The organism is Rhodanobacter sp. TND4EL1 (genome assembly GCF_054061035.1).
Genome location: NZ_JBSSDT010000002.1, coordinates 852,962 through 1,079,200 on the forward strand (window position 1 = coordinate 852,962; position 226,239 = coordinate 1,079,200).

Here is a 226,239-nt window from a genome sequence, read left to right on the forward strand (position 1 = left end):
CGTCGAACAGCCAGATCGACAGCAGCATCACCGAGACCACTTCCAGATGCGAGGCGGCGAAGGCGGGTCCGATCGGCGCGTGTTTCAGCAACGCCATCCAGGTGAAGAACGCACCGACGTAGCCGATCACCGCACCGTAGATCCAAGGCTGGCCGAACACGCGCAGCAGCCATGCCACGCTGGCCTGCACCGGCAGCGCCTGGGTGCCGGCATATTTGAAACTGATCTGCGCCAGCGTGTCGAAGGCCATCAGCAGCAGGAAGCCGAACAGGTAGAAACGCTTCATCCGGCCAACCCCACGATAGCCACGCCCAGCGTCACCAGCGCGATGCCGATGACGCGCAACCGGGTCAGTTTCTCACCGAACAGGAAGCGTCCGGCCACCATGATCGCCACGATGTTGATCGAACCCAGCAACACGCCCTCGGACAATGGAATCAGCGACAGGAACGCGATCCACACCAGAAACTCGATCACGTAGCAGGCGACGCCGAGCCACAGCCACGGACGAGCTGCCATGTGTTTCCAGCGTGCCAGCCCGTCGCCCGCCGCGGGGTCGCCGGCGGCGGCCTTGAAGGCGAGCTGGCCACCGGTGTCGAGCACGATATTGAGCAGCCACAGGCTGACCACCAGGGCGGAGAGGGAGCCGGTCACGGACATGCTCAGGCAGCGATGCGCTGGGTGGTGCCGGCCGCGACCACGCGATCGAAGAACGCGGCCGAATGATCGATCAGGGTGCGCCGTTGCTTGTCGATGGTGATCATGTGGTAGCTGTCGTCGAGCAGCAGCAGTTCGGTGCGGGCGTTGACCCCGCGGACCACCAGTTCGGCATTCTTCACGCTGGCCACGTCGTCCTCGCTGGCGTGTGCCACCAGGCAGGGCGCGGTCACTTGCGGCAACTGGTGGCGCACTTCGGCGGCGAGACCATACATCTCGGCGAGCGAATACCACGGGTTGCCGGGCAGGCCGGCGGCGGCGCTGTCGCCGCTGAGCATCGCCGTGCTGACCTGCGCGCGCAGGCGCTCGTCGCGGATGCCATACGGTGGTTGTTCCATGAAGCTGCGGTGGCGACCGATGCCGAGTTTCTTCAACAGCGGCAGCAGGAACGACAGGCGAGCCATGCGCGGAATGCTCCAGCCGTCGTAACGGAAGGTCGCGCCATACACGCCCACGCCGGCGATCTGTTGCGGTCGATCCGCGGCCAGCTTCAGCGCCAGCAGGGCGCCCATCGACAGGCCGCCGACGAACAAATGGTCAACCTTGGCGAGCATCTCGTCGGCCGCCGCTTCCACGCTGGCGTACCAGTCGCGCCACCCGGTGGCGAGCAGGTCCTCGGCGTTGCCGCAGTGTCCGGCCAGCTGCATGCCGTGCACCGTGAAGCCGGCCTTGTTCAAGCCTTTGCCGAGCAGCCGCATTTCCATCGGCGTGCCGGTGAGGCCGTGGATCAGCAACACGCCGCTGCGGCCACCCTCGAAAAAGAAGTCGGTTTGCTGGATCACTCGGTCGTCCTGAGTTCTGCGCGGCGAGCTGGAAGTGCTCGTCATTGTCTGCTGGAGAGAGTGCCAGAACGCGGTTTCCTCAGTCTTTCGGGCGTGTGGTGGCAGTGACTGGCTTGGCGCCGAAGCGCACGATCACCCGCTGGCCGATACGCAGGTCTTGCGGCTGGTCGAAGGCGAGCACGCATTCCACGGTGCGGGCGTTGGCGCGAACCTGCGGATCATTCTCGAGCTGGGCCGGGCCGTAGACTTGGCCGATGCGCAGCACGTGCGCTTGCCAGGGGGCGTGCTTGTCGGCACTGTCGGCCACGATTTCAGCGGGCATGCCCGGCTGGATCGCGCCGACGAAGCTTTCGTTGAGTTCGGCGCGAACGATCCGCGGCTTGTTCGGCAGCAGCACGAACAGCGGCCCCGCGGCAGGGGACACACTGGCGCCGGGCTGGGCGGCTACCCGGATCACCTCGGCATCGAACGGCGCAAACAGGCTGCGCTGCTTCAGTTCGTAGCGGGCTTCGTCCAGCTTCTGGCTGGCGATGTCGGTGGTGGCACGGTTGGCCTGCCGATCGGCGTCGAGCACGGCGGCGGCCTCGCGTGCGTCATCCGCGCTCTGGCCATCGCCCGCGCCGGCGGCGACCGCGGCAGCGAGGCGTTGCGCACGCTGTTTGGCCGCGGCCTGCTTGATGTCGAGCAGCTTCGATTGCGCCTGCGCCTGTTCCAGATCCGCCTGGGCTCCCGCCACGGCAAGCCTGGCCGGCTCGGTATCCAGCGTGGCCAGCAGCTGTCCTTGCTTGACCTGTTCGCCCTCGTGCACCGCAACCGTGGCCAAGATGCCCTCGCGCGGCATGGTGAGATTGAGCAACCCGCCTTCAATGTCGATCCGGCCACGGGCCACCGCGGCATAGGTGGATGCGCTCTGGGTGGTGCCCGCTGGCGGCGCATCGGCGGCGGAGCAGCCGGCGAGCAGCGTGGCGCCGGCCAGGGCGAAACAACCAAAGCGGATCCGCCGTGACAGGCGCCGGGATGGAGCGGAGGCGTGCGGCTTCATGATGGGGTTTCCTCGGAATCGGAAGGTGGCGCCCGGTTGCGCCGGTCGCTGAGGATGCGGCCGTCTTCCATCGCCAGCACGCGGTCGGCGTGCACGACCAGGCGTGGATCGTGGCTGACACACAGCACCGTGGTGCCGTGCGAGTGTGCGATGCGGTGCAGGAGGTCGATGATGATCTGGCCGTTGGCGGCATCGAGCGCGCTGGTCGGCTCGTCGGCGAACAGCAGTTCCGGTTGCTTGGCCAGCGCGCGGGCGATCGCCACGCGTTGCTTCTCTCCACCGGACAGCTCCGAAGGACGCAGCCGCATGCGTTGCGCCAGCCCGACTTCTTCCAGCGATTGCTGCGCGCGCCGACGCGCCTCGCTGCGGGTGAGTCCCATGTGGTTCAGCGGCAGCTCGACCTGCTCGAACGCGCTGAGCGCGGGGAACAGATTGAAGCCCTGGAACACGAAGCCGGTATGCTGCAGGCGGAAGCGCTCCAGGGCGCGCAGGTCCAGCTGACCCAGGTCGCTGCCGAGCGCATGCACCTGGCCGCCATCGACCCGCTGCAGGCCGCTGAGGATCGCCAGCAACGTACTCTTGCCGCAGCCGGAGGGGCCCGAGATCAGGGTCAGTTCGGCCGCTTCAATGCCCAGCGAGAGCCGGTCGAGCACCTGCGTGCGCTGGTGGCCGGAGACGAATGCCTTGCTGACATCGCTGGCCTGCAGGGCCGACGGACGTGCCGGGTTGATGGCGTCGCTGGAAGGCATCGTGCTCATCTCAGCAAGGTGGCCGGATCGGCGCGGCGCAGGCTGCGCATGGCGGCCAGTCCGGAGACGGCGGCCAGGCCCATGACCAGTGCGATGCAGATCAGCGCGGCCGGGACGCTCAACACCACCGGCACATCCTGGCCGCGCGCAAGCAGCAGCAGCACGATACCCAGCACGCTGGCTCCGAGCAGGCCCAGCGCACCGACCCAGAAGGCCTGTTCCAGCACCACCTTGCGCAACGCACCCACACCCACGCCGAGCGCATTGAGGGTGGCGTATTCACGGATCGAACCGTTGACGGCGGCGATCAGGGTCTGGCTGGTGATCGCGGCGCCGACCAGGAAGACGATGCCGGCAAGGAACATCACGCCGGCGCCGGCGCCGGTGTCGAACAGCCAGTAGTGCACCGATTGCCGTGCAAAGTCGCCGGCGCTCCAGGCCGTGTACGGGCCGAACGACGTCGCACCGCGCAGGCGTTGCGCCACCGCGTCGGCCTGGTTGGGGTCGCGCAGGCTCGCCACCAGGTAGGTCGGGCCGTTGTCGGTCACGTCATTGTCGAGTTGTCGGGCGGTATTCAGCGAGCACAGCACGTTGACGCCGCCCAGTGCGCGCAGCCCGCTGCTGATGCCGACCACGTGCACAGGATGGCCATTGATGGTGGCGCTCTGGCCAATGTCGACGCCCAACTGGTCCAGCGCGGAACGGTCGATGATGATGGCGTCCGGTTCGGCCAGGCGGGCGCGCAGTGCGGGCGGCAGAGCTTTCGAGAACATCAGGCCGTCAGCCGCCGGGTCGATGCCCGAGACGAACACCGACACACCGCCGGTTTCGCGTGGCCCGCGCCAGTCGCCGTCGACCCACAGATACGGTTCGACCCGCTGTACCTGCGGGTCCATCAGGATGTGCGACTGGATATCGGCGTCGATCGAACGACCCAGCCCGACGCTCTGGGTGCCGGGATAGCCGACCCAGACATCGGCGGACGAACCGGTGACGTACAGGCTGGTGCTGCCGAAGATGCCCAATACCAGGGCGATCTGCAGCAATTGCAGCAGGCCGGCAAAGCCGACCGCCAGCATCGCCGGCAGGAAACGTCGCCATTCGTAGATCAGCGTCTTGCGAGCGAGAGCGACCATCAGTGCGTCGCCTCGGCAGCCGCGTCGGCATGCACGGCTCCCTCCGTCTCGTCCGGATCGCCAGCGGCGGGCAGCGGTGCGCCGCCAAGTGCCTTGAACAACGCGACGTAGGCAAGGTCATGCCCGGCACGTGCCTCGGCCAGGTCGATGGCGGCCTGGTCCACGGCGAGCTGGCTTTCGTTGCGATCGAGCGGGCTGGCCAGTTGCAGCGCAGCCCGCTTTTGCATCGTTTGATCGGCCCGTTGCAATGCCTGCCAGGCCTGCAGGCTGTGCTGTTCGCGCAAACGTTGCTGCTGCACGCTGCCGAGCGCGGTTTGCACTTCGCCCACGCCCTGCAACACGGCCTGCCGGTAAGCCAGCACGCTGGCTTTCAACTGGTGATCCCTGGCGTGTTCCTCAGCCAGCCGGATGCCCCAGTCGAACAGCGGAATGCTTATTTCGGGTCCGAACGATTCAATGGCGTTGGGTGTGGTGGTGTGGCGGCGATTGTTGTTGATGTCGGTGGACCAGTCGATCGAGCCGCCGAGACCGATGCGTGGGAAGCGATCGGCATGGGCGGTGGCCAACTCGCCCGCCGCGGTCAGCACGTCGGCTTCGGCACGGGCGATCTCCGGTCGGCTGCGCAACAGGTCGGCCGGGGCGCTGTCGATTTTCCAACTGCCCAGCTCGGGCAGTGAGCCTGGCTGCAGCGTCGCCGGGTCGGGATGGTTCTGGCCGAGCAGGACGGCCAGTCGCCATGCGCTGGCATGGATCGCCTCGCGGGGCGCGATGAGCGCCGACTCGGCCTGCGCAAGCGCGGCCTGTGCCCGGTCGGTCGCGTCGGGCGCGGTCAGCTGGAGCCGCTGCCGGGTCTGCATCAGCTGCAGCGCATGCCGGCGCGACTCACTGATCCGCTGCAACAGCTGCTCTTGCTGCTGCGCGGTGCGCAAGTTGATCCATTCGCGTACCACCTCGGCCACCAGGGTTACGCGGGCAGCCCGCAGGTCGGCGATGCCGGCGTCGAGCTGGCCCTGTGCCTGGCGCCGGGTTCCCTCGGCGCGGCCGAACAAGCCAAGCTCCCAGCTGGCATCGAAGCCGATCAGGAAATACGAGGCACTGGCGTCGGGATCGATCACGTCGTTGGTGCTGACACGCAGCGCCGGCAGGTAGCGTGCGCCGGAGCGCGAGTGGATGGCGCGCACGGCACGCAGCCGTTCGACGGCCTGTGCGAGGTCGAGGTTGTCAGCCAGCGCGCGCTCGACGAGGGCGTCAAGCGCGGGATCGTTGAAGTTGCGCCACCAGCTGTGCAGGTCGACGGGGTGGGCCGAGCTGCTCGCGATCTCACCTTGCCATTGTGCGGGGATCGGCGGGTCCAGCCGCGGCAGCGGTGCGGCGCAACCGCCCAGCATGGTGAGCGCGGCGGCAGATAGCCAGAGCCGCCAGCGATCTCTCCATGCGGTCTTGGTCAGTCGGTGTGGCACGGTGCGCGAATTCCCTGGGATGTGTCCGTGGGTTGGCATGATTGTGGCAGGGAAATCTTTCTTTCCACTTTGCAATGATACCGAGCAAAGGGTTCATGCCGGTTAACTGCCTTGAAGGTTGTCGTCCATGTGTGGGGCGTAATGCGAGGCAGTCGGGGGAAAACACACCTCCACACGCAGGCCGTGCGGCTCGACCCGTTCGCAAGTCAGGCTGGCATGGTGCCGCCTGGCGATGCGCTTGACGATGGCCAGGCCCAGTCCGCTGCCTTCCTCATTGTTGCCGGCAGCGCGGAAAAAACGTTCGCTCAAGCGCGGCAACAGCTCGGCCGGCACACCGGGGCCGTTGTCCTCGACACTGAGACTGGTACTGCCATCGGCGTGCCCGCGCAGCTTGACGGTGACCACGCTGCCGCGGCCTGCATAGCGCACCGCGTTGTCGATCAGGTTGTCCAGCAGATCGCTGAGGCTGGCGGCGTCGCCGATGATGGGCCGCGCCTGGGGGGCACCTTCGTAGCCGAGATCCACGCCGGCCCGGATCGCTTCATGAACGCGCTGCGCCACCGCTTCGGGAATCAGTCGGGCCAGATCGAGCAGCCGATTCTCTCCGGTGTCCAGTGTCGGTGCCTGCGCGCGGGTCAGTGCCAGCAATTGCGTCGAGGTTCGCGTGGCCCGCCGGGTCAAGCGCTGGATGTGCTGGAGTGCGTCGTTCACCGTTTCGGGTCGCGGGTCCGCCAGGGCGTGCTCGACGTGCAGACTCAGGCCGGTCAGCGGCGTGCGCAACTGGTGGGCGGCGTCGGCGATGAACCGGTCGTGCAGCGCCAGCATGTTGCGCAGGCGACCGAACAACGCATCGATGGTCTGCGTCAGCGGCTGGATTTCCGCAGGTACATCGTCAGCGTCGATGGGGGTCAGTTCGTGGCCGCGCGCGGCCAGCCTCGCGGTCAGCGGATCCAGCACGCGCAGGCCGCGACCCACGCCGAACCAGACCAGCGAAAGCACGCAGACGATCAGCAAGGTCTGCATCACCGTCGCCAGCAGCAGGATGTCACGGGCCTGCTGGTGACGGTCATGCAGGGTTTCGGCAAAGGTGATGATCAAGTTGTTGCCGGGGTCCTGGATGGCCGCGACCTGCACGGTGGCGGCTCGCAACGGACGCTTTGCCAGATGCGTGTCATACAGCGTCGGACGCGCCCCGATTGGCGGTATCTCTGCGGGTTGAGGCAAGGCGCCATTGCCCGCCAGCAGACCGCGCCGCTTGCTGCGCACGCTGAAATAGCTGCGGCCCGACGGATCGTATTCCAGCAGGAAGCGCGCCTGCGGCGACAGTTCGTCGCCCGGTTGTTGATCGCTCACCATGGTGGCCAGTGTCTGCGCGTCTTCGCGCAGATCCTGGTCGTGCACCCGGTTGGAATAGGTGAGTGCCACGCCGTAACTCAACATCGCATCCAGCAGCAGCAGAATGCCCATGGGCACCAGCAACAGCAGCAGCAAACGCCGACGCAGGCTGGGTCGGAAGGAATGAGCACGAGGCGATTTCATGGAGAAGGGTTTCCTGCTTCGTCCACTTCCTCCAGCAGATAGCCAAGCCCGCGGATGGTGCGCACGCCCGTGCCACTGGCGCGCAACTTGCGGCGCAGACGATGGATGGCGATGTCGAGCCCGTTGTCGGTCAGCTCCTGGTCCCATTCGCACAGGGCGGCCACCAATTGCGCCCGGCTGGTCACCCGATCGGCACGCAGCGCAAGCGCCTCCAGCAGACCGAACTCGCGCGCGGTCAGCTCCAGCGGGGTCTGTTCGATCCAGGCGCGATGACCGGGCAGATCCACCCGCAGTCGGCCCAGCTGCAGTTCCGGCTTGCCCTGGCTGCTGGCGCGTCGGAGCAGGGCGCGCACGCGCGCCTCGAATTCGGCCAATGCAAACGGCTTCACCAGATAGTCGTCGGCGCCCAGGTCGAGTACGCGGATGCGTTCGGCCAGACCATCGCGTGCGGTGATCACCAACACCGGCATGCTGGTGCCGCGGCTGCGCAGCCGCTTGAGCACCTCGCTGCCATCAAGCCCGGGCAGGCCAAGGTCCAGCACCAGCAGGTCGTAATCGTGGTCGCGCAGGGCCGCGTCGGCCAGATTGCCGCGCGCGGCATGGTCCACGGCGTGACCGCCATGGCGCAACGACGCACAGATGCCCTCGGCGATGGAGGAGTCGTCCTCGGCCAGCAGAATACGCATCGGATACTCCCGAGGTGGATGAATGCAGCGTGCGGCCGTGCGTCACGGCCGCGAGTAGTTGCGATTGATTCTTGTTTACGGTTTAATGCCGGATATTCAGGGCGATCGGAATGCAAGATTCTGCGCTCATCCAGACCCTGCCTGTGCGCCACAGTTCCCGGCGCAACCGGCGGCGCGCGAAACACGGACAACCATGGGTCAGCTGCAAAATCCTGCCGAACCGCTTCAATTGCAACGCCGCGCGTTCTGGATGCGGCAATTGCACCAGTGGCACTGGATCAGTTCGGCATTGTGCCTGATCGCTCTTTTGTTGTTCGCGCTTACCGGCATCACGCTGAATCATGCGGCGCAGGTCGAGGCTACACCCCAGGTGAGCCATCGCCAGCTGACCTTGTCGACGTCGCTGCGTGCGGCGATCGCCGGCGATGACGAGCGCAAGGCGGCGCTGCCTTCTTCCGTGGCTGCCTGGCTGGACGAGAAGCTGCACGACCATGTCGCTGGTCGCACGGCGGAGTGGTCGGCGGACGAGATCTACCTGTCATTGCCGCGCCCTGGTGGCGATGGCTGGCTCAGCATTGATCGCGCCAGTGGCGCCGTCGAGTACGAGCTGACCCGGCGTGGTGCGATCGCCTATCTCAACGACCTGCACAAGGGACGTCATGCGGGCGCGGCCTGGAGCTGGTTCCTCGATGTCTTCGCGCTGGCCTGCCTGGTCTTCGCGATCACCGGCTTGTTCCTGCTGAAATTCCACGCCACGCGGCGCACCTCCACCTGGCCGCTGGTGGCGCTGGGTCTGGTGTTGCCGGTACTGCTGGCACTGATCTTCATCCATTGAACGGAATGTCCCCATGCGCCGTGTGTTGCTTGCCTGTCTCGTCCTGATCATCACCAGCCCGCTGGCGGCGGCCGAGCTGAACCTCACGGTGCAGATTCGCGAACAGAAAGTGGCCGAATACCACCGGCCGTACGCCGCGATATGGATCGAGCGCGCCGACCACAGCGTGGCCGCCCAGTTGGCCGTCTGGTACGCGCAGAAGGACAGCAAGGAAGGCGCCGGCAGCAAATGGTTGCCCGACTTGCGCCAGTGGTGGCGGCGCGGTGGCCGCGAGATCTCGCTGCCAGTGGACGGCGTGTCCGGCGCCACCCGCCCGGCTGGGCAACACCAGCTGAAATTCGCCAGCGGCCAGGCGCCGCTGGGCACCTTGGCTGCAGGTGATTACACCCTGGTGGTCGAGGCTGCGCGCGAAGTCGGTGGACGCGAGGTGGTGCGCGTGCCGTTCAGCTGGCCGGGCGCCGCCCCGCAACACCTGGCGGCGCAGGGCAGCAGCGAACTCGGCGCGGTCAGCCTGGACATCAACCCATGAACCCGACCCACACCTTGCCTGGAGCGAACATGCACAAGCGCACGCTGAAATGGATCATCCTTGCCGCCGCGATCGCCACGCCACTGGCCGCGTCGGCGCACAAGATGTGGCTGCTGCCATCGGCGACCAACGTCGCCGGCGCCGATCCGTGGGTGACGGTGGATGCGGCCATCTCCAACGACCTGTTCCATCCCGATCACCACGCCGCATCGCTCGACCAGTTGGTGATCACCGCGCCGGATGGCCAGACGGCCAAACCGGCCAGCGAAGCCACCGGCAAATTTCGCAGCGTGTTCGACCTTCAGTTGACCCAGCAGGGAACCTACAAGCTGGCGCTGGTCAATCAGGGCCTGTTTGCCAACTATGAAATGGACGGCCAGAAGAAGCGCTGGCGCGGCACCGCAGACGAACTGGCGACGGCGATTCCCAAGGCCGCGAGGAACGTCCAGGTGACGGCGTCCAGCACCCGGGTGGAAACGTTTGTCAGCAACGGCAAACCGAACGACGCGGCGTTGAAGCCCAGCGGGCAGGGACTGGAACTGGTCCCGCTTACCCACGTCACCGATCTGGTCGCGGGCGAGCCGGCCCGGTTCCAGCTGCTGCTGGACGGCAAGCCTGCTGGCGACCTCAAGGTCACCGCGATCGCCGGTGCCACGCGCTACCGCAATGCGCAGGATGAGCTGAGCGTCCAGACCGGCAAGGACGGCAAGTTCCAGTTCACCTGGCCGCACGCGGGAATGTACTGGATCAACGCCTCCGTCCAGGACAACCACAGTGGCACCAAGCTGGCCAGCAAGCGGCGCGCGTCGTACACGGCCACGCTTGAGGTGTTGCCCGAGTAAGCGTGATGTCGCTTCCACGTCTGGCCGTCTGCCTGTCGTTGCTGTGGGTGATCGCTGCGTCGGCCGTGGCGGCGCCACTGCCGCAGCTGGCCGGCCGCACCATGGGCACCACCTGGTCGGTGCGACTGCTGCTGCCGCCGTCCCGCTCGGTGCAGACCCTGCAGCACGGCATCCAGGCCGAACTGGATCGCGTCGACGGGCAGATGAGCACGTACCTGCCGCAGTCGGATCTGTCGCGCTTCAACCGCGCGCCGGCAGGCAGCTGGCAGGCCCTGCCCGTGGAGTTCTTCAGCGTGTTGCAGCATGCGTTGCAGGTGGCGAAGGACAGCGACGGCGCTTACGACCCCACGGTCGGACCACTGGTGAACCTGTGGGGCTTCGGTCCCGACCGGCGAACGCGCCAGCCGCCCACGGATGCGGCGATCGCTGCAGCGAAGGAACGCGTCGGCTGGTGGAAGCTGAAACTGGATCCGGTGACCCGTCGCGCATGGCAGCCGGGCGGACTTGAGGTGGATCTGTCCGCCGCAGCCAAGGGTTATGGCGTCGACCAGGTCGGTCGCTACCTTCAGCGGATGGGCGTGACATCCTGGCTGGTCGAGGTCGGCGGCGAGCTGAAGGCACGCGGCCGCAAGCCCGACGGGTTGCCCTGGCGCGTCGGGATTGAACGACCGGACGCCGCGGCAGGTGCCGTGATCAACGCGGACGAACTGGTGGAAACGATCCAGCTGGTCGATCGGGCAATCGCCACTTCCGGCGATTACCGACACGTGTTCGAGGATCACGGGCAGTTCTATTCGCATCACATCGATCCGCGCAGCGGCTATCCGGTGGAGCACGAGCTCGCCTCGGTCAGCGTGCTGGCCGACGACTGCCTGCAGGCCGATCCGCTGGGTACCACGCTCAGTGTGCTCGGCGCGGAGCGGGGCATGGCCTACGCTCGCCAGCATGGTCTGGCCGTGCTGACGATCGTGCGCACGGCGCAGGGTTTCGAACAGCGCATGTCACCGGCCTTTGCCGAGGAGCTGCGACCATGAATCCGCTCGAAGCGATGACGGCGAAACGTGCAGCGGTCAGCAGTGCGCTGCTGCTGGGTGCGTTCGGCCTGCTCTGCGCGCTGCTCCTGCTGCTGCAGGTGGATGACCTGACCTGGCGCGATCCGGGCAGCAAGCGCTGGCTGGCCTGTGCGTTGGTGACCCTCGCGTGGTTCGCCCTGTCTGGCTGGCTGCGCTATCGGCGGGTGCCGGTCCGCGGCAAGCCGACCGGGCTGCTTGATGTGGCGGTGACTCCGGCGGGCGCGGGCGCCGCCCATGCTGCCGGTGTCGCGCGTGCCGTGCCGGTGGACGTCGCGGTACGGGTGATCTACGCCAGCCAGACCGGTTTCGCCGAACAGCTGGCGCGACAGACCCTGCAGAGCCTGCAGGCTGCCGGCATCTCGGCGCGCGTCGATGGCATCGACAGCATCACGGTCGACCAACTGCGCGAATCCGGGCGCGTGCTCATCGTCGCCAGCACCACCGGCGACGGTGAGCCGCCGGACATGGCGCAGGCCTTCAGCCGACTGTCGATGCAGAAGCCGGCAGCGCTCGCCGGTTTGCGCTACGGCCTGCTTGCGCTGGGCGACAGCGATTACGAAGATTTCTGCGGCTTCGGCCGGCAACTCCAACGCTGGCTGCAGGCCAGTGGGGCACGGGCGCTGTTCGATCCGGTGGAAGTGGACAGTGAGGACGAAGCGAGCCTGCGCCACTGGCAACATCACCTGGCGATGCTGACCGGTGTCAGTGATCTGCCCGACTGGCAGGCACCGAAGTATCAGCGCTGGCGCCTGACGGAACGTCGCCTGCTCAATGCAGGCAGCATCGGCGAGCCGTGCTTTCACCTGGCGCTGCAACCGTGGCATGGCAGCGCGAACTGGCAGGCCGGCGATCTGGTCGAGATCGGCCCCCGTCATCCGGCGCAGCGGGTGGCGGCCTGGTTGGCGACGCAGGAACTGGATGGCCGCGTACCGGTGTCGTACGAAAAGGAGCGATTGCCGTTGGCTGACCTGCTGGCACGCAGCCGGCTGCCCGACGCCGATGAGGTCGACGGGCTGGATGCGCAGGCGGTTGCCGCACTGCTGCAGCGCCTGCCACATCGGGAGTACTCGATTGCCTCGCTGCCGGAAGACGGCGCGCTCCACTTGCTGGTGCGCCAGATGCGTGGTCGGGGTGGCTACCTCGGCCTGGGGTCGGGCTGGCTCACCCAGCACGCGCCCGTCGGCACCGAGATTGCCTTGCGCGTGCGCAGCAACCCGAACTTCCGTGCCCCACGCGATGGACGGCCGATGATCCTGATCGGCAACGGTACCGGCCTGGCCGCACTGCGCGCCTTGCTGAAGGCACGCATTGCAGCTGGTCACCGGCGCAACTGGCTGTTGTTCGGCGAACGACACGCGGCACACGACTACCTCTATCGCGAGGAGATCGAAGACTGGATCGCGCAGGGCCGGATCGAGCGCGCCGATTTTGCGTGGTCGCGCGACCAGGCCGAACGCATCCATGTGCAGCAGCGTTTGCGCGAGGCGGGCGGCGAACTGATCCGTTGGGTCGACGCCGGCGCGGCCATCTATGTCTGCGGCAGTCTCGACGGACTCGCCCCCGGCGTCGACGAGGTATTGCACGACGTGCTGGGGGCCGCGAAGGTCGACCAACTGCGCGAACAGGGGCGCTATCGGCGCGACGTGTACTGACCAGGCAAGCCCTGGTGCGGCAGGAACTTTCGCACGCGGCGCATGACGAATGGCCTATGTCCCGTTTCCCCGACGGGCGCAATCTGTACGAATTGTCCAGGGGAGTGACAACATGCGGCCAGTTGCACGCAAGTGGGGATATCTGTGTGCCGTGACCTTGTCGGTTGCGGCGTTGCCGGTGATGACGTTGGCGCAAACACTGGCGCCGGCATCGGCCAGCACGACGGCAAGCGCGCCGGCCAGTGCCAGTTCGGTCGTTGCCGACATTCCGTTCGTTTCGGCCGACGCGGCCAATTTTCAGGTGCCCAGCGCACCCGATGCATGGGGCGGACCGCGCGGCGATCATCCGGCGACCCTGTCCGACCAGGTGGTGAGTTACACCATCGAGGCCACGCTGGATCCGACCACGCACACGGTCGACGCCAAGCAGACGATGACCTGGCGCAACCGCAGCAACCAGCCGGTCAGCAAGATCTACCTGCACCTGTATCTCAATGCCTTCGAAGGCCCGGGCAGCACCTTCTTCACCGAGCGGCGCATGTTTTCCGGCAGCGGCCACTCGCGCGGCAACGCCAGCCTGAAGAAAGGCGAGTGGGGTTACATCGAGCTGCACAAGGTGCAGCAGGGTGGCCAGGACGTGAGCTGGCGCTTCGTGCATCCCGATGGCGGTCCGAAAACCGACCACACCGTCGTCGAACTGGACCTGCCGCAGGCGGTGCCGGCGCAGGGTACGCTGAGCCTGGATATCGATTTTCATGATCAGCTGCCGCGGGTGGTCGAGCGCACGGGCTGGTTCGGTGACTTCCATCTGGTCGGCCAGTGGTTTCCGAAAATCGCCGTGCTGGAACTGGCTGGTGAACGCGGTGCCACCGCGCCGCGCTGGAACGCGCACGAATTCCATTTCCAGAGCGAGTTCTACGCCGATTACGGCAACTACGACGTCAAGCTGACCGTGCCAAAGGGCTACACCGTGGGTGCGGTGGGTGAAGAGCAGGGCACACCGGTGCCCGACGGCGACAAGGTCACCCACCATTTCGTGCAGACCGATGTCGAGGACTTCGCCTGGGTCGCCGCGCCGGGCTACAAGGTACAGCACACCACCTGGAACGGGCCGGGCAGTCCCAAGGTCGATGTGCAGGTGATTTATCCGCCCGAATACGAAGCGAGTGCGCAGCCGGTACTCAAGGCCAGCACGGATTCGCTGACTTATTTCTCCGACACGCTGGGCCCGTACCCGTACAGGACGGTCACCGCCGTGGTGCCGCCGTACAACGCCGATGAGGCCGGTGGCATGGAGTACCCGACGTTTTTCACCGCCGAGGGTTACAACAAGATCACGCCGGACACGCTGAGCCAGTACGGGATCGATTTCGTCACCATCCACGAGTTTGGCCACGGCTACTTCATGGGCATCCTCGGCTCGAACGAGTTCGAGGAGCCGATGCTCGACGAAGGCATGAACGAATACTGGGACGACCGCATGCTGGTGGATCGCAAGCAGGATATCTGGAGCACTACGCCCCTGCTGAGCTGGCTTGGCATTGCGCCGCGTCTGAATCCGTTCGAGGCCGAGCGGAACTTCGGTGTTGCTTTCATCGACACACCATCTGATTCGCTCGATTCCAATTCGTGGGACCGGATGTCCAGCAACAGCTACGGTTCGGTCTATTCACGCACTGCAGCGGCCATGCGCACGCTGGAAAACCTGCTCGGCCGCGAGGCGATGGGCAGGGCGATGAAGCTGTACTACGAGCGCTGGAAGTTCCGCCACCCGGATGCGGCCGACCTGCGCGATGCGCTGGCCGAAGGCTCGGGCAAGCCGGAACTGGTGAATGCGATCTTTGCCTCGCAGGTTTATGGCACCGACAAGGTTGACGCCAGCGTCGTCTCGATCGAGAACGAGGAGCAGGTACCGCGTACGGGCACTGACCTGCGCGACGGCAAGCGCATCACGCTGATCGCGAAGGACGTCGACAAGCAGATCGACGATGCCCGGGCGGCATGGAAGAAATCCAACAAGGACGCCAAATACGGTGGGCCGTATCCGTGGCTGTCGACGATCACCGTTCGCCGCACCGGAGCCGCTTTGCCACGCACCGTGCTGATCAAGTTTGCAGACGACAGCAGCGAGACGGTGCAGTGGGCTGACGCCAGCCGCTGGAAGCGGATCACTTTCACCAAACCGGTCAAGGCGGTATCGGCGACCGTGGATCCCGGGCAGAAGATCCTGCTGGACACGAACACCTTCAATGACAGTCGGACTATCAAGGCCGATGGAACAGCCTCGCGTCGCTGGAGTGCGGACGTCGCCTCCTTCTTTCAGACCGTGTACGCCTTGATGGGGACGTTGTGATGAAGACTGGACGGAATTCTCGCCGGGTGGACTCGGCTGCGCTGATGCGTGCGCCCTTCGCCGCCCTGCAATGGCGATTGTTGTTGCTGTGGGTGTTGCTGTTGTTGTTGCCGACGGCCGTGGTGAGTTTGCCGTTGTGGCGGGCATTGAGTGGTGCGCTTGACCATTCGATCCACGTGCAGGAGTGGGCCACCCGACTCAGTTCGACGATGGTTGGTGACGCCATGACGGTGCTGAATATCCCTGTGTGGTTTGGCAGTGTGGCTTTGCTTGGCACGTTGCTGACCGCGCTGCTGTCGCCCTTCCTCAACGGCATGGTGGTCGGCACGGGTCGCGCCGGTCGCACGCTGGGTTTCAGCCATCTGCTTCAGTGCGGCATCGTCGAATATGGCCGCATGTTCCGGCTGATGCTGTGGTCGATCCTGCCCTACCTAGTGATGGGCGCCCTGATCGGCGTGGCGATGCACATGGCCGATGCCGCCGGCGACAAGGCCGTGCTGCAATCGCAGGCCGAGCGGGCTGCGCACCTGGCGTTGTTCGTTGCCGGCGTGCTGTTCGTGCTGGCGCAGTGCATCGTCGAATCCAGTCGTGCCGCGTTCATGGCGGACAGCGGGCTGCGTTCGGCCACGCGTGCCCTGGGCCGCGGCTTCATGCAGTTGCTGCGGCGCCCGCTCAGCACCTTGCTCAGCTACCTGCTGATCAGCGTGATCGGTTACGCGATTGCCATGGCGATCGGGATCGGACGTGTGCATACGCCAGCCGTGGGCGTCGCCGGACTGATCATTGCCGTGTTGCTCGCTCAACTGGTGGTGCTGGTGATCGGTTGGGTGCGCGTGGCACGACTGTTCGCGCTGGCCGAGGTGGCGCGTTCGCTGATTTCATCGCGCACAGGCAGTTCGCGCATGGGCGGCGGGTTGCCACCAGCGCTTTGATGCCGTCGCGGAGGGCGGTCATGCCCTCCGCGACCCATCTGCAATCAATCGGGGTTTCCGTTGGCTTGCCGCGGCGCTCGCGGCGGCAAGCCGTGGCTCTCAGCCGTAGGCGCGGCGATGCTCGCGATGCGGCGGGTAGTAGGCAAACACGTGGCTGTGGCTGCCGTAGAAGTCCATGTCTTCGATGTGCTCGCCGCCCAGTCGTTCGGCTACCCGGTCGGACGTTTCGTTGCCGATTCGCACCAGGCTGATGACCCTTGGCGCGTGCAGATGATTCCAGGCAAATTCCAGCACGGCATTGCCCGCTTCAGTGGCATAGCCGTGGTGGCGATGCTCGGGCTTCAGCATCCAGCCCATCTCCAGGCCGGGCCAGCCTTCGGGATACATCAGGCCGGCGCGACCGACGAACTCGCCCGTATCCTTCAGTTCCAGCGCCCACATGCCGTAGCCGCGGAGTTGCCAGTGGCCCAGCAGCATGGCCAGCGAACGCCATGCATTGGTGCGGTCCAGCGGCTGGCCGTCGCCGATCCAGCGCGTGCTCGCCGAATCGGCAAGCATCGAGGCGTAGTCGTCGAAATGGCGTTCGGTAAGCGCAGTCAGGCGCAACCGCGCCGTTTCAATAGTTGGGATATCAAACATCACGATCAGCGGTGGGCGGCAACCAGCAGTTCGGCCAGTGCATGAGTGCTGCTGGCGAGACTCTCTTGCCAGGACAATCCGGTGATTGTCTCACCTGTGACCGAATCGACAAAATCCTCGGCCTCGCCGGGCGGCAGCAGGTGCCGGTAGTCCACGGTGATTTCGGTGCCTGCAGGCAGGTCGGCCAGCGCGAACACGAACCCGAGGTGCCACAGGCCGTTCGGTACGAAACTGTGGTTGATGTAGCACTCGTCCGGCCAGTCGGGCGACAAGGTGTAGCGATCCTCGAACCAGCGGGCGCTGGCGTGGAACTGCGCGCGCAATGCCGGGTCAGCCATTATGTCGGCGTGGCGGAAGGTCTGCGTGATGCCGTCCGGCGCGGTGAGAATGCTGCCGCGTGCCACCGCTTCGTCCAGAAACAGCCCGTTGCCGGCTCCGTGGATGGCGGAAGCGGCGATGTGATAGCGCGGCAGGATCATGATCGGGGCAGCTGGGGGGATGGCGCGCGAGTGTAACGCAAGCGGCGCGACCCGCCGGGGTCGCGCCGCCTGGTCTGGCGCGTTGCGCCGGCCTATTCCTCCGTGGCGGCCGACTTGTCCCCTTCAGCGGCTTTGGCCGGCGCTTCCGTCTGGGCAACCGCCTTGGCTTTGTCGCCTGCGTCCAGCTGGATCGCGGCACGGTTGCGCTCGATCGTGGCCTTGCCGATGCCCTTGACGTGTTTCAGGTCATCCGCCTTTTTGAACGGACCGTGGGCCTCGCGCCAGGCCACGATGGCCTCCGCCTTCGACTTGCCGATGCCGTCCAGCGACTTGGCGATGGTGCTGGCATCGGCCTGATTGATATTGACCGGGGTAGCCGCCAGCAGCAGGCCGGGCAGCGCCACAGCCAGTGCAAGTACGACGGCGACGAGTTTGTTGAGCATGTCCTTTCTCCTTGGGCGGTGGTGACGGCATCCGGGTGCCGCCGACGCACTATTGCGCCGCGACGGGGCGCGCGCAGTGGGAATTCGCGTGTAGTCGGCGTGCGCGATCCTCGCCGGTGGCTGTGGGCGGCTTCCGAACCGCTGTCGGAGCGCGTGAGGCGCGCTGTTACAATGGCGCCCTTGTTCGCCTGCTGGAGTGAGACTCATGGATACTGCCCGCCTTTCGAATTTTGTCAGTGGCTTGTGGGACGACGAAATCGTGCCGCAGCTGGTTGAATACATTCGTATTCCCAACAAGTCGCCGATGTTCGACAAGGACTGGGTGGCGCATGGCTACATGGATGCGGCGGTCAAGCTGATGGAAACCTGGGCGCGCTCCAAGCTGAGCCAGCTGCCCGGTGCCACGCTGGAAGTGGTCCGGCTGGAAGGGCGCACACCACTCATCTATATAGAGGTTCCCGGCCAGGGCGACGACACCGTCATGCTGTACGGCCATCTGGACAAGCAGCCGGAAATGACCGGCTGGGCCGATGACCTCGGCCCGTGGAAGCCGGTGATCAAGGGCGACAAGCTGTACGGCCGTGGCGGCGCCGATGACGGCTACGCGATCTTCGGTTCGCTGGCCGCGCTGCTGGCGTTGCACGAGCAGGGCATTCCGCACGCGCGCTGCGTGGTGATGATCGAAGCCTGCGAGGAGTCGGGCAGCTACGACCTGCCGTTCTACGTCGATCACCTGGCCGAGCGCATTGGCAACCCCTCGCTGGTGGTCTGCCTGGATTCCGGCTGCGGGAACTACGACCAGCTGTGGCTGACCACCTCGCTGCGAGGCATGACCGGCGGCAACCTCAGCGTGCAGGTGCTGGAAGAGGGCGTGCATTCGGGCGACGCGTCTGGCGTGGTGCCGTCCAGTTTCCGCATCCTGCGCGAGCTGTTGTCGCGACTGGAAGATCCGGAAACCGGCACGATCAAGCCGAAAGAACTGTACGTCGACATTCCACAGCAGCGCATCGACCAGGCCAAGCTGTCGGCCGAGGTGCTCGGTGACGACATCTACGACAAGTTCCCGTGGGTCGACGGCATGCAGCCGGTGACCAGGGATCTGGCCGAGCTGGTGCTCAACCGTACCTGGCGTCCGCAGCTGGCGGTCACCGGCATCGGCGGCATTCCCGACCTGGAAAGCGCCGGCAACGTGCTGCGTCCGTTCACCGCGGTGAAGCTGAGCCTGCGCGTACCGCCCACGTTGAGCGGCGCCAAGGCCGGCGAGTTCGTCAAGCAACTGCTGGAAAAGGACCCGCCGTACGGCGCCAAGGTCAGTTTCACGCTGGAGAAGGACGGTTCGGGCTGGAACGCCCCGGCGTTGTCGCCGTGGCTGGAGAAAGCGGTCAGCGACGCCTCGCAGAACTACTTCGGCGCGCCGGCCACCTACATGGGCGAAGGCGGCAGCATTCCTTTCATGGGCATGCTGGGCGAAAAATTCCCGCAGGCGCAGTTCCTGATCACCGGCGTGCTCGGTCCGCATTCCAACGCGCACGGTCCCAACGAATTCCTGCATATCCCGACTGGCAAGAAGGTCAGCATGGTGGTGGCCGAAGTGGTGGCGCGCCATCACCAGCAGGGCAGCAAGGGCTGATCAAGGCGACCCGGGAGTGACCTCCGACAACAGCTGGCTGGCCGACAACTGGGCGCAGATCCGGCGCCGGGTCGATGCGGCCTGCCACGAGGCGGGGCGCGACCCGGCCGAGGTCGCCATCCTGCCGGTGAGCAAGACCTTCGGTCCGGACCTGATCCGTGCCGGCGTGGCGCTGGGCATGCGCCGCTTCGGCGAGAACAAGGTGCAGGAGATCCGCGACAAGGCGCCGTCGCTGGCGGATTGCGGCGTCGACTGGGTGATGATCGGCCACCTGCAGACCAACAAGGCGAAAGACGTGGCCCGGCTGGCCAGCGAAGTGCAGTCGCTGGACCGGCTGGAGCTGGCCGAAGCACTGGATCGGCGGCTGCAGCACGAGGGCCGCGCGATCGACGTGCTGGTCCAGGTGAAGACCTCGGTCGAGCCCAGCAAGTACGGACTGCCCGCTGAACAGCTGCCCGCTTTCCTGAACGCGCTGGGTGCCTTCGACAGTCTGCGTGTCCGCGGCTTGATGACCCTGGCGATTCATTCCACCGAAGCGGACGAGGTCCGCGCCTGCTTCCGCTTGCTGCGCCGGCTGCGCGACCAGTCCATGGCGCAAGGTCATGATATTCCAAGACTATCGATGGGAATGAGCGGTGATTTTTCGCTGGCGATCGCCGAGGGTGCCAGCGAAGTCCGGATCGGTACGGCCATCTTTGGTCAGCGTTCCTATCCGGACTCCCATTACTGGCCCGAATCGACGGTTTGACAATAATCATCCGCAAAATCAGGTGCTTGAGGAAAGTGTGCGCGCGATCCCGATTTTTCGGAACGGCGGAGTTCAGTTAACCTCAATCCAACATCTACACGCCATCTTCTTGTTAAGTTCACTCCTTCGTCACGTCGTCGGCTTCTGCTGAGCGGCCAATACTGTGAACAACAAGGGATTTTTCCCAGCATGTCTTTCAAGCACCTGACTGCCGCCACCGCGCTCCTTTCCGTGCTGCTGGTTTCCGCTCCCCTTCAAGCCAAGTCACTCGCTCCTCTCGCCTCGGTTGCAGGCAAGACGGTCACCACGGCTTCCGCCCTGGTCAATGACTCGGTGGTTGCCCGCTTCAGCGCTCCGATGCTGGACCAACTCCCCACCTTCAATCCCACGGCCGGTCTGGCCCAGGCCGTGGTCCCGGACGCCGGTACCCTGTTCGTCGGCAAGGTTGCCTTGGCGACTGACTCGGCCCGCCCGGATCCTGCGGATGAGGAGAGCGCCGCCGCAGCCGCGGTGAGCGCCAACATCACCGACCTGCGCAAGTCGCTGCTGGCAGTGGCGATGGGCCTGCGTGACACCCGCTATGTCCGCGGCGGTCGCGATCCCTCTACCGGTTTTGATTGCAGCGGTTTTGTCCGTTACGTGTTCGCCCATGCGGTCGGCATGCAGCTGCCGCGCAACTCCGCTTCGCAGTTCCTCGCCGGCCTCAAGGTCAAGCGGGCCGACATGCAGCCGGGCGACCTGGTGTTCTTCCGTACCCACGGCAAGCGCGCCATCTCGCATGTGGGCATCTACATCTCGAATGGTCGATTCATTCACTCGCCGACCACCGGCAAGTCCGTGGAAATTTCCAGCCTGACCCAAGGCTACTGGGCCAAGCGGTTTGCCGGCGCCAAGCGCCCGGAAGCCATGGCACAAGTTGCCAACAAGGGCTGATTCCGACTGCAACGTTTTCCGTGAAGCCGCCGAAAGGCGGCTTTTTTCTGGCAGCGACGTATGAACGAAAACCTTGCCGGGCGGTCAGCATCCGCAGTCGCCACCGCCTTGCCGAGGCGCTTACTGGAATTTGACGATGTCTTTTGATTTGCCGCCCGTCACACGCAACCTGCTGATCGCCAATGTCGCGGTGTTCCTGCTGCAGCAGGTCATGGCGCAGATGATGCTGATGAATTTTGCGCTGTGGCCACTCGGATCGGGCCTGTTCGGTGTGTGGCAGATCGTCACCAGTGCCTTCATGCATGGCAGTGTCACCCACATCCTGTTCAACATGATCGCGCTGTACATGTTCGGCGGCACGATCGAGCGTACCTTCGGCACGCGCAATTTCACCATTTACTACTTTGTCTGCGCGATCGTCGCCTCTCTGCTGCAACTCGCCGTGCTGTGGTTCTTTCCACCTGCGCAGTACGGCCCCACGCTGGGTGCCTCGGGCGCGATTTTCGGCTTGCTGCTCGCCTTCGGCATGCTGTATCCGCACGAGAAGGTGTTCCTGATCTTTCTGCCGATACCGATGCCAGCGTGGCTGTTCGTGATTCTTTATGCCGCCGCCGAGCTGACCATGGGGGTGACCGGCATCGAGCCCGGGGTGGCGCACTTCGCCCACCTGGGCGGAATGTTGGGAGGCATCGTGTTGATCCAGTACTGGCGCGGGCGCCTGCCGTGGAAGCCGAAGCGACGTCTGCTGCGCTGAAGAGACCACGCGTTGCGGATATCACGACGGCGCAGGGCGGGCACTGCCCGCCGGCTTGCGGCCGTCGTGGTGAATCGGGAAGATCCGCGGCGGGCCGTCTCCGCCCTGCGTCGATGCCGACGTGTGGATGGGGAATATCAGCGCAGTGAGAGGAAGTCCGCGCTGACCACGAAGCGTACCGCGTCCAGGCGCAGGCGCGACTGCGGCAACGCGGCCAGTAACGCGGTCCGCTCGGCGACAACCGCCGAGATTTCAGCTTCGCTGACCGAAGGATTCACCGCGCGCAGCGCCATCAGGCGCGACAGCTCGGCATCCAGCGTGGTCGTGGCCAGTTCGGTGGCTTCGTCGACGCGTGTCTTCGCCTGCGTCCCGGCCAGCGCCTCCGCCCGCTCCAGCATCGGGGGAACCAGCTTGCCGAGAAACTTGCGGTAGCGCATGACTTCGATGTTGCGGTCCGGTGCCTTGCGCAGTGCGATCTCGCTGGGCTCGAAATCGGCACGTTCACCCAATCGGGTGTCCACCGTGACCACGATCGGCAGGATCGGCAGAAAGCGCTCGGCGTCCAGCTTCCGATCGGCCACGCATTCCAGCAGAAACACCGTCTGCAGCAGGGCGCTGCGCGGCGGCAGGGCGTCATCAACCATGAAGGCCGCATTGCCCTGTTCCCCGGACAGCGCCAGATCCAGCGCGCCGGCGACCAGCGGATGGTCCAGGCGCAACAGCGGCAGCTCTTCGCGAGCCAGCGCCACGTCGCGGGAGAATGTGACCGATTGTGGGCCGTCGGCGAAACCGGGCAGGGCATCGGTGGACAGGTATTGCGGGTCCAGCAGCAGCACCTGGCCGCCCAGTTCTTCGGGGTGGATGCCGAATGCTTCCAGCAGATGCTGCACGAACGCATCGCGACCCGGGTCGTGATCCTCACGGGCGAAGGCCTGCTGCAATTCGTCGGCGTGCAGATCGCGACTGGATGCCAGTTCCAGCAGGTGATCGCGACCGCCCCGAATCAGTTCGGCCATCTGTTCATGGCTGGCCCGGGTTTCAGTCAACAGGGCGTCCAGCTCCTGGTCGCGGTTGTCGTCGCCACGGGCATGTTCGTCGGCCAGCTTGGTCAACGGCTCACCATAACGCCGCAACAGCTCACGACCGTCGGCCGGACTCATGCGGAAAGCGTCAACGCCCTCGTCGTACCAACGCGCCAGCACGTGCTGGGCGCTGTCGGCCACGGCGAGGATATGGATATTGATGTCGTGCTTCTGACCGATTCGGTCGAGGCGGCCGATGCGCTGTTCGAGCAGGTCCGGATCAAGCGGCAGATCCCACAGGATCAACCGGTGGGCGAACTGGAAGTTGCGTCCTTCCGAGCCGATCTCCGAGCACAGCAGCAGGCGCGCACCGTCGGGCTGGGCGAAATACGCCGCGTTGCGGTCGCGCTGGATGATGCCGAGGCCCTCGTGGAAGCGTGCCACGCCGACGCCGCTGCGCGTGCGCAGCACTTCTTCCAGTGCCAGTACCTTGGCCTGGCTGCGGCAGATCAGCAGGAACTTGTCCTGCGGATGGCGCTCGAGCAGGTCGATCAGGGCGTCGACGCGCGGGTCGGCCGCGTAGTCGATTTCGATCAGTGCCGGCGGCTGCTGGATGTCGGCATGGAATTCGGCCAGCAGTTCCTGGCGCATATTTTCATCGACGGTGTCGGCATCCAGCAGATGCCACTCGGGCAGGCGCCTGGGAAAGCCGCCCACGCCCGCGCGGTTGTTGCGGAACATGGCACGACCGGTACCGTGGCGGTCGATCAGCGCGGCCAGCAGCTCGCGGGCGTTCTCCGGCTTGGTCGAGTCAGCCAGTTGGGCGGTGAGCGCCTGGTCGCCGTGGAAGGCCTTGGCCAGAGCCGTGCGCTGGGCGTCATCCAGCGGCTGGCCATCAAGCAGCCGGTCGGCGACTTTCGACAACGACTGGAAGGTATCGGCCTCGGCCAGGTAGCCGTCCAGATCGTGATAACGCTGCGGGTCGAGCAGGCGCAGGCGGGCAAAATGCCCGCTGCGGCCCAGTTGTTCGGGCGTGGCGGTGAGCAAGATCACGCCGGGGATCGTCGCGGCGAGTTGTTCGACCATGCGGTAGCGCGGACTGACCGTCTCCGGGGTCCACGCCAGGTGATGGGCCTCGTCGACCACCAGCAAATCCCAGGGCGCTTCCAGCAGCTGTTGCGCGTACTTCGGCGAGCTTTCCAGAAAGCCGAAGTCCGCGATCACCAGTTGCTCGTCCTCAAACGGATTGCCCGCGTCGCCGGTCGGATCCTCGCCGGAAGGCGACAGTGCCTCGCAACGCTCTTCGTCGTAGATCGCGAAGCTCAGGTTGAACCGGCGCAGCATCTCGACGAACCACTGATAGACCAGTGTGTCGGGCAACAGCAGCAGCACGCGCGAAGCGCGGCCGGTGGCCAGCTGGCGAGCGATGATCATGCCCGCTTCGATCGTCTTGCCCAGACCCACTTCATCGGCCAGCAGGACGCGGGGCGGGCGGCGCGCGGAGGCGATGCCGGCTACGCGCAGCTGATGCGGAACCAGGCCGATGCGGGCTGCACCCAAACCCCACATAGGCGAACGGCGTGCTTCGGCACGCCGTTTCAGACCTTCCAGACGCAATTCGAAATGGGCCACCGCGTCGGTGCGACCACCGATCAGACGGTCGTCCGCCTGGCTGACGCTCTGTTCGTCGTCGAGCTGACCTTCGTGCAGTTCACGACCTTCGCCACGGTAGATCAGCAGTTCGTCACGAATTTCCACTCGCTCGACCAGGAACGCGATGCCCTTGCCGGCCACGCGCTGTCCGGCGCGAAATTCGGCGCGAAGCAGTGGCGCCGAGTCGATGGCGTAGGGACGCAACACCCCGGCCTTGGCGAACAGCACCTGCACGCCGCGACCTTCGACGCGCAACACGGTGCCGAGGCCGAGCTCGGGTTCAGCAGAGGAGATCCAGCGTTGACCAGGAACAAACATGTTTCAGCCGCGTTGATGCAGGGGGCCGACAATTATCCGCTCCGCAGCCCGCGGTGGGAACCATTGCGTGCGCCTTGCCGCTCGGACGGGTCGCTCAAGTCTCTGACCACTGGCGCAACAGGTTGTGATAAACGCCAGTCAATTGCAGTACTGCGGCGGCATCGGCGTCGGATCGGGTCAGGCTCTGGATCGAGGTGTCGAGTTCGAACAGCAGGCGTCGCCGGCTGTCGTCGCGGATCAGGCTTTGCACCCAGAAGAATGACGCCAGACGGGCGCCACGCGTTACTGCCGTGACGCGATGCAGGCTGCTGGAGGGGTAGATGATCAGGTCACCGGCAGGCAGCTTCACCTCGTGGTCGCCGTAGGTGTCGCTGACGATCAGCTCGCCGCCGTCGTATTCGTCCGGCTCACTGAGGAACAGGGTGCACGAGACATCACTGCGCAGTTGTGCGTCGGCAGACAGCGCCATCACCGCGCCGTCGACGTGGAAGCCGTATTCGCCGCCACCTGTGTAACGGTTGAAGCGCGGCGGCAGGGTACGCAGCGGCAATGCCGCCGCGTGGAACAGCGGATTGCCCGCCAACGCGCGCAGGATCAACTGACCCAGTTGCAAGCGCAGCGGCGAGGCATCCGGCAACTGCTGGTTGCGCTTTACCTTCGCGCCTTGCGCCCCGACGGTTTCGCGACCATCGGTCCAGTCCGCCGCCTCCAGCTCGGCGCGGATTGGGGCGACCTGTTCGCGAGTGAGTACGTTGGGAATGTGCAGCAGCATGAGTCACCTGCGAATAGTGGTCGTGCGATCAATGTGCAGGAGCGAGCTCTTCGCGACGTGCGGTCGAGGCATCGCGCACAGGGCCCGCTCCTGCATCGTTGTGCCGGTCAGAAGCGGATGTTCGCCGTGAGCATTGCTGCTCGGGGCGTGCCCGGGGTGTAACGGTAGCCGCTCTTGTTGATCGCCGCGACATAGTCCTTGTCGAACACGTTGTACAAGTTCAACTGCAGGTCGAAGTGCTTGTTGACCGGGTAGCTGGCCATGGCATCGAACACCCAATAGGCCTCGGTGAACGCCGGCGTGCCGACCGCGCCGTCGGTGCCGCGCTTCATGTCACCGGAGTACCGCGCGCCACCGCCGACGGTGAGATTGAACGGCAGGTGGTAGGTGGTCCATGCGGTGAAGGCACTCTTCGGTGTATAGGCCAGGTCGCTGGAGCCATCGTTGGCGACGGCCTTGCCGCTGACCACCTTGGCATCCATGGTGGTGTAGCCGGCGCTGACCGCCCAGCTGTCGGTGAGCTTGCCGACCATGCTCAACTCGATGCCCTGCACGCGCTTCCTGCCGACCTGGTAGTACTGCAAGTCGACCGGGTCCTGCACCAGGTCATTGGTGACGGTGGTGCGGTACAACGCGCCGGTCAGCAGCAGCTTCTCGCCGAGCAGGTCCCACTTGGTACCCAGTTCGACGGTGCGCGCCTTCTGCGGATCGAAGTTGGGGTTGTCGGCACTGTTGGCCGACGCACTCAGGGTGAGCGTGTTGCCACCGGGCGGTTCCTGCGACACGGCGAAATTCGCGTAGATGCTGCCGTTCTCCGTCGGCTTGTACAGCACGCCCACTTTGTAGTTCGGCAGGTTGCCGGATTTGCTGCTGTTCACGCCGGGCACCACGCTGCCAGCCGGCAGGGTGCCGCAGACGGGCGCGCCGCGGCTGCCGCATAGCACCGTGCTGGTGAAATCGGTCTGGTAGTGGTCCATGCGCAGACCCGCGTTGACCTGCCACTGGTCGTTGAACTTCAACGTGTCGAACAGATAGACGGCCTGGGTATGGGTCTTGCCGGCGCTGTTCGCACCGGTGCGCCCCTGGATCAGGCCGCTGACGTCGGCGTTCGGCTGGTACAGGCTTGCGGCCGGCCAGGCGCTGCCATCGAGCGCGGCCAGGCCGATGGTGCTGGCCTTTTCCTGGCTCAGTTCGATACCGGCGCTGAGATTGTGGGTGACTGCCCCGGTTTCAAAATTGGCGGTGAAGTTGGTCTGGTTCGTGATGATGCTGTTGGTCTGATCCTTGAACGTCGGATTGCTGCGCGCGAGGGTCCAGGTCGAGGGGTCGTTGACATCGGGTGTCACCAGGTTCGCGGTGTTGCCCATGAACGACGTCAGCAGATAGTCCTGGTGGGTGCGGCCCCAGCGCGTGATGTTGTGAAGTGCCATGTCCAGCGAGAAGTCGTGTTCGACGATCACCGTGAACATGTCCGCCTTGACGTCGTCATGGTCGGACGTGGTGCCGTAGAAGTTTCGCGGGTCGACCGTCGGCGCGTGGGTGAGGAACGGGCGGGTCGGGTCGGGGCTGCTGTAGCCGGGCAGGCCGATGGTTGGCACGCCGCCGTCGGGCAGGTTGTTCTGCTGCACATGCAGGAAGTCGATGTAGACGCGGGTCGGCGTTTTCAGGCCGAACGCCAGCGACGGCGCAATGCCCCAGCGGTTGGCCTCGATCTTGTCGCGGCCGGGCGAGCCGCTGTTCTGGCCCATCACGTTCAGGCGAAACGCCGATGTGGCGCCCAGGGTCTGGTTCCAGTCGGCGGTGGCACGCTTGTGCTGGCCGCTGCCGTAGCCGATCGAACCGGAAATGCCGTTGCCCAGTTGCGGTTGCTTGCTGGCCAGGTTGACCGAGCCGGTGGGCGCGGTGCGGCCGTAGTCGGTGCCGGCCGGACCCTTGGCCACTTCCACCTGTTCGATGTTGAACACGTCGCGCGAAATGGAGCCGAGATCGCGCACGCCGTCAACGAAGATGCTGCCGGAGGTGTCGAAGCCACGCATGTAGATGCTGTCGCCGGTGCTGGTGCTGCCGTTTTCTCCGACGTAGAACGTGCCGACACCCGGGCTGTTGCGTAGTGCCTCGGTCAGCGTGGTGGCACCTTGCTGCTGGATCAGCTCCTTGGTGATCACGCTGATGGTCTGCGTGGTATCCAGCAGCGGCTGGGTGTATTTCGGTGAGGACAGTTTGTCGACGCGATAGTCATTGCCGGTGATCGCTTCCACCTTGACGCCGGGCAGGTTCTTGGCATGGGCCACCTGCATCCCGGAAAAGTCGGCCGGGGTGGTATCGGTCGCCGCTGCGGGAAAAGCGAGTGCCAGGCCGGTGAACAAGGTTGCCGCTTTCAGCGCGCCGGTCGTCGAAGTCTGCGTGTGCGAACTGACGGGGTGCTTGCGCGATTTAATCGGTGTCATGGGAACTCCGTGGTAAGCAGGATTTGCATGCGGGCAGGGCCTGGCGGGTCTGGCGTATGCAATGTCTTGCAGTGCTGGATGCAGGTTTTTCGAGTCAGCCGGAAGCGCGCAAGTGAGTGCTGCGTCCGCCGGCAATCAAGCGTTGGAAAATTCGTTTGCGATCCGGCTGGTCGACTCTGTGGGAGGGAGGCCGGAAGATGCGCATGGTATTTTTAATGAGAATGATTTGCAATACACGGTCGACGGTGCGCTCGGTCGAAACCGAGGGGCGCGACAGAAATGCAGCAACAAAAAGGCCCCGCATTCGCATGCGGGGCCTTCGGTTTGAGGTCGCGGTGAACGGCGACCGATGCGGCTACCGACTTACCAGATCTTCACCTGCTTGTCGGCCGGACGCACCATCGCGTCGCCGGGCTTGCACTGGAACGCGGTGGCGAACTGCGGCATGTTCGACGGGGCACCCATCGCGCGGAACTTCATCGGCGAATGCGGATCGGCGTTCAGATAGACCATCTGCGCCTTTTCGCGGATGTCACCGCGCCACACGCGACCCCAGTTGAGGAAGAAGCGCTGGTCTTCGGTGTAGCCGTCGATCTTCTTGTCGGCTTCGGCCGGGTTCTTTTTCAGCGCGGTCTGCAGCGCGTCGTAGGCGATGTTCAGGCCGCCCAGGTCGGCGATGTTCTCGCCCAGGGTCAGCGTGCCGTTGACGTGCAGGTCCGGCTTGTCGGCCAGCGGTGCGTAGGCGTTGAACTGGTCGACCAGTTTGCCGGTGCGGGCTTCGAACTGCTTCTTGTCCGCGTCGGTCCACCAGTTGACGTTGTTGCCGTCGCCATCGAACTGGCTGCCCTGGTCGTCGAAGCCGTGGCTGGCCTCATGGCCGATCACCGCGCCGATGCCGCCGTAGTTGATCGCGTCATCCGCCTTGGCATCGAAGAACGGGGCCTGCAGGATCGCGGCCGGGAAGTTGATCGTGTTGTCGGTCGGGTTGTAATACGCGTTGACCGTCTGCGGGGTCATGCCCCAATCCTTGCGGTCGGTCGGCTTGCCGATCTTGGCGATGTCGTAGTCGTAATTGAACTTCGACGCCGCTTCCATGTTGGCGTAATAGTTGTCCTTGGTGATGTTCAGGCCATCCCAGTTGCGCCAGGTTTCCGGGTAACCGATCTTCGGCAGGAACTTGGACCACTTGTCCAGCGCCTTGGTCTTGGTTTCCGCGCTCATCCAGTCGAGGTTCTCGATGCGCGTCTTCAGCGCGTCACGCACGTTGGTGACGAGCTCTTCCGCACGGGCCTTCGCCTCGGGGGTGAAGTACTTGGCCACATACAGCTGACCCAGTGCCTGGCCCATGGCGCTGTTGACCGAGCCCAGCGAGCGCTTCCACTGGGGCTGCTGCTGCGGCTGGCCGCGCAGGGTCTTGCCGTAGAAATCGAACTGGGCGTCAACGAACGGCTCGGACAGGGCGGTGGCGGCACCGGAAATGGTGCGTGCCTTCAGGTACGCCTTCCATTCGTCGAGCGGTGCACTGGCCACCAGTTTGTCGAACTCGCTGAAGAACTTGGGCTGCGACAGCGAGAAGCCCTTCTGGATGGTCACGCCCTGCGCGGTGAAGAACGCGTTCCAGTCGAAATGCGGGGTGATCTTGTTCGCTTCGGCGACGGTCACGAAGTGGTACTGGTTTTCCGGCTTGCGCATTTCCACGCGCGGGATGGAGTGCTGGGCCAGGTCGGTTTCGAACTTCATCGCCAGTGCGGCCTGCTTGCTCGCGTCGGCGGCACTGCTGCCCGTCATCTCGAACAGCTTGGCGAGATATTTGACGTAGGCGTCGCGCACGTCCTTGTTCTTCGCGTCGGTGTAGTAGTCCGGGGTCGGCAGGCCCAAGCCACTCTGTTCGGCGTAGGCGATCTGGACTTTCGCGTCCTTGAAGTCGGCACCGGAGCCGAAGGCGAACACGGCACCATCGCCCTTGGCGAAGGACTGGTTCAGCCATGCCGGGATGTCCTTGTCGGACTTCAGCGCGTCGATGCCGGCAAGGTCAGGCTTGATCGGGTCGAAGCCGGCCTTGTTGCGTGCGTCCATGTCCATGCTGGAGTGGTACAGCCAGCCGATCTTCTGGTCGATCGAACCGGCCTTGGCGCTGTCGGCATTCTTTTCCGCGTTGTCCACCAGGTCGTGCTGGTCGGCCAGGCTCTTTTCGTGCAGCACGCTGAAGGCGCCCCATACGGTCTGGTCGGCCGGAATCGGATTGGCCGCCACCCACTTGGCGTTGACGAAGCTGTTGAAGTCCTGGCAAGCCTGCGCGCTGTCGCCGAGTTCGCCGACGTCGAAGATGCTCTTGCCGAGATCGGCCGCGGCGGTGGTGCTGGCAGCTGCCGGGGCGGTGCTGGCCGGAGCCGGCGCCGGGGCATTGGTCGCCGCTTCGTGCTTGCCGCAGGCGGTCAGCGCCAGGCTGACGGCGAGTGCCAGTGCCACGGGCTTCAGATACTGCTTGGTCATGGATGTCCTTGATATCGGGTGAAAAACGGAGGTGCTTGTCTGGTGTGCTTGTGTGGCCGCGCCTGCAGCTTTCGCCGGGCACGCGGACATACACCCGCTCACGCTAGGCCAAACGTCATGGGTCAGACAGTGTCAAAGGTCAGGGGCTGGCGGTGCCCGGCGACGCGATGAAAAAGGCCCCGCATATGCCTGCGGGGCCTTGGGTATTTCAGGTCGCGGTGAACGGCGACCCTGGCGCGTGGTGGATTACCAGATCTTCACCTGCTTGTCGTCGCCGCGAACCATCGCATCGCCGGGTTTGCACTGGAACGCGGTGGCAAACGCGGGCATGTTGGACGGGGCACCCATCGCGCGCAGCGAAGCCGGAGCATGGGGGTCGGTGTTCAGGCGCAGCAGCGCCTGCTTCTCGCGGATGTTGCCGCGCCATACGCGGGCCCAGTTGAGGAAGAAGCGCTGGTCCTCGGTGTAGCCGTCGATCTTTTTGCCGGCTTCTTCCGGGTGGTTCTTCAGGGCCATCTGCAACGCGTCATAGGCCACGTTCAAGCCGCCCAGATCGGCGATGTTCTCACCCAGGGTCAGCTTGCCGTTGACGTGGGCGTCCGGCTTGTCCTTGATCGGCGTGTAGTCGTTGAACTGCTGCACCAGCTTGGCGGTACGCGCGTCGAACTTCTCGCGGTCGGCCTTGGTCCACCAGTTGACGTTGTTGCCGGCGCCGTCGAACTGGCTGCCTTCGTCATCGAAGCCGTGGCTGGCTTCATGGCCGATCACCGCGCCGATGCCGCCGTAGTTGATCGCGTCATCCGCCTTGGCATCGAAGAACGGCGGCTGCAGGATCGCGGCCGGGAAGTTGATCGTGTTGTCGGTCGGGTTGTAGTACGCGTTGACCGTCTGCGGAGTCATGCCCCATTCCTTGCGGTCGGTCGGCTTGCCGATCTTGGCGATGTCGTACTCGTAGTTGAACTTCGACGCGGCTTCGAGGTTGGCGTAGAAGTTGTCCGGCACGATCTGCAGGCCGGTCCAGTCACGCCACTTGTCGGGGTAGCCGATCTTGGGCAGGAAGGTATCCCACTTGGCGATCGCCTTGGCCTTGGTCTCGTCGCTCATCCAGTCGAGGTTCTGGATGCGTGCCTTGAGCGCATTGCGCACATTGGTCACCAGCTCTTCGGCGCGGCTCTTGGCTTCGGGAGTGAACTCCTGCTTCACGTACAGCTCGCCCAGCGCCATGCCCATCGAACCGTTGACCGCGCCGAGCACCTGCTTCCAGCGCGCCTTCTGTTCCGGCTGTCCACCCAGGGTCTTGCCGTAGAAGGCGAACTTGTTGTCGCGGAAATTCTTGCTCAGCGCGTCGGAGGCGTCGTCGATGGTATGGAAGCGCAGATAGGCCTGCCACTGGCTGACCGGGGCGCTGGCCAGCAGCTTGTCGAACTCGGCGAAGAACTTGGGCTGGGACAGCGAGAAGCCCTTGTCGATGGTCACGCCCTGGGCCTTGAAGAAGTTCTCCCAGCTGAAGTGCGGGGTGATCTTGTCCGCTTCCTTGACGCTGACGAAGTGATACTGGTTTTCCGGAGTGCGTAGCTCGACCGGTGCCAGCGAGGCGGCGGCCAGCTTGGTCTCGAACGCCATCACCTGGTCGGCCTGTTTCTTCGCGTCGTCGGCGGACACGCCGGTCAACTCCAGCGTCTTGGCGATGTAGTCGAGGTAGGCCTTGCGCAGGTCCGCCTGCTTGGGATCGGTGTAGTAGTCCTTGGTCGGCAGGCCCAACCCGGCCTGGAAGGTGTAACCGATCTGCGTTTCGGCGTGCTTGAAGTCGGCACCGGCACCAAACTGGAACACTTGCATGTCGCCTTGCGCGAAGCTCTTGTCCAGATAATCGACCACGTCCTTGCTGTTCTTCAGCTGGTCGATCTCGGCCAGCTTCGGCTTGATCGGCTCGAAGCCGGCCTTGTCGATGGCGGCGTCGTCCATGCCGGACTTGTACAGGTTGCCGATCTTCTGCTCGATCGAGCCGGCGGCAGCCTGATCGGCACCCTTGGCGGCGTTCTCGACGATCGTGTGCTGGGTGTTGAGGCTGTCTTCGGCCAGCTTGTCGAAGGCGCCCCAGCGGGTACGGTCGGCCGGGATCGGATTGGCCGCAACCCACTGGCTGTTGACGAAGCCGTTGAAGTCGGCGCAGGCGTTGATCTTCGGATCAAGCTCGCTGACGTCGAAGATGCTCTTGCTGCTGTCCACGGCGGCGGTGGTGGCGGCTGCGGCGGGCACGGTGGTGCTGGCGGCCGGAGCCGGCGCCGGCGCGGATTCCTGCTTGCCGCAGGCGGTCAGGGCAAACGCCACGCTGATCGCCAGCGCGATGGGCTTCAGATACTGCTTGGTCATGGATGTCCCTCTGTGTGGTGGATGCCGGCAGCTCGCCGGAAAGCTTTCATGATCGCGCCCCGCGTTTCCCCGGCGGCCGTCAAGGCCGTCGACGCTAGGTCAAACGTCATGGTGCGCACAGTGTCATAGGTCAGGGGTGAACGGGGTAAGGCATGGCCGGCAAAGCCTTCAGCTGGGCGGCATCCAGCCGCAACACCGGGTATTGGCCCACCCCCTGCGCGGCATACCAGGGCGAGCGCTGGTAGAACCAGTTGAGCCTTGCGTAGCTGTCGGCGGCAAAGGCGGGGTCGTCGTGCAGCTTCTGCTCGAAGGCGGTCTTCAGTGAAGGATTCTTTGCCATCATCTCGCGCGCCAGTTTTTCCAGGACGCGCGGTTCGCCGTATTCCTTGGCTTCGAACGTCGCGTCGAGATAGCCCCAGTGCAGCAGCGAATCCGGTGCCTGCGGTTCAAGCAGGTTGATGGCCACGTTGGCGGCACGCTCGTCCATCGGCACGATGACGGAGCCGGGTGGCAGGGTCACCTGGCGTGACACGGCATGCAGGGTGAAGTCGCGCAGCATCAAGTGGCCTTCGAACGGCCTGGTTGCCCAGCGCGGGTCATCCAGCTGATAGCCGGTCGCCTGCACCGATACCGGCGCCTGCGCGCGTCGGTAGACGATGCCATGCGCGTCAAGCTTGTCGATCACCGTGGTCCACTGCGCCGGCACCACATACGCGGCTGGCGGCGTGATGGAGATATCCGGCAGCAGGCCGTTCCAGTTGGGGATGGTGTATGTCCTGGGCTGGCTCGGGTCGTACTGGATCCACTCGCTGTTGGAGATGTCGCTGTGGGTCAGGCTGAAAGCAAAGCCCTTGAGCCGATACGGCGTGGATGCCGGGTCGCCCTTGAAGGTCAGTGCCACCTGCGCGTCAGGCCGGGCGGCGCGGGCGATGGTGTCGGCATCGGCCTTGGCGGTGGCGGCGAGCAGGGCGGCAGGATCGCGGTTGATCTGTTCGAGCATCAATTCGACCAGGTCGTACACTGCGTGCACGCGGTTCGCATACGGCTTCAGCATGTGCGTTTCGATCAGCAACGCGGGGCGGTTCTGCAGCGCGGCGTAGCCGGTGGAGAAGCGCGGTCCCGAACCGAAATTCTCGATGCCTTTGCGCGGATCCCGCCCATCCTTGAACTCCAGGTAGATCGAGGCGAGATGGCCACGTTTCTCGTATGCCGGCATCGCGTGGTTGACGATCGCATCGTGCTGCCAGGCGCTCACGGCCGGATCGAGTTTGTGCGGATCCTCGGTGTACCAGGTCAGGTCGTATGGGTAGTCGGCGCCGTCGGTGGTATGCACGTCGACCAGGAAGTCCGGCAGCCATTTCTGCCACAGCTTCAGCCACGCGCGCATTTCCGGCGCGTCGGCCTTGACGTAGTCGCGATTCAAATTGAGGTATTGCGACTGGCCGCGGTAACCCATGTTCGCCGGGCCGTTCTGGTTGATGCGGTGATACGGGTTCGAATTCTCGTGGCCGTCCACGCTGAACACCGGGATGTAGACCAGCACCACATGGTCGAGCAGATGCGGGTATTTGCCGGTGATGGCGATATCGCGCAGCAGCATCAGCCCGGCGTCCTTGCCCTCGATCTCGCCGGGATGGATGCCGGCCTGCACCAGCACCACCGGCTTGTGCGCGGCGCGCGCACTGGTCGGGTCAAACGTACCGTCGGCGCTGGCGACCACCACCGTCATCGGCCGGCCCTCGGGCGTGGTGCCGAAGGTTTCCAGATGGATCATGCCCGGCGCCGCTTGCTGCAGCCGCTGCAGGTACGCCAGCGTGTCGGCGTAACTCGGCGTGGTGCGGAAGTGCGCCGCTTCGGCCGGCGTGGTCCAGTCGGTCGCTGCGTGGGCCGTCATGGCCACGAGGCCCAGCAGGGAAAGAAGCAGCCATCGATACATGAGAGATCCCCGCAGGAGCGCACCCTGTGCGCGATGCTCTTGGTTCAGGCAGCTGGAAAAAATATCCCGCACTGGGTGCGCTCCTACGGATTTTCGGTCGGCAGGCGGCGCGGTGCCGGCAGGGTATCCGGCGCCACCGCGCCGCCGGAAATGATGAAGGCCATTGCCTGGTCCATGGTCCAGTCGGTGGGCGTCAGTTCGTCGACCGGCACCAGTTCCAGATAGCCGCCGGTGGGATTGGGCGTGGTCGGGATGTACACCGCCGCCATCTCGCGGCCGGTGCCTTCCTCAACCATGATCCGCGTGACGAATCCCACCACCTTCATGCCGCGACGCGGGAAGTCGATCAGCACCACCCGCTGCATGCCGCTGGGCTTGTTCTGCAGCACCGCCATCAGCTTCTTGGTGCCGCCGTAGATCGTCTGCACGATCGGAATGCGCGCCAGCAGGCCGTCGAACGCGCCGAGGAAGCGCTGGCCGATCACCCGGTTCGCCACGAAGCCGAGCAGGTACAACGCCAGCAACGTGATCAGCAGCGCCACGATGAAGGTCAGCCACTCCATGTTCAGGGATTCGGCGGTGTGCGGAGCCACCAGCGCCAGCGTGCCCAGCAAACCCGCCACCAGCGGCGCACCAATGCCGGCCAGCAAACCGAGCACGAACTTGAACACCAGCCAGGTCACCCACAACGGAATGAAGGTCAGCAGGCCGGTGAGCAGGTAGCGTTTGACGCGCAGGGGAGGCATGGCAAGTTTCGGCTCGAGGTGGAAGCGTCATTGTAGGGGACGGCGAGGGTCACCCACGGTGATGCGGCGATACCAGCGCCACGATGCGCTTCCAGCCACCAGCAACCACACCAGCGCGCTAATGTAGACGCCGACGGCGGGCACGACCAGCAGGAAGTCGAGGCCGAGCGCATGCGCCAGTTCCCAGGTGCCGACCGTGTACATGCCCAGCGGAAACACGATGTCCCAGTCGTCGACCTCGTAACGCAGCGGCACATGGCGCCACAGATATCGCCACAGTTCCAGCATCATCAGCAAGGGAATCCACCACGTGGCGGTGGCCCAGAAAAACAGGGTGAAACCCTTCACGAATGGAACGATGTCATGCAACGCGCCCGCGGCGGGCATCTGCCGGACCAGCAGGCTGCCGGCGAGCGTGGTGATCGCCAGTGCGCCCATGTTGATCCAGTACGGCGGGGTGAACTCACGCGCACGCATCGGAAAGAAAACCATGCGATACACCACCAGGGTGATGATCAACAGGTAGAGTGCCGCGCCGAGCAGATACAGGCACAGCGCACTGAACAGTCCCCCGGTATCGGAGGTCGGCTCGTCCAGCAGGGTCAGCAGTACGGCCAGTGACTGCGTCGCCACCACCGCGACCAGCCAGCCGCCGTTGATGCTGCGGGTGAAGCCGGGCTTGATCCGCGCGGTGATGGTGGCGGCGAAGAACAGGTAGATCAGCAGCGCCCACGACAACGCGCCGATCACCGCCAGCACCCGTGCCAGATCCGGCCACTGGACCAGCGTCACGCACTGGGCGCCGAGCACGCAGGTACCGGCGGTCAGGGTGAGGAAGCTGGCGCCCCGGCCGGGATCGATGAAGTCGGCGACCAGTTCGCGCCGAAAACGCAGCAGCCGCCAGCCGCTCAGCAGCAACAACAGCGGCCATGCCAGCAGGTTCATCACGAACAACGCGCGAGCAAGCATCGGCATGCCGTGCTGGTCGAGATCGATCGACACGATCCCGGTGGCCATTACCAACGCGAAATGCCCGGGATTGAGCGTCCGCGCGCGGGATGACAGCAAGTGGATGACTTTCATCGCAGCCTCCATGGCGAAGGGGCGGATGCAGGCATTATGGCGCCGCCGTGATTTTTTTCGCCGGCATGCGAATCATGGGTTGAACAGCAGGGAATATCGACGTCCATGACCTCCACCAAACACCAGCATCGCTTCGAGTCGCTGCTGCAGGAACATCGCCGGGTCGTCTTCAAGATAGCCGGCATGTACAGCCGCAGCGCCGCCGACCGCGACGACCTGGTGCAGGAGATCAGCACCCAATTGTGGCGCTCGTTCGGCAACTATGACGAGGCGAAGGCGAAATTCTCCACCTGGCTGTACCGGGTCGCGTTGAACGTGGCTATCTCGCAGGCCCGGCGCGGCCGCTGGTCGGAGGCCGATCGCTTCGAGCCGCTGGAGGCGCATCACCTGGAAACCGTCGGCGGCGGCGAGCCGATTGCCGAACAGGACGAACGACTGGCAGCGCTGCATGCCTTCATCGGCCAGCTTGATCCGCTCAATCGCGCGTTGATCCTGCTGTACCTGGAAGACCGCCATTACAGCGAGATGGCCGAGATTCTCGGCCTCAGCGAAACCAACGTGGCAACCAAGATCAGTCGCATCAAACAGAAACTGCGCGGCCAGATGACCGCTGCGGAAACCACTGGAGCATGACCATGGAACTCGATGAACTGAAACAGGCGTGGGCGCGCATGGAGATTCGCCAAGAGGGCATGGAGGAATTGCTGCGCCAGGACTTCCGCGATCGGCGCATGGAGAAGTCGCAGGTCTCGATCCGTCGCACGTTGTGGTGGCTTGGTCTGGAACTGGTCGGATGGATCGCCTTCGTGGTCTGGGTCGCTTCGTTCTGGGTGGCTCAGCGACATACCCCGCACCTGCTGCTGATCGGGCTGCTGCTGCACGTTTACGGCATCGCCGGGATCTGGTCGTGTGCCACGCAATGGTTCCTGCTGGCGCGGATCCATTTGTTCGATGCACCCGTGCTGGTGTTGCAGCGACGGCTGGCGCAGCTGAGACGGTTCCGGGTCTACAGCACGCTGGCGCTCGGCTTGCCATGGTGGTGCCTGTGGCTGCTGGTGCCGCTGGTGGCGGTGATGGATTTCACCGGCGTGGATCTTTTCGCGGCGGGCGCCGGCTGGATCTGGGCCAACATGGCGGTGGGGCTGGTCGGCATCGGCATCAGCGTGTGGCTGGCGCGCCGGGTGGCCGGACGGCCGATCCGCTCGCCGTTCCTGCAGCGCATCGTCGATGACATGAGCGGTCGCAACTTGCTTGCTGCCTCGCGACAGCTGGACGAGATTGCGCGCTTCGAACGGGCGTGAGGTAGGACCCGCCTCGCAGCATCGATCCGCAGGGTGACATTGTCGGACGGTTGTTTCGGATGAGGTGCGGGAAGTGCCGCGGCCAGTATTCGCCCTGCGGGGCAGCGGCGCTTCTCAGCGGGCCTTGGGCTTCAGTCGGACGTAGATCTGCTTGCGCACGACAGCGATGACCTTGCCCGAGGCGGTGGTCACTTCCGTCTCGAACCAGCGCAACACCTTCTCGCCGCTGGCGGCCGCTGCGCGCAGTTCGTCGACCACGACCGGTTCCAGCTTGAAGTGGGCGTGGACGTCTTCGTAACCCGGTGCGACGAAGTCGATCGAGCCGGCCTTGTCCCACACGTAGTAATCGCGGCCGAGCTGGTGCATGGCCAACAACATCCAGAACGGGTCGACCATGGCAAACAGGTTGCCACCGAACTGGCTCTTCACGTAGTTGCGGTTCCACGGCCGCAGCCGGAGTACCACCTTCGCCTCGGTGTAGTCGTCGCTCAGTGACTGCAGGCGGATCGCGTTGAACAGGAACGGTGGCCACAGATTGAGCAGGCGGCGGAAGGTCGAGGCGCGCATGGAGGGGATTCGCAGGAGCGGGGGGTCGACCGATCTTACCCGAACGTACGCTGCAGTACGGAATGCGTATCGTCGTAGGCGGACATTGTTCGCCGTGCTGGTGTCGCCGCAGAGCGAAAGCTGGCGGACGGTGTCCGCCCTGCGCTTCGCGCGAGTCCGGCTCCTAGAACAGCATCGACGCCATGCGTCGGCGATAGCGGCCGACCAGCTCGGCATCGTCGAGAGTGGCAAAGGCGGCGAGCAGGCGCTTCTTGCCCTGACCATCGTTCCAGTCGCGTGCTTTCTGCAGGATCAGCAGGAACTGGTCCAGTCCACCGGCGGCATCGCCTTCCAGCAGCAGCCGCACGCCAAGCTGATCGTGCGCTTCCCAGTCTTCGGCATTGGCCTGCACCCGTTCCTGCAGCTGGGCCAGAGCAGGCGCGTCTTTCAGGGAACGGGCGAGGTCGAGTTCGCTGCGCAAACGCACGGCGCGCGCATCGGTGGCAAGATTGGCGGGCAGCGCACCCAGCTCTGCCTCCGCCGCTTCAATCTGGCCGTTTTGCATCAGCGCCAAAGCAAGGTCCAGCTTCAGGCCGGGCTTTTCCGGTTCGGCTGCGATGGCTTGCTGCAGCCGGTTCACCGCTTCCGCAGGAGCTTCCGGGGCTACTGGCGCATCGTCCGCAGCGGCCGGCGCTTCCAGCGGCTGCACATGGCGCAGCAGGAATTCGCGCAACTGGCCTTCGGGCAGGGCGCCGGAAAAGCCGTCCAACACCTGACCGTCCTTGACCAGCATCACGGTGGGGATGCTCTTGATGCCGAACATGCCGGCCAGCTCCTGCTGGCTGTCCACGTCGACCTTGCCCAGACGGAATGCGCCATTGAATTCGGCCGCGAGCTTTTCCAGCATCGGCCCGAGTGTCTTGCACGGCTCGCACCAGGTGGCCCAGAAGTCGACCAGGATCGGGGTGGTCAGCGAGGCCTGCAGCACTTCGGCTTCGAAAGTCTGCTGGTTCACGTCGAAAACATGGGAAACGGTAGCGGCATCAGACACGGGAAACTCCAGCTCGGCGGATGTCGTTTCAGATCAGGGTTCCGACCCAGCATATCAAGCAGCGCGTTCACGCCAGATTTGCGAGAATCCCCGGATTGTCACGCCGAAGCAAGGCACCCAGTGCATGAGCAAGCGCTCACCCGAAACGCTGTTGATCTGCGAGCACTGCGACACGGTTTACCGTCGGCGCGTGCTGGAGCGTGGAGAGGTGGCCCGCTGCGAGCTGTGCGCGGCGGAGCTCGAGCGTCACCACGTGCTGAGCGTGAATGCGATGCTGGCCTTGATCCTGACGGCCGGGATCGTGTTCGTGCAGGCCAACATGTGGCCGATCGTCACGCTGGGCCTGGGTGGCCAGCACAGCAGTACCACCTTGTGGGGCGTGATCATCGCGATGTGGCGCGAGCACTCCCAGGTGGTGTCGGTGCTGGTGGCCACCACGCTGTTCTTCTTTCCGTTGCTGAAGATGACCATGCTTGGCTGGCTGCTGTGGTTCGCGCGCTCCGGCCGTCGGGCACCGGGCTTCGTCCCGCTGATGGTGGCATTGCATCGCCTGGGTCCGTGGACGATGAGCGAGGTGTTCGTGATGGGCGCGCTGGTGGCGATCGTCAAGGCACACGCCTATTTCGAGGTCGCCGCCGATCCGGGCATCTACGCCTACGCCGTGCTGACTCTGCTGATCACCATTTTCGCCGGCGTGGACTTGCGCCAACTGTGGGATGAGGATCTGGAGGTGGCGGCATGAGCACCCTGCCACGCGCCAGCGAGCTCGGCCTGATCGCGTGCACGGTATGCGGGCTGGTCTGCCGCAACGTGCCCGGCGACGCGCAGCTGGACGGCGATGGCGTTGACGATGCCATGGCGTGCCCGCGCTGCGGTTCGGTGCTGCACCGACGCAAGCCGAACAGCTACGCCCGGACCTGGGCATTGCTGATCGCCGCGTTCCTCATGTACGTCCCGGCCAACGTGCTGCCGATCATGCGCACGGCCAGCCTCAACGACGTGGACGACAACACCATCATCAGCGGCGTGGTGGAGTTGTGGCGCGCCGGTTCGCCGAATCTGGCGATTATCGTGTTCACCGCCAGCATCGTGGTGCCGGTACTCAAATTCCTGGCGCTGGGCACCTTGCTGGTCAGCAGCCAGCAGGGCAGCGCCTGGGCACGGCCGCAGCGTGCGAAGCTGTATCGGCTGGTCGAGTTGATCGGTTACTGGTCGATGCTGGACGTTTTCGTGGTGGCATTGTTGACTGCGCTGGTGCGCTTCAGCGTGTTGAGCCGGGTGGAGCCATTGCCCGGCGTGATTTTCTTCGGCCTGACCGTGGTACTGACCATGTTCGCCTCGATGAGTTTTGACCCCCGCCTGATCTGGGACGGCAAGGATTCAGATGACTGACGAAACGCAAACCGGGGCGAACCCGCCAAACGATCCGGCTGACGATGCCGCCTTGCCGCGCCCCGTGGTGAAGCGGCGGCGTTTCAACGCGTCGCTGATCTGGCTGATTCCCGTGCTGGCGGCGGTGGTCGGGCTGTCGCTGGTGATCAGCAACTGGCTGCAAGCCGGCCCGCAGGTCGTGATCAGCTTCCAGAGCGCCGAAGGCCTGGATGCCGGCAAGACCCCGGTGAAATACAAGAACGTGGTGATCGGCCGGGTCAACAAGATCCATCTCAGTGGCGATCGCAGCCACGTGCTGGTCAACGTGGCGCTGGAGAAGAGTGCCGAAGGTTTTGCCACCAAGGACACCCGGTTCTGGGTGGTGCGTCCGCGTATCGGGCTGGGTGGCGTGTCCGGCATCGACACCTTGCTGTCCGGCGCGTTCATCGGTGCCGATGTCGGCAATTCGAAGGAATACCAGGACGAGTTCAAGGGGCTGGAAATTCCTCCGCCGGTGACCCACGGCGCGCCGGGACGAAGCTTCACCCTGCGCAGTGACGATCTTGGTTCGCTGGATATCGGCTCGCCGGTCTATTACCGGCGCATCCAGGTCGGCCGGGTGGTGTCGTATCAACTGGACAAGGACGGCAAGGGCGTGTCGCTGCAGATTTTCGTTGATGGCCCGAACGACAAGTTCGTCACCCGTTCCTCGCGTTTCTGGAATGCCAGCGGCGTGGATGTGTCGCTGGGCGCGAACGGGCTCACCCTCAACACGCAGTCGCTGGCCACCGTGCTTGCCGGCGGCGTCGCGTTCCAGGATCCGCCGGGCCCGCATGACGGTACGCCGGCGCAGGAAGACGACGCCTTCAAATTGTTCGGCGATCAGTCCACCGCCATGGCGCCGCCGGACGGTACGCCGCACTACATCCGCATGCGCTTCGAGCAGTCCGTGCGCGGGCTGGCTGTGGATGCGCCCGTGGAATTCCTCGGTATCAACATCGGCAAGGTGGTGTCGGTGCGGCTGGACTATGACGAGCAGAAGCAGCGCTTCCCGGTGCTGGTCGGGGCGTTGGTCTATCCGCAGCGACTGGGTGCCGCTTATGACAAGCTCGAGGCGCTGGCCAAGGCGAATGGCGAGAATCCGGACCTGTCACAGATGATCGGGCGCCTGGTCGGGCATGGCCTGCGTGCGCAGGCGCGCACCGGCAACCTGCTCACCGGACAGTTGTACGTGGCGCTGGATTTCGTGCCCAAGACCCCGAAGGTGGCGTTTGATCCCAGCGAGAAACCTCTGACCATCCCGACCGTGCCGGGCAGTTTCGACAAGCTGCAGGAACAAATGGCCGAGATCGTCGACAAGATCGACAAGATTCCGTTCGACAGCATCGGGCACAATCTCGACCAGACCCTGGCCGGCCTCAACGCCACGATCAGGCAGGTAAACGGCCAGACGCTGCCCGCCGTCAAGGACACCTTGCATGGCGTGCAGCAGACGATGGGTTCGGCGAATGACGCGCTGGCCAGCGACTCGCCGCTGCAGCAGAACCTGGGGGCGACGCTGGAACAAGTGCAGCGCATGGCCCGTTCGTTGCGCGTGCTGACCGATTATCTGGGCGGGCACCCGGAATCCCTGATCCGCGGCCGACGCCCGGATGCCGCGCCGGAACCATCGAACATCACCACGCCGGCCCCGCTGCCGGCGCAAGGGAGCAAGCCATGATTCGTCGCGCAGCAAGGGTTTCCGCCATGGTGGTGATGGGGGCGCTGTTGACGGCCTGTGCCTCCGCACCGCTGCATTACTACACGCTGGTCGCTCCGGCGGATGTTTCGGCCAGCGGCATGGCCGCAACCGATGCGCGAGCGCTGCCGTTCGAAGTGCTGCCCGTCGGCATTCCGGCCCAGGTTGACCAGCCGCAACTGGTGGTGCGGGAGGGCGCCCAGGGCATGGCCGTACTCGGCAGTGAACGCTGGATCGCGCCGCTGGGTGACGAAGTGCGCAGTGCCTTGTCGGCCGATCTGGCGCGCGAACTGCACAGTCAGGACGTCAGCGGCTTGCCGGCCAATGACAAGCCGGTGCTGCGGATCAAGCTGGATGTGCGCCGGTTCGAATCGCAACCCGGCGGACAGGCGCTGATCGAGGGTGCCTGGAGCGTGCGTTTGCTGCACGGCGCCGCTGCAGCCACGTTGGCGTGCACCAGCCAGGTCAGCGAGCCGGTGGGGCCGGGCTATCCGGCGCTGGTGCAGGGGCACCAGCGTGCCATCGCGCGTCTTGCCGCCCGGATCGCGGTGGCCGGGCGTGCATTGGGCGCGGGACAGGCCGCGACTTGCCCACGCGACTAGCGTTCACTGCTTGGCGACCGGCCCGTGCTGGGCTAGTCTGATCAGTTCCCTCAAGCCGGCTTTCGTCGGCTCGCAACCACCGCATACGGCAGCATGATCATGCAGGACACCCAAGCCCCGACCACTCCCGATCAGGACGAAAACGGCTATCGCCCGCAGGCCGTCGAGGCCGCCGCCCAGCATTACTGGACCGCGCAGCGCGCGTATGAAGTGGTTGAAGACGACACGCGGCCGAAGTTCTACTGCCTGTCGATGCTGCCGTATCCGTCCGGCGCGCTGCACATGGGCCACGTGCGCAACTACACCATCGGCGACGTGATCAGCCGCTACCAGCGCATGCAGGGCAAGAACGTGTTGCAGCCGATGGGCTGGGACGCGTTCGGCCTGCCCGCCGAAAACGCGGCGATCAAGAACAATACCGCGCCGGCGAAGTGGACCTACGCCAATATCGAGCACATGCGCAGCCAGCTGAAATCGCTTGGCTACGCGATCGACTGGACCCGCGAGTTCGCCACCTGCCGCCCGGAGTACTACCGCTGGGAACAGCTGATGTTCACCCGCCTGCTGAAGAAGGGCATGGCGTACCGCAAGAACGCGGTGGTGAATTGGGACCCGATCGACCAGACCGTGCTGGCCAACGAGCAGGTCGTCGACGGCCGCGGCTGGCGCTCGGGCGCGGTGGTCGAGAAGCGCGAGATTCCGCAGTGGTTCCTCAAGATCACCGATTACGCGCAGGAATTGCTGGATGGCCTGGACACGCTGCCGGGCTGGCCCGATGCGGTCAAGACCATGCAGCGCAACTGGCTCGGTCGCAGCGAAGGTCTGGAGATCCGTTTCGACGTCAATGACGACGAAACGCCGGTCGAGCCGATCAAGGTGTTCACCACCCGTCCGGACACGCTGATGGGCGTGACGTTCCTGTCGATCGCGGCCGAGCATCCGCTGGCCCAGTACGCGGCACGGTCGCGTCCGTTGCTGGCCGACTTCATCGCCGACCTGCGCCAGGGCGGGGTGTCCGAAGCGGAACTGGAAACGCAGGAAAAGCGCGGCATGGATACCGGCCTGCGCGCGGTCCATCCGATCACTGGCGAGGCATTGCCGGTGTACGTGGCGAACTTCGTGCTGATGAACTACGGCACGGGCGCGGTGATGGCAGTGCCCGGGCACGACCAGCGCGACTGGGAATTCGCCAAGCGCTACAGCCTGCCGATCAAGATGGTGGTGGTCGACCGCAGCGTGCTTGATGCGGTGCGCGAAATCGGCCATGACCTGTCCAGCGGCCTTGGCGCGGATTCGATGGGTGCGGCCCTCGGTGGCGGCCATGCCGATGCCTACGAAACCCGCTCCGCGGTGCAGTTGATCGAGGATTTCGAGCAACGCGTCATGGAGCAGTGCGCATTCACCGAACGCGGCATTCTGGTCAATTCGGGCGAGTTCGACGGGCTCGATTTCCAGCAGGCGCTGGATGCGCTGTCCACGCGTTTCGAAGCCGAAGAGCGTGGCCAGCGGCGGGTGAATTTCCGGCTGCGCGACTGGGGCGTCAGCCGCCAGCGTTACTGGGGTTGTCCGATCCCGGTGATTTACTGTCCGAAGTGCGAGGCGGTGCCGGTGCCGGAAGACCAGCTGCCGGTGGTGCTGCCCGAGGACGTGGCCTTCAGCGGCGTGCAATCGCCGATCAAGGCCGATCCGGAGTGGCGCAAGACCACCTGTCCGCAGTGCGGCGGCCCGGCAGAGCGCGAGACCGACACGTTCGACACCTTCATGGAATCGAGCTGGTACTACGCGCGTTACACCAGCCCGGGTGCCGATGCGCAGATCGACGCGCGCGCCAACTACTGGCTGCCGGTCGACCAGTACATCGGTGGCATCGAGCACGCGATCATGCACCTGCTGTATTTCCGCTTCTATCACAAGCTGTTGCGTGATGCAGGCATGGTGAACTCGGACGAGCCGGCACAAAACCTGCTGTGCCAGGGCATGGTCATCGCCGACACGTTCTACCGCGACAACGCCGACGGCTCGAAGGACTGGATCAACCCCGCCGCGGTCGAGATCCGTCGCGACGACAAGGGCCGCGTGAGTGGTGCGGTGCTGAAGGCCGATGGTCAGCCGGTGAAGATCGGCGGCACCGAGAAGATGTCCAAGTCCAAGAACAACGGCATCGATCCGCAGATCATGGTGGACAAATACGGCGCCGACACGGTGCGCCTGTTTTCGATGTTCGCCGCGCCGCCGGAGCAGTCGCTGGAATGGAGCGAGGCCGGCGTCGAAGGCATGGCCCGCTTCCTCAAGCGGTTGTGGCGCGAAGTCACCACGCATGCCGCGAATCCTGACCATCCGGTGACCGACCCGTCGGCTCTGGATGCCGGACAGAAGTCGCTGCGCCGCCAGCTGCACCAGACCATCCAGAAGGTCAGCGATGACTTCGGTCGCCGCCACGCGTTCAACACCGCCATCGCCTCGCTGATGGAGCTGCTGAATGCGCTGGGCAAGTTCAACGACCAGAGCGAGCAGGGCCGCGCGGTACGGCATGAGGCACTGGAGGCGATGGTGCTGCTGTTGAACCCGGTGGTGCCGCATGTCAGCCACGCGTTGTGGCAGGTGCTCGGTCACCCCGAAAGCGTGCTGGAAGACCAGTCGTGGCCGCAGGTGGACCAAGCCGCGCTCGTGCGCGACACGCTGACCCTCGCGGTACAGGTCAACGGCAAGTTGCGCGCTACCATCGAGGTTGCAGCCGGCGCGTCGAAGGAAGAATCCGAGGCGCTGGCGCTGGCGCAACCGCCGGTGGCCCATTTTCTGGAAGGCCTGACCGTGCGCAAGGTCATCGTGGTACCCGGCAAGATCGTCAACATCGTCGCAGGATGAAATCCATGATCTCAATGAAAGCGCCACGCCTGTTCCGTGCTTCACTGCTGCTGGTGCTCGCGGTGGCGCTGTCTGCCTGCGGATTTCATCTGCGCCAGAACGCGAACCTGCCACCACAGATGCAGCGGGTCCACCTTGCCGTCAGTGGCGGCGGCGAACTCGAGCGCCGGCTGACCCGCGCCTTGCAAACCTCCGATGTCACGGTCGAGGACAATGGCGGGCCGGGCATCGCCGAGCTTCGCGTGCCAGTGGCGGTCTTCCGCACCGAAACATTGAGTGCCGGTGGCTACGTGCAAATCAGCGAGTTTGCAGTGCGTTATCACGTCGAGTTCGAAGTGGACGACGCTGCCGGCCACGCGCTCTTGCCGCACCAACGCATCGACATGTCGCGCGAGTACAGCTACGACGCCAGCAACACCGTCGGCAATGAATCACAGGTGCAGGAACTTCAGCGCAGCCTCAACGACGACATGGTGCAGGCCATCCTGTTCCGTCTGCAGGCCGCCAGCAAACACCAGCTGGCCGAGCCGGCCAGCGCTGCCAGCACGCACTGATGCCGCTCAATCCCGGCCAATGGCAGAAGGCGCTGGCCGCTGATCACCTGCAGCCGGTGTATTTGCTGGCCGGCGAGCAACTGCTGGTGCTCGAGGCTGCCGATGCCTTGCGCGCGCAGGCGCGCCAGCTTGGCTACAGCGAGCGCGAGGTGCTTGAGGTGGGTCAGCATTTCGACTGGAACGACCTGGCCCGTTCCGGTGCCGCGATGTCGTTGTTTGCCAGTCGTCGATTGATCGATCTGCGCTTGCCCACCGGGCGCCCCGGTACCGAGGGTGCCAAGGCGATCACCGCGTTCTGTGCCGATCCACCGCCGGACGTTACCTTGCTGATCACCGCGATGGAGTGGAGCAACAAGCACGACGGTGCGTGGAGCAAGAAGCTCGACGCCAGCGCCACCATGGTCGTGTTCAACGCGCCACGACCGAACGAGTGGATCAGCTGGATCACCGCACGACTGGCCTCGCGCCGCCTGTCCGCCTCGCCGGACGCGGTGGCCCTGCTGGCCGAGCGGGTCGAGGGCAATCTGCTGGCCGCCGCGCAGGAAATCGACAAGCTCGCCGTGCTGCATGGCGAAGGGCGCATCGGCGCGGCCGACATGGAAAACCTGGTTGCGGACAGCGCCCGCTACGACGTGTTCAAGCTTACCGACGCGGCGTTCGTGGGCGACGGCGCACGCGCGCTGCGCATCCTTGCCGGGTTGCGTTCGGAGGGTGACGAGCTGCTTGCGTTGATGGGCTGGCTGGTCAATCAATTGCAGTTGGCCTTGCGCCTCGCGAATGCGCCGGATCTTGCCGCCCAGTTTCGCGCCGAACATCTGTGGCAGGCGCGCGAGAATCTTTTCCGTCAGGCCTTGCGCCGCGCCCCGCGTGAGCACTGGCTGCAGTGCCTGGCCCGTGCCTCGCGCATCGACCGCATGGTCAAGGGCCGCGAGCAGGGCAATCCATGGCAGGAGGCCGAACGGCTGATCGCCGCGCTGGCCGAACCGCGTGCTGCCCGCGCGCTCGCATGACCGCGTCTTCCCCTGCGTGCAGGGGAGGGTGAAGGGATGAACCTCTTGTCACAAACCACCAGCAAGCCCCTGGCGCTATTTGGCGGCACCTTTGATCCGGTGCACCTGGGTCATCTCAGCGTGGCGTGGGAAGCGGCCGAGTTGCTGGACGCCGACGTACGCCTGCTGCCGGCCAGCGTGCCGCCGCATCGTGCTGCGCCGGTCGCCTCGGCGGCGCAGCGCGTGGCCATCCTGCGTGCTGCGCTGCAAGACCAGTCGCGGCTCACGCTGGACACGCGCGAACTGGAGCGTGCCGGTCCGTCCTGGACCATCGACACCTTGCAAGAATTGCGCGCGGAGCAGGGCGATCGCGCGCTGGTATGGCTGGTCGGTGCCGATGCGTTTGCGAACCTCGCCACATGGCACCGCTGGCGCGAACTGTTCGACGTGGCGCATATCGGCGTGCTGAGCCGGCCCGGCGTCAGCGCCCGTCTGCCTGACGAACTGGAAGGCGAAGTGGCGGGGCGGCGCGTGGCCGATGCCGCGGACTTGCGCAAGCTGCCCGCTGGCAAGGTCATCGATTTGGCGGTCACCCCGCTGGAAATTTCCGCCACGCGCATTCGCGAACTGCTCGCCGCCGGACGTGACCCGCGCTACCTGCTGCCGGCCGGATTGTTCGATGACGATCGCTTGTTGCGTCCCTACCGCAAGCCGGTTTTGTAGACGGCGTACTCATTGCGCGGTGGTTCTTGCTTCACGGTGCCCGCTTTACGGCGTTGAAAGGCTTTGAGGTCGGGTGATTGCCCACACGCTGTTGGTTTCGCCGATGCGGCTGCGTCGCGCCGTGGCGCGTGCCAATGCAGCAAAACCGATCGCCAGCGCCAGTGCGCCGATGTCGATCGCAAACAAGGCCCCATCGCCCGCGACGGCGCTGCACCAGAACCATCCGCCGGTGGCGGATCCGTGCGCGAGTGGCACCAGTGCGGTGACGATCGCGGCCAGCCACAACAGTTCCTGCGCGGCGCGTATCGGCGCACGCCACGACGCCCACAACACGCACAGCGCCCAACTGCCAAAGCAGATCCAGCGTTCGCCCGCAGCCGCGTTCCAGCCCAGCCACGGCAGCAACTGCGCGGCGACGAAGGCCGCGGAAATCGCCACGCACACGCCGATGCAGATACCCACGGTGGCGCGCGCCATGATCAGCGAAGAGCGCCCTTGTTCGGTCTTCCGGCGTTTGCGTCGCGATTCGATCCACAGCAGGTTGCCGGAATAGAACAGGAACGCGCCGCCCAGCCCGAGCAGGAAATAGAGCCACGGCACCGCGACGTTGCCGTAGTCGCCGAAGTGCAGTGCGTACACCGCGGCCAGCGTCGCGTGATTGGCGTCGCGCGAGCCGGGCAACTGCGTGGCAAGCAAGGCGCCACTGGTGGCATCCAGCGCCACGGCACCGGCACCGAGTCCGCGTGGGCCGGCGCCGGTGATCTCGACCACGGCGTGGGCGTCGCCGGCGTGCGCGAGTTTCAGATAGCCGGGGACGAAACCGCTGACGCCCTGATCCTGCGCCACCTCGATGGATCGTGCACGCCAGCGCGCCAGCGGCAACAACGGCCGGGCGAGGTCGGCCTTCTGCACGATGGGCGCGGTGTCCATGACCGCCGCCGAGGCGGCCATCAACTTGTCGTCATAGAGCAGCGGATTCAGCGCCAGCATCAGCACGAACAGCAGCGACAGCAGCGCGCCGGTGACCGCGAACACGATATGGAACGGCAGGCTCAGCACGCCGATCACATTGTGCGCGTCCTGCCAGAAGCGCTTCAGGTTGCGCCCGGGACGCAAGGCGAACAGGTCCTTCATCAGCCGCGGCAGGTGGATCACGAAGCCGGATACCAGTGCGATGCCGTAGAGCAGGCTGACGATACCCATCAGCCAGGTGCCGGCGATCGGGATGCCCAGCGTGTAGTGCAGTTCGTTGACCAGTTCGGGCAGGCTGGCGCCGGGACGCTCGACGCTACCCGCCGGGTGGCCCGGCGTGGCAAACAACCATTGGCCCTGGCGATCCTGCCAGTAAGCGGTGGGCTCGGCCAGTTCATAACCGGGGAAGGTCATGCCCAGGTGCTCGCGGGCTTCGGGGTGTTGTGCCAGCACCTGGTCGAGCAGATGCTGGGCGTCGGCCAATGAACTAGTGGCCATCGGCTGCGCGGCCGCCCATTGCTGCAGTGGCTGATGGAACACGGTGATCGCGCCGGCATAGAACGCCACGAACAGCGCGAACCCGGCAACCAGCCCCACCCACGAGTGCAAGGTGGTGAACGTGCGCAGGGTGGCGGGCTTCAGTTTCATGCGGGCGATCTCAATGAACCCAGCCGGAGGTCTGCAGCAGCCACAGCAGAACCAGCCCCATCAGCGCCAACGCGCTCAGCCAGCTCCACGCGCACTTGCCGCTGGGGAAGCGGAACGCCGCACAGATCACGCCGACCCACAGCGGAAAGAACGCGAGCAAACCCGTCACCGTGGTCGATTGCCACGGGCCGGGCAGCAGCCAGCCGACCAGTCCGACGACGGCGGCGGCAAAGAAAAAGCCCGGCACTGCGCCGGCGCTGGCACGCGCCCACATCAATCCTTCTCCACCGTGCTGACGCCGATGAACAAGACCAGCCAGGGCTGCACGATCAGCGCCAGCATCAGGCTGACCAACATCGCGGGCAGTCCGGCCGCAAGGCCGAGCGCGCTGATCCAGAGCGCCAATGAAAGCATGGCCAGCACCAGCCCGCCGATGCGAGCCACTCGCGGGCGGCCACGCAGCGCCGACCACATGCAATGCGGCGAGGCGGCGTACCACGCGGTGGCGGAGCACGCGGCGAACACGAAAGCCAGCAGGCTGATCATGCAGGCAACTTACCAGCGGTAACGCGCGCTGGCGGTGACGGTGCGTTCGTAGCCGTAGTAGCACCAGACCGCACTGTTGCAGGCCGAAACGTAGTTCTTGTCGGTGAGGTTGCTCACATTCAATTGCAACCGCCAGCTGCCGGTCTCGTAGTGCACGGCCGCGTCGAGCAAGGTGTACGCGGGGGTCTTCCAGTCGTTGTGGATGTCGCCGTAATGCTCGCCCACGTAACGCACGCCACCGCCGAAACCGAGCCCGGACAGCGGGCCGCCGACGACGGTGTAATCGGCGCCCAGCGCAGCCTGCTGCTTCGGCAGCAAGGCGATCTGCCTGCCCAGCGAAGGCAGGTCGTTGGTCCGGGTGACTTTCGAGTTGCTGTATGTGTAGTCGCCATACACGCTGAAGTTGGCACCGAGATTCCAGCGGCCTTCCAGTTCGATGCCGCGCAGGCGGGTCTCGCCCTGTTGCACCTGGTACAGCGCGTGATTGGGGTCGATCGTCAGCGAGTTCTGCTGGGTGATCTGGTAAACGGATGCGGTGAGCAAGCCGTTGCTGCCGATCGGCTGGTATTTCAGGCCGGCTTCGTACTGGTCGCCGGTGGTGGGCTTGAACGCCTTGCCGGCAAAGTCGGTGCCCACGGTGGGCTGGAACGAATGCGACCAGGACACGTACGGCGCCAGGCCGTTGTCGAACAGATAGTTGATGCCGATGCGGCCGGAGAATGCGTCGTCGGTCTGTCCCGCAGTGCTACCGCCGATCAGGTTGTCGGTGTCGGTCTTCACGTGATCCTGGCGGCCACCCACCGTGATGCCCCATCGGCCCAGCTTGATCTGGTCTTGCAAATAGACGCCCAGTTGCGACTGCGTCTGCACGGTGTGGCTGGTGTAAGCGGGAACGGTGACCGGGCTGCCATAGACCGGATTGAACACGTCCAGCCCGGCGACGTTGAAGTCGAACGCCGAGGCATAGTCATCCCTGGCACGACGATAGTCCACGCCGGCCAGCACGACGTGTTGCACGCTGCCGCTGTCGAAGATGTACTGCAGATTGTTGTCGACGCCGACGGTTCGGGTGTGGTTCTCGTTCGGGAACAGGTAGCGCAGCAGGGTGCGGCCGTCGCCGAGCAGGCCGAACGCGCCCACGTTGCCGCCGTTGTTGTCCACGTCCGCCTTGCCGTAGCGCAGGTTCTGGTTGAATGCCAGACCATTGGCGAAGTCGTGGTGGAACTCGTAGCCGATCGAGGCGATCGACTTGTCGTAGTCGTTCTGGCCCGGTTCGCCGGTGAATCGGTTGCGCGGAATCTCGCCGTTGGGGTTCGGCAGCAAGGTGCCCGAGGCGGGCAGGAAGCCGCCGCCCGAAGCGGTGTTGGCTTTCTGGAAGTGCGACAGCACGGTCAGCGAAGTTTGGTTGCTCGGCTTCCAGGTCAGTGCCGGGGCGAGGTAATAACGATCGTCCTTAATGTGATCAACCATGGTGTCGCTGTTGCGCGCCAGGCCGGTGAGGCGATACAGCACGGTGCCCGCATCGTTCAATGGGCCGCCGAAATCGAAGGTGGCCTGGCGCAGGTCGAAGCTGCCGACCTCGACGCCCACTTCATGCAGCGGCTGCTCGGTCGGACGCTTGCTGACCATGTTGATCATGCCGCCCGGCGGCATCGCGCCGTAGACCACCGAGGAGGGACCCTTCAGCACTTCCAGCCGCTCCAGTCCGTACGGTTCGATGCGGGTGATGCCGGTGCCCGAGCCGTCCGCCAGCGCCAGCCCGTCCATGTAGCGGGCGGGGGTGAAGCCGCGCACCAGCAGCCAGTCGCTGCGCGAGTCGGGGCCGTAGCCGCCGCCCTGGGCGCCGGCGGTGTACCACACCGCTTCCTCGATGCCCTGGATGCCGCGCCGGCTCATCTGTTCATCCGTGATCACCGAGACGGACTGCGGGATCTCGATGATCGGCGTATCGGTCTTGGTCACCGAGTCGGTGTCCCTGGCGATCGGTGCGGTGACCTGCACGCCTTCGAGCGGGGTCGCCGCCTTCTGTTGCGGGTCGCTGTCGTTCGCGTGGGCAGCGACACTCGTGGCGATCAATGCGGCCAGCAACGGCAAGCCGGACAGCGCCAGGCGAATCGCGCGCGGCAGCATGGGATGGCGGCGCACGTTCGCGCTCGCATGAGGCAGGGAGGGGAGCGATGACATCGGAAGCCTTGTGGGCAGGTTGGCGGGAATCGGCTGCACGCGCCGATGCGGATCAGGAGTCGACCTGGCCGCCCTCGCGCGATGGCTGTGGTTCTGCACCGGATGACGACCGACGCGTGCCGACTGCAACGCGTACCCGGCCCGTCACCAAGTGAGAATGATTCTTATTGTAGTGATGGCCGGCTTGTCCGGCAACCGGATGGCCGCCGCTGCCCCGCGGCGCAGTGACGCGGGGCAGCGTTGCTCAGGATCCGGCCAGCTGCGCCGTGACGTCGTTGATCGAGTCGCGAATGCGCTTGCTGAATACCGAATCGTCGTGGTGGATCAGCAACAGGTGTTCGGTGGCGCGGGTCATGGCGACGTAGAGCAGGCGTGCCTCGTCGGCTTCGGTCTGGCCTTCCTTGGGCAGGCCGCCGATGCCGGGGATGATCACGAACGGAAATTCCAGTCCCTTGCTGGAGTGCATGGTGACCAGCTTGATGCTGTCCTCGACCACGAACAGGGTCTGCTTGCCGGCGTTGTCGGCGAGCCGGCTGGGGATGTCCAGCCGCTTGAGTACTTCGTGCAGCTTGTCGCCTTCCCATTGGTTGCGGTAGATCACCGCCATGTCGGAATACGGCCGGCCATGCGCGTGCTCGTCACGCAGGCGCGCGATCAGCACATCCATCTGCCCGCGGGCGGTGTCGGTACGCACCAGTTCGGGTACGGCACCGCGGCGGCCGGCGCTTTCCGGCGCGATCAGCGGCACGCCGTCGCCATCGGCCTCGTCACTGCGCGAGGCGAGCAGGTCCTGCGCGAAGACACGCGCCACCGAAAGGATTTCCAGCGTGTTGCGGTAATTGAGCTTGAGGATGGTGGTGCGGCCCTGGGCCTGCACGCCGAGGCTTTTCCAGCTGATCTTGCGGCGATTCGGGTGGCCGTAGATGTTCTGCGCGTCGTCGTACAGCACCAGCAGCGAATTGGTCTCCGGGTCGATCATCTGCACGATCAGCTTGTACCAGTCCGGCTCGAAGTCGTGGCCTTCGTCGATCAGCACCGCGCCGTACTGGGCGCGTGGAATCCGGCCGCGATCCACGCCGGCGATCACCGCCGGCGGAAGCGCTTCGACGAAAGCCTTGCCGCTGCCGGCTGGCAGCGGTTCGTTGTAGGCGACCAGCATCTTGCGGCACCACTTGTGGAAGTTGTAGACCTGCACCTTCTCGCTCAGACCGCGCTCGCCGATCAGCTGTTCCAGTCGCGCGGCAAGGACCTTGTTGTAGCAAAGCACCAGGATCGGTTTGACCAGCTCACGCGCCAGTTGCATCGCGCGGAAACCCAGGATCATCGTCTTGCCGGAGCCGGCCACGCCGTGAATGATCCGGTGCTCGCCACCGAGCGAACGCGCCAGCTGCTCCTGCTGGGCATCCATCACCTTGATCAGGTCAGGGATCTCCAGCGGCCGCACCGCGGCATCGGTGGGTCCGAACAGGCCGAACTGGCCGCTGCCGGCTTCCACCCGCAATTCGGGAAACAGGTGCCAGCGCACGCGGTCGATCTGCGGCAGGGTCAGCGCCACCGGGTACACCTGCGAAAACATCGCCCACAACCGCTCCTGGAACGCTTCGGCCTCGACCGTCTCGTACAACTCGTCGCGGCAGATCACCAGATGTTCGGGCAGCACCTCGCCCAGCGAGCCTTCGTCGAACTGCTTGCGGGTGATATTGGCCAGCACCACGCCCCAGGCCCACGGCATGATCAGCTTGCCGGCATGGCGCGAGCCTTCCGGGTGGCGCAACGCCGGATCGCGTTCCAGCACCACGCCGATTTCCAGCGCGTACGCGCGCGCCTGCAGCAGCGGACTGCTTTCCTTGATCAGGCCGCGCTCGGTGACCAGGGTGAACTGGGTGCTGTCGGCGTGGCGGATGGTGTCGGCTTTCCAGTCCTTCACCTCCAGCACCAGCAAGCCGCGGCGCGGGTGGAAAATCACGAAATCCGGATGGCGCTGCTTCAGCCCGACCGGCACGTCGTACCACAGCAGGTAGTCGTCCTCGAGCTTCTGTTCGAGCCGTTCGGAGACGCGTTTCTCGCCGCCGGTCATCCGTGGCAGGCAGCTGTTGCGGCTGGGAATGAGTGTTGCCACGAGAACCCCTGGTTGAGCTTCCCCGACGACGTTAGCCGATGGGGCGGGGCTGTCAATCCCGTGCGGGCGGTGAATTCCATTGATGCAATTGCACGGAAGCCACCTCCACGCGGCGACAGGCCCGACTGGCGATGCCATCGTGCAGGGCCGCGCGGAACACCGGCGCCACCGCCCACAATGCGCGAGCCGCCAATCGGGCGCGGCGTTGCTGGTGCGATGAACGGCCCAGCATCGTGATCGCCCAGCCCGGCAGCAGGGCGCTGCCGGCAAGCAGAAACAGGTCACGCGACAGGCCGGCCGCCGGCACGGGCAGTCGCACTTCGCCCAGCAGGCCGAGCACCACGCGCGAACGCTCGGTGTACGCCAGTTCCGGCTGGATACGTGTGAAATACGCGGTGACCTCGCGTTCGCTGGCCGGCACATCGCGCGCGCCCAGCGCCTCGGCGATGCAGCGCACCTCGTCGTAATAACGATCGGCGGCACCGGCCGGCATCGCGATATGGCTGTAGCGACGATAGCCCTGCAGGAAACAGTACGCCTCGCTGACGTGCACCCAGGTCAGCAAGTCGGGGTCGTTGGCACTGTATGGACGTCCATCTTCGCCGTGGCCGGTGATGTGGTCGTGGATCTGCCGCACATGCGCGATCAGCGCCTCGGCCTGCACTCGCGGTGCGTAGGTGGTACCGCCGACGAAGGCGGTGGTACGGCGCAGCCGGCCGACCAGGTCACCGCGGAAGTTGGAGTGGTCCCAGACGCCGGCCAGTGCCAGTGGATGCAAGGTCTGCAAGGTCAGTGCGGCGAGGCCGCCAGCCAGCATGCCGGGGAAGTCCGAGTGCACGCGCCAGGTGGCGCTGTCCGGCCCGAACAGGCCCGGATCGCCGTGCGGATGGTCGTAGTCGAGGCTGCCGGTGTCGGCGCGCGGAAAGGCGCGCAGTACCCACTGGCGGATCGGTTGGCGAAGCACGTGGAGGGGCGAAGGCATGGCGACAGTCTAGCGTCCGCAAAGAGATGCGGTTTGCGGCGAGCGCCGGTTGTGCTATCAATGACCGCATGCATTCCGCCACCGCCCGCCTGTATTTCTGGTTTTACGGCTATCCGAAGCCAACGGCGGCGGCGCGGGCGCGATCGTTTTGAACTGATCGACAGAACCACACCGAACCGCCATTCCAGGGCGGTTTTTTCATGGCCGCCTGAAATCTTCCAGGAGAGCTGCCATGCACACCACCGACGACCTGCGCATTCGCGCGATCACCCGCCTCAGCACCCCGGCCGAAGTCATGCGTGATTGCAGCGCCACCGATGCGGCGATGGCCACGGTGGATGCTTCGCGGCAAGCACTGCACGGCATCCTTGCCGGCGATGACGACCGCCTCGCGGTGGTGATCGGACCGTGTTCGATCCACGACACCCGTGCCGCGCTGGAATACGCCGGCCGACTGGCGCCGTTGCGGCGCGAGCTCGGTGATGCGCTGGAGATCGTGATGCGGGTGTACTTCGAAAAGCCGCGCACCACAGTCGGCTGGAAGGGGTTGATCAACGATCCCGACCTCGATGGCAGCTTCCGGATCGACAAGGGCCTGCGCATGGCGCGCAACCTGTTGTGCGACGTGAATGCACTGGGCGTGCCGGCGGGCTGCGAATTCCTCGACATGATCACGCCGCAATACATTGCCGATCTGGTGGCGTGGGGCGCGATCGGTGCGCGGACCACCGAGAGCCAGGTGCATCGCGAGCTCGCCTCGGGGCTGTCCTGCCCGGTGGGCTTCAAGAACGGCACCGACGGCAACGTGAGGATCGCGGTGGATGCGGTGCAGGCGGCCGGGCAGGAGCATCATTTCATGGCGGTGACCAAGGACGGCCAGGCGGCCGTGGCGACCACTCGCGGCAACGGCGACTGCCACGTGATCCTGCGCGGTGGCAAGTTGCCGAATTACGATGTGGCCAGCGTCGATGCCGCTTGCGCCGTCATCGGCAACGCCGGGCTGCGGCTCCAGCTAATGATTGATGCCAGCCACGCCAACAGCGGGAAAAATCCCGACAATCAGCCGCAGGTGGTCGAGGACATCGCCGCGCGGATCGCTGCGGGCGAGCGACGCATTCTCGGCGTGATGGTGGAAAGCCATCTGCTCGGCGGCCGTCAGGAGCTGCAGCCGGGCCAGCCGCTACGCCATGGCCAGAGCATCACCGATGGCTGCCTCGACTGGGACAGTTCGGTGCAGGTGCTGCAGCGGCTGGCGCAGTCAGTGCGCCAGCGTCGCCAGCTTGAAGCGGCGACACTGGCGACCGAGGTGGCGGCTGCCTGAGGCCGTGCTCAGTGCTTCAGTCGCGCGTCCAGCGTGATGGTGGCCTTGAGTACCTTGGACACCGGGCAGCCCTGTTTGGTCGCCTGCGCGATGCGGTCAAACGTGGCTGCGTCGGTCCCCGCCACCTTGGCCTCGCAGTCGAGGTGGACGGCGGTGATCGAGAAGCCGTCGCCGTCCTTGTCGAGGGTCACCATGGCCTTGGTGTCGATACTGTCGGCGGTCAGGCCCTCATTGCCCAAGCCCAGCGACAGCGCCATCGAATAGCAGGCGGCGTGGGCGGCGGCGATCAGTTCCTCCGGGTTGGTCCCCGGGCCGTCCTCGAAGCGCGACTTGAACCCGTACGGCGCGTCGCGCAGCGCAGCGGTCTCGGTTGAAATGCTGCCCTGACCGTCCTTGATGCCTCCGGACCAGTGGGCGGATGCGGACTTCTTCATGGAAACCTCCTGCGCGGATGACGGGACGAACGCGCACCATGCCCGATCATCCATGCAGCTGGCGCGAATGAATCGGTGTACGGACTTCACGCCTTGTTGCTGCTCTGGCCGTACGATTGGCGTTTGTCCCTTCGTCCGCGGGAGTCGCCATGTCATTCGCCATCCAGCACGATCGCGCCGCCCATCGTTTCCATGTCGAGGTGGATGGTGCGTCTTGCGAGCTTGATTACACCCTCGCCGCGGGCGTGATGACGATCACCCACACCGGCGTGCCAAAGGAAGTGGGCGGCCGCGGGATCGCCTCGGCGCTGGTGCAGGCGGCGTTCGATGCTGCGCGCGCCGAAAGGTGGAAAGTCGTGCCTGCCTGCTCCTATGCTGCGAGCTGGACGCAACGGCATCCGGCCTACGCCGACGTGCTGGCCTGAACTTCTACCCGCGGAGTGATCCATGAGCCAGCGCTCGACGCAGGACGACGGCGATTTGCCAAAGGCACGCCGCTGGCGTCCCTGGGGATTCGCCAAGGGACGCCCATGGACGGTGGTCTCCCTGCTGATTTTCCTGGCAGCGGTCGGCGGCTTGCTGGTGTCCGGACTGGCGCTGCCGAAAGCGCTGCTGCTCGGCTTCGACCTCGCTGCGGTGATCTTCCTGGGATTGCTGGCGCACCTGTTCAACCAGGCGGTGCCGGCGACGATGCGGCAACAGGCCAAGGCGATCGATACCGGACGCTGGAGCGTGCTGTTTGGTGGCGTGCTGTTGTCCGCCGTGGTGCTGGGGGCGCTGACGCTGGAGCTGCATGCGGCCAAGGGCGGTGGTCTGCTGGATCTGCTAGTCAGCGTGCCGAGCGTGATCCTGAGTTGGTTGTTCCTCAACGTGATGTTCGCGGTCCACTACGCGCACGGCTATTACGGCGACCTGGGCGAGGAGCATGAAGGGCTCGAGTTCCCCGAGACCCCCGACCCGGATTACTGGGATTTTGCCTATTTCTCCATCGTGATCGGCATGACCTTCCAGGTCTCCGACGTGCAGATCACCAGCAACTACCTGCGTCGCGTGGCCCTGCTGCACAGCGTGATCGCGTTCTTCTTCAACGTGTTCATCATCGCGATCACGGTGAACATCGTGGCCGGGCAGTGAGGCTGACCTGATCAGGTAACGCGGTGGCGCGGCAGATGGCACCGCCGGGCACTTTTCCGGCGTGCGCTTCAGTTGGCCGGCGCGAGGTTGGATACTGGTCTCACCATTCCTGCAGGCCACCGGCATGACCGACGCGTTCGCCAGCCAACTCGGCATCGAGCACCCGCTGATCCAGGCCCCGATGGCAGCGTCAACCACACCCGCGCTGGTGGCGGCGGTGTCGAACGCGGGCGCGCTGGGCTCACTCGGTGCGGGTTATCTGGAGCCGCAGGCGATACTCGACCAGGCCGCGCAGATCCGCGCACTGGGTGATCGTCCCCATGCGATCGGCCTGTTCGTCTTGCCCGATGAGTTCGACGCCGACATGACGGCGGTGGCGAAAGCCCGTGACCAGCTCGATGCGCTGATGGCGCGCGAAGGCCTCGATGTGCGCACCCGTCTGCCGACGCGCTGGGCGCCGCGCTTCTCCGACCAGTTCGCTGCATTGTGTGAAGCGCGTCCGGCGGTGGCGAGTTTCGCGTTCGGCGTGATCAGTCCGGCGCACATGCACCAGCTGCATCAGCGCGGCATCTACGTGATCGGCACCGCCACCTCGGTGGCCGAGGCGCGGGCTTGGGCCGATGCCGGCGCTGACGCGGTGTCCATGCAGGGCGCCGAAGCCGGCGGCCATCGTGGCACCTTCCTGCACGAGGCCGAAGACGCGATGATCGGCCTGTTCGCCCTGTTGCCGTTGACCGTGCGTGCGGTCGACATTCCGGTGATCGCTGCCGGCGGCATCATGGACGGACGGGGCATGCTGGCCGCCGAAGTGCTCGGCGCGGCGGCGAGTCAGCTCGGCACTGCGTTCCTCACCTGCCCGGAAAGTGCGGCCGCCAACGCCTGGAAGCAGGACCTGCCTCAAGTGGAGGCGCACCAGGTCACCACCATCCTGGGTTTCTCGGGCCGCGCGGCCCGCGGCCGGCGCAATCGCTTCGTCGAGGCCATGCCCCAGGCCACCCAGGGTCTGCCGTACCCGATCCTGAATGCGCTCACCGCGCCGCTGCGCCGCGCCGCTGCTGAAGCGGGGCGCGGCGACCTGTTGTCCGAGTGGTGCGGCCAGGCTGCGGGCTTGGTGCGTCCGCAACCCGCGGCCGAGCTTGTGGCGCGACTGATGCATGAGTACCGCCTGGCCAGGCGGTCGCTGGCGCATTGACCGCGGCACGGCGCTCTGCCGGCCCTTGAGGTGTCATCGTGGCAGGCCGGTTATACTGCGCCCGCGCCATTTCGCGCTGCTCTCACCCACTGAGGCCCTCCCTCTTGAGTACTGCCCGCACGAACAAGTCCGTCACCACGGCCACCCTGCGCAAGTCGGTCATCGACGCGCTGGAAGAATTGAAAGCCAAGGACGTGCGTGAGATCGACGTCCGCGGCAAGACCTCCATCGCTGATCTGCTGGTCATCGCTTCGGGCACTTCCGCCCGCCACGTCAAGTCCATTGCCGACGAAGTCGCCAAATTCGCCAAGAAGGCGGGCGTGATGCCGCTGGGCGTGGAAGGCGAGACCGAAGGCGAGTGGGTGCTGGTGGATCTGGGCGACGTGATCGTCCATGTGATGCTGCCGCGCATTCGCGAGTTCTATGGCCTGGAGCGGCTGTGGACGGTCGGTGATCAAGGCCACGAAGTCGACGCCGAAGCTGCCCAGGCTGGCTGACGTTTTTCCTTCGCCCCGACGGGGAGAAGGTGCCCGAAGGGCGGATGAGGGGCGAGTGCTCGCGAAATGGCTGATCGAAGAGTGTCTTTGATGGGGGCTCTGCGCCAGCGTGGCCCCTCACCTCAATCCTCTCCCCTCAGCGGAGAGGAGGCGAACGAGGGCGCTGCGCGCCAACTTTTGTTTACGCGACGGCGATCATGCGCGCGCGTCTGATCGCCGTTGGTGAACGCATGCCCGGCTGGGTGGCCGAGGGCTTTGCCGAATATCGCAAGCGGCTGTCGCATGAGCTGCCGCTCGAGCTGATCGAACTGAAGCCGGGCATCCGCGGCAAGGGCCGTGATGATGCGCGGGCGATCCAGGACGAGGGCGCGGCGATATTGGCGGCGTTGCCGCACGACATCCACGTGGTTGCACTGGATGGTCGAGGCCGGACCTGGTCAAGCGAGGAACTTGCTGCCCAGCTGGAGAAATGGCGCATGGCGGGTCGTGACCTGGCCTTCCTCATCGGCGGTCCCGACGGACACGCCCCGGAAGTGCTGCAGCGCGCGGATCAACGCTGGTCGCTCGGCCCGCTTACCTTGCCGCACATGCTGGTCCGGCTGGTGCTGGCCGAGCAGTTGTATCGCGCCACCACCATCATGAGTGGCCACCCCTATCACCGTGCCTGACCTTCCACGGAGCGCGTGCCACATGATCTTCTCGATTCGTCAGGCAAACATGCTCGATCTCGATGTGCTGTCATCGTTGTTCGATGACTATCGGCAGTTTTACGGCCAGCCGCCGGAACGGTTGCGGGCACGCGAGTTTCTGGCGGCGCGCTTTGCCCGTGACGAATCCCTGATCCTGCTGGCGCTGGACGAGCAGGGCGACGGCGTGGGATTCACCCAGTTGTATCCGCTGTTTTCGTCGGTGCGCATGGTGCGCACGTATCTCCTCAATGACCTGTTCGTGAGCGTGCCGGCTCGTCGTCACGGTGTGGCGAAGGCCTTGCTGGGCGCGGCAGCCGAGCATGCGCGCGGGCTGGGAGCTGCCAGCCTGTCCCTGTCGACCGCGCTGGACAATGTCCCGGCCCAGGCCTTGTACGAATCCCTGGGTTGGCGTCGTGACTCGCAATTCTGCGAGTACGGCCTGACGCTCTGAAACCTCCGCGTCCTCTGGAGTTTGCATGCTGTATCTCGCCTCGCAATCGCCGCGTCGCCGCCAATTGCTTGAACAGTTGGGCGTGGAGTTCGTCGTGGTCCAGGTCGATGTGCCTGAGCAGCGCGAGATCGGCGAGTCACCACGGGACTATGTGTGCCGGGTAGCCCGTGACAAGGCCTGCGCAGGCCTGGCGGCGCTTTCCGATGCGCCGACGGCGTGGGTACTGGGAGCGGATACCGAAGTGGTGCTGGATGACGAGGTGTTTGGCAAACCACGGGATGCGCAGGATGCGGCGGCGATGCTGCGTCGGCTGGCCGGCCGCGCGCATACGGTGATTTCGGCGCTTTGGCTGGTCGGCCAGGAGTGGGAGTGCAGCGAAACGTGCCTGTCCACGGTCCGCTTTGCGACGCTGGACGACGCGGCGATCCACGCTTACGTTGCCACCGGCGAACCGTTCGGCAAGGCCGGCGCATACGCCATCCAGGGGCGTGCCGCGGCGATGATCGAGCATCTGGCGGGGAGCTACTCCGGCGTGATGGGACTGCCGCTGTTCGAGACGGCGCGCTTGCTGCGCCGCGGCGGGATCATCACGCCTTGACCGCCACGAACCAGCCGACCACGGCCATCAGGTTGTTGAGGCCGTGTGCCACCGCCCCGGGCCATATCGACGCGGACCGAAGGCGCAGCATGGCGAGCAGCAAGGCGAGCAGCAACAGATTGGGCAACGCATACCATTGGTAATCCAGGCCGGGGAGGTGGACCAGCGCGAACACCAGCGAGCTGATGCCCACCGCCCAACCGGCGCCCCAGCGTCGGGTCAGCGCCGAAAACAGGACGCCGCGAAACAGCAGTTCCTCGACCACCGGCCCCAGGCTGACCACCACCAGTGCGAGCACGATGCGCGGTGCCAGTGGCGTCTGGCCGCCGATCTGCTGGATGTTCTGGGTCACCGGAAGGCCGTGCGCCAGCCACCCTGTCAGCAGCGAGCCCAGCCATGGCACCAGCAGTCCAATGCCCGCCGCCAGCGCGAAAAACCATCCGCTGCATGATTGTGTGAAACCCAGTCCCGGTGGTTGGCCGGTTGACCACCAGGGCTGCCATTGCCGATAGGCCAGCCAGCAGGTGACCGGTGCCGCGACGCCAAGCGAGGCGATGGCCAGCCATGCCTGCATGGTGGGTTGATCAAGAATCCTGTCGAGCCCGAGCTGCAGATCGTGTGTTGGCTGATGGAGCATGCCGACCGCCATGATCGCCAGGGCAGCCACGAGTCCAGTGAGCAACTGCAGCGCAAAATAGCCGGCGATGAGCCCTGCCGCAGCGACCAGACCCGGCGGCGCTGCGCGTTGTACGAATGGAGCCGAAAGCGGAGGCGGGAACATCTGGGTGGAGCGGTCTTCCATGCGTTTTCATCGTGCCTTGCGAAAAGAGGGGTGTCGGCGCCAAGTCCGACGCGCTGCCCGGTTAGTGTGCTCGACGAGGCGCGTGCAATCCATCCATTGTCGGAAGCGTCGTGGCGATGGGTTGCGGGGTGGGGGTATCCCGCTACCATGCCAAGGCAAGTTTGCGTCGCCAGCGTTGACAGGGGGTTTGATGACGATCGACTTCGGCAGGACGGCTGGCGACTACGCGCGCCATCGGGCGGGCTTTCCCGGGATCTTTTTCGAACGTTTGCTGGGAGATGGCAGCGTCCATCCCGGCAATGCGGTACTTGATCTGGGTACCGGCACGGGCACGGTCGCCCGCGGCCTGGCACTGAGCGGCTGCGACGTTACCGGGCTGGATCATTCCGCCCCGTTGCTGGTGCAGGCTGCGGAGATGGACCGTGTCGCGGGCGTGCAGGTGAAGCAGGTGCGTGCACGGGTCGAGAACGCCGACTTCGAACCGGCCTCGTTCGACGTGGTCACGGCAGGCCAATGCTGGCACTGGTTCGAACGGGCACGCACGGCTTCGCTGGTGCGCACATGGCTGAGACCGGGTGGCCGCTTCATCATCGCGCATTTCGACTGGCTGCCCTTGAACGGCAACATGGTGCAGGACACCGAGCGGCTGATTCTTGCCTACAACACCGGCTGGACCATGCACAGCGGCAGCGGCCTGTATCCGGCCTGGCTCAAGGATGTGGCCGAAGCCGGCTTCAGCGATCTGCGTACCCGGTCAGTCGACGTGGACGTTCCCTACAGTCACGCCGACTGGCGCGGGCGCATTCGCGCCAGCGCCGGCGTGGGCGCCAGCCTGGACGAAGCGAAGGTGCAGCGTTTCGATGCGGAACTGACGAAAATGCTGGCCACCCGTCATGCCAGTGAGCCGATGGCCGTACCGCATCGGCTATGGGTGTTGAGCGCGGTGGCCCCCGGCGCTCCCGGCTGAGGTCAGCCGATCATCATGGCGCGGGCCACGCCGATGCAGGCCATCACCAGGATGGCGGCCCAGCCGAGCATGCTCAGCAGGTAGCCGGGCCCGCGCTTGCTGGCGTCCCGCAGATAGGCCAGTGCGTACCACACCCGCCCGGCCAGCCACACCAGGCCCGCGATCCCGGCCCAGCCCGTGAAGCCGTAATGAGCTGCCAGCCAAAGCGTCGGCAGGAACATCACCGTGGCCTCCAGCGTGTTCATCTGCACACGGTAGGCGCGTTCGAACGCTGGGTCACCGGTGACGGCTGGCGCCTTCACGCCGTACTTTCCGCGGGCGTGGCCCACCGCCCACATGGTCGCAAACAGCAGCAGCACGGTGAGCAGGGTTACCAGGGCGGGCAGGTGGATCATGCTGAAATCCTCACGAAGGGTGATCTACTTTAGCCGCGTTGCGCGACATGGCGCGATGCAGGGCGGCGCGCTATCGTTCCAGCGCGACGCGAGGGGCGCACCTACAGGCACAGCGAGGGACTTATGGATTGGAGAAAGGGCGGCAGCAGCAGCAACGTCGAAATCGACAGCGGTGGCGGCGGTGGTGGCCGACGTTTCGGTGGTGGTCGTGGCATGGGACTGGGCACCATCGTGGTACTTGGCCTGATCGGCTGGATTTTCTTCAAGAATCCGATGGCTCTGCTGGACCAGGGCGGTGCCCAGTCCGGCGCGTCGAGCCAGGCTGTGCCGGCGCAAGTGGACCCCGAGCAGAAGGACTTCGTCAGCGCGGTGCTGCACTCGACCGAACAGACCTGGGGCGAGATCTTTCGCGAGCATGGCGCCACCTACGTCGAGCCCAAACTGCACCTGTTCAGCGGTGGCGTGAGCACCGCCTGCGGCAGTGCCAGCACGGCCGTGGGTCCGTTCTATTGCCCCGGTGACCAGAAGGTCTACCTCGACGTGGCGTTCTTCCAGCAATTGCAGGACGAGCTGCATTCGTCCGGTGATTTCGCCCGTGCCTACGTGATCGCGCACGAAGTTGGCCATCACGTGCAGAAGCTGACCGGCGTGTTCGACAAGGTCGACCAGGCGCGTCGCAACGGTGCGCCGATGGATGGTGCGGACGGTCTGTCGGTGCGGCAGGAATTGCAGGCGGATTGCTACGCCGGGGTGTGGGCCAACCACAGCCAGAAGGACCTCAACTGGCTGCAGCCGGGCGACATCGATTCGGCGCTCAATGCCGCCAGCCACATCGGCGATGACACCTTGCAGCAGCAGGCACAAGGCCGCGTGCGTCCCGACACGTTCACTCATGGCACCTCGGCGCAACGCGTGAAGTGGTTCAAGACCGGCTTCGCCAGCGGCGACATGGCCCAGTGCAATACCTTTGCCGGCACACCCTAGGCGGGTTTGCCACTGGCATCCAGACGAAGGCCCGCTGCACAGCGGGCCTTCGTCGTTCTAAAATCCGCAGGCTGCGCGCCTTGGGGTGCGCTCTGGTCCGCTCGATGGAACATCCCTGCTTGCGCTGTGGTGCTTGTTGCGCCCATTTTCGCGTGGCGTTTCACTGGTCCGAAACGGACCCCTTCCTGGGCGGCAGCGTGCCGCAGGACCTTGTCGAGAAGCTCGACCCGCACCGGGTGGTGATGCGCGGCACGTATTCCGAGCCGTCACGCTGCGTTGCCCTGCACGGCGTCGTCGGTGAGGCAGCGCATTGCGGCATATACGCGCAACGACCCTCCGTGTGCCGTGAAGTGCAGCCGTCGTGGGAGTTCGGAGTGATCAGCCCGCAGTGCGACAAGGCGCGGATCGCGCATGGGATGGCCGTGCTGACGCCGGAAGACTGGCTGGATCCGTTCAATGCCGGTGATCCGCCGATGCCGCAGAGCGCCTGATGCCTGCGCGGCGAATGATCCCTTCCGAGGACGCCATGAACCGCAGAAAGCGACTCAACTTCTGGGGCGCCGACGAGAACGACGACAGCCTCCCATGCAGTGTCATGGAGGGTCGAAAAACCGTCACGGCCGATACGGTGGAAGACTATTACCAGCCGTATGGTGAGTACGGCGATGGCAGCTATGCCGCGGGCGACCTCATTGAAGTCTATGACTTGAAGCAGCGGCTTCGCTGCATCATCAAGGCGACCAAGGTGCATGTCTTCAAGTTCGGGGACATTCCGGAAGAGGTCTGGCGCGGTGAAACATTTGCCAGCGCCCGCGAGTTTCAGGACTGCCATGTGCGCTGCCTGCCGCATCTGGCGCTGCATGACGACTTCGAATTCGTGGCGCTGCATTTCGAATTGGTCGAAGTGGTTGCGCGCACGTTCGCAGCCTGAATCCCCGCCCGGACTCATGGCTCAACCATTCGGCGCCGGGCCTTCGCGTGCGTCAGCCGAACCGATAAATGTCCATCGCCAGCAGGCCCATGTCGATGCCGGCGTCGATGCGCTGCGCATGGGCTTGTGCGCCGGCGGCACCCAGCGCCACGAACAGCGGCAGCAGGTGTTCGTCCGTGGGGTGGGCGCGTTCGGCGAATGGCGCCTGACGGCGGTAGTCGAGCAGGGCTTCGACGTCGCTGCTGGCGAGCTTTTGCTGGATCCACTCGATGAACGGCTTCACGTACGGCGCCTGCCGCTCGGCGCTGTAGCCGGCGCCGAGGTCATGCAGGTTGTGGGTGATGCTGCCCGAACCGATCACCAGCACGCCTTCGTCGCGCAGCGGCGCCAGCGCCCGCCCCAAGGCGTAGTGATGGGCGGGGCCGAGTTCGGGCTGGATCGAGATCGGCACGACGGGAATGTCCGCGTCCGGGTACAGCAGCCGCAGCGGCACCCATGCGCCGTGATCCAGGCCACGCTCGGGGTTGGCAACCGGGGCCAGCTCCGCCAGGAGCTGCATGACCCGTGCGGCCAGTACGGGTGCGCCGGGGGCCGGGTAGCGCAACTCGTACAAAGCGGCCGGGAAGCCGCGAAAGTCTTGGATGGTTTCCGGTGCCATCGCCGTTCCGACCTGTGGCCGGTGCGACAGCCAGTGCGCGCTGGCCATCACGATCGCCTTCGGCTTGGGCAGCGTGCCAGCCAGCTCGGTCAGCCGGGTGCCGGTCAGGCCGGGCCGCAAGGCCGTCATCGGCGAACCGTGCGAAATGTAGAGGCTGGGCAGGGTGGTCATGCGGCATGCTCGGTTGGGATCGACACCACCATCATGGTGACGCGGCAACGGTTTGCCGATGCTTCGATCCCGAACGCAGCGTTGCCCGTGCCGAACGCTGGCGCGGATGTTTGAAGGGACGTCGCCGGCGAGCAGGCCTCTACGTCGGGAATTTCGGCAGTCCGAGGCCGAAGCGCAGCGGGTCGAGCAGGGCGCCGTAGTGGTCGGCGCGGGCGGTGTTGCGTTGCAGGGGTTGGCGGACCTGGGCGGCGCTGGCGGTGCGTACGCTGCGCGTCGCGTGCCGGTAGTCGAGGCAGGTTGGATCGTAAGGCAGTCCGCAGAATGCCAGCAGCGCGCGGATCTGCGGCTCCGGTTCGGCCAGCAGTGCTTCATATCGCTGGATGCGTATGCGCTGCGGCGCGGCTGCCTGCCATGCGTCCATCACCCGTTCGTAGTCGCGGATGTAGGCGGCAATGTCGGTCAGGGTGCAGGCGAAGTGGGGCACCAGATAGAACTGTTGCTTGTAGCAGGACCAGCCGGCCTCCAGTGGATCGCGACGGGCGTCGACGATGCGTGCGCCGGGCAGCATCGCGCCCAGCACCCCCGCCAGCAGCCAGTTCGACGGCAGTTTGTCGGTGTGCCGCGGCTTGTGCCGGCGCCAGCGTGTGGTGAGTTCCAGGTAGCGCTGACCGAGTCGGTGCCAGTCCTGCGCACGCGCGCTGCCGATCCAGTGCAGCAGTGGCTGCCGGCGGCGCGCGGATTCCTCGCTGAGCACCTGCTCCAGTTCGGTCAGTTCGCTGGCGCCTTCCACGTCGGGATGGGCGGCGAGGATCTGCTCGAACAGGGTGGAGCCTGAGCGTGGCAATCCGACGATGAAGATCACCTCGTGTCCAAGGGTTGGATCGATGGGGGCCGGCAGCTGGCGGGAAGCGGCGAACGTCGCTTCGGCATGGGCGTGGAAGGCCGATGCCTGCCACGGCCGGAGTTCACGCAGCTCGGCATTGGCCCGGTTCAGCGCGGCGAACGCCTGCTCGTGACGCCCGTGGTCCTCGCAGACCTTGCCCAGCGCAAAACCCATCGCGATGCGGTCGGCAGGGGTGCTGGCCGGCAGCTTCAGCGCGCTGGCCAGGTGCTCGCGGTCGGCGTCGGACAACGGTCGGGTCTTGATGTTGGCCAGCCCGCGCCACGCGTCACCGCAAGCAGGATGCAGAGCCAGCGCGGTCCGGTAGTGAGCGTCGGCCGCATCAAAACGGCCGGCATGCACCAGCGCGTCGGCGAGCAGGACCACGGCGGGCAGGAAATCCGGTGCCAGGGTGTGGGCCTGCTGCAGGGCTTCGATCGCCGCTGCCGTGTCGCCGTGCAGTTGCAGGTTGCGACCCAGGTTGAACCATGGCATCGGCGCGTTCGGCGCCAGCACGCACGCTTGTCGCCAACTGGCAAAAGCTGCATCGATATCGCCGCGTGCCTGCTGCACGCCGGCCAGGTCGGAGTGTGCCAGGGCGTAGTCGGGCCATTGCGCCAGCGCGCGCTGCAGGCAGCCCAACGCCTCGTCATGGCGTTGTGCGCGGGTGTACAGGATGCCGTAAAGGCGCAAGACCTCGGGATGTTCGGGCGCGAGTTCGAGCGCCATGTCGAGCGCTTGCCGTGCCTTCGATTCGGCCCCATCGCGAATCGCATGTGCCGCAGCCTGCAGTTGCTGGATGGCTGCGGGCAACAGCCCGTCGAGTCGCGGTTCAGCTGAAGCGGACCCTGGCTGTTCGATGCTGGTGAGGGACATGGGGCGGTTTCGTGAGAGCGGTTCCACCCATGTTACGCCGCTCGGTCATGGCTGACCGAGCGGCGCGTTTGCCAGGCTTACTTGCGCCGTGGCGGCTTGCCGCCCGCGGGCCGCGGCTTGAAACCGCCGGGCTTCTTGAAGCCGCCCGGTTTGTGAGGAGGTGGCGTGCTGGTGCCGGTATCGGTGCCGTCCCACTCGTGGATACGCAGCTGTTGCTGCACCACCCACACTTTCTTCAGGTGCTCGAACACTTCGCCGGGCATGCCATCGGGCAGGTCGATCAGGCTGTAGTGATCGCGGATGCTGAGCCGGCCGATGAACTGGCTCTCCAGTCCGGCTTCGTTGGCGATCGCGCCGATGATGTTGCCCGGCTTGACGCCATGCTCGTGACCGACTTCGACCCGGTAGGTTCGCTTGCCTTCTTCCGTGGCATGCGCGCGCACCGGGCGGTGACCGAACTCACGCGGCGGGGCGCTGTCGTGGGCGCCGTGCGCGCGCGCGGGCCTTGGCTCGCGTGCCGGCGGGTGGCCGGAAGCAGCGGCATCGCGCGGGTGCGGCGGACGGCGCTCACTGCTCGTGCGCTCGCGCGGAGCCGCACGTTCGACCCGCTCGCGCGAGGCCGGCTCGTACTTTTCACGCTTCGGCGGCGGGGCCAGCAACAGCGGCTGGTCACCCTGGGCGATGCGCGCCAGTGCGGCGGCGATCTCGATCGCCGGCACGTTGTGTTCCTGCTCGTACTGTTCGATCAGCTGCTGGAACTGGCCCAGGTCGCCCTGCGCCAGCATGTCGCTGATGCGCTGCTTGAACTTGCCGATGCGCACGTCGTTGACCACGTCCACCGACGGCAGCTGCATCTGTTCGATCGGCTGGCGGGTGGCGCGCTCGATCGCGCCCAGCATGCCGCGCTCGCGCGGGCTGACGAACAGGATCGCCTCGCCGCTGCGACCGGCGCGGCCGGTGCGGCCGATGCGGTGCACGTAGCTTTCGGTGTCGTACGGGATGTCGTAATTGAACACGTGGCTGATCCGTTCCACGTCGAGACCGCGTGCGGCGACGTCGGTGGCGACCAGGATGTCGAGCTTGCCGTCCTTCAACTGCTGGATGACCCGCTCGCGCTGCGCCTGGGCGATGTCGCCGTTGATCGCGGCGGCAGCCAGGCCGCGCGCCTGCAGCTTGCCGGCCAGCTCTTCGGTGGCCTGCTTGGTGCGCGCGAAGATGATCATCGCGTCGAACGGTTCCGCTTCGAGGATGCGGGTCAGTGCATCGAGCTTGTGCATGCCGCTGACGAACCAGTAGCGCTGGTGGATGTTCGCCGCGGTGGTGGTGGAGGACTTGATGGTGACTTCCACCGGATCCTTCAGGTGGCGCTGGGCGATCTTGCGGATCACGCTCGGCATGGTCGCCGAGAACAGCGCGACCTGGCGTTCGGGCGGGGTCGCCTGCAACACTTTTTCGACGTCGTCGATGAAGCCCATGCGCAGCATTTCGTCGGCTTCGTCGAGCACCAGATACTTCAGCTCCGACAGATCCAGCGTGCCCTTGTTCATGTGATCGATCACGCGACCGGGCGTGCCAACGACCACGTGCACGCCGCGCTTGAGCGAGTGCAACTGCGGACCGTAGCTCTGGCCGCCATAGATCGGCAGTACCTGCAGGCCGCGCATGTGGGTGGCGTATTTCTGGAACGCTTCGGCGACCTGGATGGCCAGTTCGCGTGTGGGTGCGAGCACCAGCGCCTGCGGCTTGCCAACGTGCTTGAGGTCGATGCGCGAAAGGATCGGCAGCGCAAAGGCGGCGGTCTTGCCGGTGCCGGTTTGCGCCTGGCCGAGCACATCGCGACCTTCCATCAGCGGCGGAATGGTCGCGGCCTGGATCGGCGAGGGCGATTCGTAGCCGACATCGGTCAGCGCGCGCAGAACGTCGGGATGCAGCGCAAGTGCGCCAAAACCGGACGGTACCGGGGCGTTGTCGGAATCAGGGGATGACATGGGGGTACCTCGGAACAGAAGGCAGCGTCGGGAATGCGACGCGCGGATCGGCCATTCTACCAGTCTCCATGCCTGTGCGTGGCAATTCTGGCTGAACGCGAAAGGACTCGCGGCGCGGGTATCCTTCCCGTTCGACCGAACGAGGAGCCGCAAACACGATGGCCATGCCCGAAACCCTCTCCCGACAGCGCCTGCACGGAGGCGTGCAAGGCATCTATCGCTTTCATTCGGATGCCTGCGCCGGACCGATGCGGTTTGCGCTCTACCTGCCGCCGCAAGCGGAGCAGGGGCCTTGTCCGGTGCTGTATTTCCTGGCCGGCCTCACCTGCAGCGAGGAAACCGCCACCATCAAGGCGGGCGCGCAGCGACTGGCCGCCGAGCTGGGCATCGCGTTGGTGATGCCCGACACCAGTCCGCGCGACACCGGCATCGCCGGCGCCACCGGTGACTGGGAGTTTGGCGAGGGCGCCGGTTTCTACGTCGATGCCACGCAGGCGCCGTATGCCGAGCGCTTCCAGATGCATCGCCATGTGGTGGATGAGTTGCCTGCGTTGCTGGCGGCGAACTTCCCTGTCGATACATCGCGCAGCGGCATCTTCGGGCATTCGATGGGCGGGCACGGCGCGCTGACCATCGCCCTGAAGCATCCCGCCCGCTACCGCTCGGTGTCCGCGTTCGCGCCGATCGTGGCGCCCAGCCAGGTGCCGTGGGGACACAAGGCGCTGCCGCGCTACCTGGGTGATGACCGCGCAGCATGGGCCGACTACGACGCGTGCGAACTGGTCCGCCGGCAAACCTTCGACGGCACGATTCTGATCGATCAGGGCGAAGCTGATCCGTTCCTGGAAGCCCAGTTGAAGCCGGAACTGTTCGACCAGGCCTGCGCCGAGGCCGGCCAGCCACTGCTGCTGCGCCGGCACCCCGGCTATGACCACAGCTACTGGTTCATCACCAGCTTCATCGACGACCATCTCCGGCACCACGCCAAGGCCTTGGGGGTGCTGTAAGCGTGTCCCCGATGCTGCAGACCGAACGCACCCGCATCCGCTTGCCGGAACCCTCCGATGCGGCAAGGTTGCTGCGCTTTCGGGTGGACAATCGCGCCCACTTGGCGCCATGGGAGCCGTTGCGGGAGGACAGCTATTACACGCTGGAAAACTGCGTGCAGGCGATCGCGGACGTGGGTCAGGCCGCACGGCTCGATCGCGGCTATTCGTTGCTGGTGTTCAGCCCGGACGAAGCGAACATCCTCGCCAGTTTCACCCTGGCCAACCTTGTGCGCGGTCCGTTCCAGGCCTGCCTGCTCGGCTATGGCGTGGGTGCGGATCAGCAGGGGCGGGGCCTGATGCACGAGGCGCTGGAAGCGGGTCTCGCCTGGGCGTTCGGCGAGCTCGACCTGCACCGGGTGATGGCCAACTATCTGCCACGCAACGAGCGCAGCGGGCGATTGCTGGAGCGACTGGGTTTCGAGCGCGAAGGCTATGCGCGTGACTATCTGCGGATCGCCGGGCGCTGGGAAGACCACGTGCTCATGGCAAAAATCCGCGCCGATTGAGGTCGTACCAAACGAACGAGGCGGCCATTGGCCGCCTCGTCGGGTATCACTCACTCAAGCTTTCGCTCAGGCCTTGGCGGCCGGGCGCGAACTGGAGCGGCGACGCTGATTGCCGGCAGCGTGATCGCCACGGCCTTGCGGCGCGTAACCGTTCGGTCGTGCCGCGCCGGCGGGCTTGCCCTGGCGCGGTGCACGCGACTGCTGGCGCTGACCGCCGCCACCCTGTTTCGGACGCGGTGCGCCGGCATCCAGGCGCAGCGGGGCCGACGGCTCGTAACCGGTCACCGGGGTGATCGCGATGTCCTGCTTCAGCAGCTTGCGGATGTCGAACAGCAAGCCGGACTCGTCGTGGCTGACCAGCGACAGCGCCAGACCTTCCATGCCGGCGCGGCCGGTGCGGCCGATCCGGTGCACGTAGTCCTCGGCCACCGAGGGCAGGTCGAAATTGATCACCACCGGCAACTGCTCGATGTCGATGCCGCGGGCGGCGATATCGGTGGCAACCATCACGGTGACACGGCCGCTCTTGAAGTCACTCAGAGCGCGGGTGCGGGCGTTCTGGCTCTTGTTGCCGTGGATCGCGGCGCTGCGCAGGCCCGACGCGTTCAGGAACGTCACCAGCTTGTCGGCGCCGTGCTTGGTGCGGCTGAACACCAGCGACTGGCGGCGGCTGTCCTGCGACAGCACGTGCAGCAGCAGATCACGCTTGCGCGCAGCATCGACCGGATGCACCTGATGGCTGACCAGGGTGGTGACGGTGTTCGGCGCAGACACCGAGATTTCCTTCGGGTTGTGCATGAACTCCATCGCCAGCGTCTTGATCGCCGGGGCGAAGGTGGCCGAGAACAACAGCGTCTGGCGCTTCTTCGGCACCGACTGCAGGATGCGCTTCAGGGCTGGCAGGAAGCCCATGTCGAGCATGCGGTCGGCTTCATCGAGGATCAGCGTTTCCACCGCGGACAAGTCCAGCGTGCGCTGCTGCATGTGATCCATCAGGCGGCCGGGAGTGGCGATGACGACGTCGACGCCACGGCGCAGCGCGTTGATCTGCGGGCCCATGCTGACGCCGCCGAAGATGGTGGTGGCACTGACCTGGATGAACTTGCTGTAGTCACGGATGTTCTCGTGGATCTGCGCGGCCAGTTCACGGGTCGGGGTAAGGATCAGCGCACGCGGGCGCCGGGTCATGGTCTGGCCACTGGTGGACAGCTTCTGCAGCAGCGGCAGCGCGAAGGCGGCCGTCTTGCCGGTGCCGGTCTGGGCGGCAGCGAGCAGGTCGTGACCTGCCAGCGCCGGCGGAATCGCCGCGGACTGGATCGGGGTGGGGGTGGTGTAGCCGTAATCGGCAAGCGCACGCAACAACGCGGGCGCAAGGCCCAGCGAATCGAAGGACATGTAACACTCCTGAGCAACCCGGAGTGTTCATACCGTGTTGCAGACTAAGGGAAAGGGGCGACGTGTGTCGCAACGCTCGTGGGGACGAACGCGTGGCGCAGTATAGCCGATCCGACGCCACTGCGTGTGGCCGCGCGCGGCGAATCTGAATGAGATGGCGGAATGCAGGCTTTGACGCCTGTTTGTCTGCTGGCCACGATCAGGTAGCTGTTGAACGGCGTGCGCCCCCGCAGCGGTTCGATGCGTACCTCCAGGCCGGCATTCTCCATCGGCCTGCAAAGCTCGGCGGCAGTCGGATAATGCTCTGCGCCGCCGGCCATCCAGCCTGACGCGTGCAGGAAGAACTCTTCGATTCTCGTGGCATGAAATCGCCAGTTGTTCTCGCGCAGCACGTTGCGAATAATCAATCGGCCGTCCGGAGCCAGGTGCCGGACGGCCGCGCGCAACAAGTCGGCTTGGCGGGCGGCGGGCAGATAATGCAGCACATCCAGGACGGCGACATCACCGTGCACGGATGGCAGATCGGCTGCATCGGCGTGCTGCAGATCCATGATGTCGTCCAGCCCGCCGCGCTGCGCGGCGAGTCGACCCGCCGCGATTTTCCGGCCGTCGTGGTCCATTCCGAAGTACCGCCGCGTTCGGCCTTGCGTGTTCAGATACTGTCCGAGCAGGCCGATGCCGCATCCGATATCCAGCAGTGGCAGTGCGCTGTCCTGCAGCAAAGCGGCCGTGGCCGCATAGACGGGGTCGGTCGCCAGCTTGCTGCGGACATAACCCTGTTGCAGGACATTGTCATAGCGTTTGGCAATGCGTTGGCGACAGCGATGATCCATCCGGTTTCCGCGTCTGGAGAGCAGTCATCAGCCTAAGGCATTCGGTGCATGCAAGTCATGCACGGGGGGCTATCCCGTTCTGGCGGTGCCGGGCATACGATAGCGGCCGGTCCCCGAATGGCTGAAAGGCGGCGTCGCGATGTCCTTGCTTGCACCCCTGCGTGAACTCGACTCCAACCAGCGACACACCGTGTTGGCCAGCTTCCTTGGCTGGACACTGGATGCCTTCGACTATTTCCTCCTTACCTTCGTGATCGTCACCGTGGCGAAGGAATTCGAGGTGGGAGCGGCGCAAATCACCTATGCGCTGTTCCTGACCCTGGCGGCGCGGCCGCTCGGCGCACTGCTGTTCGGCCGGCTGGCCGACCGCTTCGGCCGGCGACCGATCCTGATGCTCGACGTGATCCTGTTTTCGATCTTCGAACTGGCGACCGCGTTCTCCACCTCGCTCACCATGCTGCTGGTCTTGCGCTTCCTGTTTGGCATCGCCATGGGCGGCGAGTGGGGCATCGGTGCGTCGCTGGCGATGGAGTCGATCCCGGCCAAGGCGCGCGGCGCGGTATCGGGGTTGTTGCAGAGCGGCTATCCGGTCGGCTTCTTCCTTGCGGCACTGGCCAACTGGTTGCTGGTGGATTACATCGGCTGGCGCGGGCTGTTCGTGGTCGGCGCGATCCCGGCGCTGCTGGTGTTGTATATCCGGCGCAAGGTGCCGGAATCGGCGGTATGGCAGGCTGGCCAGGCGTCTCATCGTCCGGGCCTGATCGCATCCATGCGCGGGCACTGGAAGCTGGCGTTGTACCTGATGCTGTTGATGATGGCGTTCAACATGTTCAGCCATGGCTCGCAGGACATGTATCACACGTTCGAGGAGTCCAGCCTGCATCTTCCGACCGGCTCGACCGCAGCCTTCGTGCTGGTGGCGATGCTCAACCTGGGCGCCCTGGTGGGTGGTCTGTATTTCGGGGCGCTGTCGGAACGGATCGGACGGCGCAAGGCCATGATCATCGCGGCGCTGCTGGCGATTCCGGTGATTCCGCTGTGGATGTATGGCGGTTCGCTGATCCTGCTGGGCCTTGGCGCGTTTCTCATCCAGGTGATGGTGCAGGGCGCGTGGGGCGTGGTGCCGACCCATCTCAACGAGTTGTCGCCCGCGGCGGTGCGCGGCACGCTGCCCGGCTTCGCCTACCAGATGGGCAACCTGTTGGCGGCGGTTACCGCGACCGCGCAAACCTGGCTGGCGCAGCGGCACGGCGGCGATTTCGCGTTTGCCATGTCGTGGTGGATGGTCTTCGTGGCCGTGTTGCTGGCTTTGCTGCTGTGGTTCGGGCCTGAAGCGAAGGGCGTCGGTTTCGCCCATGAGCCGCGCTGACGCCGATTCCCTAAAGGCCGGTCACGGGCTGCTAGAATCTGCGGTTTGATCCCATCGACGAGACAGGCAATGAAGGCTGGCAAGGACAAGGTCATCGCAATCCATTACACGCTGACCGTGGATGGCGAGAAAGTGGAAAGTTCGCACGACCGCGACGAACAGCTGTGGATCCTGCTGGGTCACGGCCAGCTGATTCCTGGTCTGGAAGCCGCGCTGGAAGGGCATGAAGCGGGTGACGAGCTGTCGGTGGACGTGGCTGCCGTTGATGCTTACGGCGAGCGCCAGGAAGGCCAGATCCAGCGCATGTCGAAGAAGTACTTTCCGCAGGCGAACCGCCTCAAGCCCGGCATGACCACGGTGCTCAGCCTCAAGGAAGGCGGCCAGCGCGCGGTCACCGTGCACAAGGTCGGCATGAGCGCGATCGACGTGGACCTGAACCATCCGATGGCCGGCAAGACGCTGCATTTCGACGTCACGGTCGGCGAGGTGCGCGATGCCACCGAGGAAGAGATTCAGCACGGCCATGCGCACACGCCGGGTGCCGAAGCACACTGAGCCGGTTTTGCGGCAAAGTACGAATGACGGCGCCCTCGGGCGCCGTCATTGTTTGCTCAGATGGTGCGGCGCGCGGGCCTGCTGGCAGTGCCTCAGTTGAGCACTCGACGCCCGTAGGCGAAGTGATTTCCCCAGTACGGCCCATCGATGTCGTCCAGGCGCACCGTGCCACCGCTGTTCGGCGCATGCACGAAGCGCCCCTTGCCCACGTACACGCCGACATGGCTGATCGCGCCGCCGATGTCGAAGAACACCAGGTCACCGCTGGCCAACTGGGTCATCTTGCGTACCTTCTGTCCATCCCCCTTGGCCATTTCGTGGGAGGTGCGTGGCAGCTTGATGCCGGCGGCGGTGCGATAGATGTAATCCACCAGGCCACTGCAGTCGAATCCCCCCGTTGGCGTGTTGCCACCCCAGCGGTACGGCGTACCGACCAGTCCGATGGCGCGGAACAGGATGTCGTTCGCTTCGCCGGCGCTGGCGGCCGAAGGCGCGCGGGGAGGAAGGTCGGCGAGGGCGGAGCGGGATGTCTTGTACGTCGGCTCGGGCCGACGTGGATTGCCGGAGCAGGCTGCCAGCATGACCATCGCCAGCGACAACAGCATCAGCCGGACGCACCACGAGAAGGTGGCAGGGGTGGCGGATGAAGCGCTGTGCTGCGGGCTCACAGGATAACCTCGACGTCGGGTGCGTCGAGGTTATCAAGTCAATAAATCATATGCAAATCAATCGATTCTTCAGTGTTTTGAACTCAATTTCTCAGCTTGGCCCTTCTCGATCTGGTCGGGCAGGGGCGTCAGGCTGAACTTGACCGGTACCCGGGCATAACCTTCGATCGGTTTGCCGTCTTTCATCTGCGGATTGAAGCGCCATTGCCTGGCCGCGGTGCTGGCTGCGGCGATCAGGTCGGCGGATGTCGTCGTGCTGTGTCGGGGTTCGTAGGCGATGCTGCCCAGCGTGCCGTCGGCGTGAACCTGGACCAGCAAGATGACCGTACCCTCTTGCCGGTTCTTGACGGCCGCAGCGGGATAGGAAGGTTGCAATTGCGAGTTATAGGTAATGTCTGATTCCGCGCTGTGGTCGGAAGCGGGATTTGTGCCGGCTTGGGCGACCAGCGCGCTGCCTGCCATCAACATGGCCAAGCCGAGATAGCCGATGCGGCGGCGCAGGGCGCCGGGACGAAGACGCTGGATCATGGTGAGTCGCTCCTTGAGTTGTGGCTCGGCGAGCCAGGGAATCAGCGCGGGTACGGGCGGTGTGCCCACACTGTGCATAAGGATGTGTGCGTAGCCGGCTTCGTCCTGTGGTGAATCGCGCAGGACGCGTTCATCGCAGGCCAGCTCCTGATCCAGCCGGAAGCGGGGCAGTGCCACCCAGGTCAGCGGGTGGAACCACAACAGGACGGCAATCGCCTCGGCCAGCAAACTCCAGAGCACATCGCCCCGACGCAGATGGGCCCGTTCATGGCGAAGAATCAGCTGGCGTTCGGCTGCAGCAAAGCGCTGCAGAAAGTCGGGCGGCAGCAACACCAGCCCGCGCAGCGCGCACAGCACGGCGGGGCCCGCCGGATGCAACCGCACGCGGCGAGGCTCCAGTTCCCCCATTTCATGCTGCAGGATCGATTGCCATTCAGCGGGTAACGGGCGGGCATGCCGATGCAGGTTCAGGTAATGCAGCAGCAAGCGTGCCGTGCCGAGCATCACGCCGACCCACCATGCCAGCCGAAGCCACGCGCCGAGTGCGGCGTGGCTCGTGTGAAACGCAACCACGCCCACGGTGCCGGGCAATACATGCATGGTGGGCAATGTCGGAAGCTGCGCCGGCAGCGCAGGCAACCAGGGCAGTGCGGTGAGCAGCAGCGGCAGCACCCACAACGTGAATGCCGGGCCGGCGCCGAGACAACGTCGCACGGGGCGTCGCACCAGCAACACGACACAAAAGGCAAGCGTCGACAGCAACAAGGACTGCAGCACGGTCGAATCCATGTCAGTGCTCCTTCTTCTCGATGGCGTCGAGCAGCTTGCGCAGCTCGGCGACGTCCTTCGCCCCCAGCTTTTCGTGAGCACTGAAATGCACCAGCAGCGGTGAAAGCCGGCCATCGAACACGCGGTTCAGCAGGCTGCGACTTTCCTGCGATTGCCATTGTTCGCGGGTCAACGTGGGCGAGTACAGGTAACGCCTTCCGTCTTTCAGCGCCGTCGCGGCGCCCTTGCCGAGCAGGCGATTGAGCAGGGTCCGGATGGTCTTTTCGTGCCAGTCGCTCTCATGCTGAAGTGCCGCCACGATGTCCTCGGAACTTTGCGGCGCCTTCCGCCACAACACGTCCATGACCCGGCTTTCGGCTTCACTGATCGGTGGCGGTGGCTTGGTCATCGGGGCGCCCTTTGGATTACGCTTGTAGTTCAAAATAAGACTACATGCGTAATTCAATTGGTGCAAGTGGTCGCCGGCGCGTTTCGCCGCGCCGGCAGGGCCTTGCCGTGACGCAGGGTCAGCGCGGATTTACCGTGATGAGCTGTTCGGCCAGAGTCTGCGCGTTGACGCCCCAGGCGCGCAGCCGGTACTGGCCCGGCCGCAGATAGAGTTTCGATACGACATTGCCCTGCATGAAGGCGTAGCGGTCAGAGGCCGTGGCATTGTCCGGCTCGTCCACCGGATGGGCATCGATGACGCAGGGGTAGGACGTCCTGCACATGGACGAGTTGATGGGGTAAGGCATGCGCTGGCCCTGCAAGGTCAGCCAGTCCGGACGCAACTTGATGAGAGGATCCGGCAGCATGAGATGGTCCAGATCGGAGGCGCGCGCATTCGAGACAGGTCGGACGAAGCCGCTGTCGACGATCCCCGTGCTTCCCGGAGGCAGCAACACATTCACGTCGTAAAGCTCCGGGCTGGCACTCCATGCCTTTCCGGTGATGCGATTGACGAGAATGATCGGGCCACTGGAGGGGAATTCGGCGACAAGTTGCCGATAGGCGTCGCGTTCGGCCGGGATCTGCTCGCGAAACTGGGTCTGGTCGATCGACAGCGGAACGATGCCGCTTATCCGCTGCAGGTACGCGGCCATGGGTTGCGCGCTGCCCAGGCGCCCCTTGGCCTTGTCGATATGGGCATAGCCCGCATGCACGAAAACCCGGGCGTGGGGATCCTTCGCAAACGTCTTCTCGTAGAGATTGCTCGCCTGAGCTGACTCGCGATCGCCTTGCGAACCGGGGCCCAGATCGTAGGGCACGAGAATGAAGCCCAGCCGGACTGCCGTGCGAACGATCTCTCCATACATCGGCTCACGCAGATACTCCGTTCCGCTGTCCTCCACCACATAACCGCGTTGCATCAACTGCCCATCCTTGTCCGAGAGCGCTTCGATGGCCAGGTAGTTGAAGCCCATGGCGCGCAGGCGGGGCAACAGCGCCAGCGTCAGTTCGCGGGTATGGGCGTCGTGGTGCGCTTCGTTGACCATGACCAGGCGGCGGTCTTTGGCCATGGAGGTGATGGCGTCGATCGCATCCGTGGACACCCAGTCCTCCGGGGTCGGCAAACGGGTCTCGGGCAGCGCATGGCTTTTCAACGGAAAGTCGCGCAGGGCCTGGTTGTAGAGCCCCAACTCGTTCTCGACCGAGGCAAACATCTGCAACGCCAGTTGCTGGTCCGCGACGGGCAGCGTGGGTGTGGTCTTCAGCAGGTACAGGTAGCGCGCAAGATCATTGGTTTGTGCGCGCAAGCCCATGAACATGGCCGTGGCGGAAGGGCTGAAATCCCTGGCCGACGAAGGAGCAATCAGCAAGGCTGACACGCAGATCGCCATGGACAAAGTGCGACAGGACGTCCGGCTCGGCATCGGGAACCCTCCAGGAGGATGCTGTGGTCAGCGTGCCTCCGAACCGTTTTCCAGGCAAGTACCGATGGCGGCGTCGCTCTGGCCACGTCCCGGGACCGCAGGCATCCGTGACCGGACGGCCCCCATTCGTGAGGCCTGGTTACAATCCACGAATGACAACATTCACCTTGCAGCGCGGCCGCGTGCCGCTCCTGATCAGCCTGCCACACGATGGCAGCTTCATTCCTGCCGATATCGCGCAGCGCATGAGCCCGGCGGCGAGACGATCACCGGATACGGATTGGCATGTGGCGCGGTTGTACGAGCCGTTGGCGCAGGCACTCGGAGCCAGTGTGCTGAAGCCGCTGGCGTCACGTTATGTGATTGATCTGAACCGTCCTGCCGATGGTCATGCGTTGTACCCCGGCCAGCGCGAAACCGGTCTGGTGTCGACCATCGGCTTTGACGGTGAAGCCCTGTACCAGGATGGGCTGGAGCCGGACCAGGCGGAAGTTCAACGCCGGATAAACACGTACTGGCGCCCGTACCATGAAGCCTTGGCACAGGAACTTGCGAGGTTGCATGCCGAGCATGGCCGAGTCGTGCTGTGGGAAGGACACTCCATTCGCAGTCATGTGCCGATGTTGTTCGACGGACAATTGCCCGACTTCAATCTTGGTACGGCGACCGGAGCAAGTTGTGATTCCACCTTGCAGGCGCGTTTGCAGTCCTGTCTGCAGGCACAGTCCCGCTTCAGTTTTGCGGTGAACGGGCGCTTCAAGGGTGGCTACATCACCCGCCATTACGGCACGCCGGCAAACGAGGTGCAGGCGGTGCAACTCGAATTGGCGCAGCTGAATTACATGGACGAAGAGAGCTTTGCGTACGATGCCTCCAGGGCGCCGGCGGTGCAGGCGTTGATCGAGCAGTTGCTGCGAATCACCTTGGCCTGAACCCGGCTGCGCGAGGCTTTGCTGCGCATGCGGCGGGTGGAGGCTTCGCACCCCGGGATGAACATCGTCGCAAGAACGTGTGAGGACCGGGAGCGCCTTGATGAAGTCAAGCTCATTCGCACTCATGGCTCGTTGAAAGCGCGACTTTCGTTCAGCCGCGGTATCTCGTGGCGGTCGCATCGTCCGCTTGTCGCGCCACCCGAGTTGCCGGGTTCCGGCCGGGTTCGCGACACCTTCATTGCGCGAGGCTCGACATCATGATGCGTAACGTTTTGATCGCTTCCCTGCTTGTGGCGGGAGTGGCCCTTTCAGGTTCCGTGTTCGCCCAAGCCGTTGCACCGCAGACACCGGCCGCAGCTGCGGCGCCCGCGGCGACGACTTCGCCGAAAACGGCCATGAACCACAAGGCGCATCACAAATCCCATCACAAGCACCGGAAGGCCGCTGCCGCCACGGCAGCCAAGTCGGCGGGTTGATCGCGTTGTCATGATCCGTCGCCCCGCCAGCGTCCACTGGCGGGGCTTTTCACGGCGCTGATTTGCCGGTGGCGAACTGCGGCGACAGCGTGCGGCGTCGAGTCAGTCTTGTGCGGGAGGGACGGCGGCCACGCATTTCAGTTCGATCGCGATCGGCGTGGGCAGCGCGTCGATCCCGACCGTGGTGCGGCAGGCGTCCACGCCAGCGAAGCACTCCGCGTACAGGCGGTTGTAGGTGGCGAAATCACGCTGCATGTCGGTGAGGAACACGGTGACGTCGACCAGGTCGCTCCAGCGCGCTCCGCTGGCTTCCAGTACCGCGCGGACATTGGCGAACACCTGCCGGCATTGCGCTTCGATGTCATAGTCGATCACTTGGCCATCGGCGCCGTGCACGTTGCCGGGGATGGCCTGGCTGCCCGGCTGGCGTGGACCCACGCCGGACAGGAACAGCAGGTTGCCGACGCGCCGCGCATGCGGATACGCGCCCACCGGCGCCGGCGCGGCATCGGTGCGGATGGTGTCGCTCATGCGGCCACTTCCCAGCGTCTGGCCAGTTCGGTCACCGCGCGGTTGTAGGCTTCGGGCAATTGATCACGGCCGCGCACGTCCAGGCCGAGGTCGTGGATGTGGCCGTTGTCCAGTCCGTAGATCCACGCATGCACGGCCAGATCCTGTCCGCGCTCCCAAGCTTCCTGGACCACGGTGGTGTGGCAGACGTTCAGCGCCTGCTCCAGTGCATTGAGTTCGCACAGGCGGGCATGGCGCAGCGCGAACGCCTGTGCCGGATCGAGCTTGTCCGCGTGTTTCAAGGCGATATCGGTGATGTGGCGCAGCCAGTTGTCGATTAGTCCAAGGCGGCTTTCCTTCAGTACCGCGCCGACGCCACCACAACCGTAGTGGCCGACCACCAGAATGTGCTTGACCTTCAGCACGTCAACGGCGAACTGGATGGTGCTGAGGGCATTGAGATCGGTATGCACGACCACGTTGGCGACATTGCGGTGCACGAAGATCTCACCCGGTGGCAGGTCGACGATCTGGGTGGCGGGTACACGCGAGTCCGAACAGCCGATCCACAGATAACGCGGAGCCTGTTGCCGGGACAGTTGCTCGAAAAAGGTCGGGTCCTGTGCGGTGACCTGATCGGCCCAGCGGCGATTGTTGGCGAGCAGATCTTTCAATGAATTCATCAGGAGTCCTCGGGTTCGGGCCTGCACGGTCTCAGGAACGTCCTGAAGCGCTGTCGTAGGCGATGCAGATGTTCTTTGGTTCGGTGAAGAAGTTCAGCGCCTCGCTGCCGCCCTCCCGACCGACGCCGGATTGCTTGACGCCGCCGAACGGCGTACGCAGATCGCGCAGCAGCCAGCAGTTGATCCAGACGATGCCGAACTCGAGTTGCCCCGCCATGCGGTGCGCGCGCGACAGGTCCCGTGTCCACAGCGATGCGGCCAGGCCGTAACGACTGTCGTTGGCAATGGCCAGCGCCTCGGCTTCGTCCTCGAACGGAATCAGGCAGACCACGGGTCCGAAGATCTCCTGCTGGTTGGTCGCCGCCGCCGAAGGCAGCCCCTCGATCACGGTCGGCGCAATGAACCAGCCTTCGGCGCAGCGCCCGCCCGGCTGGATGGCGCCGCCTCCGCACAGCACGTGGCCCCCTTCGTTGCGGGCTTGTTCGATGCAGCCGAGTACCTTGTGGTAATGCGCCTTCGAGACCATCGCGCCCAGATCGCTGTCGGCGTGTTCCGGGTCGCCCACGCGCAGTGCCTGCACTCTGGCCAGGTAGCGCTGGCGGAAGCTGTCGTAAATCGACTTCTGCACCAGCAGGCGCGAGCCGCACAGGCAGATCTCGCCCTGGTTGGCGAAGCCCGAACGAACGATGGTGTCGAGGTTGGCGTCGGAAAGGTCGGCATCGGCAAACACGATGGCCGGATTCTTGCCGCCCATCTCCAGCGACAGCTTCTTGAACTGCGTCGCGGCAATGCCGGCGATCCGCGCGCCCGTGGCCGTGCTGCCGGTGAAGGACACCGCTTTGACCCTGGCATGTTCGACGATGGCCTGGCCCACCTCGGGCCCGCTGCCGTGCACGATGTTGAGCACGCCGGGAGGAAAGCCGGCCGCGATGCTCAGTTCGCCGAGCAGGGCGGCCGTGCACGGAGTGACTTCCGACGGCTTGGCCACGACCGTGTTGCCTGCGGCCAGTGCCGGCGCGATCTTCCAGGTAAACAGGTAGAGCGGCAGGTTCCACGGGCTGATGCAGCCGATCACGCCGAGTGGCTGGCGCAAGGTGTAATTGATGGCACCCGCACCGGGAGCGCCGGTCTCCATCGCGTGCGATTCGCTGCCCCAGCCGATGATCGCTGCGGCGAAATACCGAAGGTTGCTTACCGCGCGGGGAATGTCGAGGCGGCGCGCCAGGCTCAGCGGCTTGCCGCTGTCGCGGGACTCCAGCGCGGCAAACGTATCCAGCTGCGCCTCGATCAGGTCGGCAAGACGATGCAGCAGGGCGGCGCGTTGTTCGATCGGCGTGCTGGCCCATTGCGCGGCGGCGCGGTCTGCCGCAGCCACCGCCGCATCGACGTCGCCAGCGGTGGAATCGGGGCAGTGCATGAAGACCGCGCCGGTGGCCGGCTCATGGACGTCCAGCCATGTATCGCGATGAGGCGGCTGCAGGCGACCGTCGATCAGATTGGCAAGGCGGGGAATGGACATCCGCTCAAGTTTAGAACCAGCAAGCGTCAATTGCACCGGACGCCGGCGTATGCGCGGTATCCCCTGCGGCAGCGCGTCAGCTCAGTGCGCGGGTGCGGCCGCCATCGACCGCGATGCTGACGCCATTGACGTAAGCGGCGGCCGGCGTGCACAGAAAGGCAATGACCGCAGCCACCTCGCTGGCCTCGCCGAAGCGTCGGGCCGGGATGGTGGCGATCAGACTTTGGGCGATTTCATCTTCACTCTGGCCGCTGGCGGCCGCCTTTGCGTTCAGCAGACTGTCGAGGCGATCGGTACGGGTGTAGCCGGGCAGCACGTTGTTGACGGTGATGCCATCGGCCGCCAGTTCACCGGACAGGGTCTTGGCCCAGCCCGCTACCGCCGCACGCACGGTGTTGGATACGCCCAGCCCGGCGATGGGCTCCTTCACCGACGTGGAAATCACGTTGACGATGCGGCCGTACGTGCTATCGCGCATGCCCGGCAGCAGTGCCTGCAGCAGAGTCTGGCCGGCCAGCAGATGTTGGCGGAAAGCGGTTTCGAACGCGGCGGGTTCCGCGCTGTTGGCCGGACCACCCGGCGGTCCGCCGCTGTTGTTGATCAGCACGTGCACGGCTCGCGCGGCGGCAACCTCGATGGCCGTGGCATGAAGCGCGGCGGTGTCCAGCATGTCCACGCTGCGCCACTGGTGATGCTGTCCGGCATGGATTTTCGGCAGTTGTTCGGTGACGCGGGCCAGTTTGTCGGCAGAGCGTGCCAGCAAGGTCACGCTGGCCCCCAGTTCGGCCAACTCGATGGCGCTGGCTCGGCCGATGCCCTGCGAGGCACCGCAGACCAGGGCGTGCCGTCCACTCAGATCCAGTTGCATGGTGTTTCCTCAGTAGATCAGTGCAGCCACAACCGCATCGCCAGGGCACCAAGCCAGCACGCCCATCCCAGCCACTGGCTGTAGCGCCAGATCGCCTGCCAGCGGCTGATCGCCGCATCACCCAGTGCAGGCAATGCAGGTGAGCGCAACACCTGCTGCATGGCAGCCCACGTGCGAAAGCCGGAAAGCCGGCCCCGGGCGGCATCGGCGATCACCTGCCAGTGTTGCGGGTAACGCTGACGCAGGAGCCTGGCCACCCGGAACGGCGCGACATACGACAACACGAACAGGCCGACGCCGCAGGCCAGCAGGGCCAGATAGAGGATGATCATGGCGTGCTGTGGCGGCTGTTGTTGGTGCTGCCGGGGGTGCTGCCGTTACTCCACGGCAGTGGCAGCACCGTGCGCAGGGTGTTCAGCACGCCATCGCCCTTGGCCGCCTTCTTGCACACGGCATTGTCCAGCGCCTTCTCGTAGGTGTTGTTCATCAGGCCCACCCACAAGGTGCCATCCGGTCCGTGCGGAATGCTGAAACTGCCGGTGGAATTCATTTGCAGCGAGGCCGCGGTCGAGGTGGAAATCGAGGCCGGCGACTGTTCCCAGTAGGTCTTGCCCGACTGCTGTTCGGCCGAGCTGTAGACCAGCAGGTATCGCGCCTTGGCGTTCTCGATTTTCAGGCTGCCGAAGGCGCCGGTGGTTTCGTCGCTCCAGCCCATGTGCTCGCACAGGCCGATGTCTTCCGAGCGGAGTGGCTGGAAGGCTTCGTCGAGCAGTACCACGGTGGGTGCAAACAGGTAGCTGGCGTGCAGCCAGCGACCGTTCAATTCGGATTTCAGCGCCACCCGGTAGGGCAGCTTCACTCCGATCGGCAGTCGGAACGCGAGGAAATAGCTCTGCGTGCCGTTGAGGTTGGCGACCATGCTGCCGCTGCCCAGGACGAATTTCTGAGGTTCCCAGGGCAGCGTGCTGCGGTAGGAGAAGTCAGCAAAGCTGCTGCAGCAGGGGCTGGCCTGAAGCAAACGTTCCTGCGCCAGCTTCAGTGCATCACCGGTATTCTCCGACGGCGGCCGCAGGTTCGGTGGAAGCAGGGACTTCGCCGCATGACAGCCACCCAGCAGGACGCTGAAAACGAGGGCTGGGATGGCGGCTGAAAGTCGGAATTGCATGGCGTTGGGTCTGCTCAAAATTCCGCCGTGCCGGCGGCGCGCGGATAGGGGATGGCATCGCGGATGTTGGCCAAGCCGCAGATGTAGACCAGCAGTCGCTCGAAGCCGAGTCCGAAACCGGCATGCGGCACGGTGCCGTAACGACGCAGGTCACGGTACCAGCCATAGCTGGCCGGATCGAGCCCGAACTGGATCATGCGTCGATCCAGGTAGTCCAGGCGCTCTTCGCGCTGGCTGCCGCCGATGATCTCCCCGATGCCCGGCGCCAACACGTCCATCGCCGCGACCGTCTTCTCGTCATCGTTCAGCCGCATGTAGAACGCCTTGATCGCCTCGGGGTAGTTCATGACGACCACCGGGCGGCCGATATGTTTCTCCGCCAGATAGCGTTCGTGCTCGGTCTGCAGGTCGATGCCCCAGGCGACCGGGTATTCGAACTTCTCGCCGGATTTCTTCAGGATGTCGATCGCATCGGTGTAATCGATACGCTCGAACGGCTTGGCGATGAAGGCTTCCATGCGGGTGATCGCATCCGGCTGCACGCGTTCGGCGAAGAACGCCATGTCGTCGGGGCGCTCGTCCAGCACAGCCTTGAAGATCGCCTTGAGGAAGGTCTCGGCGCAGTCGGCGTCGGCGGCGAGGTCGGCGAAGGCGATCTCGGGCTCAACCATCCAGAATTCGGCGAGGTGACGCGGTGTATTGGAGTTTTCGGCGCGGAAGGTGGGCCCGAAGGTGTAGACCTTGCTCATGGCCAGGGCATAGGCCTCGACATTGAGCTGGCCGGACACGGTGAGGAAGGCTTCGCGGCCGAAGAAGTCCTTGCGGAAATCGATCTTGCCGTGCTCGTCGCGCGGCAGGTTGGCCAGGTCCAGGGTGGACAGCCGGAACATGTCGCCGGCACCCTCGGCATCCGACGTCGTGATGATCGGCGTATTGATCCAGAAGAAGCCCTGTTCGGTGAGGTGGCGGTGGATCGCCGTCATCATGGTGTGGCGCACGCGGGTCACGGCACCAAACAGGTTCGTGCGGGGCCGCAGGTGGGCGACCTCGCGCAGGAATTCCATCGAATGCTGCTTCGGCTGGATCGGGTAGGTTTCCGGATCGTCGACCAGGCCGGTGACGATCACTTCAGCGGCCTGCAATTCAAAGCTCTGACCCTTGCCTTGGGAAGGCACCAGGGTGCCGCTGATGATCACACCGGCGCCGGCCGTGAGATGTTTCACTTCGCTGTCGTAATTGCCCAGGGTCGCCGGCACGACGGCCTGGATCGGGTCGAAGCAGGAGCCATCGGTCACGTTCACGAAGGACAGGCCGGCTTTGGAATCGCGTCGGGTACGCACCCAGCCGCGCACGGTGACCGTGCTGCCGGCTTCGAGCTTGCCGGAAAGAGCCTGTTTCACACTGACCACGGCCATCGGTTGAAACTCCTGCTGCCACGCCGCATCTCGACGTGTAATGGATGAATGACTCCCGCGCGATGAGGCGCATGGGAGCAAACCAGCATGATAATGTAGCTGCCCCCGTGCTGCGACTTTCCGGGTCACATTCCGAGGTTCGATCTGCCCTCATGAGTATCACCATCACTTCCGCCGCCAACGAGCGCATGCGCCACTTTCTGGCGGCAACCCCGACCGCGGCCGGGGTGCGTTTCGGCGTCAAGCGCACCGGCTGTTCCGGCTTTGCCTATGTGGTGGACCTGGCCGAAGCCATGGGCGAGAACGATCGCGTGGTCGAGGTGGACGGCCTGTCGCTGATCGTCGACGACAAAAGCATGGCCCTGGTGGATGGCACGGTGATCGACTTCCAGAAGCAGGGGCTGAACGCCAGCTTCGTGTTCCACAACCCCAACGCCACCGGCGCCTGCGGGTGTGGCGAGAGCTTTACGGTCAGCTGAGCCGCGCCCGGGGCTGCCGGCTGGTGATGGCCGTGGCGGCCCGCGTTTCGCCCATCCGTTTCGCTCTGGCGGCGCCCTTTTTCATCAATGACTTGCGTGCGCCTTCGCGGGCGCCGTACAATTCCGCTTCTGTCCGCACCTCCACCGGTGCCGGCAGGACACTTGCCTCACCGCATCGGCGGGAGGCTGCAAGGCCGCATGGCCGCACCCACAAGGAGTCAACCCACAATGACGCTGCGTCATTACGAAGTTGTGTTCATGGTCCATCCGGATCAGAGCGAGCAGGTTCCGGCCATGCTCGAGCGTTACAAGTCGCTGATCGAAACCGATGGCGGCAAGATTCACCGTCTGGAAGATTGGGGCCGTCGTCAGCTGGCCTATCCGATCGTGAATCTGGCCAAGGCACATTACGTGCTGCTCAACATCGAAGTCAGCCAGAACGCACTGAACGAGCTGGAGTCGGGTTTCCGCTTCAACGACGCCGTGCTGCGCCATCTGGTGATCCGTCGTGACGAAGCCGATACCGAGCCGTCCTTCATCCTGAAGTCGAAAGAAAAGGATGATGCCAAGACCACCCGTCGCCGCGACGACGAGGGTGATGGCGAAGGCGAGTCCCGGCCGCGCGGTCGTGACCGCGACGACAACGATCGCGACAGCGACGACTGATAGGAATCGAAGACCATGTCCAAGTTTTTCCGCCGCCGCAAGTTCTGCCGCTTCACTGCCGAAGACGTGAAAGAGATCGACTACAAGGATCTCAACACCCTGCGTCAGTACGTCACCGAGAACGGCAAGATCGTACCGAGCCGCATCACCGGCACCAAGGCGCGTTACCAGCGCCAGCTGGCTACCGCGATCAAGCGCGCCCGCTTCTTGTCACTGCTGCCGTACACCGACAACCACGACGTCTGATCGTGTGAGCCGCAGCGTCACGTTGCGGTTCGCGGTTCTGCCCGGCTTCGGCCGGGCATGACTTCAGACATCCTTCGGACAACCGTCCTCTGGCTGCGCCGGGCCACACCGGTGCTAACGAATCAGGAAAGCATCATGGAACTCATTCTTCTGCAGAAAGTGCGCAACCTCGGCACGCTCGGCGACAAGGTCGTCGTGAAGCCGGGTTACGGTCGCAACTTCCTCCTGCCGCAGGGCAAGGCCGTTCGCGTCAATGCCGCCAACCTGGCTGCGTTCGAACAGCGTCGCGCCGAATACGAAGCCAAGGCCAATACCGCTCTGGCGGATGCCGAGGCACGCAAGGCCAAGCTCGCTGACGCGTCGGTGACCATCACCGCGCACGCCAGTGCCGAAGGCAAGCTGTTCGGCTCGGTCGGTCCGCGTGACATTGCCGAGGTTCTCACCGCCGCGGGTCACGAAGTTCACAAGAACGAGGTGATCCTGGGCGAAGGTCCGCTGCGCAACACCGGCGAATTCGACGTGGTGATCAACCTGCACGCCGACGTCCAGACCACCGCCAAGGTGATCGTGGTCGGCGACAAGTAAGCTTCATTCCATCCACGTGATGGAAGCATCCGGGCGCCGCAAGGCGCCCGTTTGTTTTGCGGGAAGGGGGATCCGTCCACGCGGCTTATCCCCAACAACTCACAACTTATCCACAGACTTATTGTCTCGACGGGTGAGACGCCGCCGCGCATGATGGTGTCGGTATGACCAGCCACGAAGTGTCGATGCAGTACGCGTCCATTCGTGGGGTAATTCTCCTGAGGTAAGTCGATGTCTTTCGCCCCTGATCGCAAACCTTCGTCGCCGGCCATCGAGGCGTTGCGGGTGCCGCCGCATTCCATTGATGCGGAGCAAGCCGTGCTGGGCGGACTGATGCTGGCGCCCGATGCGCTGGACAAGGTGGCCGACCGGCTGGCCGAGGGCGACTTCTACCGCAAGGATCATCGGCTGATCTGGCGCGCCATCAACGAATTGGCGAACAAGGGCATGCCGTGTGACGCGGTGACCCTGGGCGACTGGTTCGAGAGCAACGGCCTGGCCGAGATGGTCGGTGGCGCCAGCTACCTGATCGAACTGGCCAACAGCACCCCCAGCGCGGCGAACATCGCCGCCTATGCCGAGATCGTGCGCGAGAAATCGGTGCTGCGCCAGCTGATCGATGCCGGTACCTCGATCACCGAGGATGGCTACCGACCCGAAGGCAAGAGCGTGCACGAGGTGCTGGAAAGCGCCGAGCAGCGCGTGTTCCACATTGCCGAATCCGGCGCCCGCGGCAAGAAGGATTCGGTGTCGATGCGCGAGGCGGTGAAAGACGCCTTTCGCCTGCTCACCGAGCGCTACGAGAACCGCGGCCAGCTCACCGGTGTCAGTACCGGTTTCACCGACCTCGACAAGCTCACGTCGGGCCTGCAGCCGTCGGACCTGATCATCGTGGCGGCGCGTCCGTCGATGGGCAAGACCGCGTTCGCACTGAACATCGCCGAGGCTGCCGCACTGGGCAGCAAGAAGGCGGTGGTCGTGTTCTCGATGGAAATGTCCTCGTCACAGCTGGCCTTCCGTCTGATCTCCTCGGTCGGCCGCATCCACCAGCAACACCTGCGCAATGGCGATCTGGAAGAGGAGGACTGGCCGCGCGTGTCCAATGCGATCGCGCTGCTTTCGGACGCCAAGATCTTCATCGACGACACACCTGGCCTGTCGCCGGTGGAGCTGCGTTCGCGTGCGCGACGCCTGCACCGCGAGCACGGTGGGCTGGGCCTGATCGTGATCGACTACCTGCAGCTGATGCAGGTGCCGGGGAACAAGGAGAATCGCGCCACCGAAATTTCAGAAATTTCGCGTTCACTGAAGGGACTCGCCAAGGAGTTGAACGTGCCGGTGATGGCCCTTTCGCAGTTGAATCGATCGCTGGAACAGCGTGCGGACAAGCGTCCGATGATGTCCGATCTGCGCGAGTCCGGCGCTATCGAGCAGGATGCCGACGTGATCATGTTCATCTACCGCGACGAGTACTACAACAAGGAATCGCCGGACAAGGGCATCGCCGAAATCATCATCGGCAAGCAGCGCAACGGTCCCACCGATACCTGCAAGCTCACCTTCCTCGGTCACTACACGCAGTTCGTCAATTACGCCTCCGATTCGTTCGTGGGGAGTTTTGATTGAAGGCGGGAACGTCGGCCCCGGAACTCGGGAATCGCCCGGGCCGAATCGCGCGTGGCGTTCCTGTTTTTGACGAATTCCGAATCCCGAATCCCGAATCCCGATCCAGGCAATGAGCCGCACCACCGTCGCCACCATCCATCTGGGCGCCTTGCGCCACAACCTGGCTCGCCTGAAGGTGCTGGCCGCGCCGGCGCAGGTGATGGCAGTGGTCAAGGCCGATGCCTACGGCCATGGGCTGGAGCGCGTGGCACGTGCTTTGGGTGCCGACGCTGATGCATTCGCGGTCGCCGCGCTGGGGGATGGTTTGCGCCTGCGTGCGGCCGGACACCGCCAGCGCATCGTCGTGTTGTCCGGTCCGGACCAGGCCGGCGACATTGCCGAAATGCAGCGACTGGGCCTGGATGCGGCGATCCATCACGAAGCCCAGTTGAGCTGGCTGGCAGAGGCCGTGCCGACGCGGGGCCATCTGCGCGTGTGGCTGAAGATCGATACCGGCATGCATCGCCTCGGTTTCGCGCCGGAGCGCGTGGCCGAGGTGCATGCCCGGCTGGCGGCCATGCCCGGGGTGGATCCGGCGATCGGCCTGCTGACCCATTTCTCCGAGTCCGAGGTGTTCGCCGGTCCCTCCACATCGGCTCAGATCGAACGCTTCCACGCGCTCACCGAAGGGTTGGCCGGTCCGCGCTCATTGTCCAATTCCGCCGCCGTACTCGGCTGGCCCGAGGCTCGCGCCGACTGGGTGCGCAGCGGCGGTCTGTTGTACGGACTGTCGGTGGTGGACGGCAAGACCGGTGCCGACTTCGGTTTCCATCCGGCCATGACGCTCTCGACGCGGCTGGTGGCGATCAACCGGATCGGCAAAGGTGAGCGGATCGGCTACAACGGCACCTGGACCTGTCCCGAAGACATGCCCGTCGGCGTGGCTGCGATCGGTTACGGCGATGGCTATCCGCGCAGCGCGGCGGCCGGCACTCCGGTACGGGTCGGCGATCACAGCGTACCGTTGATCGGCCGCGTGTCGATGGACCTGATCACACTCGACCTGCGTCAGGCACCTACCGCCAAGGTGGGCGACCGCGTCGTGCTGTGGGGGCCGGAGCTGCCCGCCGAAACGGTCGCGACACGATCGGCCACCATTTCCTACGACCTCACCTGCGGCATGACCCGGCGTGTGCTCTTCGTGGAAGACGAAAGCTGACGACGAGCGACGGAAGCGTCGTCTCGCGGTTTGCGATGCTCGCGGTCTAAGCTGCGCACCACTGATCGCTTTTCTGGAAATTCGCATGGCCAAAGCCAAGACCGCCTACGTCTGCACCGAGTGCGGCGCTGAGCACAACAAGTGGCAAGGCCAATGCATCGAGTGCGGGGTGTGGAATACGCTCAGCGCGATCGTGCTGGAACCGGCCACGGCGGGCAAGGCGTCGGTCGGGGCGCAGCGTTCCAGCTATGCCGGCGCCGCTGCGGGTTCGGCGAAGATCACTCCGCTGACGGAAGTGATGCTGACCACCGAGGCGCGCACGCTGACGGGCATCGGCGAACTCGATCGTGTGCTTGGTGGTGGCCTCGTGCAGGGTTCGGTGGTGCTGATCGGTGGCGACCCGGGCATCGGCAAATCGACCCTGCTGTTGCAGGTGCTGGGCACGTTGGGCCTGCAATTGCCAAGCGTCTACGTCACCGGCGAGGAATCGCTGTCCCAGGTGGCCTCACGCGCGCAGCGCCTCGGCTTGCCGCTGGAGCCGCTGCAGGCTCTGGCGGAAACCTGCATTGAGCGCATCCTTGAACAGGCCGTGGCGACACGGCCCAAGGTGTTGGTGATCGACTCGATCCAGACCATCTGGACCGAACTGCTCACCGCCGCGCCCGGCTCGGTCAGCCAGGTGCGCGAAGCGGCTGCCAAGCTCACCCGCTTCGCCAAGGAAACCGGAACCTCCGTGTTTCTGGTCGGTCACGTCACCAAGGAGGGCGGCATTGCCGGCCCCCGCGTGCTCGAGCACATGGTCGATGCCGTGCTCTATTTCGAGGGGGAAGTCGGCAGCCGCTTCCGTGTGCTGCGCGCGTTCAAGAACCGCTTCGGCGCGGTCAACGAGCTGGGCGTGTTCGCGATGTCGGACAAGGGGCTGCGCGAGGTGCCCAACCCGTCGGCGATCTTCCTGTCGTCGCACGCGGGGCCGACATCCGGCAGCGCGGTGATGGTCACGCGGGAAGGCACCCGGCCGCTGCTGGTCGAGGTGCAGGCACTGGTCGATCAATCGTCGCTGGGCAATCCACGGCGGGTGACGTTGGGACTGGAGCAGAACCGGCTGGCGATGTTGCTGGCGGTGCTGCACCGGCATGGCGGCGTGGCGGCTTATGACCAGGACGTCTTCGTCAACGTGGTTGGTGGCATCCGCGTGCAGGAAACGGCCGCGGACCTGCCGGTGCTGCTGGCGGTGCTGTCGAGTCTGCGCGACCGGCCGTTGCCGGAACACATGGTCACGTTCGGGGAAGTGGGTCTGTCGGGCGAGATCCGTCCAGTGCCAAACGGCGAGGAACGCCTGAAGGAAGCGGCGCATCACGGCTTCAGGCGCGCCATCGTGCCGAAGGCGAATGCGCCGAAGAAAGGCAAGGTCGGCGAGATGGAGGTGGTCGGGGTGGAACGGTTGAGCGAGGCGATCGACGCCTGCCGCTGAGGTTTTCAGCCGATCGCGCGGTGCAGAATCAGTTCCAGTACGAACTTCGAGCCGAAGAACGCCAGCAGCAGAACGGCCATGCCGATCAGGGTCAGGTTGACCGCGCGCTGGCCACGCCAGCCTTGTCGCCAGCGGCCGAATAGCAGGATCCCGAACACCAGCCACGCCACGATCGACAACACGGTCTTGTGCACCAGGTGCTGGCCAAACAGGTTGTCGACAAAAAGAGCGCCGGTGAGAAGAGTCAGGGTCAGCAGCACGAAGCCGGCCCCAATCAGTCGGAACAGCAGGGTTTCAGTGAGCGTGAGCGGGGGCAGGGCGCGCAACCAGGGCCCAAATTGGCGCAGGCGCAAGGCGCGTTCCTGTACGGCAAGCAGGATCGCGAGCACGGCCGCAATCGACAGAACGCCGAACGCCACCAGGGCAACCGTCACGTGCAGCTTGATTTGCCAATCCATGGCATCGGGCAGCGTGGGCGGCGCCAAGAAGCTGTCAATCCCCACCAGCAGTGCCGCCAGCGGAAAAACGATCACGCCCAGCGCGGCGACGGGGCGCGAGGCATTCACCAGCAGGGTGAGTACCGAGACGACGAAGGCCACCAGCGACAGCGCTGCAAAGAAATGCAGGTCCAGCGCGCCACGGTGCATGCTCAGCAAAAGGCCGGCATGAATCACCACGGCCGCGCTGGCCAGTCCCAGTGCCAGTCGATTCAAGGGTTTCTCACCGCTCAGCAAAGGCCGGGCCAGCCCGCCGGCAGCGGCGAGATAGAGCACGATGGTGAGCGCGGCAAGCACATGAATGACCATAGCCGCAAAGTGTCGCACAGGCTCATGCCGCCCTGCATGCAAAGGCGGTCACGGCGTCCGCTATAATCAATGCCTTTCCCGTTTGCCGGTCACGTCATGTTCGAGTCCCTCAGTCAACGCCTGTCCACTACCGTCAATCGCCTGCGCGGCCGCGGTCGACTGACCGAGGAGAACATTCGCGAGGCGCTTAGAGAGGTTCGCATCGCCTTGCTCGAGGCGGACGTGGCCCTGCCGGTCGTGCAGGCGCTGATCCAGCGGATCAAGGTACGCGCGGTCGGGCAGGATGTGGTCAAGAGCCTGTCGCCCGGTCAGGCACTGGTGAAAGTCGTCAGTGACGAGCTGACCGTGGTGATGGGCAGTGCCAATAGCGAATTGAACCTGGCGCAGCAACCGCCCGCGGTGGTGCTGATGGCGGGCCTGCAGGGTGCCGGCAAAACCACCACGGTGGCGAAGCTGGCCCGGCTGCTGACCGAGCGCAAGAAGAAAAAAGTGATGGTGGTCAGCTGCGACGTCTATCGTCCCGCGGCGATCGAGCAGTTGCGCACGCTGGCCGAGCAGGTGGGGGTGAAGTTCTTCCCGTCCGCGGCAGGCCAGGATCCGGTGCAGATCGCGAAGGACGCGGTTGCCGCCGCCCGGCGCGAGGTGGTCGACGTGCTGATCGTCGACACCGCCGGCCGCCTGCACGTCGACGAGGCGATGATGGCGGAGATCAAGGCACTGCATGCCGCGATCACGCCGATCGAAACGTTGTTCGTGGTCGACTCGATGACCGGTCAGGACGCCGCCAACACGGCCAAGGCGTTCAACGAGGCGTTGCCGCTGACCGGTGTGGTGCTGACCAAGACTGACGGTGACGCCCGTGGTGGCGCGGCGCTGTCGGTGCGCTACGTCACCGGCAAGCCGATCAAGTTCCTTGGCGCGGGTGAAAAGAGCGACGCGCTGGAGCCGTTCCATCCCGATCGTCTGGCGCAGCGCATCCTGGGCATGGGCGACGTGCTGTCGCTGGTCGAGGAAGTCGAGCGGAAAGTCGATCAGGACAAGGCGCAGAAACTTGCCCAGAAGGTGATGAAGGGCAAGCGCTTCGACCTGAACGACATGAAGGACCAGCTTGAACAAATGGGCAACATGGGTGGTCTGGCCGGCCTGATGGACAAGCTGCCCGGCGTGTCCAGCCTGCCGGACAGCGTGAAGTCCAAGGTCAATGACGGCGAGATGAATCGCATGGTCGCGATCATCAACTCGATGACCAAGAAGGAGCGCCGGCACCCCGATCTGCTGAACGGCTCGCGGCGCGCCCGCGTGGCTCGGGGCTCGGGTACCCAGCCGGCCGACGTCAATCGCCTGCTGAAGCAGTTCATGCAGATGGAAAAGATGATGTCCAAGCTGTCCAAGGGCGGCACCAAAGGTCTGATGCGACAGATGCGTGGTGCGATGAAGGGCATGGGTGGCGGCATGGGTGGCCTGCCGCCGATGCGCTGAGGAGCGAGAAACGAGTGGAGCGATGCGGGAAAGAAGAGCGGTCGGTTCCGGCTTTACGCTCTTTTTCTCACTCCGCTCCACTCGCTCATGCTCTCAAAGTCTTCCCTTTTCCCGAAAAACCGCTAAAATGCCCCGTTTACCGCGCACGTCTCTCGTGCGCCTGCCGCCGGTTCGGCAATTCTGGAGTTTTACCATGGTCAAGATTCGTCTTTCGCGCGGTGGCGCCAAGGGCCGTCCGTTCTACCACGTTGTCGTGACCGATCAGCGCAACAAGCGCGACGGCCGCAACATCGAGAGCGTCGGCTACTACAACCCTGTGGCATCGGGCAAGGACAAGCGCCTTGAGCTGAACGTCGAGCGCGTCAAGGAGTGGGTGGGCAAGGGCGCCCAGCTGACCGACAAGGTCGCTGCCCTGGTCAAGGAAGCCGGCAAGCTGCAGCAGCCGGCCGCCTGAACATGGTCGCAGCCGGTCGACGCGTCCTGATCGGACGCATCGTCGGGCTGTACGGCGTGCAAGGCTGGCTCAAGATCGAATCCTGGGCCGAGCCGCGCATGCGGATCTTCGACTACCAGCCGTGGCTGCTCAGTGCAGCGCCCGGTACGGAGCAGGAGGTCAGTGGTGCCAAAGGTCGTACTCAGGGCAAGGGCATGGTGGCCCAACTGCCAGGAGTCGACGATCGGGAAAAGGCGGCAGCGTTGATCGGTACCGACATTTACGTCGCCCGTGAACAATTGCCTCCCACCGCGAAGGATGAGTATTACTGGGTCGATCTCGAGGGCCTTGAGGTCGTCACCACGGAAGACGTGAAGCTGGGGCGGGTCAGTCACCTGTTCGCCACCGGTGCCAACGACGTCGTGGTGGTCAGGGATGGTGCGCGTGAGCGGCTGATTCCTTTCATCCAGGGTTCGTATGTGCGTTCGGTGGATTTGTCCGCAGGGCGCATGGTGGTGGACTGGGATCCTGAATTCTGACGTCGCCGGGTTGTGGGCAGAGGGTTTTCGGATCATGCGCATCGATGTCGTCAGCCTGTTTCCCGACTTCGTGCACCAAAGTGCCGCCGTCGGTGTAGTGGGACGCGCGCAGCAACGCAAGCTGCTGCAGGTGGAAGCCTGGAACCCGCGCGACCATGCCACCGACAAGCACCGCAGCGTGGACAGCAGCTCATATGGCGGCGGTCCGGGCATGGTGATGATGATCGAACCCTTGCGCACGACCTTGGCGGCCATGCGTGAGGCGGCACCGGAACCGGTGCATCTGATTTATCTCAGTCCGCAAGGAGCGCGGCTGACGCAAGGACGGGTTGAGGCGCTGGCAAAGTTGCCGCGGATCGCCCTGCTTTGCGGACGCTACGAAGGTGTGGACGAGCGTCTGCTGGCGCACGAGGTCGACGAGGAGCTTTCCATCGGCGATTATGTGTTGTCCGGCGGTGAGCTTGCTGCCGCGGTGATCATCGACGCGGTGGGACGCTTGCAGGATGGTGCATTGAACGATGCGCTGTCGGCCGAGCAGGATTCATTCTCGGATGGCCTGCTGGATTGTCCGCATTATGGAAAACCGGTGCACGATGCACTGGGTGATGTACCGGAAGTGTTGCTTTCCGGTGACCATGCGGCGATTGCCCGCTGGCGCCTCAAGCAATCGCTGGGACGAACCTGGTTGCGACGCCCGGACTTGTTGTCACAGCGTGCGCTGGATGCTGCATCCCGGGCATTGCTGGATGAATTCCGCCGTGAACATGCTCAAGCTGAGCGGTTGCGGCAAGACGGTGCGGCCGACTGACGACCGCAGCATTGATATCGCTAAAGTGAACCGACAGGTGCGCCATGAACAAGATCATTGAACAGTTCGAATCCGAGCAGATCACCCGCCAGCTGCCGGACTTCGGCCCCGGCGACACCATCGTGGTCAACGTCAAGGTGAAGGAAGGCAACCGTGAGCGCGTGCAGGCGTTCGAGGGTGTCGTCATCGCCAAGCGCAGCCGCGGTCTGCATTCGGCCTTCACCGTGCGCAAGATTTCGCATGGCACCGGCGTGGAGCGCGTGTTCCAGGCGCACAGCCCGGCCATCGACTCGGTGTCCGTCAAGCGCAAGGGCAAGGTTCGCGGCGCCAAGCTGTATTACCTGCGTGGCCTGGAAGGCAAGGCAGCCCGCATCAAGGAAGATATTGCTGCCGCCGCTGCCGCCAAGGCGAGCGCCAAGGCTGCTGCCGCTGCCGCGTCTGCCGCCGAGTAATCCACTCGTCAGCAACGGCTGTACGAAAAACCCCGCGGAGCGATCCGCGGGGTTTTTTGCTGTTCCGCGAGGGAAGTGCGCTGCCTGGAATCCGCCGGTGGGCCTCTGCCACACGGCAGCGGGAGCTGGCCGGCCTGATGCCCGCCAGCTTCCAGTGACCTGCAGTCAGTCCAGCCGCTGCGGGATCTGCAGAAAGTTGCCCTGCACGAAGTCGACGCCGCAGGCGAACAGCAGTGACGTACTGGTGGCGTCCTCGACCCATTCGGCGATCGTCTGGCGCTTCAGTTCGTGGGCCTGCTGGCAGATTTCGGTGATCTTCTTCTGGCTTTCCGGGTGCTGCGGCAGGTCGGCCATGTAGCTGCGGTCGATCTTGAGGTAGTCCGCGTCGATGTGGTTGAGCAACTGGAACGAATTGAGCCCGGAGCCGAATTGTTCCAGCGCAAAGCGACCGCCGATCTTCTTCCAGCCATTGACGAATTCCTGCGCCGGGCGAAGCAGGGTCATGATCTTGCTTTCGGTCATTTCCAGTACGAGCTGGCCGCGTTTCAGGCCTGCCTGTCCCAGCCGTTCGCCGAGCCACGGGAGCAGACTTTCATCTTGCAGCGAGGCGGCGGTGAGCTTGACGAAGAAGGTGGCCTGCTGGCCCTGCTTTTCCCGCTCCTGCAGGATCTTGATGGTTTGTTCGAGCACCCAGCGATCAATGGCTGCGGTCAGGTTGTGCTTCTCGGCGATGGGCATGAAGAAGCCCGGCAGCACTTCGCCCTGGGGGCCGTTCATGCGCAGCAGGATTTCCGAATAGTCGCCCTCGACGTCCTGCAGGCTGATGGTCTGCTGGTGATAGAGCACCAGGCCTTCTCCGGTCAGCGCCTTCTGCAGCAGCTCCAGCCAGTAGCGATCGCGCTCCTCGTCAGCCTTTTCCCGCGCTGCCGGATCGTGCAGTTCCACCTGGCTGCCGCCCACGCTTTGTGCCGTGCGCAGGGCATGACTGGACTGGTTCAGCAGCAATTCGCTGTTCGCATTTTTCTCGCCCAGCAGACTGCCGCCGACGCTGGCTGTGACGGTGATCGAGCGGGAGCCCGCGTCAAATATCTCGTTGCTGACACTGTGCTGCAGCTTGGTGATCCATTCACGGATGTCTTCATCGGTGCGTGAATCGAGCAACACGCCGAGGGTGTGCTCCGCCAGCATGCCTGCGACATCATCCGCGGCCAGCAGCATGCGAATGCGATCGGCGAATCCGGCCAGCAACTCATCGGCCTTGCCCAGGCCGATGCCGCCGACCAGCGACGCCCAGTTGTCCGGCTCGATCAGCAACAATGACTGGCCCTTTTTGCCCTTGGCAGCCGCGGTTACCGCGTCGTCGATCTGGGCCAGCATGTGCGAACGGTTGTAGAGTCCGGTGACGGGGTCACGCTGCAGTTGTTCCATGACGGCGGGATCGACCATCTGCCTGCGGAACACGATTTGCAGGCAGCGCTCTCCCTCAAACGTGGCAGGAGTGAATTCGACGGTGGCGTCAAAGCGCGTATCGTCCGCCCGCCGCGCACGCAAGGTGAGTTGCGCGGGGAATTTGCCTTGATGCGCCTGGCCCTTGAGCAGGGCTTTCATGTCGTCGGCGTTTGCGGCATCGATCATGTCGAGCACCGGCAGACCCAGCAAATCGTCGAAGTTGTCGTAGCCGAAGGTATCCAGGTACGACTGGTTGGCGCGAACGTGCATGCCTTCATGCACATAGGCGATGGCATCGGTGGAGGAGTCGAGCAGCGCATCGCAGCGTCTTTCGGTTTCGCGCAATGCCGTACTCAGCCAGCGCACCTGGCGACGCGTCTGCAGCGAGTCGAATTCGCGCTTGAGCACCGCGATAAGCTGTTGGGGATGAGTACGCGAGGCGACTCCGCGGGCGCCGTGCACGAACAGGTCGGCAACCAGGTCACTTTCCATCGCGTTGACCAGGCCCAGTAGCGAGAAGTCGCGACCATAGGCATCCAGAACGCCCATCGCCTCGTCCAGGCTGATCGTGGTGACCGACGGATCGAACATCACCACGTCCGGTTCCAGCTCATTCACCGCTGCCTGCATCTGCTCGACGTTGGTGGCGCGTGCCGGGCGCACCGCAATTCCACTGTTGCGCAACAGGCTGATGATCTGTTCGGCCTCTTCGAGCGAACTTTCGACGAAGAGGATCTTGATGACGTAATCGTTTTTCATGGGGCGTGATGCAGTCCGGTGATCATCGCGGGCATTTCGGAAGGGCGGCACGAGGTGCGGCCACCCGTGTTTGTAACGGATTCCGCCCATGGCCGCCAGCGGGAAACCGCGCAAAAGTGACGTTGATCGGCTTCAAAGGGGGCGTTTGGAAGCATCACCGCCCACTTCGCGGACCAGCTTGGGAACCAGATACCCCGGAAGCTGGCTGCGCAGCGCATCCACCAACGCGATGGCCGTGGAATCGTTGACCTCGAAGTGGGCCGCGCCCTGCACCCGGTCAAGCTGGTGCAGGTAATACGGCAGCACGCCGGCGGCAAACATGCGCTCGGACAGGCTGGCCAGCGCGGCAACGTTGTCGTTGACGCCGCGCAGCAGGACGGACTGGTTGAGCACGGTGGCGCCGGCCGCCTTCAGGCGTGCGCACGCCGCATCCACGCTGGCATCGAATTCATTGGCGTGGTTGGCGTGCAGTACCACCACTTTCTGCAGCGGCAGGGCGCCTAGCCAGCCCACGAACGCCGTGTCGACCCGCTCCGGCAATACCATCGGCAGACGCGTGTGGATGCGCAGGCGGATCACCTGCGGCAGCTCGGCCAGCCCGCGAGTCAGTTCCTCCAGCTTGTGGGTGGCCAGTGCCAGTGGGTCGCCGCCTGAAAGGATCAGTTCGCGAATGGACGGGTCGGCCTTGAGTTGGGCCAACGCGTCGCGCCACTGCGCGGCGGCGGCAATTTCCTCGCCATAAGGGAAATGGCGACGGAAGCAGTAACGGCAGTTCACCGCGCAACTGCCGCTGGCGATCAGCAGCGCGCGTCCGTCGTACTTGTGCAGGAAGCCTTGCCCGGCCTTGGCCGCCATGTCGCCTACGGCATCGACGGTGAATCCTTCGACGTGATCGTGCTCGACCCGTTGCGGCAGCACCTGCAACAGCAATGGATCGTTCGGGTCATTGCGACCCATTCGTGCCACGAAGCCCCGGGGCACGCGCAGGGCGAAGCCGGCGTCATCCGAGGGCAACAGGTCGGTGCGATGACCCAACCCCACGGCCCGCAGCAGTTCCTCGGGATCGGTGATGGCGTCCCGCCAAAGCTCGCGCCAGTCGGGTGCGGCGGACGATAGGCGGGAATGGGGGCTTGCGGTTATCATGTCTGGCCTTGAAGCGGGCAGTGGTGCCCGTGACAGACCCCCATTTTAGCCGCCCCTCGGGCGAAAACGACTCCGGAGCAGATAGCGCATGGCGACCCTTGGCCTCAACGACGTCAAAACGGGCAAGAAGATCCTCCACAACGGTGATCCGTGGATCATCACCGAAGCGGAGTTCGTCAAGCCCGGCAAGGGCCAGGCCTTCACCCGCATCCGCATCCGCAACCTGAAAGATGGTCGCACCACCGAGCAGACGCTGAAATCCAGCGACTCGTTCGAGGAAGCCGATGCCACCGATACCGACATGCAGCTTTCCTTCATCGACGGCATCGGCAAGGACCGTGTCTGGAACTTCATGAACATGGAGACCTTCGAAATGGCGACGGCCTCGTTGTCCGCCATGGGCGACGCCTGGAAGTGGCTCAAGGGTGAGGAAGAGTGCGTGGTCACCCTGTTCAACGGTGGCATCGTTGCGGTGCAGGCACCGAAGTTCGTCGAGCTGAAGATCGTCGAGACCGATCCGGGCGTGCGCGGTGATACCTCGGGCGGCGGCGGCAAGCCGGCCACGCTGGAAACCGGTGCCGTGGTCCGCGTGCCGCTGTTCGTCAATCAGGACGAAATCATCAAGGTCGATACCCGCACCGGCGAGTACGACAGTCGCGTCAAGTGATCGCGGGGAGCCTCGCGCTCCCGTCGCCGATCACGCTGCACCGGTCAAGCGGCATGCCAGCCGGCATGCCCGATAAAGCGAATGGGGCGGGCGCCGCGAGGTGTGCCGCCCCATGTCGTATTCAACAGCCCCCGCTGCATGGAGCCAATCGATGAGCCAGAGCAATCCGCAACCTGTCGACCTGATGATCGAAGCACGTTGGGTCGTGCCGGTGGAGCCGCACGCGGTGGTGCTCGAGGATCACGCCGTGGTGGTCGACCGTGATCGCATCGTCGCGCTGCTGCCGATAGCCGAGGCACGCGCGGCCTATGCCCCGCGCGAGCGGGTGGAGTTGTCCGAGCACGCGTTGATTCCCGGCCTGGTCAACAGCCACACGCACAATCCAATGACCCTGCTGCGCGGTCTCGCCGACGACCTGCCGTTGATGGTCTGGTTGCAGCAGCACATCTGGCCGGCCGAGGCGAAGGTGATCGGACCCGAATTCGTGCGCGACGGCGTCGAGCTCGCCGTGGCCGAGATGCTGCGTGGCGGCACCACCTGCGCCAACGAAAATTACTTCTTTCCTGACGTGATCGGCGCGACCTATCGCAAGCTGGGCTTTCGCGCCGTGGTCGGCCTGCCGGTGATCGAATTTCCAACCGCCTGGGCGAAAACCCAGGACGAATATTTCGAGCGCGCCAGCGAAGTGCACGACAGCTTCCTCGGCGAAAGCCTGCTGACCACCGCGTTCGTGCCGCACGCACCCTACACGGTGTCGGACGAGAGTTTCGAGCGCATCCGCGTGTTGTCCGACCAGCTCGACATTCCTGTGCACCTGCACACCCACGAGACGGCACAAGAGGTGGAGGACGAGAAGGCCAAGAGCGGCCTGCGGCCGTTCCAGCGCCTGCAGAAACTCGGGCTGGTCAACGACCGGCTGGTCGCCGTGCACATGACCCAGTTGACCGATGGCGAGATCGCCGCGTGCGCCGCGGCCGGCGTGTCGGTGGTGCACTGTCCCGAATCCAACCTCAAGCTCGCTTCCGGCTTCTGTCCGGCCGAGAAGCTGCGCCAGGCGGGCGTCAACGTGGCGATCGGCACCGATGGCTGCGCCTCCAATAACGACCTGGACATGTTCGGCGAGATGCGCACCGCCGCTCTGCTGGCCAAGGCCGTCGCCGGGGATGCTTCCGCGTTTGACGCGGCGTTCGCCTTGCGCGCAGCCACGTTGAATGGCGCGAAGGCGATCGGCCTGGAAGCGAAGATCGGCTCGATCGAAGTCGGCAAGCAGGCTGACCTTGCCGCCGTGCGGCTGAGCGACCTGGAAGCCCAGCCGATGTTCAGCGTGGTTTCGCAGCTGGTGTATGCCACCGGCCGGCATCAAGTGACCGACGTGTGGATTGCCGGCGTGCGCAAGCTCGCCGGTCGCGAGCTGGTGGAGATGGACACCGGCGCGATCCTTGCCCGCACGCGCGCCTGGCGCGAGCGCATTGCCTCGGTTTGAGGGAGCGACATGAATCGATATCTGGTTTTGTTGATGCGGCGCCCCGATCTGGATCCGGCGGTGGTGCCACAGCATCTGGCATATCTGGACCGGCTGCGGGAAACCGGCCGGATTGAGCTGTCCGGCGGATTCAGCGACAAGTCCGGCGGCGCCTATCTGCTGCACGCCGGCGATCTGGCCGAGGCGACGTCCGTGGCGCACGACGACCCTGCGCGTCGCAGTGGCGGCTGGGATGTCACGGTGCACGAATGGCTGGCGCACTAAACTTCATGGCTGCCACAGAGGATTCGACCATGCCTACCCAGAACGCCGACGCCGCGATCGTCCCAACGAACGTGAGTGCGGACGAGATCGCCCGTTTCGACAGCCTGGCCGCGCGCTGGTGGGATCCCGATGGCGAGTCGCGCCCGTTGCATGATCTCAACCCCGTCCGCGCGGCCTATATCGCCGAGCGCACCGACCTGCGCGGTGCCAAGGCCGCCGATGTGGGTTGCGGCGGCGGCCTGCTGAGTGAGTCGCTGGCGCGTGCCGGTGCCCGGGTCACCGGCATCGACCTGGGCAGCAAGGTCATCGACGTGGCGAAGCTGCATCTGCACGAGTCGAACCTGAGCGTCGACTACCGCGTGCAGTCGTCGGCCGAGCTGGCCGCCACCGAAGCGGAAACGTTCGATGCGGTGTGTTGCATGGAACTGATCGAGCACGTACCCGATCCCGAGGCGCTGGTGAACGACCTCGCCGCGATGCTGAAGCCGGGCGCGCGCCTGTTCATGTCCACCATCAATCGCACGCCGGCGGCCTTCGGTGCCGCCATCGTGGGCGCCGAATACCTCATGAGCATGCTGCCGCGCGGCACTCATCACTACGCTCAATTCCTCAAGCCGTCCGAGTTGGCACGGCTGCTGCGCCACGCCGGACTGGAACTGGAGGATGTTTCCGGGCTGGGCTACAACCCGCTCACGCGCAAGGCGTGGCTGAGCCGGATCACCGCCGTCAATTACGTGCTCTGCGCACGCAAGCCGGCGTGAGCCGTCCGCTGCCGGCGAATATCCAGGGAGTGCTGTTCGATCTGGACGGCACGCTGCTCGACAGCGCTCCTGATTTGTATGCCGCGCTGATCGCGCAATGCGCGGAGGAGGGCGTGGAGTCGCCACCCTATGCACCAGTGCGCGAGGTCGTCTCGCGTGGTGCGCGTGCGGTGCTTCGCTGTGCCTTCGCCGAGCGTGGCGAGGAAGGGCTGCTGGCGCTGGTGCCGCGTTATCTCGAGCTCTACCAGCAGGTCATGGCGCGGCAGACGCAGGCGTTTGATGGCGTGGATACGTTGTTGGCGCAGATCGAGACGCAGGGGCTGCGCTGGGGCATCGTCACCAACAAGGCGGCCTTTCTGACCGATGAACTGGTGCAGCGCATCGGCTGGGCCGGGCGGGCCAGTGCGGTGGTATCCGGCGATACCTTGCCGGTGAAAAAGCCCGATCCGGCGCCGGTGCTGCTCGCCTGCGAACGTGCTGGGCTGACACCGGCGCGCTGCCTGTTCGTCGGCGACGATCGCCGCGACATCCAGGCCGGTGCCGCAGCCGGTCTCTTCACGGTGGCGGTGAGTTGGGGCTACCTGGACGGCGGTGATCCGGCGAGCTGGGGTGCCGATGCGGTGGTGGATCACCCTTCCGCGTTGGCCGGGCTGCTGCAACTTCAAATGGTCAACGCATGATTGAGCTGGTCGAACAGAACGCGGTACTGCAGGGCTTCATCGACAAATGGCTGGCGGTGCAGCCGCAGCAGCGCATCGCGCTGGCCTTCGTCGATGGCCGCCGCTACCCCGGTCATGTGGCGCTGGCCGCGTTGGAGCAGGAACTGCTCGGCGCCGCCTATGGCATCCGCGAGCCGCAGGTGGCTGCGGCCAAGCTCAACTGGTGGGCCGAAGAGCTTGCCGGTGCCGCCGCCAGCGGCGGCCGCCATCCCCTCAGCCAGGTGCTGTTCGATGATGAGCGGGCCCACGCCATGCCCGCCGAGTTGTGGCTGGCGCCGGTGCTGGCGGCGATGGCCCAACTGGAGCAGGGCACCGCAGCCGACTTCACCGCGCAGGTCGAGGCGGCGATACCCTTGCACGGTGCGCTGGCAGCACTGGAAACCGCGTGGTGGTATGGCGCGGAAGCGTCGTCCGCGCGTGCGGCGCGGGTGGCCGTGCTGAATCATCTGTTGTATGCGCTGCTGCGACTGGATACCGATGCCGAGCGCGACCGCCTGCCATTGCCGATGGCACGGCTGGCGCGACATGGGCTGGATCGCACGCAACTGCGCAGTGCCTCGGTGCCGCGGCAGCAGGCGGTCAAGGCGCAGCTCGAGGATTTGTTGGCCAGCTGGCATGCGTCTGCCGCGTTGAGCGGGCCGCTCAGCGTGTTTCGGGCGCTCGAATCGAGGCACGCCCGGCGGCTGGCGCAGCGTGCTGCCAGGTCAGGCGATGCGCTGGCCATGCTGCAGGCCGGCCAGCCCCGTACCGGGCTGTCGACGGCGCTGCAGGCGTGGCGGGCCGCGCGCGCGTGGCAACGGCAACGCCCGTAAATTCGTTCAAGACGCAGCGTTTCCCCCGCGCCACTATTGCTCCGCGGGCTGCGTGCCCCAAAATAGCGTGCTTCACGGCGAGTCGCTTCGCCGCCGTCAGGACTTCATCATGCCGAATCAGGAAAATACCGCCCGCTTGCTGCCCGACGTTGCCGTCCATGCGCAGCCCCATCTCGCCGGCGCGCTGGACTGGGTCGGCATGGCCGACATCCAGGTGCCGGTGCTGTTCGACGCCGGCGACGGCCAGCCGCAGCGCGCCAGCGCCAAGGTTGGCGCCTTCGTCAACCTGAAGCGTCCCGACAAGCGCGGCATCCACATGTCGCGGCTGTATCTGCAGGTGGAGCAGGCGCTGAGCTCGCAGACCCTGAGCGCCGACACGCTGCACACGTTGCTGCGTGGTTTTCTCGATTCGCACAAGGATTTGTCCGATCGCGCCTGTCTCAGCATCCGCTTCGAACACCTGGTGCGCCGGCCCGCGCTGAAAAGCGCCAACAGCGGCTGGCGTGCCTATCCGGTGTGTATCGAGGCCAGCCTGACCGGCGACGAGTTCCTGCTCGAGTTCGGCACCGAGGTGGTCTACTCCTCGACCTGTCCGGCGTCGGCGGCCCTTTCCCGTCAACTGATCCAGGACCAGTTTGCCAGCGACTTCGTGGCTGACCAGCCGCTGGACCATGCCGCGGTGCTGGCCTGGCTGGGCAGCGAAAAGGGCATCGTGGCCACCCCGCACGCCCAGCGCAGCGTGGCGCGCCTGCGGGTGCGTCCGGTCATCGGCATGGGCTTCCATCTCATTGGTTTGGTTGATCGCGTTGAACACGCGCTCGGCACGCCGGTGCAGACCGCAGTCAAGCGTGAGGACGAGCAGGCCTTCGCACTGGCCAATGGTGGCAACCTGATGTTCTGCGAAGACGCCGCCCGGCGTATCCAGAAGGCGCTCGACGCCGATGCTCACCTGGGCGATTTCCATATTCGCGTCGAACATCAGGAAAGCCTGCACCCGCATGACGCGGTGGCCTACGCCAGCAAGGGCGTGGAAGGTGGCTACGGATCTTCCGTATAGTCTGCTGTTCTGGCAGCGGATGTTCGGGGCTCCATGAGGCAGCAGGGCAGGGTCGTCGAGTGGAATGATTCGCGCGGCTATGGCTTCGTGGTGACACACGCCACCGAACAGCGCATCTTCCTGCATGTGGGGCAATTCGCCGCCGGTCGTGCACGCCGGCCCCGGCAGGGAGACATTCTCGTCTATGAGGTGCGGCCGGGTGAGCGGGGAAAGCTCACCGCTGCGGCCGTGCATTTCGCCTCGGAGGCCGGACAACGAAGCCCGCGATCCCAGTCGCACGCCCTCCATTGGGGCCCGGCCGAAGTCATGGTGGCCTTGTTCGGCCTGGCCCTGCTGGCGATGGCATGGACCGGCAGGTTGCCGTGGCAGATCGCCGCGGTCTATCCCGTGCTTGGTGGCGTGACCTGGCTGGTCTACGCACATGACAAGCAGGCTGCCGCCCGAGGGCGCTGGCGAACTCCTGAATCGACGTTGCAGCTGCTTGCCCTGCTGGGCGGCTGGCCCGGGGCGTGGCTGGCGCAGATGCACTTGCGCCACAAGTCGCGCAAGGTCGGTTTTCGACTGACCTTCTGGATAATGGTGTTGGTGAACCTGGTGGTTTTGTTCGGGCTGAGTCGCGTATTTCAGGCTGGCTAAAAGGGCTCGTGCGCGTATCGCGTCATCGGCGCCTCGCCCGCAGTTCGTCAATGAAGATCGTGCGAATTCGACTTGCAGCGGCACCGCGGGTAACGGAAGTGTTCGGGCACGGGATCCTCGCCGCCCTCGCACAACGGCTGGCAGCGTAGCAAGCGCCAGCCAGTCAGCAGGCTGCCGCGCCAGGGACCGAAGCGCGTGACCGCAATCCGTGCATAATCAGAGCAGCTGGGGTGGAATCGGCAGCGTGGACCGAGCAGCGGGCTGAGCCAGCGCTTGTACAAACGCAGCAACCACAGTATGAATCGGGTTGGAATGTTCACGGGGCTGCAGCGGCTTGCATCGGGTAATGGTACAAGTATTTCAGAAGCAAGCTTGCTGGTGCAGGAAACATGGGCTATAACACCCGGCCGCCAAGGCCACAAACGGTGAAGGGATATGGCGAAAACGACGCGTAGTTCGACCGCCGCCAAGGCGCAGAAAGGCAAGGCTTCGTCCGGAAGCAAGGCAGGCAAGGGGGCGGCCGTGAAGAGTGCTGGCAAGACATCGGTCAAGGCAGCACCGAAAACCATGGCAAAACCCAAGGCTGCAGCCAAGCCGACGGCGAAGAAAGCTGCGCCCAAGTCGCTGCCCAAGAAGCCCGTTGTCAAGTCACCGGCGAAGAAATCCAGCGCTGCCAAGGCACCGGCAGCAAAGAAAGTCGTTGCCAAAAAGGCTGCCGTGAAGAAGGTCCCCGTGAAGAAGGCGCCAGCCAGCAAGGTCGTCGCGAAAAAAGTGGCACCGAAGAAATCCGTCGCCACCAAGCCTGCCGCCAAAAGTGGCAAGCCGATCGCCGTCAAGACGCGCAGCGCAGCCGCAAAGTCGGTAGCGAAGCCGGCCAAGGTGATCGCCAGGAAGACCGCAGTGGCAAAGCCGGCGGCCAAGCCCGTTGCCAAGCCGGCCCCCAAGGTGGCTGCCAAACCTGCAGCCAAGGCGGTCAAGCCGGTTGCCAAGGCACCGGCCAAGGCGGCACCGGTGGCTGCTGCAAAACACGTATCCCCTGCACCCGCCAGCACCCTTTTCAAGGGCAAGGTGGCGAGTGCAACCGCCATGGTGACTCCGCGCGCAGAGTCTGCCGCGCACCATGCCTCTTCCTCCAAGAAACAGAAAACGTCGTCGTCAATGAATAAACTTGCTGCAAAAAAACTCGATAACGGAATCACCCAAGAAGACGGGCGATACGCACTTTCCTCCACCAGCAACATCAGTTTGCCCAAGGGCTATCGTCCTTCGTCGGACGAGGAGTACATGAGCCCGAAGCATCTGGCGTACTTCCGCAACAAGCTGCGCGACTGGCGCGACCAGCTTGTCGAGGAGTCCCGACAGACCATGGATAACCTGCGCGAGGAAGTGCGTGACGTCGGCGATGAAGCCGAGCGCGCTACCCGCGAGACGGAAAACTCACTGGAACTGCGCACGCGCGACCGCTACCGCAAGCTGATTTCCAAGATCGACAAGGCGTTGCGCCGGATTGAGGAAGGCAGCTACGGTTTCTGCGAAGAAACCGACGAGGAGATTGGCGTCGATCGTCTCGATGCGCGACCGATCGCCACGTTGTCACTGGATGCGCAGGAACGTCGTGAGCACCTGCAGAAGCAGATGGGCGACTGAGGCGGTTCTTTTGCGCTCCTCCGTGAGCGCAAAGATCAAGCCGGCATCCATGCCGGACTTTTCAAACAAAGCCCCGCCTCGTGCGGGGCTTTGTCTTTCAGCGTATCGGTGCGGAAGCGCTCAGGCCAACGCCTGCGCCGCGTAACTCTTCAGTCGCAGGGACGATCGGCGCCCGCCGTTCGAGCCGTGACCAGGCCAGCGCGAGGCAAGCAAGGGCAACGCCAGGGCGCATGGCGCTCAGACAATGGCCTGTGCGGCGTAACCCTTCAGCTTCGCCAGCATCGCGGCCAGGCCATTCGAGCGCGTGGGCGACAAGTGCTTGGCCAGTCCGATGGTGCCGATGAAGGTCGGCTCCGTGGCCAGAATCTCGGCCGCCGAGCGATCGGAATATACACGCAGTACCAGCGCGATCAGGCCGGACACGATCGCCGAATCACTGGCCGCTTCGAAGTGCATGTTCGACGCATCGCCGCCAGGCACCAGCCAGACCATCGACTGGCAGCCGTGCACACGGTATTCCTCACTCTTGCGCGCTTCGGGAAAGTCCGGCAACTGCTTGCCGAGATCGATCAGGTATTGATAGCGATCGGTCCAGTCGCCGAAAAAGGCGAATTCCTCGGCGATCTGCTGTTGCACCTGTTCGGCGCTGGTGCTGGCTGTGGCATTCATGACCACATTATCGCGCGGACGGGGACCAGAAATGAAACAAATCACGCCGTCTTGTCGTGGGTCAGGGCTTGACGATGCTCCAGCGAGTCCCTTGGGCACCGTCCTCGATCACGATGCCCTGCGCAGCCAGTTCGTCGCGAATCGCATCGGCCCGCGCGAAATCACGTGCGGCCCGCGCGGCTCGGCGCTGCTCCAGCAAACTTTCGATGTGGGTCTCGTCGATCGCACTGTCGCCGCGCCTGAACCAGGCTTCCGGTGGCTGTTGCAGCAGACCCAGCAAGGCGCCGCCGCCAAGCAGCGCAGCCTTGGCTTCGGCGCTGCCGGACTGGCGTGCGGCATCGGCCAATACCGACAGCTCCGCCAGTGCCTGCGGCGTATTCAGGTCGTCGCACAAGGCGGCTTCGATGCGCGGCGGCACCGGCAAGTCACCGGGCGGTAGTTCGATCGAAGCCAGATCACGCAACACGCGATACCAGCCGTCCAGCGTACTGGATGCCTGCGTGATGGCCGCTTCGGACCAGTCCAGTGGTTGTCGGTAGTGGCCGCTGAGCAGGCGCAGGCGCAGCGCTTCGGCCGGATGCAGCTTGAGCAGTTCATGCACCAGCAAGACATTGCCCAGTGATTTGGACATCTTGCGCCCATCGAAGGTCAGCATGCCGTTGTGCATCCACCAGCGCGCGAACACCTTGCCGCCATGGGCGCAGGTGGACTGGGCGACTTCGTTCTCATGGTGCGGAAACAGCAGGTCAACGCCGCCGGCATGGATGTCGATGGTTTCGCCCAGGTGCGCGGCGCTCATCGCGGAGCACTCGATGTGCCAGCCCGGGCGGCCGCGGCCCCACGGGCTGTCCCAACCCGGCAGTTCGGGCGTGGAGGGTTTCCACAGCACGAAGTCGCCGGCGTTGCGCTTGTACGGCGCCACTTCCACCCGCGCGCCGGCGATCAGTTCGTCAGGGTCGCGACCGGACAGTTTGCCGTATTCAGCGAATGAGCCGACGTCGAACAGGACATGGCCCTCGGCAGGATAAGCGTGGCCGCCGTCGATCAGGCGCTCGATCATCGTGATGATCTGCGCGATGTGAGTGGTCGCATGTGGCTCGATGTCGGGCGGCGCCACGCCGAGGCCGGCCATGTCGTCGCGATAGGCCTGCGCGAAACGGTTGGTGATCGCGTCGATCTGCACGCCTTGCTGCTGGGCGGCGGCGTTGATCTTGTCGTCCACGTCGGTGATGTTGCGTGCGTAAAGGACCTGCGGGTAATGCCGCCGCAGCAGGCGCACCAGCACGTCGAAGACCACCGGACCGCGCGCGTTGCCGATGTGCACGTAGTTGTAGACGGTCGGACCGCACAGATACATCGTCACCCGTTCGGGATCGAGCGGGGCGAACGGCTCGTTGCGGCGAGTCAGGCTGTTGTAGAGCGATATCGGCATGGTGGAATCCGCGGCAGGGGCCGTCCGGCAGTGGCGCGACCAGCCCGGCATCTTAACAAGGTGTAAGCGGACGAGTCGCGCCGAGCGATCCGCGCCTGATTCTAAGGGTGTATTCAGCGTGAATTTGTTGCAATGGGCCCTAGTACGCTCGCCTGCGCGAGTAATGTTTCAGCAATCGGGAGGTCGTGATGACCAAGCTGTGGATTTCCGCGCTGGTACTTGCCTTGATGGCAGGCAGCGCCTGTGCACAGGATGTGCGTTACGCCAATTCCAACAACGACGACAATGCCCACTATGGCTGGGCAGACGTGCTGCGCGCTGATCCGGTGCAGGGCGTCACCCGTACCGAAGTGCCGCGACAGGAATGCTATGACCAGCCCGTGGTGCGCCATGAGGGCGGCAACAGCACGGCTGGCACGGTGTTGGGCGCGGTGATTGGTGGCGTGCTCGGCAACACCGTCGGCAAGGGTGACGGTCGCAAGGCCGCCACGGTTGCCGGCGCCGTCGCCGGTGGCGCGATCGGCAATCGAGCCAATCGTGGGCAGGATTACCAGAGCACGCAGACCCAGTGCCGTGAAGTGAGCTCGATCAGCGAGCAGCGGCGGATCATCGGCTACGACGTGGAATACCGCTACCGTGGTGAGGTTTACACCTCCCGTCTGAGCTACGATCCGGGTGAGCGCCTGCGCGTTCGCGTTCGGGTCGACCCGGCTGACTGATCCGGGCCCGGTTCCACCAGCGCCGCCTACGGGCGGCGCTGGTATTTCAGAGCCCCGCTTTTTTTGTTGCATGGCAGCGAAATTGCCGTCATCATGATCGGCATTCACCCGGAACCCCGCATGTCCACAGCCGTCTATACCGCCACCGTACTCACCAGCGCCCGCGCGGCTGCTGGCATGACGTCGCGTGCGCGCCGACCGTTGTATGGATACTCGGCCGGGTAGGCAGTCGCACGCGTTTCAGGTGCATCGACGACGAAACCCGGCCTCTGCGCCGGGTTTTTTGTGTTTTGGATGGGAGTAAATCATGGCTTTACGGCATTTCATCACCACCCAGGATTGCAGCCGCGCCGAGCTCGACGCGCTGCTGGAGCAGGCTGCGGCGTTCAAGCGCTCGCCGCGCGGCCAGCAACTGGCTGGCAAGTCGATCGCGCTGCTGTTCTTCAATCCCTCGATGCGTACCCGTACCAGTTTCGAACTGGGCGCGTTTCATCTGGGCGCGCACGCGATCGTGCTGTCGCCGGGCAAGGACGCCTGGCCGATCGAGTTCGAGGTCGGCAGTGTGATGGATGGCGATACAGAGGAACACATCGCCGAGGTGGCGCGGGTGTTGAGCCGTTACGTCGACCTGATCGCCGTGCGGGCATTCCCCAAATTCCAGGACTGGGCGGTGGATCGCCAGGACAAGGTGATCAAGGCGTTCGCGCAGTACGCCACGGTGCCGGTGATCAACATGGAAACGATCACCCATCCTTGTCAGGAACTGGCCCACGCGCTGGCACTGAAGGAGCATCTGGGCGATCTGCAGAACAAGAAATATGTTCTGACTTGGACCTACCATCCGAAGCCGCTGAACACCGCCGTGGCGAACTCCGCGCTGCTGATCGCGACCAGGATGGGCATGGATGTGACTCTGTTGTGCCCCACGCCCGATTACGTGCTGGACGAGCGTTACATGGCGTTTGGCCGCCTGAATGCCGAGAAGAATGGCGGTTCGCTGAAGGTCAGTCACGACATCGAGGAGGCGTACAGCGGTGCCAACGTGATCTATGCCAAGAGCTGGGGAGCGTTGCCGTTCTTCGGTCAGTGGGACAAGGAGAAACCGATCCGTGAGGCCAGCAAGCACTTCATCGTGGATGAAGCAAAGATGGCGCTGACCGACCACGGCTTGTTCAGCCACTGCCTGCCGCTGCGCCGGAACATCAAGGCGACCGACGCCGTGATGGATTCGCCGGCGTGCATCGCCATCGACGAGGCCGAGAACCGCCTGCACGTGCAGAAAGCGGTGATGGCTTCGCTGATCGGGCAAGTCTGAGGCGGCCATGTATACGCCGAAGCACTTCGAGGAAACGCGTGCGGAGGTCCTCCATGGGCTGATCGGCACGTATCCGTTTGCGACCGTCGTCGCGCATGCCGGGAACGGTCTCGTCGCCAATCATCTGCCGTTCGAACTGGTGGATGGCGTCCTGCATGGCCATGTCGCCCGTGGCAACGAGCTGGTGCGGATGGATGGGGCCGAAGTGCTGCTGGTGTTCCGGGGGCCGGACGGCTATATCAGCCCCAACTGGTACCCGACCAAGCATGAAACCGGACGCGAGGTGCCGACATGGAACTACGCGGTGGTGCACGTGCATGGCCGCTTGCGCGTGATGGACGATGCGGTGTGGTTGCGCGGCCTGCTGGAACGGCTCACCGACCATCATGAGGCGGGCCAGGCGCAGCCGTGGAAGATCACTGATGCACCGGAAGATCACATCGAGAAATCGCTGCGCGCCATCGTCGGCCTCGAAGTCACCATCGATCGCCTCGAAGGCAAGTTCAAGCTCAGCCAGAACCATCCTGCGCGCAACCGCGCCGGCGTGGTCGCCGGCCTGGGTGAGCGTGCCGGCGATGGGGATGTGGCGTTGACCGCAATGATGGTCGCTCAGGAGCCCAAGGCATGAACCGTCAGCATCACTATCGCGTCAGCGTGGAATGGACCGGAAATCACGGCAGCGGCACGGAGGGCTATCGCCACTATGGTCGCGAGCACGTCATCCGCATCGACGGCAAGCCCGAACTGGCTGGCTCGGCTGATCCCACGTTCCACGGCGATGCTGCCCGGCACAATCCCGAAGACATGCTGGTCGCTGCGCTGTCCAGCTGCCACATGCTTTCCTACCTCCACATGGCCACGGTGGCCGGCGTGGTGGTGACGGCGTACACCGATGCTGCCGAGGGCACGATGACGACCGCGGGTGACGGTGGCCGCTTCGCCGAGGTCGTCCTGCACCCCATCGTCACCATCAGTGCGTCCAGCGACCCGACCAGGGCCGCAGCGGCGCACGAAACGGCACACCATGCCTGTTTCATCGCCAATTCCGTGAATTTCCCGGTGCGCTGCGAACCGCGCATCGTCATCGCATCCGTCTGACTTAATCTCCAGGATCTGCAAGCCATGAGCAAAGACATCGTCCTCGCGTTTTCCGGTGGCCTCGACACCAGCTTTTGCGTGCCTTACCTGCAGGCGCAGGGTTGGGCCGTGCACACCGTGTTTGCCGATACCGGCGGTGTGGACGCCGACGAGCGCGCCTTCATCGAAGCCCGTGCCAGGGAGCTGGGTGTCGCCAGCCACGTGACGGTCGATGGGGGTCCGGCGATCTGGGCCGGCTTCGTCAAGCCATTCGTGTGGGCGGGCGAGGGCTATCAAGGCCAGTATCCGCTGCTGGTCTCCGACCGCTACCTGATCGTCGAGGCTGCGCTGAAGCGCGCCGCCGAGCTGGGCACCCGCGCCATCGCGCATGGCTGCACCGGCATGGGCAACGACCAGGTGCGCTTCGATCTGGCGGTGAAGGCATTGGGCGATTATCAGATCGTGGCGCCGATCCGCGAGATCCAGAAGGAACACACGCAGACTCGCGCCTACGAGCAGAAGTACCTGGAAGACCGCGGTTTCGGCGTGCGCGCCAAGCAGCAGGCCTACACCATCAACGAGAACTTGCTTGGTCTGACCATGTCCGGCGGCGAGATCGACAAGTGGCAGGCGCCGGGCGAAGGTGCGGCAGGCTGGTGCAAGCCGCGTGCCGAATGGCCGTCCAAACCGTTGCAGGTGAAGATCGGCTTCGTCAACGGCGAGGCGGTGACGCTGGATGGCGAGAAGATTGCCGGGCATCAGATGCTGGCAAAATTGAACGGCCTGTTTGCGCAATACGGGGTAGGTCGCGGCCTCTACACCGGTGACACCACGATCGGCCTGAAGGGCCGCATCATCTTCGAGGCGCCGGGCCTGACCGCGCTGCTCACCGCGCATCGTGCGCTGGAAGAGGCCGTGCTCAGCAAGCTGCAGAACCGCTTCAAGCCCGAGGTGGCGCGCAAGTGGGTGGAGCTGGTCTACGAGGGCTTCTTCCACGATCCGCTGAAGTCCGATCTGGAAGCGTACCTGGCGTCCAGCCAGTCCACCGTCAACGGCACCGTGACGCTGGAAACCCACGGCGGCAGCGTCGGCGCGGTGGCGGTGGAGTCGAAGCACATCCTCAATGCGAAGGGCGCCACGTACGCCCAGTCGGCCGACTGGGGCGTCGAAGAGGCCGAAGGCTTCATCAAGCTGTTCGGCATGAGCTCGACGCTGTGGGCCGAGGTCAATCGGTGATGAGCGCGCTGCTCGATGCCACGCTGAAACACCTGACGGCGCTGGTCGGTTTCGACACGCGCAATCCGCCGCGGATCATCAATACCGGCGGCATTTTCGATTACCTGCGTGCGCAGCTGCCCGGCTTTACCGTGACGGTGACCGATTTCGGGGCTGGCGCGGTGGCCCTGCATGCGGTGCGCGGCCAGCCGAAGTACCTGTTCAACGTGCACCTGGACACCGTGCCGGATTCACCGGCGTGGACGGCCGATCCGCATGCGCTGCGGGTGGCCGCCGATCGTGCGATCGGTCTCGGTGCCTGCGACATCAAGGGTGCAGCAGCGGCCTTGCTGGCGGCAGCGAATGCCAGCGACGGTCCGCTGGCATTGCTGTTTTCCACGGATGAGGAAGCCAATGACCCGCGCTGCATTGCCGGCTTCCTGCGCGAAACGCACGCTTACGAGGCGGTGATCGTGGCCGAGCCGACGCGGGGTGAAGCCGTGCTTGCGCATCGCGGTATCCAGTCGGTGCTGATGCGTTTCGCCGGGCACGCCGGTCACGCCTCGGGCGAGCAGCGGCCCAGCGACAGTGCGCTGCATCAGGCGATGCGCTGGGGCAGCGCCGCGCTGGACTTCGTGTCCGCGCAATCGCATGAGCGTTTTGGTGGACTGACCGGCCTGCGCTTCAATATCGGCCGGGTCGAGGGCGGCATCAAGGCGAACATGATCGCGCCCAGCGCCGAGGTTCGCTTCGGCATGCGGCCGTTGCCGACGATGAACCCCGACACCTTGCTGACCCGGTTCCGCACCCTGGTCGAACCACAGCCGGTGGAGTTTGCCGAAACCTTTCGTGGCGCCTCGCTGCCCGCCGGCGACACCGCCAACGCCGAAGCGAACCGGCTGGTTGCACGCGATCTGGCCGACGAGCTCGGCGTCCCGGTCGGCAACGCAGTGGATTTCTGGACCGAGGCGGCGCTGTTCTCTGCCGCCGGCTATACCGCCTTCGTTTATGGCCCCGGCGACATCGCGCAGGCACACAGCGCCGACGAGTGGGTCGCGCTGGATCAGCTCGAGCGGTATGCGCAAACGGTTTATCGAATCATTGAAGCGCCCGGCCAGTGACGGCCGGCTTTCGACTCTCGCGTTCGCTGATGAGCGCAAGGAACAGACGTGGAAACGCATAAGCACACCCGCAAGACCATCGTGCGCCTGCTTTCGAGCATGGGTAGCGCGAAAGAAATCCAGCAATATCTCAAGCGCTTTTCCGAAATCGACGCCAAGCGTTTCGCGGTGGTCAAGGTCGGCGGCGCGGTGCTGCGCGACGAACTGGTTGATCTGGCTTCGTCGCTGACCTTCCTGCAGCAGGTCGGACTGACTCCGATCGTGCTGCACGGCGCCGGTCCGCAGCTGGACGAGGAGCTTGCCGCGGCTGGCATCGAGAAGCAGACCATTGACGGGCTGCGCGTCACCTCGGCCAAGGCATTGGGTATCGTGCGGCGGGTGTTTCAGCAGCAAAACCTGAAACTGGTCGAGGCGCTGCAGTCGATGGATACGCGTGCCACCTCGGTCGGCACCGGCGTGTTTACCGCCGATTACCTGGACCTCGACACGTTCGGCCTGGTCGGCAAGGTGCGCAGCATCAATCTGGCGCCGATCGAAGCCAGCCTGCGGGCCAACTCGATTCCGGTGATCGCCAGCCTGGGTGAAACCGACGAGGGGCAGATCCTCAACATCAACGCCGACTTCGCCGCCAACGAACTGGTGCGCGTGCTGCAGCCGTACAAGATCATCTTCCTCACCGGCACCGGCGGCCTGCTCGACGAAAACGGCAAGCTGATCGACTCGATCAATCTGAGCACCGAGTTCGACCACCTGATGGCGCAGCCCTGGATCAACGGCGGCATGCGCCTGAAAATCGAGCAGATCGCCGACCTGCTGGCCGATTTGCCGCTGACCTCTTCGGTGTCGATTACGCGCCCGTCCGAGCTGGCCAAGGAGCTGTTCACGCACAAGGGCTCGGGTACGCTGGTGCGACGGGGCGAGAAGGTGCTGCGCTTCGATGCCTGGGATGAAGTGGATCGGGAACGCATGCGCGAGCTGATCGAATCCAGCTTCGGTCGCACCCTGGTGACGGATTATTTCGAGCGTACCAAGCCGTTCCGCATCTACGTCAGCGAGAACTACCGCGCCGCGATGATCCTGACCATGGAACAGGTCGACAAGGGGCCGGGCCTGCCCTATCTGGACAAATTCGCCGTACTCGACGACGCCCAGGGCGAAGGTCTCGGCCGTGCGGTGTGGCAGGTGATGCGCGAGGAGAACCCGCAGTTGTTCTGGCGTTCGCGCCATGGCAATGCGGTCAATCCGTTCTATTACGCCGAGTCGGACGGCTGCCTGAAGCAGCCGCGCTGGAAGGTGTTCTGGTACGGCATCGACGGATTCGACACCATCGCCGGATGCGTGGCGCACTGTGCGCAGCGTCAGCCGACGCTGGTCGATTGAAGTCGTGGCGCGCGGAGGCAACGCGGCCCGGTGCAAGAACATCGCAGGAGTAAATCGGTGACAAATCCAAAGAAAACCATCGGCATCGTGGGCGCACGCGGGCATACCGGCACGGAACTGATCCGCATGATCGCGGCGCATCCGGCGCTGGAACTGGTCTTCGTCTCTTCGCGCGAACTGGACGGCCAGCGCGTCGATGCGCAGGTGCCGGAGTATCACGGCGAGCTCTGCTACACCGCGCCGGCGCATGAAGACTTGCCGGCGCTTGGAGCGGACGTGGTGATTCTCGCCTTGCCCAACGGCAAGGCCGCCGCCTGCGTGGAAGCGTTCGACAAGGCCGGCGTGAACCCGTTGATCCTCGATCTGTCGGCCGATTATCGCTTCGACCCGAGCTGGTATTACGGACTGCCCGAATTGACCCGCGCGCAGTGGCGTGGCGAACGCCGGATCAGCAATCCCGGCTGTTACGCCACCGCGATGCAATTGTCGATCGCGCCGCTGAAGGATCTGCTGGGCGCGCCGCCGGTGTGCTTCGGCGTCTCCGGCTACTCCGGCGCGGGCACCACCCCCTCGGACAAGAACGATCCGGACAAGCTGCGCGACAACCTGATGCCGTATGCGCTCACCGGCCACATGCACGAGAAGGAGGCTTCCTTCCGGCTTGGCATCCCGGTGGAATTCATGCCGCATGTGGCGCCGCATTTTCGCGGACTCACCGTCACCAGCAATCTCTATCTCACCCGGCAACTGAAACGCGAGGAGGTGCTGCAGCGTTTCCGTAGCGCCTACGCCGGCGACAAGCTGGTCGCCGTGGTCGATGAGGCGCCGTGGGTCAGCCGCATCGCCCATCGCCATCACGCCGAGATCGGCGGCTTCGCGATGTCGGCCGACGGCAAGCGGGTGGTCGTCGTCGCCACGCTGGACAACCTGCTGAAGGGTGCCGCCACCCAGGCAATGCAGAACATCAACCGCGCCATCGGCGTCGACGAATACACCGCGATTCCGTTGTAGGAGCGCACCCTATGCGCGATCGTTCTTCCACGAATTTCCATCAAGGCCATCGCGCACAAGGTGCGCTCCCACGGAATCCTCCACCATGACCCAACCACTCTGGCAAAAGGCCGGCATCCGGATCGACGCGAAGATCATGCAGTTTCTCGCCGGCGACGACGTACTGCTGGATCGCGAGTTCTTCCTGCACGACATCACCGCCAGCAAGGCGCACGTGGAAGGCCTCGCCAACATCGGCGTGGTGAGCGCCGACGAGGCCGCTGCGCTGAAGCGCGAACTGGACGCGCTGGCGGAAGATTTTGCCAGCGGCGCTTTCGTGCTGGACGAGCGCTTCGAGGACGGCCATTCGGCGATCGAGGCGCGACTGACCGAGCGTCTCGGCGATGCTGGTCGTCGCGTGCATACGGGGCGCAGCCGCAACGATCAGGTCCTGGTAGCCACGCGGTTGTGGTTGAAGGAAAAGCTCGTGGCATTGGAGATCCACTGTCGAGCGATCGCGACAGTCTGTCTCGATCGTGCAGCAAGCGATTCCCTGCCGCTGCCCGGTTATACCCATCTGCAACGCGCGGTGGTTTCCTCCACCGCGATGTGGTTTGCCGGCTTCGCCGAAGGGTTCATCGACAACGCGATGCGCGCGCGCCAGACACTGGCCCTGATCGACGCCAACCCGCTGGGCACGGCCGCCGGCTACGGCGTGAACCTGAAGCTGGACCGCGAGCACACAACGGCGGCGCTGGGCTTCGCACGCATGCAGGTCAGCCCGATCTACGCGCAGCTTTCGCGTGGCAAATTCGAGATGGCCGTGCTGGAGGCGATTGCCGGCGCGCTGCTTGATCTGCGCCGGATGGCGTGGGACCTGTCGCTGTTCACCACCGCTGAATTCAACTTCGTGAAGCTGCCGGACGAGTACACCACTGGCAGTTCGATCATGCCGAACAAGCGCAATCCCGACGTGATCGAGTTGCTGCGCGCCAGCTACGCCAGCGTCGCCGCCGCCCGCACCGAGATCGAACAGTTGCTGTCGCTGCCCTCGGGCTACCAGCGCGACCTGCAGTTCTCCAAGGGCTCGCTGTTCCATGGTGTGCGCCACGGACTGGGTGCGCTGGAACTGGTGCCCGACCTGCTCGCGCGTCTGCAGTGGAACGAGGCGGCAATGCGTGCCGCGATCGAGCCGGCGATGTATGCGACCGACGTGGCGATCGAACAGGCCGCAGCCGGTGTGCCGTTCCGGGATGCGTATCGCGCCGCGGCAGAAACCGCCGCATCGGCGGGCCACGGGCGCACGCCGGAAAGCAGTCTCGCCGCGCGGGTGTCGCCGGGCGCAGGTCATGATTTGCGGCTGGATACGTTGCACGCGCGATTGCGCGCGCTTGATGGCTGAACGGGTGATACGGGCATGGCGATGATCGATACGAAGGTTGTGCGCGTCGAGCTGCCCGAACAGATGTTGCCGCCGTGGCGCCGCGCTGTACTCAAGGTGGGCAGCAACCTGCTTGCCGCCGATGGGGGCGGACTCACGCCACGGCACGCCGAAGGGCTGGCGGCGTTCATCGCGGCCAGCCAGGCCCAGGGGCGCGAAGTGGTGTTGGTATCTTCCGGCGCGGTGGCAGCGGGGCGTGCGTTGCTGCGCCAGCATGCAAGCGATAGTGGGGGTCTGGCAGCGCGGCAGGCACTGGCTGCCGTGGGTCAGGCGCCGATGATCGCGTTGTGGCAGTCGCTGTCAACGCGGCCGGTGGCGCAGGTGCTGCTGACGCATGACGACCTGCGTAATCGTCGACGCTATCTCAATGCACGCACGACCTTGCGCGAGCTGCTGCGGCTTGGCGTATTGCCGGTGATCAACGAGAACGACACGGTATCGGTGGACGAGTTGAAGCTGGGCGACAACGACAACCTCGCCGCCATCGTCGCGGCGCTGGTCGACGCCGATGTGCTGCTGATCGCGTCCGATGTTGACGCGTTGTACAGCGCTGATCCGAGGCGCGATCCGACGGCCGTGCCGATTCCTCACGTCGCCGCGCTGACACCGGAAATCCTGGCCATGGCCGGCGACAGCCACAGCGCGGCCGGCACCGGCGGCATGCGCACCAAACTCGAAGCGGCACAGAAGGCCGCCGCTGCCGGTATTCCCACGGCACTGTTCGATGGCAGCCATGTCGCCACGGCGCAGGCGTTGGGTGAGGGGAGGCTGCGTGGAACCCTCGTACGCGCACCACACAGTCGCATGCAGTCCCGCAAGTACTGGTTGCTGCATGCGCCACCGGCGCGCGGTTGCATCCGCATCGATCCCGGTGCAGCTCGTGCACTTGCCCAAGGCCGCGCGTCACTGTTGCCAAGCGGGATCGTCGGCGCCGATGGTGAATTCCAACGTGGTGACCTTGTGGAGATCGTCGATATCGACGGTCGCCCTGTGGCACGGGGTTTGACCCAGTACGCCGCCGCCGAGGTGCGACGACTGGCTGGACGGCACAGTCGCGAGATCGAAATGGTGCTGGATTACAGCCACGGCGACGAAGTCATACATCGCGATGACCTCATCACAGTGGACACCTCGGCACTGTTCGAGCAGGAGATGAATGCATGAGCACGATCGAGGAACAAGCGCTGGCCTGCCGTGAAGCGGCATCAGTCGTGGCGCTGCTCGACACGGCGGCCAAACGTAAGCTGTTGCAGGACATGGCGGCGGCGCTGGAAGCCCAATGTGACAAGGTGCTTGCCGCGAATGCGCACGACATGGATCACGCCGCGGCAAAAGGCGTGCAGGGCGCGATGCTCGATCGTCTGCGGCTGGACGAGGCGCGCGTGGCGGGCATCGCCAGCGCGTTGCGCCAGGTCGCCGAGTTGCCCGACCCGGTCGGTGTGGTGACGCGCCGCGAGACACGCCCGGACGGCTTGTCGATCGAACGGGTGCGCATTCCGCTCGGGCTGATCGCGATGATTTACGAGGCTCGCCCCAACGTGACCGCCGATGCCGCGGCGCTGTGCCTGATGGCCGGCAACGCGGTGATTCTGCGTGGCGGTTCGGAGGCAATCCATTCCAACACCGCGATTGCCGAAGCATTGCGCGGCGCACTGATCAAGAATGATGTGCCCGCGGCAGCGTTGACCCTGATCGAGGACCTGCGTCGTGAAGCGATGGTCGAATTGCTGCAGCTCACCGACATCGTCGACCTGGCGATTCCGCGCGGCGGCGAAGGCTTGATCCGCTTCGTGGCCGAACACGCGCGGGTACCGGTGATCAAGCACTACAAGGGCGTCTGCCATCTGTATGTGGATCGCGCCGCCGATCTGGATCTCGCCCTGGACCTGCTGGTCGACGGCAAGACGTCACGCCCGGGTGTCTGCAACGCCCTGGAGACGTTGCTGGTTCATCGCGACGTGGCGGCGTCATTTCTTCCTTCGGCGGCAAAGGCCTTGCGCGAACGCGGCGTCGAATTGCGTGGCGACGCGGCCAGCCGCGCGCTGGTCAGCGACATGCACGGCGCCAGCGACGACGACTATGCCGCCGAGTTCCTTGATCTGATTCTTGCCGTGCGCGTGGTTGATGATCTCGAGGAAGCGATTGCCCACATCCACCGTCATGGCTCCGACCACACCGAGGTCATCGCGACCGCGGACGCGGCGGCTGCCCAGCGCTTCGTGCAGGCGATCCGCTCCGCCGTGGTGATGGTCAACGCATCCTCGCGCTTCAGCGACGGCGGCGAGCTGGGTCTGGGGGCCGAGATCGGCATTTCCACCACGCGGCTTCACGCCTACGGTCCGATGGGGGCCGAGGCACTGACCATCGAGCGCTTCGTGGTACGGGGCGAGGGGCAGGTGCGACATGCCGAGAGTCGCGCCCGATCGCGGCCCTCGTAGACGGTCGCTTGCGGGCGGTGCGTTTTTCCTGATCAAGCCGCCGGGTCGGGAATAGCGGCATCGCCCGCGAGCGGACTCCTACGGTACGGCGAGCAGGCGCTCCCTGATTCGGTCGGCCACGCGCAGTGCGTTGGCGATGATGGTGAGGGTGGGATTCACCGCGCCATTTGACGGGAAGAAGCTGGCGTCGGTGACATAGAGGTTGTCGAGTTCGTGGGCCTTGCAGTCGAGGTCGAGTACCGAGCTTGCCGGGTCGGTGCCGAAGCGTGCTGTGCCGGCCTGGTGCGCGGTGCCGCCCACCGGGATGTTCTTGCCCAGGTAAAGTTTGCGTTCGAGCAGAACCGGATGGGCATTCTGCTTGCTCAACATTTGCTCGAGCTTCTTCTTCAGGCGATGGTGCGCTTCCATGTTGTTTTCGGTGAGTTCCAGGATCACCTTGTCGCCGTCATAGCGGATCCGGTTCTCCGGTCGCGGCAGGTCTTCGCTGGACAGCCAGAAGTCCAGCGAATGGCGTGCCATCATCTCGAACGGCATCTTCGGCAACCATTCCAGCCATGACGGCAGTGCCTCACCGCGGATCTGTGCCTCGTGCGATTTCGCACACATCTGGATCAGGCCCAACGGGTAGTTCCAGTCATCGCTGCCGAAGTACCAGTCGCTGAGCGCCAGGGTTTTCTGGAACACGGTGTCATTCGGTTCGCGCAGCAAGGCCATCAGGATCGACTGGTTGTGGCGCATGTAGTTTCGACCCACCTGGTCCGAGCCATTGGCCAGGCCGTTGGGATGCTTGTCGTTGGCCGAGCGCAGCAGCAACAGGGCCGACGACAGTGCGCCACAGGCGACCACGACGAGGTCCGCGCTGTAGCGTTCCTGTTCGCCATGGCGGGTGACCTGGACGGCCGAGACCGTCTTGCCCGACGGGTCCGTTTCCAATATGGAGACGTAGGCGCCGGTGAGCAGGGTGAGATTGGGGTGTGCCTTCAGCGCCGGGTCGACGCACATCACCTGTGCGTCTGCCTTGCCGTTGAGCGGTGACGGATAGCCGTCGAAATAGGGCGTGCGGATGCATGGACTGTCGGGCGTGGTCTTGCCATCGATCTCGTCGAGCAGGATGCCCATCGGCAGGTGGAAGGGATGCAGGCCGTCTTGCTGCAAGCTGTCGTGCAGCGCCTGGATGCGTGGTTCATGCGCTACGGGCGGATAGGGATACGCGTCGTCAGAAGGTGGTTCGCCGGGATCCTCGCCGCGCTGGCCGTGCACGTGGAACAGCTTCTCGGCTCGGGTGTAATAGGGTGCGAGGTCAGCGTACTTCAGCGGCCACGCCGGCGAGATGCCATCCTTGTGGACGACCTCGCCGAAGTCGCGTTCGCGCAGGCGGAACAGGGCCGCGCCGTAGACTTTTGAATTGCCGCCCACGTAGTAATGCAGGCCGGGTTGAAAGCTGTGGCCGTCCTTGTCGTACCAGGTTTCCGTGGTCTGGTAGATGCCCTCGACAAAGACCTTCTGCGTGTTCCAGTTGTCCACCGAGCGCGGCAGATAGTCGCCGCGCTCCAGCAGCAGGATTCGCTTGCCGGTGGTCGCCAGCGCTTGTGCCACGGACGCGCCGCCGGGGCCACTGCCGATGATGATGACGTCGTAGTGCGGGTTCGTCATGCCTGATCAGCCGCCGGTGGCAAAGCCGGGATAGAGCGTCATGCCGCCATCCACGAACAAGGTGGTGCCAACCACGTAGTCGGATTGATCCGACGCCAGCCACACCGCGGCGCGGGCGATGTCCTCCGGTTCGCCGATGCGCCCGTAGGGCACCAGCGTCATCAAGGCCTTGTATGCCTCCGGCGTATTCCAGGCACTGGTGTTGATCGGCGTGCGGATGGCGCCGGGCGCGATCGCGTTGACGCGGATTTTCAGTGGCGCCACTTCCTGCGCCAGACTCTCCATCAATTGCTTGATGCCGCCCTTGGACGAGGCGTAGTTGGCGTGGCCGGCCCAGGGGATCTCCTGATGCACCGAGCTCATGCATATGATCTTGCCGGCGGCGCAGGAGACGGACGGCACCACGCCGCGCCGACTGAATTCGCGCACCGCTTCGCGCCCGCACAGGAACTGTCCGGTGAGGTTGACGCCGATGACCTTGTTCCACTGTGCCAGGGTCATGTCCTTGAAGGCGGAGTCGCGCTGCAGGCCGGCGTTGGCCACCAGAATGTCCACCGTGCCGAACGCCTCGATCATCTGCTTGAACATCGCCACCACCTGGTCCTCGTCGGACACGTCGGCCTTGATCTTCATCGCCTTCACGCCGAACCCTTGCAACTGCTCGACCACCGCCTGCGCCGCATCGTCGTCCACCACGTAGTTGACCACCACGTCCGCGCCGGCCTCGCCCAGCGCCAATGCCACGCCACGGCCGATGCCGGAGTTGGCGCCGGTGACGATGGCCTTCTGGCCGGTGAGAGAGCGGGGCACCGCAAGCGTCGGTGCAGTGGAATTCATGGTGGGCTGGGTCACGATGGCATCCCGTAGTGGTCGTGGACAAGGCCCTGACCATGCGCCATGGCGCGTTGCGGGTACGTGAGAAAACGGTCAGTGGAAAGCGCAAGTTTTCACGATGTGGCCGCACGTCCCGCGATGGTTCACGACATGATTCGGCGTGTGATCGAACCGGCGCCGACGATCCGTTCACCGTCGCGCGTTCATGCTGATTCCTTCGTGCTCGCGTGGACTCGGCCTCTTGTTCACTCTCATCGTCAGCCTGCTTGTTCGCCTCACGCTGGTGGCGCTGTTTCTGCCATTCAGCGCGCTGGACAAACTGCTCAATCCCACGGCGGCCGTGGACCAGGCGCAGGGCACGGTGCATTCGCGCGTGTTGGCCCGGGTGCTGATCGCGCTCGGCCTGTGCGTGGAAGTGCTGATGTCGCTGGCGGTGATCACCGGCATCTTCGATCGCCTGGCCGCCGTGATCCTGGCCGGCTATTGCGCGATCACGGCCGTGCTGTGGAAACAGTTCTGGAAGACCGGTGATTTTCGCCTCAAGGGTCCCAGCAAGGGCCGTGACGTGTTCTGGGACTTCCTGAAGAACTTCGCGCTGGCCGGCGGATTCCTGATTCTCGCCACCGGCGGCACGGCGCTGGGCGTGCGGCAATTCATGCGGCATCCGCTGTCGTCTTCCCACCCTTACGTCACCGAGCCGCTGGCTCCAGCGACACTCGTCTCGGGAGATCAACCATGATGGAGCAGACCAGTCCGAACGTGCCGTATTGCCAGCTCTGGACCGACGGGCACGGTGTCAGTCATCAGCAACTGTGCCACTTCACCGAGTTCGAACTGGCTTCGATTGGTGGCGGCGCCAATCCGCAATGGAAGGGGCACAAGACCCGCGGCAAGACCACGGTGATGACCACCGTGTTGCCGGTCGGCTGGGTCGGCGACTGGCATGAAAACCCGATGCCGCAATGGATCATTCCGTTGTCGGGACGCTGGTCGGTGGAATCGATGGACGGCGATCGCCGCGAATTCGGGCCGGGCGACATATCGTTTGGTGGCGATCAGCATTGCCGTGAAAAGGACGGTCGCAAGGGCCATCGCTCCAGTACGGTCGGCAACGCGCCCGCGGTGCTGATGCTGGTGCAGTTCGAAGACATGCCGGTGCCCACGGCACCCGGCGTGTTCAAGTGAGGGTGCGGCCATGAGTCCTGCTGACGGCTTTGTCACGCTTGATTCGAAGTTCGATCAGTACGTGTTGTCCAATGCTCCGCTGGAAGAGCTGGCGGGGGGCTTTCGCTGGCTGGAGGGGCTGGTATGGATGGGCGACGCCAATTGCCTGCTGTTCCAGGATTTGCCGCGCAACCGCACCATGCGCTACATCGAGAACGCCGGCGTGTCGGTGTATCGCGAACCCTCGCATTACGCCAACGGCCAATGCCGCGACCGCCAGGGCCGGTTGATCTCCTGCTCGCATCGCGATCGCTGCCTGTATCGCACCGAGCCGGACGGCAAGGTTGTCCGGCTGGTGGATCAGCACGCGGGAAAACGCCTCAACGCGCCCAATGACGTCACGGTCAAATCCGATGGCACGATCTGGTTCACCGATCCGCTGTACGGCATCCAGCGCGATTACGAAGGTGGCATCCAGGTATCCGAGCAGGCGCCAGCGCTGTACCGCTTCGATCCGGAAAATGGCCAGATCAGCATCGCCGCGGGCGATTTCGACGGGCCGAACGGACTGGTCTTTTCACCGGACGAGCGTCGGCTCTACGTCTGCGAAACCGGCGACGCCACCAGCGAAAACCCGAAGCAGTACATCCGGGTGTTCGATGTCGGCGCCGATGGACAACTGCATGGCGGCGAGATTTTCCACAAGGTCGAGCTAGGCTTTGCCGATGGCCTGGCGATGGACGAGGAGGGCAACCTCTGGTCCAGCGCCGCCGACGGCGTGCATTGCATCGACCCCGCGGGACGCCTGCTGGGCAAGATTCTGGTCCCGTATCGGGTGTCCAACCTGACGTTCGGCGGCTACTGGAAGAATCGCTTGTTCATCGGCGGCTCGCATACGTTGTATGCGATTTTCCTGAATCGGCGGGGCGCGGGGTGGCCGTGATTTCCGCCACCTCCGGCATTCGCGTCACGCGCCTGCAACATGTGCGGCTGTGCAGCGCGGACGCCAGGTTGCTGGCCCGCTTTTACGAGTCGGCGTTGGGATTCCGGCGGACGGCGGTCGAACATCTGTCGGGTGCCCGGGCACAGGAACGGTTCGGGGTGACCGGGCGAGTGCTGCGCATCACTCTCGCCTTGGGCGCACAGTGCGTGAAACTGGTGCAATTCGTCGATCGCCCGGGACGTCCCTATCCGACCGGACTGACCAGCTCGGACTTGCGCTTCCAGCATTTCGCCATCGTGGTATCCGACATGACGGCGGCGATGGCGCAGCTCTCGCTGGCAAGCGGGTGGACACCGATCACGCAAGGCGGTCCGCAGCAATTGCCGCCCTCATCCGGTGGCGTGACGGCCTTCAAGTTCCGTGACCCGGAAGGCCATCCGTTGGAGCTTCTGGCCTTTCCCGACGACGCCACGCCAGCGTGCTGGAGGCAGGCGCAAGGGCATGGTCCGTTCCTGGGTATCGATCACTCGGCCATCAGCGTGGCGGACACCCACCGCAGCATCGTGTTCTACCGGGGATTGGGGCTCTCCGTCTCCAGCGGATCGTTGAATGAGGGTGTGAGCCAGGGCCGGCTCGACGATCTGGCTCATCCGGTGGTCGAGGTGACTGCACTGACTCTCGAAGATGCCGTGCCGCATGTGGAGTTGCTGTGTTATCGCGACGCTGGTCATTCGGCGCCGCCGGAGGTGCGAGTCAATGACGTCGCGGCGACCTGGCTGGTGTTCGAACCCGCGCAGCATTCACCACGACCCCAGTCACGCGGCATCTCCGTGTGGAATCTGGCGGATCCGGACGGCCATCATCTGGCGGTGGCGTGGCCGGAAGGCTGACCTGGGCGCTTCGCATGGACGGGAATCGGACAGAAGGAATGGACGGGACAAAAGCTCGAGCACACCATCCATCCGTGGCGAGCCGCAGCAGGCGCGTCGAACCTCGCTCACCAGAGCAGTCGACTCACAACCAGTCGAACCGGATCGCCGCCACCGCTTGCGGCGGCATGTCGACTTCAAACACGATCTCACCATCTCTGGTTTCGGTGGTCAGCGCTTCGGTCTTCAGCTTCGACACCTCATGCAGCTCCGCGACCATCCTGGCGCTCAGGTATTCCGGCTTGCCCATCTGCTCCCAGCGGCGTTTGGCGTTGGCGTGTTCCAGGTCGATGCGCTGGATCGTGGCGGACTTGACTGCCTTGGCGCCTGCAAGCGTGAAGGTCACGGTCTCGGTCTGGATCGGGTGGCGCGGCAGGGCGAAGTTGTTCAGCACGATGGTGGCACTGTTTCCGTCGCGTACCAGCCACGCGTCCACGGTGGCGTGCGCACCTTCCACGGGCATCATTTCCGTCCCAAGCGAGTGCAGCATTTCATAGGTGCGGTATGCCGGTTTGGCGATGCCGTGGATATTCATCAGGCCGAAGCCGCCCTGGAACGGCACCGAGGGGAAATAGTTTTCCTCGAAGATGTCCGAGAACGTCCAGTAGCTGTAGCCCTGCACCAGGCCGTTCTGCTCCAGCACCGTCTTCATGATGAACGCGGCGGCATAAGGATCGTCGTGCATGGGGTCGCGCGGATTGGATGAGGTGCACCACTCGGTGTAGTAGACCGGCAGGTCACCCGCCTGCTTGCGTACTTCGCGCGCCTCGTCGCGTAATACGCTGCGCGTGCTGTCGGCCAGCTCGGTTTCGGTGTCGTCGCCCGGCTTGCCGAAAGAATCGGTGGGGTAGTGGTGGGTGCTGATGAAATCCACCGGCAGCTCGTTCTTCTTGCAGAATGCGAGAAAGTCGTCCACCCACGCATTGTCTGCCGTGGCCGGACCGCCGACCCGCAGCTGATCATCGATGTTCTTGATCGCTTCGACGGTATAGCGATAAAGCGGAAAATAGTCCTCCTGCTTGCCGCTGCCGAACGCGGTGAGATTGGGCTCGTTCCAGACTTCGAAAAACCACGAGCGGACTTCGTCCAGACCGTAACGCTCGACCCAGTGCCTGACGATTTTTGCAATCAGCACCGACCATTGCGCAAGGTCGCGCGGCGGGCTGACGTTGGCGCGGTAGTGAAACTGGAGTTGCCCCGACGATGACAGGCACGACGGCATGAAACTCAATTCGACGAACGGCTTCATGCCGATTGACAGCAGGTAGTCGAAGATCTGGTCAACGTTGAAGAACGAGTAGATGAACTGGTCGCTCTGGTCGATCAGCGTGCCCATGTCATCGCACAGGATGCCGTGGAAACGCACGTGGCGCATGCCCAACTCGTCATGCGCACGCTTCAGCTGTGCCTGCCAGTCCGCCCGCAACGCCAGCGTGGCATGGCCGCTGCCTACCGTGTGTTCCCAGAAGTGCGGAAGGTCGGTGACCGTGCCGGCGAGGTTGCCGCTGAAGCTTGCTGCCATGAGGAAGGGCCTGTTGCCATGAGGGAACCGCGAAGGCTGTCATGCGCGCTCCGGGCGAGCCGGGGCACGCTTGGTGACGCGGACACCGCAGCATTCCTGCAAAGGATGAGTGGGGCGGCGTTCACGCTCGGTGAGCGCAGGAAAATGCGTGTGCGGCGGCGTTTGAGGTCAGCCTTGCAGATGTCCGTGTTCACCGAGGTCGCTGGGGGAATCGTCCAGCATGCCGCGGGCAAAATCGAAGGCGCGCGCAATGAAGTTGTCGGCGGCTTCCCAATAAGCCGCATCCCGCACGCGGATGCGCAACACCATCAGGTTGGGATCGCCGGGGCCGTCCGGGAAAAAGATTTTCTGCGTCGGACTCCACAACTCGTGGATGGTGTCCTCGTCGCGATCCATGCGGGCGCGGCCACGCACCGAGACGTAACGGTGCTCACCGGGATGGGCATAGGCGAGGTTGGCACCGGCTTCGTCGGTGAGATCCTCGACCTTGTGGCTGTTCGCGGCGGTGAAGAAGATCAGCTCGCCGTTGGCATCGAGCTTCAGCGTCTGCAGCGGCCGACTGACGAACGAGCCATCACTGGTACGGGTGGTCAGCATCGCCACCTCGATGTCCTTGATCAGTTCGCCCAGCTTGTGCAGATCGGTGTTGCCCGGTGCTTCGTTCTTCATGGCGATGTTCCGGCAGTTGAAAGCCGTAGCATCGCGCTTGGTTCTTCAAGATCGGATGAAATTCGTGGAGGGGCGCCCAACCGTGGCTGAATCCGCTCAGCTGGTTTGCTTCCATCGGCGTACGGCTTCTGCAAAGGCCAGGCAATCGGCAAAGCGGTTGTACAGCGGTGCGGGCGAGATGCGGATCACGTCCGGTTCGCGCCAGTCGCCGATGATGCCTTGCGCCATCAGGTACTCGAACAGCGCGCGGCCGCGTTCGCGGCCATCGATCACGCGGATCGAGAGCTGCGCGCCACGGCGGGCGGGTTCGGCGGGCGTCACCACGTCGAGCACATCGGCCAGCCGGGTCTGCACCAGCCATTCGAGATAGCCGGTGAGCTGCAGCGACTTCTCGCGCAGTGCGGCCATGCCGGCACGACGGAAGATTTCCAGCGAGACGCGCATGGGTGCCAGCGCAAGGATCGGCGGATTGGACAGCTGCCAGCCGTCCGCGCCGGGCGTGGGCTGGAACTGGGGACCCATCTGGAAGCGGGTGGTCTTGTCGTGGCCCCACCAACCGGCGAAGCGCGGCAGCACGGCCTGCGCATGACGCGCGTGCACGAAGGCACCGCCGACGGCGCCGGGGCCACTGTTGAGGTACTTGTAGCTGCACCAGATCGCGAAATCGGCGTCGCTGTCGTGCAGTTGCAGGGGCAGGTTGCCGACGGCATGGGCAAGGTCGAAACCGACCATGCAACCGTGTTGGTGACCGAGTTCGGTGATGGCTTTCAGGTCGAACGCCTGGCCGGTGCGGTACTGCACGCCCGGCAACATCACCAGCGCGATGCGTGAGCCATGTTCGGCGAGTGCGCGCTCAATGGCTGCCTGCGAGGTGGTGCCGTTCGGTTCATCCGGTTGCAGTTCGATCAGGGCAGTGGCCGGATCGAAGCCGTGGAAGCGGATCTGCGATTCCACCGCATAACGATCGGTGGGAAACGCGCCGCCCTCGATGAGGATCGCCGGACGTTCCCTGGTGGGGCGGTAGAAGCTCACCATCATCAGGTGCAGGTTCACGCCCAGCGTGTTCATGGCCACCACTTCGCCGGGCTGTGCGCCCACCACGGCGGCGAGGTCGTCGCGCACGAACTCGTGGTAGTCCATCCACGGCAGACGGCCCTTGAAATGGCCTTCCACGCCAAGCTCACCCCAGTAGTCCAGCTCTGCGTTGACCGCTTCACGCACCGCGCGGGGTTGCAAGCCCAGCGAGTTGCCACAGAAGTACACGCTGTCGCGGCCTTCGTGCGGCGGGATCAGGAATTCGTCGCGAAACGCACGCAACGGATCGGCGGCATCACGGGCGTTGGCCCAGTCGAGGGTGGCCTGGTAGTCGGGCATGGTGGTGTCCTGCGTGGTGTCAATCCAGGAACGCACCCTGTGCGCGAGCCCTTTCGTCAGGTGACGAAAAGCAATCGCGCACAGGGTGCGCTCCTGCCCGGATCTGCGGAAAATCTATTTCAGTTGTGCGGCCACGGCATCGCAGCCCTTGTCGAAATCGGCCTTCCAGCCGGCGCCGGCCTGGGTTTCGCTGGGACGCATGCAGCGCAACTGGATCGCGCGGCCGTTCTTGAACCAGTAATGTTCGGTGTAACTGAACGTGGTGCCGTTTTCCTGCGCGGTGTAGATGTTGCTGTTCGGTCCCGGTGGGGTGAGTGCCACCTTGTAGCCGGGCAGTGCCATGGCTTTGGCGGTGGCTTCGCTGCGGTACTGGTTGAAACTGTTGAGATCGGCGACCTGCTTCACCGTCACCGTGACGCGGGCGAGACTGTTCTTGCCGGTAGGCGAAGGGTCGGGCACCTGGAACACGTGGGCTTCGGGATCGCCCTGGGTTTCCATGATGCCGAGCCAGTTGCCTGGCGTGCTGAAGGTGACGGTGCCATCGGCCATGCTGACGTCGGCGGCGTGTACGCCACCGGCAAGCAGAACGCCGGCGAATGCCATAGCCAGGGTGGTGCTGCGCAGGAAGTTCATGCGGGTACCTTCGAAGTGGTGTCGGGGGCGAAGCGCTGGAGAGGCAGGCCCAACCATTCCAGCGCCGTGCCGTGGAACAGCCGCGCCCGATCGGTCTCGTTCAGGCCCAGCGCCTCGATGCCACTGCCTGGCTCCTGCTCCCCCAGCGGGAAAGGATAATCGGTGCCGAGCATCACCTGCCGGGCGCCCGTCACATCCAGCAGATAACGCAGGGCCTGGTCGTCGTGCACGCAGGAGTCGAAGTAGAAGCGTTTCAGGTATTCGCGCGGGTTGCGCGGGTTGTCGGTGGCGACCAGGTCCGGACGCATCTTGAAGCCGTGTTCAATGCGACCGATGGTCGACGGAAAACTGCCGCCGCCATGGGCCAGCATCACGCGCAATTTCGGCAGGCGTTCCAGCACGCCGCCGAAGGCCAGGCAGCAGGCGGCACGCGACTGCTCGGCCGGCATGCCGACTAGCCACGGCATCCAGTATTTCGGCATGCTGGCCATGCCCATCATGTCCCATGGATGCACCAGGACCGCGGCGCCCAAGTCGGCGGCGGCCTCGAAAAACGGGAACAACTCGGGAGCATCCAGGTTCCAGTCGCCGCAATGCGAGCCGACCTGCACACCTTGCAGGCCCAGCTCGTCAATGCAGCGCTCCAGCTCGCGGATGGCCAGGTCGGGCGCCTGCAACGGCACGGTGCCGATGCCGGCATAGTGCCGAGGGTAGTCGCGGCACATGCCAGCCATGTGGTCATTGAGATGGCGATGCAGTTCCAGCGCCTGATGTCCCGGGGCCCAGTATGAGAACAGCACCGGCACGGTGGAGATCACCTGCACGTCGACACCGAAGCGGGCGTAATCGTCGATCCGCGTCTGCGGGTCGAACGCCGAATCCCACACCTCGCGGAAGAATTTGCTGTCCTTGTAGATGCGGTGTCGCCCGTCGGTGTGTGTCATCACCGGAAAGCGGTCGTCGCCGTACTTGGCTGCCAGGTTCGGCCAGTCACGGGGCAGGATGTGCGCGTGGGTATCGATCTTGAGCATCCGTGCAGTGTAAAACCTCCGGGGGCAGACGTCGCCTGTGCCGCCAGATGGTGCCCGCCGGCGGTTCAGGCCAGTGAGGAGAGCTCGCCGAGGGGCGTTTCTTGCGCGCTGCGTTTGACGACGTGGGCGAGCGTGTCGATGTTGTCGACCAGGCGATCGCTGATCCGGATCAGCAGGTCGGCATCAGCCGCGTCGGCGGAGTTCTCTGCGCGACCCGCCAGCTGGCGTTGGCGGGCGCGCAAATCGGGCAAGTCAGGCATGGACTGACCGGAGCGGAGCGCCGCCGAGATCGTCCGCAAGGCAGCGGCGCCTTCGTCCACGAACTCGCGGATTTCGACCTGGATCGGCAAGTTGTCGATCTCCTCGATCATCGCTTCCAGCGTCATCGCGGTACGAGCCAGCCGGTTGCCGTTGGCGAACAGCGTGCGGGCCAGTACCAGCAACGCCGGCGGGGTGGCGGGCTCGCTGCGCATCCGCTCGATCGACGCCTGCGCATTGACGCGTGCGGTGCGCGCTGCGCTGCGCGTCTCGGCTCGCGTGCTGGTGCTCGCACCGGGTGCCAGCAGGCTGCGCAGATAATCGGCATAGGCGTCGATCATGGTCGCCAGCGCGGCGCGGGCGCGGCCGCGTTCCCAGGTGGGCCATGCGACGTAGGCGAGCAGGGCGATGCCGCAGCCGAGCGCGGTGTTGATCACGCGGTCGAGAACGGCGGCACCGGGTGCCACGCCCTCGAACGACAGCAGGATCACCACGGTGCCGGTCAGCGTGGCCACCGCGATGCCGTAATGCGCGCTGGCCAGATAGCGGAACGCCATGCACAGCACCGCCATCAACGCCAGGTGCGCCCATGGCTGATCGGGAGTGATGTAGAGCAGCACGGTGGTGAGCACCAGCCCGAGCACCGTGCCCAGCACGCGCAGCAGGCCGAAGTTGAAGGTGGCGCCGAAGTCGGCCCGCAGAACGATCGCGGCAGTCATCGGCAGCCAGTAGCCGTGCGGCAAATTCAGCACGCGCGACAGTGCCAGCGTGACGCTGAGGCAGACCGCCATGCGCACGGCATGACGGAACGCCACCGAGCGCGGAGTGAGGCTGGCGCGCAAGGTGGCCCAGGTCGCACCACTGCGCAGCGCCGATGGCAAGGCGGTCTCCGCGGCACTGGCGCGCAGCTCGCCACGGCTGCCGGCCCAGTCGGCGTTGCGCACCGCGGCGGCGAGTTGGCCGATCAATGCGTGGATGTGGGTGGCGCGACTGACGCGCGCGCCTGCGCCGATCGTTCCCGTCACGCCGCCGGGTGCGTGCGACTGCAGCGCCGGCAGCAGGCTCGCCGCCCGCTCGGGCGAGTCACCGTCCTCCAGTGCTTCGGCAATGGCGTCCAGTACGCCAGCGACCGCTTCCCGGAAACCGGCCTTGATGGCAATACCGTCGTGCAGTGCGGTCATCGCCGTCAGCTCCAGGCGTATCCGCTCGGCCAGTTCCAGCAGCACGCCGAACGCTTCCATCGCGCGACCGTGGGATCGGTGCCGTCCCAACAGCGTTTGCTGCAAGTTGGTCATGGCCTCGCTCAGTGCCGGCACGTCGGCATCGTCGTGGCTGGCTTCGCGCGCCAGCGCGGCGAGTCCGCGATAGACGTCGACCAGCGCGTGGCGCTCCGGTCGGTAGCGCTGCAATGGCCACGCCGCCAGCGAAAAGCTGGCCAGCAGCAGGCCGCCGCAGAAGATCAGCGCGGCGCCGCCCAGCGCACCGCTCAGCGTGGTGGGTGTCGAGGCGGTAACCACCAGCAGGATCATGCTGGTCATGCCGACACGCGCCGTGTCCGTGCCAAAAACCACCAGCAGTCCGCCGAAGAAGCCGCAGATGGCCGTGGCCAGGAGCATGGGCAGCAGTTGGCCGCCGATCAGGAAGCCCACCAGTGACGCCAGCGCCGCGGCCAGTGCGGAAAGCAGCAGTTGTCGCAGGCGCTGCCGGTACGGACCGGGCTGATCGGAAAACATGGTGTTCAGCGCGCCGGCGCCCACGCCCAGTCCGATCTGCGGATGGCCAGTGGCCATGCCGATGCCCAGAGGCAACACCACCGCGGCGGTGTTGCGCACCACCACCGCCCACGGCACGTCCGGTCGCTTGATCTTGATCAGGCTCTCGATCGCGTGCGCGCGTAGCGAATAGTCGCTGGATGACATGATGTGCTGTGGGTGGCCAGTGAGGAGAGTGAGGGACGAGTATGTCAAAAGCCGCGCAGCAACGGCTCCGCTCTCTCTTTCCTCACTACTCTTCACTCACTCCTGCTGTCAGGCGCGTCCGGCGAACTCGCCAGTCAGCGTGTTCACCCACACTTTCTCGTCGTTGCTGATGTACTCGGGTACCTGCACTTCGACTCCCGTGTTGAGCCTGGCCGGCTTGTTGCGCTTGGTGGCGCTGGAGCCCTTCATTTCCGGCGCCGTGTCGACCACGGTCAACACGATGCTGGTGGGTACCTGCAGGCCGACCGGTGCGTCGTCGATCACCTGCACGTAATAGCCTTCGGTGCCTTCCACGATATAACCGGCGTTGTCGCCGACCAGCTCGGGCGACAGCAGGTACTGGGTGTAATCCTCCGCATCCATGAAGACGAACGCGTCGCCATCCATGTAGGAGAAGTTCGCCGCGCGGCGGACCAGGTCCATCTCGCGCAGCTCGTCGTCGGCGCGCAGGCTGAGGTCGAACTTGCGCCCGCCGGGAATCGAATACAGGGTGAAGCGGAAGGTGACGTTGCCGCCACGCGCGCTGGGCGAGCTGCGTTCGATGTCGCGTACCTGATAGACGGTGCCGTCGTGTTCGACCACGTTGCCTTTCTTGACGTCGGAAGCTTTCATAAGTCAGGAGTGAGTTCAGAGGAGTGAGGAGTGAGAGAAGAGCAAAGGCGTGCGGTGAAGCGGCATGAGGTGAGCTTGCTCTCACTCCTCACTCCTCTCCACTCACTCCTCGCTACTTGGGTTGCAAACGCACCGCGCCATCGAGACGGATGGTTTCGCCGTTGATGTAGCGATTGCCCAGGATGAAGGCGACGGTGCTGGCGTATTCGTCGGGCTGGCCCAGCCGCGACGGGAACGGGATCGACGCCGACAGCGACTGCTGCACGGACTCGGGCATGCCGTCGACCATCGGGGTCCAGAAGATGCCCGGTGCGATCGTCGCCACGCGGATGCCGAAGCGGGCCAGTTCGCGCGCCATCGGCAAGGTCATGCCGACCACGCCGCCCTTGGACGCCGAGTAGGCGGCCTGGCCGATCTGGCCCTCGTAGGCGGCCACGCTGGCGGTGTTGATGATCACGCCGCGCTCGCCGTCTTCGCCCGCCTCATTGTTCTGCATCAGCGCTGCCGCGGCCTTGGCCACGTTGAAGCTGCCGACCAGATTCACCATGACGGTGCCGGAAAAAGTGGCCAGCGGCATCGGGCCTTCCTTGCCCAGCACGCGGCCGGCGCCGAGGATGCCGGCGCAGTTGATCAGTACGTTCAGGCCGCCCATCGCGTGGTGCGCGGCCGCCACGTTCGTGGCCACACCTTCTTCGGAGGTGACGTCGGTGCGGAAGAAGCGCGCGGCATCGCCCAGCTCCTTGGCAGCGGTGTGCCCCTTCTCGTCGTTGACGTCGAAAAGGGCGACCTGACCGCCGTGGGAAACGAAATGCTGCGCCACCGCGTGGCCGAGACCGGAGGCGCCGCCGGTGATGATTGCCTTGACCTGATCGAGCTGCATGAAGTGTCCTGGAAGCTGGGTCGAAAGGTCGTCATGTTAGCTGACCCACGACCGCTGCTGCAGGCTGAACGGAAAACCTGTCATGGCAATGGATTCACGCGCCGTTGGGCAAAAGCCCGTCATGTTGAAGTCGAACCTGCTGATGTCCCTGCATACGGTTCGCCCAGATCGTTTCGTGTCCCACTGAGGAGTCAACGCATGAAGAAGCTGCTGAGCCTTTCCGCCGCCTGCGGCGTGATGTTGATGTTTGCCAGTGGCGCCGTGCTGGCACAGGATCATGACCGCGATCATGGACATGACCAGGATCGCAACGGGCAGAGTCACCGTCATGATGATCGTGGCCATCATGACGACCGTGGTCATCGTGACGATCGGTACGACCACGGTCACGCCTATCGTGGTCGCCCCCAGGTGCGTTACGCCAACTGGCATGATCGCGGTCGGCACGAGGGCTGGTACCGCCGTGGTGGCTACCTGCCGGTGGAATATCGCACCCGTTATGTGGTGACCGATTGGCGCCATGACCGTTTGCGTGAACCGCCGCGCGGCTATCACTGGGTGCGCAGCGACAATGGCGATTTCCTGCTGGTGGCGATCACCACCGGGATCATCGCCGACCTGATCCTCAACCATTGATCGGGTGATGATTGCCAAGGGCCCCGCCATGCAGCGGGGCCCTTCGTTTTCGGAACAATTCTGTCGTCGCAGTGCGGGCGCTGCCAGCCGGCTCTGATATTTGGAAAGCCGCTGGCGGGCAGTGCCCGTCCTACGCCTTGCGCAGCGAATCAGCGAAAATCTCCGGCAGCGAGTGCGGCATGACCGTCGGCAGCCGGGAAAACGGCGTGACCGCCGTGGGGGGATTCGCCGCTGCCTGCAGCTCCTTCTGCCAGACGCCCACGTCCCACCACTGCCCCAGCTTGTAGCCGCACTGGCGCCAGACGCCGGCAGGTGTGAAGCCCATGGCTTCGTGCATCGCCACACTGGTCGTGCCGGGCAGAGTGATGACGCCGACGGCCTGGGTGATGCCCTGCAGCTGCATCACATCCAGCAGCGCACCGTAGAGGCGACGTGCGATGCCGCGGCGGTGCGCATCGGCGCGCACATAGATCGAGGTTTCGGCGATCCAGTCATAGGCGGCGCGTTCGCGGAAACGACCGGCGTAGGCGTAAGCCAACACCTCGCCGGCTTCCTCCCACACCAACCACGGATAGTGCTGCAGACGGCTGCGCAGGCGCTCGCGCATGACGTCCACGCCGGGCAATTCGGTTTCGAACGTGGCCACGCCGTCGCTGACCGACGGCGCGTAGATCGCGTGGACGGCGGCGGCGTCGTCGTCGCGGGCGATGCGGATCATCATCGGCTGGTGGCCTTCAGCAGCTCGTACTTCCAGTTGCGCCGCTTGCCTTCGGCCAGCCATTCCAGCGTGGTGGCGATGCGCTTCTGGCGGGTGGCGTCGGTCTTTGCCTCGCCGATCCAGTCAACGTATTCGCGCTGCGCGCCGGGGCCGAAACTTTTCCATGTCGTGCGCGCGACAGCGTGCTTCTTCTGCGCGAGCAGGGCGGCGACATCATCGGGCAGGATCGGTGCGGACTTTGCCGCGGCCTTGGGGCGGGCCTTCTTCACGCCCGCCTCATTCAGCGCCATGGCCTTTTTGATGAACGCGGCGAACTGCTTCGGTGGCGGCAGATCCTTCAGCGTGGCGAGTTTGCCGAACTGGCCCATGCCGTCCTCGTCGCTGCCGCCGGTGACTTCCTTCGACAGCCAGAAGCCGAAGCTGCAGTGCTGCCTGAACGACGCCATCATGCACATCGGCGCGGCCTTGTAGCTGAAGAACGGCATGCTCCACTTGATGCCTTCCTCCACTTCGGGACAGGCGGCATGCACGCGCTCGCGCAGTTGCTCGAGGATAGGCCGGGCGAACTCGCCCGATTTCGCGATATAGGCATCGATGCGCGGGTCGTGGCTGGTCATGGCGTCGCCTCACAGGTCACGGATGAAATAGCGGTCGCAGCCATGGTGGCCGGTGCCGCCCATGGCGCTGCACAGCGCGGTGAATCCGCTGCGCCGGTACAGGGCCTGTGCCGCATCCATGCCGGTCAGCGTTTCCAGGTAGCAGCGTTTGAAGCCGTGCTCGCTCGCGGCCTCGAGGCAGCGCTGCATCATCGCGCTGCCCGCGCCGATGCCGCGCGCCGCGGGCAGGAAGTACATCTTGCGCAACTCGCAGACGTCGGCTTCGCCACCTTCCAGCGGAGCGATCCCGCCGCCGCCCAGCACCACGCCGTCACGTTCGACCACAAAGTAGCTGCTGCGCGGCTGTGCGTAGGCTTCGTGCATGCTGTCCACCTCGGCATCGTGAATCGCGAAGCCGGGGCCGTCGGCGCCGAATTCGGGCATCACCGCGCGGATGATTTCCGCCATGGCCGGGTTGTCCGTGGCGGCGATCGGACGAATCAGAATGGCGTCGGTCATGGGGTCGTTTTGGGCGTGAGGTAGGGGGTGCCGGCTTTCATGACGAAAACGGGTTGACGCAGCGCGTCGATATGCGTGCTGGGATCGCCGGTGAACGCGACGAGATCGGCGTCCATGCCGGGGGCGATGTGGCCGAAGCGATTCGACTGGCGCAGGATCTTCGATGCCACATCGGTCGCCGCGTGCAGCGCCTGCGGCGGGGTCATGCCATAGGCCACCATCGCGACCGGTTCGCGCCAGTTGTCACCGTGGCGGAACACGCCGACGTCGCTGCCGTTGCCGATCGTCACGCCCAGTTTCAGCGCGGTGCGGAAGCCATGCTCGGCTTCGCGGATGCGCTCGGTCGGTTCGCTCTGGCCCGGAACGTAGTGCTGGAAATATTCGGCGGTGGCTTCGACGGCGGTGAGCGTCGGTTCGTATGCGGTGCTGTGCTGCTTCATCAGCTTGAAGGTGGCCTCGCTGGCACCGTAACCGTGCTCGACGCTGTCCACGCCAGCTTCCACCGCCATACGCACGCCGGCGTCGCTGGCGGCGTGTACGGCAACCGGTCGGCCGATCTGGTGGGCGGTGTCGACCAGCGCTTTCAGCTCGGCCGGAGTGAACGTGGGTGCCGTGCCGCCATCCGGGCCGACGCGGTAATCGCCGTAGATCTTGATCCAGTCGGCGCCCCGCGCAGCTTGTTCGCGCACGGCTGCCATCGCGGCGTCGACACCGCTGACTTCCTGCGCGCCGCCGGGCAGCGCAATGTCCGGGCGAAAGCCGCGCGGGCCGGGGCCGTAGCTGGCGGTCGCGACGATCGCGCGGGTGGCCACGAACAGGCGCGGGCCGGGAATCATCCCTTCGTCGATGGCGCGTTTGACCGAGACGTCGGCGTAACCGGCGCCTTCGGTACCGAGGTCGCGCAAGGTGGTGAAGCCGGCCAGCAGGGTAGCCTTCGCGTGTGCGGCGGCCTCCAGCGTGCGGTAGTCCTGCGGCTCGGTCAGTACCTGATCGTTCCACAGCACCTCGTTGTACGGATGCAGGAACAGGTGCGAGTGGAGATCGATCAGGCCCGGCGTGAGCGTGGCGCCGGGGAGTTCGACACGCTGCGCATCGGCGGGTGCATGGATCGAGTCGGCCGGACCCACGGACGCGATCACTCCATCGTGCACCAGCACCGCCCAGCCCTTGTGTGCGACGTCGCCGTCAGCCGTCCATACCCGAGCGGGCAACAGCAGCCAGTCGCCTTTCGGTGTGGCGGCGCTTGCGGGCATGGAGCACAGCAGGAGCAGCAGGACCGCTGCTGTTTGCCACCAAGTCGTCAGGCTTGCGCGCATCGCTTCGTCCGGTCAGCTGAAGCACCGATGATAGCGAGCTTTCAGGCTGCGGCGGTACGTGCGCGGGTGACCCGGCTGGCGGTTTCCTTGTGCAACTGCGCGGCAAGCCAGGCGCCGGTGGCGATCAGCAGGTCGAGGTCGGCGCCGGTTTCCATGCCCATGCCCTGCAACATGTAGACCACGTCCTCGGTGGCCACGTTGCCGGTGGCGCCCTTCGCATACGGGCAGCCGCCGGTGCCGGAGACGGAGCTGTCGACCACGCGCACGCCTTCTTCCAGGCAGGCGAGGATATTCGCCAGCGCCTGGCCGTAGGTGTCGTGGAAGTGCACGGCCAACGCGCTCATCGGGACCCCTTGCGAAACCGCATGCAGCATCGCGCGCGCCTTGGCCGGCGTGCCGACGCCGATGGTGTCGCCCAGCGATACCTCGTAGCAGCCCAGTTCGTGCAGGCGCTTCGCCACGCGTACCACGTCGCCGAGCGGTACTTCGCCCTGATACGGACAGCCCAGCACGGTGGAGACGTAGCCGCGCACACGCACGCCATCGGCTTTGGCTTGCTCCATCACCGGGATGAAGCGCTCGATCGATTCGTCGATCGAGGCGTTGATGTTCTTGCGGTTGAACGCTTCCGAGGCGGCGCTGAACACGGCGATCTCGGTGGCACCGACCTCGCGTGCACGCTCATAGCCCTGCAGGTTCGGCACCAGTACCGGATAACTCACGCCCGGCACCTTGCGGATGCCGCGGAATACCTCGGCCGCGTCGGCCAGTTGCGGCACCCACTTCGGGCTGACGAAACTGGTCGCCTCGATGGTTTTCAGGCCAGTGGCGGAGAGCCGGTCGATCAGCGCGATCTTCACCTCGGCCGGCAGCAGGGTCTTCTCGTTCTGCAAGCCGTCGCGGGCGCCGACTTCGACGATGCGGACGTGGTTGGATGTGTTCATCGGATGCTCCGGATGTTGTGTAGGAGCGCACCCTGTGCGCGATGCTTTTGGTTGCGTGACGATGAGCATCGCGCACAGGGTGCGCTCCTACACGGTGAAACGTAACCGTGGTGCAATGTCCGCGCCGCGAGGCCACGGCATCATTCGGCGAAGCGCACCAGCACCGCGTCCGCCTCGACGAATTCGCCTTGCGTGGCGTTCATGCTTTCGATGGTGCCCGCACGTGGTGCTTTCAATGCCAGTTCCATCTTCATCGCTTCCATCACCAGCAACTCCTGGCCTTGCTCGACTGTGTCGCCGGCCCTGGCTTTCACCAGCACGATGCGGCCGGGCATCGGCGCGATGACCTGGTTGCCGCCAGCGGCGTCGCTGGATTCCCAAGCGAACGCGGTGGCGCGGGCGAAGCTGTAGCGCTGGCCGTTGGCGTCGTGCAGCAGCACGTGGGTGGCGTCGCTGTGCAACGGCACGCGGCGCGATTCGCCGTCGAAGCGGGCGCTGAGGTCGTGTTCGAGCAGTTTGGCGCCGCGCACGTCGCAGGCGGTTTCGCCGTGATGCAATTGATAGTCGCCAGCGTGGCCGCGTGCCTCGATTTCGAAGCGTTGTTCGCGCCAGGTCAACGCCACGATGCGCTTGCCGGCATGGCCGATGCGCCAGGCGTCGGCGCTGGCCCAGGGCGAATGCGGATCGGCCGCAGCGCTGGCGACGTGTGATTCGTCGCCCAGCAGCATTGCGGTGGCAGCGGCGAACAGCACGTTGTCGGTCGGCGGTACGTCGCCGACCAGGAACTCCTCGAGATGACGATCGAGGTAGCCGGTGTCGATGTGCCCCTCGACCACGGCGGGATGACGCACCAGCCGTTCGAGAAAGCCGATGTTGGATTTCGGGCCGATGATCTCGCTGGCCGCCAGCGCCTCGCGCAGTCGCTGCAGGGCCTGCGCGCGCGTCTCGTCGTACACGATCAGCTTGGCGATCATCGGATCGTAGAAGATGGTTACCGTGTCGCCTTCAATCACGCCGCCGTCCAACCGGACATGGTCCGACGGTGCCGGCAGACGCAGCGTCAGCAGCTTGCCGGAGCCGGGCAGGAAGTTCTGGTCCGGATCTTCGGCGTACACGCGTACCTCGATCGCGTGGCCGCGCGAAACCACCTGGTCCTGACTCAGCGGCAATGGCTCGCCCTCGGCGATGCGCAATTGCCACTCCACCAGATCCACGCCGTGGGTCAGTTCGGTGACCGGGTGCTCGACCTGCAGACGGGTATTCATTTCCATGAAGTGGAAATCGCCGGCGGGGCCGACGATGAACTCCACCGTGCCGGCACCGACGTAGTTCACGGCGCGGGCGGCGGCCACGGCAGCGGCGCCCATCGCGGCGCGCTTTTCCGGGGTCAGAAACGGCGACGGGGTTTCCTCCAGCACCTTCTGGTAGCGACGCTGGGCCGAACATTCGCGCTCGCCGAGGTGGATCACGTTGCCGTGGCGGTCGCCGAAGATCTGGAACTCGATGTGGCGCGGGTGCTCCACGTAGCGTTCCAGCAGCATCGAGGCATCGCCGAAGGCGGCCTCGGCCACGCGCTGAGCGGTAGCGAGTGCCTCGGGGAATTCCGCATCGCTGCGCACGATCTGCATGCCTTTGCCGCCGCCGCCGGCCGAGGGCTTGATGATCAGCGGATAGCCGACCTGGTGCGCCTGTTCGGCGAGGAAGGCGTTGTCCTGGTTGTCGCCGCTGTAGCCGGGCACCAGTGGCACGTCGTGTTTCGCCATCAGGTGCTTGGCGGCGGCTTTCGAGCCCATCGCATCGATGCTTTCGGGGTCCGGGCCGATGAACACGATACCGGCGTCCTTGCAGGCGCGCGAGAAGGCAGTGTTCTCCGAAAGAAAGCCGTAACCGGGGTGAATTGCCTGCGCGCCACTTTTTTTGGCGACGTCGAGGATTGCATCGATGCGCAGGTAGGAATCGGCCGGGCGCGGTCCGCCGATCGGCCAGGCCTCGTCGGCCAGCCGCACATGTTGCGCATCCTTGTCCGCGTCCGAGTACACCGCGATGGTGTGAATGCCGAGGCGGCGGCAGGTGCGGATCACGCGGCAGGCGATCTCGCCGCGGTTGGCTATGAGTACACGTTCGAACATGCGGATCCCTGAAACCGTGTGGGTCGATGCAAAACCGATGAAGTTAGCAGATTGCGCCGTGGCAGCCGACGCCGATGCCAATTCGCCATCGTAGGGCGGGCACTGCCCGCCGGCTCTTGCGTTGTACTTCGAGGTGCTGGGCGGCGGGCAGTGCCCGCCCTACGGGAGCGGTCATGAGGCGCTTTCCTGCTGGGTGGCAGCCACCCATGCCGGCGCACGCTTGTCGAGGAAGGCGCTCAGGCCATGCTGGCCTTCGGGCGACACGCGCAACCGGGCGATCAGGGCGGCGTTGGCGGTGTCGATGCGCTCGGCTTCCGCCTGCTCGGCGCCACCGATACGCAGGGCCAGCTGCTTGGCTTCGCGTTGGGCAATCGGGCCGGCCTTGGCCAGCAGGTACAGCTGGCGCTCGATCGCTTCGTCCAGTTCAGCGGCGGGCAGGGTGGCGTGCAGCAGACCGATTCGTGCCGCCGTTGCAGCGTCGAAGACCTCGCCGGTGATGAACAGCCGGCGCGCTTCGCGCAGGCCGATCGCGGCGACCACATAAGGCGAGATCACCGCCGGCACCAGGCCCAGCTTCACTTCGGACAGGGCGAACTTCGCGGTTTCCACGCCGATGGCGATGTCGCAGCAGGCGACCAGGCCGACGCCGCCGCCATAGGCTGCGCCATTGACGCGCGCGATGGTCGGCTTGGACAGGAATTGCAGGTTGCGCATCAGCCGCGCCAGGCGCAGCGAATCCTCGCGGTTCTCCTGCTCGCTGGCGCCGGCCATGCCGCGCATCCAGTTGAGGTCGGCGCCGGCGGAGAAGCAGCTGCCGTTGCCGCTGAGCACCAAGGCGCGCACGGCGGGATCGGCGTCGGCGGCCGCCAACGCCTCGGTCAGCGCGGCGATCAGGGTGTCGTCGAAGGCGTTGTGGATCTGAGGGCGGTTCAGGGTGAGCCAGGCGATGGCGCCGCGGCGTTCGCTCAGGATGGAATCGGTCATCAGGTCGTTCCCGCAAATAACGCGATGATAAACGTTGTCGCCGGACAGGCTCGACCTGCTGCAGCGGAACCGTCAAAAGGTCTACAATGCGAATTGTTCTTATTTGAGATTGCCTTCCGTGCGTTTGTCCGATTTGCCCAAGGGTGCCCCCGCCGTCGTCGACCGCGTGCACGATGCGCATGCGGCAGACCCGATCGCGCAACGCTTGCGGGATCTTGGCTTCGTCGATGGCGAGCCGGTACGCGTGGTGGCGGTGGGGCCGATGGGCGGTGATCCGGTGTTGATCCAGATCGGTTTCACCCGGTTTGCGCTGCGCAAGGCCGAGGCCAACCGGGTCAGCGTGCGCAGCGAGGCGGCGGCATGAGTGCGTCGACCCTGCGCATCGCGCTGGTGGGCAACCCCAACTGCGGCAAGACCGCGCTGTTCAACCAGCTCACCGGCGGTCGGCAGAAAGTGGCCAACTACGCCGGCGTAACGGTGGAGCGCAAGGAGGGCCGTTTCACCGCGCCGTCCGGTCGGGTGCTGCAGATCCTCGACCTGCCGGGCACCTACAGCCTGGAAGCGAACAGTCCGGATGAAAAGATCACCCGAGACGTCTGCGCCGGCAACTACCCGGGCGAGGCCGTGCCGGATCTGATCGTCTGCGTGGCCGATGCCACCAACCTGCGTCTGCACCTGCGCTTCGTGCTCGAGGTCAAACGCCTTGGCCGGCCGGTGGTGTTGGCGTTGAACATGATGGACACCGCGCGTCAGCGCGGCATCGTGATCGACGTGCCGGAGTTGCAGCGGCGACTCGGCCTGCCGGTGGTGGAGACGATTGCGGTGAAGCGCGGCGGCGCACGCGCGCTGATCGAACGGGTCGATGGCGAGGTTCCGACGGCTGCACCGGTGCAGCCGGACGACGCGGCCAGTCGTGCCGACCTGCATGCGCAGGTGCGCGAACTGCTGACCGCGACAGTGACGATGCCGCGCACCACCGCGGCCATCGACGACACGCTGGACCGCTGGGCTCTGCATCCGGTGTTCGGCTTGCTGATCCTCGCGGTGGTGATGTTCCTGGTGTTCCAGGCGGTGTACTCGATCGGCAAGCCGATGACCGACGCGATTGGGGACGGCTTTGGCTGGCTGGGCGAACACGCCGCCGTCTGGATGCCGGCCGGGCCGTTGCAAAGCCTGGTCACCGACGGATTGTTTGGTGGCCTGGGCACGGTGCTCGGCTTTCTGCCGGAAATCCTGGTGCTGTTCCTCTTCATCATTGTGCTGGAGGAGTCGGGCTATCTGCCGCGCGCCGCGTTCCTGCTCGATCGCATGATGCTGTCAGTGGGGCTGACCGGGCGCTCGTTCATCCCGCTGTTGTCCAGCTTTGCCTGCGCGATCCCCGGCATCATGGGCACCCGCAGCATCACCGATTCACGCGACCGCCTCACGACGATTCTGATCGCGCCGCTGATGACGTGTTCGGCGCGGCTGCCGGTCTACGCGTTGCTGATCGGCGCCTTCATCCCGATTCGCTACGTGTTCGGCGTGTTCAATCTGCAGGGCGTGGTGCTGTTCGCGCTGTACCTGGCCGGCATTCTCGGTGCGATGATGGTCGGCTGGGTAATGAAGCGCATCCGTCGCGACAAGAGCGAGCACGCGCTGATGATGGAGCTGCCGTCGTACCGCGTGCCCAAGCTGCGTGACGTGGCGATCGGCCTGTACGAGCGCGGCATGATCTTCGTGAAGCGGCTGACCGGCGTGATCCTGGGCCTGACCGTGCTGATGTGGTTCCTGTCCACCTTCCCCGGTGCGCCGGAAGGCGCCACCCAGCCGGCGATCGAGTACAGCTTCGCCGGTTACATCGGGCGCGTGTTGCAATACATTTTCGCGCCGATCGGCTTCAACTGGCAGGTCAGCCTGGCACTGATCCCGGCTTTCGCCGCGCGCGAGACGGCGGTGGCGGCGCTGGCCACGGTGTACCTGGTGGGCGGTGAGGCGACCGGTGGACTGGGCAACGCCCTGGCCGGTCAGCTTTCACTGGCCAGCGCGCTGTCGCTGCTGGTCTGGTTTGCCTACGCGCCGCAGTGCATGTCGACCCTGGCAATCATCAAGCGCGAGACCGACTCGTGGCGCAATGTGGCGATCTCGTTCGGCTACATGTTCGTGATGGCCTACGCCGCGTCGTTCATCGTCTACCACGTGACGAGAATGCTCACATGAGTAACGGTCTGCTGCTGCAGTACGTCGTGATCGGGCTGGCCGTGCTGACCAGCTTGCTGATCGTGCTGCGCAAGCTGGCGCCGAAACTGACCAATCGCTGGATGGCGGCGGCGTCGATCCGCTACAACCAGCCGGGGCGCCGTGCATGGGTACGTGCCATGGGTCGTCGCCTGCAACCGAAGCAGGCCACCGGTGATTGCAGCGATGGTTGCAGCACTTGCGGCGCCTGCGGGCCGAAGCCGCCGGCGGCCGCACGACCGGGTGAGCCGATGCCGCTGGAATTCCGTTCGCGGCGGGATTGAGGTGGCTCCGCCTGTAGGAGCGCACCCTGTGCGCAAGAGCTCTTCGTGACGTAACGAAAAGCATCGCGCACAGGATGCGCTCCCACGGAAAAAGACGAACAAAAAAAGCCGGCTTGCGCCGGCTCTTCATGCAACGCAGATCGCGCTCCGGCTTATGCCAGTTCGCGGATCTTCGCGTTGAGGCGGCTCTTGTGACGGGCAGCCTTGTTCTTGTGGATCAGGCCACGGGCGGCGTAGCGATCCATCACCGGCTGGGCAGCGGTGAAGGCGGCGACGGCGGCAGCCTTGTCCTTGGCCTCGATGGCCTTGACGACCTTCTTCAGGGCGGTACGGACCATGGAACGTGCGCTGATGTTGCGCAGGCGGCGCTGTTCGGACTGGCGCGCGCGCTTCTTCGCGGACTTGATGTTGGCCAAGGTAGAACTCCGGAATGCAGGGTTGAGGGTGGAAAAAGACGCCAATTATGCGGGTGATTCGCCGATGCGTCAATCATTTACGCAGCCGAAACGGTGCCGGCAAAGGCTTTCCGTCTTCGACAAGCCATCATTCTGACACATTCGAGCTGTCATCCGCCCCGCACGGGCTGTCAAACTACGCCCCTCGCGTGCTCGACGCTGAAGGTAGAAACAGGTACCCATGAAGTCACCCAGCATGCTCCGCGGACTGCTTTCGTTCAGCAGCATGACCATGATTTCGCGAGTGCTCGGGCTGGTGCGCGACATCTCGATGAGCCACGTGTTCGGCGCCACGGTGGCCACCGACGCATTCGTGGTGGCCTTCCGCATTCCCAATTTCATGCGTCGCCTGTTCGCCGAGGGCTCGTTTTCCACGGCTTTCGTGCCGGTGTTCACCGAAGTCAAGGAAACCGGCAGCCACGAGGATCTCAAGCGTCTGATGGCGACCGTTTCGGGCACGCTGGGCGGCGTGTTGCTGGTGGTGACGGCACTGGGCCTGATCTTTGCGCCGCAGCTGGCCACCGCCTTCATTCCCGGTGCCTACGACCAGCCGCACAAGTTCGATCTGACCACCGAGCTGGTGCGCTGGATGTTCCCGTTCCTGTTGTTCGTGTCGCTGACGGCGCTGGCCGGCGGCGCCTTGAACAGCTTCCACCGTTTCGCGATGCCGGCACTGGCGCCGGTCATTCTCAATGTCTGCATGATCGTGGCGGCGTTGTGGATCGCGCCGCTTCTGCATACGCCGATTCTCGCCATGGGCTGGGCGGTGCTGCTTGCCGGTGTACTGCAACTGCTGTTTCTGCTGCCGGCGTTGCGCAAACTGGACCTGCTGGTCTGGCCGCGCTGGGGCTGGGGCCAATCGCAGGTGCGGAAAATCATGCGGTTGATGGTGCCGACCCTGTTCGGCTCGTCCGTGGCCCAGATCAACCTGCTGCTGGACACCATCGTGGTGTCGCTGCTGGTCACCGGTTCGCAGACCTGGCTGTGGCAGTCGACGCGCTTTCTGGAACTGCCGCTGGGGGTGTTTGGCGTGGCGCTGGGGACGGTGATCCTGCCGTCGCTGTCGCGCCATCACGTGGGCACCGACCGGGCAGGCTTTTCCAGGGCGCTGGACTGGGGCCTGCGGATCACCTTGCTGATCGCGGTGCCCGCGGCGATTGCGCTGGCCTTGCTGGCCGAGCCGCTGGTGGCGACGCTGTTCCAGAACGGCCAGTACACGGCATTCGATACCCGCATGACGGCGATGGCCGTGCTGGCGCTCAGCTGCGGATTGCCGGCTTATGCGTTGGTCAAGGTCATGCTGCCGGCTTTCTACGCCCGGCAAGACACGCGCACGCCGGTAAAGGCGGGCGTGGCGTCGCTGGTGATCAACATGGTGTTCAACGCGTTGCTGATCGCGTTGCTTTTCGAGCTGTGGGCGCCGGAATCGGTGAAGCAGGGCAGCTGGCTGGACGGGATCGCGCAGGTGCCGGGATTGCATGTGGGGCTGGCGCTGGCCAGTGCGCTGTCCAGTTACGTCAACTTTCTGCTGTTGTGGCACTGGTTGCGGAAGGCCGGCGTGTATCAGCGGCAGCCCGGCTGGTCGCGGCACTGGTTGCGGCTGGGTCTGTCGTGCCTGGCCATGGCCGCCGTGCTGACGCTGGGTCGCTGGCTCTGGCCGGAATGGTTGCATGGCGTTTCCGTGGTCACCCGCCTGTGGCGCCTGGCGGCGCTGGTGATTGCCGGCGGCGGTACGTATGTCGCCGTGCTGTTCGCCAGCGGTTTCCGGCTGCGCGACTTGCGCGGTGCTTGAGCCCGTGCGGCGGCTGATCGTCTGCCGCGCGGCCGCTATACTCAGGCGATGATGAGACTTTCCAGGGATGTCGCGGGCCCTTGCCTGACGCCGCGCGGCAGCGTGATGGCGATCGGCGCATTCGATGGCCTGCACCGCGGCCACCAGGCCCTGCTGGCGCAGGTGCATGAGCGTGCGCGGGCGCTTGACTGCAGCCCCGTGGTGGTGAGCTTCGAGCCGCTGCCGCGTGCGTTTTTCTCGCCCGAGCCGGTGCCGCGACTCTCCAGCGTTCGCGAAAAACTGCGTGGCTTTGCCGCTGCCGGCATGGGTCAGGCCCTGCTGTTGCGCTTCAACCATGCATTGACTGCAATGTCGGCCGAGGATTTCGTGCGGCGCGTGCTGGTCGAGCGATTGGCGGCCCGTGAAGTCTGGGTCGGTGGTGACTTCCGTTTCGGCCACAAGCGTGGCGGCGACGTGGCCCTGCTGGAGCGGATGGGCGCCCAGCACGGCTTCGGTGCCCGCACCATGCCGGCTGTCCAGCTGGACGGTGAGCGGGTTTCCGCCAGCCGCGTGCGCGCCTTGCTCGCCGCGGGTGAGTTCGCCGCTGCCGAACCCTTGCTGGGGCGACCCTTCGTGATCGACGGCAAAGTGGAATACGGCAATCAGCTCGGCCGCACGCTGGGCTACCCCACCGCCAACATCCACCTGCCGCAGCGGGTCAGTCCGATCCAGGGCATCTTCGCCGTGCGCGTGGGCTTGGGTGAGAGCGAATGCAGCTGGCCGGGTGTGGCCAGCCTTGGCGTGCGTCCGACCGTGAACCAGGTCTGCCAGCCGCTGCTGGAAGTGCATCTGTTCGATTTCGACGGCGACCTTTACGGCCAGCGCATGGCGGTGGAGTTCGTCGCCAAGCTCCGCGACGAGCAAAAGTTCGACGGGCTGGAGCCGCTCAAGGCGCAGATGGCGCTGGATTCGCGCCAGGCGCGCGCGCTGCTTGGCATGAATTCGCGGCTGTTCGAAGCGTGAATCGTATTCCGGCAAGCCGACATATCATTTAACTTTGCAATCTTGTGCCCGCCAATCGGCGGGCAGCAACACCTCAGCGATGGCATCCAGACCCATGACCCACGATTACAAGAGCACGATCAACTTGCCGCAGACGGCATTCCCGATGCGCGGCGACCTGCCCAAGCGCGAGCCGGGCTGGCTGGCCGAGTGGGAGCGGGTGGGGCGCTACGCGCAGATCCAGCAGAAGACCGCGCACCGCGACAGCGTGTTCGTGCTGCACGACGGCCCGCCGTACGCCAATGGCCCGATCCACATCGGTCATGCGGTCAACAAGATCCTCAAGGACATCGTGGTCAAGTCCAAGCTGCTGGCCGGCCAGCGCGCGCCGTACGTGCCGGGCTGGGACTGCCACGGCCTGCCGATCGAGATCGCGGTGGAGAAGAAGTTCGGCAAGCCGGGCGACAAGCTGGACGCCGCGGCGTTCCGTCAGAAGTGCCGCGAATACGCCGCCGAGCAGGTCAACACACAGCGCGATGATTTCAAGCGTCTTGGCGTGCTTGGTGACTGGGATCATCCGTACCGATCGATGGATTTCAGCTTCGAGGCGGACATGCTTCGTGCATTGGCACGGATCGTCTCGAACGGCCACGTGATGCGCGGCGCCAAGCCGGTGTACTGGTGCTTCGACTGCGCGTCGGCGCTGGCCGAGGCCGAGATCGAATACGGGGACAAGGTGTCGCCCGCCGTCGACGTGGCGTATGACGCCGTCGACGCGAGGGCGTTGGCGAAAAAGTTCGACGTGGATGCGGGCGACGCGATCGTCGCCATCCCGATCTGGACCACCACGCCGTGGACGCTGCCGGAAAGCCAGGCGGTATCGTTGGGCGCGGAGCTGGAATACGCCTTGATCGACGGCCCGCAGCGTGACGGCAAGCGCGTGTTGCTGGTGATCGCCAGTGCGCTGGTCGACAAGGTGGTGCAGCGCTATGGCATCGAGCAGGCCAGCGTGCTGGGCCATGTCGAAGGCAAGGTACTGGAGGGCGTATTGCTGCGCCACCCGTTCTATCCGCGCGAGGTGCCGGTGATCCTCGGTGATCACGTGTCGGCCGAGGATGGTACCGGCGCCGTGCATACCTCGCCCGATCACGGTGTCGAGGATTTCATGGTGGCGCGCGAGTACGGCATCGGCCTGCTCAACTACATCGAGCCGCGCGGCACGTATCGCATCGACACACCGGAAGCCGACGGCCTGACGCTGGGTGGCCTGCATATCTGGAAGGCCAATGATGCCTTGGTCGACCTGCTGCGTCAGCGTGGCGTGCTGCTGGCGTTTGCGAAGATCGAACACAGCTACCCGAATTGCTGGCGCCACAAGACGCCGGTGATCTACCGCACCACGCCGCAGTGGTTCATCTCGATGGAGCAGCAGGATCTGCGCCAGACGGCGCTCACCTCGATCAAGAACGTGCGCTGGGTGCCAGGCTGGGGTGAGGAGCGCATCGCCGGCATGGTGGCCGGGCGTCCGGACTGGTGCATCTCGCGCCAGCGCACCTGGGGCGTGCCGATCGCGCTGTTCGTGCACAAGGTGACGCAGGAGCCGCACCCGCATTCCGTGGAGTTGCTGGAACAGGTGGCGCAGAAGGTGGAGCAGGGTGGCATCGACGTGTGGTTCAAGCTGGATGCGGCGGAGCTGCTTGGCGAGGACGCAAAGGACTACGAGAAAGTCACCGACGTGCTGGACGTGTGGTTCGACTCCGGTGTGACCCACTACACCGTGATCGACCAGCGCCCCGAACTGCAGCAAGGCACCGCGACGCATTACAAGGTGATGTACCTGGAAGGCTCGGACCAGCATCGCGGCTGGTTCCAGTCTTCCTTGCTGACCTCGGCGGCGATCCACGGCCGCGCCCCTTATGACGAAGTGCTGACCCACGGTTTCGCGGTCGACGCCAACGGGCGCAAGATGTCCAAGTCGCTGGGCAACGTGGTCGCGCCGCAGAAGGTGATGGATACCCTGGGCGCCGATGTGCTGCGCCTGTGGGTGGCCTCGGCCGACTACCGCAACGAGATGACCGTTTCCGACGAAATCCTGAAGCGCGTCTCCGACAGCTACCGGCGCATCCGCAACACCGCGCGTTTTCTGCTCGGCAATCTCGATGGTTTCGATCCGGCCGTCCATTTGCTGCCGGTGGAAGACAGCCTGCTGCTCGACCAGTGGGCGGTGCAGCAGGCGCATGACGTGCAGCAGGCGGTGACCGCTGCGTACGAGCGCAACGACTACCCCGACGTCATTGCGCGCATACAGAACTTCTGCACCAACGAACTTGGTGCGTTGTACCTGGACATCACCAAGGATCGGCTCTACACCATGCCGACCGACAGCCGCGGCCGGCGCAGCGCGCAGAGCGCGATGTTCCGCATTGCCGAGGCGCTGGTGCGCTGGCTGGCGCCGGTGCTGAGCTTCACTGCCGAAGAAATCTGGCAACAGTTGCCTGGCCAGCGCAGCGACAGCGTGTTGTTCGAGACCTGGTATGACGGCCTGGCCGCCACCCAGAACTCGCCCGAGCAGCGGCGTTACTGGGCCGATCTGCAGGCGATCCGGGAAACCTCGTCGCGCGTGCTTGAGGGCATGCGCAAGGCCGAGCAGATCGGTGCGGCGCTGGAGGCGAAACTGGTGGTTCACGCCGATCCAGCCATGGCCAAACGCTATGCCGAGACCGCCGATGAATTGCGCTTCTTCTTCATCACCTCCGACTTCACGCTGGCACCGCTGGCGCCGCGTGCGGACGATGCGGTGAAGGTGGAACTGGAAGGCAGCGAGGCATGGGTTTCGGCCAGCGTCAGCGGTGCCGCGAAATGCGTGCGCTGCTGGCATCGCCGCCACGACGTGGGCAGTCATGCCGAGCATCCGGAGCTGTGCAGTCGTTGCATCAGCAATATCGAAGGCCCCGGCGAAGATCGTCGCTGGTTCTGATTCGCAGAAGCGTTACCCGTGCGCGACAGCTTTTTCGCTACGTGAGGGAGAGCATCGCGCACAGGGTGCGCTCCTACGGACTTCTTTTGCAGGCTTGATCCATGAATCCCAAACCCAACGCACTTCCCTGGCTGTGGCTGTCCGCCGTCGTCATCGCGCTCGACCAGCTCAGCAAGTGGTGGGCCGTGCATGCGCTGCAACCGATGGGCGTGCCGCATCCGGTGATTCCGGGCTTTCTCAACTGGACACTGGCCTTCAATCGTGGAGCCGCATTCAGTTTCCTGGCCCAGGGCGATGGTTGGCAGCGCTGGTTTTTCGTGCTGCTGGCGCTGGTGATCAGCGCGGTGTTGGTGGTCTGGCTGACGCGCACGCCACGACGCGACTGGCGCACCAGCCTGCCGCTGGCACTGATCATCGGCGGCGCGATCGGCAACCTGGTTGACCGGCTGCATGCCTCCCAGGTCACCGATTTCATCCATGTGTATTTCCACCAGTGGAACTACCCGGTATTCAACCTGGCTGACTGCGGCATCACCGTTGGCGCCGTGCTGCTGATCGCGTTCGGCCTGTTCGCCGGCAAGCCCGCTGACAGCGTGCGATAATGGCCTCCTTGTGCAGGAGGCCGCTTGCGGGCAATGCTTTTCGCTGAATTGGCATCGCAAGACATCGCCCGCAAGCGGGTTCCTGCAGGATTTTGAACCGAGGTCAGCTTGGACATTCTGCTCGCCAATCCCCGTGGCTTCTGCGCCGGCGTCGATCGCGCCATCGCCATCGTCGAGCGTGCGCTGGAATCCTATGGCGCACCGATCTATGTGCGGCATGAAGTGGTGCACAACCGCTATGTGGTCGACAAATTGCGCGCCGATGGCGCGGTGTTCGTCGAGGAGCTGCATGAAGTGCCCGACGGCGCCACCGTGATCTTCAGCGCGCACGGCGTATCGCAGGCGGTGCGCGAGGAGGCTGATCAACGCCACCTGAAAGTGTTCGATGCCACCTGTCCGCTGGTCACCAAGGTGCACATGGAAGTGGCGCGACTGGGTCGCATCGGCCGCAGCGTGGTGCTGATCGGGCATGCCGGTCATCCCGAAGTGGAAGGCACCATGGGTCAGTGGAATCCCGCCAACAGCGGCGAGATCCTGCTGGTCGAGTCGTTGGAAAACGTCGCCACGCTGATGCCCAAATTTCCCGATCAGTTGTCCTATGTCACCCAGACCACCTTGTCGGTGGACGACACCAAGGCAATCATCGAGGCGCTGCGGGAGAAGTTTCCCGACATCGAAGGGCCACGCAAGGACGACATTTGCTACGCCACCCAGAATCGCCAGGACGCCGTGCGCCGGCTGGCCGACGCGGTGGACCTGATGCTGGTGGTCGGATCGGTCAACAGCTCCAACTCCAACCGCCTGCGCGAGCTGGCCGAAAAGCAGGGCGTGCGTTCCTTCCTGATCGACGGCGCCGAACACATCGAGCGCAGCTGGCTGGAAGGCGTGAACCGCATCGGCGTGACCGCCGGCGCCTCCGCGCCTGAGAAGCTGGTGCTCGACGTGATTGCTCGCCTGCAATCGTGGGGCGCAGCCGCCGTGCGGGAACTCGATGGCGAGCCGGAAACCATCACCTTTGCCCTGCCCAAGGAACTGCGCGTGGTCGGCGGCAACAGCTCCAGCCTCTGATACGAAACGCCGCGGCGCAGGGCGGGCAATGCCCGCCGCTTTCGCCACCACGACGAGCCGGAGCGTGGTGGGCAGTGAGCGCTCCGTGCTTGCGCCACCATGCCGCTATAACGTAAAATCCGCGGCTCTTTGCCGGAATAGCTCAGTTGGTAGAGCGGCGCATTCGTAATGCGTAGGTCGTAGGTTCGATTCCTATTTCCGGCACCAGAACTCCAAAGGCCCGCGCAAGCGGGCCTTTGCTTTTTCCGGAGCGCCCTCCAGGCGCCCGTGACCTCGATCACTCTTTTCAAGCCATTCCCGGCCGCTTATCGGGCAATTCCTACCGCCGGTCGGGCAAGGGCTGGCGGATGGGGTTCGAACGGATACATTGGATCACAGGGTATCGGGGAGAATTTCATGCAGGACTTGTCACGTCAGCGAGATGCCTCGTTGGTCGATCTGCGAAAGTGGCCTCGGCCGGAGGTATTGGCTATGCCTCGCCATGTGCCCGACACGCTATCAGGCAGGAGTGCTGATGGAGGATTTACGCTCATCGAACTGCTAGTAGCCACAGCTGTGGCCGTCGTCCTGGTCATGATCGCTGTGCCGAGTTTCAAGAGCATCACGCTATCCAATCGTCTTACCACGACTGCCAATGACATCGTTGCCGCGATTTCTACAGCAAGAATGGAAGCGGTAAAGCTCAACGCCGCTACCCAGCTATGCAGCAATTCGGCCGCTGGCAATACCAGCGACTCGCTGGGTACGGCTTGTGGCACCCAGGCAGGGGCGGTTTACGCGCTGGCGGGTGGGGCGGTCACGCAGGTTCGTGCAGCGCCGGGAGGGATTGCATCGCCGCTGCAGTTGAGTGGTGACTTGGCCGCGCTGCGATTCTCGTCGGCAGGATTGGCTCGGCAGGCTGGCCAAACGACTCCTTTCAGCAATACCGTCGTCGACATATGCACCAGTTCGATGAGCAATAACAATCATCGTGTCATCACCATGACAACCGGCTCGATCATTACGACGACGACCACATCGGGAGCGTGTCCTTGATGAACCGTGCAAGTTCCCTCTCGAATGATTCGCTTCGCACCAGCGCGAATGGAAGGCGCTTGTTAGTCGGCGTACGCAACAGGGAAGCGGGCGTAGGCCTGATCGAGGTTCTGGTCGCCGTGCTGGTTCTCTCAATTGGTTTTCTGGGGGTCGCGGCATTGCAGGCACTCTCACTCTCAACCAACAACAGCGCCATGGCACGCAGCATGGCCACGATAGACAGCTACTCGATCTTGGATGCGATGCGCGCGGATGCGGCCAGTGCGCGCGCTGGCGCCTACAACGGATCACCTGCTGTCACCGCTGGCGCGTGCCCGGCTGCGGCAACTGGTTCGCTATCCAACACTCAGCTGATTCAGTGGTGCACTCAGCTCGGTAGCGACTTGGGTAATACGGCGGCCACCACGGGATCGATCAATTGCGGTGCGACGGGCGCCTGCACGATCACCATCAAATTCGACGACAGTCGCGCTGGTGCGGGCGGCACCAATGCCCAGACCATAACCACCACGGCGATGCTATGAACATGTGTTTCGGGATTCGTGGCTCATGGCGCGCCAAGCGGTCTTTGGCAAACTCCGAGGGTGGGTTCAGCTTGATTGAGCTGATGATCGCCATGTTGCTGGGTCTGATCGTGATTGGCGGCGTAATAAGTGTGTTTCTCGCCAATCAGCAAACCTATCGCACGAATCAGGCACTGGGTGATGTTCAGGATGGCTCGCGAGTCGCGTTCGAGATGATGGCGCAAGACATCCGGAGTGCTGGTCTTACAGGTTGCGACAGCAGCGCCACAGGGACTGTGACCAATGTGCTCAAAAACAGTCCTGCCAACGGGGGCGCGACGTGGTGGGCCAACTGGAATAATGCACTGATGGGTTTTGGCGCGGGGACTGTTGCTGACCTTGCGCCGTCAGCGACGACGCCCGCAGTGGCTGGTAATGACTCATTGGAACTCATTGGGGCAACCCAGGCGGGTCTGAGTGTGGCCAGCCACAGCACGGCAACAACCACGTTCACTCTCAACGAAATGAGCGACGACCTGAAGGCTGGCGACGCGACGATAGTGTGCAACCCGGAATTTTCGGCGATCTTTCAAGCCACCGGCGTTGACTCGGCCGCCAAAACCGTCGGTTACAGCACGACCACGTCTGATCCCGGAAACTTTTCGAACATTCTGGCCAGTACAGGCGTTCCTTACACCTTTGGTGCCAATGCGCTGATCGCCAGAATGACTGCCGTCGACTGGTACATCGGTGCCACACCGGGAGTGGCGGGTGGCCTTTCGCTGTACCGAGTGCAGTTGGTCAACACTGGCGGAAAACTTGGCACGACGACCGACGAAATGGTGCGCAACGTTACCGCCATGAAAATCCAGTATCTGCAGTCGGGGAAGTCCAGCTTCGTCGACGCGAGCGCAATTACCGACTGGAATGCAGTGACTTCGGTGCGAGTTCAATTGACGTTGCAGAGCACAGACCAGAACTCCGGCACCGACGCCAAACCGATCAAACGTACATTTATTTCTACCACGACTGCACGGAATCGGGTGAACTGAGATGAGTGATGCTTTCCTCGCCCACGCGCCGAAGTCACCCCCGTCCCGTATCGTCAGCGCGAGCAGGGCAGCTCGTTGTTTGCAATCCACGTTGTGCCGGCGCGAACAGCGCGGGGTGGCGTTGGTGGTGGCTTTGATCCTGCTTGTGGTGATCACGTTGGTCGGCTTGGCGGCAGTCAGCGGCACGATCATGCAGCAGAAAATGAGTTCCAATTTCCGGGACCGGCAGATTGCCTTCCAAGTTGGTGAGGCCGGGTTGCGGCAGGCGCAGATTGCAGTGCAGGCGATTGCAACACCCATCGCGCCCACGGCTCTTCCAGCCACGGTAAGAAATTGTTCGCCAGCCAGTGGAAATGTATGCGTGGCCAACCCTTTCAGCAGTTCGGCGGCTTCGTCGTTCATTCAGACCGTACCTGTCGCGAGCTTTGACAAAGGCAGCGTCGCGGCCGCTCAACCCAGGTTTGTCATTGAATACATGGGCAATTTCAAGGCTCCCCCGCCCACCGTGCAGCAGCTTTCCGGTTGCTCCGGCTATGCGCCATGCGGGCTCATCAATAATGCTGACTATTACCGCATTACCGTGAGCAGCGGGCCGACGGTTGCCGGAACGGATCGGGCGATAGTGACATTGCAGTCGATGTTCAGGCGATAGATTCCATGTATCGGATACCTGCAGAAGGGTCATCCAGCGGCACCGGGTCATCGTGTTGTCGAACATGAATCGGCGTCAGTCCAGAGACATCCAGTCAAAGCACATGGGGAAGGTCATGTCCATCAAACTCACCAAGCTGACAGCGCTGCTCACGGGGCTTCTGCTGTCCACGGCAGTCTCGGCACAAACCACCTATACCGACAATTTTTCGAGTACTAAGAGCAGTCTGACCTGGACGCCGCTGGGTTTCGCGTGCCTCACTGCAGGTAATGGCACCGGGAGCATACCGGCCTGCGCATCGCCCAAGGACACCGCGGGCTTGGGCGCACTTCGATTGACACCAGCTGCCAATAACCAGACTGGAGCTATTCTCTCGGGTTTCGCCCCCTTCCCGTTAAGTCAGGGCATGCAAGTGACGTTCACCACCTATACGTATGGCGGAGACAGCGGAGGTACCGCAAAAAATGGTGCGGACGGTATTACCTTCATTCTTACTGACGGCACTGTGACGGCACCCACAACAACGGGTGGCGAGGGCGGCAGCATGGGCTATAGCTGCAGCAACAGCAATGGAAAGTATGAAGGAATGGCCAATGCCTATCTTGGGCTGGGTATTGATGAGTTCGGCAATTATCTCAATCCTGGAGACAATACTGATAGCGGTATCTACAACACCAATTCCTCGCTTTATAAAGATGGCTCGACCTATGGAACGAATACTTTCCAGAATGGTGATTCTTCCAAAACGGCAGGTGGTGGCTGGTTCTATCAGCCTGAGCGCATAGGATTGCGGGGTGCTGGCAATACGACGTGGGCGTGGTTGCGGGCGCAAAATGCTTCTTACTACTCGGGTAGTGCGGATGCAACAAAAACCAAGGCTGCATGCAGTTCGGGAAATTATGTATCTGCTACCAAGGGTGATGGGTCACCGAAGACCTATAAGAAGATTACTTATAACTACAATGCAATTCCTGGCGGATACAAGGTGCTGCCCAATAGCACCCCTATTGCCAATGAGAATACATCGACGCGAGCTGGTAGCCCGAGTAGTCCTGCGGATTACACGAAAAATGCATGGCCAATCACTTATAAGCTGACGATTTCTCCGTCGGGTCTGTTGAATTTTTCCTACAGCTACAATAACGGTGCATTTCAACCCGTTTTGGTCAATAGTCTGATTACAGCGAGCAACGGTCCGTTACCGGCGTCCCTGCGTTTTGGTTTTTCGGCCGGTACCGGCGGCAGCAACAACGTCCATGAGATCACCTGTTTCCAGGCATCCCCGCTGCAGTCCAACAGTAGCGCTAGTGCGAACACCGTACAGTCGGGTCAGGTAAAGATCGGTTCGCAGATCTATCTGGCATCGTATTCGGCGGACAACTGGTTTGGTTCGCTGGTATCCGATTCACTGGTAACCACTGGGAATACGCTGAGCGTGGCCACAGTCGCCAACTGGGATGCCAGATGCGTTCTGACGGGCGGGAAATGCGCGGCAATGGGTACGGATGCACAGGGCAACGCGACCACCACAGTCGGCGTGCAGGGTCCCGACTCTCGTACCCTGATGACGTGGGATGGCGCTGGCGCGACGGCCTTACCCCTGCAGTGGGGCAGCCTTACTGCAGCTCAGAAGACGTCTCTGAATAGGGGGGGGGCGGATACGGCAGGACCGGATCGCCTGAAGTGGTTGCGTGGCGATCGCAGCGTCGAACAGCTGGCCAGTCCCACTCCTGGCGCGCTGAGAGCGCGCACAGCGGTGCTGGGCGACATCATCAACTCCAGTCCGACATGGGTGGGCGCGCCAGTGAGTGGTGCCAATCCAGACGTGTTTACCGATGGCTTGTACGGCAGCGCCGCGACCCCTCCCGAAAATCAGACCGGTGCGCAAGCCTACAGCGCGTTTGCCAGCAGCAATGCGACGCGGCTGAATGTGGTGTATGTCGGGGGCAACGATGGATTTCTCCACGGCTTTCGCGCCGGTTCCTATGACGCGAGTGGCAACTACACAGCGGTCAACGCCAGCAATACATATGTAGGCACCAATAACGACGGTCGAGAGGTTATTGGGTTCATGCCGTCCGCGGTGTTGAGCAAAGTGGCGGCGACTTCCACCGGTCTCGCGAGCCCTACCTACGTGCACGATTACTTTGTGGATGCGACGCCGGCGGCTGGCGACTTGTTCTACGGTAATGCCTGGCACACCTGGCTCGTGGGTGGGGTGGGAACTGGCGGCAAGGAGATCTACGCTTTGGACATCACCGATCCGACGAAGTTTTCTGAAACCACGACTACCCCTGGCATCGGACCGTCTGCCGTAGTGAAGGGTGACTGGACCAGTGCGACCACGGGGCTTTCGAATCTCGGGAAAACGGTCGGTACTCCGCTCATCACTCGCATGCATAACGGGCAGTGGGCAATCGTGTTCGGTAACGGGGTGGACAGTGGCACGTCGGCTGGGGTGTACGTCGGGCTGGTCGATTCGACCAGCGGTGCGATCACATTCAAGTTCCTTGATACCGGGGTGGGCTCATCTTCTGTGGCAAACGGCATTGCGTATGTCACTTCAGCAGACCTTGATGGCGATCGCATCGCGGACTACCTGTACGCCGGCGACTTGCTCGGTAATGTCTGGCGCTTTGATGTGACCAGTCAGACCCCCGCAAGCTGGACTGTTTCGAAAGTGTTTGTCGCCAAAGATGGCAGCCCCACTCCCAAGCTCCAACCAATCACCACGGCTCCCGTCATCGCTGCCGTCAAGACTGGCAGTGTCAATCGGGTCATGGTGTTGTTTGGCACCGGTCAGAAAGTTCCGCTCAGCACGACCAGCGGGGACAGCTATGCAAGCGGACAGCAGACCTTCTATGGGATTTGGGATGCGAACATGACCGCGTGGAATCTGGCCAGTCCCAAAAAGCAGTACGCCAGCCTGGCGACTGTCCCAACCATCACTCGCACCGCGCTGCTGGCGCAGAACGTGGTTTCCACCTCGGTGGGCTCCGGCTCGGTGCTCGGTTACCGCAACCTGAGCACGACGAACGTCGTGTGCTGGAGCGGCAGCACGACATGCAGCGGAGGAGCGGCCAGTAACGCTCAGTTCGGCTGGCGCTTCGATCTTCCTGCGACCCAAGAGCAGATCGTCTACAACCCGGCCATCGTGGGCGGCGCGGTAGTTGTCAGCACGGCCATTCCGCCTACCATCTCGGCCTTGCAGTGCAATCCCGGATTACAGAGTGGTTGGACGATGGCGTTCGACCCTGCTTCTGGTGGAGCTCTTCCAAGCGGCTTTTTCCCGAATGGAAATGGCTCGTTTGGTAATAATTCCGATAGTTCGGCAACTGGCGGTATCCGCGTCGACGCTGTGGGTAGCCCGACAGCAGTCACCTATGGTGGGCAGACATACATCGTCACGCAGACGGTTTCGGGTAGCGCAGCGCTCAGCCCGGTGAACCCGCCTAGCAACGACGTTCCGTCAAGGATCTCCTGGAGAGAAATCAGGAACTGACCGGTATCGGCAATCCTAGAAAACCCAACGGATGATCTTCGCTGTCGTCAGAGTGGCACTCTGGCGGCGGGATGATGATCCAGATGCTGGTTGTACATGCTCACAGAAACTTGGTGGTATGCACGCAAAATTAACTGTCCGTTTGGAACAGGCCACGTCATGAACAAATCAATCTTCGGAAAAATGCGGCGTTGCAGCTCGGTAAGAGGCTTCACGTTGATCGAAATGATGATCGTGGTAGCGATCATTGCAATTCTTGCGGCAATCGCTTATCCCGCATATACCAAATACATCATCAAGACTAGGCGCGTGGCTGCTGAGAGCTGTTTGACGCAGTATTCCAACTATATGGAGCGCTTCTACACCACGAATTTGACGTATGTCGCCGCGCCCAATCCCGGGTTTGATTGTCAAAGTGCTGCGCAAACCGGCAACTTCTATGACTACACCGCAAGCAATTTGACTGCCAGCGGGTACCTACTCACAGGAACACCCAAGGGCGCGCAGGCATCCGATTCTTGCGGAGCCCTTACGCTTAACCAGACAGGGGCACGCACTGCCGTCGGCGGCAATGCGACCTGTTGGTAAGCGTCATCGCGAGAGGTTTTCTGCCGGTGGAGCGGGTGGGCACGCGAAGTGAGAAATGTGGCTTGGCTAGCATGTATGTACCGACGCTGTTTGCCAGTCGTTACAGGTCTCATTGATGGCAGGCCGAATGAAGCTGTCACTTGTTGCTTTGGCATCTTCGGGATGCTCTGATCGGCAGCCATGAGCGCATCCGATACTCACCGTGCGATTGAAACCGTCTGGCGAACCGAGTCGTCGCGGCTGATTGCCAGCCTCACCCGCATGTTGCGCGACGTCGGTCTGGCCGAGGAGCTGGCGCAGGATGCGCTGGTCGTGGCGCTGGAGCAGTGGCCGCGTGTGGGGGTGCCGGAGAACCCCGGGGCGTGGTTGATGACCACGGCCAAGCGGCGAGCGATCGATCGCCTGCGTCGCAGCAAGTTGCTTGAGCGCAAACACGCGCAGTTGATGCATGAACTGGAGCACGAACAGGAACATGCGCAGGCGGCGGTCGAGGTGGCGCTGGATGATCCGTTCGGCGACGACCTGCTGCGACTGATCTTCGTTGCCTGCCACCCCCTGCTGTCGATGGAAGCGCGCGTTGCGCTGACCTTGCGTCTGCTTGGCGGACTCAGCACGGACGAGATCGCGCGAGCGTTCCTGGTACCCGAGGCGACGGTTGCGCAGCGCATCGTTCGGGCCAAGCGCAGCCTGGCCCAGGCCGAGGTGGCTTACGAAGTCCCTCGCCATGATGAGCTGCACGAGCGGCTGTCGTCGGTACTGGGCGTGCTCTACCTGATTTTCAACGAAGGCTATTCGGCCACCTCTGGTGAGGACTGGATGCGGCCGGGCTTGTGCGAGGACGCCCTGCGGCTCGGGCACGTGCTGGCTGGCCTGATGCCGCGCGAGCCCGAGGTGCACGGGTTGGTCGCGTTGATGGAAATCCAGGCGTCGCGCTCAGCCGCTCGCGTAAATGCCCATGGCGAACCGATTCTTTTGCTGGATCAGAACCGTGCGCTGTGGGACCACTTGCGGATTCGCCGGGGGCTGACCGCACTGGAACAGTCGCACCGCTTGGGTGGAGCGGATCGTCCGTACGCGCTGCAGGCGGCGATTGCCGCCTGTCATGCGCGCGCGTCGACAAGCGATGACACCGATTGGGCCGCGATTGCCGGCTTGTATACGACGCTGGCCACGGTGACGCCTTCGCCCATCATCGAGCTCAACCGGGCGGTGGCGGTGGGCATGGCGGCCGGAGCTGCGACGGGACTGCAGTTGGCCGATGCGCTGGTCGACGAGCCGATCCTGCAGAATTACCATCTGCTGCATGCCGTGCGCGGCGATCTGCTGGAACGCATGGGCCGGCGCGAGGAGGCGAGGGAAGCCTTCGAGAAGGCGGCCGAATTGACCGGGAACCGGCGCGAACGCGATTTGATGGAAAGACGTGCCCGCGGTTGCGATGGTGTGGCGCCAGCGGACTGAATCATCCGGGCCGTGTCCTTGGGGCCAGCCGCCCGGCAGGTTCTTCCTTGACGGAATTCCGTACCAGGTCCGTACCACGAAAAGGACCACCCGTTGAGGTGGCCCAAGTCGTCAATTTTGTTGGTGGGCGATGCAAGGATCGAACTTGCGACACCTGCCGTGTGAAGGCAGTGCTCTACCGCTGAGCTAATCGCCCGCCGAGAACGCGCAATTTTAGGGATAGTCGCGGGGCGGGTCAATGCTTTTTGTTCCGGTGGGCGATCGGCGCCCGGTGTACCGGGGAGCGGGCTTGCTAGACTTGCGCACCATCTTCAGCAAAGCGCGCCGCCATGGACTTTCTCAGCACCCATTTCGCTCCCATCCTCCGGGCGTTGCAGCAGTTCGAATTGACGCCATGGAAAATGGTGGGCTTTGCCGGCACCTTGCTGTTCACCAGCCGCTGGTTCGTGCAGCTGTATTACACGCGCAAGTACAAGCGCGTGGTGATGCCGCTGGCATTCTGGTGGCTGTCGGTGTGCGGCAGCGTGCTGTTGCTGGCCTACTTCACCTTGGGCAAAAACGATTCGGTGGGCATCATCTCGAACTTTTTCCCGGTGTTTGTCTCGGTCTACAACCTGGTAGTCCATCTGCGCCATCGCAAGAACAGCATGACCGGCGACGCCACGGCGTGAGGTGACGTGATTTTGCAGGAGCGCACGCTGTGCACGGTGCTTTTCGGCACATCGTCCAAGGGCATCGCGCACAGGGTGCGCTCCTGCGGGTGACGCATGGTTATTCCGGGTCGTAATCGAGGTTGGAGGCGAGCCAGCGTTCGGCTTCGGCCAGGGTCCAGCCTTTGCGTTTGGCGTAGTCCTCGACCTGGTCCTTGTCGAGGCGACCGACCACGAAATACTGGCTGTCCGGGTGCGAGTAGTACCAGCCGGAGACGGCGGCGGCGGGGTACATCGAGAAGCCTTCGGTGAGTTCGATGCCGGTGTTCCTGGTCACGTCGAGCAGCTTGAACTGGGTGGCTTTCTCCGTGTGTTCGGGACAGGCGGGGTAGCCGGGAGCGGGGCGGATGCCGCGGTATTTCTCGGCGATCAGCGCATCGTTGTCGAGTGCTTCGTCCGGCGCGAAACCCCAGAACTCCTTGCGCACGCGTTCGTGCATGTGTTCGGCGAAGGCCTCGGCGAGGCGGTCGGCCAGCGCCTTGAGGATGATCGATGAGTAGTCGTCGTAGTCGGCCTGGAAACGCGCCAGGTGTTCCTCGATGCCGATACCGGCGGTGACGGCGAAGCCGCCGATCCAGTCGGGTTTGGCGAATTCCTTCGGCGTGATGAAATCGGCCAGGCAGAGGTTGGGGCGTTCGGGGGGTTTGTCGGCTTGCTGGCGCAGGCTGTGCAGGGTGGCGAGCAGTTGTCCCTCTCCCGCTGGACGAAGGGAATACACCTCGACGTCGTCCCCCACATTGGCGGCCGGCCACAGGCCGATCACGGCGCGGGCGATGAGCCATTTTTCGGCGATGATCTTGTCCATCATCGTCTGCGCATCTGCGAACAGCTCGGTGGCCTGCGTGCCGACGACTTCGTCGGTGAAGATGGCCGGATAATGGCCGGCCAGTTCCCAAGCCTGGAAGAACGGGGTCCAGTCGATGTAGCGGCGGATGGTGGACAGGTCGTAGTCGTCGAAGACGGTGACGCCGGGCTGGTTCGGCTGCGGCGGGTCGTAGTTGGCCCAGTCGCAGCGGAAGCGCTGGTTGCGGGCCTTTTCCAGTGACACCAGCTTCTTGCCGGGGCCGCGGTTGCGGTGGCGTTCGCGCACATCGGCGTAGTCGAGGCGGACCTTTTCGAGGAAGGCGTCGACCAGGTCCTTGCTGACCAGTGATTGCGCCACGCCGACAGCCCGCGAGGCGTCCTTCACCCACACGGTGCCGGCCTTGTAATACGGCTCGATTTTCAGCGCGGTGTGCGCGCGCGAGGTGGTGGCGCCACCGATCAGCAGCGGGATGTGAAAGTCCTGCCGCTGCATCTCGCGGGCGACCTGGCTCATTTCTTCCAGCGAGGGCGTGATCAGACCGGACAGGCCGATCATGTCGGCTTTCTCGGCGATCGCGGTTTCCAGGATCTTCTGTGCCGGCACCATCACGCCGAGGTCGATCACCTCGAAGTTGTTGCAGCGGAGCACGACCGCGACGATGTTCTTGCCGATGTCGTGCACGTCGCCCTTCACCGTGGCCATCACGATCTTGCCGTTGTTCTTGCCGGTGTCGCCGGTGCGCAGCTTTTCCGCCTCGATGTAGGGCAGCAGGTAGGCCACCGCCTTTTTCATCACCCGGGCGGATTTCACCACCTGCGGCAGGAACATCTTGCCGGCGCCGAACAGGTCGCCGACCACGTTCATGCCGTCCATCAGCGGGCCTTCGATCACGTCGAGCGGACGCGCGGACAGCTGGCGCGCCTCCTCGGTGTCCTCGACCACGTACTGGTCGATGCCGTGCACCAGCGCGTGGCTGAGCCGTTCGCGCACGTCCTTCTCGCGCCAGGCCAGCGTCTCGACCACGGCCGCACCGCGTTTGCCTTTGTAGTTGTCGGCGATGTCCAGCAGCCGCTCGGTGGCGTCTTCGCGGCGGTTCAGCACCACGTCCTCGACGCGTTCGCGCAGTGGCGGGTCGATGTCGTCCATGATCGTCAGCGCACCGGCGTTGACGATGCCCATGTCCATGCCGGCCTTGATCGCGTGATACAGGAAGACCGAGTGGATCGCCTCGCGCACAATGTTGTTGCCGCGGAACGAGAACGACACGTTGGAGACACCGCCGGAGATGTGGCAGTCCGGGAAGCGCTTCTTCAGCTCGCGGGTGGCGTTGATGAAGTCCACCGCGTAGTTGTTGTGTTCCTCGATGCCGGTGGCGATGGCGAAGATGTTCGGGTCGAAGATGATGTCTTCGGGCAGGAAGTCGAGCTCCTGCGTCAGCAGGTCATAGGCGCGCGAGCAGATCGATACCTTGCGCTCGCAGGTGTCGGCCTGACCCTGTTCGTCGAACGCCATCACCACGGCGGCGGCGCCGTACTGCTGCACCTTGCGCGCGTGTTCGAGGAATTGCGCTTCGCCTTCCTTCATCGAGATCGAGTTGACGATGCCCTTGCCCTGCAGGCAGCGCAGGCCGGCCTCGATCACGGTCCACTTGGACGAGTCGATCATGAACGGCACGCGGGCGATATCGGGTTCGGACGAGATCAGATTGACGAAGCGGGTCATCGCCGCCTCGGAATCGATCAGGCCCTCGTCCATGTTGATGTCGATCACCTGCGCGCCGTTGGCGACCTGCTGGCGCGCGACTTCGACGGCTTCGTCGTAACGGTCTTCCTTGATCAGCTTCTTGAATTGCGCCGAGCCGGTGACGTTGGTGCGCTCGCCCACGTTGATGAACAACAGGTCGGGGGTGATGACCAGCGGCTCGAGGCCGGAAAGGCGGGTGTGGCGGGTACTCATAGGGGCAAGCTTCTTGCGTTGTCCTCATCTCCCCATTGGGCGACCCCTGGGGAGTCCCCTTGCGGGTGAGAGGGTTGAGGTGAGGGGCGGGTGCTCGTCGCGTTGTGGGTCGAAGCGTGCTTCGATGAGGCCTCACCATCAGATTGGCCTCTCATCCCGGCCCGCTCCCCGCAGGGGAGAGGGAGCAGGTCAGCGGCGTTCATGCCGCCTCCGCGCCGCGAACGCGCAACGCGCGCGGGGGAAAATCGCGTACGGCCTCGGCAATCGCCTTGATATGCGCCGGCGTCGTGCCGCAACAGCCGCCCACCAGATTCAGCAAACCATCGCGGGCGAACCCGCCGATCACGCTGGCCATGTGCTCGGGGGTTTCATCGTATTCGCCGAAGGCGTTCGGCAGGCCGGCGTTGGGGTGCGTGCTGACATGACTCTCGGCGAGGTTGGCCAGAGTCTGGATATGCGGACGCAGATCGTCCGCGCCCAGGGCGCAGTTGAAGCCCACCGACAGCGGCCGGGCGTGGCGCACCGAGTAATAGAACGCCTCGGCAGTCTGCCCCGACAGGGTGCGGCCGGAACGGTCGGTGATGGTGCCGGAGATCATCACCGGCATGCGTGCGCCGCGCTGGTGGAACAGTTCGCTCAGCGCGAACAGCGCGGCCTTGGCGTTCAAGGTGTCGAAGATCGTCTCGACCATCAGCACGTCGGCGCCGCCGTCGATCAGGCCGTTGGCGGATTCGGTGTAGTTCTCCGCCAGTTCCTCGAAGGTGACGTTGCGGAAGCCCGGGTCGTTGACGTCCGGCGACAACGAGGCTGTACGACTGGTCGGGCCCAAAACGCCGATCACGAAGCGCGGCTTTTGCGGCGTTTTCGCGGTCATCGTGTCGCAGGCGGCGCGGGCGAGCCGCGCGCCTTCGAGGTTCAACTCGTGCGCGAGGTGCTGCAGCTTGTAATCGGCCTGACTGATCCGGGTGGAGTTGAAGGTGTTGGTTTCGACCAGGTCGGCACCGGCTTCAAGATAGGCTTCGTGTACGCCGCGGATGATGTCTGGCTGGGTCAGCGTGAGCAGGTCGTTGTTGCCGCGCAGGTCGCAGCCGGGATGATCATGGGCGTGGGCGTGGCCATCGTGGCCGTGTTCGAAGCGCTCGCCGCGGAAGCCGCCTTCGTCCAGCTCGTGTGCCTGCAGCATGGTGCCCATGCCGCCATCGAGGATGAGGATGCGTTGGCGCAGCGCCTGCTCCAGCAGGGCGACGCGATCGGGATGTAGCCAGGGCAGGGTGCTCATCGAATTTCCTGGTGAAACAAATGGATCGGCTTCAGCCCGGCTTGCGCGCGAGCAGGCTGATCACTTCAAAATGCGGCGCCTTGCGCTCGCGGCTGAGCCGGTTGCAGCTCAATACGTCGAGTTTCGCGGCACGCGCGTAGCCGTCCAGTTGTTCGCTGCTGAAGCCGAGGTTGCGGTGGTCGAAGGGCTCGACGGCCTTGCCGTGGTCGTGCTGGCCGAGCGTCACTGCGAGCAGGCGGCCGCCGGGGCGCAACACACGCGCCGCTTCGGCTACCGCCGTGGCAGGATGTTCGGCATAGGTCAGAGCGTGCAGCATCAGCACCAGGTCGAAGCGTTGTTCGCCCAGATCCAGCGCGTGCATGTCGCCCTGGATCACGCGCACGTTGGGGAACGCGGTCAATCGCTTGGCGGCAGCCTCGACCACGCGCTCGCTGGAGTCGACGCAGACAATGGAGTGCGCGTGCGGTGCCAGCAATTCGGCGGTGATGCCGTCACCGGACGCAATGTCCAGCACGTCGCCGGTGCCCAGCAACTGCAGCAGCGAGCGCGCCAGGGTTTCCCAGGTGCGACCGGGTGAGTAGTGGCGCTCCATGTCGCCGGCGACGGTGTCGGCCCAGCCTTCTTCGCGGGCGCGGTTGGCCAGCACGCCGGGCAGGCGCGCGGCGTCTTCGCGCAACAAGGCGTCATCGATGCTGGCGCGCAGCGAGGTGAGCAGGTCATGCTGCGCCTCCTCCCCTTCGTTGTTGGCGCGGTAGTAGGCAGAAACGCCAGCGCGCCGATCGCGCACCAGTCCGGCTTCCTTGAGCTTGGCAAGGTGGGTGGAGACGCGTGGCTGGGCCAGGTGCAGCACGGCAGCCAGTTCGGCCACGGTGAGTTCCTCGTTTTCGAGCAGGGCCAGCAGGCGCACCCGGGTAGGGTCAGCCAGAAGCCTGAGCACGCTGGAGGCGGTCGCCAGATCCATCAAGCATCCTTTTATCGCGATATAAAGATGCATAGGCTAGGGCGCATTGCGGGGGGCGTCAAGCGCGAACCGCCTTCCAGCTGCCTGGGTTTGATGCCATGAATCGAATGTTGCCGGGGGTGGCCTCTGGATCGTCGAGTCGTGACCACGGTGGCTGCTTGATCCCCGAGCTGGCCCATCCCGGTTAAAATGGCCGGCTTTCCCCTTTGCCGGAGCTCACCCATGGATTTCAGCTTTACCGAAGACCAGTTGTCGATCCAGTCGATTGCCCGTGACTTTGCGCAAAAGCGCATCGTTCCGGTGGCGGCTGAGCTGGATGCCAAGGGTGAGTTTCCGCTGGAGAACATCCGCGAGATGGGCCAGCTCGGGCTGATGGGCATCGAGGTGCCCGAGGAATACGGCGGTGCCGGCATGGACCCGGTCGCCTACGTGCTGGCGATGATCGAGATTGCCGCGGCCGATGCGGCCACCTCGACCATCATGTCGGTCAACAATTCGCTGTTCTGCAACGGCATCCTCAAGCACGGCAACGAGGAGCAGAAGCAGAAGTACGTGCGCGCGATCGCCACCGGTGAGGCGATCGGCGCGTATGCGCTGACCGAGCCGCAGTCCGGTTCCGACGCGTCGGCGATGCATACCCGTGCAACGAAGAACGCCAATGGCGACTGGGTGATCAACGGCAAGAAGAGCTGGATCACGTCTGGCCCGGTGGCGCGCTACATCGTGCTGTTCGCCATCACCACGCCTGGCATCGGCGCCAAGGGCGTGTCGGCCTTCATCGTCGACACTCAGTTGCCGGGCTTCCATGCCGGCAAGACCGAGCCGAAGCTCGGCATCCGCGCTTCGGCCACCTGCGAGATCGAATTCACCGATTACGTGTTGCCGAAAGAAAACCTGCTCGGTGAAGAGGGCAAGGGCTTCTCCATGGCGATGGGTGTGCTTGATGCCGGACGCATCGGCATCGCCTCGCAGGCAGTCGGCATCTGCCGGGCCGCGTATGAAGCGACCTTGCAATGGTCGCGCGACCGCAAGGCCTTCGGTGCGCCGATCGGCACGTTCCAGATGACCCAGTCCAAGATTGCCGACATGAAGTGCAAGCTTGACGCGGCCACGCTGCTGACCTTGCGCGCTGCCTGGGCCAAGGGCGAGGCGGAAAAAAATGGCGGGCGTTTCGGTACCGAAGCGGCCGTGGCCAAGCTGGTGGCCTCCGAGGCGGCGATGTGGATCAGCCATCAGGCCGTGCAGATCCACGGCGGCATGGGCTACTCCAAGGAAATGCCGCTGGAGCGCTACTTTCGTGATGCCAAGATCACCGAGATCTACGAAGGCACCAGCGAGATCCAGCGCGTGGTGATTGCGCGAGCGGAGACAGGTTTGCGCTGAACGGCGAGGAGTGAGTGGGGGCGAGCGAGGAGTGAGAGAAAAACGGGTGCCTGAGCGACTATTGAAACGCGCCCGCCTCCTGTGGTTTCAGTGGCGTTGAACAAAAAAGGCCCCGGCGTCTGCCGGGGCCTTTTTTGTTCTATCACCAACAAATACGTTGGTTGGCGCGGCGGGAGGTCAGCTTCTGTTTTCCCTCACTCCTCACCACTCGCTCCTGCCTCAAGCTCCTCGACGCGGATCCGAATCGAACGACTGCATGCCGCGGTCGCCGCTCGCTGCGGCAGGCGGTGTATCGCCGTCCAGCTTGTCGCCCAGCATGCGGCGTACCACCACGTAGAACACCGGGATCAGCAGCACGCCGAGGAAGGTGGCGAACAGCATGCCGCCGATCACGCCGGTGCCGATCGCGTGACGCGCGTTGGCGCCGGCGCCGCTGGAAATGAACAGCGGGAACACGCCGAGGATGAAGGCCAGCGAGGTCATCAGGATCGGTCGCAGACGCAGGCGGGCGGCGTCGACGGTGGCTTCGCGCAAAGTACGTCCCGCCTTCTGCTCGGCCACCGCGAACTCCACGATTAGGATCGCGTTCTTGGCGGCCAGACCGATCACGGTGATCAGGCCGATCTTGAAGTAGATGTCGTCCGGCAATCCGCGCAGCAGGGTGAACACCACCGCGCCGAGCAGGCCCAACGGCACCACCAGCATCACCGACACCGGAATCGACCAGCTTTCATACAAGGCGGCCAGCGCCAGGAACACGATCACGATCGACAGCAGCATCAGCAGGGTCGCCGCGTTGCCTGACAGGATTTCCTGGTAGGACTGACCGGTCCAGTCGAAACCGAAGCCCTTGGGCAGATCGCTGTTGACGATCTTCTCCATCTCGTTCATCGCCTCGCCCGACGCATGTCCGGGGGCCGGCGAGCCGACGATTTCCACCGCCGAGTAGCCGTTGTAGCGCGTCAGCGAGGGTGAGGAGACTTCCCACGTGTCGTGGACCACGGTGGACAGCGGGATCATTTCCGGCGAGCCGTTGCTGTTGGTCTGCGAGCTGGGCGTGAAGATGTGCTGCAAGGCCTCCGGACCCATCCGGTACGGCGCATCGGCCTGCATGATCACCCGCTTGATGCGGCCGCCGTAAGTGAAGTCGTTGACGTAGATCGGCGCCAGCATCAGGCCGATGGCGTTGTAGATGTCGCCGACTTGCAAGCCCATGGCCTGGGCCTGCACGCGATCGACGTCCAGGTGCAGCTGCGGTGCATCCTCGAGTGCATTGGGTCGCACGCCGACCAGTGATTTGTCCTGGGCGGCCTTGCCCAGCAGGATGTTGCGGGCCTGGGTCAGCGCCTCGCGACCCGCGCCGCTGCGATCCTGCAGATACATGTCGAAGCCGCCGAACTGGCCCAGTCCCTGCACCGTGGGAATGTTGACCACGAAGATGCGGGCGTCGTGGATCTGCTGCATGGCGCCATTGGCACGCTGGATGAAGTCGGCCGCGGTGCCGTCACGCTTGGCCCAGTCCTTCAACTTGATGAAGGCCATGCCGGCGTTTTCGCCCGAGCCGATGAAGCTGAAGCCGGTGACCTGCAGCACGCCATCCACGGCCGGGTCCTTTTTGAGAATCTCGCGCATCTGCGTCATCACTGCCGAAGTGCGCTGCTTGGTGGCGCCCGGTGGCAGCTGGATCACGGACAAGGCGTAGCCCTGGTCCTCTTCCGGCAGAAAGCTGCCCGGGAGGCGGGTGTACAGGAAGCCTCCCAGCACGGCCAGCAGCACGAAGACCAGCATCCAGCGCGGTGCGTGACGCACGGCGCCGCCGATGTGGCCGGTGTAGGTGCTGGTGGTCCAGTCGAAGAAGTCGTTGAACTTGCGGAAGACGACGTTCTTCTTCTTGTGGTGCTCCGCCTGCAGGAAGCTGGCGCACAGCGCCGGCGTGAACGACAGCGCGAGGAACGCCGAGAAGCCCATGGACACGGCAATCGTCAACGCGAACTGCTTGTAGATGATGCCCGACGCGCCCGGCTGCAACGACGACGGGATGAACACCGCGGCCAGTACCACGGTGATGGCCACCACCGCACCGGTGATCTGGCCCATCGCCTTGCGCGTGGCTTCCTTCGGCGACAGACCTTCCTCGGTCATGATGCGCTCGACGTTCTCGATCACCACGATCGCGTCATCGACCACGATGCCGATCGCCAGCACCATGCCGAACAGGGTCAGCTGGTTGATGGTGAAGCCAAGCACCAGCATGCCCAGGAAGGTGCCCAGCAGCGCGACCGGGATCACCAGGGTGGGAATAATGGTGGCGCGGATGTTCTGCAGGAACAGCAGCATCACCAGGAACACCAGGATGATCGCCTCGATCAGGGTGTGCACCACTTCATTGATCGAAATGGTCACGAACGAGGTGCTGTCGTACGGGCTGAACCAGGTCACGCCCTGCGGGAAGCTTGGTGCCAGTTCGTCCATCTTGCCGCGCACGGCGGTGGCCACGTTGAGGGCGTTGGCGCCCGGCAGCAGCTGGATCGCGAAGGCACCGATCGGCTTGCCGTCGTACTGGGTATCGAAACCGTAACCACCGGGACCGAAGCTGATCCGCGCCACGTCGCCCAGCTTGACGGTGGTGCCGTCAGGATTGGCCCGCAGGATGATGTCAGCGAACTGGGCAGGCGTGGTGAACCGTCCTTCCGTCGAGACGGTGGCGGTGAATCCCTGCTCGGGCAGTGCCGGATCGGCGCCGAGCGAACCCGCCGCGAACTGCACGTTCTGCGCCTTGATCGCCGCCAGCACCTGGGTGGCGGACAGGTTGTAACCCTGCAGCTTGTCGGGGTTCAGCCAGATCCGCATGGCGTATTCGGAGCCGAACTGCTGGGTGCTGCCGACACCGGGAACGCGGGAGATCTGATCCAGCACCTGTGAGCCGACGATGTCATTGAGACGATCGCGGTCGATGTTCTTGTTGTCGGATGTCAGCGCGACCACCATCAGGAAGCCGGCGTTGGCCTTGGCCACCACCACGCCCTGCTGGGTCACTTCGGACGGCAGTCGCGGCGTGGCCAGCGCCACCTTGTTCTGCACCTGCACCTGGGCGATGTCCGGGTCGGTGCCGCTTTCAAAGGTCAACGTGATGCTGGCGCGGCCACTGGCGCTCGACGACGAGCTGAAATACAGCAGATGGTCGATGCCGGTCAGTTGCTGCTCGATCACCTGGGTGACGGTTTTCTCGGTGGTCTCGGCGCTGGCGCCGGGGTAGGTCGCGCTTACCGTCACCGAAGGTGGGGCGATGGTGGGATACGACTCCACGCCCAGGTTGAGGATGGCCAGCACGCCACCCAGGGAAATCAGGATGGCCACCACCCAGGCAAAAATCGGGCGGTCAATGAAGAAACTCGGCATCGTCGTGGCTCTCCGTTACTTGCCGCTTGGCGCGGCTGGCGGATGGCTCGATGACGAGCTGGAAGCGGGCTGCCACGGGCTGGCCTTGGCTGGCGCGCCGGCCTTCACGTTCTGGATGCCCGAAACGATCACCTGGTCACCGGCGGCAAGGCCGTCGTTGATGACCCAGTTGCCGGCGGCCATCTCGGTGGTGGTGACGTCCTTGCGCACAACCTTGCCGTCGGCGCCCATCGTCATCACATAGGCACCGACGGTGTCGCGCTGAACGGCCTGCTGCGGCACCAGAAACACCTTGTGCTGCTGGCCAAGGTGAGCCTTCAGCGTCACGTACATGCCTGGCAACAGGCTGTTCTTCGGGTTCGGCACCTTGGCACGCAGGTTGACCGAGCCGGTCGCCGGATTGACCGAGGTGTCGGAGAAGTCCAGCACACCCGGCTCGGCGTAGCTGCTGCCGTCGGGCAGCGTGATCTGCACGCTGGCCTTGTTCGGATCGGCGAGGGTCACGTTGCCGGCGCTCTGTGCCTGGCGCATCTGTTCCAGCGCATCCACGCTCATGGTGAAGTTCACGTACAGCGGGTCCATCTGGTCGACCGTGGTCAGCAGCGTGGCTTCGCCATTGCCGACCAGGGCACCCTCGGTGACCTGCTGCTGGCCCGCGCGCCCGTCGATCGGCGAGGTCACGTTGGCATAGCCCAGGTTGATGCGCGCAGTCTCGACATTGGCGCGGGCTGCCTGCATCGAGGCGGAAGCGGTGCGCTCGGCGGCCAGTGCGTTGTCCAGGTCCGACTTCGACACGTAGCCCTTCGGTGCCAGTTCACGCACCCGTTGCGCGGTGACCTTGTTGTTGGTCCAGGTGGCCTGTGCCTGCGCCAGCTGTGCCTGCGCTGCACTCAGCGATGCTTTCAGCGGTGCCGGATCAATCTGGAACAGCAACTGTCCCTTCTTGACGTTGGTGCCTTCCTCATACGTGCGTTTGAGCAGCACGCCGGCAACGCGGGCGCGCACATCCGCACTGCGATAAGCGGACAGGCGGCCAACCAGATCGCGAGTCAGCGGCGAACTCTGCGGCTGCACCTTGATCACGCCCACTTGCGGTGGTGGCATCTGTGGCGGGCCCTGTTCCTTGCCTTTGCCGCAGGCGGTCAGCGCCAGCAGGCCCAGGCACAACAACGGCATGCGCATCAACGAGGAATTCATGGAAGCTCCAGAACTTGCTTGAACGGGGAAAGGTGGGGCGACGCTCTACACGATCTCAGGATCGAGATACCGCATCTTGCGCCAGATGTCCTGTGTCAAACGGGCTGCGGGTTTTGCCGCTGTCCGCGTTTGAAACTCTCCTGACACAGCGAAAGGCGCCGTGCGTGGCGCCTCCCGGGTAAGACTATACCGACGAGTTTACATTTTATTCATGGCAGTAATCCAGTCATTGACACGCGTTTCAAACCGTGATCCCTGCGACCACTTCGGCGCGCCGGCAGCTCGGCGAGAAAAGTTGCCGGTGATGATGCTCGTTCGTCGCCATCGTCGGCACCTGCGCAACGCGCGCGGTGGCGAATCGTCGAGGGCCATTCGCGTGTATTCCGCAGAAGCTGTACAAACGCTGACGATTTGCCTCAAACCATGCGCTTGAGCATGGTCTCTGACGGGCCGTGTGGGTGGATTCGCCTGGGTGCGCGGCGTATCCTTTCAAGGCTTTTTACCTGCGTTACCCACCATCGTCTCCACTGAACAGTAGATGCCATGAATGCGACCCATGCGGCGAACGATTCTTCCCTTCCGTCAGTAGTGCTTGCAGAGCTGAAAAAGGGCGGTTTCTCGCCCGAGCGCCTCAATGAGGCACAGGTTTTCTGCGAGGCTTTCTTCGCACGAGTGGGAGGCGGCGACGCGAATCTGCACACGCCGGTTCAATGGGCCGCCCTGGTCGGCAGCCTGCTGGAATTCATGCAGCAGCGGCAGGGTGGACGCGCCAGCGTGCGCGTGCTCAGCCCCGCCGATGTGCATTCGGGTCGCAGCATGCTGCAGATCGTCACCGACGACATGCCGTTCCTGGTCGACACCGTCAGCATGATCGTGTCGGCGCGCCTGCAGATACACGCCGTGATCCATCCGGTGCTGAAGGTCAGTCGCGATGCGTCGGGCAAGCTGCTTTCGCTGGGCGACGCCGCCGGTCAGGCCGAGTCGCTGATGCATTTCGAGATCGACCGCGTGGCCGATGCCGCCGAACAGAAGCAGTTGACGGCCCAGGTCGAGGCCGCGCTGGAAGACGTGCGTGCCGCGATCGGTGATTGGTCGGCGATGCGCGACAAGGCGCTGGCGATCGCGGACGAATTGCCGCAGCGCAAGTTGCCGATCGACGCGGCATCGGTGCAGGAAGCCAGCGAGTTCATGCGCTGGATCGCCGCCGACAATTTCACCTTCCTGGGCTATCGCGAATACGAAGTGGCCGACGCCGACGGCGATCGCGTGCTGCGAGCCAACGATGCCTCCGGCCTGGGCATCTTGCGCGTCACCGAGCGCTCGATTGCACCGCGTTCGCTGCGCACGCTGGCGGCCAGCGAGCTGCCGCAGTCCGGCGCCACCGATGCGATCATCCTGACCAAGACCAACGCGCGTTCGCACGTGCATCGTTCCGGTTACATGGATTACATCGGTGTGCTGCAATTCGGCGCGGATGGTCGTGCGGTGGCCGAGCAGCGCTTCCTCGGCCTGTTCTCGTCCAATGCCTACATGGCCCGTCCGCAAGACGTGCCGCTGGTGCGGCACAAGGTCGAAGCGGTGCTTGCCCGGTCCGGCCTCAAGCGCGATTCGTATTCCGGCAAGTCGTTGCGACACATCCTGGAGACGCTGCCGCGCGAAGAGCTGCTGCAGGGCACCGAGGACGAGCTGTTCGCCACCGCGATGGGCATCCTCGAATTGCGCCAGCGTGCGCATACCCGCTTGTTCATGCGTCGCGACCGCTACGGCCGCTTCTTCACCTGCATGGTGTTCGTGCCGCGTGACCGCTTCAACACCTCGGTGCGCGAGCGCATCGAAGGCTTGCTGGGTTCGGCGTTGCACGCCGAGCAGATCGATTCGTCGGTGCTGATGGGCGAGGCGGCGCTGGCGCGCCTGCACATCGTGCTGCGGCCGAAGATCGGTGACCAGCCGAACTATGACCTTGCCGAACTGGAAGACGGCGTCGCCGCCATCGTGCGCAACTGGCACGACGAGGTGCGCGATGCCCTGGTGGGCCAGCGTGGCGAACACGAGGGCGTGGTTTTGGCCAACCGCTATGCGCGCTCGCTGCCCGCCGGTTATGTCGAGGACGTGAGTCCGGCCGTGGCTGCCCAGGACGTGCATCAGTTGTCCCTGTTGCAGGGCGACAACGCGCTGCGCATGTCTTTCTATCACCCGCCCGAAGAGCCCGAGAAGCTGCGCTTCAAGGTCTACCGTTCCGGTGGCGACATTGCATTGTCCGAAGTGCTGCCGCAGCTGGAGAACCTCGGTCTGCGGGTGCTCACCGAGCACGTCTACGACATGGCCGGAGACGCTTCGCTGTCAATTCAGGATTTCGAAGTGCAGCCGGACGGCAAGCTGACCTTCAGCGTGGAGCAGGTCGGTGCGCTGTTCGAGGACGCCTTCGAGCAGATCTGGCGTGGCAACGCCGAGAACGACGGCTTCAACCGGCTGGTATTGGGTGCCAAACTCAATTGGCGTCAGGTGGCGATGCTGCGTGGCTACAGCAAGTACCTGCTGCAGACGGGCGCCACGTTCTCGCAGGCCTACATGGAAGAAACGCTCAACCGCTATCCGGCCATCGCCGGCCTGCTGGTGGAGTTGTTCCTGGCGAAGTTCGACCCGCGTCGCGAAGTACTGACTGCCGACGAGCTGAAGATGGCCGGTGCCAGCCTGGTGACCGAAATGCAGGCACTGATTCCGGCCAACGTGCAGGCCGCGCAGCCGACCATGATCGAGGGCCTCGGTGCCGCACTGGCCAAGCCGCGCGACGAGCAGATCCAGACCGTGGAAAGCGCGATCGGCGTTCTGCTGGAGAACGTGGCCAGTCTCGACGAGGACCGCATTCTGCGCAGTTTCGTGAACCTGATCCGCGCCACGCTTCGTACCAGCTTCTTCCAGCAATGGGAGGGCGCGTACCGTGGCTACATCAGCTACAAGATTGATTCACACAAGGTGGCCGAGCTGCCCAAGCCGGTGCCGTATCGCGAGATCTGGGTATGCGCTCCGCGCGTGGAAGGCATCCATTTGCGCTTCGGCGCGGTGGCGCGTGGCGGCTTGCGCTGGTCCGATCGTCGCGAGGATTTCCGTACCGAAGTACTGGGCTTGGTCAAGGCGCAGATGGTGAAGAACACGGTGATCGTGCCGGTCGGTTCGAAGGGCGGGTTCTTCGTCAAGAAATCGCCTGCTGGCGGCGACCGCGATGCCGTGCTGGCCGAGGGCATCGCCTGCTACAGCATGTTCATCAACGGCATGCTGGACATCACCGACAACCTGGTCGAAGGCAAGGTGGTGAACCCGCATGAAGTGGTGCGCCACGACGCCGACGACCCGTACCTGGTGGTGGCTGCCGACAAGGGCACGGCCAAGTTCTCCGATATCGCGAACGCGATCTCGATCGAACACAACTACTGGCTCGGCGACGCGTTCGCTTCCGGCGGCTCGCACGGTTACGACCACAAGGGCATGGGCATCACGGCGCGCGGCGCGTGGGAGTCGGTCAAGCGCCACTTCCGCGCACTCGGCCGTGACTGCCAGACCCAGGACTTCACCTGCGTCGGCATCGGCGACATGTCCGGCGATGTGTTCGGCAACGGCATGCTGTTGTCCGAGCACATCCTGCTGGTGGCCGCGTTCGATCATCGCCATGTCTTCCTCGATCCCAATCCGGATGCGGCTCGCTCCTTCGTCGAACGCAAGCGCATGTTCGACGTGCCGCGTTCAAGCTGGGAGGATTACGACAAGTCGCTGATCTCCGCCGGCGGCGGCGTGTATCCGCGCAGCGCCAAGTCGATTCCGGTCTCCCCCGAAGTTCGCGCCGCACTCGGCCTCAAGGCTGATGTCGAGCACATGGCACCCAACGACCTGCTCAGTGCGGTGTTGAAGGCCCCTGTGGACCTGCTCTGGAACGGCGGCATCGGCACCTACATCAAGTCCACCGGCGAGACCCACGCCGATGTCAGCGACCGCGCCAACAACGGTTTGCGCATCAATGGCGCCGACGTGCGGGCGAAGGTCATCGGTGAAGGCGGCAACCTCGGCATGACCCAGAAGGGTCGCATCGAGGCGGCGCAGAAGGGCGTGTTGCTCAACACCGACTTCATCGACAACTCTGCCGGCGTGGACACCTCCGATCACGAGGTGAACATCAAGATCCTGCTGAACGACGCGGTGCAGCGTGGCGAATTGAGCTTCGATGCGCGCAACGAACAGCTTGCGGTGATGACCGACGAGGTTGCCGAACTGGTGTTGTGGGACAACTACCGGCAGAACCAGGCGATCACCCTGATGGAGCACCAGTCGATCGGTCGCATCGGCTCGCTGGCCCACTTCATCCGCACGCTGGAGGCCGAAGGCACGCTGGATCGCCAGGTAGAGAACCTGCCTTCGGAAGCCGAGTTGACCGAGCGCAAGAGTCGCGGACTGGGCATGACCCGCCCGGAACTGTCGGTGCTTCTGTCATACGACAAGATGCGCCTGTTCCAGCAACTGCTGGATTCGGACGTACCGGAAGATCCCTACCTGTCGAAGGAGCTGGTGCGCTACTTCCCGCGCCCGCTGCACGAAAAGTACGCCGCACACATGCAGCGTCATCGCCTGAAGCGTGAAATCATCGCTACGGCCGTGACCAATTCGACGGTCAACCGCATGGGTGCCACCTTCATGATGCGCATGCAGGAAGACACCGGGCAGGGGCCGGCGGCGATCGCCAAGGCGTATACCGCCGCGCGCGAAATTCTCGATGCACGCGCCTTGTGGGCGCAGATCGAGGCGCTCGACAACAAGGTGGCCGAGGATACCCAGATCGATGCGGTGAAGCAGATCTGGTCGCTGCTGCGCCACATGACGCGCTGGTTGCTCAATCGTCCGGGCGGTTCGCTGGACATCGCTGCGAATGTCGAACGCTACCAGTCGGCGGTGTCGACCTTGCGCAATGCACTGCCGCAGGTACTGACGCCGACAGGCCAGGGTGATTTCTCCTGCACCCAGGAGAAATGGGAAGGACTCGGCCTGCCTGCGGATCTGGCATTGCGGCTGGCCCGCATGCCGGTGCTGCGTGCTGCGCTGGACATGGCCGAAGTGGCTCAGCAGAGCGGCCAGCCGATCGACAAGGTCGCCGGCGTGTTCTACGAGTTGGGTCAGGCGCTGGACCTGGAGTGGTTGCGCGATCAGATCGAAGCGTTGCCGGTGGAAGGACACTGGCATGCACAGGCACGCGGTTCGCTGCTGGATGAGCTCAACCACCAGCATCGGGCGCTCGCACTGCAGGTCTTGAGCCTCACCGGCGGTCGCAAGGATGTTTCGCCGGTACAGGGCTGGTTGCAGCGCGACGACGCCACCCTGCAGTACACCCGCAGCATGCTCGCTGAAATCCTCACCCAGAACGCGGACTACCCGATCGCCTCGGTCGCGGTTCGTCGTCTGGCGCAGCTGGCGCAAGTGCCGGTGAGCTGAGGAGCCTCGCGTTGTAATGCGGTATGGAAAAGCGCCCGGTGCCCGCAAGGTCACCGGGCGCTTCGTTTTGTGCCATCACGCATGCCGTGTCGCAGGAGTGGGCTCCTACGGTAAGCTGGTCCGACCGCCACTACGTGCCGATGCCCATGCGCTTCGCCTTTGTCGCCAGCGATACCAGTGTTGCCCAGCAGGCAAGACGAAAACTGGTGGATCGTTATGGCGACGTGCCACCCGAACAGGCTGAACTGATCGTGGCACTTGGCGGCGACGGTTTCATGCTGCGTACTCTGCATGCCTATCGCGAACTCGAAGTGCCGGTTTACGGCATGAAGCTGGGCCGCGTCGGCTTTCTGATGAACAAACACAAGCTTGACGGCCTGCCCGAGCGGATTGCGCGCGCCCACACTGCGTCGCTGTTTCCGCTGCAAATGCAGGTGACCGATGCCGCTGGCACCGAGCACACCGCCCTGGCTTTCAACGAGGTTTCGCTGTTGCGCCAGAGCAACCAGGCGGCACATCTGGAAGTGCAACTCAACGACACGGTGAAGCTGCCGAACCTAGTTTGCGACGGCATCATGGTGGCCACGCCCGCAGGCTCCACCGCCTACAATCTTTCCGCGCATGGCCCGATCCTGCCACTGGACGCCAATGTGCTGGCACTTACCCCGATCAGTCCATTCCGGCCGCGGCGCTGGCGAGGCGCGATCCTGCCGCACCGGACCGGCGTGATCCTGCGCGTGCTGGATCCGGCCAAGCGTCCGGTCAGCGCCACCGCCGATTTCCACGAAGTGCGCGACGTCCGCAGCGTGATGATTCGCCAGTCCGGCGACCAGGGCGTGCGGTTGCTGTTCGACCCCGAGCACAATCTGGAACAGCGCATTCTTGATGAGCAGTTCGCGGCGGAGTGAGGTTCTGGCAGGAAGCGAGCAAAGGGAACGTGCCGGGTCGGCGTCGCTTGCCACGCACCTCTGGTCACTCACTCGCTGCTCAATGCGTTAGATTCCCATCATGAACCCGCCAACCGCTCACGACCCCGCTTCGCTCTCCGACAACCGCCTGGTGGTGGCGATTTCCTCACGTGCGCTGTTTGACCTCGGCGACAGCCACGCGTTGTTCGAACGCGATGGCCTGGATGCTTATCGCTCGTTCCAGATCGACCACGAAGACGAAATCCTGCAGCCCGGCGTGGCCTTTCCGCTGGTGCAGAAATTGCTCGGACTCAACAAGCTGGCTGGCGACGTGCCGCCGGTCGAGGTGATCCTGCTGTCGCGCAATTCCGGTGATACCGGCCTGCGCATCTTTAACGCGATCCAGCACTACGGCCTGGAGATCAGCCGCGCCGCGTTCACCAGCGGCGCGCCGACCTCAGACTACATTGCACCGTTCAAGGCGGACCTTTTCCTCTCCGCGAATGCGGAGGATGTCGGCCGTGCGCTGGCTGCCGGTGTGGCGGCGGCGACGATTCTGCCCAGTACCGCACCGCCGCGTGCCAGCGAGCAGTTGCGCATCGCCTTCGATGGTGATGCCGTGCTGTTTGGTGATGAAGGCGAGCGCGTCTCCCGCGAAGAGGGGCTCGAAGCATTCCATCGCAGCGAGACCGAGCACGCCGCCGAGCCGCTGTCGGTTGGTCCGTTCCGCGGCTTCCTCACCGCACTGCATCACCTGCAAACGGCGTTTCCCGCCGAAGACTCGCCGATCCGCACCGCCCTGGTCACTGCGCGTTCCGCGCCGGCGCACAAGCGCGTGATCCTCACCCTGCGCCGGTGGGGTGTGCGTATCGACGAGGCGCTGTTCCTTGGTGGCCGCGACAAGGGTCCGTTTCTTGACGCGTTTGGCGCCGACATTTTCTTCGACGATTCGCCGGCCAACGTGGAGTCGGCGCGCCAGCACGTGGCCACCGGGCATGTGCCGCACGGGGTGAGCAACCGCTGACGCGGTCGCGACTCAGGCGCTGGTGAGCTGCTCCCTGCCGTCACTGACGGTGCGATTGCGTCCGGCCTGCTTGGCGCGATAGAGCGCGCGGTCGGCCGATTCGATCCACTCGCGCAGGCTGGTGTCGGCGTCGCCGGCTTCGGCCAGCCCCAGGCTGATCGAACACCGCAGTCCCGGCGCCTGCGGCAGTTCGAGGCCCTCGACCGTACGGCGGATGCGCTCGGCCACAACCTTGGCTTCGGCGAGTGTGCCGGGCAGCGCGATGGCAAACTCGTCGCCGCCGAAACGACCGATGTGGGCATCGGCGCCGTTGCCCTGGCGCAGAACATGGGCAATGCCACACAGCACATCATCGCCCAGCACGTGACCGTGCCGGTCGTTGATGTCCTTGAAGCAGTCCACGTCGACCATCATCAGGGTGGCGGCGCGCCCATCGGCGTGGCGTTGCTGCAACAAAGTTTCCGCGTGGTTCTGCCAGGAGCCGCGGTTGTCCAGGCCGGTCAACACGTCGACCCGGCTGAGTTCGTCCAGCCGCTGGTTCTGCTGCTGCACGCGGCGCACCAGCCGATAGCTGGCCATGCTCACGCTCATCGTGTGGATCAGCATCACCGGCAGGCATGCCAGCAACACCGGCATGCTGGTTTCCGGCTGGAACGCGAAGCCGGTCAGCAGGCCGGCAGCAAGGATCGCCAGCAGCATTCCGGGCAGTGATCGGCGCCACAGGTTGCGCACGCCGGTATTGATCTTGTCGGCGGTGGCGACGGTGACTACGAGCACCGAAGGCAGCACGGTGAAATGCATCAGCGGAAGCCATGAGCCGGCAATCGCTGAATCGAACATCAGGTTGTGCAGCTCGGTATCGAACGGGTTCTTGCTGCGGCGGGCGCGCCAATAAGCCAGGTGCGGCCACAGCAGGCAAGTGAAGATGCCCCAAAGCCAGCTGCCGATCGGCGCATGATGTTCATGCATGACCAGGCCCAGGGGCAGGCCTGCAAGGCCCATGCCGAGAATGCGAAAGCGGTAGACCCGCTGTGGCAGCAGGTCGCGCTGGTTGGACCGTACCGGCCGCTGGCTGGTCGAGCCATTCCCGACATTCCGTGTGTTCATGCCATGCCATCCCCCCCCCCAGGAACACGCCGAGAATAGCTCAAGCCCGGACGGTCAAGGTGAAAGCCGGGGCTCAGAGCATGCGCACGCGTTTCCACCAGCGGGTCATCTTTTCTTCGCGCACGAAGGTGAACAGGCCCGCGCCAAGGATGATGGCTATGCCGAGCGCCATGAATCCATCGAGGCGATCGTGGAATACCACGTAGCCCAGCAAGACGGCCCACAGCATCTGGCTGTACTGGGTCGGCGCGACATGATTTGCCGGTGCCCGCTGGGTCGCCAGCATCAGCAGTACCGACGCGAGCGCCGCGAGCAATCCATAGCCCAGGAGCAACCCCCACTGGCCGAGGTTGGGCCAGTGGAAATCGGCCAGCATCAGCAACGTGGAAATCAGCAACGAGCCGATCATGCCGGCGCCGTAAAGCGTCACCCGCTTTTCGTGCGGACCGGACAGGCGCAGTGCGATCATCGACACGGCACCGGACAAGCCGCACGTGACCGCCGCCAGATGACCGAGGCCGAGTGCGCGAAAGCCCGGGCGCAGCACCACCAGTACACCGACGAAACCGGCAACCACCGCCGACCAGCGGCGCCAACCGACATGTTCCTTGAGCACCAGCACGGACAGGATCGTGACGAAGATCGGCAGCAGGAAGATCATGGCGAACGCCTCGGCCATCGGCAAGGCGGTGAAGGCGACCACCGCCGAGATGCTGCCGATGGCGCTGGCCACCGCGCGAACCAGCCACAGGCCCTGGTGCCTGGCCAGGACCACGTCGCGCCAGCGGTCCCCCGGCTTCCTGATGAAGGGCAGCGCGGTCAGGCCCAGGGCGGCGCCGAAGAACACCGCCTCGTAGGCGGGCAGCGAGCCACGCAGCGCCTTCACGAACGCGTCGCTGAACGCGAACGCGGCGAATGCGGCGAAACCGAGCATGACGCCTTTGAACATGGGGTACCGGATGTTGAGTTGGAGCGTGGGCCGGGCAGGGAGTCACAGGGGGCTCCCCGGGCGGCTACAATAGCGGTTTTCCGCGTCCCTCATCGGAGCTTCCATGGCCGTCAGTCTGAATCCGCTCGATCTTTACGACATCCGCTCGTTGCTCAGCGACGAAGAACGCATGGTGCAGGACTCCGTCGGTCGTTTCGTCGATGAGAAAGTGCTGCCGATCATCGGCGACTGCTTTGACCAGGGACGTTTCCCGAAAGAATTGATTCCGGAGATCGCCGGGTTGGGCCTGCTCGGCGCCACGATCCCCGAGGAATACGGCGGTGCCGGCATGAATGGCGTCAGCTACGGCCTGATCTGCCAGGAGTTGGAGCGCGGCGATTCCGGCTTGCGCAGCTTCGCTTCGGTGCAGAGCTCGCTGTGCATGTATCCGATCTTCGCCTACGGCAGCGAGGAGCAGAAGAAGCAGTACCTGCCGCGGATGTCGGCCGGTGAAGTGATCGGCTGCTTCGGCCTGACCGAACCGCACGGCGGCTCCGATCCGGCCAACATGAAGACCAACGCGAAGAAGGACGGCGGCGACTGGGTCATCAACGGCGCCAAGATGTGGATCACCAACGGCAACCTGGCACACATCGCGATCGTATGGGCGCAGACGGAGGACGGCATCCAGGGCTTCGTGGTGCCGACCGACACGGCCGGTTTCAATGCGCAGGAAATCCACAAGAAGATGAGCCTGCGCGCTTCGGTCACCAGCGCGCTGTTCTTCGACAACGTGCGCGTGCCTGACAGCGCACGGCTGCCGAACGTGAAGGGTCTGAAGGGGCCGCTGGGCTGCCTGACCCAGGCGCGTTACGGCATCACCTGGGGCCCGATCGGCGCAGCGCAGGCCTGCCTCAAGGAAGTGCTCGACTACACCGCCGAGCGCATCCTGTTCGGCAAGCCGCTCGCCGCCAACCAGGCGGTACAGCTGAAGCTGGCCGACATGGCCCGGCGCATCACCACCGCGCAGTTGCTCTCCTTGCAGCTCGGTCGCCTGAAGGACGCCGGCAAGATGCAGCCGACCCAGGTGTCGCTGGCGAAGTGGAACAACTGCCGCATGGCGATCGACATCGCGCGCCAGTGCCGCGACATCCTCGGCGGTGCCGGCATCACCACCGAGCACGGCGCGATCCGTCATGCGCTGAATCTGGAGTCGGTGATCACCTATGAAGGCACCGAGACCGTGCATGAGTTGGTCGTGGGCCGCGAACTGACCGGCATCAACGCGTTCTGATTCGTTCGCATGCTCCTGTCGCAGCAAGGACGGGAGCGTGCCTGAGGAACATCCTGTGCACGTTCCGGATATTCGTCTCGAAACCGATCGATTGATTCTGCGCCCGACCCGGGCGGAGGATTTCGAGGGCTGGGCTACGCTGATGGGTGACGAAGAAAGCTCGCGCTACATTGGTGGCCCGCAAACACGTGCCACCGCGTGGCGTGGGTTTCTTTGCATGGCCGGCGCATGGGCCATCCAGGGCTTTGGCATGTTTTCGGTGATCGAAAAAAGCAGCGGTCGCTGGATTGGCCGATTGGGCCCGTGGTGCCCTGAAGGCTGGCCCGGTACCGAGGTCGGCTGGGGTCTGCTTCGCGATGCATGGGGCAAGGGCTACGCCACCGAAGGCTCGATGGTGGCGATCGACTGGGCTTTCGATCACCTCGGCTGGAGCGAGGTGATCCATTGCGTCGCTCCCGAAAATCATGCTTCGCGGGCAGTCGCACGGCGGCTCGGTTCGACGTTCCTGAAGCGGGTCGAGATGCCTTTTCCGGGCGAGGTGGCGGATCTTTGGGGCCAGAACCACGATACGTGGAAACACCGTCGCGCATGAGCCACCTGTCGCCCGCGCTGTATGCCACCCTGGCCGAGATCGTGCCCGACCTGCATGTGCATTGTGTCGATCCGTGGTGCGTGATCGGCAGCACCGCCGCGTTGCTGCTGGGCGCGGAGGTCAGTGCCGCAGACGTCGATGTGCTCACTTCGCGCGCGGATGCCGATAGCTTGATGTTGCACTGGGCGCAGCGACACGAGTCCTCGTTCGTGCCGGCGGACGCCGATCAATTCCGTTCGCATTTCGCGCGCTTCCGATTTCCCGGCGCGCCTGTCGAAGTGATGGGCGCGCTGGAACTTCATGTGGCTGATCGCTGGCAGGTCGTGCTGCCCGGGAAGCTGGTGTTGGCCGGCGTGAATGGCTTGGCCGTGCCGGTGCCTTCGATCGAAGATCAGATCCGCCTTTTTGAAAGCTTTGGCCGCCCGAAGGACGTGCAGCGGGTGGCGGCATTGCGTGCATTGAGTGCCCCGACGTTTGCCGTTCCGGTCCTGTCCATCCATTGATGGCCGCGTTGCGGCTGTCCAACTTCCCCACAAGAATTCGCCATGACTGCCATTCCGTTTGCCATCAGCGCTCGCCACAAGGGCTTCAACCGTGCCGAAATCGTCGACCAGAACTTCATCGAGTTCGTGCAGTTGTGGAACGGCGAGGTGCGGGCCGCACCGCGTGACGGCGAGGCGGTATTGCCCGGCAGCGCGCTGGATGCGCGCGGGTTTCGCGAGTTGCTCGAATCGCAGCTGATCTCGCGCCACCTGGATTTGATGGCGCGCGTGCTGCGCGTGCAGAACAAGGTGTTCTACACGATCGGTTCGTCCGGCCACGAAGGCAACGCGATGGTGGCGCGGCTGACCCGGCACACCGACCCGGCGTTTTTGCACTACCGCTCGGGCGGGTTCATGGCCGAACGCTTCCGCAAGATTCCGGGGATGGATCCGGTGATGGACTCGGCGCTCAGCTTTGCCGCCAGCAAGGATGACCCGGCTTCCGGCGGCCGCCACAAGGTGTGGGGCAGCAAGCCGTTGTGGGTGCTGCCACAGACTTCCACGATCGCCTCGCACCTGCCCAAGGCGCTGGGCACGGCGGTGGCGATCGAGCAGGCGCGTCGCATCGGGCACCAGCTGCCGATTCCCGACGACAGCATTTCGATCTGCTCGTTCGGCGATGCGTCCAGCAACCATGCCAGTGCGCAGACCGCATTCAACACCGCCGCCTGGACGGCGTACCAGAAGCTTCCGGCGCCGGTGCTGTTCGTGTGCGAGGACAATGGCATCGGCATCTCGGTGAAGACACCGACGGGTTGGGTTGCCCAGAACTACCAGCATCGCGCCAACCTCGACTACTTCTTCGCCGATGGTCTCGACCTGGCCGAAGGTTATGCCCAGGTACAGCGCGCGGTGGAGCATTGCCGTCGCACGCGTCGGCCGACCTTCCTGCACCTGAAAACCACCCGGGTGATGGGCCATGCCGGCACCGATTTCGAGATCGAGTGGCGCAGCATCGAGGAGCTGTTTGCGGTGGAGTCGACCGACCCGCTGCTGCGCTCGGCCGGCATCGCACTGGAGTCGGGCCTGTATTCGAAAGACGAGCTGCTGAATCTGTACGAAGCCACCCGCAAGCGCTGCTTTGCGGCCGCCGAAGATGCGGACTCCCGCCACCGGCTGACCTCGCTGGACGACGTGATGAGGCCGCTGGCGCCGTACACGCCTGTCGCGGTGAAAGCCGAGGCCACACGCGCCGATTACGCGGAAAAGCGTTTGGCCGTGTTCGGCAGCGAAGCGAAACTGCCGGAGAATCTGCCGCCACGTCATCTGGCTATCCAGATCGGCCAGGCGCTGCACGACTTGCTGGCGAAGTATCCCCAGGCACTGCTGTTCGGCGAGGACGTGGCGCAGAAGGGCGGCGTGTATACCGTCACCAAAGGGCTCAACAAGACCTTCAAGGGCAGTCGCGTATTCAACACCCTGCTCGACGAGACGATGATTCTCGGCCTGGCACAGGGTTACGCCAACATGGGCATGTTGCCGATGCCGGAGATCCAGTACCTGGCGTATTTCCACAACGCCTGTGACCAGATCCGCGGCGAGGCGGCGTCGCTGCAGTTCTTCTCCAATGACCAATACCGCAATCCGATGGTGATGCGCGTGGCCTCGCTGGGTTACCAGAAGGGCTTCGGCGGGCACTTCCACAACGACAACTCGATCACCGCGTTGCGTGACATTCCCGGACTCGTCGTCGGTTGCTCCAGCCGCGGTGATGACGCGGCGATGATGCTGCGCACGCTGATGGCGCTGGCGAAGGTGGATGGTCGCGTATGTGCCTTCCTTGAACCGATTGCGTTGTACATGACCAAGGACTTGTACGAAGCCGGCGACGGCCAGTGGCAGTTCGACTACCCGGCGCCGGATCAGGCGATGACCCTGGGTGAGGGACGCGTCTACAACGAGGCCGCGAATGACTTGGTGGTATTCACCTTCGGCAACGGCGTGCCGATGGCCTTGCGTGCTGCACGCACGATCGAAAAGGAACTGGGCTGGCAAGTGCGGGTGGTCGACCTGCGCTGGCTGGCACCGCTCAACGATGCCTTCATCGCGGCGCAAGCCAAGACGGCCAGGCGCATCCTGGTGCTGGACGAGGGACGCAAGAGCGCCGGCGTCGGCGAGGGCGTGATCACCGCGATCGTCGAAGGTGGTTTCGGCGCCACACCGCTGCATCGCGTGGTCGGCGCCGATACCTTCACGCCGCTGGCCGGTGCGGCGTTGCTGGTATTGCCGGGCGAGGCCGACGTGGTGGCTGCAGCGAAGGGTCTGGCTGCGCGTGCCTGAGGGCTTGTCGCGGTGCGATCGATCGTTGCACCGCGGTGTGGCGGCTCATTGGTCGGATCCGCGACTTTCCACGATATGCAGGCGGCGGGTCGGCGCAGGATTGCCGCCGCGGACCTCATCCGAGGGCTGGCGATACATGCAGACCCGGTTGCGGCCCTTGAGCTTGGCGTCGTACATCGCCTGATCGGCGCGGTCGACCAGTGATTCCACCGTGTCGTCGCGCTGGCGAGTGGCGACACCGATGCTGATGCTGAGCACCACGGCCTCGGCATTCACCGGAATTTCCAGACGGTGGATGCGACGGCACAAGCGCGTGGCCACGTGCAGGGCCTGTTCCGGAAGGGTGTTGTCCAGCAGCGCGACGAACTCTTCGCCACCGTAACGGCCGAAGAGGTCCCCGGGACGCAACTCGGCACTCAGCGTCCTGGCCACCGCGACCAGCGCACGGTCGCCGCTGCTGTGGCCTTGATGATCATTCAAAAGCTTGAAGTGATCGAGGTCCAGGAACAGCAGGGCGATCGGTTGCGGGTGATCACTGGACGACAACAGGGTGTTCGCGCGCTCGGTCCACGCCCGTCGATTGAGCACGTCGGTCAGCGCATCGCGGTCAGCCAGCACCTGGACGATGTCGCGATCGTGGCGCAGCCGCAGTGCCCGGTCAGCCAGCCCCAGCGACAACACCACGGCCTCGAACGCACCTCCGGCGAGGCTGGCGTCGTTGAGCCATGCGAACTGGGGCAGGGCACCGTTGACCTGGGCGCTGCTCATCGCCGTCAGCAACAGCAGCGGCGTCCATCCGGCGAGAAAGAACCACGCCTGCCGTGAGCCGCGCACCGCCGCGACCAGCGACGCGATCAGCAGCAGGGCGGCGCCGATCATCAACAATGGATTGAGCAGGATTTGCGCAACGTACACCAGCAGGGGAATCTGGCTGCAGCGCATCAACACCAGCTGGATCATGCCCACCGCCAGGGCGGTTATCGGTATCCGCAGCAGCGGTGCGTAACGCTGCAGTTCGCAGAAGCGCATCATGAACAAGGACGCAAACGCCACCGACAAGGCGACCGCGGCAGACCCGGCCAGTACGGCCATGCCGGACAGCCACTCCCACGTCAGAGGGTGAAACACGAAGCCGGTCTGGATGCCCTGGATCAGGCAATAGCAAAGGATGTAGCCGGCGTACCAGGCGTAGGTGACGTCGCGCAACATGCCGGCAAAGCAGATCGCCATCAACACCATCGCCAGCATCACCGCGAAGCAGGCGCTGGCAAAAGTCAGCCATTTGGCATCGTGCTGCAGGTAGTCGCGTATTGGCTCGATATCGAAGCGTACGGGAGCGACCAGGGTCGTCGACCTTTCGAAGCGGAGCAGGATCGGCGTGGACGCCGCCATGCTGTCCGGGACCTGCCAAGCCAGCCGGCCGTGCCCATGGAAACTGCCACTGAAATCATCCAGTGCGAGCGTTTGTGAGGCGCCTTCGGCAAACACGGTGACGCTGGCCAGCGTGGGTGGGTAGATGGTCAACACACGGGCGGTGTTGTCCCACGGCGGCTGCGGCGCGATGACCACCCAGCTACCTTCGCTGTCCTGGGGGAATCGCTGCAGCAGCGAAGGGTCAAAACTCTGGAATCCGCCTTGGCGATAGTCCGCCATGACCTTGGCGGGTGTATCCCCCGTTCGAACCTGGCGCCAGGCCCCATTCACCGGCATGGCAGCGTGGACCACGCCAAGTCCCAGCCAGAGCAGGCACAACAATGAGGCGCGCCATGCCAGCCGCGGGCGCCGCGATGCCAGAAGTGCGAGCAGCCTCTCCATCTGCCTCTCCCCGCTCTGCCAAAATCATGCAGGAGTACGTGTGATTGATCCCGTTGTCATTGAATATGCCGGAACCGGCGATGACGAACCCCGTCAATAGGCAGATGCGTGCGTCGTGCCTGTTTGCGCGTCTTGCCTGCCAACAGTTTAACGCTTCCGTCTATCCGGCTTTCGACGTATTTGTCAAGCACGACCCGTGCCAGTCCATGGCATGCGGGGCCGCCCCGTGCTGCACATGGTTTGCGAGCCTTCGGTGCGGACCCCGTGCGGTCCTTGCCATGGCTCGAACGGGGCCAGTCCGGACGCAGGGTGTCAGGGTTGTGGCCGCATCAGCCCGGTCGGCGCGCCCCCAGCAGTATCAGCACTTCCTGGGCACTGCGGAGGCGTTCGCTGGCGCCGGGAAGGTCGAGAATCACTTTCAGCTTGTCCTGGCCATCCAGCTTGTAGACGCGTGGCAGTTGCTGGATCAGCTTGATGATCGCCATCGGGTCGATTTCGGGTTTCTCGCGGAAAGTGATGCGGCCACCATTGGCGCCGAAGTCGAGCTTGCGAATGCCCAGCGGGGTGGCCATCAGTTTCAGGCTTGCTACCGCGAACAGCTGCTTGGTCGGGTCCGGCAGCAACCCGAATCGGTCGATCATCTCCACTTGCAGGTCGCGCAGGTCGTCTTCGCTGCGGGCGCTGGCGATGCGCTTGTACAGGGTCAGGCGCGCGTGCACGTCGCCGAGGTAATCGTCCGGGATCAGCGCGGGCAGGTGCAGTTCGACTTCGGTCTCGTGCTCGCTGCTGAGATCGAAATCCGGGATCTTGCCCGACTTCAACGCACGCACCGCGCGATCGAGCAGTTCGGTGTACAAGCCGAAACCGATCTCCTGGATCTGGCCGGATTGCTCGTCGCCGAGCAGCTCGCCCGCACCGCGAATTTCCAGATCGTGGGTGGCCAGGGTGAAGCCGGCGCCGAGTTCTTCCAGTGAGGCCAGTGCTTCGAGGCGCTTCTGCGCGTCGGCAGTGATCGACTTGCGGTCGGGCACCACCAGGTACGCATAGGCGCGATGGTGCGAACGGCCGACGCGTCCGCGCAACTGATGCAACTGGGCCAGACCAAAGCGGTCGGCGCGGTTGATGATGATGGTGTTGGCGGTGGGAATGTCGATGCCGGTTTCGATGATGGTAGTGCACACCAGCACGTTGAAGCGCTGGCGGTGGAAGTCCGCCATCACGCCTTCGAGTTCGCGCTCGGGCATCTGGCCATGGGCGATGCGGATGCGTGCGTCGGGTACCAGTTCTTCCAGCTCGCGCACGATGCGTTCGATGCTCTGCACTTCGTTGTGCAGGAAGTACACCTGGCCGCCGCGCGACAGCTCGCGCTGCAAAGCCTCGCGGATGGTCGCCGGGTCCCACGCCGAGATGAAGGTGCGCACGGCCGAGCGATGGGCCGGCGGCGTGGCGATCAGCGAGAGATCGCGCAGGCCGGCCATCGCCATGTTCAGCGTGCGCGGAATCGGTGTGGCGGTCATCGTCAGCAGGTCGACTTCGGCACGAAGTTTTTTCAGTTGCTCCTTCTGGCGCACGCCGAAACGCTGTTCTTCGTCGACGATCACCAGGCCGAGGTTCTTGAACTTGATGTCCGGTTGCAGCAGCTTGTGCGTGCCCACGATCACGTCGATCTGGCCGTCCGCCAGGCGCTTCAGCGCGTCGTTCACTTCCTTGGTCGACTTGAAGCGCGACAGCACGTCCACGCGCACCGGCCAGTCGGCGAAGCGGTCGGCGAAATTGCGGTAGTGCTGCTGCGCGAGCAGGGTGGTGGGCACCAGTACGGCGACCTGTTTGCCGGCAGTGGCGGTGGCGAACGCGGCGCGCAATGCCACTTCGGTCTTGCCGAAGCCGACATCACCGCAGATCACCCGATCCATCGCACGCGGGGCGGCGAGATCAGCCAGCACCGCCTCGATCGCGGTTTCCTGGTCGGGGGTTTCCTCGAATGGGAACGTGCTGCCGAATTCCTCGACCAGTTGACGGTCGATCGGCATCGATTCGCCGCCACGCGCCTGCCGCTGCGCGTAGATCGCCAGAAGTTCGGCGGCGACGTCGCGCACTTTCTCGGCGGCCTTCTTGCGTGCGCGCTCCCACGCGTCGCCGCCCAGCGAATGCAACGGGGCCAGTTCCGGCGCCGTGCCGGAGTAACGGCTGACCAGACCGAGTTGCGCCACCGGCACGTAGAGCTTGTCGCCCTTGGCGTACTCGATGGTGAGGAACTCGCCATCCATGCCGCCCACGTCCATCGACAGCAGGCCCTGATAGCGACCCACGCCATGATCCACGTGGACGATCGGCGCACCGAGGGTCAGTTCGGTGAGGTCGCGGATGATGCTTTCCGGGTCGCGCGCGGTGCCGCGGCGACGCTTGCGGTCGCGTTCGCTGCGTACTCGCTCGCCGTACAGCTCGCGCTCGGTGAGCACGGTGAGTACGGGCTTGGTCAGCGCGAAACCCTGATCAAGCCCGGCGATGGTGATGGCAAACTTGACGCCTTCAGCAGCGTGCGCAGACGGAAGAAAGGCTTGCCAGTCTTCAATGGCTTGCGGCTTCAATCCTGCCGTCGCCAGCGTCTCGATCAGCGCCTCGCGGCGTCCCGCCGAATCCGCGGCGATCAGCACGCGGCCCGGATAGCTGGACAGGAAGTGCCTGAGCGACGTCCCCGGCTCTTCGCCCTTGCGATTGAGCGGCAGCTCCGGCGCTGGCTGCGTGCCCGTGGCGACGGCGTGTTCGTGGCCGGCGTCGACCACTTCCACGCGCAGCCGCTTGTTGAGCTGTTCGCGCAGTTGTTCCGGCGGCAGATAGAGTTCGGCTGGCGGCAGCACCGGCCGTTCGATGTCGTGCGCGCGCTGGTCGTAGCGTTCGGCGGTCTGTGCCCAGAACTGGTCGGCCGCCTCGCCCGCACCTTCACCCAATACGAACAGCGCATCGTCGGCGAGATAGTCGAACAGCGTGGCAGTCTGTTTGAAGAACAGCGGCAGGTAGTACTCGATCCCGCCCGGCGTTACGCCTTTCTTCATGTCCTGGTACAGCGGACAGCGGCGCACGTCGATCGGGAAGCGTTCGCGCAGGTTGCCGCGGAACTCCTTGGCCGCCTCGTCGGTCAGCGGAAACTCGCGCGCCGGCAGCAGCTCGACCTTCTCGACCTGTTGTTGCGACCGCTGGGTTTCAGGATCGAAGCTGCGGATCGAATCGACCTCGTCGTCGAACAACTCGATGCGATACGGCTCGGCGGTGCCCATCGGGAAGACATCGAGCAGCGCGCCACGGACCGCGAAATCACCCGGTTCCGCGACCTGCGGCACATGGCGATAGCCAGCCGCTTCCAGCCGGCGCTGCTCGGCGGCCAGATCGAATTTCTGGCCCTTGGCCAATACCAGTCCGGAGCCGGTGATGTGCGAGCGCGGCGCGATCCGCTGCATCAGGGTCGCCATCGGCACCACCAGCACGCCGCGTTTCATGTTCGGCAGCTGGTACAGCGTGGCGATGCGTTGCGAGACGATTTCCGGGTGCGGGCTGAACACGTCGTACGGCAGCGTTTCCCAGTCGGGGAAGGGCAACACCGGCAGCGTGTCGGCGAAGATCCTGAGCTCCGCCTCCAGCGCCTGCGCGCGCTGGGTATCGCGCGTCACTGCTACCAGCAGGCCTTCGTGCGAACGTGCCGCTTCCGCGATCAGCAATGCTCGCGCGGAGCCATGCGGTGGCATCCAGTAGCGACGCTGCTTGGGAGTGGTCGGCAGAGGCGGGTGCTTGATCAGACTGGGCATAAGGGACGCATGTGCATGGCGCCGCCATCGAGCCGCGCCGGGGAAAGCGCACAAGTGTAACGCGATGCGCCGCCGCTCCCGCCGGACCCGGATGTGTGCCCGCTTTCTGTGCGCAGGGGCGGGATTGTCATTTGCAGGACGGGCGCTGGACAGTGGACGCTCTTGCGCAGGTAGGCCCTGCCCGCGGGCTCCTCACTATGAAGCCAGGAATCAGGAGCGGCGGACGGTGCTCGTCCTGGGCGGTCGCCGCCACCGCGCGAAGAGCCTGACCTGACCCGATGCGGCTTCAGAGCTTCAGCGTGATCTGGGCGGTACCCGGTTCGTCCGGCATCATGCGTTGAGTGAACCCCAGTTCACGGCACAGCTGCAGCATCGGTCGATTTTCCAGCAGCACGTAGCCCCACAGTTCGGCGAGGCCGCGGTGGCGACAGTCATCGACCAGTCGCTGCATCAGCAGCGCGCCCAGGCCGCGACGGCTCCAGTCGTGTTCCACCAGCACGGAGAATTCGGCGCTGTCGCTGGACTCGTCGACGTAGATTCGCCCGACGCCACGCATCTCGGCCGGCGTCGCCGATTCGTCCATCAGCACATAAGCCGTTTCTTGCACCGGATCGATCCGGCACAGGCGTTGCGCCATCGGCGCAGGCAATTCGGACATCGCATGGAGGAAGCGGCGACGGATGTCTTCCGGCGAAAGTCGCGTGAAGCAGCGCTGCATCGCCGCCACGTCACCGGCCTCGATCGGGCGGAGCACCAGCTCCAGCCCATCCTGCGTGCGCACCTGCTCGCCGCGCGACGAAACCATCACGCGAGGACGCGCGAAACGCTCACTGCTGCGGGGTGGCAGGCCGGCGTAGCGGGTGGGGGCGGCAAAGTCGATGGCGGGAATCATGGCGGCTCCATACTTTTGCGTATTGTGTGCATCGCAACATGAATTTGCAATGACGAATACGGGTCCGTTGTAACGGAAACAGGCCTGAACGGCGCTGTGGCGCTGGATTCGTGCTGCGGTACGGAATGCCGCAGGAAGGGAAGACAGGCACGCTGCCAGTCTGCACAATGCACCACCACGGACCCGTCATGAATCGAAAAAGCAGCTCCATCGGCATCTCGGTGGCCCAGATTGAGACGCTTTGCAGCCGCTGGCCGGGCGTCACCCGTGACATCAAGTGGGGCGACAATCTGGTCTTCAGCGTTGCCGGCAAGATGTTCGTGATGACTCATGCGGACGGTCGGGAAGGCGGCCGTCTGGCCTTCAAGGTGGCGGACGAGCGCTTTCTCGAACTGACTGACCAGCCCGGTGTCATTCCCGCGCCCTACCTGGCGCGAGCGCGTTGGGTCTGTGTCACTGAGCCGGCGCGCTTCACCACGGCCGAGCTGCAGGCATTGCTGCTGGACGCTTATGCCACGGTGCGCGCGAAATTGACCAAGAAACTGCAGGCCGGATTCGGTCCGCTCCCCACGTTGAAGGACAACCCATGACTCAGCATTTGAGCGCCCTGGCGCTGCTGGTAGCCGATTACGACGAGGCGATCGCCTGGTACACGAAGGCCCTCGGCTTCGAGCTGGTCGAAGATACCGACATGGGTAACGACAAGCGCTGGGTGTTGCTGGCGCCGCCCGGTTCCCGCGAAACGCGGCTGCTGCTGGCCAAAGCCAACGGCGACGAACAAGTGTCACGCGTCGGCAACCAGACCGGCGGGCGGGTGTTTCTGCTGCTGCACACTGACGACTTCCACCGCGACTGGCAGCGCATGCGCGCTGCCGGAGTGCACTTTCGCGAAGAGCCGCGCCACGAGGCCTACGGCACGGTGGCGGTGTTCGAGGATCTGTATGGCAACGGCTGGGATTTGCTGCAACCGGCCGGGTGATCGATGCGCCCGCGATGCCGTCATCGGCTTCGCGGGCGCCGCTTGCTCAGCCGAGCATCTTCAGCAATGCCTGGGCAGCCGGTTCGGATGACGCCGGATTCTGTCCGGTGATCAACAGACCATCGGTGAGCACATAGGGCTGCCAGTCGCCGGCCTTGCTGTAGTTGCCGCCATTCTTTTTCAGCATGTCCTCGACCAGGAACGGCACGATCCTGGTCAGGCCGACGGCCTCTTCTTCGGAGTTGGTGAAGCCGGTGACCGACTTGCCCTGGACCAGCGGCGTGCCATCGGCCGACTTCACGTGGCGCAGCACGCCCGGTGCGTGGCAGACCGCGGCGACCGGCTTGCCCGCAGCCAGCGTGGATTGGATCAAGGCGATCGAGTCAGCGTCTTCGGCGAGATCCCACAGCGGGCCGTGGCCACCCGGATAGAACACCGCGTCGAAATCGCCCGCTTTCATGTCCTGCAGTTTGTGCGTGCTGGCCAGCACGGCCTGGGCCGCCTCGTCACTCTTGAAACGGCGGGTGGCATCGGTTTGTGCCGACGGATCGTCGCTCTTGGGATCCAGAGGCGGCTGCCCGCCATGCGGCGAGGCCACGGTGATCTGCGCACCGGCATCCTTGAACGCGTAGTAGGGCGCGGCGAATTCTTCCAGCCAGAAACCGGTTTTCTGGCCGGTGTCGCCAAGTTGGTCGTGCGAGGTGAGAACCATCAGGATTTTCATGGGGTGCCTTCTTTGAGAGAGAGGGAGAGACGAGCGGGCGTCATTCGCTGGCGACGCGAACCACCAGCTTGCCGAAATTGCCGCCATTGAGCATGCCGATGAAGGCCTGTGGCGCCTGCTCGAGACCGTCGACGATGTCTTCGCGGAACTTGATCTTGCCGGCCTGCACCCATTGGCTCATCTGCTCGATGAATTCACCGTAACGATGGCCGTAGTCATCGAAAATGATGAAACCCTGCATGCGAATGCGGCGGGTGAGGATGGTGCGTGCGAGCAGGCCCAGCCGGTCGGGGCCGTCGGGAAGCGCGGTGTCGTTGTAGTTGGCGATGAGGCCACATACGGGCACGCGCGCACGGGTGTTGAGCAGCGGCAGCACGGCATCGAACACGGCACCGCCGACATTCTCGAAATACACATCGATGCCTTGCGGGCAGGCGGCCGCCAGCTCGGCGGCGAAGTTCGCGCCGTGGTGATCGATGCAGGCGTCGAAGCCCAGCGTCTCGACCACGTAGCGGCATTTTTCCGTCCCGCCGGCGATGCCCACGCTGCGGCAGCCCTTGAGCTTGGCGATCTGGCCCACCGCCGAACCCACCGCGCCGCTGGCCGCCGCGACGACCACGGTTTCACCGGCTTTCGGCTGACCGATGTCGAGCAGGCCCATGTAGGCGGTGAAGCCGGGCATGCCCAGCACGCCCAGCGCCAGCGACGGGTTTTTCATCTGCGGGTCCAGCTTGTTCAGGCCGGTGCCGTCAGACAGGGCGTGGTCCTGCCAGCCGGTGAAGCCGAGCACCAGATCGCCTTCCTTGAAATCCGGATGCTTCGAGGCCTGCACCCGCGATACGGTGCCGCCGACCATCACGTCGCCAATGGCGACAGGCTCGGCATACGATTTGGCATCGCTCATGCGTCCGCGCATATACGGGTCGAGCGAGAGATACAGCGTACGCAGCAGCAGCTCGCCGTCGGCGGGCGTGGGCAACGGGGTTTCGCGCAGACGGAAGTTGTCTGGCGTGGGCGCGCCGACCGGGCGGGAATTCAGCACGATGGCGCGTTGCATGGTCGCGTTGGGAGACATGGAGTGACCTCAGCAAGAGTTGAGGGGGCGAGCGTAGCCCCCGGTGTGTGAGCTCAGAGTGCGGCTTCCAGAATGCTCCGGCTGAGGGCGGGTGTGACATCACGGTGTTCGCCGAGCAGGGTCATGCCGTGGGCTTCGAGTTGGGCGATGACGGTGTCGATCACCTCGGCGCCCAGCTCGTAATCCGGCAGGCGGGTGGCAATGCCCATCTGTTCGAAGAACGCGCGGGTCTTTTCGATCGCCTGGTCGATGCGCTCGTCCTCGCTGCCTTCACGGATCTGCCAGACCCGTTCGGCGTACTGCAGCAGCTTGGCGTGCTTGGTGTCGCGGCGTACCTGCAAGCTGGCCGGCAACACGATGGCCAGCGTGCGGGCATGATCGATGCCGTGCAGCGCGGTCAGTTCGTGGCCGATCATGTGGGTGCTCCAGTCCTGCGGCACGCCGGCACCGATCAGGCCGTTCAGCGCCAGCGTGGCGATCCACATCAGGTTGGCGCGGGTGTCGTAATCCTGCGGGTGGGCCAGCGCCGCCGGGCCGGTTTCGATCAGGCTCTGCAGCAGGCCCTCGGCGAAGCGATCCTGCACCTTGGCCTGCACCGGATAGGTCAGGTACTGCTCGACGATATGCACGAACGCATCCACCACGCCGTTGGCAATCTGGCGTGGCGGCAGGGTGTAGGTCTTGCTCGGATCGAGGATCGAGAACTGCGGAAACGTATGCGAGCTGGAGAACGCCAGCTTGGCGTTGATCGCCCTCTTCGTCACCACGCCGCCGTTGTTCATTTCCGAGCCGGTGGCGGGCAGGGTGAGCACGCTGCCAAACGGCAATGCGTTGGTGATGTTGCGGCCATGCTTTTCCAGGATGGTCCACGGGTCGCCTTCGAACGGCACCGCGGCGGCGACAAACTTGGTGCCATCAATCACCGAGCCACCACCCACGGCCAGCAGATAGTCCAGCTTTTCCTGGCGAATCAGTTCCACCGCACGCATCAAGGTCTCGAACGTGGGGTTCGGCTCGATGCCGGAAAACTCCTGCACGTGGCGATCGCCCAGGGCGGCCTTCACTTCGTCCAGCGTGCCATTCGCCTTCGCGCTGGCACCGCCGTACAGGATCAACACCCGCGCCGACGCCGGCAGCAGGGTATCCAGCTTGCTGACCGTTTCCGTGCCAAACACGATGCGGGTGGGGTTGTGGAATTCAAAATTGTGCATGGGAGCTCCTTGATTAGACCGGTCGTCTAGATTGCGCAAAAGTGCGGCCACGTGCGATGACGCGGTTGGGTTTATCGGGAAAGGGTGTCGCCGGGCGGCAACTGCAGCCATTGGCGGGTGGCCACCATGGCGCCATCCAGGCTGCTGCGGTCGTGCCTGAACTTGCTCAGCAAGGTGGCGCCCAGCCAGGTTTCATACAACGTCTGGGCGGTTTGCTGTGCGTCCAGGGTCGAAGGCAATGAACCGTCGGCGAGGCCTTCACGGATACCGCGAGCCAGTCGATCGATGACCCGGCTGGTGCCTCGGTGCAGGGCGATGCGCATGGCTTCGGAGAGGTCGGAAACCTCACCGCCCAGTTTCACCGCCAGGCATCTGCCATCGACACATTCACCGACCTGGCTTTCCTGCCATTGCTGCCAGTACGCCATCAAACGCCCTGCCGCCGTGCCGCCCGGATGCGAGAGCAGGGCATCCAACTGGGTCAGGTAGTCGTCGAAGTAGCTGTCCAGCAAGGCTACGCCAAACAATTCCTTGGATTTGAAGTAGTGGTAGAACGAACCCTTGGGGATCGCGGCCGCACTCAAAACTTCATTCAAGCCCACCGCCGAGAAGCCCTTGCCGAGAATGATCGGCTTGGCAGTATCGATGATGTGTTGGCGTGCATCGCTGCGGGAGGAATCCATGGTCGGCATGATAGTGCGAATTAGACCGGTCGTCTAGAGCTTGCGATCAGCGCGATGATCTCGTGCTGCTCGGACGATCCTGAGTCCACCCGAACTACCAGACGAGGTCGTCCGGAACCTGGAATTGCCGGTAATACTCATCGTCCGCGTCCTGGTCACTGCTGCCGGCTTCGGCGACGCCATGGTCGAGCACGATCAGCGCCGCGTCGCGCTCGCGGACCTTGTCGGCGGCGACGCGCGGCAGCAATTCGTAGCTCTCGCCGTGGCGCACGATCACCAGCATGCCGGCGGCGAGCTGGGCGCGCAGCGGTTCGTTTACCAGCACGTCGCGGATCCTGTCGCCGTCGGTGAAGCGGTAGGCGATCTCGCCTTCGCGCTTGACCTTGTGGACCTCGACGATCCGGCGTGCCTGTGCACGCGCTTCATTCAGGCGGAGCTGGGCATTGCGCTCGGACGCGATCGCCCGATCACGCTCGGCCTTTTCGGCCTGCAGGCGCTGCGCGTCGATTTGTTCGGCGCCGGCGGCCGGGGGGATCTTGCCCTTGTGTTTCTTCGCCTGCTCGCGCACGACCTGCGCAGCCTTGGTCTTGTTGACCAGACCGGCTTTCAGCAGTTGTTCTTGCAGCGGATTGCGCATGTACGGGAAATCCCGAGTGACCTTGGCCGGTCATTGTAGTCCTTGCTGTTGACGGTGCAGGCGGAGCCGGCGGTCAGCTGTTGGCCGTGGCTGTCGCAGTGGTGCGGCGCTTCAGGCGAACTTCAAATTCCGCATGCCCGCCGTTGTTTCGTGCGGTCGCCTCGCCACCGTGCGCTCTGGCAAATTGCTCGACGATGTAGAGGCCCAGGCCCAAGCCCTGACTGCGGCTGCTGGCACCCTTGAACGGCTCGAAGATTCGCGGCAGCAACGCCTCCGGCAGCTCGCCAGCATTTCGTACGAGCAGCCGCAACTGTTGATCATCACGACCGTCGATGCTTACTTCGACCGGCGTATCTTCGGTTCCGTGCTGGAGGGCGTTGCCGATAAGGTTGGAAAAGACCTGGCCAAGGCGGTCGGGATCGAACTGGCCGTCAAGCGATCCTTCGGTGACGAAATTGATCGCGCGGTCGGGGTGGGTTTGCCGCAACTCGTTGACCACGTTTTCGCCGATGACGCCCAAATTGCCGCGCTGCAATTCCAGATGCAGGATGTCCGAACGGATGCGCGAGAAGTCCAGCAACTGGCCGATCATCCGTCCCATGCGCAAGGTGCTGGCTTCCATGGCTGCGACGGTCCGGGCTAGCGGGCCGTCCTTGACGTGGGCGCGCAGGCTGTCGGCGCACAGCATCACCACGGTCAGCGGTGTCCGCAGGTCGTGGGTCAGCACGGCGATCATGGTTTCGTTGAGCTTCAGTGCACCCTCAAGCATCTCGTTGCGCGCAGCGAGCAAAACGCGGTTCTGGTACAGCTCGATGAAAACCTTGACCTTGCTCTGGATGATGTGTGGATCAAGCGGCTTGTGCAGGAAATCCACGGCGCCGCTTTCATAGCCCTTGAACGAGCGCGTCGGATCATTCGGTGAGGCCGTAAGGAAGATGATCGGCACGTCGCGCGTGCGCTGCGAACCGCGCATCAGTTCGGCCAGCGTGAAGCCGTCCATCTCCGGCATTTGCACGTCGAGCAAGGCCAGTGCCACCTCGTGCAGCAACAGCAGTTCCAACGCCTCGGCACCGGAGGTGGCCTTGAGAATGCGCAGCGTATCGCTTTGCAGCAGCGCTTCCATCGCCAGCAGGTTCTGCGGGACGTCGTCCACGATCAGGATGTTCGTGATCGGCAGTGCCTCGGATGACGGGTTGTCGGTGACGAGTTCGTTCATGCTATGCCGCGGCCATCCGTTCGCACATTTCGTTGAGAGTGAGTACTGCTTCGGCGCCGGCGTGCGCCAATGCGGCGGCAGGCATGAAGCTTGCCACAGCGTCGTCAGGTTGTTGAATCCATACGGTGCCGCCGGCACGGCGCACCGCTGCCACGCCTGCGCTGCCGTCGGCGCTGGCGCCGGTGAGCAGGATGGCCAGAAGTCGGCGCGAGAACACGGCGGCCGCAGACATGAACAGCGGGTCGATCGCGGGTCGCGAGAACAGCACCGGCTCATCCACCGAAAGCGCCACGCTGGACTCGTCTTCCACCAGCAGGTGATAGTCCGGGGGCGCGAAGACTACCACGCCTTTCTCCAGCGGCATCTTGTCGATTGCTTCGCGTACTGGCAATGCGCAGTGCATATCCAGCAGCTCGGCGATATGGCTGGGCCGGTCGCGCGGGAGGTGCAGGACCACCAGTACCGGCAACGGGAAGTCCGCTGGGAGCCGAGTCAACAAAGCATGCATGGCCTGCACGCCCCCGGCAGAGCCACCGATGACCATGGCGTCGATGTCATCACGAAGATTGAGTTTGGGCATTACACGGCCCTCTTGCGATAGATCCGCTGAGCCGGCACGAACAATTCAAAGTCGTTCGCGTGCGCGCCAAATTGCAGCGATTCCTTGCTTCCCAGGCCGAGGAATCCGCGATGCATCAGCGCATCCTTGAACAGCCCGATGGCGCGGTCCTGCAAGCCCCGATTGAAGTAGATCAGCACGTTGCGGCAGGACACCAGATTGACCTCCGAGAAGACGCTGTCCGTAGCCAGGCTGTGGTCGGCGAACACGATGCGCTTCTTCAGATTGCGATCGAACACCACGCCCTGATAGGCACTGGTGTAATAGTCCGACAGCGAGCTTCGGCCACCAGCGGCTGCATAGTTGCGACTGAACTGCGCGACGCGGTCCAGCGGGAACGCCCCGGCTTCGGCGAGCTTCAGGGCTTCCGGGTTGATGTCGGTGGCGTAGATCAGCGAACGTTCCAGCAGGCCTTCCTCGGCCAGCAGAATCGCCATCGACCACACTTCCTCGCCGGTACTGCAGCCGGCCACCCACAGCTTGATCGAGGGATAGGTGGCGAGCACGGGCATGACTTGCTCACGCAAGGCAAGGAAGTAGCCCGGATCACGGAACATCTCCGAAACCTGCACGGTGAAATACTGCAACGCCTGGGCAAACACGTCCGGCTCGTGAAGCAGGCGGTGCTGGAGGTCGCTCGGCCGGGTACAGCCGAACCGCACCATCGCGTGGCGCATGCGCCGGCGCAGCGAGGTGACGGCGTAGTCGCGAAAATCGTAGTGGTAGCGCAGGTACACCGCCTCGATCAGCAGGCGTACCTCCATGTCGAACAGCTCCACTTCCTGGTCTTTCATTATTTCGGACACCACACCCGGCAAAGTGAAATCAGCTTGTCGACGTCGATCGGCTTGGCGATGTAATCATTGGCGCCGGCCTCGAGGCAGTGCTCGCGATCGTCGGCCATCGCCTTGGCGGTGAGGGCGATGATCGGCAGGTTGGCCAGCTTCGGCTGGGCGCGGATCTTGCGCATGGCGGTCAGGCCATCCATCTCCGGCATCATGATGTCCATCAGCACCAGGTCGACTTCGCTCTTTTCCAGATGTTCCAGTGCCTCGCGACCGTTGCGGGCGATTTCCAGCTTTACGCCCAGCGGTTCGAGCACGCTGGTCAGTGCGAAGATGTTGCGCACGTCGTCCTCGGCCAGCAGGAAGGTGCGGCCGTCAAGCATCGCGTCGCGCTGGCGTGCGCGACGCAGCAGGCGCTGCTGGTCGGCTGGCAGCGAGGCTTCAACGCTGTGCAGGAACAGGGTGACTTCGTCGAGCAGGCGCTCGGGCGAGCGGGCGCCCTTGATGATGATGGTCTTGGAATAGCGTCGCAGGCGCTGCTCCTCATCGCGGGTCAGCGACCGGCCGGTATAGACGATGACGGGCGGGAACGCGTAGGTCTCGCTGGCGGCCATGTGTTCGAACAAATCGTAGCCGGTGCCGTCGGGGAGCGAAAGATCGGTGACCATGCAGTCGAACGTACTGCCGGAAAGCTGCTCCAGCGCATCCTTGACCGTGCCCACGGCCACGATTTCCAGTTGATCGCGCGCTAGCAGCAGCTGGAGGTTGTCGCGCAGCTGGGTGTCGTCCTCGACGATCAGCAGGCGGCGCACTTCACGCTGGTGGCGATCCTCCAGTTGCTGGATCGCGCCGATCAGCACTTCGCGGGTCGCCGGCTTGAGCACGAAACCGACCGCGCCCAGCTCCATCGCCACCTGGGTGCGCTCCAGTGCGGACACGACATGGACCGGAATATGCCGCGTGGCAGGGTCGCGCTTGAGCCGCTCCAGCACGCTGAGGCCGGAACTGTCGGGCAGGCCGATATCGAGCAGGATGCCGCTCGGCGACAGCTCCGTTGCCGTTTGCAGGGCCTCCTGGGCAGAGCGCGCGACCACGCAATCGAAGTCCATGTCATGCGCCAGGTTGACCAGCGCCTGGGCGAACGCGGGGTCGTCCTCCACGGCCATGATCAGGCGGGTTGCGCGCTGGCGTTCGGTGCGATCGTCCTTCACCTGGCGAGGAGCTTCGCCAAAAGGTGCGTGACTTTCGGCGACTGGCGACGCGGCAATCCTGGGCGGAGGAGCAATGGCCGGCGGCGCCGAAGCCTGCGCCGCGACGGTCGGCGGGCTGCTGATGCTCCCTTGCAGCGGGAGTTCCAGGGTGAAGCAACTGCCGCGTCCCGGTTCGCTGTCGATGGTGATGTCACCACCCATGCGCTGGGCCAGTTCGCGGGAAATCGAAAGGCCCAGCCCGGTGCCACCGAAACGCCGGCTGGTGCTGCCATCCGCCTGACGGAAGGCCTCGAAAATCACGTGCTGCTGATCCTGCGGGATGCCGATCCCGGTGTCGCAGACCACGAAGCGGATGCGCTCGCCTCGCGCGGCTTCGATGCGCAGCGAAATTTGCCCGGCATCGGTGAACTTCACCGCGTTGGCCAGCAGGTTTTTCAGGATCTGCTGAAGTCGCTGCGCATCGCCGGTCATTTGTGCGGGCACGTCGGGCAGGGTTTCGATTCCGAAGCTCAGGCCTTTTTGCTTGATCAGCGGATCGAAAGTGTCGCGAAGGCGCTGGATCACCATCGGCAGGGCCAGTGGCTCGGCGACGAGTTCCACGTGGCCGGCCTCGATCTTGGACAGGTCGAGAATGTCGTTGATCAGGGCCAGCAGGTCGTTGTTGGAGGCGTGGATGGCCTGCGCGTATTTCACCTGCTCCCGCGTCAGCGTGTCGTCCTTGTTGTCGGCCAGCAATTTGGCGAGGATCAGCGAGCTGTTCAGTGGCGTGCGCAACTCGTGCGACATGTTGGCGAGGAATTCGGACTTGTAGCGACTGGTGGCTTCCAGTGAAACCGCGTTGCGCTTGAGTTCGGACTGCGCCAGCAGCAATGCCTTGCGCTGGCCTTCCAGCTCCTGCGTGCGTTCTTCCAGGTGCACATTGGTCTGCTCCAGTTCGGCCTGCTGTGTTTCCAGCTCGGCTTGCGACTGTTGCAGCACGCGAGTCTGTTCTTCCAGTTCCTCGTTCGACACGCGCAGTTCTTCCTGCTGCGCCTGCAGTTCCTCGCTTTGCCGCTGGGTTTCTTCCAGCAACTCGCCCTGTCGCTCGCGGAACGCAGCCGTGCGCATCGCCACACCGATGATCTCGGCGCTTTGGCGCAACAGTTCCTGTTCAACGTCGAGCGGATCTTCCCGGTGCATTCGGCCCAATTCCAGCGCACCAATCACCTTTTCATCGGCCGTGATGGGCGTCATCAGCAGTTCGCTGGGGGCGCTGCGCCCGAGTGTCGAAGTCAGCGCCAGGTGGTCGACGGAAAGATTCGCCAACCGGCGCGCCGCGCCGAGTTGCAGCGTTTCGCCGAGCAGGCCGGCATCGGCGGGCAGTCGTTGCGGCTGGCTGGCATCAAGCGCGATGCCTCCCATCAGCACCAGTTCCCCACCGCGCAGGTGATACAGCGCGCCGACCTGTGCGTCCAGTCGTCCAGCCAGGCAGCGCATTGCATTCATGGCGAGCTCGTCGGGAACCTGTTCTCCGCGAAGTGCCATGCTCAGTTCATTCTTCGCATCCTGCAGCCACAGCAAACGCCTCACGTTCAGGCGCGCTCGCAGCGCTTGCCACACACCAATGGCCATGGCCCAGGTTGACACGGCGCCTATGGCGCGATTGACCAGGGCGATCCCCGACTTCATGCCGTCGGGAGAAAGTTTGGCGCCTACCACGAGCAAGATAGCGGCGACAAAAGCGGTGACAAACGGAGCTGCCAGGCGCTGCTGGAACAGGGTCAAGCCCACGCAGACGAAGTAAAAACACCACACGGCGTAACCGAGTGGCGTGAATATGTCAGCCACAAGGGTCAACAGCGCAAGCAGTCCCACCAGAACGTACACGGTGGAGTCGCGGAGAGAGGTTTGGTTGTTCATAGGCAGGCTTGAGTGGTCATCCCCCTATGCTATCGGAAACACGGGATCGAGCCGTGAGCACGCGGTGTCGGCGTGCGGCGCGCTTCATTCGGTCCGTCCTTTCAGTCGACCAGGTCAGGCTCGAAGAAACTCCAGCGCACGTCGGTGAACTCGGCCTTCATCGCCGCCTCGACGGTGTTGATCGCCTCGATCAGGCTCTGGTTGGTGGCGGTCGGCCGCATGCGCGCCTTGACCGCCACCATCACGTCCGGGCCCATCTGCAGGGTGATCAGATTCAGTACCTCGGCCACTTCGTCTCGGCCTTGCAGGAAGGCTTGCAGTTCGCCGCGTCGGCGCGGTTCGACACCTTGTCCGATCAGCAATGCCTTGACCTCGATGGCCACCAGCACGGCCACCACGATCAGCAGCGCGCCGATCGCGATGGTGCCGCAAGCGTCGAACAACAGGTTGCCGGTGAGCATGGTGGCGCTGATCGCGAGCGCAGCCAGACACAAGCCGATCAAGGCAGCCAGGTCCTCGCCGAAAATCACCAGCAGCTCGCTGGAGCGTGTCTGGCGGAACCAGGTCCACAGGTTCTGATTGCCGCGTGCCTTGTTGACTTCCTGCAGGCAGCCGCGCATCGAGAGGCCCTCGGCGATGATGCCGAAGCCGAGAACGCCCAAGGCCAGCCACGGCCACTTGAGCGGCTCCGGGTGGGTCAGCTTGTGCACGCCTTCGTAGACCGAAAACATGCCGCCCACGCTGAACAGCAGGATCGCCACCAGGAAGGACCAGAAATACAACGCACGACCCCAGCCGAGAGGGTATTCGTCCGATGGCGGTCGTTTGGCCTGGCGGATGCCCAGCAGCAACAGACCCTGGTTGCCGCAGTCGGCCAGCGAGTGAACCGCCTCGGCCATCATCGCGCCGGAGCCGGTGATGACGGCGGCGACAAGCTTGGCCACGAAGATGGCGAAGTTGGCACCCAGTGCGAGCAGGATGGCCTTGATCGGGTTGGCGTGACCGGATGACATGCGTGCTTCAATCCTCGGCGGGAGTCGCGCAGTCTACCGGCCAGGTTGCCGGCTGCGAATGGGTCAGTGGATGCCGACGCCCACGCCCAGGCCGAAGTGGACGTTGTTGCGGCCCTTGTTCATCTCGTCCGCGCTCCATACGTGGGATTGCGCCACGCTGACCAGCGGGAACACGTAATCCGCCTCGCCGACCTTGCCGGCCCGGCTGCCGCTGAGCTTGCCGTTGACCGTGATCAGCGCTCCGGTCGGGTAATCCAGCGGCTCCACGTAGCCGGGCATCACGGCGACGAAACGGCCACTGCCGCTGTCGTTCGCCTTGGGTCGCTGCGAGGAGTCGAGCGGGTAGGCCAGCACTTCGATCTCGCTGTGGTCGGCCAATACCTTGACCTGGACGATGCGGCCACCCCAGATCACCTCATTGCCGGCGAACCTCTCGGGCGTCTGGGCGACCTGGAACGGCACGGCCGCGATGGCGCCCGCGGTGGTCTTGTAGATCGGTGCAGGCGCGCAGGCCGCCAGCATCAGCAGGGCGGCGGGCATGGCGAAGCGGGTCAGCAGGAAAGCAGGGCGGATGCGCATGGACGTGCTCCTGGAAGAAACCGGTGAATGCCTTGAGCTTAGCGGCGGCCCGGTGGTCGTGGTAGCCGCGAGGCGGGCAACGGGCTGGGGACGTTCAGCTGGCTGCCGGCTTCGTCCAGCAACCAGTCGAGTTTCACTTCGGCCGGGCGATCCTGCGACAACAGGCTGCCCAGCGCGCGCAACGGCTCGCGCAGCACGTCGTCGAGATTCCACGGTGCGTTGAGGATGACCATGCCCGAGCCGTTGAGGCGCAGCGGCGAATCGTCCGGATGCACCAGCAGTTCGGCGCGCAGGATGCGCTTGACGCCGCTGTGCTGCAGCTTGCGCAGGAACGGCTGCACCTGGCTGCGCAGCTTGATCGGATACCACACCGCGTAGACGCCGGTGGGCCAGCGCAGCAGGGCGGCTTTCAGCGCCTGCTCGATCAGCTTGTACTCGGCCTCCTGGGCTTCGTAGGGCGGATCGATCAATACCAGACCGCGCTTCTCCTTCGGCGGCAGCAGCGCCTTCAGCGCCTCGTAGCCGTCACGTTGATGCACATGCACTTGCGGGTTGCCGCGAAACAGGTCCCGCAGCTTGGCCGCTTCCTCGGTGTGCAATTCACACAACTGGGCGCTGTCGTCGGGACGCAGCAAGCGGGCCACCTGCAGCGGCGAGCCTGGATACAGTTTCAACCCTTGTTCGTTCCCTTCACCCTCGAGGATGCTCGCGCGCCAGCGCTGCAACAGCGCCGGAACCTTCTCGGCCGGGTGCAGCCGGGTGATGCCGTCCTTGTGTTCGCCGGTCTTCTTCGCTTCGAAACCGTCCAGCGGGTAGTTGCCACTGCCGGCGTGGGTGTCGATGTAACAGAACGGCGTGGGCTTGGCCTGCATCGCTTCGATCAGTGCAAGCAGCACGGTGTGTTTCAGGACATCGGCAAAGTTGCCGGCGTGATAGGCGTGGCGATAATTCATGGCGGTCACGGCGGGCGGGGTGGGCAAGTATAGATGCCACGGCACCCCGTTCCCGGTCATGCAGGACGCGGCGCATGACCTTTCCTGCACATCAAACGGCGCAGGGTCGGTTTGTTGCGCAGCTGCAACCGGTCAGGCATGTCGCCCGACTGCCCTTCAAGCGGAGCATCATCATGAAGTTTTCGCCGAAAATCATTGTTGCCACAGCCGCGCTCGGTCTGTGCATCGCTGCCGGCACCGTGGTCGCGCAGGAGACCGGGAGCATGGCCCCGGCAGCGGCTTCGAGCAGCATGGGTCACATGGACAAAGGCATGATGCACAAGATGCATCACGACAGAAACGGCAGCATGCACAAGATGCCCGCGTCGGTGACCTCGGTCGATGCCAAGACCGGCATGGTCGGCGTAGACGCCGGCGGGATGGCGCTGACCGTGCATTTTCCGCCCAAGTCGATGGCGGCTTTGAAGGTGGGCGACAAGATTACCCTGCACATGGGTTTCACCAGGCCGTGAGGTGGATGAACCCACCTCCAGAGTTGAGGGCGTCAGGTCGCCCCGGTAAGCTCACTGGATGACCTTCTCGCTGCGCCTGCTCGCCCGTTCACGCCGCCTTCGGGCGATGGGCGTGCTGGCGTGGCTGATGCTGGTCATCAACTCACTGGCCGCTGCCCCGATGGGCATGACGGGCGTACCTCATTCCCATGCCATGCAAACAGCGGTGGCGGCGACCAGTGAACATTGTCATCCCGATGTGGCGGTCAAGGCATCTCGTCCATCGTGCGGCGATCAGGCCGGTTGCCACGGTGGCATGACGGAAGGCAGCTGCCATTGTGCGGCGGTGTGCGGCACCACCTTGTTACCCGCCACGACGGTCGTGCTGGCTTCGGCCGCGACCCGTGCCCGTTATGCCATGCCGCTGCCGAGCAGCGCGCCCTCGTTGCATGACGCTCCACCATTGCGACCACCTGCCATCTGACTCTCCCCGGTTCCTGATCAGGCTTGCCCGGTCGCCTGTCGACCATCGGGCCGCCAGCTTTTGTCGGTATCCACGTGGATGCCGTTTGCCTCTGGAGAGTATTGATGTCTTCTTCGTCACGATTCGTGATCGATCCGTCGCGGCGGCGCTTTGTCCAGGGCCTGGCCCTGGGCGGCGTTGCCGCCGGCATGGGGCTGCTGCATGCGCCCGGCGCCCGGGCTGCCGGGCGTGCGGACGCCTTGACCGGTGCCCACCACCCGAACGTGCTCCGTGGCACCGATTTCGCGCTGGACATTGGCGAAACCCCGGTGAATTTCACTGGTGTGCGCCGGCTGGCGACGACCGTCAACGGCGGCATACCCGGTCCCGTACTGCGCTGGAAAGAGGGCAGCACGGTCACCCTGCGTGTCACCAACCGGCTGCGCGTGCCGACCTCGATCCACTGGCACGGCATCCTGCTGCCGTTCCAGCAGGACGGCGTGCCCGGCATCAGCTTTGACGGCATCGCGCCGGGCGAGACGTTTGTCTACCGCTTCCCGGTGCGCCAGTCCGGCACCTACTGGTACCACTCGCACAGCGGCTTCCAGGAACAGGTCGGCCTGTATGGCCCGATCGTGATCGAGCCGGCCGGCGCGGAGCGTTACCCCAGCGATCGCGACTACGTGGTGATGCTCAACGACTGGAGCGACGACGACCCGAACCACATTTTCGCCACCCTGAAACGGCAAGGTGACTATTACAACTTCGCCGAACCGACCGCGCCGGAGTTCTTCCACGATGTGCGCGAAATCGGCTTGAAAGAGGCGCTGGCGAAGCGGCGCATGTGGAACCAGATGCGCATGAGCCCCAGCGACCTCAGTGATGTCAGCGGCGCCACCTATACCTACCTGATGAACGGCCATGCGCCCGCCGGCAACTGGACCGGACTGTTCCGTCCCGGTGAGAAGATCCGCCTGCGTTTCATCAATGGTTCGTCGATGACATTCTTCGACGTGCGCATTCCCGGACTGAAGATGACCGTGATCGCCGCCGACGGGCAGGACGTCGAGCCGGTGCCGGTGGACGAATTCCGCATCGGCGTGGCCGAGGTCTACGACGTGCTGGTCGAGCCGCAGGAAGACCGCGCCTATACCGTGTTTGCCCAGTCGATCGACCGCACCGGCTACGCGCGCGGCACGCTGGCGCCCCGTGAGGGCATGCAGGCCGAAGTTCCCGCCATGGATCACCGCGAGCGCCTGGCCATGGTCGACATGATGGGGGCGATGGCCCTGAATGGCGCGCACGGCGGCCACGGCGGCATGCATGGCATGGATCACGCGAGCATGAAACATGGCGACATGAGCGGGGAGACGATGGCCAAGGTCCGCCATGCGCGCACCGAATACGGCCCGGGCGTGGACATGCGGGTCGACATGCCGCGTACCCGCCTCGATGATCCGGGCGTCGGCCTGCGCGACAACGGGCGCCGCGTGTTGAATTACGCGGACCTGCATACCATCGGCGGCCCGATCGATACGCGCGAACCTTCGCGCGACATCGAGCTGCACCTCACCGGCAACATGCATCGCTACATGTGGTCGTTCGACGGGGTGACGTTTGCCGACGCGAAGCCGGTGCACTTCCGCAGCGGCGAGCGCCTGCGCATCGTGCTGGTCAACGACACCATGATGAATCACCCGATCCACCTGCACGGCATGTGGAGCGAGCTGGAAAATCCCGATGGCGAGTTCCAGGTGCGCAAGCACACGGTCAACGTGCAGCCGGCGCAGCGTGTCACCTATGCAGTCAGCGCGGACGCGCCGGGACGCTGGGCCTACCACTGCCACATGCTCTATCACATGGACGCGGGCATGATGCGTGAAGTGGTGGTGTCATGAGCGCGCTGTCACGTTGCATCCACCCGTGTTTCCCGCGTGTGGCGCTGAGTGCGGCCGTGTTGATGGCCATGCCATGCGCCGGGTTTGCGCAAAGTGCGCCGGCTGCTTCGAGCACATCGCCGTCGATGAGCATGGAGGCGATGCCAGGCATCGATCACGGCAACATGCCCGGCATGTCCATGCCGGCTGCTTCGGTGGCGACGCCTGCGGCAACAGGCAGCCACAAGCACAAGACCGACAGGAAGCCGGCTGTCCCGAGCAAGCCGGCCAGTCACATGCCTGGCATGGACCACGGCACCATGGATCACAGCGGGATGCCCGGCATGCGTGCCGAGTCGATGCCCGCGATGAACAAACCTGCGGCCACGACCACCCCTGCCGTGGAGCCGGCAAAGGCGCTGTCCGTGTCCCACGCCGCCATGCCTGGCATGACACCTGCTCCGATGAAAGGCGACGAACACGCCACGATGGATCACGCTGCAATGGATCATGGCTCGATGGACCATGCGGGGATGGAGCACGCGTCCATGGCTGGCATGACCGACGGTGCGTCACCGCCGCCGGACTCGATGTCCGGGATGAACATGGGTGCGATGCAGGGCGGCAGTGCACCCGCGGATGCGCGCAGTCCCGACTATTCCGACGGGGTGGGCTACGGGCCGATGAAGCCGCATCTGCACGGCAATGGAGCGGTGGGCATGCTGCTGCTGGATCAGCTCGAAACAGTTCATGGCCGGAGCGGCAACGCCCAAGCCTGGGAGATCCAGGGTTGGTACGGTCGCGACGTGGACAAGCTGTGGTTGCGCAGCGAGGGCGAGCGCAGCAAGGGCAAGGTCGAGGACGGCAATGTCGAGGTGCTGTGGAACCACGCCATCGCCACTTACTGGGGCAGCCAGCTCGGTGTTCGCCACGATTTCGGCGAAGGTCCGCGCCGCGACTGGGCAGCGTTTGGCGTGCAGGGGCTTGCCCCGTACTGGTTCGAGCTGGAAGCGACCGGTTACGTCGGTGCTTCCGGCCGCACCGCGGCACGCTTGCGCGCCGACTACGAGGTGTTGTTCACGCAGCGGCTGATCCTGCAGCCGGAGCTGGAGCTGAACCTGTACGGCAAGAACGATCCGGCTCGCCGCATCGGCAGCGGTCTGTCCGATGTGCAGTTCGGGTTGCGGCTACGCTACGAGATCCGGCGCGAGTTCGCGCCCTACGTGGGTATCAACTGGGTGCGTCGCGTCGGCACCACCGCCGACTACGCACGTGCCGATGGGCAACCCGTATTTGACCAGCAATTCGTTGCCGGTTTCCGCATCTGGTTTTGAGGGGAGTCACATCATGAAAAAGCACATCAAACATCACAGCATCACCGTGGCCGTGGTCCTGGGCGTGCTGGCCATTGGTGCCGGTGCCTTCGTCTATTCCGGCATCTACAACATCGGCGCCGATGATCACCACACCAAACCGGTATTTGCCGTCTTGCAGACCTTGCGCGACCGCTCGATTCATATTCGCTCCGAAGACATCAAGGTGCCTGATTTGAACGATCCCCAGTTGATCCTCAAAGGTGCTGGCCAGTACGCAGCCATGTGCACGCAGTGCCATCTCAAGCCCGGCATGAAAGATTCGGAGATCCGCCCGGGTCTGTATCCGCACCCGCCGAATCTCTCGCAGATGCACGTCGACCCGAAGGACGCCTTCTGGGTGATCAAGCACGGCATCAAGATGAGCGCGATGCCGGCTTGGGGCGGCAGCCACGACGATCCCACGATCTGGAGCATGGTCGCGTTCCTGCAGAAACTGCCCGGCATGACGCCCCAGCAGTACAAAGACATCGTGGCCAGGGCGCCGCCGGATGACGACATGGATATGGACGAGGACGGTGGCCACAGCCACAGCCATGGCGCCGCCACCGATGGGCACGATCACGAGCATGCCGAAACCGCACCGGAGGCCGACGCGCCGCTGTCGTTCGAAGGTTTGCAGCCCAACGCGGCGCCGGCCGCTGAAGCCGCGGCGCGCGCATTCCAGTCCGCCTTGCAACGAGGTGATCGGGCGGCCGTGCTGGCCTTGCTGGCACCGGATGTCAGCATCAGCGAAGGCGGCCACGTGCAAACCCGTGACGAATACGCCAGCGGGCACCTGGACGGCGATATCGCGTTCCTGAAGGGCGCGCAGATCACGCCCGTATCGATCGCATCCATGGCGATGGGTGATAGCGCCATGGTCGGCAGCGAGAGTGAGGTCAGGACTTCGGTCAAAGGCAAGCCGGTCACCTTGCGCAGTCGCGAGATGCTGAACCTCAAGCAAGACGGCAACCACTGGAAAATCGTGTCGATTCAATGGCAGTCCCTACCGGAGACAACGCAATGAAGATGCAGCGATGGTTTTCGCGCTGGGCCGCCGCGCTGATTCTGGCGGTGGCGTTCGTGCCCGCGGCGATGGCAGCCAATGCGATGGCCGTGTTCAGTGACCCGTCCTGTGGTTGTTGCGGCGCGTGGGTGAGCTATGTTCGCGCCCACGGTTTCGATGTCACCGTGCATCAGGATCAATCGATGGGCGCGGTGAAGGCGCGACTGGGTGTGCCGGTCAACGCTGCGTCCTGCCACACCGCGCTGATCGATGGGTACTTTATCGAAGGGCACGTACCGGTCGAGGATATCCGCCGTCTGCTGGCCGAACGTCCCGATGCGCGTGGCCTGGCGGCGCCGGGCATGCCGATGGGCTCGCCCGGCATGGAGATGGGTGCGCCCGAGCGCTACGACGTGCTGTTGATCGGACGCGATGGCTCGACTCGTGTCTTTGCCAGTCACGGCCCAGGCGCCTGATCGCAGCGGGCTGACGTGCGGACGCGTCACCTGAAGTGCACAGCGCGACGCCCAAGGTACCCGCTGGCCACCTGGCGGGTACGACGGCGCGTTCGTTCGTTCTGTTCGCCGCTTCGCTGCGCTCGTAACCCTCTCCAACGAGTCACCGCGAGGTAGTCGACGTGAACGGATGTTCGCTTCCTGATGTGGCCAATGCGTGTGCCGGCCTCTGCACATCCGCCGCATCGGTCGAGGCACTCAATAGCGAGTGCTTTTGCGTCGGTGTTGATGCCGCGACGCTCCAGGCAAAGCTCGACGACGCCTTGGGCGTGCACGGATTGCCGGAACCCATGGCCGTGTCTCACGCTCATTTGTTTTCTGCGCTGCCGGTCTATGTGTCGCGTCGACACCTCGAACAGACGGCAGGCGTGGTCGCTGCAGTGGAGGCGGTGGTAACTCTGCCGATCTACCAGTCGGCCGTGCTGGCATGGGCGCCTGACATCGCCCGCTTTGATCCGCAGTCTCCGGGTGGATTGCTGGGGTTCGACTTCCACCTTGGCGTGGATGGGCCGCAGCTCATCGAGATCAACACCAACCCGGGCGGCGTATTGCTGAACGCGATTCTCGGACAGGCGCAACGCGCATGCATGCCGGAGGTGACCAGGCCGCCCATGGATGCAGCAGGCGCGGAAGAACGAGTTCTGAGCGTCATGCTGACGGAGTGGCGTCTGCAACGTGGCTCGGCACCACTGCGATTTGTGGCCATTGTCGATGAGTCGCCGAAACAGCAGTATCTCTACCCTGAGTTCTTGCTGTTCCGTGAGCTGTTCCGGCGGCATGGCTATCGCGCCGAAATTTGTGATCCCGATGAGCTGGTTCCGACGGACAACGGCCTTCGCCTGGGCGACGATGACGTCGACCTGATCTACAACCGGTTGACCGACTTCGCGTTAGCGCAACCCGCTCACGCGGCGATCCGTTCTGCCTACCTGGCCGGCAAGGTGGCGGTGAGTCCGCATCCCCGAGCGCATGCGCTGTATGCGGACAAACGCAACCTCGGTTTGCTGGCTGATCACGACTTTCTGCACTCTGCGGGGGCCAGTCAGTCAGACGCGGATACCTTGTCCAGCGGCGTTCCGGCAACACGGTTGCTCACTGGGCAGAATCGCGATGCCATGTGGGCCACGCGCCGCCATCTCTTCTTCAAGCCGGCAGCCGGTTTCGGCAGCAAGGCCGCGTACCGCGGTGACAAGCTCACCCGTCGGGTATGGGAGGACATGGCGGGGACCAGCTACGTCGCCCAGAAAATCGTGGTGCCCAGCGAGCGACTTGCGGGATCTGGTTCGGCACCGTTCAAAGTCGACATTCGCTGCTACGCCTATGCTGGCGAGGTATTGCTCTACGCCGCGCGGATTTATCAAGGGCAGACCACCAATTTCCGGACTCCCGGAGGCGGATTTGCTCCGGTATTGACGAGTGAGGACAGGCGATGAGGGCTGCGCGGGCCTCTGGAGAGTGGCGCGTGGCTCATGATGTCACCGCGCAGCATATGGCAGACATCCGTGTCTGCGAGGCCAAGCCGGCATTTATCCGAAGTGTTTGCCAATAACGGTGTATCGATTTTCCGGCTGCCTGGTCGGTGGTCGGGAGGAATGCGCGGCGATCTTGAGACTCACGGAAACCACCAGCCAGCGAAGTGGTGCGCGACCATTTGAAGGTTGACCGGGCGAATCCTTACTTCCCGCCCTGATCGAGGGTCTCCAGCCGCTCGGCGCACAACTGATGGCGGCGATTGAACAGCCGGCGATACGCCAGCAGGATCACCGCCAGCGTGCCCAGTGCGGTAGTGGCGGCGATCATGAACATGATCACGATCTGGTAGCGCACGGCGGCCGTCGGCGCGGCGCCGGCGAGCATCTGGCCGGTCATCATGCCGGGCAGGCTGACCACGCCCATCACCATCATCGAGTTGATGGTCGGGATCATGCCGGTGCGCAGCGCTTCGCTGATCAGCGGGCGCGCCGCTTCCCAGCGCGTGGCGCCCAGCGCGAGGTCGCTCTCGATCACGCCGGACTCGCGGGCGACGCCCTGCATGAAACGGTCCAGTGCCAGCGAAATGCCGGTCAGCAGGTTGCCCAGTACCATGCCCAGCAGCGGAATCGCGTACTGCGGCGCGAACCACGGATGCACGTTGATGATGCCGGCCAGCGCCGCGCCGGTGACCACGAACGCGGCGCCCAGGGTGGACAGCAGACTGTTCCAGTAGATCCCGCGGAAGCGACGGCGGGTACGCCGCACGGCAGCCACGCTGGCCAGTGTGGCCATCACCACGCCGATGCCGACCACCGGCAGCGGGGAGGTCAGCGCGAACACCGACTCGAGGATGAAGCCGACCAGCAGCAACTGCACCACCATGCGCACGCTGGCGATCAACAGGCTGCGCGCCAGCCCCAGGCGCAGCCAGACCGAGATCGCCAGGTTGAGCACGATCAGCAGCGCGGCGACGCCGAGCTGCCAGTTGTCGAGATTGATGTAGCTGGCATTCATGCGGCTGGCTCCAGCGACAGCACGCGGTCGCTGACACGCTGCAGTTGATCGCGGTCGTGGCTGGTCCACACGCAGGCGCGCTGTGGTTGCTGCTGCAGCCAGCTTCCGACGAGTGTTTCGATCGCGGCCACGGCGCGGGCATCCAGCGATGCCGTCGGCTCGTCCAGCAGCAACACGTCGGGGCCGATCAACAGCGAACGCAGCATTGCCACGATCTGCGCCTCGCCGCCGGAGAGTCGTTCGGTGCGCTGCTGCAGAAACTTCTCGTCACGCCCCAGCATCGCCAGTAACTCACGCGCACGGTCCGCAGGAAATGGCTGGTGCCGATGCACACGGAATTGAAACGGCACGCGCAGCGCAGCTTCCACCGGGCCTTCAGGCAGCGCCGGGCGCTGCGGCACGTACACCACGCGAGCGCGGTAGGCCGGCATCGACCAGTCCGACAGCGGCCGATCCTGAAAGACCAGTTCGCCGGTTTGCACCGGTTCCAGCCCGGCGAGGGTCCGCAGCAGCAGGGTCTTGCCACTGCCGGATGGACCGGCCACCGCCAGGCGCTCCCCAGCGCGCAGGGTCAGATCCAGGCCGTGCCACAACGTGCGCCCGTCCACCACGAAACCGAGCTGTCGCGCCTGCAGCAGTGCGCTTGCCGCGGGGGCGACGTCGGAAGTGGGGATGGCGTTCGCCGTGGTTTCGGGAGGAGGCATGGTCGCCCTGGCTGGTGAGAACAGGCTGCCAAACGGACAGCAGCGAATCCTTGCACGGATTGACTCAAGCATGGGCCATGCGGTCATGCAGCGCATTCCGCAGCGATGATCAGCGGTATGCCCCCGCACCGTTGCTGTTGATGCGAGTCCATCTTGCCTGTCTTTCGCTTGCGGCTGGCGGGTCGGCAGCAAAGCATCATGGGTTATTCGCCCTCGCAAGAAGTTGAGCGTTGAGACATCTGCCCACGCCCGCCTTGGCCAGGGCGGGCGTGGGCGGCGGTCGACGGCGTGCAAAGTGTCGACCCATGCCGGCCGGTTGCCGTATAACGGTGCAAGTCCCGCTCCTGGCAGGAGCGTGCCGGCAGCCCGGGTACGCGGGCTTCGACCTGACATGACGGAAAGGGGCGTTATTGATGTTGAGCAAGAGCCGCGCGCTGCTGCAGACGGCCGTGTTGCTGATGCTGATTCCGCTGTCCGCGCTGGCGCAGCAGTATTCGCTGACCACCTATGACCGCAAGTCCGGCCTGGAAAGCCAGGCCATCAACGTGCTGCTGCAGGATCGGCGCGGCTTTGTCTGGGCCGGCACCGAGATGGGCCTGTACCGCTTCGACGGTGGCAGCTTCGAGCGGATGGGGCGCGCGCAAGGGTTCAATCAGGGCGAATACATCACCGCGATGACGCAGAACCCGCGTATCGGCCGCCTGTGGGTGGCCACGCAGTCGGGATTGCGGGTTGGCGATGGCCTGCACTTCAGCAAGGTGGAGCCTGAGGGAAAGCCGCTGGTCGTCGACGTGGGCCGGCAGATGGTGGCGCTGGACGACGGCCGGCTGCTGATCGTGAAGGATGACCGGCTGCTGCAGCTTTCCGGTGACGGTGCGCAACAGCCCTGGCAAGTGCGGCCATGGTTCGACGACGCACAACTGGCGAGCGTGCCGCAGCTGCGCAAGGTCACGGTAGTGATGTCGGCGGCGGAGCGCTTGTGGATCGGTTGCGAGGACGCGCTGTGCAGCGTCGATGCCCGTGGCAAGGTGCGGGTGCAAGGGCCTGCCGACGGCGTGCCGGCTGACACCTGGACCGGCTTGCTGCTGGATCGCCAGGGTACTCTCTGGCTGCGCGGCATCCATCACGTGCTCGCGTTGCAGGCGGGCGCGACGCACTTCATGGAGCGTGACCTGCCGGCTGGCGAGATGGGCGTGGTCAGCGACAACGAAGTCCTGGTCGAGGACGCGCGCGGATGCGTGCTGACGCCGACCAATCGTGGGCTGGCGCGCTGGGATGGAGCGGGCTGGACTTTGATGGACAGCAGCAACGGCCTGCCTGACATCGAGATCACCGCCTTGCTGTTCGACACCCACGGCACGCTGTGGCTGGGAACCTACGGACGCGGCATCTCGCGCTGGAATGGTTACGGCCTGGTCGAAGGCTGGGGGCGCGGCCAGGGTTTCGAAAGCGTGCCGAACTGGTCGATCCTGCGTTTCGACGCGACGCATCTGTGGTTCGCCAACGAACTCGGCGGCAGCGTGCTGGCGGACGGACAGACCCGGCTGCAGCCATGGCCGATTCAGTTCACTCCCGCGCCGCGCCAGATCCTCAGCATCGCCAAGGCGGCCGATGGCGCGATCTGGGCCGGCTTGTACGACCATCGCGTGCTGCGCTACGACCCGGCCAGTGGACGCACGACGCTTGCGGCGCAACTGCCCGCGTTCGTGAAGTATCTGCATTTCGACCGGGCCGGCCATCTCTGGATCGCGACGGTCAACGGGATCTACCGTGTCGATCACGCCGGCGCCGCGGCCGAACGCGTCCCGGCGGCGGAAACCACCGATCAGCAATGTTCGGATATTGCCGACGGTACGGACGGCAGCTTGTGGTTTGCCTGCAACAGCGGCGTGCTGCATTACGCCGACGGGCAGTGGACGCGGATGCAGACGGTGAATGCATCCATCGCTTCGGGGTTCAGTGCCGTCGCGGTGGATGAGGATGGCAGTCTGTGGCTCGGCGCCAACGAGCCGGGGCTGTTCCACGCTTTGGTGCATGGCGATCAGCTCAAGCTTTCCCGGGTGGTCGACAACTGGCTGGACAACACGCTGGCCTACTTCGTCCGACGCGATCATCGCGGCTGGATCTGGGTGGGCGGTGGTGGCGGCGTGGACGTGTTCAACGGCAAGCGTTGGTCGCACCTGTCCCAGGCGGACGGTTTGCTGTGGGACGAGACCAGTCAGAACGGCTTTTTCGAGGACCGTGACGGCTCGGTGTGGATCGCCACCGCGATCGGCGCAAGCCACATCCTGAATCCCCCGGCCATGTTGGCCAGTGATCCCGGCAAAGTGCTGATCACCTCGGTCATGCATGGCATGGTGCCGGTCAAGCCCGGTGACAACGTGCGACTTCGTGGCCAGTCGGCTGCGCTGACCGTGCGTTACGCATCGCTGGGCATAGCGTCCGGTGGCAATCCGCGTTATCGCTATCGCCTGCAGGACTCCGGCTGGATCGAAACCGCCGCGAACGTGATCAACCTCACCGGCCTGCCGTCGGGCGACTATCGCCTGGAAATTCAGGCGGTCGACGACGACCATCGCACCGTCTCCGCGTCGGCCCATTTCGATTTTCGCGTTCCGCCTCCATGGTGGCTGACCTGGTGGGCCGGCCTGTTGCTGGTGTCACTGCTGGTCGTGCTGGTGGGATTGAGCTGGCGCTGGCGTTCGCGTCGCTTGCTGCGGCAGAACCGTCGGCTGGAAGGCATGGTCGCCGTGCGCACGGTCGAACTCACTGAAGAAAAGCACGAGCTGGAACTGGCCCGCGCCGAGCTCTACCACCAGGCCACCCATGACAGCCTCACCGGGCTGCACAATCGCCGCGCCATTCTCGACCTGCTGCAAGCGCTGCTGGCGCAGGAAACGCGCCGCGGGCCTGGTTTGGCCGTCGGGCTGATCGATGCCGATCATTTCAAACGCATCAATGACACCCTCGGTCACCAGGCCGGCGATGCGGCGTTGCTGGCGATCGCAAGCCACCTGCAGTCGCAGGTGCGCGACGGCGATCGGCTCGGTCGCTACGGTGGTGAGGAAATCCTGCTGCTGCTGCCCGGCATCGCGCGCGCCGATGCCGAGCAGCGCATGCGCGATATCCAGATGGCCGTGAGTGCGATGCCGCATCAATGGAACGGGCACGCGTTCGCCGTGAGCCTGAGTATCGGCATGGTCTGGATTGGCACCGAGCCGGCCTCGGTCGAAGACCTCATCCGGCGCGCCGACGCCGCGTTGTACCAGGCCAAGAGTGGCGGTCGCGACCGCGTCGTGGTCGAAGCCCCCGGTTCGGGCGCGCCTCGACCCGACGTGGTTCGGTCCAGCGAGGTTCAATAGGGGCGGGCAGCGCCTGCGCGTCGCGTCGCGTCCAGGTCAGTCGACGATGCTGTGGCTTTCGGTGGTGCCCAGCAGCTCGGGCTGCATCGGCGCGCGCTGGCGCCGGTTCAACAGCGGGTGCACGAACACGGCCGCCAGGATCACCACCACGCCAGCGTAAAACCAGTGATCGAGTTCGTGCTGCTCGCCCAGCAACACGATCGCCAGGATGATCGCGTAGACCGGCTCCAGATTGGTCACCATCTGCGTACCGAACGCGCTCATGTGGCGCAGCGCGACCAGCGCCAGCGCGAAAGGCAGCAAGGTGCAGCCGAACGACAGTGCCAGCAGCAGCCAGGTGTCATGCATGTTCGGCAGCATGAAGGCCGGGCCGACATGGGGTAGCAGCGGTGCCAGCAGGGTGAGGAACACGGTGCCGGTGCCCAGCTCGATGAAGGTCACCGTCAGCGGATCGCCGTGTTCCACCAGGCGTTTGTTGAGCGAGCCGAACAGCGCCACAAACAGTGCGGACAACACACCCACCGCGATGCCCAGGCGCATGTCGTGCGGCACACCGCCGACGACCATCACCACCCCGGGCACCACCGCCACGCCGATCAGCAGTTCGCGCGGGTCGAACTTTCTCTTCGCCAGCCACGGTTCGATGAAGGCCAGGAACACCGGCCCCAGCGCGATGCAGGTGGCGCCCACCGAGGCATTCGACAACTTGATGGCGGCGTAGAAACTGAGCCAATGCAGCGACACCAGGACACCAATGCCTGCATACGCCCAGATCAGCCGCGCCGGCATGGCGCGCAGGCCGCGCCAGACCCGCGGGACCAGCAGCAGCGCAACCGTCACCAGCAACATGCGCCACAACACCAGCGGCAACGCGGGCAGCGTGATCAGCTTGCCGAGGATTGCGGTGAAGCCCCACAACAACACACAGAAGTGAATCTGCAGACGGGCCTGGTTGACGGGTTGCATGGAGAGCATCGTGCATGGGGGATGGCGCATTCTAGCGCCGCAACGCCGTGGCCTGCGGCCGGTTGGCACGCAGGCGCGGACCATCGTCTGGCCGGGGTGACCTACCGGGACTTCGGTTTGCTGGTCGCGGGCATCATCTTGCCGGACTGGCGCAATTGCTGGAGCACGTTGCGGCAGGTGTTTTGGCCATCGTCGTCGTGGCTGGGCGCGACCAGGGCGAGCAGGGCGGCTGCCGGCGCGGCGACCACGCTGAGCGCGACCGCACCAGCGCCGCGTGCAATCAACGGGCCCGGGTGCACGCCGACGTTCGGGTTCTTCAACGTGCCGTTGATGTACAGCGGTGAGCGCAGCGAGAACACCCGGAAACCTTTGGTGTGCGGCGTGACGTCGAGGTCGAGCTTCTCGCTGGCCATGTTCACCGTGCCGGTGACGTTGATCACCGCGTCGTCGGTATCGAACACGAACAGGCGCATGTCGAACAGGCCGTTGGTGGCGGTCATGTCGCTGGCGGCGCAGTTGATCTGGACGGTCTTGTCGCCGAACAGTTTGCCGATCACGATGTTGCCGACGTTGAGGCCGGCTGTCTCCAGCAGAGTCTTGCTGATCGCCCCGTCATTCATCAGCAATTTCAGTTCGCCATTGGCACCGCCGAACAGTGCGGCAACCGAATTGCCCTGGCCGTTGAGCTCGGCGTCGCCGTTGATCTCGCCGAAGCTGGTATGCATCGGCTCGAAGGTGGGGAACAGCTGTTTGAGCTTCAGGTGACGCGCGCTCAGTTTCAGCAAGCCGTGCATCGGCGTGCGGCTGCCGTCCAGCGTGATGTTGCTGCGCACCTTGCCGCCGGCGACGCCAAAACTCAGCGGGTCGAGATAGAGCGCACCGTTGTTCATCACCAGATGCGTGCTCAGCGAATCGATCGGCAACGCTTCACCATGCACGATGCGCTCGCTGCTGAAGTTCACGTCGGCGTCCATGGTCTGCCAGCGATCGGTGCGGAACGGTGCAATCGGCAGCAATTTGTTGGCCGGCTGCGGCGTGTCTTCGGATTTCGCGGTCGCCGCATCACCGCCGATCAGCGGGGCGAGATCCGCAAACTGAAGCAGCTTCGAGTGCAGGTCACCGCTCAGCTTCGGTCGCGTGCCGCCGGTGACAAACAACAGGTCGCCGGAGAGGTCGCTGCCGCCGACCCGGCCGCGGAAGTCCTGGTAGTGATAGCGGCTGCCCGCGTGGTGGAGCTCGGCGGTGAGATGGCCTTCGGTCGCATACGGCGGCGTGTCGGGCAAGGTGATGCCGGTGAGCGGATACAGCTTGGCCATGCTCGACCCGGAGAACCACAGCTGCACGTCCAGCGCGCCCAGATGCAACGGATCGGTCAGCGTACCGACCAATGCTATATGGGTATCGCCCAGCTTCACGTCGGCCTGCAGCGGGAACGGACGATGGGTATCCTGCAGCGCGAGCGCGGCGCCGGTCTTGCCATGGCCTTTCAGTGGGCTGCCCTGGTAGCTGCCTTCGGCCGTCCAGCCGAACTGGTAGGTGATGGACG

At 64.5% G+C, this 226,239-nt stretch carries 206 protein-coding genes and 2 tRNA genes (2 of these 208 only partly in view); 110 read left to right on the forward strand and 98 right to left on the reverse strand.

From position 1 onward, the window contains the following. The 9 genes from ACVWWQ_RS10405 to ACVWWQ_RS10445 form a co-directional block, all read right to left on the reverse strand. Window positions 1-286, reverse strand: partial view of an EamA family transporter gene (locus ACVWWQ_RS10405; RefSeq protein ID WP_099653672.1) — the 5' portion only. It extends 122 nt beyond the left edge of the window; the window shows 286 of its 408 coding nt (coding positions 1-286); it begins with the start codon at window positions 284-286; the stop codon falls past the left edge of the window. Beyond that, entirely contained in the window at window positions 283-660 is a 378-nt protein-coding gene (locus tag ACVWWQ_RS10410) for an EamA family transporter (RefSeq protein WP_099653671.1), read from the reverse strand. The genes ACVWWQ_RS10405 and ACVWWQ_RS10410 overlap by 4 nt, the downstream gene beginning before the upstream one ends. 2 nt (window positions 661-662) lie before the next feature. Continuing rightward, entirely contained in the window at window positions 663-1,499 is an 837-nt protein-coding gene (locus ACVWWQ_RS10415) for an alpha/beta fold hydrolase (protein ID WP_133947587.1), read from the reverse strand. A 79-nt stretch (window positions 1,500-1,578) separates the two neighbouring features. Next, the gene (locus ACVWWQ_RS10420; RefSeq protein WP_133947585.1) at window positions 1,579-2,541 is read right to left on the reverse strand and encodes an HlyD family efflux transporter periplasmic adaptor subunit; all 963 of its coding nucleotides are present in this window, start codon (window positions 2,539-2,541) and stop codon (window positions 1,579-1,581) included. Then, the gene (locus ACVWWQ_RS10425) at window positions 2,538-3,290 is read right to left on the reverse strand and encodes an ABC transporter ATP-binding protein (RefSeq protein ID WP_208321588.1); all 753 of its coding nucleotides are present in this window, start codon (window positions 3,288-3,290) and stop codon (window positions 2,538-2,540) included. Before ACVWWQ_RS10425 ends, ACVWWQ_RS10420 begins: the two co-directional genes overlap by 4 nt. A gap of 5 nt (window positions 3,291-3,295) precedes the next feature. After that, window positions 3,296-4,426 carry an ABC transporter permease gene (locus ACVWWQ_RS10430; RefSeq protein WP_133947581.1) on the reverse strand — a complete coding sequence of 377 codons (1,131 nt, stop codon included), beginning with the start codon at window positions 4,424-4,426 and terminating at the stop codon, window positions 3,296-3,298. Then, window positions 4,426-5,886, reverse strand: a complete 1,461-nt coding sequence (locus ACVWWQ_RS10435) for an efflux transporter outer membrane subunit (RefSeq protein WP_457383386.1) — start codon at window positions 5,884-5,886, stop codon at window positions 4,426-4,428. Before ACVWWQ_RS10435 ends, ACVWWQ_RS10430 begins: the two co-directional genes overlap by 1 nt. A 102-nt stretch (window positions 5,887-5,988) precedes the next feature. After that, on the reverse strand, window positions 5,989-7,425 hold the full coding sequence (locus tag ACVWWQ_RS10440) for a sensor histidine kinase (protein ID WP_099653665.1): 1,437 nt from the start codon (window positions 7,423-7,425) through the stop codon (window positions 5,989-5,991). Then, window positions 7,422-8,111, reverse strand: coding sequence for a response regulator (locus ACVWWQ_RS10445; protein WP_133947579.1), 690 nt, complete (start codon window positions 8,109-8,111; stop codon window positions 7,422-7,424). The genes ACVWWQ_RS10440 and ACVWWQ_RS10445 overlap by 4 nt, the downstream gene beginning before the upstream one ends. Before the next feature lie 193 nt (window positions 8,112-8,304). On the opposite strand from ACVWWQ_RS10445, the gene ACVWWQ_RS10450 reads away from it, so the two are divergent. The 7 genes from ACVWWQ_RS10450 to ACVWWQ_RS10480 all read left to right on the forward strand — a co-directional run bounded on the left by ACVWWQ_RS10450 (window position 8,305) and on the right by ACVWWQ_RS10480 (window position 16,327). After that, on the forward strand, window positions 8,305-8,946 hold the full coding sequence (locus ACVWWQ_RS10450) for a PepSY-associated TM helix domain-containing protein (RefSeq protein WP_133947577.1): 642 nt from the start codon (window positions 8,305-8,307) through the stop codon (window positions 8,944-8,946). A 13-nt stretch (window positions 8,947-8,959) separates the two neighbouring features. Further along, on the forward strand, window positions 8,960-9,475 hold the full coding sequence (locus ACVWWQ_RS10455) for a DUF2271 domain-containing protein (RefSeq protein ID WP_099653662.1): 516 nt from the start codon (window positions 8,960-8,962) through the stop codon (window positions 9,473-9,475). Between the two features lie 29 nt (window positions 9,476-9,504). Continuing rightward, on the forward strand, window positions 9,505-10,317 hold the full coding sequence (locus ACVWWQ_RS10460; protein WP_133949260.1) for a DUF4198 domain-containing protein: 813 nt from the start codon (window positions 9,505-9,507) through the stop codon (window positions 10,315-10,317). Between the two features lie 5 nt (window positions 10,318-10,322). Next, window positions 10,323-11,351 carry an FAD:protein FMN transferase gene (locus ACVWWQ_RS10465; protein ID WP_133947575.1) on the forward strand — a complete coding sequence of 343 codons (1,029 nt, stop codon included), beginning with the start codon at window positions 10,323-10,325 and terminating at the stop codon, window positions 11,349-11,351. Then, on the forward strand, window positions 11,348-13,042 hold the full coding sequence (locus ACVWWQ_RS10470) for a diflavin oxidoreductase (RefSeq protein ID WP_133947573.1): 1,695 nt from the start codon (window positions 11,348-11,350) through the stop codon (window positions 13,040-13,042). The genes ACVWWQ_RS10465 and ACVWWQ_RS10470 overlap by 4 nt, the downstream gene beginning before the upstream one ends. Window positions 13,043-13,154: 112 nt before the next feature. Beyond that, a complete protein-coding gene (locus ACVWWQ_RS10475) occupies window positions 13,155-15,395 on the forward strand; it encodes a M1 family metallopeptidase (protein WP_166669696.1) in 2,241 nt (746 codons plus the stop codon). Between the two features lie 44 nt (window positions 15,396-15,439). After that, window positions 15,440-16,327 (forward strand): hypothetical protein, encoded by an 888-nt coding sequence (locus tag ACVWWQ_RS10480; protein WP_457383387.1) that lies wholly within the window; start codon window positions 15,440-15,442, stop codon window positions 16,325-16,327. A gap of 99 nt (window positions 16,328-16,426) precedes the next feature. Here ACVWWQ_RS10480 and ACVWWQ_RS10485 read toward each other — a convergent pair whose 3' ends face one another. The 3 genes from ACVWWQ_RS10485 to ACVWWQ_RS10495 form a co-directional block, all read right to left on the reverse strand. Further along, complete coding sequence (locus ACVWWQ_RS10485) at window positions 16,427-16,966, reverse strand: GNAT family N-acetyltransferase (RefSeq protein WP_133947569.1); 540 nt, start codon at window positions 16,964-16,966, stop codon at window positions 16,427-16,429. Window positions 16,967-16,971: 5 nt separating this feature from the next. After that, entirely contained in the window at window positions 16,972-17,445 is a 474-nt protein-coding gene (locus tag ACVWWQ_RS10490) for an SET domain-containing protein (RefSeq protein WP_133947567.1), read from the reverse strand. A gap of 92 nt (window positions 17,446-17,537) precedes the next feature. After that, window positions 17,538-17,888 (reverse strand): helix-hairpin-helix domain-containing protein, encoded by a 351-nt coding sequence (locus ACVWWQ_RS10495; protein WP_133947565.1) that lies wholly within the window; start codon window positions 17,886-17,888, stop codon window positions 17,538-17,540. A 205-nt stretch (window positions 17,889-18,093) separates the two neighbouring features. Between ACVWWQ_RS10495 and ACVWWQ_RS10500 the strand changes: the two genes are divergently transcribed. From ACVWWQ_RS10500 to ACVWWQ_RS10515, 4 genes are all read left to right on the forward strand, one after another. Beyond that, window positions 18,094-19,518 (forward strand): M20 family metallopeptidase, encoded by a 1,425-nt coding sequence (locus ACVWWQ_RS10500; RefSeq protein WP_133947563.1) that lies wholly within the window; start codon window positions 18,094-18,096, stop codon window positions 19,516-19,518. Window positions 19,519-19,534: 16 nt separating this feature from the next. After that, window positions 19,535-20,266: a YggS family pyridoxal phosphate-dependent enzyme gene (locus ACVWWQ_RS10505; RefSeq protein WP_133947561.1), complete on the forward strand. Its 732-nt coding sequence runs from the start codon at window positions 19,535-19,537 to the stop codon at window positions 20,264-20,266. Window positions 20,267-20,455: 189 nt separating this feature from the next. Beyond that, entirely contained in the window at window positions 20,456-21,199 is a 744-nt protein-coding gene (locus tag ACVWWQ_RS10510) for a C40 family peptidase (protein ID WP_133947559.1), read from the forward strand. Between the two features lie 136 nt (window positions 21,200-21,335). Then, window positions 21,336-21,953 carry a rhomboid family intramembrane serine protease gene (locus ACVWWQ_RS10515; protein WP_099653652.1) on the forward strand — a complete coding sequence of 206 codons (618 nt, stop codon included), beginning with the start codon at window positions 21,336-21,338 and terminating at the stop codon, window positions 21,951-21,953. Window positions 21,954-22,090: 137 nt separating this feature from the next. Here ACVWWQ_RS10515 and rapA read toward each other — a convergent pair whose 3' ends face one another. From rapA to ACVWWQ_RS10555, 8 genes are all read right to left on the reverse strand, one after another. Then, complete coding sequence (rapA, locus tag ACVWWQ_RS10520; RefSeq protein WP_133947557.1) at window positions 22,091-24,946, reverse strand: RNA polymerase-associated protein RapA; 2,856 nt, start codon at window positions 24,944-24,946, stop codon at window positions 22,091-22,093. A gap of 94 nt (window positions 24,947-25,040) precedes the next feature. Then, entirely contained in the window at window positions 25,041-25,718 is a 678-nt protein-coding gene (locus ACVWWQ_RS10525) for a Fe2+-dependent dioxygenase (protein ID WP_133947555.1), read from the reverse strand. 107 nt (window positions 25,719-25,825) lie between these two features. Further along, on the reverse strand, window positions 25,826-28,165 hold the full coding sequence (locus ACVWWQ_RS10530; RefSeq protein ID WP_133947553.1) for a catecholate siderophore receptor Fiu: 2,340 nt from the start codon (window positions 28,163-28,165) through the stop codon (window positions 25,826-25,828). 363 nt (window positions 28,166-28,528) lie between these two features. Next, a complete protein-coding gene (locus tag ACVWWQ_RS10535; protein ID WP_133947551.1) occupies window positions 28,529-30,658 on the reverse strand; it encodes a M13-type metalloendopeptidase in 2,130 nt (709 codons plus the stop codon). A 246-nt stretch (window positions 30,659-30,904) separates the two neighbouring features. Then, complete coding sequence (locus tag ACVWWQ_RS10540) at window positions 30,905-33,031, reverse strand: M13 family metallopeptidase (RefSeq protein WP_133947549.1); 2,127 nt, start codon at window positions 33,029-33,031, stop codon at window positions 30,905-30,907. Window positions 33,032-33,161: 130 nt separating this feature from the next. After that, window positions 33,162-34,967, reverse strand: coding sequence for a M14 family metallopeptidase (locus ACVWWQ_RS10545; RefSeq protein ID WP_133947547.1), 1,806 nt, complete (start codon window positions 34,965-34,967; stop codon window positions 33,162-33,164). 83 nt (window positions 34,968-35,050) lie between these two features. Next, window positions 35,051-35,713 carry a DUF502 domain-containing protein gene (locus tag ACVWWQ_RS10550; protein WP_099653639.1) on the reverse strand — a complete coding sequence of 221 codons (663 nt, stop codon included), beginning with the start codon at window positions 35,711-35,713 and terminating at the stop codon, window positions 35,051-35,053. A 27-nt stretch (window positions 35,714-35,740) separates the two neighbouring features. Continuing rightward, window positions 35,741-36,796 carry a tellurite resistance/C4-dicarboxylate transporter family protein gene (locus ACVWWQ_RS10555; protein ID WP_457383388.1) on the reverse strand — a complete coding sequence of 352 codons (1,056 nt, stop codon included), beginning with the start codon at window positions 36,794-36,796 and terminating at the stop codon, window positions 35,741-35,743. A 105-nt stretch (window positions 36,797-36,901) separates the two neighbouring features. On the opposite strand from ACVWWQ_RS10555, the gene ACVWWQ_RS10560 reads away from it, so the two are divergent. Continuing rightward, window positions 36,902-37,429: a sigma-70 family RNA polymerase sigma factor gene (locus ACVWWQ_RS10560; protein ID WP_133947543.1), complete on the forward strand. Its 528-nt coding sequence runs from the start codon at window positions 36,902-36,904 to the stop codon at window positions 37,427-37,429. Window positions 37,430-37,431: 2 nt separating this feature from the next. After that, window positions 37,432-38,097 (forward strand): hypothetical protein, encoded by a 666-nt coding sequence (locus ACVWWQ_RS10565; RefSeq protein WP_133947541.1) that lies wholly within the window; start codon window positions 37,432-37,434, stop codon window positions 38,095-38,097. 114 nt (window positions 38,098-38,211) lie between these two features. Here ACVWWQ_RS10565 and ACVWWQ_RS10570 read toward each other — a convergent pair whose 3' ends face one another. Next, window positions 38,212-38,664: a DUF4442 domain-containing protein gene (locus ACVWWQ_RS10570; RefSeq protein WP_133947539.1), complete on the reverse strand. Its 453-nt coding sequence runs from the start codon at window positions 38,662-38,664 to the stop codon at window positions 38,212-38,214. A gap of 163 nt (window positions 38,665-38,827) precedes the next feature. Further along, window positions 38,828-39,694 (reverse strand): thioredoxin, encoded by an 867-nt coding sequence (gene trxA / locus ACVWWQ_RS10575; protein ID WP_133947537.1) that lies wholly within the window; start codon window positions 39,692-39,694, stop codon window positions 38,828-38,830. A 124-nt stretch (window positions 39,695-39,818) separates the two neighbouring features. On the opposite strand from trxA, the gene ACVWWQ_RS10580 reads away from it, so the two are divergent. The 8 genes from ACVWWQ_RS10580 to nadD all read left to right on the forward strand — a co-directional run bounded on the left by ACVWWQ_RS10580 (window position 39,819) and on the right by nadD (window position 48,536). Further along, window positions 39,819-40,436, forward strand: coding sequence for a paraquat-inducible protein A (locus ACVWWQ_RS10580; RefSeq protein ID WP_099653633.1), 618 nt, complete (start codon window positions 39,819-39,821; stop codon window positions 40,434-40,436). Beyond that, on the forward strand, window positions 40,433-41,086 hold the full coding sequence (locus ACVWWQ_RS10585; protein WP_099653632.1) for a paraquat-inducible protein A: 654 nt from the start codon (window positions 40,433-40,435) through the stop codon (window positions 41,084-41,086). Before ACVWWQ_RS10580 ends, ACVWWQ_RS10585 begins: the two co-directional genes overlap by 4 nt. Beyond that, window positions 41,079-42,785, forward strand: a complete 1,707-nt coding sequence (locus ACVWWQ_RS10590; protein ID WP_133947535.1) for an MlaD family protein — start codon at window positions 41,079-41,081, stop codon at window positions 42,783-42,785. Before ACVWWQ_RS10585 ends, ACVWWQ_RS10590 begins: the two co-directional genes overlap by 8 nt. Next, on the forward strand, window positions 42,782-43,405 hold the full coding sequence (locus ACVWWQ_RS10595; protein WP_099653630.1) for a PqiC family protein: 624 nt from the start codon (window positions 42,782-42,784) through the stop codon (window positions 43,403-43,405). The genes ACVWWQ_RS10590 and ACVWWQ_RS10595 overlap by 4 nt, the downstream gene beginning before the upstream one ends. Before the next feature lie 99 nt (window positions 43,406-43,504). Further along, entirely contained in the window at window positions 43,505-46,270 is a 2,766-nt protein-coding gene (gene leuS, locus ACVWWQ_RS10600) for a leucine--tRNA ligase (RefSeq protein WP_133947533.1), read from the forward strand. A 5-nt stretch (window positions 46,271-46,275) separates the two neighbouring features. Then, window positions 46,276-46,824, forward strand: a complete 549-nt coding sequence (locus ACVWWQ_RS10605) for an LPS assembly lipoprotein LptE (RefSeq protein WP_133947531.1) — start codon at window positions 46,276-46,278, stop codon at window positions 46,822-46,824. Next, the gene (gene holA, locus ACVWWQ_RS10610) at window positions 46,824-47,834 is read left to right on the forward strand and encodes a DNA polymerase III subunit delta (RefSeq protein ID WP_133947529.1); all 1,011 of its coding nucleotides are present in this window, start codon (window positions 46,824-46,826) and stop codon (window positions 47,832-47,834) included. Before ACVWWQ_RS10605 ends, holA begins: the two co-directional genes overlap by 1 nt. 36 nt (window positions 47,835-47,870) lie before the next feature. Continuing rightward, window positions 47,871-48,536 (forward strand): nicotinate-nucleotide adenylyltransferase, encoded by a 666-nt coding sequence (gene nadD / locus ACVWWQ_RS10615; protein ID WP_133947527.1) that lies wholly within the window; start codon window positions 47,871-47,873, stop codon window positions 48,534-48,536. 45 nt (window positions 48,537-48,581) lie between these two features. On the opposite strand, the gene ACVWWQ_RS10620 is transcribed toward nadD, so the two are convergent. The 6 genes from ACVWWQ_RS10620 to ACVWWQ_RS10645 all read right to left on the reverse strand — a co-directional run bounded on the left by ACVWWQ_RS10620 (window position 48,582) and on the right by ACVWWQ_RS10645 (window position 55,987). After that, window positions 48,582-50,156, reverse strand: coding sequence for a PepSY-associated TM helix domain-containing protein (locus ACVWWQ_RS10620; RefSeq protein ID WP_133947525.1), 1,575 nt, complete (start codon window positions 50,154-50,156; stop codon window positions 48,582-48,584). Between the two features lie 10 nt (window positions 50,157-50,166). Continuing rightward, complete coding sequence (locus ACVWWQ_RS10625) at window positions 50,167-50,430, reverse strand: hypothetical protein (protein WP_133947523.1); 264 nt, start codon at window positions 50,428-50,430, stop codon at window positions 50,167-50,169. Next, a complete protein-coding gene (locus ACVWWQ_RS10630; RefSeq protein ID WP_133947521.1) occupies window positions 50,430-50,702 on the reverse strand; it encodes a hypothetical protein in 273 nt (90 codons plus the stop codon). The genes ACVWWQ_RS10625 and ACVWWQ_RS10630 overlap by 1 nt, the downstream gene beginning before the upstream one ends. A gap of 9 nt (window positions 50,703-50,711) precedes the next feature. Next, window positions 50,712-52,886, reverse strand: a complete 2,175-nt coding sequence (locus ACVWWQ_RS10635) for a TonB-dependent siderophore receptor (protein WP_457383389.1) — start codon at window positions 52,884-52,886, stop codon at window positions 50,712-50,714. Window positions 52,887-53,130: 244 nt separating this feature from the next. Then, window positions 53,131-55,005 carry a 3'-5' exonuclease gene (locus tag ACVWWQ_RS10640; RefSeq protein ID WP_208321570.1) on the reverse strand — a complete coding sequence of 625 codons (1,875 nt, stop codon included), beginning with the start codon at window positions 55,003-55,005 and terminating at the stop codon, window positions 53,131-53,133. Between the two features lie 52 nt (window positions 55,006-55,057). Next, window positions 55,058-55,987, reverse strand: a complete 930-nt coding sequence (locus tag ACVWWQ_RS10645; RefSeq protein ID WP_133947519.1) for an oxygenase MpaB family protein — start codon at window positions 55,985-55,987, stop codon at window positions 55,058-55,060. A 232-nt stretch (window positions 55,988-56,219) separates the two neighbouring features. Between ACVWWQ_RS10645 and ACVWWQ_RS10650 the strand changes: the two genes are divergently transcribed. Beyond that, complete coding sequence (locus ACVWWQ_RS10650) at window positions 56,220-57,308, forward strand: 3-deoxy-7-phosphoheptulonate synthase (protein ID WP_133947516.1); 1,089 nt, start codon at window positions 56,220-56,222, stop codon at window positions 57,306-57,308. 8 nt (window positions 57,309-57,316) lie between these two features. Here ACVWWQ_RS10650 and ACVWWQ_RS10655 read toward each other — a convergent pair whose 3' ends face one another. Continuing rightward, complete coding sequence (locus tag ACVWWQ_RS10655; RefSeq protein ID WP_133947514.1) at window positions 57,317-57,742, reverse strand: OsmC family protein; 426 nt, start codon at window positions 57,740-57,742, stop codon at window positions 57,317-57,319. A gap of 149 nt (window positions 57,743-57,891) precedes the next feature. Between ACVWWQ_RS10655 and ACVWWQ_RS10660 the strand changes: the two genes are divergently transcribed. The 7 genes from ACVWWQ_RS10660 (at window position 57,892) to ACVWWQ_RS10690 (ending at window position 62,303) form a co-directional block, all read left to right on the forward strand. Continuing rightward, window positions 57,892-58,167: a GNAT family N-acetyltransferase gene (locus ACVWWQ_RS10660; RefSeq protein WP_133947512.1), complete on the forward strand. Its 276-nt coding sequence runs from the start codon at window positions 57,892-57,894 to the stop codon at window positions 58,165-58,167. 22 nt (window positions 58,168-58,189) lie between these two features. Then, entirely contained in the window at window positions 58,190-58,876 is a 687-nt protein-coding gene (locus ACVWWQ_RS10665) for a DUF1345 domain-containing protein (RefSeq protein ID WP_133947510.1), read from the forward strand. Between the two features lie 124 nt (window positions 58,877-59,000). Next, entirely contained in the window at window positions 59,001-60,068 is a 1,068-nt protein-coding gene (locus tag ACVWWQ_RS10670) for a nitronate monooxygenase (protein ID WP_133947508.1), read from the forward strand. Between the two features lie 104 nt (window positions 60,069-60,172). Beyond that, on the forward strand, window positions 60,173-60,565 hold the full coding sequence (gene rsfS, locus ACVWWQ_RS10675) for a ribosome silencing factor (protein WP_099653618.1): 393 nt from the start codon (window positions 60,173-60,175) through the stop codon (window positions 60,563-60,565). Between the two features lie 197 nt (window positions 60,566-60,762). Continuing rightward, window positions 60,763-61,233 carry a 23S rRNA (pseudouridine(1915)-N(3))-methyltransferase RlmH gene (gene rlmH, locus ACVWWQ_RS10680; RefSeq protein ID WP_133947506.1) on the forward strand — a complete coding sequence of 157 codons (471 nt, stop codon included), beginning with the start codon at window positions 60,763-60,765 and terminating at the stop codon, window positions 61,231-61,233. Window positions 61,234-61,255: 22 nt separating this feature from the next. Next, window positions 61,256-61,705, forward strand: coding sequence for a GNAT family N-acetyltransferase (locus tag ACVWWQ_RS10685; RefSeq protein ID WP_133947504.1), 450 nt, complete (start codon window positions 61,256-61,258; stop codon window positions 61,703-61,705). Window positions 61,706-61,730: 25 nt separating this feature from the next. Further along, complete coding sequence (locus tag ACVWWQ_RS10690; RefSeq protein WP_133947502.1) at window positions 61,731-62,303, forward strand: Maf family nucleotide pyrophosphatase; 573 nt, start codon at window positions 61,731-61,733, stop codon at window positions 62,301-62,303. Here ACVWWQ_RS10690 and ACVWWQ_RS10695 read toward each other — a convergent pair. Further along, window positions 62,293-63,105: a CPBP family intramembrane glutamic endopeptidase gene (locus tag ACVWWQ_RS10695; RefSeq protein WP_133947500.1), complete on the reverse strand. Its 813-nt coding sequence runs from the start codon at window positions 63,103-63,105 to the stop codon at window positions 62,293-62,295. The genes ACVWWQ_RS10690 and ACVWWQ_RS10695 overlap by 11 nt on opposite strands. A gap of 190 nt (window positions 63,106-63,295) precedes the next feature. On the opposite strand from ACVWWQ_RS10695, the gene ACVWWQ_RS10700 reads away from it, so the two are divergent. Next, complete coding sequence (locus ACVWWQ_RS10700) at window positions 63,296-64,072, forward strand: class I SAM-dependent methyltransferase (RefSeq protein ID WP_133947498.1); 777 nt, start codon at window positions 63,296-63,298, stop codon at window positions 64,070-64,072. 2 nt (window positions 64,073-64,074) lie between these two features. Here the strand turns inward: ACVWWQ_RS10700 and ACVWWQ_RS10705 are convergent, their stop codons facing one another. Then, complete coding sequence (locus ACVWWQ_RS10705) at window positions 64,075-64,467, reverse strand: MAPEG family protein (protein ID WP_099653612.1); 393 nt, start codon at window positions 64,465-64,467, stop codon at window positions 64,075-64,077. A 123-nt stretch (window positions 64,468-64,590) separates the two neighbouring features. Here ACVWWQ_RS10705 and ypfJ point away from each other — a divergent pair, with 123 nt between their 5' ends. From ypfJ to ACVWWQ_RS10720, 3 genes are all read left to right on the forward strand, one after another. Beyond that, window positions 64,591-65,451: a KPN_02809 family neutral zinc metallopeptidase gene (gene ypfJ / locus ACVWWQ_RS10710; protein WP_099653611.1), complete on the forward strand. Its 861-nt coding sequence runs from the start codon at window positions 64,591-64,593 to the stop codon at window positions 65,449-65,451. A gap of 104 nt (window positions 65,452-65,555) precedes the next feature. Next, entirely contained in the window at window positions 65,556-65,942 is a 387-nt protein-coding gene (locus ACVWWQ_RS10715) for a YkgJ family cysteine cluster protein (RefSeq protein ID WP_133947496.1), read from the forward strand. Between the two features lie 35 nt (window positions 65,943-65,977). Next, a complete protein-coding gene (locus tag ACVWWQ_RS10720) occupies window positions 65,978-66,382 on the forward strand; it encodes an ASCH domain-containing protein (RefSeq protein WP_208321569.1) in 405 nt (134 codons plus the stop codon). Between the two features lie 52 nt (window positions 66,383-66,434). On the opposite strand, the gene ACVWWQ_RS10725 is transcribed toward ACVWWQ_RS10720, so the two are convergent. From ACVWWQ_RS10725 to ACVWWQ_RS10735, 3 genes are all read right to left on the reverse strand, one after another. Continuing rightward, entirely contained in the window at window positions 66,435-67,211 is a 777-nt protein-coding gene (locus tag ACVWWQ_RS10725; RefSeq protein WP_133947494.1) for a DODA-type extradiol aromatic ring-opening family dioxygenase, read from the reverse strand. Window positions 67,212-67,350: 139 nt separating this feature from the next. Continuing rightward, window positions 67,351-68,967 (reverse strand): tetratricopeptide repeat-containing sulfotransferase family protein, encoded by a 1,617-nt coding sequence (locus ACVWWQ_RS10730; protein ID WP_133947492.1) that lies wholly within the window; start codon window positions 68,965-68,967, stop codon window positions 67,351-67,353. A gap of 77 nt (window positions 68,968-69,044) precedes the next feature. After that, complete coding sequence (locus tag ACVWWQ_RS10735) at window positions 69,045-70,955, reverse strand: DEAD/DEAH box helicase (RefSeq protein ID WP_133947490.1); 1,911 nt, start codon at window positions 70,953-70,955, stop codon at window positions 69,045-69,047. 158 nt (window positions 70,956-71,113) lie between these two features. Between ACVWWQ_RS10735 and fghA the strand changes: the two genes are divergently transcribed. Both fghA and ACVWWQ_RS10745 read left to right on the forward strand, forming a co-directional pair. Then, a complete protein-coding gene (gene fghA / locus ACVWWQ_RS10740) occupies window positions 71,114-71,962 on the forward strand; it encodes an S-formylglutathione hydrolase (RefSeq protein WP_133947488.1) in 849 nt (282 codons plus the stop codon). Between the two features lie 11 nt (window positions 71,963-71,973). Further along, window positions 71,974-72,510 carry a GNAT family N-acetyltransferase gene (locus tag ACVWWQ_RS10745; RefSeq protein ID WP_133949250.1) on the forward strand — a complete coding sequence of 179 codons (537 nt, stop codon included), beginning with the start codon at window positions 71,974-71,976 and terminating at the stop codon, window positions 72,508-72,510. A 66-nt stretch (window positions 72,511-72,576) separates the two neighbouring features. Here ACVWWQ_RS10745 and ACVWWQ_RS10750 read toward each other — a convergent pair whose 3' ends face one another. Together ACVWWQ_RS10750 and ACVWWQ_RS10755 are read right to left on the reverse strand one after the other, a co-directional pair. Beyond that, entirely contained in the window at window positions 72,577-73,905 is a 1,329-nt protein-coding gene (locus ACVWWQ_RS10750) for a DEAD/DEAH box helicase (protein WP_099653604.1), read from the reverse strand. Between the two features lie 44 nt (window positions 73,906-73,949). After that, a complete protein-coding gene (locus ACVWWQ_RS10755) occupies window positions 73,950-74,738 on the reverse strand; it encodes a class I SAM-dependent methyltransferase (RefSeq protein WP_133947486.1) in 789 nt (262 codons plus the stop codon). Between the two features lie 139 nt (window positions 74,739-74,877). Here ACVWWQ_RS10755 and ACVWWQ_RS10760 point away from each other — a divergent pair, with 139 nt between their 5' ends. Together ACVWWQ_RS10760 and ACVWWQ_RS10765 are read left to right on the forward strand one after the other, a co-directional pair. Further along, a complete protein-coding gene (locus tag ACVWWQ_RS10760; protein WP_133947484.1) occupies window positions 74,878-76,107 on the forward strand; it encodes an MFS transporter in 1,230 nt (409 codons plus the stop codon). 69 nt (window positions 76,108-76,176) lie between these two features. Beyond that, window positions 76,177-76,662: an FKBP-type peptidyl-prolyl cis-trans isomerase gene (locus tag ACVWWQ_RS10765; RefSeq protein ID WP_133947482.1), complete on the forward strand. Its 486-nt coding sequence runs from the start codon at window positions 76,177-76,179 to the stop codon at window positions 76,660-76,662. Window positions 76,663-76,754: 92 nt separating this feature from the next. On the opposite strand, the gene ACVWWQ_RS10770 is transcribed toward ACVWWQ_RS10765, so the two are convergent. The 4 genes from ACVWWQ_RS10770 to ACVWWQ_RS10785 form a co-directional block, all read right to left on the reverse strand. Beyond that, the gene (locus tag ACVWWQ_RS10770; protein ID WP_099653600.1) at window positions 76,755-77,267 is read right to left on the reverse strand and encodes a C40 family peptidase; all 513 of its coding nucleotides are present in this window, start codon (window positions 77,265-77,267) and stop codon (window positions 76,755-76,757) included. Between the two features lie 132 nt (window positions 77,268-77,399). Further along, entirely contained in the window at window positions 77,400-78,647 is a 1,248-nt protein-coding gene (locus ACVWWQ_RS10775) for a TonB family protein (RefSeq protein ID WP_133947480.1), read from the reverse strand. Window position 78,648: 1 nt separating this feature from the next. Beyond that, window positions 78,649-79,035, reverse strand: a complete 387-nt coding sequence (locus ACVWWQ_RS10780; protein ID WP_099653598.1) for a BlaI/MecI/CopY family transcriptional regulator — start codon at window positions 79,033-79,035, stop codon at window positions 78,649-78,651. A gap of 118 nt (window positions 79,036-79,153) precedes the next feature. After that, a complete protein-coding gene (locus tag ACVWWQ_RS10785; protein WP_457383390.1) occupies window positions 79,154-80,290 on the reverse strand; it encodes a hypothetical protein in 1,137 nt (378 codons plus the stop codon). A 362-nt stretch (window positions 80,291-80,652) separates the two neighbouring features. Between ACVWWQ_RS10785 and hutG the strand changes: the two genes are divergently transcribed. Beyond that, a complete protein-coding gene (gene hutG / locus ACVWWQ_RS10790; RefSeq protein WP_133947476.1) occupies window positions 80,653-81,432 on the forward strand; it encodes an N-formylglutamate deformylase in 780 nt (259 codons plus the stop codon). Between the two features lie 578 nt (window positions 81,433-82,010). Here the strand turns inward: hutG and ACVWWQ_RS10795 are convergent. The 7 genes from ACVWWQ_RS10795 to asnS form a co-directional block, all read right to left on the reverse strand. After that, a complete protein-coding gene (locus ACVWWQ_RS10795) occupies window positions 82,011-82,439 on the reverse strand; it encodes a Rid family hydrolase (RefSeq protein WP_133947474.1) in 429 nt (142 codons plus the stop codon). Further along, a complete protein-coding gene (gene can / locus ACVWWQ_RS10800) occupies window positions 82,436-83,101 on the reverse strand; it encodes a carbonate dehydratase (protein WP_133947472.1) in 666 nt (221 codons plus the stop codon). Before can ends, ACVWWQ_RS10795 begins: the two co-directional genes overlap by 4 nt. A gap of 31 nt (window positions 83,102-83,132) precedes the next feature. Further along, the gene (locus tag ACVWWQ_RS10805; protein WP_133947470.1) at window positions 83,133-84,620 is read right to left on the reverse strand and encodes an aldehyde dehydrogenase; all 1,488 of its coding nucleotides are present in this window, start codon (window positions 84,618-84,620) and stop codon (window positions 83,133-83,135) included. A 76-nt stretch (window positions 84,621-84,696) separates the two neighbouring features. Then, on the reverse strand, window positions 84,697-85,488 hold the full coding sequence (locus tag ACVWWQ_RS10810; protein WP_133947468.1) for an SDR family NAD(P)-dependent oxidoreductase: 792 nt from the start codon (window positions 85,486-85,488) through the stop codon (window positions 84,697-84,699). Window positions 85,489-85,505: 17 nt separating this feature from the next. After that, complete coding sequence (locus tag ACVWWQ_RS10815) at window positions 85,506-85,820, reverse strand: hypothetical protein (protein ID WP_099653591.1); 315 nt, start codon at window positions 85,818-85,820, stop codon at window positions 85,506-85,508. Then, window positions 85,817-86,653, reverse strand: coding sequence for a MalM family protein (locus tag ACVWWQ_RS10820; protein WP_133947466.1), 837 nt, complete (start codon window positions 86,651-86,653; stop codon window positions 85,817-85,819). The genes ACVWWQ_RS10815 and ACVWWQ_RS10820 overlap by 4 nt, the downstream gene beginning before the upstream one ends. Before the next feature lie 14 nt (window positions 86,654-86,667). Continuing rightward, entirely contained in the window at window positions 86,668-88,068 is a 1,401-nt protein-coding gene (gene asnS / locus ACVWWQ_RS10825; protein ID WP_133947464.1) for an asparagine--tRNA ligase, read from the reverse strand. A gap of 152 nt (window positions 88,069-88,220) precedes the next feature. On the opposite strand from asnS, the gene ACVWWQ_RS10830 reads away from it, so the two are divergent. The 7 genes from ACVWWQ_RS10830 (at window position 88,221) to radA (ending at window position 94,339) form a co-directional block, all read left to right on the forward strand. After that, a complete protein-coding gene (locus ACVWWQ_RS10830) occupies window positions 88,221-88,547 on the forward strand; it encodes a HesB/IscA family protein (protein ID WP_099653588.1) in 327 nt (108 codons plus the stop codon). 228 nt (window positions 88,548-88,775) lie between these two features. Beyond that, complete coding sequence (gene rpsF, locus ACVWWQ_RS10835; protein ID WP_099653587.1) at window positions 88,776-89,213, forward strand: 30S ribosomal protein S6; 438 nt, start codon at window positions 88,776-88,778, stop codon at window positions 89,211-89,213. Between the two features lie 15 nt (window positions 89,214-89,228). After that, on the forward strand, window positions 89,229-89,459 hold the full coding sequence (gene rpsR, locus ACVWWQ_RS10840; RefSeq protein WP_007081973.1) for a 30S ribosomal protein S18: 231 nt from the start codon (window positions 89,229-89,231) through the stop codon (window positions 89,457-89,459). Between the two features lie 135 nt (window positions 89,460-89,594). Then, entirely contained in the window at window positions 89,595-90,044 is a 450-nt protein-coding gene (gene rplI, locus ACVWWQ_RS10845; protein WP_133947462.1) for a 50S ribosomal protein L9, read from the forward strand. A 231-nt stretch (window positions 90,045-90,275) separates the two neighbouring features. Further along, window positions 90,276-91,670 carry a replicative DNA helicase gene (locus tag ACVWWQ_RS10850; protein WP_099653585.1) on the forward strand — a complete coding sequence of 465 codons (1,395 nt, stop codon included), beginning with the start codon at window positions 90,276-90,278 and terminating at the stop codon, window positions 91,668-91,670. A gap of 109 nt (window positions 91,671-91,779) precedes the next feature. Then, a complete protein-coding gene (gene alr, locus ACVWWQ_RS10855; protein WP_133947460.1) occupies window positions 91,780-92,868 on the forward strand; it encodes an alanine racemase in 1,089 nt (362 codons plus the stop codon). Window positions 92,869-92,953: 85 nt separating this feature from the next. Continuing rightward, window positions 92,954-94,339: a DNA repair protein RadA gene (gene radA / locus ACVWWQ_RS10860; RefSeq protein ID WP_133947458.1), complete on the forward strand. Its 1,386-nt coding sequence runs from the start codon at window positions 92,954-92,956 to the stop codon at window positions 94,337-94,339. 5 nt (window positions 94,340-94,344) lie between these two features. Here the strand turns inward: radA and ACVWWQ_RS10865 are convergent, their stop codons facing one another. Continuing rightward, window positions 94,345-95,145: a cytochrome c biogenesis protein CcsA gene (locus ACVWWQ_RS10865; protein ID WP_099653582.1), complete on the reverse strand. Its 801-nt coding sequence runs from the start codon at window positions 95,143-95,145 to the stop codon at window positions 94,345-94,347. 96 nt (window positions 95,146-95,241) lie between these two features. Between ACVWWQ_RS10865 and ffh the strand changes: the two genes are divergently transcribed. From ffh to rplS, 5 genes are all read left to right on the forward strand, one after another. After that, entirely contained in the window at window positions 95,242-96,624 is a 1,383-nt protein-coding gene (ffh, locus tag ACVWWQ_RS10870; protein ID WP_099653843.1) for a signal recognition particle protein, read from the forward strand. A gap of 193 nt (window positions 96,625-96,817) precedes the next feature. Further along, complete coding sequence (gene rpsP / locus ACVWWQ_RS10875) at window positions 96,818-97,078, forward strand: 30S ribosomal protein S16 (protein WP_099653581.1); 261 nt, start codon at window positions 96,818-96,820, stop codon at window positions 97,076-97,078. 2 nt (window positions 97,079-97,080) lie between these two features. Continuing rightward, entirely contained in the window at window positions 97,081-97,596 is a 516-nt protein-coding gene (rimM, locus tag ACVWWQ_RS10880) for a ribosome maturation factor RimM (protein WP_099653580.1), read from the forward strand. Between the two features lie 34 nt (window positions 97,597-97,630). Then, the gene (trmD, locus tag ACVWWQ_RS10885; protein ID WP_133947456.1) at window positions 97,631-98,404 is read left to right on the forward strand and encodes a tRNA (guanosine(37)-N1)-methyltransferase TrmD; all 774 of its coding nucleotides are present in this window, start codon (window positions 97,631-97,633) and stop codon (window positions 98,402-98,404) included. Window positions 98,405-98,448: 44 nt separating this feature from the next. Continuing rightward, complete coding sequence (gene rplS, locus ACVWWQ_RS10890) at window positions 98,449-98,856, forward strand: 50S ribosomal protein L19 (protein WP_099653578.1); 408 nt, start codon at window positions 98,449-98,451, stop codon at window positions 98,854-98,856. A 165-nt stretch (window positions 98,857-99,021) separates the two neighbouring features. Here the strand turns inward: rplS and ACVWWQ_RS10895 are convergent, their stop codons facing one another. Both ACVWWQ_RS10895 and epmB read right to left on the reverse strand, forming a co-directional pair. After that, complete coding sequence (locus ACVWWQ_RS10895; RefSeq protein WP_099653577.1) at window positions 99,022-101,064, reverse strand: EAL domain-containing protein; 2,043 nt, start codon at window positions 101,062-101,064, stop codon at window positions 99,022-99,024. 132 nt (window positions 101,065-101,196) lie between these two features. Next, complete coding sequence (epmB, locus tag ACVWWQ_RS10900) at window positions 101,197-102,207, reverse strand: EF-P beta-lysylation protein EpmB (protein ID WP_133947454.1); 1,011 nt, start codon at window positions 102,205-102,207, stop codon at window positions 101,197-101,199. Between the two features lie 88 nt (window positions 102,208-102,295). On the opposite strand from epmB, the gene efp reads away from it, so the two are divergent. The 8 genes from efp to ACVWWQ_RS10940 all read left to right on the forward strand — a co-directional run bounded on the left by efp (window position 102,296) and on the right by ACVWWQ_RS10940 (window position 108,606). After that, complete coding sequence (gene efp / locus ACVWWQ_RS10905) at window positions 102,296-102,874, forward strand: elongation factor P (protein WP_099653575.1); 579 nt, start codon at window positions 102,296-102,298, stop codon at window positions 102,872-102,874. Window positions 102,875-103,025: 151 nt separating this feature from the next. Further along, window positions 103,026-104,357 carry a TRZ/ATZ family hydrolase gene (locus ACVWWQ_RS10910; RefSeq protein WP_133947452.1) on the forward strand — a complete coding sequence of 444 codons (1,332 nt, stop codon included), beginning with the start codon at window positions 103,026-103,028 and terminating at the stop codon, window positions 104,355-104,357. 9 nt (window positions 104,358-104,366) lie between these two features. Beyond that, window positions 104,367-104,621: a YciI family protein gene (locus ACVWWQ_RS10915; RefSeq protein WP_133947450.1), complete on the forward strand. Its 255-nt coding sequence runs from the start codon at window positions 104,367-104,369 to the stop codon at window positions 104,619-104,621. Window positions 104,622-104,650: 29 nt separating this feature from the next. Next, on the forward strand, window positions 104,651-105,382 hold the full coding sequence (ubiG, locus tag ACVWWQ_RS10920; protein ID WP_457383391.1) for a bifunctional 2-polyprenyl-6-hydroxyphenol methylase/3-demethylubiquinol 3-O-methyltransferase UbiG: 732 nt from the start codon (window positions 104,651-104,653) through the stop codon (window positions 105,380-105,382). Beyond that, window positions 105,379-106,062, forward strand: coding sequence for a phosphoglycolate phosphatase (gph, locus tag ACVWWQ_RS10925; protein ID WP_457383392.1), 684 nt, complete (start codon window positions 105,379-105,381; stop codon window positions 106,060-106,062). Before ubiG ends, gph begins: the two co-directional genes overlap by 4 nt. Beyond that, a complete protein-coding gene (locus ACVWWQ_RS10930) occupies window positions 106,059-106,913 on the forward strand; it encodes a phytoene synthase (RefSeq protein ID WP_133947448.1) in 855 nt (284 codons plus the stop codon). Before gph ends, ACVWWQ_RS10930 begins: the two co-directional genes overlap by 4 nt. 109 nt (window positions 106,914-107,022) lie before the next feature. Then, window positions 107,023-107,970 carry a GTP cyclohydrolase FolE2 gene (folE2, locus tag ACVWWQ_RS10935; RefSeq protein WP_133947446.1) on the forward strand — a complete coding sequence of 316 codons (948 nt, stop codon included), beginning with the start codon at window positions 107,023-107,025 and terminating at the stop codon, window positions 107,968-107,970. A gap of 33 nt (window positions 107,971-108,003) precedes the next feature. Further along, window positions 108,004-108,606, forward strand: a complete 603-nt coding sequence (locus ACVWWQ_RS10940) for a DUF1294 domain-containing protein (protein ID WP_133947444.1) — start codon at window positions 108,004-108,006, stop codon at window positions 108,604-108,606. Window positions 108,607-108,653: 47 nt separating this feature from the next. On the opposite strand, the gene yidD is transcribed toward ACVWWQ_RS10940, so the two are convergent. Then, window positions 108,654-108,926 (reverse strand): membrane protein insertion efficiency factor YidD, encoded by a 273-nt coding sequence (gene yidD / locus ACVWWQ_RS10945; RefSeq protein WP_133947442.1) that lies wholly within the window; start codon window positions 108,924-108,926, stop codon window positions 108,654-108,656. 115 nt (window positions 108,927-109,041) lie between these two features. Here yidD and dksA point away from each other — a divergent pair, with 115 nt between their 5' ends. Continuing rightward, window positions 109,042-110,253 carry an RNA polymerase-binding protein DksA gene (dksA, locus tag ACVWWQ_RS10950; RefSeq protein ID WP_208321568.1) on the forward strand — a complete coding sequence of 404 codons (1,212 nt, stop codon included), beginning with the start codon at window positions 109,042-109,044 and terminating at the stop codon, window positions 110,251-110,253. Between the two features lie 237 nt (window positions 110,254-110,490). On the opposite strand, the gene ACVWWQ_RS10955 is transcribed toward dksA, so the two are convergent. Together ACVWWQ_RS10955 and cysS are read right to left on the reverse strand one after the other, a co-directional pair. Then, window positions 110,491-110,922, reverse strand: a complete 432-nt coding sequence (locus ACVWWQ_RS10955) for a SufE family protein (RefSeq protein ID WP_133947440.1) — start codon at window positions 110,920-110,922, stop codon at window positions 110,491-110,493. A 61-nt stretch (window positions 110,923-110,983) separates the two neighbouring features. Beyond that, window positions 110,984-112,354 carry a cysteine--tRNA ligase gene (cysS, locus tag ACVWWQ_RS10960; protein ID WP_099653566.1) on the reverse strand — a complete coding sequence of 457 codons (1,371 nt, stop codon included), beginning with the start codon at window positions 112,352-112,354 and terminating at the stop codon, window positions 110,984-110,986. Window positions 112,355-112,542: 188 nt separating this feature from the next. On the opposite strand from cysS, the gene ACVWWQ_RS10965 reads away from it, so the two are divergent. The 11 genes from ACVWWQ_RS10965 (at window position 112,543) to ACVWWQ_RS11015 (ending at window position 124,050) form a co-directional block, all read left to right on the forward strand. After that, entirely contained in the window at window positions 112,543-113,073 is a 531-nt protein-coding gene (locus tag ACVWWQ_RS10965) for a glycine zipper 2TM domain-containing protein (RefSeq protein WP_099653565.1), read from the forward strand. 307 nt (window positions 113,074-113,380) lie between these two features. Further along, window positions 113,381-114,388, forward strand: a complete 1,008-nt coding sequence (locus ACVWWQ_RS10970; protein WP_133947438.1) for an N-acetylornithine carbamoyltransferase — start codon at window positions 113,381-113,383, stop codon at window positions 114,386-114,388. A gap of 7 nt (window positions 114,389-114,395) precedes the next feature. Next, the gene (locus ACVWWQ_RS10975; RefSeq protein ID WP_133947436.1) at window positions 114,396-115,016 is read left to right on the forward strand and encodes an FMN-binding negative transcriptional regulator; all 621 of its coding nucleotides are present in this window, start codon (window positions 114,396-114,398) and stop codon (window positions 115,014-115,016) included. Then, window positions 115,013-115,486 carry an OsmC family protein gene (locus ACVWWQ_RS10980; protein ID WP_133947434.1) on the forward strand — a complete coding sequence of 158 codons (474 nt, stop codon included), beginning with the start codon at window positions 115,013-115,015 and terminating at the stop codon, window positions 115,484-115,486. The genes ACVWWQ_RS10975 and ACVWWQ_RS10980 overlap by 4 nt, the downstream gene beginning before the upstream one ends. A 24-nt stretch (window positions 115,487-115,510) precedes the next feature. Beyond that, a complete protein-coding gene (locus ACVWWQ_RS10985) occupies window positions 115,511-116,701 on the forward strand; it encodes an argininosuccinate synthase (protein ID WP_133947432.1) in 1,191 nt (396 codons plus the stop codon). Beyond that, window positions 116,701-117,801, forward strand: a complete 1,101-nt coding sequence (locus ACVWWQ_RS10990; RefSeq protein WP_133947430.1) for an acetylornithine deacetylase — start codon at window positions 116,701-116,703, stop codon at window positions 117,799-117,801. The genes ACVWWQ_RS10985 and ACVWWQ_RS10990 overlap by 1 nt, the downstream gene beginning before the upstream one ends. Window positions 117,802-117,849: 48 nt before the next feature. Next, window positions 117,850-119,181 (forward strand): acetylglutamate kinase, encoded by a 1,332-nt coding sequence (locus ACVWWQ_RS10995; RefSeq protein ID WP_133947428.1) that lies wholly within the window; start codon window positions 117,850-117,852, stop codon window positions 119,179-119,181. Window positions 119,182-119,238: 57 nt separating this feature from the next. Next, window positions 119,239-120,192 carry an N-acetyl-gamma-glutamyl-phosphate reductase gene (gene argC, locus ACVWWQ_RS11000; RefSeq protein ID WP_133947426.1) on the forward strand — a complete coding sequence of 318 codons (954 nt, stop codon included), beginning with the start codon at window positions 119,239-119,241 and terminating at the stop codon, window positions 120,190-120,192. Window positions 120,193-120,277: 85 nt separating this feature from the next. Continuing rightward, on the forward strand, window positions 120,278-121,573 hold the full coding sequence (gene argH / locus ACVWWQ_RS11005; RefSeq protein WP_133947424.1) for an argininosuccinate lyase: 1,296 nt from the start codon (window positions 120,278-120,280) through the stop codon (window positions 121,571-121,573). A 15-nt stretch (window positions 121,574-121,588) separates the two neighbouring features. Next, on the forward strand, window positions 121,589-122,776 hold the full coding sequence (proB, locus tag ACVWWQ_RS11010) for a glutamate 5-kinase (RefSeq protein WP_133947422.1): 1,188 nt from the start codon (window positions 121,589-121,591) through the stop codon (window positions 122,774-122,776). Beyond that, window positions 122,773-124,050 carry a glutamate-5-semialdehyde dehydrogenase gene (locus ACVWWQ_RS11015; protein ID WP_133947420.1) on the forward strand — a complete coding sequence of 426 codons (1,278 nt, stop codon included), beginning with the start codon at window positions 122,773-122,775 and terminating at the stop codon, window positions 124,048-124,050. Before proB ends, ACVWWQ_RS11015 begins: the two co-directional genes overlap by 4 nt. A gap of 78 nt (window positions 124,051-124,128) precedes the next feature. Here the strand turns inward: ACVWWQ_RS11015 and ACVWWQ_RS11020 are convergent, their stop codons facing one another. After that, complete coding sequence (locus ACVWWQ_RS11020) at window positions 124,129-125,703, reverse strand: GMC family oxidoreductase (protein WP_133947418.1); 1,575 nt, start codon at window positions 125,701-125,703, stop codon at window positions 124,129-124,131. A gap of 6 nt (window positions 125,704-125,709) precedes the next feature. Then, entirely contained in the window at window positions 125,710-126,555 is an 846-nt protein-coding gene (locus ACVWWQ_RS11025; protein WP_208321567.1) for an SDR family oxidoreductase, read from the reverse strand. A 223-nt stretch (window positions 126,556-126,778) separates the two neighbouring features. On the opposite strand from ACVWWQ_RS11025, the gene ACVWWQ_RS11030 reads away from it, so the two are divergent. The 4 genes from ACVWWQ_RS11030 to ACVWWQ_RS11045 are packed head-to-tail and all read left to right on the forward strand — an operon-like array spanning window position 126,779 to window position 129,534. Beyond that, window positions 126,779-127,276: a DoxX family membrane protein gene (locus ACVWWQ_RS11030; protein ID WP_133947416.1), complete on the forward strand. Its 498-nt coding sequence runs from the start codon at window positions 126,779-126,781 to the stop codon at window positions 127,274-127,276. Then, window positions 127,273-127,722 carry a cupin domain-containing protein gene (locus ACVWWQ_RS11035; protein WP_208321566.1) on the forward strand — a complete coding sequence of 150 codons (450 nt, stop codon included), beginning with the start codon at window positions 127,273-127,275 and terminating at the stop codon, window positions 127,720-127,722. The genes ACVWWQ_RS11030 and ACVWWQ_RS11035 overlap by 4 nt, the downstream gene beginning before the upstream one ends. A gap of 10 nt (window positions 127,723-127,732) precedes the next feature. Continuing rightward, window positions 127,733-128,644: an SMP-30/gluconolactonase/LRE family protein gene (locus ACVWWQ_RS11040; protein ID WP_133947414.1), complete on the forward strand. Its 912-nt coding sequence runs from the start codon at window positions 127,733-127,735 to the stop codon at window positions 128,642-128,644. Further along, window positions 128,641-129,534: a VOC family protein gene (locus tag ACVWWQ_RS11045; protein ID WP_133947412.1), complete on the forward strand. Its 894-nt coding sequence runs from the start codon at window positions 128,641-128,643 to the stop codon at window positions 129,532-129,534. Before ACVWWQ_RS11040 ends, ACVWWQ_RS11045 begins: the two co-directional genes overlap by 4 nt. A gap of 124 nt (window positions 129,535-129,658) precedes the next feature. Here the strand turns inward: ACVWWQ_RS11045 and ACVWWQ_RS11050 are convergent, their stop codons facing one another. From ACVWWQ_RS11050 to ACVWWQ_RS11085, 8 genes are all read right to left on the reverse strand, one after another. Further along, on the reverse strand, window positions 129,659-131,095 hold the full coding sequence (locus ACVWWQ_RS11050) for a GH39 family glycosyl hydrolase (RefSeq protein WP_133947410.1): 1,437 nt from the start codon (window positions 131,093-131,095) through the stop codon (window positions 129,659-129,661). Between the two features lie 168 nt (window positions 131,096-131,263). Then, a complete protein-coding gene (locus ACVWWQ_RS11055) occupies window positions 131,264-131,764 on the reverse strand; it encodes a pyridoxamine 5'-phosphate oxidase family protein (RefSeq protein WP_099653549.1) in 501 nt (166 codons plus the stop codon). A 96-nt stretch (window positions 131,765-131,860) separates the two neighbouring features. Next, complete coding sequence (gene kynU, locus ACVWWQ_RS11060; RefSeq protein WP_133947408.1) at window positions 131,861-133,138, reverse strand: kynureninase; 1,278 nt, start codon at window positions 133,136-133,138, stop codon at window positions 131,861-131,863. Window positions 133,139-133,252: 114 nt separating this feature from the next. Continuing rightward, complete coding sequence (locus tag ACVWWQ_RS11065; protein ID WP_099653548.1) at window positions 133,253-133,771, reverse strand: hypothetical protein; 519 nt, start codon at window positions 133,769-133,771, stop codon at window positions 133,253-133,255. After that, on the reverse strand, window positions 133,768-134,802 hold the full coding sequence (locus tag ACVWWQ_RS11070) for an amidohydrolase family protein (RefSeq protein ID WP_099653547.1): 1,035 nt from the start codon (window positions 134,800-134,802) through the stop codon (window positions 133,768-133,770). Before ACVWWQ_RS11070 ends, ACVWWQ_RS11065 begins: the two co-directional genes overlap by 4 nt. Window positions 134,803-134,867: 65 nt before the next feature. After that, complete coding sequence (locus ACVWWQ_RS11075) at window positions 134,868-136,979, reverse strand: FUSC family protein (RefSeq protein WP_133947406.1); 2,112 nt, start codon at window positions 136,977-136,979, stop codon at window positions 134,868-134,870. A gap of 108 nt (window positions 136,980-137,087) precedes the next feature. Next, the gene (gene efpL / locus ACVWWQ_RS11080; RefSeq protein ID WP_099653545.1) at window positions 137,088-137,651 is read right to left on the reverse strand and encodes an elongation factor P-like protein EfpL; all 564 of its coding nucleotides are present in this window, start codon (window positions 137,649-137,651) and stop codon (window positions 137,088-137,090) included. 112 nt (window positions 137,652-137,763) lie between these two features. Beyond that, the gene (locus tag ACVWWQ_RS11085; protein ID WP_133947404.1) at window positions 137,764-138,531 is read right to left on the reverse strand and encodes an SDR family NAD(P)-dependent oxidoreductase; all 768 of its coding nucleotides are present in this window, start codon (window positions 138,529-138,531) and stop codon (window positions 137,764-137,766) included. 198 nt (window positions 138,532-138,729) lie between these two features. Here ACVWWQ_RS11085 and ACVWWQ_RS11090 point away from each other — a divergent pair, with 198 nt between their 5' ends. Further along, complete coding sequence (locus ACVWWQ_RS11090) at window positions 138,730-139,167, forward strand: RcnB family protein (protein WP_133947402.1); 438 nt, start codon at window positions 138,730-138,732, stop codon at window positions 139,165-139,167. Window positions 139,168-139,297: 130 nt separating this feature from the next. Here ACVWWQ_RS11090 and ACVWWQ_RS11095 read toward each other — a convergent pair whose 3' ends face one another. The 7 genes from ACVWWQ_RS11095 to ACVWWQ_RS11125 all read right to left on the reverse strand — a co-directional run bounded on the left by ACVWWQ_RS11095 (window position 139,298) and on the right by ACVWWQ_RS11125 (window position 146,373). Further along, the gene (locus ACVWWQ_RS11095) at window positions 139,298-139,885 is read right to left on the reverse strand and encodes a GNAT family N-acetyltransferase (protein ID WP_133949236.1); all 588 of its coding nucleotides are present in this window, start codon (window positions 139,883-139,885) and stop codon (window positions 139,298-139,300) included. Next, the gene (locus tag ACVWWQ_RS11100; RefSeq protein ID WP_133947400.1) at window positions 139,885-140,502 is read right to left on the reverse strand and encodes a YdeI/OmpD-associated family protein; all 618 of its coding nucleotides are present in this window, start codon (window positions 140,500-140,502) and stop codon (window positions 139,885-139,887) included. The genes ACVWWQ_RS11095 and ACVWWQ_RS11100 overlap by 1 nt, the downstream gene beginning before the upstream one ends. A 9-nt stretch (window positions 140,503-140,511) precedes the next feature. Next, window positions 140,512-141,000, reverse strand: a complete 489-nt coding sequence (locus tag ACVWWQ_RS11105) for a GNAT family N-acetyltransferase (protein WP_099653540.1) — start codon at window positions 140,998-141,000, stop codon at window positions 140,512-140,514. After that, the gene (locus ACVWWQ_RS11110) at window positions 140,997-142,316 is read right to left on the reverse strand and encodes an amidohydrolase family protein (RefSeq protein ID WP_133947398.1); all 1,320 of its coding nucleotides are present in this window, start codon (window positions 142,314-142,316) and stop codon (window positions 140,997-140,999) included. Before ACVWWQ_RS11110 ends, ACVWWQ_RS11105 begins: the two co-directional genes overlap by 4 nt. 41 nt (window positions 142,317-142,357) lie before the next feature. Further along, the gene (locus ACVWWQ_RS11115) at window positions 142,358-143,260 is read right to left on the reverse strand and encodes a hydroxymethylglutaryl-CoA lyase (RefSeq protein WP_133947396.1); all 903 of its coding nucleotides are present in this window, start codon (window positions 143,258-143,260) and stop codon (window positions 142,358-142,360) included. Between the two features lie 140 nt (window positions 143,261-143,400). Further along, window positions 143,401-145,389: an acetyl-CoA carboxylase biotin carboxylase subunit gene (locus ACVWWQ_RS11120; RefSeq protein ID WP_133947394.1), complete on the reverse strand. Its 1,989-nt coding sequence runs from the start codon at window positions 145,387-145,389 to the stop codon at window positions 143,401-143,403. 171 nt (window positions 145,390-145,560) lie between these two features. After that, window positions 145,561-146,373: an enoyl-CoA hydratase-related protein gene (locus ACVWWQ_RS11125; RefSeq protein ID WP_133947392.1), complete on the reverse strand. Its 813-nt coding sequence runs from the start codon at window positions 146,371-146,373 to the stop codon at window positions 145,561-145,563. A 118-nt stretch (window positions 146,374-146,491) separates the two neighbouring features. Here ACVWWQ_RS11125 and ACVWWQ_RS11130 point away from each other — a divergent pair, with 118 nt between their 5' ends. From ACVWWQ_RS11130 to ACVWWQ_RS11140, 3 genes are read left to right on the forward strand one after another with little or no spacing between them, the layout of a single operon-like run. Beyond that, a complete protein-coding gene (locus ACVWWQ_RS11130) occupies window positions 146,492-146,737 on the forward strand; it encodes a FeoA family protein (protein ID WP_099653535.1) in 246 nt (81 codons plus the stop codon). Next, window positions 146,734-148,572 carry a ferrous iron transporter B gene (gene feoB / locus ACVWWQ_RS11135; RefSeq protein WP_133947390.1) on the forward strand — a complete coding sequence of 613 codons (1,839 nt, stop codon included), beginning with the start codon at window positions 146,734-146,736 and terminating at the stop codon, window positions 148,570-148,572. The genes ACVWWQ_RS11130 and feoB overlap by 4 nt, the downstream gene beginning before the upstream one ends. After that, on the forward strand, window positions 148,569-148,874 hold the full coding sequence (locus tag ACVWWQ_RS11140) for a DUF6587 family protein (protein ID WP_133947388.1): 306 nt from the start codon (window positions 148,569-148,571) through the stop codon (window positions 148,872-148,874). The genes feoB and ACVWWQ_RS11140 overlap by 4 nt, the downstream gene beginning before the upstream one ends. Window positions 148,875-149,026: 152 nt before the next feature. On the opposite strand, the gene rpsT is transcribed toward ACVWWQ_RS11140, so the two are convergent. After that, complete coding sequence (gene rpsT / locus ACVWWQ_RS11145; protein ID WP_007804840.1) at window positions 149,027-149,290, reverse strand: 30S ribosomal protein S20; 264 nt, start codon at window positions 149,288-149,290, stop codon at window positions 149,027-149,029. Between the two features lie 235 nt (window positions 149,291-149,525). On the opposite strand from rpsT, the gene murJ reads away from it, so the two are divergent. The 13 genes from murJ (at window position 149,526) to ACVWWQ_RS11210 (ending at window position 165,539) form a co-directional block, all read left to right on the forward strand. After that, window positions 149,526-151,121, forward strand: a complete 1,596-nt coding sequence (gene murJ, locus ACVWWQ_RS11150) for a murein biosynthesis integral membrane protein MurJ (protein WP_208321587.1) — start codon at window positions 149,526-149,528, stop codon at window positions 151,119-151,121. 48 nt (window positions 151,122-151,169) lie between these two features. After that, window positions 151,170-152,123 (forward strand): bifunctional riboflavin kinase/FAD synthetase, encoded by a 954-nt coding sequence (locus tag ACVWWQ_RS11155; protein ID WP_133947384.1) that lies wholly within the window; start codon window positions 151,170-151,172, stop codon window positions 152,121-152,123. 94 nt (window positions 152,124-152,217) lie between these two features. Next, entirely contained in the window at window positions 152,218-155,079 is a 2,862-nt protein-coding gene (ileS, locus tag ACVWWQ_RS11160; protein WP_133947382.1) for an isoleucine--tRNA ligase, read from the forward strand. A gap of 101 nt (window positions 155,080-155,180) precedes the next feature. After that, window positions 155,181-155,681 (forward strand): signal peptidase II, encoded by a 501-nt coding sequence (gene lspA, locus ACVWWQ_RS11165; RefSeq protein WP_133947380.1) that lies wholly within the window; start codon window positions 155,181-155,183, stop codon window positions 155,679-155,681. A gap of 108 nt (window positions 155,682-155,789) precedes the next feature. Next, window positions 155,790-156,749, forward strand: a complete 960-nt coding sequence (gene ispH / locus ACVWWQ_RS11170) for a 4-hydroxy-3-methylbut-2-enyl diphosphate reductase (RefSeq protein ID WP_133947378.1) — start codon at window positions 155,790-155,792, stop codon at window positions 156,747-156,749. A 131-nt stretch (window positions 156,750-156,880) separates the two neighbouring features. Next, window positions 156,881-156,956 (forward strand) — tRNA-Thr (locus ACVWWQ_RS11175). 189 nt (window positions 156,957-157,145) lie between these two features. Beyond that, window positions 157,146-157,784: a GspH/FimT family pseudopilin gene (locus tag ACVWWQ_RS11180; RefSeq protein ID WP_133947376.1), complete on the forward strand. Its 639-nt coding sequence runs from the start codon at window positions 157,146-157,148 to the stop codon at window positions 157,782-157,784. Next, window positions 157,784-158,308 (forward strand): type IV pilus modification protein PilV, encoded by a 525-nt coding sequence (gene pilV, locus ACVWWQ_RS11185; RefSeq protein ID WP_133947374.1) that lies wholly within the window; start codon window positions 157,784-157,786, stop codon window positions 158,306-158,308. Before ACVWWQ_RS11180 ends, pilV begins: the two co-directional genes overlap by 1 nt. Before the next feature lie 2 nt (window positions 158,309-158,310). Continuing rightward, window positions 158,311-159,339, forward strand: a complete 1,029-nt coding sequence (locus tag ACVWWQ_RS11190; RefSeq protein ID WP_457383416.1) for a PilW family protein — start codon at window positions 158,311-158,313, stop codon at window positions 159,337-159,339. A gap of 1 nt (window position 159,340) precedes the next feature. Continuing rightward, complete coding sequence (locus ACVWWQ_RS11195; RefSeq protein ID WP_208321565.1) at window positions 159,341-159,991, forward strand: PilX N-terminal domain-containing pilus assembly protein; 651 nt, start codon at window positions 159,341-159,343, stop codon at window positions 159,989-159,991. Window positions 159,992-160,106: 115 nt separating this feature from the next. Continuing rightward, the gene (locus tag ACVWWQ_RS11200; protein WP_133947370.1) at window positions 160,107-163,493 is read left to right on the forward strand and encodes a PilC/PilY family type IV pilus protein; all 3,387 of its coding nucleotides are present in this window, start codon (window positions 160,107-160,109) and stop codon (window positions 163,491-163,493) included. A gap of 159 nt (window positions 163,494-163,652) precedes the next feature. Beyond that, window positions 163,653-164,081 (forward strand): type IV pilin protein, encoded by a 429-nt coding sequence (locus ACVWWQ_RS11205; RefSeq protein WP_133947368.1) that lies wholly within the window; start codon window positions 163,653-163,655, stop codon window positions 164,079-164,081. A 180-nt stretch (window positions 164,082-164,261) separates the two neighbouring features. After that, entirely contained in the window at window positions 164,262-165,539 is a 1,278-nt protein-coding gene (locus tag ACVWWQ_RS11210) for an RNA polymerase sigma factor (RefSeq protein ID WP_133947366.1), read from the forward strand. Window positions 165,540-165,660: 121 nt separating this feature from the next. Here the strand turns inward: ACVWWQ_RS11210 and ACVWWQ_RS11215 are convergent. Further along, window positions 165,661-165,735, reverse strand: a tRNA-Val gene (locus ACVWWQ_RS11215). Between the two features lie 133 nt (window positions 165,736-165,868). On the opposite strand from ACVWWQ_RS11215, the gene ACVWWQ_RS11220 reads away from it, so the two are divergent. After that, entirely contained in the window at window positions 165,869-166,210 is a 342-nt protein-coding gene (locus ACVWWQ_RS11220) for a lipid-A-disaccharide synthase N-terminal domain-containing protein (protein ID WP_099653520.1), read from the forward strand. Between the two features lie 100 nt (window positions 166,211-166,310). On the opposite strand, the gene metH is transcribed toward ACVWWQ_RS11220, so the two are convergent. From metH to ACVWWQ_RS11235, 3 genes are all read right to left on the reverse strand, one after another. Further along, the gene (gene metH, locus ACVWWQ_RS11225; RefSeq protein WP_133947364.1) at window positions 166,311-169,010 is read right to left on the reverse strand and encodes a methionine synthase; all 2,700 of its coding nucleotides are present in this window, start codon (window positions 169,008-169,010) and stop codon (window positions 166,311-166,313) included. A 199-nt stretch (window positions 169,011-169,209) separates the two neighbouring features. Continuing rightward, a complete protein-coding gene (locus tag ACVWWQ_RS11230; RefSeq protein ID WP_133947362.1) occupies window positions 169,210-170,289 on the reverse strand; it encodes a homocysteine S-methyltransferase family protein in 1,080 nt (359 codons plus the stop codon). Between the two features lie 31 nt (window positions 170,290-170,320). Continuing rightward, window positions 170,321-171,250, reverse strand: coding sequence for a metalloregulator ArsR/SmtB family transcription factor (locus ACVWWQ_RS11235; RefSeq protein ID WP_099653517.1), 930 nt, complete (start codon window positions 171,248-171,250; stop codon window positions 170,321-170,323). Between the two features lie 222 nt (window positions 171,251-171,472). Here ACVWWQ_RS11235 and ACVWWQ_RS11240 point away from each other — a divergent pair, with 222 nt between their 5' ends. Next, window positions 171,473-172,633, forward strand: coding sequence for an acyl-CoA dehydrogenase family protein (locus ACVWWQ_RS11240; RefSeq protein WP_133947360.1), 1,161 nt, complete (start codon window positions 171,473-171,475; stop codon window positions 172,631-172,633). 219 nt (window positions 172,634-172,852) lie between these two features. Here ACVWWQ_RS11240 and ACVWWQ_RS11245 read toward each other — a convergent pair whose 3' ends face one another. Both ACVWWQ_RS11245 and ACVWWQ_RS11250 read right to left on the reverse strand, forming a co-directional pair. Further along, window positions 172,853-176,032 (reverse strand): multidrug efflux RND transporter permease subunit, encoded by a 3,180-nt coding sequence (locus ACVWWQ_RS11245; protein WP_099653515.1) that lies wholly within the window; start codon window positions 176,030-176,032, stop codon window positions 172,853-172,855. A 15-nt stretch (window positions 176,033-176,047) separates the two neighbouring features. Then, window positions 176,048-177,229 carry an efflux RND transporter periplasmic adaptor subunit gene (locus ACVWWQ_RS11250; protein WP_133947358.1) on the reverse strand — a complete coding sequence of 394 codons (1,182 nt, stop codon included), beginning with the start codon at window positions 177,227-177,229 and terminating at the stop codon, window positions 176,048-176,050. 543 nt (window positions 177,230-177,772) lie between these two features. On the opposite strand from ACVWWQ_RS11250, the gene ACVWWQ_RS11255 reads away from it, so the two are divergent. From ACVWWQ_RS11255 to ACVWWQ_RS11265, 3 genes are all read left to right on the forward strand, one after another. Next, a complete protein-coding gene (locus ACVWWQ_RS11255; RefSeq protein WP_133947356.1) occupies window positions 177,773-182,701 on the forward strand; it encodes an NAD-glutamate dehydrogenase domain-containing protein in 4,929 nt (1,642 codons plus the stop codon). A 146-nt stretch (window positions 182,702-182,847) separates the two neighbouring features. Continuing rightward, window positions 182,848-183,609, forward strand: coding sequence for an NAD kinase (locus tag ACVWWQ_RS11260; protein ID WP_099653512.1), 762 nt, complete (start codon window positions 182,848-182,850; stop codon window positions 183,607-183,609). A 100-nt stretch (window positions 183,610-183,709) separates the two neighbouring features. After that, complete coding sequence (locus tag ACVWWQ_RS11265) at window positions 183,710-184,633, forward strand: 5'-nucleotidase (RefSeq protein ID WP_133947354.1); 924 nt, start codon at window positions 183,710-183,712, stop codon at window positions 184,631-184,633. A gap of 12 nt (window positions 184,634-184,645) precedes the next feature. Here the strand turns inward: ACVWWQ_RS11265 and ACVWWQ_RS11270 are convergent, their stop codons facing one another. Further along, window positions 184,646-185,740, reverse strand: coding sequence for a diguanylate cyclase (locus tag ACVWWQ_RS11270; protein WP_133947352.1), 1,095 nt, complete (start codon window positions 185,738-185,740; stop codon window positions 184,646-184,648). Between the two features lie 73 nt (window positions 185,741-185,813). Continuing rightward, on the reverse strand, window positions 185,814-186,689 hold the full coding sequence (locus tag ACVWWQ_RS11275) for a DMT family transporter (RefSeq protein WP_133947350.1): 876 nt from the start codon (window positions 186,687-186,689) through the stop codon (window positions 185,814-185,816). A 103-nt stretch (window positions 186,690-186,792) separates the two neighbouring features. Here ACVWWQ_RS11275 and ACVWWQ_RS11280 point away from each other — a divergent pair, with 103 nt between their 5' ends. From ACVWWQ_RS11280 to ACVWWQ_RS11295, 4 genes are read left to right on the forward strand one after another with little or no spacing between them, the layout of a single operon-like run. Next, window positions 186,793-187,962, forward strand: coding sequence for an acyl-CoA dehydrogenase family protein (locus ACVWWQ_RS11280; RefSeq protein ID WP_133947348.1), 1,170 nt, complete (start codon window positions 186,793-186,795; stop codon window positions 187,960-187,962). Window positions 187,963-188,017: 55 nt separating this feature from the next. After that, window positions 188,018-188,554, forward strand: a complete 537-nt coding sequence (locus ACVWWQ_RS11285) for a GNAT family N-acetyltransferase (RefSeq protein ID WP_133947346.1) — start codon at window positions 188,018-188,020, stop codon at window positions 188,552-188,554. Then, window positions 188,551-189,057: a nucleotidyltransferase family protein gene (locus ACVWWQ_RS11290; RefSeq protein WP_133947344.1), complete on the forward strand. Its 507-nt coding sequence runs from the start codon at window positions 188,551-188,553 to the stop codon at window positions 189,055-189,057. The genes ACVWWQ_RS11285 and ACVWWQ_RS11290 overlap by 4 nt, the downstream gene beginning before the upstream one ends. Before the next feature lie 42 nt (window positions 189,058-189,099). Continuing rightward, window positions 189,100-191,376 carry a thiamine pyrophosphate-dependent enzyme gene (locus ACVWWQ_RS11295; RefSeq protein WP_133947342.1) on the forward strand — a complete coding sequence of 759 codons (2,277 nt, stop codon included), beginning with the start codon at window positions 189,100-189,102 and terminating at the stop codon, window positions 191,374-191,376. Window positions 191,377-191,421: 45 nt separating this feature from the next. Here the strand turns inward: ACVWWQ_RS11295 and ACVWWQ_RS11300 are convergent, their stop codons facing one another. The 3 genes from ACVWWQ_RS11300 to ACVWWQ_RS11310 all read right to left on the reverse strand — a co-directional run bounded on the left by ACVWWQ_RS11300 (window position 191,422) and on the right by ACVWWQ_RS11310 (window position 197,883). Further along, window positions 191,422-193,191 carry a diguanylate cyclase gene (locus ACVWWQ_RS11300; protein ID WP_133947340.1) on the reverse strand — a complete coding sequence of 590 codons (1,770 nt, stop codon included), beginning with the start codon at window positions 193,189-193,191 and terminating at the stop codon, window positions 191,422-191,424. A 329-nt stretch (window positions 193,192-193,520) separates the two neighbouring features. Beyond that, window positions 193,521-196,991, reverse strand: coding sequence for a transcription-repair coupling factor (gene mfd / locus ACVWWQ_RS11305; RefSeq protein ID WP_133947338.1), 3,471 nt, complete (start codon window positions 196,989-196,991; stop codon window positions 193,521-193,523). Between the two features lie 286 nt (window positions 196,992-197,277). Further along, complete coding sequence (locus ACVWWQ_RS11310) at window positions 197,278-197,883, reverse strand: GNAT family N-acetyltransferase (RefSeq protein ID WP_099653502.1); 606 nt, start codon at window positions 197,881-197,883, stop codon at window positions 197,278-197,280. Between the two features lie 188 nt (window positions 197,884-198,071). On the opposite strand from ACVWWQ_RS11310, the gene ACVWWQ_RS11315 reads away from it, so the two are divergent. Together ACVWWQ_RS11315 and ACVWWQ_RS11320 are read left to right on the forward strand one after the other, a co-directional pair. After that, entirely contained in the window at window positions 198,072-198,473 is a 402-nt protein-coding gene (locus ACVWWQ_RS11315; RefSeq protein WP_133947336.1) for a DUF6194 family protein, read from the forward strand. Then, window positions 198,470-198,862, forward strand: coding sequence for a VOC family protein (locus ACVWWQ_RS11320; RefSeq protein ID WP_133947334.1), 393 nt, complete (start codon window positions 198,470-198,472; stop codon window positions 198,860-198,862). The genes ACVWWQ_RS11315 and ACVWWQ_RS11320 overlap by 4 nt, the downstream gene beginning before the upstream one ends. Before the next feature lie 46 nt (window positions 198,863-198,908). Here ACVWWQ_RS11320 and ACVWWQ_RS11325 read toward each other — a convergent pair whose 3' ends face one another. From ACVWWQ_RS11325 to ACVWWQ_RS11380, 12 genes are all read right to left on the reverse strand, one after another. Continuing rightward, complete coding sequence (locus tag ACVWWQ_RS11325) at window positions 198,909-199,586, reverse strand: type 1 glutamine amidotransferase domain-containing protein (protein ID WP_099653499.1); 678 nt, start codon at window positions 199,584-199,586, stop codon at window positions 198,909-198,911. Between the two features lie 40 nt (window positions 199,587-199,626). Next, window positions 199,627-200,661, reverse strand: coding sequence for an NADP-dependent oxidoreductase (locus ACVWWQ_RS11330; RefSeq protein WP_133947332.1), 1,035 nt, complete (start codon window positions 200,659-200,661; stop codon window positions 199,627-199,629). 53 nt (window positions 200,662-200,714) lie between these two features. Beyond that, on the reverse strand, window positions 200,715-201,872 hold the full coding sequence (locus ACVWWQ_RS11335; RefSeq protein WP_133947330.1) for an iron-containing alcohol dehydrogenase: 1,158 nt from the start codon (window positions 201,870-201,872) through the stop codon (window positions 200,715-200,717). Window positions 201,873-201,943: 71 nt separating this feature from the next. Continuing rightward, complete coding sequence (locus ACVWWQ_RS11340; protein WP_133947328.1) at window positions 201,944-202,555, reverse strand: TetR/AcrR family transcriptional regulator; 612 nt, start codon at window positions 202,553-202,555, stop codon at window positions 201,944-201,946. A gap of 94 nt (window positions 202,556-202,649) precedes the next feature. Further along, complete coding sequence (locus ACVWWQ_RS11345; protein WP_133947326.1) at window positions 202,650-203,192, reverse strand: DUF2058 domain-containing protein; 543 nt, start codon at window positions 203,190-203,192, stop codon at window positions 202,650-202,652. Window positions 203,193-203,265: 73 nt separating this feature from the next. Beyond that, complete coding sequence (locus ACVWWQ_RS11350; protein WP_099653494.1) at window positions 203,266-204,408, reverse strand: hybrid sensor histidine kinase/response regulator; 1,143 nt, start codon at window positions 204,406-204,408, stop codon at window positions 203,266-203,268. A gap of 1 nt (window position 204,409) precedes the next feature. Further along, the gene (locus ACVWWQ_RS11355) at window positions 204,410-204,988 is read right to left on the reverse strand and encodes a chemotaxis protein CheB (RefSeq protein WP_133947324.1); all 579 of its coding nucleotides are present in this window, start codon (window positions 204,986-204,988) and stop codon (window positions 204,410-204,412) included. Further along, entirely contained in the window at window positions 204,988-205,845 is an 858-nt protein-coding gene (locus tag ACVWWQ_RS11360; RefSeq protein WP_457383393.1) for a CheR family methyltransferase, read from the reverse strand. Before ACVWWQ_RS11360 ends, ACVWWQ_RS11355 begins: the two co-directional genes overlap by 1 nt. Next, entirely contained in the window at window positions 205,821-208,922 is a 3,102-nt protein-coding gene (locus tag ACVWWQ_RS11365) for a response regulator (RefSeq protein WP_133947320.1), read from the reverse strand. Before ACVWWQ_RS11365 ends, ACVWWQ_RS11360 begins: the two co-directional genes overlap by 25 nt. A 101-nt stretch (window positions 208,923-209,023) precedes the next feature. Next, window positions 209,024-209,935, reverse strand: coding sequence for a cation diffusion facilitator family transporter (locus ACVWWQ_RS11370; RefSeq protein ID WP_133947318.1), 912 nt, complete (start codon window positions 209,933-209,935; stop codon window positions 209,024-209,026). A 63-nt stretch (window positions 209,936-209,998) separates the two neighbouring features. Continuing rightward, entirely contained in the window at window positions 209,999-210,514 is a 516-nt protein-coding gene (locus ACVWWQ_RS11375; protein WP_133947316.1) for a Slp family lipoprotein, read from the reverse strand. 38 nt (window positions 210,515-210,552) lie between these two features. Beyond that, on the reverse strand, window positions 210,553-211,467 hold the full coding sequence (locus tag ACVWWQ_RS11380) for a 23S rRNA (adenine(2030)-N(6))-methyltransferase RlmJ (protein ID WP_133947314.1): 915 nt from the start codon (window positions 211,465-211,467) through the stop codon (window positions 210,553-210,555). A 173-nt stretch (window positions 211,468-211,640) separates the two neighbouring features. Between ACVWWQ_RS11380 and ACVWWQ_RS11385 the strand changes: the two genes are divergently transcribed. The 7 genes from ACVWWQ_RS11385 to ACVWWQ_RS11415 all read left to right on the forward strand — a co-directional run bounded on the left by ACVWWQ_RS11385 (window position 211,641) and on the right by ACVWWQ_RS11415 (window position 218,607). Then, entirely contained in the window at window positions 211,641-211,979 is a 339-nt protein-coding gene (locus ACVWWQ_RS11385; protein WP_133947312.1) for a hypothetical protein, read from the forward strand. Between the two features lie 58 nt (window positions 211,980-212,037). After that, window positions 212,038-212,442 carry a hypothetical protein gene (locus tag ACVWWQ_RS11390; protein ID WP_133947310.1) on the forward strand — a complete coding sequence of 135 codons (405 nt, stop codon included), beginning with the start codon at window positions 212,038-212,040 and terminating at the stop codon, window positions 212,440-212,442. 104 nt (window positions 212,443-212,546) lie between these two features. Beyond that, complete coding sequence (locus ACVWWQ_RS11395) at window positions 212,547-214,319, forward strand: copper resistance system multicopper oxidase (RefSeq protein ID WP_133947308.1); 1,773 nt, start codon at window positions 212,547-212,549, stop codon at window positions 214,317-214,319. Further along, on the forward strand, window positions 214,316-215,632 hold the full coding sequence (locus ACVWWQ_RS11400; protein WP_457383394.1) for a copper resistance protein B: 1,317 nt from the start codon (window positions 214,316-214,318) through the stop codon (window positions 215,630-215,632). Before ACVWWQ_RS11395 ends, ACVWWQ_RS11400 begins: the two co-directional genes overlap by 4 nt. Before the next feature lie 13 nt (window positions 215,633-215,645). After that, window positions 215,646-216,680 (forward strand): c-type cytochrome, encoded by a 1,035-nt coding sequence (locus ACVWWQ_RS11405; RefSeq protein WP_133947306.1) that lies wholly within the window; start codon window positions 215,646-215,648, stop codon window positions 216,678-216,680. A 2-nt stretch (window positions 216,681-216,682) separates the two neighbouring features. Then, on the forward strand, window positions 216,683-217,135 hold the full coding sequence (locus ACVWWQ_RS11410; protein WP_133949230.1) for a DUF411 domain-containing protein: 453 nt from the start codon (window positions 216,683-216,685) through the stop codon (window positions 217,133-217,135). Window positions 217,136-217,320: 185 nt separating this feature from the next. Beyond that, window positions 217,321-218,607 (forward strand): hypothetical protein, encoded by a 1,287-nt coding sequence (locus ACVWWQ_RS11415; protein WP_133947304.1) that lies wholly within the window; start codon window positions 217,321-217,323, stop codon window positions 218,605-218,607. A 241-nt stretch (window positions 218,608-218,848) separates the two neighbouring features. Here ACVWWQ_RS11415 and ACVWWQ_RS11420 read toward each other — a convergent pair whose 3' ends face one another. Next, window positions 218,849-219,661 carry an ABC transporter permease gene (locus tag ACVWWQ_RS11420; protein WP_133947302.1) on the reverse strand — a complete coding sequence of 271 codons (813 nt, stop codon included), beginning with the start codon at window positions 219,659-219,661 and terminating at the stop codon, window positions 218,849-218,851. Beyond that, on the reverse strand, window positions 219,658-220,365 hold the full coding sequence (locus tag ACVWWQ_RS11425; RefSeq protein ID WP_133947300.1) for an ATP-binding cassette domain-containing protein: 708 nt from the start codon (window positions 220,363-220,365) through the stop codon (window positions 219,658-219,660). The genes ACVWWQ_RS11420 and ACVWWQ_RS11425 overlap by 4 nt, the downstream gene beginning before the upstream one ends. Window positions 220,366-220,778: 413 nt before the next feature. Between ACVWWQ_RS11425 and ACVWWQ_RS11430 the strand changes: the two genes are divergently transcribed. Then, on the forward strand, window positions 220,779-223,727 hold the full coding sequence (locus ACVWWQ_RS11430) for a ligand-binding sensor domain-containing diguanylate cyclase (protein WP_457383395.1): 2,949 nt from the start codon (window positions 220,779-220,781) through the stop codon (window positions 223,725-223,727). A gap of 36 nt (window positions 223,728-223,763) precedes the next feature. Here the strand turns inward: ACVWWQ_RS11430 and ACVWWQ_RS11435 are convergent, their stop codons facing one another. Further along, window positions 223,764-224,693 (reverse strand): DMT family transporter, encoded by a 930-nt coding sequence (locus tag ACVWWQ_RS11435; RefSeq protein WP_133947298.1) that lies wholly within the window; start codon window positions 224,691-224,693, stop codon window positions 223,764-223,766. A 101-nt stretch (window positions 224,694-224,794) separates the two neighbouring features. Next, on the reverse strand, window positions 224,795-226,239 hold the 3' portion of the coding sequence (locus tag ACVWWQ_RS11440) for an AsmA family protein (protein WP_133947296.1). 688 nt of this gene lie beyond the right edge of the window; the window shows 1,445 of its 2,133 coding nt (coding positions 689-2,133); its start codon lies beyond the right edge, outside the window — the gene reads right to left on this strand; the stop codon is at window positions 224,795-224,797.

Excerpts from the sequence above, each read along its gene's own strand:
- ACVWWQ_RS10410 (WP_099653671.1), bottom strand. The coding sequence starts at position 660 with ATGTCCGTGACCGGCTCCCTCTCCGCCCTGGTGGTCAGCCTGTGGCTG.
- ACVWWQ_RS10420 (WP_133947585.1), bottom strand. The coding sequence starts at position 2,541 with ATGAAGCCGCACGCCTCCGCTCCATCCCGGCGCCTGTCACGGCGGATC.
- ACVWWQ_RS10425 (WP_208321588.1), bottom strand. The coding sequence starts at position 3,290 with ATGCCTTCCAGCGACGCCATCAACCCGGCACGTCCGTCGGCCCTGCAG.
- ACVWWQ_RS10430 (WP_133947581.1), bottom strand. The coding sequence starts at position 4,426 with ATGGTCGCTCTCGCTCGCAAGACGCTGATCTACGAATGGCGACGTTTC.
- ACVWWQ_RS10440 (WP_099653665.1), bottom strand. The coding sequence starts at position 7,425 with ATGAAATCGCCTCGTGCTCATTCCTTCCGACCCAGCCTGCGTCGGCGT.
- ACVWWQ_RS10445 (WP_133947579.1), bottom strand. The coding sequence starts at position 8,111 with ATGCGTATTCTGCTGGCCGAGGACGACTCCTCCATCGCCGAGGGCATC.
- ACVWWQ_RS10450 (WP_133947577.1), top strand. The coding sequence starts at position 8,305 with ATGGGTCAGCTGCAAAATCCTGCCGAACCGCTTCAATTGCAACGCCGC.
- ACVWWQ_RS10455 (WP_099653662.1), top strand. The coding sequence starts at position 8,960 with ATGCGCCGTGTGTTGCTTGCCTGTCTCGTCCTGATCATCACCAGCCCG.
- ACVWWQ_RS10460 (WP_133949260.1), top strand. The coding sequence starts at position 9,505 with ATGCACAAGCGCACGCTGAAATGGATCATCCTTGCCGCCGCGATCGCC.
- ACVWWQ_RS10465 (WP_133947575.1), top strand. The coding sequence starts at position 10,323 with ATGTCGCTTCCACGTCTGGCCGTCTGCCTGTCGTTGCTGTGGGTGATC.
- ACVWWQ_RS10470 (WP_133947573.1), top strand. The coding sequence starts at position 11,348 with ATGAATCCGCTCGAAGCGATGACGGCGAAACGTGCAGCGGTCAGCAGT.
- ACVWWQ_RS10475 (WP_166669696.1), top strand. The coding sequence starts at position 13,155 with ATGCGGCCAGTTGCACGCAAGTGGGGATATCTGTGTGCCGTGACCTTG.
- ACVWWQ_RS10480 (WP_457383387.1), top strand. The coding sequence starts at position 15,440 with ATGCGTGCGCCCTTCGCCGCCCTGCAATGGCGATTGTTGTTGCTGTGG.
- ACVWWQ_RS10485 (WP_133947569.1), bottom strand. The coding sequence starts at position 16,966 with ATGTTTGATATCCCAACTATTGAAACGGCGCGGTTGCGCCTGACTGCG.
- ACVWWQ_RS10490 (WP_133947567.1), bottom strand. The coding sequence starts at position 17,445 with ATGATCCTGCCGCGCTATCACATCGCCGCTTCCGCCATCCACGGAGCC.
- ACVWWQ_RS10495 (WP_133947565.1), bottom strand. The coding sequence starts at position 17,888 with ATGCTCAACAAACTCGTCGCCGTCGTACTTGCACTGGCTGTGGCGCTG.
- ACVWWQ_RS10500 (WP_133947563.1), top strand. The coding sequence starts at position 18,094 with ATGGATACTGCCCGCCTTTCGAATTTTGTCAGTGGCTTGTGGGACGAC.
- ACVWWQ_RS10510 (WP_133947559.1), top strand. The coding sequence starts at position 20,456 with ATGTCTTTCAAGCACCTGACTGCCGCCACCGCGCTCCTTTCCGTGCTG.
- ACVWWQ_RS10515 (WP_099653652.1), top strand. The coding sequence starts at position 21,336 with ATGTCTTTTGATTTGCCGCCCGTCACACGCAACCTGCTGATCGCCAAT.
- rapA (WP_133947557.1), bottom strand. The coding sequence starts at position 24,946 with ATGTTTGTTCCTGGTCAACGCTGGATCTCCTCTGCTGAACCCGAGCTC.
- ACVWWQ_RS10525 (WP_133947555.1), bottom strand. The coding sequence starts at position 25,718 with ATGCTGCTGCACATTCCCAACGTACTCACTCGCGAACAGGTCGCCCCA.
- ACVWWQ_RS10530 (WP_133947553.1), bottom strand. The coding sequence starts at position 28,165 with ATGACACCGATTAAATCGCGCAAGCACCCCGTCAGTTCGCACACGCAG.
- ACVWWQ_RS10535 (WP_133947551.1), bottom strand. The coding sequence starts at position 30,658 with ATGACCAAGCAGTATCTGAAGCCCGTGGCACTGGCACTCGCCGTCAGC.
- ACVWWQ_RS10540 (WP_133947549.1), bottom strand. The coding sequence starts at position 33,031 with ATGACCAAGCAGTATCTGAAGCCCATCGCGCTGGCGATCAGCGTGGCG.
- ACVWWQ_RS10545 (WP_133947547.1), bottom strand. The coding sequence starts at position 34,967 with ATGTATCGATGGCTGCTTCTTTCCCTGCTGGGCCTCGTGGCCATGACG.
- ACVWWQ_RS10550 (WP_099653639.1), bottom strand. The coding sequence starts at position 35,713 with ATGCCTCCCCTGCGCGTCAAACGCTACCTGCTCACCGGCCTGCTGACC.
- ACVWWQ_RS10555 (WP_457383388.1), bottom strand. The coding sequence starts at position 36,796 with ATGAAAGTCATCCACTTGCTGTCATCCCGCGCGCGGACGCTCAATCCC.
- ACVWWQ_RS10560 (WP_133947543.1), top strand. The coding sequence starts at position 36,902 with ATGACCTCCACCAAACACCAGCATCGCTTCGAGTCGCTGCTGCAGGAA.
- ACVWWQ_RS10565 (WP_133947541.1), top strand. The coding sequence starts at position 37,432 with ATGGAACTCGATGAACTGAAACAGGCGTGGGCGCGCATGGAGATTCGC.
- ACVWWQ_RS10570 (WP_133947539.1), bottom strand. The coding sequence starts at position 38,664 with ATGCGCGCCTCGACCTTCCGCCGCCTGCTCAATCTGTGGCCACCGTTC.
- ACVWWQ_RS10580 (WP_099653633.1), top strand. The coding sequence starts at position 39,819 with ATGAGCAAGCGCTCACCCGAAACGCTGTTGATCTGCGAGCACTGCGAC.
- ACVWWQ_RS10585 (WP_099653632.1), top strand. The coding sequence starts at position 40,433 with ATGAGCACCCTGCCACGCGCCAGCGAGCTCGGCCTGATCGCGTGCACG.
- ACVWWQ_RS10590 (WP_133947535.1), top strand. The coding sequence starts at position 41,079 with ATGACTGACGAAACGCAAACCGGGGCGAACCCGCCAAACGATCCGGCT.
- ACVWWQ_RS10595 (WP_099653630.1), top strand. The coding sequence starts at position 42,782 with ATGATTCGTCGCGCAGCAAGGGTTTCCGCCATGGTGGTGATGGGGGCG.
- leuS (WP_133947533.1), top strand. The coding sequence starts at position 43,505 with ATGCAGGACACCCAAGCCCCGACCACTCCCGATCAGGACGAAAACGGC.
- ACVWWQ_RS10605 (WP_133947531.1), top strand. The coding sequence starts at position 46,276 with ATGATCTCAATGAAAGCGCCACGCCTGTTCCGTGCTTCACTGCTGCTG.
- holA (WP_133947529.1), top strand. The coding sequence starts at position 46,824 with ATGCCGCTCAATCCCGGCCAATGGCAGAAGGCGCTGGCCGCTGATCAC.
- nadD (WP_133947527.1), top strand. The coding sequence starts at position 47,871 with ATGAACCTCTTGTCACAAACCACCAGCAAGCCCCTGGCGCTATTTGGC.
- ACVWWQ_RS10620 (WP_133947525.1), bottom strand. The coding sequence starts at position 50,156 with ATGAAACTGAAGCCCGCCACCCTGCGCACGTTCACCACCTTGCACTCG.
- ACVWWQ_RS10625 (WP_133947523.1), bottom strand. The coding sequence starts at position 50,430 with ATGTGGGCGCGTGCCAGCGCCGGCGCAGTGCCGGGCTTTTTCTTTGCC.
- ACVWWQ_RS10630 (WP_133947521.1), bottom strand. The coding sequence starts at position 50,702 with ATGATCAGCCTGCTGGCTTTCGTGTTCGCCGCGTGCTCCGCCACCGCG.
- ACVWWQ_RS10635 (WP_457383389.1), bottom strand. The coding sequence starts at position 52,886 with ATGTCATCGCTCCCCTCCCTGCCTCATGCGAGCGCGAACGTGCGCCGC.
- ACVWWQ_RS10645 (WP_133947519.1), bottom strand. The coding sequence starts at position 55,987 with ATGCCTTCGCCCCTCCACGTGCTTCGCCAACCGATCCGCCAGTGGGTA.
- ACVWWQ_RS10650 (WP_133947516.1), top strand. The coding sequence starts at position 56,220 with ATGCACACCACCGACGACCTGCGCATTCGCGCGATCACCCGCCTCAGC.
- ACVWWQ_RS10655 (WP_133947514.1), bottom strand. The coding sequence starts at position 57,742 with ATGAAGAAGTCCGCATCCGCCCACTGGTCCGGAGGCATCAAGGACGGT.
- ACVWWQ_RS10660 (WP_133947512.1), top strand. The coding sequence starts at position 57,892 with ATGTCATTCGCCATCCAGCACGATCGCGCCGCCCATCGTTTCCATGTC.
- ACVWWQ_RS10665 (WP_133947510.1), top strand. The coding sequence starts at position 58,190 with ATGAGCCAGCGCTCGACGCAGGACGACGGCGATTTGCCAAAGGCACGC.
- ACVWWQ_RS10670 (WP_133947508.1), top strand. The coding sequence starts at position 59,001 with ATGACCGACGCGTTCGCCAGCCAACTCGGCATCGAGCACCCGCTGATC.
- rlmH (WP_133947506.1), top strand. The coding sequence starts at position 60,763 with ATGCGCGCGCGTCTGATCGCCGTTGGTGAACGCATGCCCGGCTGGGTG.
- ACVWWQ_RS10685 (WP_133947504.1), top strand. The coding sequence starts at position 61,256 with ATGATCTTCTCGATTCGTCAGGCAAACATGCTCGATCTCGATGTGCTG.
- ACVWWQ_RS10690 (WP_133947502.1), top strand. The coding sequence starts at position 61,731 with ATGCTGTATCTCGCCTCGCAATCGCCGCGTCGCCGCCAATTGCTTGAA.
- ACVWWQ_RS10695 (WP_133947500.1), bottom strand. The coding sequence starts at position 63,105 with ATGGAAGACCGCTCCACCCAGATGTTCCCGCCTCCGCTTTCGGCTCCA.
- ACVWWQ_RS10700 (WP_133947498.1), top strand. The coding sequence starts at position 63,296 with ATGACGATCGACTTCGGCAGGACGGCTGGCGACTACGCGCGCCATCGG.
- ACVWWQ_RS10705 (WP_099653612.1), bottom strand. The coding sequence starts at position 64,467 with ATGATCCACCTGCCCGCCCTGGTAACCCTGCTCACCGTGCTGCTGCTG.
- ypfJ (WP_099653611.1), top strand. The coding sequence starts at position 64,591 with ATGGATTGGAGAAAGGGCGGCAGCAGCAGCAACGTCGAAATCGACAGC.
- ACVWWQ_RS10715 (WP_133947496.1), top strand. The coding sequence starts at position 65,556 with ATGGAACATCCCTGCTTGCGCTGTGGTGCTTGTTGCGCCCATTTTCGC.
- ACVWWQ_RS10720 (WP_208321569.1), top strand. The coding sequence starts at position 65,978 with ATGAACCGCAGAAAGCGACTCAACTTCTGGGGCGCCGACGAGAACGAC.
- ACVWWQ_RS10725 (WP_133947494.1), bottom strand. The coding sequence starts at position 67,211 with ATGACCACCCTGCCCAGCCTCTACATTTCGCACGGTTCGCCGATGACG.
- ACVWWQ_RS10730 (WP_133947492.1), bottom strand. The coding sequence starts at position 68,967 with ATGTCCCTCACCAGCATCGAACAGCCAGGGTCCGCTTCAGCTGAACCG.
- ACVWWQ_RS10735 (WP_133947490.1), bottom strand. The coding sequence starts at position 70,955 with ATGTCATCCCCTGATTCCGACAACGCCCCGGTACCGTCCGGTTTTGGC.
- fghA (WP_133947488.1), top strand. The coding sequence starts at position 71,114 with ATGGCCATGCCCGAAACCCTCTCCCGACAGCGCCTGCACGGAGGCGTG.
- ACVWWQ_RS10745 (WP_133949250.1), top strand. The coding sequence starts at position 71,974 with ATGCTGCAGACCGAACGCACCCGCATCCGCTTGCCGGAACCCTCCGAT.
- ACVWWQ_RS10750 (WP_099653604.1), bottom strand. The coding sequence starts at position 73,905 with ATGTCCTTCGATTCGCTGGGCCTTGCGCCCGCGTTGTTGCGTGCGCTT.
- ACVWWQ_RS10755 (WP_133947486.1), bottom strand. The coding sequence starts at position 74,738 with ATGGATCATCGCTGTCGCCAACGCATTGCCAAACGCTATGACAATGTC.
- ACVWWQ_RS10760 (WP_133947484.1), top strand. The coding sequence starts at position 74,878 with ATGTCCTTGCTTGCACCCCTGCGTGAACTCGACTCCAACCAGCGACAC.
- ACVWWQ_RS10765 (WP_133947482.1), top strand. The coding sequence starts at position 76,177 with ATGAAGGCTGGCAAGGACAAGGTCATCGCAATCCATTACACGCTGACC.
- ACVWWQ_RS10770 (WP_099653600.1), bottom strand. The coding sequence starts at position 77,267 with ATGCTGTTGTCGCTGGCGATGGTCATGCTGGCAGCCTGCTCCGGCAAT.
- ACVWWQ_RS10775 (WP_133947480.1), bottom strand. The coding sequence starts at position 78,647 with ATGGATTCGACCGTGCTGCAGTCCTTGTTGCTGTCGACGCTTGCCTTT.
- ACVWWQ_RS10780 (WP_099653598.1), bottom strand. The coding sequence starts at position 79,035 with ATGACCAAGCCACCGCCACCGATCAGTGAAGCCGAAAGCCGGGTCATG.
- ACVWWQ_RS10785 (WP_457383390.1), bottom strand. The coding sequence starts at position 80,290 with ATGTTTGCCTCGGTCGAGAACGAGTTGGGGCTCTACAACCAGGCCCTG.
- hutG (WP_133947476.1), top strand. The coding sequence starts at position 80,653 with ATGACAACATTCACCTTGCAGCGCGGCCGCGTGCCGCTCCTGATCAGC.
- ACVWWQ_RS10795 (WP_133947474.1), bottom strand. The coding sequence starts at position 82,439 with ATGAGCGACACCATCCGCACCGATGCCGCGCCGGCGCCGGTGGGCGCG.
- can (WP_133947472.1), bottom strand. The coding sequence starts at position 83,101 with ATGAATTCATTGAAAGATCTGCTCGCCAACAATCGCCGCTGGGCCGAT.
- ACVWWQ_RS10805 (WP_133947470.1), bottom strand. The coding sequence starts at position 84,620 with ATGTCCATTCCCCGCCTTGCCAATCTGATCGACGGTCGCCTGCAGCCG.
- ACVWWQ_RS10810 (WP_133947468.1), bottom strand. The coding sequence starts at position 85,488 with ATGCAACTGGATCTGAGTGGACGGCACGCCCTGGTCTGCGGTGCCTCG.
- ACVWWQ_RS10815 (WP_099653591.1), bottom strand. The coding sequence starts at position 85,820 with ATGATCATCCTCTATCTGGCCCTGCTGGCCTGCGGCGTCGGCCTGTTC.
- ACVWWQ_RS10820 (WP_133947466.1), bottom strand. The coding sequence starts at position 86,653 with ATGCAATTCCGACTTTCAGCCGCCATCCCAGCCCTCGTTTTCAGCGTC.
- asnS (WP_133947464.1), bottom strand. The coding sequence starts at position 88,068 with ATGGCCGTGGTCAGTGTGAAACAGGCTCTTTCCGGCAAGCTCGAAGCC.
- ACVWWQ_RS10830 (WP_099653588.1), top strand. The coding sequence starts at position 88,221 with ATGAGTATCACCATCACTTCCGCCGCCAACGAGCGCATGCGCCACTTT.
- rpsF (WP_099653587.1), top strand. The coding sequence starts at position 88,776 with ATGACGCTGCGTCATTACGAAGTTGTGTTCATGGTCCATCCGGATCAG.
- rpsR (WP_007081973.1), top strand. The coding sequence starts at position 89,229 with ATGTCCAAGTTTTTCCGCCGCCGCAAGTTCTGCCGCTTCACTGCCGAA.
- rplI (WP_133947462.1), top strand. The coding sequence starts at position 89,595 with ATGGAACTCATTCTTCTGCAGAAAGTGCGCAACCTCGGCACGCTCGGC.
- ACVWWQ_RS10850 (WP_099653585.1), top strand. The coding sequence starts at position 90,276 with ATGTCTTTCGCCCCTGATCGCAAACCTTCGTCGCCGGCCATCGAGGCG.
- alr (WP_133947460.1), top strand. The coding sequence starts at position 91,780 with ATGAGCCGCACCACCGTCGCCACCATCCATCTGGGCGCCTTGCGCCAC.
- radA (WP_133947458.1), top strand. The coding sequence starts at position 92,954 with ATGGCCAAAGCCAAGACCGCCTACGTCTGCACCGAGTGCGGCGCTGAG.
- ACVWWQ_RS10865 (WP_099653582.1), bottom strand. The coding sequence starts at position 95,145 with ATGGTCATTCATGTGCTTGCCGCGCTCACCATCGTGCTCTATCTCGCC.
- ffh (WP_099653843.1), top strand. The coding sequence starts at position 95,242 with ATGTTCGAGTCCCTCAGTCAACGCCTGTCCACTACCGTCAATCGCCTG.
- rpsP (WP_099653581.1), top strand. The coding sequence starts at position 96,818 with ATGGTCAAGATTCGTCTTTCGCGCGGTGGCGCCAAGGGCCGTCCGTTC.
- rimM (WP_099653580.1), top strand. The coding sequence starts at position 97,081 with ATGGTCGCAGCCGGTCGACGCGTCCTGATCGGACGCATCGTCGGGCTG.
- trmD (WP_133947456.1), top strand. The coding sequence starts at position 97,631 with ATGCGCATCGATGTCGTCAGCCTGTTTCCCGACTTCGTGCACCAAAGT.
- rplS (WP_099653578.1), top strand. The coding sequence starts at position 98,449 with ATGAACAAGATCATTGAACAGTTCGAATCCGAGCAGATCACCCGCCAG.
- ACVWWQ_RS10895 (WP_099653577.1), bottom strand. The coding sequence starts at position 101,064 with ATGAAAAACGATTACGTCATCAAGATCCTCTTCGTCGAAAGTTCGCTC.
- epmB (WP_133947454.1), bottom strand. The coding sequence starts at position 102,207 with ATGATAACCGCAAGCCCCCATTCCCGCCTATCGTCCGCCGCACCCGAC.
- efp (WP_099653575.1), top strand. The coding sequence starts at position 102,296 with ATGGCGACCCTTGGCCTCAACGACGTCAAAACGGGCAAGAAGATCCTC.
- ACVWWQ_RS10910 (WP_133947452.1), top strand. The coding sequence starts at position 103,026 with ATGAGCCAGAGCAATCCGCAACCTGTCGACCTGATGATCGAAGCACGT.
- ACVWWQ_RS10915 (WP_133947450.1), top strand. The coding sequence starts at position 104,367 with ATGAATCGATATCTGGTTTTGTTGATGCGGCGCCCCGATCTGGATCCG.
- ubiG (WP_457383391.1), top strand. The coding sequence starts at position 104,651 with ATGCCTACCCAGAACGCCGACGCCGCGATCGTCCCAACGAACGTGAGT.
- ACVWWQ_RS10930 (WP_133947448.1), top strand. The coding sequence starts at position 106,059 with ATGATTGAGCTGGTCGAACAGAACGCGGTACTGCAGGGCTTCATCGAC.
- folE2 (WP_133947446.1), top strand. The coding sequence starts at position 107,023 with ATGCCGAATCAGGAAAATACCGCCCGCTTGCTGCCCGACGTTGCCGTC.
- ACVWWQ_RS10940 (WP_133947444.1), top strand. The coding sequence starts at position 108,004 with ATGAGGCAGCAGGGCAGGGTCGTCGAGTGGAATGATTCGCGCGGCTAT.
- dksA (WP_208321568.1), top strand. The coding sequence starts at position 109,042 with ATGGCGAAAACGACGCGTAGTTCGACCGCCGCCAAGGCGCAGAAAGGC.
- ACVWWQ_RS10955 (WP_133947440.1), bottom strand. The coding sequence starts at position 110,922 with ATGAATGCCACAGCCAGCACCAGCGCCGAACAGGTGCAACAGCAGATC.
- cysS (WP_099653566.1), bottom strand. The coding sequence starts at position 112,354 with ATGCCGATATCGCTCTACAACAGCCTGACTCGCCGCAACGAGCCGTTC.
- ACVWWQ_RS10965 (WP_099653565.1), top strand. The coding sequence starts at position 112,543 with ATGACCAAGCTGTGGATTTCCGCGCTGGTACTTGCCTTGATGGCAGGC.
- ACVWWQ_RS10970 (WP_133947438.1), top strand. The coding sequence starts at position 113,381 with ATGGCTTTACGGCATTTCATCACCACCCAGGATTGCAGCCGCGCCGAG.
- ACVWWQ_RS10975 (WP_133947436.1), top strand. The coding sequence starts at position 114,396 with ATGTATACGCCGAAGCACTTCGAGGAAACGCGTGCGGAGGTCCTCCAT.
- ACVWWQ_RS10980 (WP_133947434.1), top strand. The coding sequence starts at position 115,013 with ATGAACCGTCAGCATCACTATCGCGTCAGCGTGGAATGGACCGGAAAT.
- ACVWWQ_RS10985 (WP_133947432.1), top strand. The coding sequence starts at position 115,511 with ATGAGCAAAGACATCGTCCTCGCGTTTTCCGGTGGCCTCGACACCAGC.
- ACVWWQ_RS10990 (WP_133947430.1), top strand. The coding sequence starts at position 116,701 with ATGAGCGCGCTGCTCGATGCCACGCTGAAACACCTGACGGCGCTGGTC.
- argH (WP_133947424.1), top strand. The coding sequence starts at position 120,278 with ATGACCCAACCACTCTGGCAAAAGGCCGGCATCCGGATCGACGCGAAG.
- proB (WP_133947422.1), top strand. The coding sequence starts at position 121,589 with ATGGCGATGATCGATACGAAGGTTGTGCGCGTCGAGCTGCCCGAACAG.
- ACVWWQ_RS11015 (WP_133947420.1), top strand. The coding sequence starts at position 122,773 with ATGAGCACGATCGAGGAACAAGCGCTGGCCTGCCGTGAAGCGGCATCA.
- ACVWWQ_RS11020 (WP_133947418.1), bottom strand. The coding sequence starts at position 125,703 with ATGACGAACCCGCACTACGACGTCATCATCATCGGCAGTGGCCCCGGC.
- ACVWWQ_RS11035 (WP_208321566.1), top strand. The coding sequence starts at position 127,273 with ATGATGGAGCAGACCAGTCCGAACGTGCCGTATTGCCAGCTCTGGACC.
- ACVWWQ_RS11040 (WP_133947414.1), top strand. The coding sequence starts at position 127,733 with ATGAGTCCTGCTGACGGCTTTGTCACGCTTGATTCGAAGTTCGATCAG.
- ACVWWQ_RS11050 (WP_133947410.1), bottom strand. The coding sequence starts at position 131,095 with ATGGCAGCAAGCTTCAGCGGCAACCTCGCCGGCACGGTCACCGACCTT.
- ACVWWQ_RS11055 (WP_099653549.1), bottom strand. The coding sequence starts at position 131,764 with ATGAAGAACGAAGCACCGGGCAACACCGATCTGCACAAGCTGGGCGAA.
- kynU (WP_133947408.1), bottom strand. The coding sequence starts at position 133,138 with ATGCCCGACTACCAGGCCACCCTCGACTGGGCCAACGCCCGTGATGCC.
- ACVWWQ_RS11065 (WP_099653548.1), bottom strand. The coding sequence starts at position 133,771 with ATGAACTTCCTGCGCAGCACCACCCTGGCTATGGCATTCGCCGGCGTT.
- ACVWWQ_RS11070 (WP_099653547.1), bottom strand. The coding sequence starts at position 134,802 with ATGCTCAAGATCGATACCCACGCGCACATCCTGCCCCGTGACTGGCCG.
- ACVWWQ_RS11075 (WP_133947406.1), bottom strand. The coding sequence starts at position 136,979 with ATGTCATCCAGCGACTATTCGCTACGCGCGCACGCGATCGAGAGCCTG.
- efpL (WP_099653545.1), bottom strand. The coding sequence starts at position 137,651 with ATGAAAGCTTCCGACGTCAAGAAAGGCAACGTGGTCGAACACGACGGC.
- ACVWWQ_RS11085 (WP_133947404.1), bottom strand. The coding sequence starts at position 138,531 with ATGCAGCTCGATCAGGTCAAGGCAATCATCACCGGCGGCGCCTCCGGT.
- ACVWWQ_RS11090 (WP_133947402.1), top strand. The coding sequence starts at position 138,730 with ATGAAGAAGCTGCTGAGCCTTTCCGCCGCCTGCGGCGTGATGTTGATG.
- ACVWWQ_RS11095 (WP_133949236.1), bottom strand. The coding sequence starts at position 139,885 with ATGATCCGCATCGCCCGCGACGACGACGCCGCCGCCGTCCACGCGATC.
- ACVWWQ_RS11100 (WP_133947400.1), bottom strand. The coding sequence starts at position 140,502 with ATGACCAGCCACGACCCGCGCATCGATGCCTATATCGCGAAATCGGGC.
- ACVWWQ_RS11105 (WP_099653540.1), bottom strand. The coding sequence starts at position 141,000 with ATGACCGACGCCATTCTGATTCGTCCGATCGCCGCCACGGACAACCCG.
- ACVWWQ_RS11110 (WP_133947398.1), bottom strand. The coding sequence starts at position 142,316 with ATGCGCGCAAGCCTGACGACTTGGTGGCAAACAGCAGCGGTCCTGCTG.
- ACVWWQ_RS11115 (WP_133947396.1), bottom strand. The coding sequence starts at position 143,260 with ATGAACACATCCAACCACGTCCGCATCGTCGAAGTCGGCGCCCGCGAC.
- ACVWWQ_RS11120 (WP_133947394.1), bottom strand. The coding sequence starts at position 145,389 with ATGTTCGAACGTGTACTCATAGCCAACCGCGGCGAGATCGCCTGCCGC.
- ACVWWQ_RS11125 (WP_133947392.1), bottom strand. The coding sequence starts at position 146,373 with ATGACCGATTCCATCCTGAGCGAACGCCGCGGCGCCATCGCCTGGCTC.
- feoB (WP_133947390.1), top strand. The coding sequence starts at position 146,734 with ATGAGTGCGTCGACCCTGCGCATCGCGCTGGTGGGCAACCCCAACTGC.
- ACVWWQ_RS11140 (WP_133947388.1), top strand. The coding sequence starts at position 148,569 with ATGAGTAACGGTCTGCTGCTGCAGTACGTCGTGATCGGGCTGGCCGTG.
- murJ (WP_208321587.1), top strand. The coding sequence starts at position 149,526 with ATGCTCCGCGGACTGCTTTCGTTCAGCAGCATGACCATGATTTCGCGA.
- ACVWWQ_RS11155 (WP_133947384.1), top strand. The coding sequence starts at position 151,170 with ATGATGAGACTTTCCAGGGATGTCGCGGGCCCTTGCCTGACGCCGCGC.
- ileS (WP_133947382.1), top strand. The coding sequence starts at position 152,218 with ATGACCCACGATTACAAGAGCACGATCAACTTGCCGCAGACGGCATTC.
- lspA (WP_133947380.1), top strand. The coding sequence starts at position 155,181 with ATGAATCCCAAACCCAACGCACTTCCCTGGCTGTGGCTGTCCGCCGTC.
- ACVWWQ_RS11180 (WP_133947376.1), top strand. The coding sequence starts at position 157,146 with ATGCAGGACTTGTCACGTCAGCGAGATGCCTCGTTGGTCGATCTGCGA.
- pilV (WP_133947374.1), top strand. The coding sequence starts at position 157,784 with ATGAACCGTGCAAGTTCCCTCTCGAATGATTCGCTTCGCACCAGCGCG.
- ACVWWQ_RS11190 (WP_457383416.1), top strand. The coding sequence starts at position 158,311 with ATGTGTTTCGGGATTCGTGGCTCATGGCGCGCCAAGCGGTCTTTGGCA.
- ACVWWQ_RS11195 (WP_208321565.1), top strand. The coding sequence starts at position 159,341 with ATGAGTGATGCTTTCCTCGCCCACGCGCCGAAGTCACCCCCGTCCCGT.
- ACVWWQ_RS11200 (WP_133947370.1), top strand. The coding sequence starts at position 160,107 with ATGTCCATCAAACTCACCAAGCTGACAGCGCTGCTCACGGGGCTTCTG.
- ACVWWQ_RS11205 (WP_133947368.1), top strand. The coding sequence starts at position 163,653 with ATGAACAAATCAATCTTCGGAAAAATGCGGCGTTGCAGCTCGGTAAGA.
- ACVWWQ_RS11210 (WP_133947366.1), top strand. The coding sequence starts at position 164,262 with ATGAGCGCATCCGATACTCACCGTGCGATTGAAACCGTCTGGCGAACC.
- ACVWWQ_RS11220 (WP_099653520.1), top strand. The coding sequence starts at position 165,869 with ATGGACTTTCTCAGCACCCATTTCGCTCCCATCCTCCGGGCGTTGCAG.
- metH (WP_133947364.1), bottom strand. The coding sequence starts at position 169,010 with ATGAGTACCCGCCACACCCGCCTTTCCGGCCTCGAGCCGCTGGTCATC.
- ACVWWQ_RS11230 (WP_133947362.1), bottom strand. The coding sequence starts at position 170,289 with ATGAGCACCCTGCCCTGGCTACATCCCGATCGCGTCGCCCTGCTGGAG.
- ACVWWQ_RS11235 (WP_099653517.1), bottom strand. The coding sequence starts at position 171,250 with ATGGATCTGGCGACCGCCTCCAGCGTGCTCAGGCTTCTGGCTGACCCT.
- ACVWWQ_RS11240 (WP_133947360.1), top strand. The coding sequence starts at position 171,473 with ATGGATTTCAGCTTTACCGAAGACCAGTTGTCGATCCAGTCGATTGCC.
- ACVWWQ_RS11245 (WP_099653515.1), bottom strand. The coding sequence starts at position 176,032 with ATGCCGAGTTTCTTCATTGACCGCCCGATTTTTGCCTGGGTGGTGGCC.
- ACVWWQ_RS11250 (WP_133947358.1), bottom strand. The coding sequence starts at position 177,229 with ATGAATTCCTCGTTGATGCGCATGCCGTTGTTGTGCCTGGGCCTGCTG.
- ACVWWQ_RS11255 (WP_133947356.1), top strand. The coding sequence starts at position 177,773 with ATGAATGCGACCCATGCGGCGAACGATTCTTCCCTTCCGTCAGTAGTG.
- ACVWWQ_RS11260 (WP_099653512.1), top strand. The coding sequence starts at position 182,848 with ATGCGCTTCGCCTTTGTCGCCAGCGATACCAGTGTTGCCCAGCAGGCA.
- ACVWWQ_RS11265 (WP_133947354.1), top strand. The coding sequence starts at position 183,710 with ATGAACCCGCCAACCGCTCACGACCCCGCTTCGCTCTCCGACAACCGC.
- ACVWWQ_RS11270 (WP_133947352.1), bottom strand. The coding sequence starts at position 185,740 with ATGAACACACGGAATGTCGGGAATGGCTCGACCAGCCAGCGGCCGGTA.
- ACVWWQ_RS11275 (WP_133947350.1), bottom strand. The coding sequence starts at position 186,689 with ATGTTCAAAGGCGTCATGCTCGGTTTCGCCGCATTCGCCGCGTTCGCG.
- ACVWWQ_RS11280 (WP_133947348.1), top strand. The coding sequence starts at position 186,793 with ATGGCCGTCAGTCTGAATCCGCTCGATCTTTACGACATCCGCTCGTTG.
- ACVWWQ_RS11290 (WP_133947344.1), top strand. The coding sequence starts at position 188,551 with ATGAGCCACCTGTCGCCCGCGCTGTATGCCACCCTGGCCGAGATCGTG.
- ACVWWQ_RS11295 (WP_133947342.1), top strand. The coding sequence starts at position 189,100 with ATGACTGCCATTCCGTTTGCCATCAGCGCTCGCCACAAGGGCTTCAAC.
- ACVWWQ_RS11300 (WP_133947340.1), bottom strand. The coding sequence starts at position 193,191 with ATGGAGAGGCTGCTCGCACTTCTGGCATCGCGGCGCCCGCGGCTGGCA.
- mfd (WP_133947338.1), bottom strand. The coding sequence starts at position 196,991 with ATGCCCAGTCTGATCAAGCACCCGCCTCTGCCGACCACTCCCAAGCAG.
- ACVWWQ_RS11310 (WP_099653502.1), bottom strand. The coding sequence starts at position 197,883 with ATGATTCCCGCCATCGACTTTGCCGCCCCCACCCGCTACGCCGGCCTG.
- ACVWWQ_RS11315 (WP_133947336.1), top strand. The coding sequence starts at position 198,072 with ATGAATCGAAAAAGCAGCTCCATCGGCATCTCGGTGGCCCAGATTGAG.
- ACVWWQ_RS11320 (WP_133947334.1), top strand. The coding sequence starts at position 198,470 with ATGACTCAGCATTTGAGCGCCCTGGCGCTGCTGGTAGCCGATTACGAC.
- ACVWWQ_RS11325 (WP_099653499.1), bottom strand. The coding sequence starts at position 199,586 with ATGAAAATCCTGATGGTTCTCACCTCGCACGACCAACTTGGCGACACC.
- ACVWWQ_RS11330 (WP_133947332.1), bottom strand. The coding sequence starts at position 200,661 with ATGTCTCCCAACGCGACCATGCAACGCGCCATCGTGCTGAATTCCCGC.
- ACVWWQ_RS11335 (WP_133947330.1), bottom strand. The coding sequence starts at position 201,872 with ATGCACAATTTTGAATTCCACAACCCCACCCGCATCGTGTTTGGCACG.
- ACVWWQ_RS11340 (WP_133947328.1), bottom strand. The coding sequence starts at position 202,555 with ATGGATTCCTCCCGCAGCGATGCACGCCAACACATCATCGATACTGCC.
- ACVWWQ_RS11345 (WP_133947326.1), bottom strand. The coding sequence starts at position 203,192 with ATGCGCAATCCGCTGCAAGAACAACTGCTGAAAGCCGGTCTGGTCAAC.
- ACVWWQ_RS11350 (WP_099653494.1), bottom strand. The coding sequence starts at position 204,408 with ATGAACGAACTCGTCACCGACAACCCGTCATCCGAGGCACTGCCGATC.
- ACVWWQ_RS11355 (WP_133947324.1), bottom strand. The coding sequence starts at position 204,988 with ATGCCCAAACTCAATCTTCGTGATGACATCGACGCCATGGTCATCGGT.
- ACVWWQ_RS11365 (WP_133947320.1), bottom strand. The coding sequence starts at position 208,922 with ATGAACAACCAAACCTCTCTCCGCGACTCCACCGTGTACGTTCTGGTG.
- ACVWWQ_RS11370 (WP_133947318.1), bottom strand. The coding sequence starts at position 209,935 with ATGTCATCCGGTCACGCCAACCCGATCAAGGCCATCCTGCTCGCACTG.
- ACVWWQ_RS11375 (WP_133947316.1), bottom strand. The coding sequence starts at position 210,514 with ATGCGCATCCGCCCTGCTTTCCTGCTGACCCGCTTCGCCATGCCCGCC.
- ACVWWQ_RS11380 (WP_133947314.1), bottom strand. The coding sequence starts at position 211,467 with ATGAATTATCGCCACGCCTATCACGCCGGCAACTTTGCCGATGTCCTG.
- ACVWWQ_RS11385 (WP_133947312.1), top strand. The coding sequence starts at position 211,641 with ATGAAGTTTTCGCCGAAAATCATTGTTGCCACAGCCGCGCTCGGTCTG.
- ACVWWQ_RS11390 (WP_133947310.1), top strand. The coding sequence starts at position 212,038 with ATGACCTTCTCGCTGCGCCTGCTCGCCCGTTCACGCCGCCTTCGGGCG.
- ACVWWQ_RS11395 (WP_133947308.1), top strand. The coding sequence starts at position 212,547 with ATGTCTTCTTCGTCACGATTCGTGATCGATCCGTCGCGGCGGCGCTTT.
- ACVWWQ_RS11400 (WP_457383394.1), top strand. The coding sequence starts at position 214,316 with ATGAGCGCGCTGTCACGTTGCATCCACCCGTGTTTCCCGCGTGTGGCG.
- ACVWWQ_RS11405 (WP_133947306.1), top strand. The coding sequence starts at position 215,646 with ATGAAAAAGCACATCAAACATCACAGCATCACCGTGGCCGTGGTCCTG.
- ACVWWQ_RS11410 (WP_133949230.1), top strand. The coding sequence starts at position 216,683 with ATGCAGCGATGGTTTTCGCGCTGGGCCGCCGCGCTGATTCTGGCGGTG.
- ACVWWQ_RS11420 (WP_133947302.1), bottom strand. The coding sequence starts at position 219,661 with ATGAATGCCAGCTACATCAATCTCGACAACTGGCAGCTCGGCGTCGCC.
- ACVWWQ_RS11425 (WP_133947300.1), bottom strand. The coding sequence starts at position 220,365 with ATGCCTCCTCCCGAAACCACGGCGAACGCCATCCCCACTTCCGACGTC.
- ACVWWQ_RS11430 (WP_457383395.1), top strand. The coding sequence starts at position 220,779 with ATGTTGAGCAAGAGCCGCGCGCTGCTGCAGACGGCCGTGTTGCTGATG.
- ACVWWQ_RS11435 (WP_133947298.1), bottom strand. The coding sequence starts at position 224,693 with ATGCAACCCGTCAACCAGGCCCGTCTGCAGATTCACTTCTGTGTGTTG.